Annotated in this window: 228 protein-coding genes (2 of these 228 cut by a window edge); 108 read left to right on the forward strand and 120 right to left on the reverse strand. The window is 67.6% G+C overall.

The genetic code is table 11. The annotated features are described in order from the left end of the window. The 4 genes in view from OB895_RS09535 to OB895_RS09550 are tightly spaced (at most 4 nt apart) and all read right to left on the reverse strand, a layout consistent with a single transcriptional unit that may run on beyond the window. Positions 1–353: the start of a 5-oxoprolinase subunit B/C family protein gene (locus OB895_RS09535; RefSeq protein WP_079112139.1), read on the reverse strand. The gene continues 1237 nt to the left of window position 1, outside the view; the window shows 353 of its 1590 coding nt (coding positions 1–353); its start codon is at positions 351–353; its stop codon lies beyond the left edge, outside the window. Then, positions 353–1153, reverse strand: a complete 801-nt coding sequence (locus tag OB895_RS09540) for a putative hydro-lyase (protein ID WP_079112138.1) — start codon at positions 1151–1153, stop codon at positions 353–355. Before OB895_RS09540 ends, OB895_RS09535 begins: the two co-directional genes overlap by 1 nt. Position 1154: 1 nt before the next feature. Further along, on the reverse strand, positions 1155–1919 hold the full coding sequence (locus OB895_RS09545) for a LamB/YcsF family protein (RefSeq protein ID WP_079112137.1): 765 nt from the start codon (positions 1917–1919) through the stop codon (positions 1155–1157). A gap of 4 nt (positions 1920–1923) precedes the next feature. Next, positions 1924–3201 (reverse strand): NRAMP family divalent metal transporter, encoded by a 1278-nt coding sequence (locus tag OB895_RS09550; RefSeq protein ID WP_042538044.1) that lies wholly within the window; start codon positions 3199–3201, stop codon positions 1924–1926. Positions 3202–3375: 174 nt separating this feature from the next. Between OB895_RS09550 and OB895_RS09555 the strand changes: the two genes are divergently transcribed. Then, on the forward strand, positions 3376–4032 hold the full coding sequence (locus OB895_RS09555; RefSeq protein ID WP_079112136.1) for a GntR family transcriptional regulator: 657 nt from the start codon (positions 3376–3378) through the stop codon (positions 4030–4032). A 34-nt stretch (positions 4033–4066) separates the two neighbouring features. Here the strand turns inward: OB895_RS09555 and OB895_RS09560 are convergent, their stop codons facing one another. After that, complete coding sequence (locus OB895_RS09560) at positions 4067–4732, reverse strand: TetR/AcrR family transcriptional regulator (RefSeq protein WP_042538048.1); 666 nt, start codon at positions 4730–4732, stop codon at positions 4067–4069. A 130-nt stretch (positions 4733–4862) separates the two neighbouring features. Here OB895_RS09560 and OB895_RS09565 point away from each other — a divergent pair, with 130 nt between their 5' ends. After that, entirely contained in the window at positions 4863–5663 is an 801-nt protein-coding gene (locus OB895_RS09565; RefSeq protein WP_194285998.1) for a DUF1266 domain-containing protein, read from the forward strand. Between the two features lie 98 nt (positions 5664–5761). Here OB895_RS09565 and OB895_RS09570 read toward each other — a convergent pair whose 3' ends face one another. The 5 genes from OB895_RS09570 to OB895_RS09590 all read right to left on the reverse strand — a co-directional run bounded on the left by OB895_RS09570 (position 5762) and on the right by OB895_RS09590 (position 11701). Beyond that, entirely contained in the window at positions 5762–6757 is a 996-nt protein-coding gene (locus OB895_RS09570; RefSeq protein ID WP_079112134.1) for a LacI family DNA-binding transcriptional regulator, read from the reverse strand. Between the two features lie 56 nt (positions 6758–6813). Next, positions 6814–8244: a GH1 family beta-glucosidase gene (locus OB895_RS09575; RefSeq protein WP_194285997.1), complete on the reverse strand. Its 1431-nt coding sequence runs from the start codon at positions 8242–8244 to the stop codon at positions 6814–6816. A gap of 5 nt (positions 8245–8249) precedes the next feature. Then, positions 8250–9140 (reverse strand): carbohydrate ABC transporter permease, encoded by an 891-nt coding sequence (locus OB895_RS09580; RefSeq protein WP_079112132.1) that lies wholly within the window; start codon positions 9138–9140, stop codon positions 8250–8252. Further along, positions 9137–10225, reverse strand: coding sequence for a carbohydrate ABC transporter permease (locus OB895_RS09585; RefSeq protein WP_042538059.1), 1089 nt, complete (start codon positions 10223–10225; stop codon positions 9137–9139). Before OB895_RS09585 ends, OB895_RS09580 begins: the two co-directional genes overlap by 4 nt. Positions 10226–10393: 168 nt before the next feature. Further along, the gene (locus tag OB895_RS09590; protein ID WP_042538061.1) at positions 10394–11701 is read right to left on the reverse strand and encodes an ABC transporter substrate-binding protein; all 1308 of its coding nucleotides are present in this window, start codon (positions 11699–11701) and stop codon (positions 10394–10396) included. 157 nt (positions 11702–11858) lie between these two features. Here OB895_RS09590 and OB895_RS09595 point away from each other — a divergent pair, with 157 nt between their 5' ends. From OB895_RS09595 to purQ, 3 genes are all read left to right on the forward strand, one after another. Continuing rightward, complete coding sequence (locus tag OB895_RS09595; RefSeq protein WP_042538063.1) at positions 11859–12389, forward strand: adenine phosphoribosyltransferase; 531 nt, start codon at positions 11859–11861, stop codon at positions 12387–12389. A 144-nt stretch (positions 12390–12533) separates the two neighbouring features. Continuing rightward, entirely contained in the window at positions 12534–12782 is a 249-nt protein-coding gene (purS, locus tag OB895_RS09600) for a phosphoribosylformylglycinamidine synthase subunit PurS (RefSeq protein WP_079112131.1), read from the forward strand. After that, positions 12779–13486, forward strand: a complete 708-nt coding sequence (gene purQ, locus OB895_RS09605) for a phosphoribosylformylglycinamidine synthase subunit PurQ (RefSeq protein ID WP_042538067.1) — start codon at positions 12779–12781, stop codon at positions 13484–13486. Before purS ends, purQ begins: the two co-directional genes overlap by 4 nt. Positions 13487–13725: 239 nt before the next feature. On the opposite strand, the gene OB895_RS09610 is transcribed toward purQ, so the two are convergent. After that, positions 13726–14955: a hypothetical protein gene (locus OB895_RS09610; protein ID WP_311877050.1), complete on the reverse strand. Its 1230-nt coding sequence runs from the start codon at positions 14953–14955 to the stop codon at positions 13726–13728. Between the two features lie 193 nt (positions 14956–15148). Between OB895_RS09610 and OB895_RS09615 the strand changes: the two genes are divergently transcribed. Beyond that, positions 15149–15598, forward strand: coding sequence for a VOC family protein (locus tag OB895_RS09615; RefSeq protein WP_079112129.1), 450 nt, complete (start codon positions 15149–15151; stop codon positions 15596–15598). Here OB895_RS09615 and OB895_RS09620 read toward each other — a convergent pair. Beyond that, on the reverse strand, positions 15595–16023 hold the full coding sequence (locus OB895_RS09620; RefSeq protein ID WP_079112128.1) for a DUF1761 domain-containing protein: 429 nt from the start codon (positions 16021–16023) through the stop codon (positions 15595–15597). The genes OB895_RS09615 and OB895_RS09620 overlap by 4 nt on opposite strands. Positions 16024–16161: 138 nt before the next feature. On the opposite strand from OB895_RS09620, the gene OB895_RS09625 reads away from it, so the two are divergent. Both OB895_RS09625 and OB895_RS09630 read left to right on the forward strand, forming a co-directional pair. Further along, positions 16162–17823, forward strand: coding sequence for a glycoside hydrolase family 13 protein (locus OB895_RS09625; RefSeq protein WP_079112127.1), 1662 nt, complete (start codon positions 16162–16164; stop codon positions 17821–17823). 69 nt (positions 17824–17892) lie between these two features. Then, complete coding sequence (locus OB895_RS09630) at positions 17893–18900, forward strand: LacI family DNA-binding transcriptional regulator (protein WP_079112126.1); 1008 nt, start codon at positions 17893–17895, stop codon at positions 18898–18900. 34 nt (positions 18901–18934) lie between these two features. Here the strand turns inward: OB895_RS09630 and nhaA are convergent, their stop codons facing one another. The 3 genes from nhaA to OB895_RS09645 all read right to left on the reverse strand — a co-directional run bounded on the left by nhaA (position 18935) and on the right by OB895_RS09645 (position 20812). Then, positions 18935–20200 (reverse strand): Na+/H+ antiporter NhaA, encoded by a 1266-nt coding sequence (gene nhaA, locus OB895_RS09635; RefSeq protein WP_052492858.1) that lies wholly within the window; start codon positions 20198–20200, stop codon positions 18935–18937. Positions 20201–20264: 64 nt separating this feature from the next. Continuing rightward, a complete protein-coding gene (locus OB895_RS09640) occupies positions 20265–20438 on the reverse strand; it encodes a hypothetical protein (protein ID WP_164481681.1) in 174 nt (57 codons plus the stop codon). 32 nt (positions 20439–20470) lie between these two features. Then, the gene (locus OB895_RS09645) at positions 20471–20812 is read right to left on the reverse strand and encodes an ArsR/SmtB family transcription factor (RefSeq protein ID WP_079112125.1); all 342 of its coding nucleotides are present in this window, start codon (positions 20810–20812) and stop codon (positions 20471–20473) included. Positions 20813–20895: 83 nt separating this feature from the next. On the opposite strand from OB895_RS09645, the gene OB895_RS09650 reads away from it, so the two are divergent. Together OB895_RS09650 and OB895_RS09655 are read left to right on the forward strand one after the other, a co-directional pair. Next, positions 20896–22233, forward strand: a complete 1338-nt coding sequence (locus tag OB895_RS09650) for an FAD-dependent oxidoreductase (protein WP_079112124.1) — start codon at positions 20896–20898, stop codon at positions 22231–22233. Continuing rightward, entirely contained in the window at positions 22230–22637 is a 408-nt protein-coding gene (locus tag OB895_RS09655; RefSeq protein WP_079112123.1) for an arsenate reductase ArsC, read from the forward strand. Before OB895_RS09650 ends, OB895_RS09655 begins: the two co-directional genes overlap by 4 nt. Positions 22638–22757: 120 nt before the next feature. Here OB895_RS09655 and OB895_RS09660 read toward each other — a convergent pair whose 3' ends face one another. Genes OB895_RS09660 through fdxA form a run of 3 tightly spaced genes read right to left on the reverse strand, consistent with a single transcriptional unit; the run spans position 22758 to position 24253 of the window. Beyond that, the gene (locus OB895_RS09660; protein ID WP_042538081.1) at positions 22758–23387 is read right to left on the reverse strand and encodes a superoxide dismutase; all 630 of its coding nucleotides are present in this window, start codon (positions 23385–23387) and stop codon (positions 22758–22760) included. A gap of 21 nt (positions 23388–23408) precedes the next feature. Next, positions 23409–23930, reverse strand: coding sequence for a flavin reductase family protein (locus OB895_RS09665; RefSeq protein WP_042538083.1), 522 nt, complete (start codon positions 23928–23930; stop codon positions 23409–23411). Continuing rightward, on the reverse strand, positions 23927–24253 hold the full coding sequence (fdxA, locus tag OB895_RS09670; RefSeq protein WP_042538086.1) for a ferredoxin: 327 nt from the start codon (positions 24251–24253) through the stop codon (positions 23927–23929). The genes OB895_RS09665 and fdxA overlap by 4 nt, the downstream gene beginning before the upstream one ends. Positions 24254–24332: 79 nt before the next feature. On the opposite strand from fdxA, the gene soxR reads away from it, so the two are divergent. Then, positions 24333–24815 carry a redox-sensitive transcriptional activator SoxR gene (gene soxR, locus OB895_RS09675; RefSeq protein WP_042538088.1) on the forward strand — a complete coding sequence of 161 codons (483 nt, stop codon included), beginning with the start codon at positions 24333–24335 and terminating at the stop codon, positions 24813–24815. Positions 24816–24834: 19 nt separating this feature from the next. Here soxR and OB895_RS09680 read toward each other — a convergent pair whose 3' ends face one another. The 6 genes from OB895_RS09680 to OB895_RS09705 all read right to left on the reverse strand — a co-directional run bounded on the left by OB895_RS09680 (position 24835) and on the right by OB895_RS09705 (position 32723). After that, on the reverse strand, positions 24835–27081 hold the full coding sequence (locus OB895_RS09680; protein ID WP_079112122.1) for an exo-beta-d-1,3/1,6-glucosidase: 2247 nt from the start codon (positions 27079–27081) through the stop codon (positions 24835–24837). Further along, positions 27081–28202, reverse strand: a complete 1122-nt coding sequence (locus OB895_RS09685) for an ABC transporter permease (RefSeq protein ID WP_228385637.1) — start codon at positions 28200–28202, stop codon at positions 27081–27083. Before OB895_RS09685 ends, OB895_RS09680 begins: the two co-directional genes overlap by 1 nt. Position 28203: 1 nt before the next feature. Beyond that, complete coding sequence (locus OB895_RS09690; protein WP_042538094.1) at positions 28204–29292, reverse strand: ABC transporter permease; 1089 nt, start codon at positions 29290–29292, stop codon at positions 28204–28206. After that, complete coding sequence (locus OB895_RS09695) at positions 29289–30095, reverse strand: ABC transporter ATP-binding protein (protein WP_042538096.1); 807 nt, start codon at positions 30093–30095, stop codon at positions 29289–29291. Before OB895_RS09695 ends, OB895_RS09690 begins: the two co-directional genes overlap by 4 nt. Next, positions 30092–30916 carry an ABC transporter ATP-binding protein gene (locus OB895_RS09700; RefSeq protein WP_042538098.1) on the reverse strand — a complete coding sequence of 275 codons (825 nt, stop codon included), beginning with the start codon at positions 30914–30916 and terminating at the stop codon, positions 30092–30094. The genes OB895_RS09695 and OB895_RS09700 overlap by 4 nt, the downstream gene beginning before the upstream one ends. A gap of 139 nt (positions 30917–31055) precedes the next feature. Beyond that, a complete protein-coding gene (locus OB895_RS09705) occupies positions 31056–32723 on the reverse strand; it encodes an ABC transporter substrate-binding protein (RefSeq protein WP_079112121.1) in 1668 nt (555 codons plus the stop codon). 166 nt (positions 32724–32889) lie between these two features. Here OB895_RS09705 and OB895_RS09710 point away from each other — a divergent pair, with 166 nt between their 5' ends. Further along, the gene (locus OB895_RS09710; protein WP_079112120.1) at positions 32890–33537 is read left to right on the forward strand and encodes a TetR/AcrR family transcriptional regulator; all 648 of its coding nucleotides are present in this window, start codon (positions 32890–32892) and stop codon (positions 33535–33537) included. A gap of 23 nt (positions 33538–33560) precedes the next feature. Then, positions 33561–34775, forward strand: a complete 1215-nt coding sequence (locus tag OB895_RS09715; RefSeq protein WP_079112119.1) for an amidohydrolase — start codon at positions 33561–33563, stop codon at positions 34773–34775. A 117-nt stretch (positions 34776–34892) separates the two neighbouring features. Here OB895_RS09715 and moaA read toward each other — a convergent pair whose 3' ends face one another. Both moaA and OB895_RS09725 read right to left on the reverse strand, forming a co-directional pair. After that, complete coding sequence (gene moaA / locus OB895_RS09720) at positions 34893–35978, reverse strand: GTP 3',8-cyclase MoaA (RefSeq protein ID WP_079112118.1); 1086 nt, start codon at positions 35976–35978, stop codon at positions 34893–34895. A 207-nt stretch (positions 35979–36185) separates the two neighbouring features. Further along, positions 36186–37073, reverse strand: a complete 888-nt coding sequence (locus tag OB895_RS09725; protein WP_079112117.1) for a helix-turn-helix transcriptional regulator — start codon at positions 37071–37073, stop codon at positions 36186–36188. Between the two features lie 124 nt (positions 37074–37197). On the opposite strand from OB895_RS09725, the gene OB895_RS09730 reads away from it, so the two are divergent. After that, the gene (locus OB895_RS09730; protein WP_079112116.1) at positions 37198–38178 is read left to right on the forward strand and encodes an aldo/keto reductase; all 981 of its coding nucleotides are present in this window, start codon (positions 37198–37200) and stop codon (positions 38176–38178) included. A gap of 130 nt (positions 38179–38308) precedes the next feature. Here the strand turns inward: OB895_RS09730 and OB895_RS09735 are convergent, their stop codons facing one another. Genes OB895_RS09735 through OB895_RS09750 form a run of 4 tightly spaced genes read right to left on the reverse strand, consistent with a single transcriptional unit; the run spans position 38309 to position 41319 of the window. Continuing rightward, positions 38309–39364, reverse strand: coding sequence for a sulfate/molybdate ABC transporter ATP-binding protein (locus OB895_RS09735; protein ID WP_194285996.1), 1056 nt, complete (start codon positions 39362–39364; stop codon positions 38309–38311). Continuing rightward, complete coding sequence (modB, locus tag OB895_RS09740) at positions 39361–40149, reverse strand: molybdate ABC transporter permease subunit (RefSeq protein ID WP_079112115.1); 789 nt, start codon at positions 40147–40149, stop codon at positions 39361–39363. Before modB ends, OB895_RS09735 begins: the two co-directional genes overlap by 4 nt. After that, positions 40146–40925, reverse strand: coding sequence for a molybdate ABC transporter substrate-binding protein (gene modA / locus OB895_RS09745; protein ID WP_079112114.1), 780 nt, complete (start codon positions 40923–40925; stop codon positions 40146–40148). Before modA ends, modB begins: the two co-directional genes overlap by 4 nt. A gap of 1 nt (position 40926) precedes the next feature. Then, positions 40927–41319 carry a TOBE domain-containing protein gene (locus tag OB895_RS09750; protein WP_042538120.1) on the reverse strand — a complete coding sequence of 131 codons (393 nt, stop codon included), beginning with the start codon at positions 41317–41319 and terminating at the stop codon, positions 40927–40929. Between the two features lie 150 nt (positions 41320–41469). On the opposite strand from OB895_RS09750, the gene OB895_RS09755 reads away from it, so the two are divergent. The 4 genes from OB895_RS09755 to OB895_RS09770 are packed head-to-tail and all read left to right on the forward strand — an operon-like array spanning position 41470 to position 44187. Further along, a complete protein-coding gene (locus OB895_RS09755; RefSeq protein WP_153302121.1) occupies positions 41470–42237 on the forward strand; it encodes a HesA/MoeB/ThiF family protein in 768 nt (255 codons plus the stop codon). Further along, the gene (locus OB895_RS09760; RefSeq protein ID WP_079112113.1) at positions 42234–43481 is read left to right on the forward strand and encodes a molybdopterin molybdotransferase MoeA; all 1248 of its coding nucleotides are present in this window, start codon (positions 42234–42236) and stop codon (positions 43479–43481) included. Before OB895_RS09755 ends, OB895_RS09760 begins: the two co-directional genes overlap by 4 nt. Continuing rightward, the gene (gene moaC, locus OB895_RS09765; protein ID WP_079112112.1) at positions 43478–43957 is read left to right on the forward strand and encodes a cyclic pyranopterin monophosphate synthase MoaC; all 480 of its coding nucleotides are present in this window, start codon (positions 43478–43480) and stop codon (positions 43955–43957) included. The genes OB895_RS09760 and moaC overlap by 4 nt, the downstream gene beginning before the upstream one ends. Further along, the gene (locus tag OB895_RS09770; protein WP_042538128.1) at positions 43954–44187 is read left to right on the forward strand and encodes a MoaD/ThiS family protein; all 234 of its coding nucleotides are present in this window, start codon (positions 43954–43956) and stop codon (positions 44185–44187) included. Before moaC ends, OB895_RS09770 begins: the two co-directional genes overlap by 4 nt. Positions 44188–44197: 10 nt before the next feature. Here the strand turns inward: OB895_RS09770 and OB895_RS09775 are convergent, their stop codons facing one another. The 5 genes from OB895_RS09775 to OB895_RS09795 all read right to left on the reverse strand — a co-directional run bounded on the left by OB895_RS09775 (position 44198) and on the right by OB895_RS09795 (position 48061). Next, positions 44198–44638 (reverse strand): molybdenum cofactor biosynthesis protein MoaE, encoded by a 441-nt coding sequence (locus OB895_RS09775; RefSeq protein WP_042538130.1) that lies wholly within the window; start codon positions 44636–44638, stop codon positions 44198–44200. Then, positions 44635–45123: a MogA/MoaB family molybdenum cofactor biosynthesis protein gene (locus OB895_RS09780; RefSeq protein WP_079112111.1), complete on the reverse strand. Its 489-nt coding sequence runs from the start codon at positions 45121–45123 to the stop codon at positions 44635–44637. The genes OB895_RS09775 and OB895_RS09780 overlap by 4 nt, the downstream gene beginning before the upstream one ends. 41 nt (positions 45124–45164) lie before the next feature. Beyond that, the gene (locus OB895_RS09785) at positions 45165–46805 is read right to left on the reverse strand and encodes a molybdopterin-dependent oxidoreductase (protein WP_079112110.1); all 1641 of its coding nucleotides are present in this window, start codon (positions 46803–46805) and stop codon (positions 45165–45167) included. A gap of 84 nt (positions 46806–46889) precedes the next feature. Next, positions 46890–47162, reverse strand: coding sequence for a hypothetical protein (locus OB895_RS09790; protein WP_056375416.1), 273 nt, complete (start codon positions 47160–47162; stop codon positions 46890–46892). A 200-nt stretch (positions 47163–47362) separates the two neighbouring features. After that, on the reverse strand, positions 47363–48061 hold the full coding sequence (locus tag OB895_RS09795; RefSeq protein ID WP_042538139.1) for a GTP pyrophosphokinase: 699 nt from the start codon (positions 48059–48061) through the stop codon (positions 47363–47365). A gap of 98 nt (positions 48062–48159) precedes the next feature. On the opposite strand from OB895_RS09795, the gene OB895_RS09800 reads away from it, so the two are divergent. Both OB895_RS09800 and OB895_RS09805 read left to right on the forward strand, forming a co-directional pair. Next, complete coding sequence (locus OB895_RS09800) at positions 48160–48519, forward strand: nuclear transport factor 2 family protein (RefSeq protein ID WP_079112109.1); 360 nt, start codon at positions 48160–48162, stop codon at positions 48517–48519. 102 nt (positions 48520–48621) lie between these two features. Further along, complete coding sequence (locus OB895_RS09805) at positions 48622–50709, forward strand: APC family permease (protein ID WP_056375414.1); 2088 nt, start codon at positions 48622–48624, stop codon at positions 50707–50709. Positions 50710–50715: 6 nt separating this feature from the next. Here the strand turns inward: OB895_RS09805 and OB895_RS09810 are convergent, their stop codons facing one another. Beyond that, on the reverse strand, positions 50716–52122 hold the full coding sequence (locus OB895_RS09810; RefSeq protein WP_079112108.1) for an aminotransferase-like domain-containing protein: 1407 nt from the start codon (positions 52120–52122) through the stop codon (positions 50716–50718). On the opposite strand from OB895_RS09810, the gene OB895_RS09815 reads away from it, so the two are divergent. Genes OB895_RS09815 through OB895_RS09825 form a run of 3 tightly spaced genes read left to right on the forward strand, consistent with a single transcriptional unit; the run spans position 52121 to position 54297 of the window. Beyond that, positions 52121–53071, forward strand: a complete 951-nt coding sequence (locus OB895_RS09815; protein ID WP_079112107.1) for a DMT family transporter — start codon at positions 52121–52123, stop codon at positions 53069–53071. The two genes, OB895_RS09810 and OB895_RS09815, sit on opposite strands and share 2 nt — an antisense overlap. Beyond that, positions 53071–53682 carry an FMN-binding negative transcriptional regulator gene (locus OB895_RS09820; RefSeq protein WP_079112106.1) on the forward strand — a complete coding sequence of 204 codons (612 nt, stop codon included), beginning with the start codon at positions 53071–53073 and terminating at the stop codon, positions 53680–53682. Before OB895_RS09815 ends, OB895_RS09820 begins: the two co-directional genes overlap by 1 nt. Positions 53683–53691: 9 nt before the next feature. Beyond that, positions 53692–54297: a GNAT family N-acetyltransferase gene (locus OB895_RS09825; RefSeq protein WP_079112105.1), complete on the forward strand. Its 606-nt coding sequence runs from the start codon at positions 53692–53694 to the stop codon at positions 54295–54297. On the opposite strand, the gene OB895_RS09830 is transcribed toward OB895_RS09825, so the two are convergent. The 6 genes from OB895_RS09830 to OB895_RS09855 form a co-directional block, all read right to left on the reverse strand. After that, positions 54284–54985 carry a GntR family transcriptional regulator gene (locus tag OB895_RS09830; RefSeq protein ID WP_079112104.1) on the reverse strand — a complete coding sequence of 234 codons (702 nt, stop codon included), beginning with the start codon at positions 54983–54985 and terminating at the stop codon, positions 54284–54286. The genes OB895_RS09825 and OB895_RS09830 overlap by 14 nt on opposite strands. 1 nt (position 54986) lies before the next feature. Next, a complete protein-coding gene (locus OB895_RS09835; protein ID WP_079112103.1) occupies positions 54987–55721 on the reverse strand; it encodes a GntR family transcriptional regulator in 735 nt (244 codons plus the stop codon). Between the two features lie 212 nt (positions 55722–55933). Further along, the gene (locus OB895_RS09840) at positions 55934–57112 is read right to left on the reverse strand and encodes an SLC13 family permease (RefSeq protein WP_194285995.1); all 1179 of its coding nucleotides are present in this window, start codon (positions 57110–57112) and stop codon (positions 55934–55936) included. A gap of 71 nt (positions 57113–57183) precedes the next feature. Beyond that, entirely contained in the window at positions 57184–57537 is a 354-nt protein-coding gene (locus OB895_RS09845) for a YciI family protein (RefSeq protein WP_079112102.1), read from the reverse strand. Continuing rightward, positions 57534–58832, reverse strand: coding sequence for an RNA polymerase sigma factor (locus tag OB895_RS09850; RefSeq protein WP_079113887.1), 1299 nt, complete (start codon positions 58830–58832; stop codon positions 57534–57536). Before OB895_RS09850 ends, OB895_RS09845 begins: the two co-directional genes overlap by 4 nt. Before the next feature lie 107 nt (positions 58833–58939). Beyond that, complete coding sequence (locus OB895_RS09855; protein WP_079112101.1) at positions 58940–59125, reverse strand: hypothetical protein; 186 nt, start codon at positions 59123–59125, stop codon at positions 58940–58942. A 289-nt stretch (positions 59126–59414) separates the two neighbouring features. Between OB895_RS09855 and OB895_RS09860 the strand changes: the two genes are divergently transcribed. The 6 genes from OB895_RS09860 to OB895_RS09885 all read left to right on the forward strand — a co-directional run bounded on the left by OB895_RS09860 (position 59415) and on the right by OB895_RS09885 (position 67261). Next, a complete protein-coding gene (locus OB895_RS09860) occupies positions 59415–59504 on the forward strand; it encodes a potassium-transporting ATPase subunit F (protein WP_056276367.1) in 90 nt (29 codons plus the stop codon). Between the two features lie 17 nt (positions 59505–59521). Further along, complete coding sequence (gene kdpA / locus OB895_RS09865; RefSeq protein WP_079113886.1) at positions 59522–61201, forward strand: potassium-transporting ATPase subunit KdpA; 1680 nt, start codon at positions 59522–59524, stop codon at positions 61199–61201. 1 nt (position 61202) lies between these two features. Then, positions 61203–63353, forward strand: a complete 2151-nt coding sequence (gene kdpB / locus OB895_RS09870; RefSeq protein ID WP_079112100.1) for a potassium-transporting ATPase subunit KdpB — start codon at positions 61203–61205, stop codon at positions 63351–63353. A 103-nt stretch (positions 63354–63456) separates the two neighbouring features. Then, a complete protein-coding gene (gene kdpC, locus OB895_RS09875) occupies positions 63457–64056 on the forward strand; it encodes a potassium-transporting ATPase subunit KdpC (RefSeq protein ID WP_079112099.1) in 600 nt (199 codons plus the stop codon). A gap of 14 nt (positions 64057–64070) precedes the next feature. Continuing rightward, positions 64071–66593, forward strand: a complete 2523-nt coding sequence (locus OB895_RS09880) for an ATP-binding protein (protein WP_079113885.1) — start codon at positions 64071–64073, stop codon at positions 66591–66593. Beyond that, entirely contained in the window at positions 66590–67261 is a 672-nt protein-coding gene (locus tag OB895_RS09885; protein ID WP_042538161.1) for a response regulator, read from the forward strand. The genes OB895_RS09880 and OB895_RS09885 overlap by 4 nt, the downstream gene beginning before the upstream one ends. 124 nt (positions 67262–67385) lie before the next feature. Here OB895_RS09885 and OB895_RS09890 read toward each other — a convergent pair whose 3' ends face one another. From OB895_RS09890 to OB895_RS09900, 3 genes are all read right to left on the reverse strand, one after another. Further along, the gene (locus tag OB895_RS09890) at positions 67386–67658 is read right to left on the reverse strand and encodes a DUF1905 domain-containing protein (protein ID WP_079112098.1); all 273 of its coding nucleotides are present in this window, start codon (positions 67656–67658) and stop codon (positions 67386–67388) included. A 31-nt stretch (positions 67659–67689) separates the two neighbouring features. Continuing rightward, a complete protein-coding gene (locus OB895_RS09895; protein WP_079113884.1) occupies positions 67690–68484 on the reverse strand; it encodes a TspO-related membrane protein in 795 nt (264 codons plus the stop codon). A 97-nt stretch (positions 68485–68581) separates the two neighbouring features. Continuing rightward, entirely contained in the window at positions 68582–69145 is a 564-nt protein-coding gene (locus tag OB895_RS09900) for a TetR/AcrR family transcriptional regulator (protein WP_042538167.1), read from the reverse strand. Positions 69146–69241: 96 nt separating this feature from the next. Here OB895_RS09900 and OB895_RS09905 point away from each other — a divergent pair, with 96 nt between their 5' ends. Beyond that, complete coding sequence (locus tag OB895_RS09905) at positions 69242–70084, forward strand: alpha/beta fold hydrolase (protein WP_042538169.1); 843 nt, start codon at positions 69242–69244, stop codon at positions 70082–70084. A 172-nt stretch (positions 70085–70256) separates the two neighbouring features. Here OB895_RS09905 and OB895_RS09910 read toward each other — a convergent pair whose 3' ends face one another. From OB895_RS09910 to OB895_RS09930, 5 genes are all read right to left on the reverse strand, one after another. Beyond that, entirely contained in the window at positions 70257–73022 is a 2766-nt protein-coding gene (locus OB895_RS09910) for a glycosyl hydrolase 53 family protein (protein WP_079112097.1), read from the reverse strand. 31 nt (positions 73023–73053) lie between these two features. Further along, the gene (locus tag OB895_RS09915) at positions 73054–73965 is read right to left on the reverse strand and encodes a sugar ABC transporter permease (protein WP_056510605.1); all 912 of its coding nucleotides are present in this window, start codon (positions 73963–73965) and stop codon (positions 73054–73056) included. Next, the gene (locus OB895_RS09920; RefSeq protein WP_042538177.1) at positions 73965–75587 is read right to left on the reverse strand and encodes an ABC transporter permease subunit; all 1623 of its coding nucleotides are present in this window, start codon (positions 75585–75587) and stop codon (positions 73965–73967) included. The genes OB895_RS09915 and OB895_RS09920 overlap by 1 nt, the downstream gene beginning before the upstream one ends. Positions 75588–75700: 113 nt before the next feature. Continuing rightward, on the reverse strand, positions 75701–76930 hold the full coding sequence (locus OB895_RS09925) for a sugar ABC transporter substrate-binding protein (protein WP_079112096.1): 1230 nt from the start codon (positions 76928–76930) through the stop codon (positions 75701–75703). 114 nt (positions 76931–77044) lie between these two features. Next, positions 77045–79051, reverse strand: a complete 2007-nt coding sequence (locus tag OB895_RS09930) for a beta-galactosidase (protein ID WP_079112095.1) — start codon at positions 79049–79051, stop codon at positions 77045–77047. Between the two features lie 215 nt (positions 79052–79266). Here OB895_RS09930 and OB895_RS09935 point away from each other — a divergent pair, with 215 nt between their 5' ends. Further along, positions 79267–80274, forward strand: a complete 1008-nt coding sequence (locus tag OB895_RS09935) for a LacI family DNA-binding transcriptional regulator (RefSeq protein ID WP_079112094.1) — start codon at positions 79267–79269, stop codon at positions 80272–80274. A 33-nt stretch (positions 80275–80307) separates the two neighbouring features. Here the strand turns inward: OB895_RS09935 and OB895_RS09940 are convergent, their stop codons facing one another. The 11 genes from OB895_RS09940 to OB895_RS09990 all read right to left on the reverse strand — a co-directional run bounded on the left by OB895_RS09940 (position 80308) and on the right by OB895_RS09990 (position 91364). After that, complete coding sequence (locus tag OB895_RS09940; protein WP_042538340.1) at positions 80308–80781, reverse strand: hypothetical protein; 474 nt, start codon at positions 80779–80781, stop codon at positions 80308–80310. A 234-nt stretch (positions 80782–81015) separates the two neighbouring features. After that, entirely contained in the window at positions 81016–81726 is a 711-nt protein-coding gene (locus tag OB895_RS09945) for a hypothetical protein (protein WP_311877171.1), read from the reverse strand. Positions 81727–81816: 90 nt separating this feature from the next. Beyond that, positions 81817–82773, reverse strand: coding sequence for a siderophore-interacting protein (locus OB895_RS09950; protein ID WP_079112092.1), 957 nt, complete (start codon positions 82771–82773; stop codon positions 81817–81819). Beyond that, on the reverse strand, positions 82763–83563 hold the full coding sequence (locus tag OB895_RS09955) for an ABC transporter ATP-binding protein (RefSeq protein WP_042538187.1): 801 nt from the start codon (positions 83561–83563) through the stop codon (positions 82763–82765). Before OB895_RS09955 ends, OB895_RS09950 begins: the two co-directional genes overlap by 11 nt. After that, the gene (locus OB895_RS09960) at positions 83560–84642 is read right to left on the reverse strand and encodes a FecCD family ABC transporter permease (protein WP_376708812.1); all 1083 of its coding nucleotides are present in this window, start codon (positions 84640–84642) and stop codon (positions 83560–83562) included. Before OB895_RS09960 ends, OB895_RS09955 begins: the two co-directional genes overlap by 4 nt. Further along, positions 84639–85661, reverse strand: a complete 1023-nt coding sequence (locus OB895_RS09965; RefSeq protein WP_042538343.1) for a FecCD family ABC transporter permease — start codon at positions 85659–85661, stop codon at positions 84639–84641. Before OB895_RS09965 ends, OB895_RS09960 begins: the two co-directional genes overlap by 4 nt. Positions 85662–85714: 53 nt before the next feature. After that, positions 85715–86749: an iron-siderophore ABC transporter substrate-binding protein gene (locus tag OB895_RS09970; protein ID WP_309694459.1), complete on the reverse strand. Its 1035-nt coding sequence runs from the start codon at positions 86747–86749 to the stop codon at positions 85715–85717. Positions 86750–87130: 381 nt separating this feature from the next. Beyond that, on the reverse strand, positions 87131–87334 hold the full coding sequence (locus OB895_RS09975; protein ID WP_042538190.1) for a cold-shock protein: 204 nt from the start codon (positions 87332–87334) through the stop codon (positions 87131–87133). Positions 87335–87410: 76 nt separating this feature from the next. Continuing rightward, the gene (locus OB895_RS09980) at positions 87411–90296 is read right to left on the reverse strand and encodes a helix-turn-helix transcriptional regulator (protein ID WP_311877179.1); all 2886 of its coding nucleotides are present in this window, start codon (positions 90294–90296) and stop codon (positions 87411–87413) included. 68 nt (positions 90297–90364) lie between these two features. After that, on the reverse strand, positions 90365–90724 hold the full coding sequence (locus OB895_RS09985; RefSeq protein ID WP_311877181.1) for a hypothetical protein: 360 nt from the start codon (positions 90722–90724) through the stop codon (positions 90365–90367). Between the two features lie 184 nt (positions 90725–90908). Then, a complete protein-coding gene (locus OB895_RS09990) occupies positions 90909–91364 on the reverse strand; it encodes an SRPBCC family protein (protein WP_042538348.1) in 456 nt (151 codons plus the stop codon). Positions 91365–91485: 121 nt separating this feature from the next. On the opposite strand from OB895_RS09990, the gene OB895_RS09995 reads away from it, so the two are divergent. Next, a complete protein-coding gene (locus OB895_RS09995) occupies positions 91486–92520 on the forward strand; it encodes an FUSC family protein (RefSeq protein ID WP_042538197.1) in 1035 nt (344 codons plus the stop codon). Between the two features lie 33 nt (positions 92521–92553). Here the strand turns inward: OB895_RS09995 and OB895_RS10000 are convergent, their stop codons facing one another. Continuing rightward, entirely contained in the window at positions 92554–92742 is a 189-nt protein-coding gene (locus tag OB895_RS10000; RefSeq protein WP_042538199.1) for a hypothetical protein, read from the reverse strand. Positions 92743–92847: 105 nt separating this feature from the next. Here OB895_RS10000 and OB895_RS10005 point away from each other — a divergent pair, with 105 nt between their 5' ends. The 3 genes from OB895_RS10005 to OB895_RS10015 all read left to right on the forward strand — a co-directional run bounded on the left by OB895_RS10005 (position 92848) and on the right by OB895_RS10015 (position 96905). Next, positions 92848–93516 carry a DNA alkylation repair protein gene (locus OB895_RS10005; RefSeq protein ID WP_079112089.1) on the forward strand — a complete coding sequence of 223 codons (669 nt, stop codon included), beginning with the start codon at positions 92848–92850 and terminating at the stop codon, positions 93514–93516. A gap of 34 nt (positions 93517–93550) precedes the next feature. Continuing rightward, entirely contained in the window at positions 93551–94264 is a 714-nt protein-coding gene (gene deoD / locus OB895_RS10010) for a purine-nucleoside phosphorylase (RefSeq protein WP_309693213.1), read from the forward strand. Between the two features lie 127 nt (positions 94265–94391). Continuing rightward, positions 94392–96905 carry a DEAD/DEAH box helicase gene (locus OB895_RS10015; protein WP_311877191.1) on the forward strand — a complete coding sequence of 838 codons (2514 nt, stop codon included), beginning with the start codon at positions 94392–94394 and terminating at the stop codon, positions 96903–96905. Positions 96906–96975: 70 nt separating this feature from the next. Here the strand turns inward: OB895_RS10015 and OB895_RS10020 are convergent, their stop codons facing one another. From OB895_RS10020 to OB895_RS10035, 4 genes are read right to left on the reverse strand one after another with little or no spacing between them, the layout of a single operon-like run. Then, complete coding sequence (locus tag OB895_RS10020) at positions 96976–98010, reverse strand: acyltransferase family protein (RefSeq protein ID WP_311877194.1); 1035 nt, start codon at positions 98008–98010, stop codon at positions 96976–96978. After that, a complete protein-coding gene (locus OB895_RS10025; RefSeq protein ID WP_311877196.1) occupies positions 98007–98963 on the reverse strand; it encodes a D-alanine--D-alanine ligase family protein in 957 nt (318 codons plus the stop codon). Before OB895_RS10025 ends, OB895_RS10020 begins: the two co-directional genes overlap by 4 nt. Next, positions 98960–100096: an alanine racemase gene (gene alr, locus OB895_RS10030; protein ID WP_311877198.1), complete on the reverse strand. Its 1137-nt coding sequence runs from the start codon at positions 100094–100096 to the stop codon at positions 98960–98962. The genes OB895_RS10025 and alr overlap by 4 nt, the downstream gene beginning before the upstream one ends. Beyond that, positions 100093–100701: a M15 family metallopeptidase gene (locus OB895_RS10035; protein WP_311877200.1), complete on the reverse strand. Its 609-nt coding sequence runs from the start codon at positions 100699–100701 to the stop codon at positions 100093–100095. Before OB895_RS10035 ends, alr begins: the two co-directional genes overlap by 4 nt. A 102-nt stretch (positions 100702–100803) precedes the next feature. Here OB895_RS10035 and OB895_RS10040 point away from each other — a divergent pair, with 102 nt between their 5' ends. Further along, on the forward strand, positions 100804–101475 hold the full coding sequence (locus OB895_RS10040) for a response regulator transcription factor (protein ID WP_042538211.1): 672 nt from the start codon (positions 100804–100806) through the stop codon (positions 101473–101475). A gap of 28 nt (positions 101476–101503) precedes the next feature. Further along, on the forward strand, positions 101504–102586 hold the full coding sequence (locus tag OB895_RS10045) for a sensor histidine kinase (protein ID WP_309693194.1): 1083 nt from the start codon (positions 101504–101506) through the stop codon (positions 102584–102586). Positions 102587–102830: 244 nt separating this feature from the next. Here OB895_RS10045 and OB895_RS10050 read toward each other — a convergent pair whose 3' ends face one another. Further along, entirely contained in the window at positions 102831–103484 is a 654-nt protein-coding gene (locus tag OB895_RS10050) for an FMN-dependent NADH-azoreductase (RefSeq protein WP_311877207.1), read from the reverse strand. A 78-nt stretch (positions 103485–103562) separates the two neighbouring features. Here OB895_RS10050 and OB895_RS10055 point away from each other — a divergent pair, with 78 nt between their 5' ends. After that, positions 103563–103901, forward strand: coding sequence for a winged helix-turn-helix transcriptional regulator (locus OB895_RS10055; RefSeq protein ID WP_042538215.1), 339 nt, complete (start codon positions 103563–103565; stop codon positions 103899–103901). Positions 103902–104030: 129 nt separating this feature from the next. Here the strand turns inward: OB895_RS10055 and OB895_RS10060 are convergent, their stop codons facing one another. The 3 genes from OB895_RS10060 to OB895_RS10070 form a co-directional block, all read right to left on the reverse strand. Beyond that, positions 104031–105551 (reverse strand): SDR family NAD(P)-dependent oxidoreductase, encoded by a 1521-nt coding sequence (locus OB895_RS10060; protein WP_311877211.1) that lies wholly within the window; start codon positions 105549–105551, stop codon positions 104031–104033. A gap of 241 nt (positions 105552–105792) precedes the next feature. Continuing rightward, positions 105793–106998, reverse strand: coding sequence for a hypothetical protein (locus OB895_RS10065; protein ID WP_311877214.1), 1206 nt, complete (start codon positions 106996–106998; stop codon positions 105793–105795). A gap of 74 nt (positions 106999–107072) precedes the next feature. Beyond that, positions 107073–108296, reverse strand: a complete 1224-nt coding sequence (locus OB895_RS10070) for a hypothetical protein (RefSeq protein WP_311877217.1) — start codon at positions 108294–108296, stop codon at positions 107073–107075. Positions 108297–108544: 248 nt separating this feature from the next. Between OB895_RS10070 and OB895_RS10075 the strand changes: the two genes are divergently transcribed. From OB895_RS10075 to OB895_RS10090, 4 genes are all read left to right on the forward strand, one after another. After that, a complete protein-coding gene (locus OB895_RS10075; protein WP_311877219.1) occupies positions 108545–109609 on the forward strand; it encodes a M4 family metallopeptidase in 1065 nt (354 codons plus the stop codon). Further along, positions 109584–109889 carry a protealysin inhibitor emfourin gene (locus OB895_RS10080; protein ID WP_042538225.1) on the forward strand — a complete coding sequence of 102 codons (306 nt, stop codon included), beginning with the start codon at positions 109584–109586 and terminating at the stop codon, positions 109887–109889. The genes OB895_RS10075 and OB895_RS10080 overlap by 26 nt, the downstream gene beginning before the upstream one ends. Positions 109890–109958: 69 nt before the next feature. Continuing rightward, positions 109959–110288, forward strand: a complete 330-nt coding sequence (locus OB895_RS10085; protein WP_042538227.1) for a hypothetical protein — start codon at positions 109959–109961, stop codon at positions 110286–110288. A gap of 100 nt (positions 110289–110388) precedes the next feature. Then, complete coding sequence (locus OB895_RS10090; RefSeq protein ID WP_311877223.1) at positions 110389–110628, forward strand: hypothetical protein; 240 nt, start codon at positions 110389–110391, stop codon at positions 110626–110628. Positions 110629–110646: 18 nt separating this feature from the next. On the opposite strand, the gene OB895_RS10095 is transcribed toward OB895_RS10090, so the two are convergent. Further along, entirely contained in the window at positions 110647–111699 is a 1053-nt protein-coding gene (locus OB895_RS10095) for a mechanosensitive ion channel family protein (RefSeq protein WP_311877226.1), read from the reverse strand. Between the two features lie 84 nt (positions 111700–111783). Here OB895_RS10095 and OB895_RS10100 point away from each other — a divergent pair, with 84 nt between their 5' ends. Then, on the forward strand, positions 111784–112530 hold the full coding sequence (locus tag OB895_RS10100) for a ribonuclease H family protein (protein WP_056375374.1): 747 nt from the start codon (positions 111784–111786) through the stop codon (positions 112528–112530). Between the two features lie 43 nt (positions 112531–112573). Beyond that, positions 112574–112990, forward strand: a complete 417-nt coding sequence (locus tag OB895_RS10105; RefSeq protein ID WP_056375373.1) for a DoxX family protein — start codon at positions 112574–112576, stop codon at positions 112988–112990. A 104-nt stretch (positions 112991–113094) separates the two neighbouring features. Here OB895_RS10105 and OB895_RS10110 read toward each other — a convergent pair whose 3' ends face one another. Further along, positions 113095–114072: an SRPBCC family protein gene (locus tag OB895_RS10110; RefSeq protein ID WP_056375372.1), complete on the reverse strand. Its 978-nt coding sequence runs from the start codon at positions 114070–114072 to the stop codon at positions 113095–113097. A gap of 2 nt (positions 114073–114074) precedes the next feature. Then, positions 114075–114479 (reverse strand): ArsR/SmtB family transcription factor, encoded by a 405-nt coding sequence (locus tag OB895_RS10115; protein ID WP_309693160.1) that lies wholly within the window; start codon positions 114477–114479, stop codon positions 114075–114077. A gap of 459 nt (positions 114480–114938) precedes the next feature. On the opposite strand from OB895_RS10115, the gene OB895_RS10120 reads away from it, so the two are divergent. Next, positions 114939–115250, forward strand: a complete 312-nt coding sequence (locus OB895_RS10120) for a hypothetical protein (RefSeq protein WP_017201913.1) — start codon at positions 114939–114941, stop codon at positions 115248–115250. A gap of 228 nt (positions 115251–115478) precedes the next feature. Here the strand turns inward: OB895_RS10120 and OB895_RS10125 are convergent, their stop codons facing one another. Genes OB895_RS10125 through cmtR form a run of 4 tightly spaced genes read right to left on the reverse strand, consistent with a single transcriptional unit; the run spans position 115479 to position 118883 of the window. Beyond that, complete coding sequence (locus OB895_RS10125; RefSeq protein WP_029264099.1) at positions 115479–116012, reverse strand: signal peptidase II; 534 nt, start codon at positions 116010–116012, stop codon at positions 115479–115481. Beyond that, a complete protein-coding gene (locus tag OB895_RS10130; RefSeq protein ID WP_017201915.1) occupies positions 116009–116617 on the reverse strand; it encodes a cadmium resistance transporter in 609 nt (202 codons plus the stop codon). The genes OB895_RS10125 and OB895_RS10130 overlap by 4 nt, the downstream gene beginning before the upstream one ends. Then, entirely contained in the window at positions 116617–118527 is a 1911-nt protein-coding gene (locus OB895_RS10135; protein WP_040568236.1) for a heavy metal translocating P-type ATPase, read from the reverse strand. The genes OB895_RS10130 and OB895_RS10135 overlap by 1 nt, the downstream gene beginning before the upstream one ends. Beyond that, entirely contained in the window at positions 118524–118883 is a 360-nt protein-coding gene (gene cmtR, locus OB895_RS10140) for a Cd(II)/Pb(II)-sensing metalloregulatory transcriptional regulator CmtR (protein WP_017201917.1), read from the reverse strand. Before cmtR ends, OB895_RS10135 begins: the two co-directional genes overlap by 4 nt. Positions 118884–119012: 129 nt before the next feature. Here cmtR and OB895_RS10145 point away from each other — a divergent pair, with 129 nt between their 5' ends. From OB895_RS10145 to OB895_RS10210, 14 genes are all read left to right on the forward strand, one after another. Continuing rightward, positions 119013–119969: an acyltransferase family protein gene (locus tag OB895_RS10145; RefSeq protein WP_017201918.1), complete on the forward strand. Its 957-nt coding sequence runs from the start codon at positions 119013–119015 to the stop codon at positions 119967–119969. A gap of 116 nt (positions 119970–120085) precedes the next feature. Beyond that, positions 120086–120559, forward strand: coding sequence for a hypothetical protein (locus OB895_RS10150; protein ID WP_136025676.1), 474 nt, complete (start codon positions 120086–120088; stop codon positions 120557–120559). 71 nt (positions 120560–120630) lie between these two features. Next, positions 120631–121296: a DsbA family protein gene (locus OB895_RS10155; RefSeq protein WP_017201919.1), complete on the forward strand. Its 666-nt coding sequence runs from the start codon at positions 120631–120633 to the stop codon at positions 121294–121296. Further along, positions 121296–122282 carry an NAD(P)-binding domain-containing protein gene (locus tag OB895_RS10160; protein ID WP_040568255.1) on the forward strand — a complete coding sequence of 329 codons (987 nt, stop codon included), beginning with the start codon at positions 121296–121298 and terminating at the stop codon, positions 122280–122282. Before OB895_RS10155 ends, OB895_RS10160 begins: the two co-directional genes overlap by 1 nt. Positions 122283–122291: 9 nt before the next feature. Beyond that, complete coding sequence (locus OB895_RS10165; RefSeq protein ID WP_017201921.1) at positions 122292–123206, forward strand: cation diffusion facilitator family transporter; 915 nt, start codon at positions 122292–122294, stop codon at positions 123204–123206. Continuing rightward, on the forward strand, positions 123163–123867 hold the full coding sequence (locus tag OB895_RS10170) for a copper resistance CopC family protein (RefSeq protein ID WP_136025674.1): 705 nt from the start codon (positions 123163–123165) through the stop codon (positions 123865–123867). Before OB895_RS10165 ends, OB895_RS10170 begins: the two co-directional genes overlap by 44 nt. Then, entirely contained in the window at positions 123860–124399 is a 540-nt protein-coding gene (gene lspA, locus OB895_RS10175) for a signal peptidase II (RefSeq protein ID WP_017201923.1), read from the forward strand. The genes OB895_RS10170 and lspA overlap by 8 nt, the downstream gene beginning before the upstream one ends. Further along, positions 124396–124731: a DUF6804 family protein gene (locus tag OB895_RS10180; RefSeq protein WP_017201924.1), complete on the forward strand. Its 336-nt coding sequence runs from the start codon at positions 124396–124398 to the stop codon at positions 124729–124731. The genes lspA and OB895_RS10180 overlap by 4 nt, the downstream gene beginning before the upstream one ends. Before the next feature lie 25 nt (positions 124732–124756). Then, complete coding sequence (locus OB895_RS10185) at positions 124757–125707, forward strand: cytochrome c oxidase assembly protein (RefSeq protein ID WP_017201925.1); 951 nt, start codon at positions 124757–124759, stop codon at positions 125705–125707. Next, positions 125691–127292: an apolipoprotein N-acyltransferase gene (gene lnt, locus OB895_RS10190; RefSeq protein ID WP_017201926.1), complete on the forward strand. Its 1602-nt coding sequence runs from the start codon at positions 125691–125693 to the stop codon at positions 127290–127292. Before OB895_RS10185 ends, lnt begins: the two co-directional genes overlap by 17 nt. Beyond that, entirely contained in the window at positions 127277–127792 is a 516-nt protein-coding gene (locus tag OB895_RS10195; protein ID WP_036304312.1) for a DUF3515 family protein, read from the forward strand. The genes lnt and OB895_RS10195 overlap by 16 nt, the downstream gene beginning before the upstream one ends. Beyond that, complete coding sequence (locus OB895_RS10200) at positions 127789–129687, forward strand: bifunctional copper resistance protein CopD/cytochrome c oxidase assembly protein (protein ID WP_311877283.1); 1899 nt, start codon at positions 127789–127791, stop codon at positions 129685–129687. The genes OB895_RS10195 and OB895_RS10200 overlap by 4 nt, the downstream gene beginning before the upstream one ends. Next, the gene (locus OB895_RS10205; RefSeq protein WP_026049677.1) at positions 129684–130367 is read left to right on the forward strand and encodes a copper resistance CopC family protein; all 684 of its coding nucleotides are present in this window, start codon (positions 129684–129686) and stop codon (positions 130365–130367) included. The genes OB895_RS10200 and OB895_RS10205 overlap by 4 nt, the downstream gene beginning before the upstream one ends. 193 nt (positions 130368–130560) lie before the next feature. Next, positions 130561–131916, forward strand: a complete 1356-nt coding sequence (locus tag OB895_RS10210) for a M23 family metallopeptidase (RefSeq protein ID WP_026049678.1) — start codon at positions 130561–130563, stop codon at positions 131914–131916. A gap of 98 nt (positions 131917–132014) precedes the next feature. Here the strand turns inward: OB895_RS10210 and OB895_RS10215 are convergent, their stop codons facing one another. Together OB895_RS10215 and OB895_RS10220 are read right to left on the reverse strand one after the other, a co-directional pair. After that, positions 132015–132776 (reverse strand): cytochrome c biogenesis CcdA family protein, encoded by a 762-nt coding sequence (locus tag OB895_RS10215; RefSeq protein ID WP_017201929.1) that lies wholly within the window; start codon positions 132774–132776, stop codon positions 132015–132017. After that, entirely contained in the window at positions 132773–133339 is a 567-nt protein-coding gene (locus tag OB895_RS10220; RefSeq protein ID WP_017201930.1) for a TlpA family protein disulfide reductase, read from the reverse strand. The genes OB895_RS10215 and OB895_RS10220 overlap by 4 nt, the downstream gene beginning before the upstream one ends. Positions 133340–133500: 161 nt before the next feature. On the opposite strand from OB895_RS10220, the gene OB895_RS10225 reads away from it, so the two are divergent. From OB895_RS10225 to OB895_RS10285, 13 genes are all read left to right on the forward strand, one after another. Further along, entirely contained in the window at positions 133501–133782 is a 282-nt protein-coding gene (locus tag OB895_RS10225; protein WP_026049679.1) for a metal-sensitive transcriptional regulator, read from the forward strand. A gap of 32 nt (positions 133783–133814) precedes the next feature. After that, positions 133815–134138 (forward strand): heavy-metal-associated domain-containing protein, encoded by a 324-nt coding sequence (locus OB895_RS10230; protein WP_017201932.1) that lies wholly within the window; start codon positions 133815–133817, stop codon positions 134136–134138. Positions 134139–134193: 55 nt separating this feature from the next. After that, a complete protein-coding gene (locus OB895_RS10235; RefSeq protein WP_151460102.1) occupies positions 134194–136341 on the forward strand; it encodes a heavy metal translocating P-type ATPase in 2148 nt (715 codons plus the stop codon). A gap of 47 nt (positions 136342–136388) precedes the next feature. Further along, positions 136389–136829 (forward strand): DUF6153 family protein, encoded by a 441-nt coding sequence (locus OB895_RS10240; protein WP_042538298.1) that lies wholly within the window; start codon positions 136389–136391, stop codon positions 136827–136829. Between the two features lie 86 nt (positions 136830–136915). Further along, positions 136916–137512 carry a DUF305 domain-containing protein gene (locus tag OB895_RS10245; protein ID WP_026049681.1) on the forward strand — a complete coding sequence of 199 codons (597 nt, stop codon included), beginning with the start codon at positions 136916–136918 and terminating at the stop codon, positions 137510–137512. 143 nt (positions 137513–137655) lie between these two features. Beyond that, a complete protein-coding gene (locus OB895_RS10250) occupies positions 137656–138501 on the forward strand; it encodes a F510_1955 family glycosylhydrolase (protein WP_017201937.1) in 846 nt (281 codons plus the stop codon). A gap of 420 nt (positions 138502–138921) precedes the next feature. Continuing rightward, positions 138922–139176 carry a hypothetical protein gene (locus OB895_RS10255; protein WP_081859903.1) on the forward strand — a complete coding sequence of 85 codons (255 nt, stop codon included), beginning with the start codon at positions 138922–138924 and terminating at the stop codon, positions 139174–139176. A gap of 324 nt (positions 139177–139500) precedes the next feature. Then, complete coding sequence (locus tag OB895_RS10260; protein ID WP_029264083.1) at positions 139501–140310, forward strand: RNA polymerase sigma factor; 810 nt, start codon at positions 139501–139503, stop codon at positions 140308–140310. Positions 140311–140660: 350 nt separating this feature from the next. Then, positions 140661–140867, forward strand: a complete 207-nt coding sequence (locus OB895_RS10265; protein ID WP_017201940.1) for a hypothetical protein — start codon at positions 140661–140663, stop codon at positions 140865–140867. Positions 140868–141442: 575 nt separating this feature from the next. Beyond that, positions 141443–142270 carry a TnsA-like heteromeric transposase endonuclease subunit gene (locus tag OB895_RS10270; protein ID WP_164743619.1) on the forward strand — a complete coding sequence of 276 codons (828 nt, stop codon included), beginning with the start codon at positions 141443–141445 and terminating at the stop codon, positions 142268–142270. Next, on the forward strand, positions 142260–144296 hold the full coding sequence (locus tag OB895_RS10275; protein ID WP_029264081.1) for a TnsB C-terminal domain-containing protein: 2037 nt from the start codon (positions 142260–142262) through the stop codon (positions 144294–144296). Before OB895_RS10270 ends, OB895_RS10275 begins: the two co-directional genes overlap by 11 nt. Next, on the forward strand, positions 144293–145336 hold the full coding sequence (locus tag OB895_RS10280) for a TniB family NTP-binding protein (RefSeq protein ID WP_017201943.1): 1044 nt from the start codon (positions 144293–144295) through the stop codon (positions 145334–145336). The genes OB895_RS10275 and OB895_RS10280 overlap by 4 nt, the downstream gene beginning before the upstream one ends. Then, complete coding sequence (locus OB895_RS10285; protein WP_192576810.1) at positions 145333–147660, forward strand: zinc-ribbon domain-containing protein; 2328 nt, start codon at positions 145333–145335, stop codon at positions 147658–147660. The genes OB895_RS10280 and OB895_RS10285 overlap by 4 nt, the downstream gene beginning before the upstream one ends. Positions 147661–147854: 194 nt before the next feature. Here OB895_RS10285 and OB895_RS10290 read toward each other — a convergent pair whose 3' ends face one another. The 5 genes from OB895_RS10290 to trxB are packed head-to-tail and all read right to left on the reverse strand — an operon-like array spanning position 147855 to position 151674. Continuing rightward, positions 147855–148262, reverse strand: a complete 408-nt coding sequence (locus OB895_RS10290; protein ID WP_017201945.1) for an arsenate reductase ArsC — start codon at positions 148260–148262, stop codon at positions 147855–147857. Positions 148263–148290: 28 nt separating this feature from the next. Further along, positions 148291–149286, reverse strand: coding sequence for a metalloregulator ArsR/SmtB family transcription factor (locus tag OB895_RS10295; protein ID WP_017201946.1), 996 nt, complete (start codon positions 149284–149286; stop codon positions 148291–148293). A gap of 2 nt (positions 149287–149288) precedes the next feature. Beyond that, complete coding sequence (gene arsB, locus OB895_RS10300; RefSeq protein WP_026049682.1) at positions 149289–150380, reverse strand: ACR3 family arsenite efflux transporter; 1092 nt, start codon at positions 150378–150380, stop codon at positions 149289–149291. Beyond that, entirely contained in the window at positions 150377–150703 is a 327-nt protein-coding gene (gene trxA, locus OB895_RS10305; RefSeq protein ID WP_017201948.1) for a thioredoxin, read from the reverse strand. The genes arsB and trxA overlap by 4 nt, the downstream gene beginning before the upstream one ends. Beyond that, a complete protein-coding gene (trxB, locus tag OB895_RS10310; RefSeq protein ID WP_151460105.1) occupies positions 150700–151674 on the reverse strand; it encodes a thioredoxin-disulfide reductase in 975 nt (324 codons plus the stop codon). Before trxB ends, trxA begins: the two co-directional genes overlap by 4 nt. 91 nt (positions 151675–151765) lie before the next feature. Between trxB and OB895_RS10315 the strand changes: the two genes are divergently transcribed. Beyond that, positions 151766–152173 (forward strand): arsenate-mycothiol transferase ArsC, encoded by a 408-nt coding sequence (locus OB895_RS10315; protein WP_017201950.1) that lies wholly within the window; start codon positions 151766–151768, stop codon positions 152171–152173. A gap of 143 nt (positions 152174–152316) precedes the next feature. On the opposite strand, the gene OB895_RS10320 is transcribed toward OB895_RS10315, so the two are convergent. Beyond that, positions 152317–153165 (reverse strand): IclR family transcriptional regulator, encoded by an 849-nt coding sequence (locus tag OB895_RS10320; RefSeq protein WP_017201951.1) that lies wholly within the window; start codon positions 153163–153165, stop codon positions 152317–152319. Between the two features lie 69 nt (positions 153166–153234). Between OB895_RS10320 and OB895_RS10325 the strand changes: the two genes are divergently transcribed. The 10 genes from OB895_RS10325 (at position 153235) to OB895_RS10370 (ending at position 163478) form a co-directional block, all read left to right on the forward strand. Beyond that, positions 153235–153948, forward strand: a complete 714-nt coding sequence (locus OB895_RS10325) for an ABC transporter permease (RefSeq protein ID WP_017201952.1) — start codon at positions 153235–153237, stop codon at positions 153946–153948. Beyond that, on the forward strand, positions 153941–154978 hold the full coding sequence (locus tag OB895_RS10330; RefSeq protein ID WP_017201953.1) for an ABC transporter ATP-binding protein: 1038 nt from the start codon (positions 153941–153943) through the stop codon (positions 154976–154978). The genes OB895_RS10325 and OB895_RS10330 overlap by 8 nt, the downstream gene beginning before the upstream one ends. Next, positions 154975–155772, forward strand: a complete 798-nt coding sequence (locus OB895_RS10335) for an ABC transporter permease (RefSeq protein WP_017201954.1) — start codon at positions 154975–154977, stop codon at positions 155770–155772. The genes OB895_RS10330 and OB895_RS10335 overlap by 4 nt, the downstream gene beginning before the upstream one ends. Positions 155773–155834: 62 nt before the next feature. Continuing rightward, the gene (locus OB895_RS10340; protein WP_017201955.1) at positions 155835–156776 is read left to right on the forward strand and encodes a glycine betaine ABC transporter substrate-binding protein; all 942 of its coding nucleotides are present in this window, start codon (positions 155835–155837) and stop codon (positions 156774–156776) included. Beyond that, a complete protein-coding gene (gene fae, locus OB895_RS10345; RefSeq protein WP_017201956.1) occupies positions 156776–157294 on the forward strand; it encodes a formaldehyde-activating enzyme in 519 nt (172 codons plus the stop codon). Before OB895_RS10340 ends, fae begins: the two co-directional genes overlap by 1 nt. Before the next feature lie 23 nt (positions 157295–157317). Continuing rightward, positions 157318–158271: an NAD(P)-dependent oxidoreductase gene (locus tag OB895_RS10350; RefSeq protein ID WP_017201957.1), complete on the forward strand. Its 954-nt coding sequence runs from the start codon at positions 157318–157320 to the stop codon at positions 158269–158271. After that, positions 158268–159752, forward strand: a complete 1485-nt coding sequence (locus OB895_RS10355) for an NAD-dependent succinate-semialdehyde dehydrogenase (protein ID WP_017201958.1) — start codon at positions 158268–158270, stop codon at positions 159750–159752. Before OB895_RS10350 ends, OB895_RS10355 begins: the two co-directional genes overlap by 4 nt. A gap of 10 nt (positions 159753–159762) precedes the next feature. After that, positions 159763–160539: an SDR family oxidoreductase gene (locus OB895_RS10360; protein ID WP_017201959.1), complete on the forward strand. Its 777-nt coding sequence runs from the start codon at positions 159763–159765 to the stop codon at positions 160537–160539. A 42-nt stretch (positions 160540–160581) separates the two neighbouring features. Next, the gene (locus OB895_RS10365) at positions 160582–162081 is read left to right on the forward strand and encodes an FAD-binding oxidoreductase (RefSeq protein ID WP_017201960.1); all 1500 of its coding nucleotides are present in this window, start codon (positions 160582–160584) and stop codon (positions 162079–162081) included. Continuing rightward, positions 162078–163478 carry an FGGY-family carbohydrate kinase gene (locus tag OB895_RS10370; protein ID WP_017201961.1) on the forward strand — a complete coding sequence of 467 codons (1401 nt, stop codon included), beginning with the start codon at positions 162078–162080 and terminating at the stop codon, positions 163476–163478. The genes OB895_RS10365 and OB895_RS10370 overlap by 4 nt, the downstream gene beginning before the upstream one ends. Before the next feature lie 96 nt (positions 163479–163574). Here the strand turns inward: OB895_RS10370 and OB895_RS10375 are convergent, their stop codons facing one another. Continuing rightward, positions 163575–163733, reverse strand: a complete 159-nt coding sequence (locus tag OB895_RS10375) for a hypothetical protein (protein WP_017201962.1) — start codon at positions 163731–163733, stop codon at positions 163575–163577. A 61-nt stretch (positions 163734–163794) separates the two neighbouring features. Further along, a complete protein-coding gene (locus OB895_RS10380) occupies positions 163795–165099 on the reverse strand; it encodes an FAD-dependent oxidoreductase (RefSeq protein ID WP_151460106.1) in 1305 nt (434 codons plus the stop codon). Between the two features lie 83 nt (positions 165100–165182). Between OB895_RS10380 and OB895_RS10385 the strand changes: the two genes are divergently transcribed. Together OB895_RS10385 and OB895_RS10390 are read left to right on the forward strand one after the other, a co-directional pair. After that, positions 165183–165527: an ArsR/SmtB family transcription factor gene (locus OB895_RS10385; protein WP_311877373.1), complete on the forward strand. Its 345-nt coding sequence runs from the start codon at positions 165183–165185 to the stop codon at positions 165525–165527. Next, a complete protein-coding gene (locus OB895_RS10390) occupies positions 165524–166696 on the forward strand; it encodes an MFS transporter (RefSeq protein WP_017201965.1) in 1173 nt (390 codons plus the stop codon). The genes OB895_RS10385 and OB895_RS10390 overlap by 4 nt, the downstream gene beginning before the upstream one ends. Here OB895_RS10390 and OB895_RS10395 read toward each other — a convergent pair. After that, positions 166670–168139, reverse strand: a complete 1470-nt coding sequence (locus OB895_RS10395; protein ID WP_017201966.1) for an FAD-dependent oxidoreductase — start codon at positions 168137–168139, stop codon at positions 166670–166672. The two genes, OB895_RS10390 and OB895_RS10395, sit on opposite strands and share 27 nt — an antisense overlap. Before the next feature lie 252 nt (positions 168140–168391). On the opposite strand from OB895_RS10395, the gene OB895_RS10400 reads away from it, so the two are divergent. The 5 genes from OB895_RS10400 to OB895_RS10420 all read left to right on the forward strand — a co-directional run bounded on the left by OB895_RS10400 (position 168392) and on the right by OB895_RS10420 (position 172791). Next, positions 168392–169357: a PstS family phosphate ABC transporter substrate-binding protein gene (locus OB895_RS10400; RefSeq protein ID WP_026049689.1), complete on the forward strand. Its 966-nt coding sequence runs from the start codon at positions 168392–168394 to the stop codon at positions 169355–169357. A 14-nt stretch (positions 169358–169371) separates the two neighbouring features. Then, complete coding sequence (gene pstC / locus OB895_RS10405; RefSeq protein WP_017201968.1) at positions 169372–170328, forward strand: phosphate ABC transporter permease subunit PstC; 957 nt, start codon at positions 169372–169374, stop codon at positions 170326–170328. Then, entirely contained in the window at positions 170328–171242 is a 915-nt protein-coding gene (pstA, locus tag OB895_RS10410; RefSeq protein ID WP_017201969.1) for a phosphate ABC transporter permease PstA, read from the forward strand. Before pstC ends, pstA begins: the two co-directional genes overlap by 1 nt. Before the next feature lie 92 nt (positions 171243–171334). Then, complete coding sequence (gene pstB / locus OB895_RS10415; protein WP_225855885.1) at positions 171335–172108, forward strand: phosphate ABC transporter ATP-binding protein PstB; 774 nt, start codon at positions 171335–171337, stop codon at positions 172106–172108. A 104-nt stretch (positions 172109–172212) separates the two neighbouring features. Further along, positions 172213–172791, forward strand: a complete 579-nt coding sequence (locus OB895_RS10420; RefSeq protein ID WP_017201971.1) for a winged helix-turn-helix domain-containing protein — start codon at positions 172213–172215, stop codon at positions 172789–172791. Here the strand turns inward: OB895_RS10420 and OB895_RS10425 are convergent. The 3 genes from OB895_RS10425 to OB895_RS10435 all read right to left on the reverse strand — a co-directional run bounded on the left by OB895_RS10425 (position 172773) and on the right by OB895_RS10435 (position 176828). Beyond that, on the reverse strand, positions 172773–173729 hold the full coding sequence (locus OB895_RS10425) for an arsenate-mycothiol transferase ArsC (protein WP_270366663.1): 957 nt from the start codon (positions 173727–173729) through the stop codon (positions 172773–172775). The genes OB895_RS10420 and OB895_RS10425 overlap by 19 nt on opposite strands. Continuing rightward, positions 173726–174043 carry an ArsR/SmtB family transcription factor gene (locus tag OB895_RS10430; protein WP_040568244.1) on the reverse strand — a complete coding sequence of 106 codons (318 nt, stop codon included), beginning with the start codon at positions 174041–174043 and terminating at the stop codon, positions 173726–173728. Before OB895_RS10430 ends, OB895_RS10425 begins: the two co-directional genes overlap by 4 nt. Positions 174044–174119: 76 nt before the next feature. After that, positions 174120–176828, reverse strand: a complete 2709-nt coding sequence (locus OB895_RS10435) for an NACHT domain-containing protein (RefSeq protein WP_020372869.1) — start codon at positions 176826–176828, stop codon at positions 174120–174122. Between the two features lie 304 nt (positions 176829–177132). On the opposite strand from OB895_RS10435, the gene OB895_RS10440 reads away from it, so the two are divergent. Continuing rightward, positions 177133–177783 carry a hypothetical protein gene (locus OB895_RS10440; RefSeq protein ID WP_151460108.1) on the forward strand — a complete coding sequence of 217 codons (651 nt, stop codon included), beginning with the start codon at positions 177133–177135 and terminating at the stop codon, positions 177781–177783. Positions 177784–177834: 51 nt separating this feature from the next. Here the strand turns inward: OB895_RS10440 and OB895_RS10445 are convergent, their stop codons facing one another. Next, a complete protein-coding gene (locus tag OB895_RS10445) occupies positions 177835–181593 on the reverse strand; it encodes a hypothetical protein (protein ID WP_311877393.1) in 3759 nt (1252 codons plus the stop codon). A 258-nt stretch (positions 181594–181851) separates the two neighbouring features. Here OB895_RS10445 and OB895_RS10450 point away from each other — a divergent pair, with 258 nt between their 5' ends. From OB895_RS10450 to OB895_RS10460, 3 genes are all read left to right on the forward strand, one after another. Beyond that, positions 181852–182613, forward strand: a complete 762-nt coding sequence (locus tag OB895_RS10450) for a hypothetical protein (protein ID WP_017201976.1) — start codon at positions 181852–181854, stop codon at positions 182611–182613. Then, a complete protein-coding gene (locus OB895_RS10455) occupies positions 182529–183248 on the forward strand; it encodes an RES domain-containing protein (protein WP_083512992.1) in 720 nt (239 codons plus the stop codon). The genes OB895_RS10450 and OB895_RS10455 overlap by 85 nt, the downstream gene beginning before the upstream one ends. A 1145-nt stretch (positions 183249–184393) precedes the next feature. After that, on the forward strand, positions 184394–185440 hold the full coding sequence (locus OB895_RS10460; protein WP_311877398.1) for an NAD(P)-dependent alcohol dehydrogenase: 1047 nt from the start codon (positions 184394–184396) through the stop codon (positions 185438–185440). A 63-nt stretch (positions 185441–185503) separates the two neighbouring features. On the opposite strand, the gene OB895_RS10465 is transcribed toward OB895_RS10460, so the two are convergent. Continuing rightward, entirely contained in the window at positions 185504–186187 is a 684-nt protein-coding gene (locus tag OB895_RS10465) for a class I SAM-dependent methyltransferase (protein ID WP_228385633.1), read from the reverse strand. 38 nt (positions 186188–186225) lie between these two features. On the opposite strand from OB895_RS10465, the gene OB895_RS10470 reads away from it, so the two are divergent. Further along, the gene (locus OB895_RS10470) at positions 186226–187716 is read left to right on the forward strand and encodes a dihydrolipoyl dehydrogenase family protein (RefSeq protein ID WP_311877405.1); all 1491 of its coding nucleotides are present in this window, start codon (positions 186226–186228) and stop codon (positions 187714–187716) included. A 12-nt stretch (positions 187717–187728) separates the two neighbouring features. Here the strand turns inward: OB895_RS10470 and OB895_RS10475 are convergent, their stop codons facing one another. Continuing rightward, complete coding sequence (locus tag OB895_RS10475) at positions 187729–188370, reverse strand: CDP-alcohol phosphatidyltransferase family protein (protein WP_311877407.1); 642 nt, start codon at positions 188368–188370, stop codon at positions 187729–187731. Next, positions 188363–189082 carry a TVP38/TMEM64 family protein gene (locus tag OB895_RS10480; RefSeq protein WP_311877410.1) on the reverse strand — a complete coding sequence of 240 codons (720 nt, stop codon included), beginning with the start codon at positions 189080–189082 and terminating at the stop codon, positions 188363–188365. Before OB895_RS10480 ends, OB895_RS10475 begins: the two co-directional genes overlap by 8 nt. A 75-nt stretch (positions 189083–189157) precedes the next feature. Between OB895_RS10480 and OB895_RS10485 the strand changes: the two genes are divergently transcribed. From OB895_RS10485 to OB895_RS10500, 4 genes are read left to right on the forward strand one after another with little or no spacing between them, the layout of a single operon-like run. After that, the gene (locus tag OB895_RS10485; protein WP_311877412.1) at positions 189158–190399 is read left to right on the forward strand and encodes an ABC transporter substrate-binding protein; all 1242 of its coding nucleotides are present in this window, start codon (positions 189158–189160) and stop codon (positions 190397–190399) included. Beyond that, a complete protein-coding gene (locus OB895_RS10490) occupies positions 190396–191271 on the forward strand; it encodes an ABC transporter permease (RefSeq protein ID WP_311877415.1) in 876 nt (291 codons plus the stop codon). Before OB895_RS10485 ends, OB895_RS10490 begins: the two co-directional genes overlap by 4 nt. Before the next feature lie 4 nt (positions 191272–191275). Then, entirely contained in the window at positions 191276–192226 is a 951-nt protein-coding gene (locus OB895_RS10495; RefSeq protein ID WP_311877418.1) for an ABC transporter permease, read from the forward strand. Continuing rightward, positions 192223–193275 (forward strand): ABC transporter ATP-binding protein, encoded by a 1053-nt coding sequence (locus OB895_RS10500; protein ID WP_311877421.1) that lies wholly within the window; start codon positions 192223–192225, stop codon positions 193273–193275. The genes OB895_RS10495 and OB895_RS10500 overlap by 4 nt, the downstream gene beginning before the upstream one ends. Positions 193276–193321: 46 nt before the next feature. Here OB895_RS10500 and OB895_RS10505 read toward each other — a convergent pair whose 3' ends face one another. From OB895_RS10505 to OB895_RS10545, 9 genes are all read right to left on the reverse strand, one after another. Beyond that, positions 193322–194806, reverse strand: a complete 1485-nt coding sequence (locus OB895_RS10505) for a hypothetical protein (RefSeq protein ID WP_311877423.1) — start codon at positions 194804–194806, stop codon at positions 193322–193324. A gap of 151 nt (positions 194807–194957) precedes the next feature. After that, the gene (locus OB895_RS10510; RefSeq protein ID WP_311879923.1) at positions 194958–197078 is read right to left on the reverse strand and encodes a heavy metal translocating P-type ATPase; all 2121 of its coding nucleotides are present in this window, start codon (positions 197076–197078) and stop codon (positions 194958–194960) included. A 70-nt stretch (positions 197079–197148) separates the two neighbouring features. Beyond that, positions 197149–199416, reverse strand: coding sequence for a heavy metal translocating P-type ATPase (locus tag OB895_RS10515; protein ID WP_311877425.1), 2268 nt, complete (start codon positions 199414–199416; stop codon positions 197149–197151). A gap of 69 nt (positions 199417–199485) precedes the next feature. After that, positions 199486–200448: a DUF8832 domain-containing protein gene (locus tag OB895_RS10520; protein ID WP_079112056.1), complete on the reverse strand. Its 963-nt coding sequence runs from the start codon at positions 200446–200448 to the stop codon at positions 199486–199488. Next, entirely contained in the window at positions 200445–200657 is a 213-nt protein-coding gene (locus tag OB895_RS10525; RefSeq protein WP_079113876.1) for a heavy-metal-associated domain-containing protein, read from the reverse strand. Before OB895_RS10525 ends, OB895_RS10520 begins: the two co-directional genes overlap by 4 nt. Before the next feature lie 132 nt (positions 200658–200789). Next, positions 200790–202328, reverse strand: a complete 1539-nt coding sequence (locus tag OB895_RS10530; protein WP_079112055.1) for a glycoside hydrolase family 32 protein — start codon at positions 202326–202328, stop codon at positions 200790–200792. Positions 202329–202365: 37 nt separating this feature from the next. Beyond that, positions 202366–203199 (reverse strand): carbohydrate ABC transporter permease, encoded by an 834-nt coding sequence (locus OB895_RS10535; RefSeq protein ID WP_079112054.1) that lies wholly within the window; start codon positions 203197–203199, stop codon positions 202366–202368. An 8-nt stretch (positions 203200–203207) separates the two neighbouring features. Beyond that, a complete protein-coding gene (locus tag OB895_RS10540; RefSeq protein ID WP_197065944.1) occupies positions 203208–204146 on the reverse strand; it encodes a carbohydrate ABC transporter permease in 939 nt (312 codons plus the stop codon). Further along, positions 204146–205528 (reverse strand): extracellular solute-binding protein, encoded by a 1383-nt coding sequence (locus OB895_RS10545; RefSeq protein ID WP_052492837.1) that lies wholly within the window; start codon positions 205526–205528, stop codon positions 204146–204148. Before OB895_RS10545 ends, OB895_RS10540 begins: the two co-directional genes overlap by 1 nt. 196 nt (positions 205529–205724) lie before the next feature. Between OB895_RS10545 and OB895_RS10550 the strand changes: the two genes are divergently transcribed. Both OB895_RS10550 and OB895_RS10555 read left to right on the forward strand, forming a co-directional pair. Next, a complete protein-coding gene (locus OB895_RS10550; protein ID WP_052492838.1) occupies positions 205725–206750 on the forward strand; it encodes a LacI family DNA-binding transcriptional regulator in 1026 nt (341 codons plus the stop codon). Positions 206751–206867: 117 nt separating this feature from the next. Continuing rightward, positions 206868–207620, forward strand: coding sequence for an SDR family NAD(P)-dependent oxidoreductase (locus tag OB895_RS10555; protein ID WP_042537244.1), 753 nt, complete (start codon positions 206868–206870; stop codon positions 207618–207620). Between the two features lie 309 nt (positions 207621–207929). On the opposite strand, the gene hisD (OB895_RS10560) is transcribed toward OB895_RS10555, so the two are convergent. Further along, the gene (gene hisD / locus OB895_RS10560; protein ID WP_079112053.1) at positions 207930–209246 is read right to left on the reverse strand and encodes a histidinol dehydrogenase; all 1317 of its coding nucleotides are present in this window, start codon (positions 209244–209246) and stop codon (positions 207930–207932) included. Between the two features lie 76 nt (positions 209247–209322). On the opposite strand from hisD (OB895_RS10560), the gene OB895_RS10565 reads away from it, so the two are divergent. Next, positions 209323–210249, forward strand: coding sequence for a LysR family transcriptional regulator (locus OB895_RS10565; RefSeq protein ID WP_153302118.1), 927 nt, complete (start codon positions 209323–209325; stop codon positions 210247–210249). An 18-nt stretch (positions 210250–210267) separates the two neighbouring features. Here OB895_RS10565 and OB895_RS10570 read toward each other — a convergent pair whose 3' ends face one another. The 4 genes from OB895_RS10570 to OB895_RS10585 form a co-directional block, all read right to left on the reverse strand. Then, the gene (locus tag OB895_RS10570) at positions 210268–211146 is read right to left on the reverse strand and encodes a nitrilase-related carbon-nitrogen hydrolase (protein WP_079112051.1); all 879 of its coding nucleotides are present in this window, start codon (positions 211144–211146) and stop codon (positions 210268–210270) included. Then, on the reverse strand, positions 211139–212308 hold the full coding sequence (locus OB895_RS10575; RefSeq protein WP_042537252.1) for a cupin domain-containing protein: 1170 nt from the start codon (positions 212306–212308) through the stop codon (positions 211139–211141). The genes OB895_RS10570 and OB895_RS10575 overlap by 8 nt, the downstream gene beginning before the upstream one ends. A 30-nt stretch (positions 212309–212338) precedes the next feature. After that, positions 212339–213319 (reverse strand): nuclear transport factor 2 family protein, encoded by a 981-nt coding sequence (locus OB895_RS10580; RefSeq protein ID WP_042537254.1) that lies wholly within the window; start codon positions 213317–213319, stop codon positions 212339–212341. 135 nt (positions 213320–213454) lie between these two features. Next, a complete protein-coding gene (locus OB895_RS10585) occupies positions 213455–214456 on the reverse strand; it encodes a LacI family DNA-binding transcriptional regulator (RefSeq protein ID WP_042537256.1) in 1002 nt (333 codons plus the stop codon). A 100-nt stretch (positions 214457–214556) separates the two neighbouring features. Here OB895_RS10585 and hisD (OB895_RS10590) point away from each other — a divergent pair, with 100 nt between their 5' ends. From hisD (OB895_RS10590) to OB895_RS10600, 3 genes are read left to right on the forward strand one after another with little or no spacing between them, the layout of a single operon-like run. Continuing rightward, positions 214557–215888, forward strand: coding sequence for a histidinol dehydrogenase (gene hisD, locus OB895_RS10590; protein WP_042537258.1), 1332 nt, complete (start codon positions 214557–214559; stop codon positions 215886–215888). After that, entirely contained in the window at positions 215885–216643 is a 759-nt protein-coding gene (locus OB895_RS10595; protein WP_042537260.1) for an SDR family NAD(P)-dependent oxidoreductase, read from the forward strand. The genes hisD (OB895_RS10590) and OB895_RS10595 overlap by 4 nt, the downstream gene beginning before the upstream one ends. Then, positions 216643–217383: an HpcH/HpaI aldolase family protein gene (locus OB895_RS10600; RefSeq protein ID WP_042537262.1), complete on the forward strand. Its 741-nt coding sequence runs from the start codon at positions 216643–216645 to the stop codon at positions 217381–217383. The genes OB895_RS10595 and OB895_RS10600 overlap by 1 nt, the downstream gene beginning before the upstream one ends. Before the next feature lie 215 nt (positions 217384–217598). Here the strand turns inward: OB895_RS10600 and OB895_RS10605 are convergent, their stop codons facing one another. The 8 genes from OB895_RS10605 to OB895_RS10640 all read right to left on the reverse strand — a co-directional run bounded on the left by OB895_RS10605 (position 217599) and on the right by OB895_RS10640 (position 224044). Next, positions 217599–218309 (reverse strand): alpha/beta fold hydrolase, encoded by a 711-nt coding sequence (locus OB895_RS10605; protein ID WP_079112048.1) that lies wholly within the window; start codon positions 218307–218309, stop codon positions 217599–217601. Between the two features lies 1 nt (position 218310). Then, positions 218311–219219 carry a carbohydrate ABC transporter permease gene (locus OB895_RS10610; RefSeq protein WP_079112047.1) on the reverse strand — a complete coding sequence of 303 codons (909 nt, stop codon included), beginning with the start codon at positions 219217–219219 and terminating at the stop codon, positions 218311–218313. After that, positions 219216–220088 carry a carbohydrate ABC transporter permease gene (locus OB895_RS10615; protein ID WP_042537267.1) on the reverse strand — a complete coding sequence of 291 codons (873 nt, stop codon included), beginning with the start codon at positions 220086–220088 and terminating at the stop codon, positions 219216–219218. Before OB895_RS10615 ends, OB895_RS10610 begins: the two co-directional genes overlap by 4 nt. Before the next feature lie 72 nt (positions 220089–220160). Beyond that, positions 220161–221468, reverse strand: coding sequence for an ABC transporter substrate-binding protein (locus tag OB895_RS10620; protein ID WP_042537269.1), 1308 nt, complete (start codon positions 221466–221468; stop codon positions 220161–220163). Between the two features lie 135 nt (positions 221469–221603). After that, positions 221604–222827 (reverse strand): MFS transporter, encoded by a 1224-nt coding sequence (locus tag OB895_RS10625; RefSeq protein WP_079112046.1) that lies wholly within the window; start codon positions 222825–222827, stop codon positions 221604–221606. 72 nt (positions 222828–222899) lie between these two features. Then, positions 222900–223190: a hypothetical protein gene (locus OB895_RS10630; protein ID WP_079112045.1), complete on the reverse strand. Its 291-nt coding sequence runs from the start codon at positions 223188–223190 to the stop codon at positions 222900–222902. Positions 223191–223193: 3 nt separating this feature from the next. Continuing rightward, positions 223194–223523, reverse strand: coding sequence for a DUF7882 family protein (locus OB895_RS10635; RefSeq protein WP_079112044.1), 330 nt, complete (start codon positions 223521–223523; stop codon positions 223194–223196). A gap of 71 nt (positions 223524–223594) precedes the next feature. Further along, positions 223595–224044: a MarR family winged helix-turn-helix transcriptional regulator gene (locus tag OB895_RS10640; RefSeq protein ID WP_042537278.1), complete on the reverse strand. Its 450-nt coding sequence runs from the start codon at positions 224042–224044 to the stop codon at positions 223595–223597. 120 nt (positions 224045–224164) lie between these two features. Here OB895_RS10640 and OB895_RS10645 point away from each other — a divergent pair, with 120 nt between their 5' ends. Beyond that, on the forward strand, positions 224165–224422 hold the full coding sequence (locus OB895_RS10645) for a hypothetical protein (RefSeq protein WP_042537280.1): 258 nt from the start codon (positions 224165–224167) through the stop codon (positions 224420–224422). Then, positions 224422–224979: a MarR family winged helix-turn-helix transcriptional regulator gene (locus OB895_RS10650; RefSeq protein ID WP_056375338.1), complete on the forward strand. Its 558-nt coding sequence runs from the start codon at positions 224422–224424 to the stop codon at positions 224977–224979. Before OB895_RS10645 ends, OB895_RS10650 begins: the two co-directional genes overlap by 1 nt. Before the next feature lie 45 nt (positions 224980–225024). On the opposite strand, the gene OB895_RS10655 is transcribed toward OB895_RS10650, so the two are convergent. The 3 genes from OB895_RS10655 to OB895_RS10665 form a co-directional block, all read right to left on the reverse strand. Beyond that, entirely contained in the window at positions 225025–226590 is a 1566-nt protein-coding gene (locus OB895_RS10655; protein WP_311877481.1) for an MFS transporter, read from the reverse strand. Between the two features lie 112 nt (positions 226591–226702). Further along, positions 226703–226876 carry a CsbD family protein gene (locus tag OB895_RS10660; RefSeq protein WP_079112043.1) on the reverse strand — a complete coding sequence of 58 codons (174 nt, stop codon included), beginning with the start codon at positions 226874–226876 and terminating at the stop codon, positions 226703–226705. A 56-nt stretch (positions 226877–226932) separates the two neighbouring features. Further along, positions 226933–227181, reverse strand: coding sequence for a hypothetical protein (locus OB895_RS10665; protein ID WP_079112042.1), 249 nt, complete (start codon positions 227179–227181; stop codon positions 226933–226935). Between the two features lie 90 nt (positions 227182–227271). Between OB895_RS10665 and OB895_RS10670 the strand changes: the two genes are divergently transcribed. Beyond that, positions 227272–228230: the 5' portion of an SDR family oxidoreductase gene (locus OB895_RS10670; protein WP_079112041.1), read on the forward strand. 670 nt of this gene lie beyond the right edge of the window; the window shows 959 of its 1629 coding nt (coding positions 1–959); it begins with the start codon at positions 227272–227274; its stop codon lies beyond the right edge, outside the window.

Here is a 228230-nt window from a genome sequence, read left to right on the forward strand (position 1 = left end):
CCCGAGAAGGCCACCTTCCAATCGGCACCGAGATGACGATTCACGAGCTCTGCCGCCGACACGCCCAGCAGGGCTGCGGCCTCGTGGAGGTCTTCGCCGTCGTACCGCACCGGCACCGTGACCTCGCCGGTGACCGGCAGGTGAGCGGTGTCGATGTCCGTCGCCGCGAGCGCCTCTGCGAGATCGCCGGCCGAGACGACGAGCGGATCGAAGCGCACGAGCACGGTGCGAGCGCCCGGGATGCGCTCGACCACACCGCGCACTCCGTCCCAGGCGAGGTTCAGGCGCATCGCCTCGTCGAGGTCGGCCGCCTCGACGAGAAGCGCGTGATCGGATGCGGTGAGGATGCGCATCAGACGAGGTACTCGGCATCCGGCACGTCGGTGATGAACATGTACCCCGGTGCGTGGGTGATGGCGAACGGCGGCTTCGAGGCCATGATCGCGGCCTGAGGGGTGACGCCGCAGGCCCAGAACACCGGCACTTCGCCGTCGCGCACCTCGGGGGCATCCCCGAAGTCGGGGCGGGCGAGGTCGAGGACTCCGAGGGATACGGGGTCGCCGACGTGCACCGGAGCACCGTGCACAGCGGGGGTTCGGCCGGAGATCTGCACGGCATCCGCCACTCGGTCCGCCGCGATCGGCCTCATCGACACGACCATCTCACCGCTCAGGCGACCCGCCGGTGCGCAGGGCACCGAGGTGCGGTACATCGGCACATTGCGACCGAGCTCCTGATGACGGATCGGGATGCCGGCCTCGACGAGTCCGGACTCGAACGTGAAGCTGCATCCGATGAGGAACGAGACGAGGTCCGGATGCTCCGCCCAGGCCGCCGTCGCGTCGGTGATCTCTTCGGCCAGTTCGCCGTCGCGCCAGATGCGATACCGGCCGATGTCCGTGCGGATGTCGCTGCCCGGCGCGAGCCGTGACTCCACCTCTCCCTGCTCGATGACCTCGAGCACCGGGCACGGCTTCGGGTTGCGCTGTGCGAAGAGCAGGGTCTCGAAGGCCCAGTCCGCGGGCACGGAGATGAGATTGGCCTGTGTCAGCCCGACCGCGACCCCGCTGGTCGGCTCGGCGTGCCCTGCCCGGATGGCGGCACGGGCCGCGCGCGCGTCGGCGAGCTGGGCTGCGGTGGCGAGGACGGTCATGTCAGACGCCCGCGAACGGTGCGATCGTGATGCCCGCTTGCTGCAGCATCCGCTTCGTCTCTGCCGCCATGGCCACCGAACCAGGGCTGTCTCCGTGCACGCAGATCGACTGCGCGCTGACGGGCACGTCGGTGCCGTCGATCGCGCGGATCACTCCTTCGCCGGCCAGGCGCACCATGCGCTCGGCGACCGCCGCGGGATCGTGCAGCACAGACCCGGGCTCGGTGCGCGAGACGAGCTGCCCGTCGGGCTGATACGCCCGATCGGCGAAGGCCTCTGCCGCAGTCTGCAGCCCCGCGCGCTCGGCGACGTCGAGCACGACACCTCCGGCCAGGCCCAGCAGCACGAGGCTCGGATCGATCGCGCGGATGGCCGCCACCACGTCCTGCGACTGCCGCTCATCGCGGGCGATCGTGTTGTAGAGCGCTCCGTGCGGCTTGACGTAGGCGACCTTTCCGCCCACCGCGGCGGCGAGACCGATCAGCGCCCCGAGCTGGTACTCGACGTGGGCCTGCAGCGTGGCCGAATCGATGTCGACCTTCGTACGGCCGAAGTTCTCGTAGTCGCGGTAGCCGGGGTGCGCGCCGATCACGACACCTCCGGCCACCGCGCTGGCGAGGGTCGCGCGGATGCCCTCGGGGCTGCCCGCGTGGAAGCCGCACGCCACGTTCGCACTCGTCACGAGGTCGAGCATGCTCTGGTCGTCGCTGACGATCCGGTCGGCGACGTTCTCGCCGAGGTCCGAGTTCAGGTCGATCGATGCCATGGGGTCACGCTCCGGTTCCGAGGAAGGCGAAGATCGGGCCGACTGAGACGATGCCCATGTACCAGGTGAGCAGCGTCACGACCGTGCCCGCGATGAGCAGCCACAGCGGGTACTTCTTCGAGCCGAGCAGGTCACGACGGAACCAGCCGATGTACATGAAGACCGTGAGGCCGATGGGGAGGATGAGGCCGTTGAAGCCGCCGACGAACACGAGGATCGCAGCAGGCGCCGTGCCGATCGACAGGTAGACGATCAGCGACACGACGATGAAGGCGACGGTGGCCAGCTGCAGCGGCCAGCCGCCCCTGAGCTTCTTCGTGAAGGTCGAGAGGAAGGTCGCCGACGTGTACGCGGCGCCGATCACCGAGCTGATGGCCGCGGCCCAGAAGATCGCACCGAAGATGCGCAGCCCCGCGTCGCCGAGCACGGCGCCGAAGGCCTGTCCTGCGGGGTTCGCAGCCTGGCTCGACAGGTCGAGCGAGACGCCGGAGGCGACCACACCGAGGATCGCGAGGAACAGCACGTAGCGCATGATGCCGGTGACGAGGATGCCGTTCGCCGCGGCGCGCATCACCGGGCCGGCCTGCTCCGGACCGGTGTGTCCGGAGTCGAGGTAGCGGTGGGCGCCCGAGTAGGTGATGTATCCGCCGACCGTTCCGCCGACGATCGTGGTGATCGTGGCGAAGTTCAGTTCGTCGGGCACGAACGTCTGTCGCAGGGCCTCGCCGATCGGCGGCTGGGCGATCACCGCGACGATCACGGTCATCACGATCATGCCCACGCCGAGCACGATCAGCACGACGTCCATCACCGGGCCCGCCTTCTTGACGAGGAAGATGATGATCGCGAGGGCCGCGGTGAGTGCGCCGCCGAGCTTGGGATCGATGCCGAGCAGGGCGTTGAGGCCCAGTCCGCCACCCGCGATGTTGCCGATGTTGAAGGCCAGGCCGCCGATCACGACGAGCACGGCGATCAGGTGTCCGGAGAACGGGATGGCGCTGTTGGCGAGCTCTCCGGCGCGCTTGCCCGATGAGGTGATCATGCGCCAGACGTTCAGCTGCACTGCGATGTCGATGAGGATCGAGACGAGGATCGCGAACGCGAAGGCGGCCCCCATCGTCGCGGTGAACGTGGCCGTCTGGGTGATGAATCCTGGGCCGATGGCGCTGGTGGCCATCAGGAAGATCGCGCCGATCACGGCGCTGCGGCCTGCCCGCCTCTTGGCTCCGGCGAGGCGGACTTCGTCTTCTGCGGACAGCGGGGCTGCGGTGTTCTCTGACATTGCGGGGGATTTCCCATCGTCGTTGGTGGGTGTCGAGTGACACCCAGTGTAGAACGGATCGAGCAATATTGTTCAACAACTTTGTTTCGGCTGTGCTACGACCGAGTTGCGTTCGCGTGATGCCGCGGTCGCCTCCTCGAACGATCCGCCGCGCCTGCCGCCTACGATGAAGGCATGAACCAGCAGGGCATGCTCGCCGATGCGCTCCGTCAGCAGATCATCGACGGCGCCTTCGCCCCCGGTTCACGGCTGTCGGAATCGGCCCTCGCCGAGCACTTCGGCGTCGCGCGCAACACGCTGCGAGAGGCGTTCCGCGCGCTCTCCGAGCAGGGTCTTCTCGAGCACGTGCCGCACCGGGGTGTCTCCGTCGCGTCGCCCTCGATAGCCGACGTCATCGACATCTACCGAGCACGCCGCGTCATCGAGTGCACGGCGCTCCTGCACTCCGAGCCCGAGCACCCCTCGGTGCAGCGGATGCAGCAGGCGGTGCTCGCCGCCGAGAAGGCCGCCCGGGATGCCGTCCACGACGACGCGGGCGCCTGGCGCGAGGTGGGCAGCGCCAACATGGCATTCCACGTCGCCCTGGTCGATCTCGCCGACAGCCCCCGCCTGGCCCGCACCTATCGCGACCTGGCGGCCGAGCTGCGGCTGGCGTTCCTGAAGATCGACGATCCGCGATCGCTCCACGAGCCGTTCGTGCGCAAGAACCGCGCGGTGCTCGACACCTTCCTCACGCAGGGCGCGCAGGAAGGCGCGGCCGAGCTCGAGCGCTACCTCGTGCAGTCGGAACGCGTCGTGCTCGGTGCGTTCGCCCGGATGCAGCTGGGCTGATCCCGACCCTCGCCGATCGATGTCGGTGCCGGGGTCATTCCTCCGCGCGCAGCGCGCCGGACGCTCTGGTCCTCGCGTCGGGGTCCCGCGGGGCGAGCTGGAGAGGAAGCGGCGCCTGCGGCTCGGGGAGCCCGTAGAGCCGGTGCATCCAGCGGCGAGCGTCTTCGAGAGGATACGTGTCGCCGTAGACGGCGTACTTCATGAAGATGCCCTCGAGCGTGCTGCGCAGCATGATCTCCTCGAGCGCCGGATCCGCGGCGCCGCGTTCGCGGAAGACCCCGCGAACGATGTCCTCCGACGCCCTCGCCTCCTCCGCGTGCCGCTCTTCGGCCTCCGCATACAGGCGGTGGGTGGTCGGCTGCTGCTGCATCGCGAAGACCGCGCGCTGCACCGGAAGGGCGTAGCCCGTGGCGGTGAGGGCGCCGTCGATGATGCCGGCGAGACGGTCGTCGGCCGACCCCTCGGCTTGGGGGATCCCGAACAGCGTCTCGAACCACCGGTCGAGCACTGCGGCGATCAGCCGCTCCTTGTTTCCGAAGTGATAGTTCGCGAGGCCCTGAGCGACTCCGGCTCGCCGAGTGATCTCAGCGATGCTCGCGCCCGAGACGCCGCGCTCGGCGAACAGATCGACCGCTGCCCGCAGGATGGCTTCGCGGGATCGTTCACGCGCCGCCCGGTTGTGTTCGTCTGAACGTGCCATTCGTGTCCCGCTCCCCAGCATCGGACGACTTCGATTTCTCCCCCGGACGCTATATATTAGCGACTGAATAGCTGTTCAAGCTATGAGCGATGCCAGGCCTCACCCTCAGGAGTGTGATGAGCGCGACAGGATGGTTCATGCGACCCAGAGGCTCGCACCGTCCGAGCTGTACTCCACGGATGACACCGAGGCGAACGAGATCGCCCTGGGCCTGCTGCAGATCAGCAGCCTGCCGTCCGGCCCGTGGAACGATCCGACGGCCCCCGGCCTCGGAACCGAGGAGAAGGCGCTGCTCGCCGAGCAGTGGGGCATCCACGATCGCGCGGACTGGCTCGGCATGATCGACCACCTGACCACGGTGCGACGACGACGGCATGGCTGGATGCTCCATCTCGCCGTGCGCAACGACCTGCACACAGCCCTCGGGCGGGTGCCGACGACGAAGGAGTGGCTCACCGCGATCGCCGATGAGGGCGGGGACCGACGCGACGCACGACCTTTCGTCCGCGGCATCGAGCACATCGAGCAGGAGGTGCGCAGGCGAGTCGGCAAAGACGTCGTGACGCCCGACCTCTACGTCCGCACCCTCGACGCGTACGCACTCGGCCAGGCCGTGGCGATGACGACCTGGGGTGTGGCGCTCGGATACGCCGACGTCGCCGAGGCGCGTCGCATCATCCACCGGATCGGCGTCGACACCCGCCCGTCGTTCGTGTCGTGGGCCGATTTCGGCCTGAGCTACATCGCCGGACGCGTCATGCACTGGAGCGACGGCGATCTCGACGAGGACTCGTTCGAGAAGTACGGCGATTCGTCGCCCGTCTTCGCGAGTGCATCCACCGCGAAGCGGAACGGCCCGTGGGCGACGATGCCGTGGCCCGCGGTCATCGATCAGCGGTCTCGGCGCCGTCACCAGTACCGGATCACCTGACCGACCCAGACCCACGGATGCGGGCCGACCTGGAGGGGCGTATGGTCCGCATCCGTGTTCACTTCCGCGCCGGCGGAGACGCGGATCGCGTGGAGCGGCTACGACGAGGCGCGCACCACGAGCTCTGTCGGGAGGATCGTCGTGTGCGCGGGGTCGCGACCCGCGAGGCGCGAGAGCAGCACTCCGGCCATCGCCTCCCCCTGCGCATACATCGGCTGTCGCATCGTGGTCAGCTGCGGTTCGGTGCTCAGCGCGACGGACGAGTCGTCGAATCCGACGAGCGCGACGTCTTCGGGAACACGGATGCCGGCGGAGCGCAGCGCCGTCAGGGCGCCACGGGCCATGAGGTCGCTGGCGACGAAGATCGCGTCGGGGCGGCCCTCGGCGAGGATGCGGCGCGCGGCATCCGCTCCGCTGGCCTCGCTGTAGTCACCCGCCTCTTCGGCGAACGGCGAGAGCCCGGCGTCCGCCAGTGCGCCGCGGAAGCCCTGCACGCGGTCGACCGACGAGACCATCGTCATGGGTCCCGAGATCGTCGCGATGCGTGTGCGGCCGGTCTCGATCAGATGCCGGGTGGCCGTGCGAGCTCCGGCGACGTTGTCGACGTCGACCACGTAGTCACCCTCGCGGATCCGCACCGGTCGGCCGCCCCAGACCACGGGCACGGCGTCGGCGACCCGGTCGATGAAGGCGTCGCTGGTGTGGTGAGACACGATGAGCGCACCGTCGACACCGCCGTTGCGCACGAAGCTGGTCATCTTGTCGCCGGGATCATCGCTCGCGATGAGCAGGTTGAGCAGGTAGTCCGACCCCCGGAGCGCACCCGTGATGCCCGCGACGATCGAGGCGAAGAACGGGTCGCCGAAGAAGCGCGTGGTGTCTTCGGGCACGATCAGCGCGATCGCGTGAGTCTGCCTCGACGCGAGCGAGCGAGCCGCGCGATTGGGCACGTAGCTGAGCTCCTCGATCGCGCGCTTCACCGACTCGAGGGCCTCAGGGCTCACCGCCGTCGAGCCGTTGACGACCCGCGACACCGTCGATCTCGACACCCCTGCGGCCGATGCCACCTCTTCGATGGTCGCTCGTGACGACACGGCTCTCCCCTCTGTCCGGCCGCGAGACCGGATGCTCTCGACTGTCGCTGCCGGCGTCAGAGAGCGCGGGCGGCGATGATGCGAGCGTACTCCCGACCGGAGTCCTTCAGACTCCGCTCCTGGGTGTCGTAGTCGACGCGCACGATGCCGAAGCGCTTGTCGTAGCCCCATGCCCATTCGAAGTTGTCGAACATCGACCAGTAGAAGTAGCCGCGCACATCGACGCCGGCATCTGCCGCGTCGAGCACGGCCGCGAGGTGCAGCCGCAGGAACTCGGTGCGGTCGGCGTCGTGCACACGGGTCTCGCCGTCTTCGACCACGGCGACGTCGTCGTAGGCAGCACCGTTCTCGGTCATGTAGAGCACGGTTCCTGCGGGCTCGGCGTAGTCGGTCCACACGCGCTGCAGCAGACGGGTCAGCCCCTCGGGCTGCACCTCCCAGTTCTGGGCGGTGCGCGGCAGTCCGCGTTCGACCGCGTAGATGCCATCGCTCGACGGGTAGGGGCTGCGTGCGGGGCGATCCGTCGCGGGCCCGCCGCTGACCGGCATCTCCGCCGGCGCCGTGCCCGACACGAAGTCGCCGTGGTAGTAGTTGACGCCCTGCGTGTCGATGGGCTGCGAGATCACGTCGAGATCGCCGTCATGGACGGCATCCGTGAAGCGCGACACCGCGTCGGCATCCACCGCCCTGATGTCCCTGATGATGTCGTCGGGGTACACGCCGCGGTAGATCGGGTCGAGGAACCAGCGGTTGAACTGGCCGTCGACCCGACGAGCCGCGTCGACGTCGGCGGGATTCGCCGGATCCGCCGGGTCTGCGACGGTGTGGTTCAGGGTGATGCCGAGGTTGAGGCTCGCATCCCGACCGCGCAGCTCGCGCACCGTCTCGCCGTGGGCGAGCAGCAGGTGGTGGGCCGAGAGCAGCCCCTCGGCGACGCTCGTGTGCCCGGGAGCGTGCTCGCCGCCCGTGTAGGAGAGGAACGACGAGCACCAGGGCTCGTTCAGCGTCGTCCACACGTTCACACGGTCGCCCAGTGCGTCGTGCATCGTGCCCGCGTACTCGAGGAAGCGTCCGACGGTGTCGCGGTTCGTCCAGCCGCCGGTCTCCTGCAGCGCCTGCGGCATGTCCCAGTGATACAGGGTCAGCCACGGCAGGATGTCGTTCGCGAGCAGCTCGTCGACGAGGCGCTCGTAGAAGTCGACGCCCTTCGCGTTGACCGCGCCGCCGTCAGGACGCACCCGCGACCACGAGGTCGAGAAGCGGTAGGTCTGCAGCCCGAGCTCCTTCATGAGCGCGACGTCCTGCGGGTAGCGGTGATAGTGGTCGCACGCCACGTCGCCGTTGTCCCCGCCGATGACCGCACCCGGCTCGCGGCTGAAGGCATCCCAGATCGACGCGGTGCGCCCGTCTTCGAAAGCGGCCCCCTCGATCTGGTACGCCGCTGTCGCGGCGCCGAACAGGAACTTCTCGGGGAAGGCGCGGGTCATAGGGGTCATCCTTTCACCGCGCCCGCCATGATGCCACTGACCAGCTGCCGGCCCGCCACCACGAAGAGGACGAGCAGCGGAAGGGTCGCGAGCACCGCACCGGCGAGCACGATCGAGTAGTCGATGTAATAGCCGGACTGCAGCTGGCTGAGCGCCGTCTGCAGAGTCGGGTTCTGCGGGGAGAGCACGATCAGCGGCCACAGGTAGTCGGTCCACGCGGTCATGAAGGTGAAGAGCCCGAGGATCGCCATGGCGGGCCGAGCCGCCGGGAGGCCGACGGTGAGGAACGTGCGGAACTGGTTGGCGCCGTCCATGCGCGCGGCCTCGATCAGCTCGTCGGGGATCACGTCGACCAGGTACTGCCGCATGAAGAAGACGCCGAAGGCGGTGACCAGGGTCGGCACGATGACCGCGCCGATCGACCCCGTCCAGCCGAGCTCGCGCATCAGCATGAACAGGGGGATGATGCCGAGCTGCGTCGGGATCGCCATGGTCGCGATCACGAAGATCATCAGTCCGTCGCGTCCCTTGAAGCGGAGCTTGGCGAACGCGTATCCGGCGAGCGTCGAGAACGTCACGACCGACAGCGTGATGATGCCGGAGATGAGGAACGAGTTCCCGAGCGCCAGCCAGAACGGGATCGCGTCGAACACCTTGGCGGCGTTGGCGAGGAAGTTGCCGCCGGGGATCAACGGCAGGGTCTCGCCGCGCGTCGAGTTGGTGCCGCTCGCCACGACGACCGACCACCACAGCGGGTAGACGCTGCCGATGATGAATGCGGCGAGCAGGCCGTAGGTGAGGAATCCGGGGCGGCTGCCGATTCCGGCGTTTCCGCCGACGGTGCCTCGGCGCCTGCGGATCTTCTCGGGGACGCTCAGCGCCTGTGTGGCGGTCATCGCGCGTTCTCCTCGGTAGTGGTGGCGATCGTCGAGCCTGCGGCTGCGGCCGTCGCGGCCGCGGCCGCGGCGGTGCGTGCGCGCCGTCGCGCGGCACGGTTCTGGGGAGCATCGCCTGTCGAGATCCGCCTCGAGATGAGGAAGTTGATCACTCCGATGCCCACGATGAGCAGGAACAGCAGGATCGCGACGGCGGATGCCTCGCCGAGGTCTCGACGGAAGAAGGCGAGCTCCCACAGGAACAGCACCGTGGTCTGGAACTGTCGGTCGCTGCCGCCGATGCCGCCCGCGGTCGAGACGTCGAACAGACGGGGCTCGGCGAAGATCTGCAGACCGCCGATCGTGGCCGTGATGATCACGAAGATGAGGGTCGGGCGGATCGTGGGGATCGTGATCGAGAAGAAGCGACGCGCGGCTCCTGCGCCGTCGAGCGCGGCCGACTCGTAGAGGTCGCGAGGCACCGCCTGCATGGCGGCGAGCAGGATGAGGGCGTTGTAGCCGGTCCAGCGGAAGTTCACCATCACGGCGATCGCCAGGTGCGAGAGCGCGGTGTCGTGCTTCCACTGCTGGTCGGCGATGCCGATCAGGTTGAGCAGGTTGTTGGCGAGGCCGTCGGCCTCGTTGAAGATGCTCGAGAAGATGATGGCGACGGCGACGGGCGTGACCACGAACGGGATGAGGATGCTCATGCGCCAGAAGGTGGGGGCACGGAGGCCGCGATCGAGCAGGTACGCGATCACCAGGGCGACCGCGAGCTGCGGGATCGCCGACAGCAGGAAGATGCTCAGGGTGTTGAAGATCGAGTTCCAGAACATCGCGTCGCCGAGGATCTCGATGAAGTTCCCTGCGCCGATGAACTCACCCTGCCCCTTGAGCAGGTCCCACTCGTGCACGGCCACCCACACCGTGTAGAGCAGAGGGAAGAGTCCGACCAGCCCGAACAGCAGGAAGAACGGCGAGATGTAGAAGTACGGGGACGCGTTCTGGTCGAACCGCGAGAGGCGGTGCCGCCAGGGACGCCGGCCAGCGGCATCCGCCTTCGGCGCATCGGATGCCGTCTCGCGGCGCTCCGCTGTGAGGGTCATGAGGGGTTCCTTCGTCTGAGTGGCGCGTGTCGTCTCGCTCGGCTCCGCCGCGCTCGCTCAACGCCCGGAGAGTCGTCGGTCGTTGAGCGAGGAGCGAAGCCCCGAGACGAGACGCGGTGAGCGTTTCGTCTCGGGCGGCTCCGCTGCGCTCGCTCAACGACCGGAGGGTCAGTCGACCAGCTCGTTCAGGAGCTTGACCGCGGCATCCCAGGCGCCCTGGGTGTCGGTCTCGCCGCGGTCGAGGCCGCTGAGGGCCGGACCGAAGACGTTCTCCTGGATCACCGAGTCGTCGGCGCCCTTGAACTGCGCCACGACACCCTTCGCACGCTCGGCGAGGATGGCGCCGGTGGGCGCGTCGTTGAAGAACGCGTTCGGCGTCGCCTCTGCGGAGAGCGTCTCCTGCGCCTCGACGGTGGAGGGGAAGTTGCCCGCGGCGGCGGACTGCTTGACCTGCTGCTCGGGCTGCGTCAGCCAGTCGGCCAGGTCGGCCGCGGCTTCCTTGTGCTCGGAGCTCTCGGGGATCGACAGGAAGGCGCCGCCCCAGTTGGCTGCTCCGCCGGGGAACACGTCGGCGAAGTCCCAGCCGGTCGATGCGTCGCCGCCTCCGGCCTCGACCTGACCCTGCACGACTCCGAGCATCCAGCCGGGGCAGACGAACGTGGCGAAGGTGCCGTCGACGAACGACTTGCCGCCGTTCCAGTCCCATGCGGTCTGCGCGGCGGACTGGCCGCCCTCGGTCGCGGAGCCGAGCAGTTCGAAGCGCTCCTTGAGCTCGGCGTTGTCCTCGACGTTGAGCTCGCCATCGGAGGTGTAGTAGCCCTCGTCGAGCTGGTTGACCATCGCGTTCCAGACGAAGCCGGAGTGGTCGTACCAGGCCTTGCCGGTCTTCGCCGTGTACTCGGCACCCACCGCGAAGTAGTTCTCCCAGTCGCCGTTCAGCAGCTCGGCCACCGACTCGCGGTCGCTCGGGAGTCCTGCTGCCTCGAAGGCTGCGCCGTTGTAGCAGATGCCGCTCGGGCCGATGTCGGTGCCGTAGCCGATCACGCGGCCCTCGGCATCGGTCGCCTGTCCGTACTTCCAGTCGACCCAGTCGGCCTTGCGGTCTTCGATGCCGTAGTCGCGCAGGTCGACGAAGGTGTCGGAGACGTCCATGATGGCGCCGAGCCAGCCCTCCTCGATCGCCACGACGTCGCTCAGGCCCGAGCCTGCCGCGATCTTCGTGAACGCGTCGGTGCGGGCGTTGCCGCCGGTGTCGATGTTGGTCGCCTCGATCGTGACGTTCGGGTTCGCCTTCTCGTACTCGTCGTAGAGGTCGTCGTATCCGAAGGTGCCGAACGTCGTGACGGTCAGCGTGACCTTCTCGTCACCGGTGGCGCTGTCTCCCGAGTCGGCAGAGGCGCAGCCGGCGAGGGCCAGGGCAGAGACGGATGCGACGGCTGCTGCCGTCAGGATCCGCTTGCGGGCACGTGTGTTCACAGTTCACTCCTTTGTGGTGGGTCGTGCGGTGGTGGTGCGTGTGGTGCGTCGGGGCAATGCGCGGAACCCTCGTGGGAGCGCTCCCACGCATTGATGAGAGACTCTATGGGAGCGCTCCCACGAATGTCAAGCCCTCGCGTTGGCGTACCCTTGACCGGTGCCCGACACCGAACTCTCCCCCGCCCTCGTCCGCGCCGAATCGCTGATCCGCAGCATCCCGGACTACCCGGAGGCGGGGATCATCTTCCGCGACATCACGCCGCTGCTCGCCGACGCCGAGGCGCTTCAGGCCACGACCGACGCGATCATCGCGCCGTTCGCAGGGCAGTTCGACGTGGTCGCGGGCATCGAGGCGCGGGGGTTCATCCTCGCCGGGGCGGCCGCCATCGCCGCCGGCGTGGGACTCATCCCGATCCGCAAGGCCGGCAAGCTGCCCCGGCCCGCGGCATCCGTCGACTACGCGCTCGAGTACGGCACGGCGACGATCGAGATGCACGACGACCTGCCCGCAGGATCCCGAGTGCTCCTGATCGACGACGTGCTCGCCACGGGTGGCACGCTCGCCGCAGGACGCGAGCTCGTGGAGCGCCTCGGCAGCCACGTCGTCGGGATCTCGGTGCTGTTCGAGATCGACGGCCTGGGCGGCCGCGAGGCCATCGGAGACCTGCACACCGTCTTCCACGCCTGACGCTCGCGCTCTCGCTCAAGGCGCCTTCCGCGAGCCGGTAGACTGGTCGCGCCCGTCCGCCCGCGACTCCCGCGTTTCGACTCCTCGCTGCGCTCGTCGCTCAACGACCGATAGCTGCGGCCTGCGGCCGCCAGGAGGATCCACATGCCCACCATCGTCGTCGACGTCATGCCCAAGCCCGAACTGCTCGACCCGCAGGGGAAGGCCGTCTCTGGCGCATTCTCCCGTCTGGGCGTCGAGGGCTTCACCGATGTCCGCATCGGCAAGCGCTTCGAGCTCACCGTCGAGGGCGAGGTCACCGACGAGATCCTCGCCGAGGCCCGTCGCATCGCCGACGAGGTGCTCTCCAACTCCGTGATCGAAGACGTCGTGGGCATCGAGGTCGCTGAGTGAGCGTCCGCATCGGCGTCATCACCTTCCCCGGCTCGCTCGACGACCGCGACGCTCAGCGCGCCGTGCGCATCGCCGGCGCCGAGCCCGTCGCCCTCTGGCACGGTTCGCACGACCTCGAAGGCGTCGATGCCCTGGTGCTGCCCGGTGGCTTCAGCTACGGCGACTACCTGCGCGCCGGAGCGATCGCCGCGCTGTCGCCGATCATGAGCGAGGTCAAGGACGCAGCCGCCAAGGGCATGCCGATCCTCGGCATCTGCAACGGCTTCCAGATGCTCGTCGAGGCGCACCTGCTGCCCGGCGGCCTGATCCGCAACGACCACCAGCACTTCGTGCGTCGCGACCAGAAGCTCATCGTCGAGAACTCCGACACGGCGTGGACGAACCGCTTCCGCACCGGCCAGGAGATCACGATCCCGCTGAAGAACGCCGACGGCGGCTACATCGCCGACGAAGAGACGCTCGACCGTCTCGAGGGCGAGGGTCTCGTGGCCTTCCGCTATGCGGGCGTCAACCCCAACGGATCGCTGCGCGACATCGCCGGACTCACCAACGAGGCGGGCAACGTCGTGGGGCTCATGCCGCACCCCGAGCACGCCACCGAGGCCGGCTTCGGTCCCGACACCTCGGCCGCCATGCGCTCGGGCCTCGACGGACTCGACTTCTTCACGAGCGCGGTCGCCGCGGTCGTGCGCGTCGCCGCGTAAGCACCGCCTGAGCACCGAGGGGCACGCGGGCGCGCCGGTCAGCAGCCCGCCAGGGCCGGGGCCGGTCGACGCGGCATCCGCACCCCTACCCGGGGTCGATTCCGCACCCCGCACACAGCCGGGGTCGATTCCGCATCGGAAACGACCGAATCGGATGCCTTTTTGACTCCGCATCGGTCTGGAAAAGCGAAACTGACCTCGCAATCGCAATCGCAATCGCGTCCGGCGGGAGTCGCCGATCAGTCGGCGGGAAGGCTGAAGGGGTTGTCCCCCGCGGCCGCGAGCAGGTACCAGGCCGTCGCGCCGGTGTGCAGGCTGGCGTAGTAGAGGTCGCCGAAGCCGGAATCCAGGCCGTCGGTCGACGTCGCCACGATGCCCTTGCCGTCTCCGTTCGCCGCGTCGCGCTGGCCGAGTCGGATGCTGCTCAGCAGCGCCTCCGCGCGGTCGGCGTCGCCCGCTCCGTCCCTCAGCTTCAGGGCCAGTGCCAGGTGTCCGCTGCCCTCGAACCACACCTTGGAGGTGTCGACGTGGCTGATGGACGGGCCGGTGTACGGCCCGTCGGTGGCCATGAGGTTCGCGAGCGCCCAGTCGACAGCCGCACCGTACCGCGGGTCACCCGTGCCGAGCAGCGTCCAGGTCTGGGCGTCGAGCGGCACCGGATAGACGTTCGTGGTCGACCCGTCGAGCAGCGTGCCGGTGTCGACGTGACCGTCTGCGCTCTGCATCGCGGCGACGAATGCCGTGGCCACCGCCGCTCTGTCGGCCCACACGGGGTCGCCGGTCAGCTGGGCCAGCTGCGTGAAGAAGCCGGCGATATCGGTGTTGTGCTCGGTGGACTTCCACTCCAGCGAAGAGCCGTTCTCGAGCTGACCCCCCGTATAGCCGAAGGGGGCCCGCGCCATGTCGGCGGTGTTGGTCTGGATCCAGTCGGCGATCCGCACGGCTCCGTCGAGGTACTTCGACTCGCCGGTCGCGTGGAAGAGACGCGCGAGCGCCATGCCCGCCCACGCCTGATTGCCCGTGAAGGTGCCCGGGCCGGTGATCTCGACGCGCCCCTGTCGGATGCCGTGGGGTTCGTACGACGTGCGGACTCGCCCGTCGCCGATCGGATCGTTCGCCTGCACGAAGAGCAGGGTGTCGCCGATGGTCTGCGCCCGGCGGATGTCGTCCGGCAGGCCCCTGGCGGTGTACGCGATCACGACGAGTGCGTCGTCGTAGACGAAGGACGGAGTGAAGTCCCACGTCGGCAGGTCGGTGAAGAACCCTCCCTCGTAGCTGCGAGGGAGGCACTGCCCGGCACCGTCGCAGAACTCGTCGACACGGGCATCGAGGAACTCGTAGGCCAGGGCGACGGAGAGCGTGGGGTCGGAGGCGACGTCGGCGGTCGGAGCGTCGGCGGGGCCATCACCCGAGGCTGCGGTCGTCGCGCCCGCGACCAGGGCGGCGGCGATGAGCGCGGCGGCGATCATCCACGGAGCCGATCGACGCGACGAACCCGACATCAAGACCCCCTCGGTGTGGACCGCGGTTCGAGTGCACGACCCGCGAGCGACCAGGAGGCCACGTGCAAAATGCTGGCATACCAAGAAGTCCGAGCGGAAGGGGCGAAGGTCTAGTCTTCGCCTCATCCGGCGTGTCGCGCTCGCGAGTAGCATCCGACGCATGCCCATCACACTGGAGAACGTCGGCATCGCCGTGCGCGACCTCGACGCGACCATCGACTTCTTCACCGATCTCGGCCTCACCGTGCTCGGCCGCGACGAGGTCAGCGGAGAGTGGGCCGACACCGCAGTCGGCCTCGACGGCAATCATGCGAAGATCGCCGTGCTGCAGACACCGGACGGCCACGGTCAGCTCGAGCTGTTCGAGTACATCCACCCCGACGCGATCGAGACCGAGCCCACGCTGCCGAACGAGATCGGGATGCACCGGGTGGCGTTCTCGGTGGACGACATCGACGAGTCCCTGGCCATCGCCGCCCGGCATGGATTCCGGCCCCTGCGGGGAGTCGCGAACTACCAGGACGTCTACAAGCTCACCTACCTGCGTGGCCCGAGCGGGATCCTCGTGATGCTCGCGCAGGACCTCACGAAGGATGCCCCAGCGGGCTAGCCGAGCGCAGGCGGCCAGACGCCGATGATCAGCGCCATGACCACGATCGTGACGAGCTCGTGGGCGATGTTCATGGTGGTCAGCGCTGTCGGGCGCCCCTCGAACGCATCGTGGGTGATGAACCGCGCGGCGGTGAATCCGGCCCACAGCAGCACACCGGTGACGACGGCCGCCCAGAAGAACGACCCGTCGTAGAAGTGCCACGCGATGGCGGAGGCTCCGGCCAGCACCCAGGCCGTCGCGAAGCTCACGAACACGGTGGTGATGATCGCCATCGTCGCGCTCGAGCCCGGGCGATCCATGTCGACGTTCGCGAGCTTCGACCAGCGCGTGCCGAACACCTTCGGGGAGTACCAGATCGTGCCGACGACCATGCTCGACGCGGTCGCGAGCAGAACCGCCCAGTAGTTGATCTCGGGAACCATGACAGCCTCCAGTCGTCGGATGCCCGAAGCCTACTCCCGGGCTGCAAGTCGCTGTGGAGCGGCGTGGAATATCGCGTTGCCGAAACGATTCGATCGCAATGGTGGCAGACCTGCAAGCGTTTGCACTAATCTGATCCCATGGCACAGCTTGAGCAGATCGCAGCCCCCGGTTCCGAGTGGTGGCGCAGCGCGGTCATCTACCAGATCTACCCTCGTTCGTTCGCCGACGCCTCTGGTGACGGCATCGGCGACCTGCCCGGCATCACCAGCCGGCTCGACTCCCTGAAGGAGCTCGGCGTCGACGCGATCTGGCTGAGCCCGTTCATGACGAGCCCGCAGCGTGACGCGGGATACGACGTGGCCGACTACCGCGACGTCGACCCGCTCTTCGGCACGCTCGACGACTTCGACACCATGCTCGACGAGGCGCACGCCCGCGGCATCCGCGTCGTCGTCGACCTGGTCCCGAACCACTCGTCTGCTCAGCACGCCTGGTTCCAGGAGGCGCTGAAGGCGGCTCCCGGCAGCCCCGAGCGAGCACGGTACATCTTCCGCGACGGCAAGGGCGAGAACGGCGAGCTGCCCCCCAACAACTGGGAATCCGTCTTCGGCGGCGGCATGTGGGAGCGCATCACCGAGGCCGACGGCACTCCCGGCCAGTGGTATCTGCACATCTTCGACCCCACGCAGCCCGACTTCGACTGGAACAACGAAGAGGTGCGCGAGGAGTTCCGCTCCATCCTCCGCTTCTGGCTCGACCGCGGCGTCGACGGCTTCCGCGTCGACGTGGCTCACGGCATGATCAAGGCCGAGGGCCTGCCCGACTACACCCCGCCGGCCGACGCCGACTCGATGGGCGGCGGCGAGGACGACGTGCCGTACTGGGGGCAGGACGGCGTGCACGAGATCTACCGCGACTGGCACAAGGTGCTCGCCGAGTACGACGGCGATCGCGCACTGTGCGGCGAGGCCTGGATGCCGACGCTGAAGCAGACTGCTCTGTGGGTGCGCCCCGACGAGATGCACCAGACGTTCAACTTCCCGTACCTGATGACCGAGTGGGACGCGAAGGCTCTCGGCGACGTCATCCGCGAATCCCTCGACGCGTTCGGTGCGGTCGGTGCTCCGAGCACCTGGGTGCTGTCGAACCACGATGTCGTGCGCCACGCCTCGCGCCTCGCACTGACCGCCGAGAACCCGCAGGGTGAGGGCATCGGTCCGAACACCCCGCACAAGCCCGACACCGCGATCGGACTCGCCCGCGCCCGCGCGGCGACGACCGTGATGCTCGCCCTCCCCGGCTCCGCCTACCTCTATCAGGGCGAAGAGCTCGGCCTGCCCGAGGCGATGGAGATCCCCGACGCGTTCCGTCAGGACCCGACGTGGTTCCGCACGAACGGCGAGCGCTACGGACGAGACGGATGCCGCGTGCCGCTGCCGTGGGAGGCGGATGCTCCGGCGTTCGGCTTCAACGAGACCGGCGCGTCGTGGCTGCCGCAGCCGGCCGACTGGGCATCGTACTCGCGGGATGTCGAGGAGGTCGACCCCTCGTCGACGCTCGCGCTCTACAAGCGCCTGCTCGCCGGACGCCGGGAGTACGGCTTCGGCAGCGGCTCGCTGGTGTGGGCGGACGCCGGAGCGGATGCGGTGGCATTCCGCCGCGGCGACGTGCACGTGCTCGCGAACCTGGGCACCGAGCCGATCCCGCTGCCCGCCGACGCGTTCGTGATCCTGCAGAGCCAGCTGTTCGACGGCGGCGCTGTGCCGGTCGACACGGCCGTCTGGTACACCACGGCGTAAGCCGGACACGGTGGGGCCGCGGCATCCGATGGGGATGCCGCGGCCCCACCGACTCAGAGAGGAATCCCCATGGCGAGCATCGATGAGGTCGCCCGGCTCGCCGGCGTCTCGACCGCGACGGTCTCGCGCGCTCTGAGCGGCCGAGGCCACGTGTCGGAGTCTGCTCGCCAACGCGTGCAGGAGGCGGCGGCGACGCTCGGATACGTGGTCTCGTCTCGAGCCTCGAGCCTGGCGTCGGGTCGCACCCGCAACATCGGCGTGGTGGTGCCCTTTCTCGACCGCTGGTTCTTCAGCACCGTGCTGTCGGGGGTGTCGTCGGCGCTGATGCGCGAGGGCTACGACATCACCCTCTACAACATCACCGCCGACAAGGACGTGCGCCGCCACGTGTTCGACACGTTCCTGCGGCGGCAGCGGGTCGACGCCGTGATCGCGGTGTCGATCGAGCTCGACGCCGACGAGACGCAGCACCTGCTCGACCTCGGGCTGCCGGTGATCGCGATCGGCGGCCCGAATCCGAAGCTCGACACGCTGACGGTCGACGACGTGGCCGTCGCGCAGCTCGCCACAGAGCACCTGATCGGTCTCGGGCACCATGACATCGCCCACATCGGCGCGAACCCCGAGTTCGACATCGACTTCCACATCCCGACGAACCGTCGCCTGGGGTTCGAGAAGGCACTGGCGAAGGCCGGAATCCCCCTGAACCCCGCCTTCCTCGAACCGGCCGACTTCACCGTCGAGGGCGGATACCGCGCGGCGAAGCAGCTGCTCGGCCGCCCGGGCCCCCGGCCCACCGCCGTGTTCGCGGCATCCGACGAGATGGCCATCGGTGCGATCCTCGCCGCCCGCGACCTCGGCTTCGCCGTGCCGGACGACCTCTCGATCGTGGGCATCGACGGCCATGAGCTCGGCGAGTTCTTCCGGCTCAGCACGGTCGACCAGTTCCCGCTGGGTCAGGGTGAGCGCGCGGCGGATGCCGTGCTCGCCAAGCTCGCCGACGGAGAGGCCGCGGGCATACCCGCAGAGCTCCCCTATGAGCTGAACGTCCGAGGAACGACCGCGCGCCTGGTCTGATCGCGCTGGCCCCGCGACGGGCATACTCTCGTCGTCATCGCGCGCGTCGCGCCACGGCATTCCGCCGCGCGAGGATGCTGCCGCCGATGACCGCCGCGATGAGGGACCCCAGCAGCACGCCGATCTTGACGTGCTCGTCGGCGATCGAACTCGACCCGTAGGCGAGCTCGCCGACCAGCAGGGAGACGGTGAATCCGATCCCCGCGAGGAAGGCCATGCCGGTCAGGTCGGGCCAGCGCAGCGTCTCGTCGAGGCGCAGCGCCGGCACGCGGCTGAGCAGGAAGGTGGTCGCGAGGATCCCGATCGGTTTGCCCAAGACGAGTCCGACGATGATTCCGATCGCGATCGGGTCGGTGAGAGCCGACCGCAGCCCCTCGACACCGCCGATGGTGACTCCGGCCGCGAAGAAGGCGAAGACCGGCACGGCGAACAGCGTCGCCACGACGCCCCACCGATCGGCGAAGTGCGGGGCCAGACCGTCGTACACCGGCTCGCCGTCGGCATCCACTCCCCGTGGGACCCTGGCACGCTCGGTCGGCACGACGGGCACGACGAAGCCCAGCAGCACGCCGGCGACCGTGGCGTGGATCCCTGCGGCGTGGATGCAGACCCAGACCGCTACGGCGAGGGGCAGCAGGATCCACCACGCTCGAACACCCTTCTGCACGAGGAGGGCGAATCCGGCGAGCGGAAGCAGGGCGAGCGTGAGCCACGGGAAGCTGATCGTGTCGGTGTAGAACGTGGCGATGATCGTGATGGCGATGAGGTCGTCGATGATGGCGAGAGTCAGCAGGAAGACGCGCAGAGCGGGCGGCAGGAACCTGCCCACCACGGCGATCACGGCCACGGCGAACGCGATGTCCGTCGCGGTCGGGATGGCCCAGCCGCGCAGGGCGTCACCGTCGCCGGCGTTGATGACGGCGAAGATGACCGCGGGCACGATCACTCCGCCGACGGCCGCGGCGATCGGCAGCGCGGCCTGGCGGGGGTCGCGCAGGCGACCGGTGACGAACTCCTCCTTCAGCTCGAGACCGACGACGAAGAAGAAGATCGCCAGCAGGCCGTCGGCCGCCCAGGCGCCGATGCTGAGGTCGAGGTGCAGCGCGGGGATGCCGAAGGTGAAGTCGCGCACGGACTCGTACCACGACACCGCGGAGGTGTTGGCGAGGATCAGCGCGGCGACGGTGGCGGCGAGCAGGAGCGAGCCACCGAGGACGTCGCTGCGGGCGTTGTTCCGGATGCCGCGCCACAGCTCGTGCGGAGCCAGGCGGAGACGGGGACGGGAAGGAGAAGTGGACACGAAGAGACCTCACGCGAGAGAAGGGGTGAACGGCGCGGAAGACCACACCCCATCGAGGCGTGGTCTAGTCGCGTGGCGGCGGGCAGCCCGCGATCTCACCGTGCGAGAGTGTGCCCCAGACGCTGGTCCAGCCATTCGTGCCCGGGTGCATGACGACGCGCATCGACTTCCTCATCGGGGTCGCCGAACGCAGCTCATGCGGAGCGCGCGTCGAGCCGGCGATCGAGAGAAGGGCCATGGAGCAAGCCTATCGGGGTGTGCCTGACCGACTCAGACGCGTCGCAGCGCTTCTCCGGCCGCGTCGAGCGCGCCGTCGGCGAGAGAGAAATACGCCCACTTGCCGCGCTGCTCGCGAGTGACGAGTCCGGCGTCGGCCAGGAGCTTCATGTGGTGCGAGACGGTGCCCTGCGAGAGGCCGACCGGGGCGGTGAGATCGCAGATGCAGGCCTCGCCGCCCTCCGCCGACGAGATGAGCGAGAGCAGGCGGATGCGCGTGGGGTCTCCGAGTGCTTTGAAGAGGTGCGCGATGCGCTCGGCCTCGGCGACCGGCAGCCCGGCTGCGGTGCCCGGGGTGCAGCAGGCGGTCTGCTCGATCGTCACCGGAAGCGTCATGCGACCATCCTCTCACGTATTGACATTCTTCGATACGTGAGCGACGCTTTTCATATCGATGATTTTCAATCTGAGGGGATGCGATGTCTGAACTGCCCGTCGTGGTGATCGGAGCGGGGCCGCAGGGCCTCGCCGCAGCGGCACATCTGGTCGAACGCGGTGAAGACGTCGTGGTGGTCGAACGAGGGCAGGGGGCTGCGAGCGCCGTCTCGGAGTGGGGGCATGTGCGCCTGTTCTCGGCATGGCCGGAACTGACCGACTCGGCCGCCCGTCGCCTGCTCGAGCCGACGGGGTGGAGCGCTCCTGCGTCGGGCTACCCGACCGGGGCGGAGTGGGTGAGCGACTACCTGGCGCCGCTCGCGGGCGCCCTGGGAGGCCGCATCCGCTACGCGACGACCGTCACGGGAGTCGCACGCCAGGGGCGCGACAAGGTCGTCGACGCCGGGCGCAGGAGTTCGCCGTTCGTCGTGCACACCGTCGACGTCGACGGTGTCGAGTCCCGCATCCTCGCCCGTGCCGTCGTCGATGCGAGCGGCACGTGGGGCATGCCGAATCCGGCAGGCGCCGACGGCTTCCCGGCGGTCGGCGAGCGGGCGGCATCCGATCTCATCTCGTATCGCGTCCCGGCCGACGTGGCGGAGCTCGCCGGCGAGCACGTCGTCGTCGTCGGAGCGGGGCACTCCGCCACCCATGCGGTGCTGCGCCTGAGCGAGCTGGCTCGCCGCGCACCGGGAACCCGGGTGACCTGGCTGCTGCGCCGCGGCAGCGCCGCGAACGTCTTCGGCGGCGGCAGTGGCGACGAGCTGCCGGAGCGCGCCGCACTGGGCGCTCGCGCCCGCAAGGTCATCGACACGGGCGTGGTCGAGCTGGTCACGGGGTTCCGCGTCGCGGAGTTCCGCGCCGGGGGCGACGGCATGACGATCGTCGCCGAGGACGGACGCGAGGTGGCGGCTGTCGGACGGGTCTTCGCGCTGACCGGCTTCCGTCCGGACACCGGCATCCTGCGGGAGCTGCGCATCGACCTCGACACCTCCCTCGAGGCCGTCGCCGGCATCGCCGCAGAGATCGATCCGAACATCCACTCGTGCGGATCGGTGTCGGCGACCGGCGCACGCGAGCTCGCACAACCGGAGCCCGGGCTCTTCATCGTCGGCGCGAAGTCGTACGGCCGCGCACCGACGTTCCTCGCGCTGACGGGGTACGAGCAGGTGCGCAGCGTCGCCGCACACCTGGCCGGAGATCACGAGGCCGCGGCCCGCACTGAGCTCGTCCTCCCTGACACCGGCGTCTGCGGCGGATCGGGAGACTTCGGTGAAGCGGATGGTGCAAGCTGCTGCGCCGCACCGAGTGTGCTCCAGATCGGCAGGATTCCGTCGCCGTCGCCCGAGCCCGCACGCTCGCTTACCCTGGAGACATCATGACGACCACCACCAAGCCCTCCGTCCTGTTCGTGTGCGTGCACAACGCCGGACGCTCGCAGATGGCCGCAGGCTTCCTGCGCGAGTTCGCCGGAGACCGCATCGAGGTGCGATCCGCCGGTTCCATGCCCGCCGAGCAGATCAACCCGGTCGCGGTCGAGGCGATGGGCGAGCTCGGCATCGACATCACCGCCGAGCAGCCCAAGGTGCTCACGACCGAGGCCGTACAGGCATCCGACGTCGTCATCACGATGGGATGCGGCGACGCCTGCCCGTTCTTCCCGGGCAAGCGCTACGAGGACTGGAAGCTCGACGACCCGGCCGGCCGGGGCATCGACTCCGTGCGTCCGATCCGTGACGAGATCCGCCGCCGCATCGAGACGCTCGCGGGCGAACTGCTGGCCTGACCCCGACCCCTGCGCCTCGGGAGGAGAACTGCGCTTCGGGAGGACGGACGCTGCGACATCCTCCTCCCGAAGACGAGATCTCCTCCCGAAGGCAGGGACGGGGACGGATCAGCAGGCGACTCAGCGGGCGACGATGAGGCCCTGCGTCTTCTCCTGCACGGCCTGGAACCGACGCTGCACGTCGGACCAGTTGACGAGCTCCCAGAACGCCTTGACGTAGTCGGCGCGCACGTTGAGGTAGTCGAGGTAGTAGGCGTGCTCCCAGACGTCGAGCTGCAGCAGCGGGGTGACGCCGAGCGGGGCGTTGCCCTGCTGGTCGAACAGCTGGAAGATGACAGGTCGCGCTCCGACGCTGTCCCACGCGAGCACGGCCCAGCCCGAGCCCTGCACGCCGAGTGCGGTCGCCGTGAAGTGCGCGCGGAAGGCGTCGATCGAGCCGAACGCGTCGGTCAGTGCCGCCTCGAGCTCGCCCTCGGGGTTGCCGCCGCCGTCGGGCGAGAGGTTCTCCCAGAACACCGAGTGGTTGATGTGACCGCCGAGGTTGAAGGCGAGGTCCTTCTCGAGCTTGTTGACCGCGGCGAAGTCGTTCGAGTCGCGGGCTGCGGCCAGCTGCTCGAGCGCGGTGTTGGCACCGGTCACGTAGGCCTGGTGGTGCTTCGAGTGGTGCAGCTCCATGATCTTGCCCGAGATGTGCGGGGCGAGAGCCGAGTAGTCGTACGGCAGCTCGGGGAGGGTGTACGCAGAGGTCATGCTGTTCCTTTCGGTGGGGTTTCAGTGCTGGTCGTTCGGCAGCGAGTGGAATCGGCGGTCGAGATACACGAGCGGGCGGCCGGGCCTTCCGAGCAGCACCTCGTCGATCTCGGCGACCACGACGGTCGATGAGCCGACCGCCACGGTCGACATGGTGTGACCGCGCATCGCCGCTCGCGCCTCAGCCAGATAGGGCTCGCCGGTGGGGAGCGAGCTCCAGCCCTGCTCGGGGGTGAACCGATCAGCGCCGCTCACGGCGAAGCTCTGCGCCAGCGCGGAGTGCTCGTCGTCGATCAGGTGCACGACGAACGTGTCGGCCGAGAGGATCGACCCGGCACTGCCGGTCGCCCTGGTGACCGAGAAGACGATCGCGGCGGGATCGACCGCCACGGACGCGACGCTGGATGCCGTGAGGCCGACCGGCCCCGCGGGGGTCATCGCCGTGATGATCGCGACTCCCGCCGGATGCGCGCGGAACGCGGCCTTGAGCCCTTCACCGACCTCTGAGGGAACCGGCGCTGCGGGGTGCTGCTGACTGCTCATTCGGGTGCCTCCTGAGGCGGAAGTGCGGAGATGATCGGGTGGTCGCGCTCGATGATGCCCAGCTTCGCGGCGCCACCGGGTGACCCCAGCTCATCGAAGAACTCGACGTTGGCCTTGTAGTAGTCCTGCCATTCTTCCGGCAGGTCGTCTTCGTAGTAGATCGCCTCGACGGGGCAGACGGGTTCGCACGCACCGCAGTCGACGCATTCGTCGGGGTGGATGTACAGCGAGCGCTCGCCCTCATAGATGCAGTCAACCGGGCATTCGTCGATGCACGCACGATCCTTGACATCGACGCAGGGAAGGGCGATCACGTAGGTCATAGGGTGGCGGTCTCCGTTCGGGTCACGGTTGCAACCGTATGACCTCAAGTACACTTGAGGTCAAATCGAGGAGGTCGGGATGAGCGCAGACACCGACACGGACCGCACCGTCCACGGTCCTGACGAGCCGTTGACGATCGGCGAGATGAGCAGGCGCACCGGGGTCGCCCCCTCGGCACTGCACTTCTACGAGAGTCTCGGCCTCATCGCCTCTACGCGCACGGCGGGCAACCAGCGGCGCTATGCCAGACACATGCTGCGCCGGGTGTCACTCATCACCGTGGCGAAACGCCTCGGCATCCCCCTCGCCGACGTGCAGCACGCATTCGCCGATGTTCCGCTGACGCAGACGCCGAGTCACGAGGACTGGCAGCGCGCATCGCGACGCTGGAAGCGCGAGCTCGAGAAGCGCCGCGAGGGCATCGAGCGCCTGGAACGCGAGCTGACCGGGTGCATCGGCTGCGGTTGTCTGTCTATGAAGGCGTGCGGCCTGCTGAACCCGGGTGACGCGCTCAGCAGCCAGGGCGCGGGCCCGCAGCGCCTCCGCGACGAGGACGCCTGAGCGCCCCCGTCGCAGACGATCAGGCCACGGTGAACGCAGCGCTCAACAGCACCTCGTCGCGCGAGCTCGGACCCACGAGCAGTTCGAACGCACCGGATTCGACGCGACGGATGCCGGCGGCGTCGACGATCGAGCACTCCGCCACCGCGAGCTCGAGACGCACTCGCGCCGACTCCCCCGGCGCGAGGTCGACCTGACGGTAGCCCTTGAGCTCCCGGTCGGCCCAGCTCACGCTCGTGATGGAGTCGCGCACGTAGACCTGCACGGTCTCGCGCACCGGACGCTCGCCCGTGTTCGTCACCGTCACCTCGGCGATGATCGTGTCGTCGCGACCCAGCGTCGTCGAGGCGAGCGACAGCTCGCCGTACGACACCGTCGAGTACGACAGCCCCTCCCCGAACGCCCAGGCCGGGGACTGCGTGAGGTCGGCGTAGCGGTCGCCGTGCTGGCCGCGGATCTGGTTGTAGTACGTGGGCTGCTGACCGACGTGACGCGCGAACGAGATCGGCAGTCGCCCTGACGGCTCGACCGCACCCGAGATGATCTCGGCGAGCGCGCGCCCGCCCTGCATGCCCGGGTTCGCCGCCCAGATCACGGCGGCTGCCTGCGAAGCGGATGCCGGAAGCACCAGCGGCTTGGATGCGAGCAGCACGATCACCACGGGCTTCCCCGTCGCGATCAGCGCGTCGAGCAGGGCGTTCTGCCCACCGATCAGCTCTAGGGTCGCGGTCGAGCGCCCCTCGCCGACGAGCTCGATGCGGTCGCCCACGACGGCGACCACGACTTCGGATTCCGCCGCCGCAGCCACGGCCTCGGCGATCAGCGTCTCGTCCGGTGCGCTCGGCACGACGACCGAGGGCCGGGGCTGGCCGTCGGGGAACTTCGCGCCCCGAGGGTCTTCCTCGAGGGTGAGGATGTCGGCGCCGCGCGCATGCGTGACCGACCACCCCTCGACGCCTGCGAGGCCGTCGAGCACGGTGGTGATCATCTCGCGCGGCTGACCGTCGAGCCATCCGGCCTGGCCGGACCCACCGGCCCAGTCGCCGAGCTGCGTCTGGGCGTCGTCGGCCAGCGGCCCGACGACGGCGACCTTCAGCGCTGTCGCGGCATCCAGGGGCAGCACGCCGTCGTTCTCGAGCAGCACGATCGAGCGACGCGCGGTCTCGAGGTTGAGTTCGGCGTGCGCGGCGCTGCCGACCACGGCATCCAGGTCGTCCTGCGGAAGCCGCGGGTCTTCGAACAGCCCGAGCTCGAACTTGAGGGTGAGGATGCGGGCCACGGCGTCGTCGAACGCGTCTTCGGCGAGCAACCCGTTCGACACCGCCTCGAGTGCGCCCTCGAAGAAGCCCGGAGTGTTCATGACCATGTCGTTGCCGGCGCTCACGGCGGCGGCCGAGGCGTGGGCGTAGTCGGGCTGCACGTGCTGCTCCCACACCATGCGGCCGACGTTGTCCCAGTCGGTGATGAGTGTGCCTGTGTAGCCCCACTCGCCACGAAGAACGTCGCTGAGCAGCCAGTCGTTGACCGTGATCGGCACGCCGTCGGTCGTCTGGTAGCCGAGCATGAACGTGCGGCATCCCTCGCGGGCGACCCGCTCGAACGGCGGCAGGAACCACGACCGCAGCTTGCGCCGAGAGATGTCGGCCTCGCTCGCGTCGCGTCCGCCCTGCGTCTCGGAGTAGCCGGCGAAGTGCTTGGCCGTCGCGAGGATGGCGGTCGGGTCGTCGAGGCCGTCGCCCTGATATCCGCGCACCATCGCCGAGGCGAGTTCGCCGATCAGGAACGGGTCTTCGCCGAAGGTCTCGTCGATGCGACCCCAGCGCAGGTCGCGCGCGATGCACAGCACCGGCGAGAAGGTCCAATGGATGCCGGTCGCCGCGACCTCGACCGCGGTCGCCCTCGCGACCTTCTCGACGAGCTCGGCATCCCACGTCGCAGCCATTCCGAGCTGTGTCGGATAGATGGTCGCTCCGGGCCAGAACGAGTGGCCGTGGATGCAGTCCTCTGCGACGAGCAGCGGGATGCGCAGCCGTGTCTGGGAGGTCAGCTCGTTCGCCCGGATGATGCGCTCGGGCGAGGTGTGCAGGATCGAGCCGACGTGCTTGCCCAGCACGTGGTCGTCGAGGTCGTCGCGGGCGTCGAGCTGCAGCATCTGCCCGACCTTCTCCTCGACCGTCATGCGGTCGAGGAGGTCGGCGACGCGCGCCGCGATCGTCAGTTCGGGGTCGAGGTAGGGCAGGGATTCGGTCAGGGTCTGAGAGGTCATCACTTCGTGTTCTGTGTCTTCGTGTCGTGTGTCTGGTTCGTCGTATCGTCCGCGGCGTTCTGCACGGTACCCGAGTCGGTTGTCGGGATGCTGCGCACCGCCGTCACCGGGTCGTTCACGTTGAGCCCCTTCTTCTTCATCGCGCGGGCGCGCTCACCCGCCGACCGCAGCCGCGGGTTGACGTACTCGTCGATGCCGAAGTTGATGAGCGACAGGGCGACGCCGATGATCGCGATGCAGAGCCCTGCGGGCACGTACCACCACCACAGCCGCGGGAACGCGCCGTTCTGCTGCGCCCAGAAGAGGATCGTGCCCCAGTTGAGGTTGCTCACCGGGATCACGCCGATGAAGGCGAGGGTCGTGAGGCCGAGGATCGCCGCCGTGACGGTGCCGACGAAGCTCGACGCGATCAGCGCCATGAGGTTCGGCAGCATCTCGACCGTGATGATGCGGTGCAGCGGTTCGCCGTTGGCGCGGGCGGCCTGGATGAAGTCGCGGTTGCGCAGCGACATGGTCTGCGCGCGCAGCACACGCGCACCCCACGCCCAGCCCGTGAGTCCGAGCACCGCGGCGATCACGATGAGCGGCGGGTTCTCGAACTGCGACGCCACGATGATGATCAGCGGGATGCCGGGGATCACGAGGAACACGTTGGTGAGGGCCGAGAGCGACTCGCTCTTCCAGCCGCGCACGTAGCCGGCGATGACGCCGATCGTGATGGCGATGATCGTCGCGATGATGGCCGACAGGAAGCCGACCACGACGACGCCGCGCGTGCCGAAGATCAGCTGGCTGAGCACGTCTTCACCCATGTGCGTGGTGCCGAGCCAGTGGTCGAGCGAGGGCGGCTGCCGCAAGGCCGTGCGGTCTTTCTGCGTGGCCCCGTAGGGGGCGAGCAGCGGGGCGAAGATCGCGATCAGCACGAACACCCCGAGGATGATCAGGCCGGCGATCGACTTGGGGTTGCGGAACATGGCGAACGAGTGCGCGAGCTGCGACCAGAAGGTCTTGCGGCCGGGCGCGCCGTCGCGCGCGGTGCGGAACGTCGCGGTCTCCGGCATCCCGGTGGGGACCGTGCTGCCGTCGGGGGCCGTGGTGTCGGTCGAGGTGGGAACGCTCATGTCAGGCCTCCGTCTGGCGCGTGCGCGGGTCGAGGTATGCGTAGACGATGTCGGCGAGGATGTTGGCGACCAGCACCGACAGCGTGATCACCAGGAAGACTCCCTGCATGAGGGCGAAGTCCTTCGCATTGGTGGCGTCCAGCAGCAGCTTGCCGACGCCCGGGTAGCTGAAGACCATCTCCATGACGATCGTGCCGCCGACGATGAAGCCGATCGACAGCGCGAAGCTCTGGATCTGCGGCAGCACGGCGTTGCGGGCGGCGTATGCCCACAGCACCCGCCTGTTCGGCATGCCCTTCGCCTGCGCTACCGTGATGTAGTCCTCGTCGAGCACCGTGAGCATCATGTTGCGCATGCCCAGCATCCATCCGCCGAGCGACGCGATGATGATCGTGACCGCCGGCAGGGTGCCGTGCATGATCACCTGACCGATGAAGTCGAGGCTCCATTCGGGCGACTGGCCCTTGTCGTAGGCGTGCGACGACGGGAACCATTTGAGCGTCGACGAGAAGATCGCGATCGCGATCAGACCCAGCCAGAAGTACGGGATCGTGTTGAAGAACGTCGTGATCGGGATGAGCGCGTCGAGCCTGCTGCCGCGCTTCCAGCCGACGATCGCGCCGCCGACCGTTCCGAGCGCGAAAGAGATGATCGTCGCGATTCCGACGAGGCCGAGCGTCCACGGAAGAGCGGATGCCAGCACCTCGGTCACCGGACGAAGACCGTGCAGCGTGGAGATGCCGAGGTCGCCGCGGAACAGCATCGCCCAGTAGTCGAGGTACTGCTGCCACATCGACTTGTCGGTGTCGACGCCGAGCAGGATGCGCAGCGACTCCGCAGCCTCGGGGCTGACGTTGCGGTTGCGGGCGAGGTACGAGCTGACCGCGTCGCCCTTCATGAACCGGGGCAGGAAGAAGTTGATCGTGATGGCCGCCCACAGCGTGAACAGGTAGAACCCTGCGCGTCCGGCGAAGAACCGCCAGGGTACGAGCTTCCTCCCCTTCTGCGCGGTGGTCGCCGTCGTGCCGACCTCGAGCGCGTCGCGGTTCTCCTGTTCGATCTGACCCAGATCGGGGGATGCGGTGGTCACAGTGCACCTCCGTGCGAGCCGGTCGTCGCGAAATGCTTGTCGGGGTCGGGAGACGCCGCCCGCAGCTCGCGCGTGTAGGGGTCCTGCGGGTTGAGGATCACGTCGTCGGCATCGCCGTACTCGACGACGCGACCCTGGTTGAGCACCATGATCTTGTCGCTGAAGTGCCGCGCGGTCGCGAGGTCGTGGGTGATGTAGAGCACTCCGAGGCCCTCTTCTCGCTGCAGATCGGCGAGCAGATTCAGCACCCCGAGACGGATCGACACGTCGAGCATCGACACGGGCTCGTCGGCGACGAGCAGTGACGGACGCGAGGCGAGCGCGCGGGCGATGGCGACGCGCTGACGCTGGCCACCGGAGAGCTCGTGCGGACGGCGGTCGATCACGGCATCCGCATCGAGGCGCACGCGCTCGAGCAGTCGGCGCACCTCTGCCTCGGTCTCGTTCTTGGGCACGACGTCGTCGAGCCGGATGGGGCGCTCGAGGTGGTACCTGATCGAGTGGTACGGGTTGAGCGACGCGAACGGGTCTTGGAAGACCATGCGCAGCTGCTGACGGTACCTCCTCAGGCCCTTGCCGCGCCGGGGAATGGGCGTGCCGTCGAGCCGCACCTCGCCCGACGTGGGCGTCTCGAGCTGGGTGAGGATCTTCGCGATGGTCGACTTGCCGCTGCCCGACTGACCGACGAGACCGATGGTCTGGCCGGAGTTCAGGGTGAAGCTGACGTTGTCGAGAGCCTTGAGCTGACCGGCTCCTCTGACGTTGTAGACCTTGGTGACATCGGCGAACTCGAGAGTCGTCATCGGGTCAGCACTCCTCTCGCGCCGGTGAGACGGGGGAACGACGACAGCAGGGTCTTCGTGTAGTCGTTCTGCGGGTTCGTCCAGATCTGCTCGGCGGAGGCGAGCTCGACGATCTCGCCCTCGCGCATGATCGCGATGCGGTCGCTGATCTCGAGCAGCAGCGGCAGATCGTGGGTGATGAAGATGACCGAGAAGCCGAACTCGTGACGCAGCTGCGAGATCTGCTTGAGGATCTCACGCTGCACCAGCACATCGAGAGCCGTGGTCGGCTCGTCCATGACCATCAGCTGCGGGCGCAGCGCCAGGGCCATCGCGATCATGACGCGCTGACGCATGCCACCCGACAGCTCGTGCGGGAACGAGCGTGTGCGCTGACGGCCGACCTTGACGATCTCGAGCAGCTCCTCGGCCTCGGCCCTGCGCTGCTTGCGAGTCATGCCGGGCCGGTGGATCTCGAACACGTCCTCGAGCTGCGAGCCGATCGTCGCCACCGGGTTGAGCGCGTTCATCGCGCCCTGGAACACCATGGAGACCTTGTCCCAGCGGAACTTCTGCATCGCATCGACGTCGAGCGCGTTGATGTCGACGTCGACACCGGATGCGTCGTGGAACGTCACGCTGCCGCCCGCGATCACGGCCGGAGCCCGCAGCAGACGCTGCACGCCGTAGGCGAGGGTGGTCTTGCCGCATCCGCTCTCTCCCGCGAGGCCGAGGATCTCTCCTCGCTGCAGTTCGAGCGTCACGTTCTTCACCGCCTCGACGGGCGGATCGACGTCGTACACGACAGAGAAGTCGCGCACGCTGAGCAGGGGTTCTGACATGGGATGTCCTTCGTCGGGGGGGCGCGTTTCGTCTCGGTCCTTCGGTCCTCGCTCAACGACCGGGGGGGGTGGCCTCCCCCGGTCGTTGAGCGAGCGAAGCGAGACGAAACGCGCCGAATCTGCGTACGACGCCTCGTGCTTACTCGGCCGGCTTCAGCTTCGTGAGGATCTGCACGATGTTCTGCTGAGTCGGGTCGCCCGAGGCATACGGGTCCTCCTCCGAAGGCCACCCGACGTAGTTGCGGGTGTTGTACTCGCCGAGCAGCGGGTGCGCGCCGAGCGGGATCGCCGGGACCTGCTCGACGAAGATCTGCTCGAGCGTCGTGATGGCCGCGGTGCGCTCGTCATCGGACGACGCGTTGGCGTAGGTGTTCAGCGCGTCAGTCGCAGCGGGGTCTTCGAAGCGTCCGAAGTTGAATCCGGCGATGCCCTCGGGCGAGATCCAGCGCGGGTCCATCGTCGACGTGTAGAGACCGTAGGCCGTGCCGCTGTCTTCGAGCCAGTGGATGATGGCCGAGAACGATCCGTCGTCGCGGGGTCCTGCCCAGCCGCCCCAGTCGGGCATGTCGATCTTGACCTCGGCGCCGATGGCCTCGGTGACGTCTTCGGCGATGAGCTCCTGCGCGGTGTTCCAGTCGCTCCACCCCGAGGGCACCGAGAGCGTGAACGAGACGGGCGTGCCGTCGGGGTCGATCAGCGCGTCGTCCTTCCAGGTGTATCCGGCTCCCTCGAGCAGGTCGCGCGCCTTCTCGGCATCGACGGAGTACTCCTCGCCCTGGAACTCGGGCTGGATCTCGTCTTCGAGGATCGACGAGAGTCCGGTCACAGACCACACCGGCTCGCTCGCCCCTTCACGGGCGATGTCGACGTACGCGTCGCGATCGATGACCCAGGCGAGGGCCTGGCGGAACGCCACGTCGTCGAACGGCTTCTGCTGCAGGTTCATGAACAGCGTCGCAGAGCCGGTCGTCGGGGCCACGAAGAACTTGTTGTGCTCGGGGTCGGCGTCGAGGAACTGCTCCTGGATCTGCGGGATGAACGCCTGCGCCCAGTCGGCCTCGCCCTGTGCGAGAGCGGTGGTCAGTGCCGTGTTGTCGCCGTAGGAGACGTAGTGCAGTTCGGGAACCGCGAGGTCGCCGCCCCAGTAGTCGTCGCGCGCCTCGAGGGTGACCGACTCGGTCGACCAGTTCGACAGCGCGTAGGGGCCGGTGCCGACCAGGTCGTCGCCCTTGACGGGGTCGGTGGCAGGCTCGTCGAGGTTCTCCCAGATGTGCTTCGGCACGATCGGCACGTGCAGCACGCGGGCCTGGTTCACGTACTTCGACTCGCCGAAGTTCAGCGTCACAGCGTCGCCGTCGATGGTCGCGCCCTCGAACTTGAGGCCCGCGGTGTCGAGCGCAGGGGTCGAGACGAGCTCGTAGGTGAAGACGATGTCGTCGGCGGTGAAGGGCTCGCCATCGCTCCAGGTGACGTCCTTGCGAGGCACGACGGTGAGGGCCGTGTAGTCGTCGTTCCACTCGATGCTCTCGGCGAGCCAGGGGGTGACCCCCCGATCGCCGGTCTGGTTCACGAGGGCGAGGGTCTCGAAGATGACCTTGCCGTAGCCGTACTTCGAGGCCGACGAGTCGCCGACGTAGGGGTTGTTCGACTCGGTGGTGATCGCACCGTCGGGCTTGGCGATCGTCAGGGCTGCGCCGCCTGCTCCGGCGTCTCCGTCGTTCGATCCGCCGGCTGCGCAGCCGGCGAGGGCCGAGACGCCGAGGGCGGAGATCGCCGCGACAGCGATCATGGACTTTCTGAGCTTCATTGCTTCTCCTTGGGCACGGGTCGTTGTGCTGTGTGGCTGTCGGTGCACGGGCATCCGACCTCATTCGCTTACTGGCGAGAAAGTAAGCTGGTGCGAGGTTACCCGCCAGTAAGTAGAGTTGGCAAGTACGATCCAGTGCAGGATTCGGTGCAGAAGAGGATGGACCATGTCGAAGGATGCTGTCGCCCACACGTCCGTCCGGCCTGCCACCCGCGAGAAGCGCGAGCAGATCCTCAAAGCCGCCGTCGAGATCTTCGGCAACAAGGGCTCGACCAATGGCACGCTCGCCGACGTCGCCGAGCAGGTGGGCATCACCCACGCCGGCGTGCTGCACCACTTCGGGTCGAAGCAGAAGCTGCTCCTCGAGGTGCTCGCCTACCGCGACCAGGCCGACGTCGCCGAGCTCGCCGAGAAGCACATCCCCGGCGGACCGGAGCTCTTCCTGCACCTCGTGCGCACCGCGATCGCCAACGAACGGCGCCCCGGAATCGTGCAGGCGTACACCGTGCTGTCGTCGGAGTCCGTCACCGACAATCACCCCGGTCGCGACTACTTCGAAGACCGCTACACGACCCTCCGGCGCGAGGTCACAGACGCGTTCCACCTGCTGTGCGCGCAGGAGGGTGTGACAGAGCCCGACACCGTGGCCACCGCCGCGGCCAGCATCCTCGCCGTGATGGACGGGCTGCAGCTGCAGTGGCTGCTGCACCGCGACGTCTTCGACCTGGGCGAGGCGAGCGAGTTCGCGATCCGCTCGATCGTCAACGGTGTGCTGCACCCCGGACCGGCACTGGAGTCGTACCGCCGCGACTAGGTGCCACGACTAGGCTCGGGGCCATGACGATCGACCTCGAAGCGCTCTACACAGACCTGCACCAGCACCCTGAACTGTCGTTCCAGGAGACGCGCACCGCCGGCATCGCGGCCGGTCACCTGCGGGATCTCGGCCTCGAGGTGCACGAGGGCATCGGCGTCACCGGGGTGGTCGGCATCCTGCGCAACGGCGAAGGTCCGGTCGTCTGGGCGCGCGCCGACATGGATGCACTGCCCGTAGGTGAAGAGACCGGCCTCGCCTATGCCAGCACCGCGACCGGCATCGACCCCGCCGGCAACACCGTGCCCGTCATGCACGCCTGCGGTCACGACATGCACGTCACCGCCATGATCGGTGCGGTCGAGAAGCTCGTCGCCGAGAAGGACGACTGGTCGGGAACCGTGGTCGTGCTGATCCAGCCCGCCGAGGAGTACGGAGCAGGCTCCCGCGCCATGCTCGACGCCGGCCTCCGTGACCTCGTGCCGCACCCCGATGTCGTCCTGGGCCAGCACGTCACTCCCCTGCCCGCCGGCACGATCGGCGTACGCCCAGGCACCCAGATGGCGGCATCCGACGGCCTCACCGTCGTGCTGCACGGACGCGGCGGACACGGCTCGCGGCCGCACTCGACCATCGACCCCGTGGTCATGGCCGCGGCGACCGTCATGCGACTGCAGACCATCGCCTCGCGAGAGGTCGACCCCCGCGACGTCGCCGTGGTCACGGTCGGCTCGATCCACGCGGGTCTGAAGAACAACATCATCCCCGCCGAGGCGAAGCTCGAGCTCAGCCTGCGCTACCCGAACGACGAGATGCGCGACAAGGTGCTCGCGAGCGTCGAGCGCATCGTGCGCGCCGAGGCCGCGGCATCGGGAGCAGAGCGCGAGCCCGAGATCCGCACAGACCACACCCTGCCGCCGACTATCAACGATGCGGATGCCACGGCACGCGTCACGTCGGCGCTGCAGCGCGCGCTCGGTGAGGCGTCGGTGATCGACCCCGGCATGTTCACCGGCAGCGAGGACGTGTCGTGGTTCGCCCGCGACACCGGAGCGCCGCTCGTCTTCTGGTTCTGGGGCGGCGTCGATGCGGCGAAGTTCGCCGCGGCATCGGCGGCCGGGACCCTCGACAAGGACATCCCGACGAACCACTCGCCCTTCTTCGCACCGGAGATCCACCCGACCATCGAGGTCGGCGTCACGGCGCTGTTGGCGGCTGCGCGCGAGTTCCTCGACTGAGGCTGTTCCCTCGCCGTTCACAATTCAGCATGGACGGCCGGAACCGGGCCGCAACCCTGCCCTGAGCCCGTGGAACGCGCGTTCTCTGCTGAATTGTGAACGCGAAGCGGGGCTGACTCAGCCGCCGATGGCGTTCATGCCGCGGGCGGGCTGCAGGAATGACGGGTCGTTGATCGCGTGCCCCGGCAGCTTGCCGTGCACGCAGGAGCGGAGCATGGCGCCGATCCCCTCTGCACGGTGACCCGCATCGGGGGCCTCGTCCCCGCGCAGCACACCGATCAGGTCGTATTCGGCGTTGGAGAACAGGCAGTTGCGCAGCTGACCGTCGGCCGTCAGGCGCAGCCGGTCGCACGCGCCGCAGAAGGGGGCGGTGACCGAGGCGATCACGCCGACCTCGTGCGGGCCGCCATCGATGCGCCACTTCTCGGCCGGTGCTCCGCCGCGTCCGGGAACGGGCTCGAGACTCCACCGCGCGCCGAGCTTCTCGAGGATCTCCTCGCGCGTGACCATAGAGTCGCGATCCCACGTATGCCCGGCGTCGAGCGGCATCTGCTCGATGAAGCGCAGCTGCGCGCCGACCTCCATCGCGAACGCGACCAGGTCAGGCAGCTCATCGTCGTTCACACCGCGCATCGCGACGGTGTTGAGCTTGAGCGGGCGGAGCTCGGATGCCGCCGCTGCCGCGATGCCCTCGAACACGTCGTCGATGCGGTCGCGGCGGGTGAGGTCGGTGAAGCGCTGACGGTCGACCGTGTCGATGCTGATGTTCAGGCGTGTGAGCCCGGCGTCGATCAGCGCGGGCAGGTGCTTCGCGAGCGTGATGCCGTTGGTGGTCATGGCGACCTCGACGGGGCCCTCGTCGCCCTGGATCGCCGAGACGCGGCGAACGACCTCGACGATGTCGGCGCGCAGCAGCGGTTCACCGCCCGTGAGCCGGAAGGTGCGGATGCCGAACGAGGCCGCGACCTGCGCCACCTCGACGATCTCGTCGGTCGACAGGATGCTGGTGCGCGCGAGCCATTCGTTGCCCTGCTCGGGCATGCAGTAGGTGCAGCGCAGCGAGCAGCGGTCGGTCAGCGAGATGCGCAGGTCGCGGTGCACGCGACCGTGCGTGTCGACGAGGCCCTGCGGCGCGGGCGCCGAGTCAGCGGCGATCACGGGGTTCGGCGAGCGCACACCGATCACGACCGGCACGGCCGTCATCGCAGTCTCCCTCTCCCCGACATGTTCCGAGACTACCCGCGCGTTCGGTGTCGGGGCCCGTCTGGCGCGACGACCGGCATATTGCCAGGTCGCGGAGCCGGTCGGCTCGGACGGGACCGCATGGCTGCTGTTCCCCCACCTGGCGGCATTCACGGCCGCATCCGATCAGCCATTCGGGATACCGCCGACACCCGGAGCCGCGGCGAATCAGGCTCGACCGTTCTCCTTCGCGGCTTCGCGCACCGCCGTGTGCTCCAGGTTGGCGAGCAGTTGGAGGCGCTCATGGGTGGCCGAGCCCGGCTCAGCAGAGAAGACGATCATCGAGAGCCCCCGGTCGGACGCGAGGTCCATGGCCTGGAATGTGAGGTCCAGGTCTCCGACCACGGGGTGGTGCACCTTCTTCACCCCCGTGCGGTGCTCCCGCACATCGTGGGCTCCCCACAGCGTACGGAAGAGATCGCTGCGGGTGGAGAGCTCACCGACGAGATCGCTGAGCTTCCGGTCGTACGGCGACCGACCTGCCTCGGCACGGAGCACAGCGACGATCTGACGCGTCTGCGCGTCCCACTCCCGGTAGAAGGACTGGGCGCGTGGATCGAGGAACATGAACCGTGCCGCATTGGCCGGGGGATGCGCGTCATCGAGCATCTCGGAGAACAGCGCCCGACCGAGGGCGTTGGTCGCGACCGCGTCGAGACGACCGTTCTGCACGTAGACGGGAACGGTGGAGATCGCATCGATCGTCTGCCGCAAGCCCGGCGTGAGCTGCTGCGCCCGTACGGGACGACGACGCGGCTGTCGATGCGCTCCGGCGTTCGCCGCCCTGATGAGGTCGTGCAGATGCGCGTGTTCGGCATCGTCGAGCTGCAGGGCCCGGCTGACTCCGTCGATGACCTGCTCCGATACCCCGGCCGCGTTGCCGCGCTCGAGGCGCTTGTAGTACTCGGCACTCATTCCGGCGACGAGGGCGACCTCTTCTCGGCGCAGCCCCGGCACTCGACGACGACCGCCGAAGTCGGGCAGCCCGACTTGCTCGGGGGTGAGCTTGGCACGCCTCGTCGTGAGGAACTCGCTGATGGCGTCGTGGGTCTCCATGCCAACGACGGTACGCCGATCCGCTCGGTCGAGAGGGGTCCTGTCGGTGCACCCATAGCCGGGGCCACGCTAACTCGGGCCGAAGAGCGTTGACTCGAATCATCATCCGACAGAAGGAACAGTCATGAAGAACGCACACCTCGGAAGCCTGGACGTCTCGCGCATCGGCCTCGGCGCCATGACCATGGCGGGCACATACACGACCGGGGGTGGCCTCGACAATGACGAGTCCATCCGCACCATCCACCGCGCCCTCGACCTGGGCGTCACCCACATAGACACCGCCGAGATCTATGGGCCGTACCTCAGCGAGGAGATCGTCGGTCAGGCCATCAGGGGGCGCCGCGATCAGGTGAAGATCGCCACCAAGTTCGGGCTCGTCTCACACTCCGGCGGCGGACCGGGTGTGACCGACAGCAGCCCGAAGAACGTGAAGGCCGCCGTGGAGGGCTCCCTGCGACGCTTGGGCACCGACCACATCGACCTCTACTACCAGCACCGTGTCGACCCGAACACGCCGATCGAAGACACGGCAGCCGCGGTCGCCGACCTGGTCGCCGAAGGCAAGGTACTGCACTTCGGGCTCTCCGAAGCCTCCGCGCAGACGATCCGACGCGCGCACGCCGTGCATCCGGTGTCGGCGCTGCAGACCGAGTACTCGCTGTGGACCCGTGATGTGGAGTCGGAGATCCTGCCGCTGCTGCGCGAACTGGGCATCGGCTTCGTTCCCTACTCGCCGCTCGGACACGGTCTGCTGACCGGTCAGATCCGTTCAGCGGCCGACATCCCCGACGACGACTGGCGCAAGACCAACCCGCGGTTCGTGGGCGAGAACTTCACGCGAAACCTCCACCTCGTCGACGAGGTGCGCGCGATCGGAGCCGAGATCGGCGCGACACCGGCGCAGACCGCCCTGGCGTGGATCCTCACTCGCGGCGACGACATCGCGCCCATCCCCGGCACGCGCCGCGTTGCCCGAATGGAGGAGAACACCGCCGCGGACGCCGTCGAGCTCACCGCCGACCAGGCCGACCGACTGACCGCGCTCGAACCGGCTGCGGGCGCACGGCATGACGACGCGAACATGGCCACGATCGACAGGTGAATCGGCTGTGCGGATGAACCATCGATGCTGGTGGCTTTCCGGCTGACGAGTCCCCGGGTGGCCGACGGAGAGGCCGAATCCGATCAGCCATCCGGGATGCCGTGAGCAATCCGGCGCAGCGGAGGCGGACTCAGGTGACGGCGACGAATCCCACGAGCGCCGGGTCGATGCGCAGCCGCAGCCTGTCCCCGACCGTGAGGCCCCCGGCAGCATCCAGCGACAGGTCGACCGCACCCGCATCGGTGTGCACGCGCACACCTCCCAGCGTGGGCTCGAGGCGCGTCACCACGGCCGTCCACGACTCCGGGCCAGCCTCGGTGACCTGCACATCTCCCGGACGGAACACCGCGGCGAGCGCGGCACCGTCCGCCGCAGCGAGCGCACGCGACGCCGGATCGGCGCTGGTCAGCAGCACATCGCCGCCGCGCCACGCACCCTGGCTCGCGACGCCCACCAGGCGATTGAGCCCGGCGATCGAGGCGACGAAGCCGGATGCCGGGGCGGCGAGCACGTCTCGCACCAGCCCTGACTGGGTGACACGGCCAGACTCGACGACGATCAATCGGTCGGCGAGCGCGACGGCATCCGCCGCATCGTGCGTGACCGCGACGGTGGTGGTCGAGGCGAGCTGGTCGCGCAGCATCCGCCTGATGTCTCCGGCCGTCTCGGGATCGAGGGCCACGAGCGGCTCATCGAGCAGCACGACGCGAGGGGATGCGGCGAGCGCACGGGCGACCGCGACGCGCTGCTGCTCGCCTCCGGACAGCTCGTGCGGCATCCGCTCTCCCGAGCCCGGGAGCCCGACCCGTGCGAGCCAGTCGTCAGCGCCTGCGCGGGCAGCACGATTCTCGATGCCCGCAGCGCGCGGACCGAAGGCGACGTTCTCGCCGACCGAGAGATGGGGGAACAGCCTCGGCTTCTGCCCGAGCAGCACGACACCTCGGCGCATCGGCTCCGTGCGCACTCGTGGCTTGGCGACACGATCGACGACGCGCCCCTCGACCGCGATCTCTCCGGCATCGAGCGACTGGAGTCCGGCGATCGCCTGCAGCAAGGTCGACTTTCCCGCACCGCTCGGGCCCATCACGGCCACTGTCGCGCCAGCGGGCACCTGCAGCGACACGTCGACGACGAAGTGCTCACGCTGCACGACGACGTGGGCGCGAAGACCCTCCGCGCTGGTCATCGCGCAGCCCCCGGCCGCCAGCCACGCACGAGCAGCAGCACGATGATCGCGGTGGCGAGCAGCAGCAGCGCCAACGCGACGGCGGCCCCCTGCGTCACTCCCGCACCGTTGAACGCGGTGTAGATCGCGAGCGGCATGGTCTGTGTGACCCCGGGGCGATTGCCGGCGAAGAGCGCAGTGGCTCCGAACTCGCCGATGGCCCGGGCGAAGCACAGCACCACTCCGGCGACGATGCCGGGCGCGGCGAGCGGCAGCGTGATGCGGCGGAGGATCGTCCAGCGTCCGGCGCCGAGAGCCGCCGCCGTGCGCTCGTACTCGACCCCGGAGGTGCGCACGGCACCCTCGACCGCCAGCACCAGGAACGGCAGCGCCACGAAGGTCTGCGCGAGGATGACCGCCGGAGTGCTGAACGAGAGGCCGAGGCCGCCGAACCACCCCGCTCGTCCGAACAGATAGAGCAGCGCGACGCCGCCGACCATGGGCGGCAGCACGAGCGGAACGGTGACGGCGGCCCTCAGCACGGCGGCGAGACGAGGGCCGGAACGGGCGATCGTCAGAGCCAGCGGCACTCCGATCACGATGCAGAGCACGGTGGCGATGAGACCTGTGCCGAGCGAGAGCAGCAGCGCCGAGCGTGCGGCCTCCGACGTCACGTCGGCGATGAACGTCGACCACTCGACGCGGGCGACGAGAGCCGCGAGCGGCAGGATGAGGAACGCCAAGCCGATCAGAGCCGGGATCGCCAACGTGCGTGGAGCGTATCCGTGCGAGACCGCGGCGCTCACGGCGCCCCGAAACCGTGGTCGGCGAGGATCCGCTGGCCCTCGTCCGAGAGCACGAAGGCGACGAACTCCTCAGCCCCCGCCGAGTTCGATGCCTCGGACAACGCTGCGATCGGATAGTGGTTGACGACCTCGTCGGCACCGTCGGGCACGATCGCCTCGACATCGTCGCGGCCGACCACGTCGGTCGCGTAGACGAGCCCGGCGTCCGCCTCCCCTGCTGCGACCTTGGTGAGCACCGCTGTGACGTTCTGCTCGAGGCTCGCCGCATCGACTTCGACTCCGGCAGACGACAGCAGGGTCGTGGATGCCGCGCCGCACGGCACCTCGGGCGCGCAGAGCACCGTCGTGACGTCGGCCAGGTCATCGAGGGTCTCCACCCCGCCGGGGTTGCCCGCAGGAACGGCGATCACCAACGTGTTGGAGGCGAACAGGGTGGGGTCGACCGCAGCATCCTCGAGCTTGCGCATGTTGGCCTCGTCTGCAGAGGCGAACACATCGGCGGGGGCACCCTCGAGCAGCTGGGTGACCAGCGTCGACGAGCCGTCGTACACGCCGGTGAACCGCACCTCGGGATTCTCCTGCTCGAACGCATCGCCGATCTCGTCGAAGGCGCCGGACAGCGACGCGGCAGCGTACACCGTGAGCTCGCCGCTCACCGCGCCCCCGGACGCCCCCTCAGTGCCAGCGGGTGTCGGCGACTCGACGGCACACCCGGTCAGCACGAGGGCGGCGGCAGCCAGTGCGATCGCGACGGTTCGGCGCGGTGTGCGGCGCATGTCAGGCCTTCGGCACTTCGACGACGACCTGCGTCGCCTTGACGGATGCCGTGGCCAGAGAACCCACCTCGAGGTGCAGATCGCGTGCCGCCTCGGCCGACATGAGGGAGACGACGCGATGCGGACCGGACTGCAGGTCGACCTGGGCCATCAGCCCGTCGATCTGCACACGGGTCACGATGCCGACGAAGCGGTTGCGGGCGCTCGAGTGGGCGTCGCTGGATTCGTGCGCCTCATCGGCCAGCTCGACTGCCCGCGCTGCGAGGGCATCGCCGGGGATCTCGGCGGGCACTGCATCGGTCGTCGGCAGCAGGCCCTGATCGACCCAGCGCCGCACGGTGTCATCGCTCACGCCGAGCAGCTGCGCGGCCCGGGCGATTCGAAAGGTCTGCATGCGTGAACATTACCGCGAATGCGGATGCTGCGGGCCTAATCGACCGCATATGCGGAGCGCGACACCCTGGCGCGCTCTCGTCCGCTCTCCGACGACGACGAATCTGTCTGAGTTCACCGCGACGTCGCACGCCGGGCATAGCCTGGTGCCATGCAGCCGCTCGTCGCACCCGCACCCGCCCTCGATCCGGCGGAGCTCGTTCGCACCGCCCGGCACGCCGTGCTCGCCGGCATCGGCGAGGAGGGGCAGCGTCGCCTGGCGGCGGCCCACGTCGCGGTCGTCGGTGCCGGCGGCGTCGGCTCCCCCGTGCTGCTCGCGCTGGCAGCCGCCGGCATCGGCACCATCACCGTGATCGACGACGACGTGGTCGAACTGACGAATCTGCAGCGCCAGCTCGCGCACCGCGTCGAAGACATCGGCCGCCCCAAGACCGCCTCCGCCGCCCGCGCGATCACGGCCCTGTCGCCCGACGCCGACGTGCTGCTCGCCACTGAGCGACTCGACTCCGAGAATGCCGAGCGCCTGTTCGCCGGCGCCGACATCGTGGTCGACACGAGCGACTCCTTCGACACCCGCCGCGACGTCGCGGCCGCGACCGAGGCCCTCGGCATCCCTCTCGTCTGGGGAGCCGTGCAGGAGTGGCACGCGCAGGCCACCGTGTTCTGGTCGAACCCGCCCGAGAGCGATCCGGTCGTGCTGACCGACCTCTTCCCACTCGGCACCGAGGGCGAGCCGCCGAGCTGCGCGCAAGTGGGCGTGCTGGGTGCGCTGTGCGTGCAGGTCGGAGGGATGCTGGCGACCGAGGTCGTGAAGCTCATCACCGGCGCGGGCGAGCCGCTGCTCGGACGCCTCGCCATGATCGACGCCCTCACCTCGAGGCAGCACGAGATCGCGATCCGCCCGGCGGTGTCGGCATGAGCGCCGCAGGAGGCGGCCGCCGATCGGTCGAGGAGCAGCTCGCTCGCGTGCTCGACGCCGTGCGCACCCTGCCCGGTGAGACGCGGGCGATCCGCGACGCCGCCCATCGCACCCTCGCCGAGCCGGCGACGGCAGCCCACGACATCCCCCTCTTCGACAACTCCGCGATGGACGGCTTCGCGGTGCGAGCGGCCGATGTCGCCGCGGCATCCGAGGAGAACCCCGTGGTGCTGCGGGTCGTCGCAGACCTGCCCGCCGGGGTGTCGGACGACCCGCCGCTCGCGGCAGGCGAGGCCGCGCGCATCATGACCGGCTCCCCTGCCCCGACCGCGGCGGATGCGATCGTGCCCTTCGAGGACACTGCGGGAGGCCTCGCTGACTCTCTGGGCGAGGTGCGGGTGCTGTGCGCGCCGGCCGCCGCCGGAGCCTTCATCCGTCGCCGCGGCGCGGACCTGAGATCCGGGGATGCAGTGGTGCACGCGGGCGAACGTCTGGGCGCCTTCCAGCTCTCCGCAGCCGTCGCCGCCGGGGTCGAGAGTGTGACCGTGACCCGGGCGCCGCGGGTGGCCGTCGTCTCGACCGGCAGCGAACTGCTCGAACCTGGCGAGACTGCGGCCCGCGGCCGCATCCCCGATTCCAACGGCCCCCTGCTCGAGCTGCTCGTCGCGGATGCCGACGCCGAGGTCGTGCTCGTCGCCCGTGTGGCCGATGACGCCGAGGCCGTGCGCACCGTCACGGCGACGGCGGTCGAGCGCGGTGCCGACGTGATCGTGTTCACGGGCGGTGTGAGCGCCGGTGCCTACGAGCCCGTCCGCGGTGCGTTCGACGGCCGCGGCGAGGTCGAGTTCGCGAGCGTCGCGATGCAGCCGGGCAAGCCGCAGGCGTTCGGTGTGCTCGACACCGGCACCCTCGTGTTCGGACTGCCTGGCAACCCGGTGAGCGTCGCTGTGTCGTTCGAGGTCTTCGTGCGGCCGGCGCTGCTCGCGCTGCAGGGTCGCACCGAGATCCATCGCCCCCGCGCATCCTTCACCGCAGATGCGTCATGGACGCCCCCTCCCGGCCGCCGTCAGTACCTCCCCGCGGTCGTTGACCTCGCGAACCGCACAGTGCGCCCGGCGACCGCCGGCGGCTCGGGCTCGCACCTCGCCGGAGGTCTCGCCAGAGCGCGTGCATTCGCGATCGTGCCCGCAGAGGTCGAGGCCGTCGCCGTGGGCGATGCGATCGATGTCATGCTGGTCGAATGAGCTTCACGCACCTCGACTCGGCCGGCCATGCCCACATGGTCGATGTGACCGGCAAGCAGCCGACCGTCCGCACCGCCACCGCGCGCGGCTTCGTGCGCTGCAGCACCGACGTGATCGCCGCGCTGCGTGACGGCACCGCTCCCAAGGGCGACGTGCTGGCGGTCGCCCGCATCGCCGGCATCCAGGCCGCCAAGTCGACGCCGACCCTGCTGCCGCTCGCTCACGTGATCGGCGTGCACCGCGCCAACATCGAGCTCGACATCGTCGACGACGGCGTGCACGTCGAGGCGACCGTCGGCACCGCCGACCGCACGGGCGTCGAGATGGAGGCGCTCACGGCCGTGTCGGTGAGCGCTCTGGCGATCGTCGACATGATCAAGGGCCTCGACCGGTCTGTGGTCATCGAAGACGTGCGCATCGTCGCGAAGTCGGGCGGACGCTCGGGCGACTGGGTGCGCGAGGGAGAATCGCGATGACCCGCGTGCGCTACTTCGCCGCCGCAGCCGAGGCGGCAGGCGTCGATGCGGAAGAACGGCACGAGACGTCGCTCGAAGCCCTGCGCGCCGCGGTCGTGGCGGAGCATCCGGCTCTCGTCGACATCCTGCCGCGGTGCGCGGTCATGGTCGACGGCGTGCGCAGCGACGACGACCGGCCGCTCGACGACGCCCAGCTGATCGACGTGCTGCCGCCCTTCGCAGGCGGGTGACGGCCGCGGCTCAGCCGCCGATGCCCTTCCACGACGTGGAGCCGTCGGACTCGACCTGACGCTTCCACACGGGCAGCGACGTCTTGATGTCCTCGATCACCGCGCGGCACACCTCGAAGGCCTCGGCGCGGTGCTCGGCGGCGACCGCGATCACGACGGCTGCATCACCCACATCGAGTCGACCGATGCGGTGGCTCACGGCCACCACCACTCTCGCGTCGCCGACGGCATCCGCCGCAGCCTCTTCGGCGATGCGTCGCAGCGTCGACTCGGCATCGGGGTGCGAGCTGTATTCGAGGCCGACCACCGCCGTCGTCGCATCGGGGTCGTTGTCGCGCACGCGACCGATGAACGTCGTGACCCCACCCAGGGCGGGATCATCGACCGCGGCGAGATGTGCGTCGACGTCGAGACGCTCTTCGGAGATCGCAGCGATCCGCACCTCGTTCACGAGTGGTCACCGCCCGCGACCTGGTCGACCACGTGTCTCGCGACGGTCAGCACGACGGGAACCCCGGATGCCACGGCACGCGGGGATCCGGGAAGATTCACCACGAGGACTCCGGCGGGGTCGACGATGCCGGCGACTCCGCGAGACAGCACCGACAGCGGAGTGTCGGCGAGACCGCTGCGGCGCAGCTCCTCGGCGAGGCCCGGCACCTCACGGGTGATCGCCCGACGGGTGCCCTCCGGGGTCTCGTCGCGCGGGCCGACGCCAGTGCCCCCGGTGGTCACGATCAGTTTCACGCCGCGCGCGACCGCCCGGCGCAGCGCGTCAGCGACCGACGAGGCACCATCGGCGATGACCTCGGCATCGGGGCAGTGCCACCCGGCATCTCTCAGCAGGCCGACCGCGATGGCGCCGCCCCGATCTTCTCGTTCACCCGCGAAGGATCGGTCGGAGACGGTGATCACACAGGCGGGGAGCGACGTCATGGCTCCCACACTAGGGCGAGATCCGGCAGGACGCGCCGGCATCACGCGACGCGGATGAGCGAGCGCTGCCAGCCCGACGAACCGTTCGGCGCGATCGGCGCACGCTCTTCGATCTGCATGTCGCCGTTCTTGTTGATCGCCCGTACGGCCACATAGTGCGTTCCGGGGGTGGCATCCCACTCCATGAACCACTGCACCCAGGTGTTCTCGTTGATCGGAGCAGAGAGCGTCGCCGGCATCCATTCGCCCTCATCGATGCGCACCTCGACGCGCTCGATGCCGACCGTCTGCGCCCAGGCGACACCCGCGATCGGGATGCGCCCGGCGTCGACCGCCTGGCCCACCTTGGGGGTGTCGACGCGCGAGGCGAACTTGATCGGTGCCTCGGCGCTGTATCCGCGAGGTGTCCAGTAGGCCTCATCCTTGTCGAAGGTCGTGACCTTCAGCTCGGTGAGCCACTTCGTCGCCGACACGTAGCCATACAGGCCGGGCACGACCATGCGCACCGGGAAGCCGTGCTCGAGGGGCAGCGGCTCGCCGTTCATGCCCACCGCCAGGATCGCGTCGATGTTGTCGTCGGTCAGCGACGACAGAGGCGTGCTCGCCGTGTAGCCGTCGACGCTCTTCGAGAGCACCATGTCGGCACCCGACTTCACGCCGGCCTTCTTCAGCACATCGCGCAGCGGCACACCGAGCCACTTCGCGTTGCCGACGAGGTCGCCGCCGACCTCGTTCGAGACGCAGGTGAGGGTGATCGCATACTCGTCGAGTCCCATGTCGAGGATGTCCTGGAAGCTCATCTCGACCCGCTGATCGACCATGCCGTCGATCACCAGACGCCAGGTGCTGGGGTCGATCGTGGGCACGGTCAGTGCGGTGTCGACGCGGTAGAAGTCCTTGTTGGGAGTGAAGAGCGTGCTGAGGCCGGGGATGTCGAGCTCGGCGCCCTTCGGCACGGTGACGGTCGACTTCGGCGCGGGCAGCTTGAGCGCGTCGCGGATCGTCGCGACGGAGGCGACGGTCATGCTCACGGCACGCGAGGCGATGCCGACGACGACGGCTGAGGCGCTGGCGATGCCCGCGAGGACGAAGAACTGACGGCGCCCCATCGCCTTCGGGGGCTGCTCGACATCCTGGCCCACCGTCTCGCGATCGGTCACGGCGAGACCCTCGCCCTTGCGGTCGGTCATCGCGACGGGAACGGCCGACGCCTTCCACGTTTTCAGACGGCGGATCAGGAGGACGATCAGGATCGACCCTGCGATGGTGCCGAGCACGGGAGGCAGGAAGGCGAGGGCCGTGACACCGGCCCTGGTCACGATCGCGGCGGTGGAGAGCGCGCCCGCGACCGCCAGGGCGATCACGCCGAGCGGGGGACGGAGCAGCTGCAGGATTCCGGCGATCGCCGACGCGATCACCACCGCGAGACCGAGACCGACCAGCAGCGCGATCTTGTCGTACTCGCCGAAGGTCGCGATCGCGAACTCCTTGAACGGCTGGGGCACGATGTCGATCACGAACCCGCCGACCGCGAGGATCGGACTCGCTGAGCGCGCGAAGATCAGCGCGAACAGCTCGGCGGTGGCGAGGAAGACGGCCCCGCTGATCACACCCGAGAGTGCGGCCCAGAAGATGAATCGTCTGCCTGTGCTGCGCTGAGTGTCTTTGCTGCGCTGTGCCATGGTCTGCTCCTTCGCACCGCCGACGGTGTGGTCAGCGTTTGTTCGGAGCGGAGACGCGAACGGATGGGCGCGCGGGAGCTGTCGCTAGAGGCGGCGCGCGGTGATGGTGTCGCGGTCCTGCAGCTGACGCAGGGTGCGCAGGCATCGGGAGCACAGGATCTCGACGCGACGAGGGTGGTTCTCGCCGCAGACGCAGTCGACGGTCACGCGCCATTTGGCCTTGCGGCCGCAGGCGGCGTACGCCTCGTCGTCACCGTGGTCGCACTCGCAGAGCTGGCGTCCGCGATCGTCGAGACCGGGGAGCTCAACGAGGGTTCGCTCGACGTCGGAGACCGGAGGCTGCTGCGTTTTCACCACCTGCCGATGTTCCCAGGGGTGCGCGGCTGCGCGCAACACGGTAGCGCGGGCACCACACCGCGGTACTCGCGTGCGCCGCCGTGCACGATTCAGCACGAAAGCCGCGCGAACGGCCAGAACACCCCCAGAACCGGCCCATTCGATGCGCTCATGCTGAATTGTGAACGAACCGCCTGCGCACCCATCGCGCGGGCGGCGGGTCAGACCTGCACGACGTGCGGCGGGGGCGGCGGCGCGAGCTGGCGCTGCGGCACCCCGTGTGCCTCGCGGTGCAGGCGCTCCATGCGGCTGTCGAGCTCGGCTGCGGCCTCGGCCGCGTCGGTCAGGCTCTCGACGAGGTGCGAGGGCACCTGATTCGAGAACTTGTAATAGATCTTGTGCTCGAGGCTGGCCCAGAAGTCCATCGCGATCGTGCGGAACTGCACCTCGACCGGCACTGACAGAGCTCCGGTCGACAGGAACACCGGCACCTCGATGATGGCGTGCAGGCTCTTGTATCCGTTGTCCTTGGGGTTCGCGATGTAGTCCTTGACCGTGACGACGGTCACGTCGTCCTGAGCAGTCAGCAGGTCGAACAGGCGATACACGTCGGCGACGAAGCTGCAGGTCACACGCACGCCCGCGATGTCGGTGATCTCCGAGCGGATGCGCGCGAAGTCCGGCTCGGCGATCCCCTTGCGGGCGATCTTCTCGACGATGCTGTCGGGAGTCTTCAACCGGCTTTTCACGTGCTCGATCGGGTTGTAGGCGTGATGGTGGGTGAACTCGTCGCGCAGGATCCCGATCTTCGTCTCGACCTCCCGCATGCCGAACTCGTACTCGCGCAGAAAGCGCTGGAACTCGTCGCGGAGCTCCCGAGTCTGCTGGATCGCGTCGTCGGTGACCTGAAGAGACGTCATGCCTTCGACGTTATCCGTCCGTGATCGGAAGTGGCTGTGCATCTTCGATGGAGTCGTGAACCTTGACGATGTCGGAGGCCGGGTCTAGAACGGAGGACATGACCAGCGCAGGAGAGAAGTGGACCGAGGCGTACGTCGAGGCCTGGAAGTCGAACGATCCCCAGCAGATCTCCGCGCTCTTCAGTGAAGACGCGATCTACCTCACCAGCCCGGACGCCGAGCCGCGCGTCGGCCGGGCGGACATCGTCGCCGGCTGGCTCGACGACCTGGACGAACCGGGAACGTGGTCGTTCGACTGGTGGATCGTGCGCGAAGACGACGAGTTCGTCGTGGTCGAGGGGCGCACGAAGTATCCGGCGGAGCGCGACTACGTGAACCTCTGGATCGTCCGGCTGGATGCGGAGGGGCGGGCGACCGCCTTCACCGAGTGGTACATGCCCCGCCCTCATCAGGATTGACCTGACGGGTCTCGACAGTGGCCCGTGAGGATTCCGTTAGGGACGCTCGAGCACCCGTAGGGATTCCGTGAGGAACGCGTGAGGAAGCCGTTTGCGGGCGTAATGTCGCCCGACGTGTCAGAAGAAACCCGCGGCAACACCGACGCTCCTCCTCGCGTGAAGCGCATCCTGATCGGCGACCCGCTGACGAGTGCGCAGGTCGACGATCAGCTGCTCCCCAAGAAGATGGCGTTGCCGATCTTCGCATCGGATGCGCTGAGCTCGGTCGCCTATGCGCCGCAGGAGCTGGTGATGATCCTGCTCATCGGCGGGCTCACCTTCCTGTCGTTCACGCCGATCGTCGCGGTGGCGGTGGTGGTGCTGCTGATCGTCGTGGTGCTCAGCTACCGGCAGCTCATCAAGGCCTACCCATCGGGTGGCGGCGACTACGAGGTCGCCTCGAAGAACCTCGGCGAGATCCCCGGCGTCATCGTGGCGGCGGCCCTGCTGGTCGACTACGTGCTGACGGTCGCCGTGTCGGTCGCTTCCGGTGTCGACAACATCATCTCGGCCGTGCCCGGGCTCGATCCCCTGCGGGTCGAGCTCGCGGTCGGATTCGTGATCCTCATCATCATCGTGAACCTGCGCGGGGTGCGCGAGGCGTCGCTCGTCTTCGCCATCCCCACCTACGTGTTCATCGGCTCGGTGGGCTTCATGATCGTGACGGGACTCATCCGCACGTTCCTCGGCGATGCACCGGTGGCGTCGAGCGCCGAGTTCGCCGTGCACTCCGAAGACCTCGGGCAGGCTGCGGTCATCCTCCTGATTCTGCGCGCGTTCTCGAGCGGATGCTCGGCCCTCACCGGCGTCGAGGCGGTGTCGAACGGCGTGCCCGCCTTCCGCACGCCCAAGGTGCGCAACGCGCAGACCACGCTCGTGCTGATGGGCTCGATCGCGGCCTGCCTCTTCGCCGGTCTCACCGCACTCGCGCTGATCACCGGGGTGCACTACGCCGAGAACCCCTGCGACCTGATCGGCTTCGACTGCTCGAACCCGCAGCCGAGCCTGATGGCGCAGATCGCCTCGGCGACGTTCGGCGGCGGCAGCATCCTGTTCTTCATCATTCAGGCCGCGACGGCGTGCGTGCTGCTGCTGGCGGCCAACACCGCCTTCAACGGCTTCCCGCTGCTCGGCTCGGTACTGGCCCGCGACGGATACGCGCCCAAGGCGCTGAACACCCGCGGTGACCGCCTGGTGTTCTCGAACGGCATGATCGTGCTCGGCATCGCCGCGATCGCGGTGCTGGTGGTGTTCCAGGCGAAGCTCACCACGCTGATCCAGCTGTACATCATCGGCGTCTTCGTGTCGTTCTCGCTCGGGCAGATCGGCATGGTGCGTCACTGGAGGCGCATCCTGCGCGGACCGGCCGAGAAGACGTCAGGATCGGGAATCGACGGCGCCTCGGCATCCGATCGCCGCTCGGCGAGGATCGGCCTGGTCATCAACTCGGTGGGCGCCGCAATGACCGTCGCCGTGCTGCTGATCGTGACGATCACGAAGTTCACGCACGGCGCGTACCTGGTGTTCTTCGCGATCCCGGTGTTGGCGTTCCTGATGATGGGCGTGAAGCGGTACTACCGCGACGTCGAGCACGAGATCGCGATCGACGACACGACGAAGTTCGGCGCGACGGGCGACCTGGCGATCGTGCTCGTCAACCGTCTGCAGAAGCCCGTCATCAAGGCCATCGACTATGCGGTCGCCGCGAAGCACGGCAAGACGCTGGCGGTGCACGTCGCCGTGGCATCCGACGATGCCGCGCAGCTGCAGAAGGAATGGGCCGACCACCTCGTGCCGATCCCCCTGGTGATCGTCGAGTCGCCGTTCCGGTCCTTCGCTCAGCCGGTGACCCAGTTCATCACGCAGTACCGCGAGAAGCACGGCTCGTCGGTGGTCACGGTCTACCTGCCGCAGTACATCGTGGGGCACTGGTGGGAGACATTCCTCCACAACCGGCGCTCGCGTCGTCTCGCCAACCAGCTGATGCTCGTGCACGGGGTGTCGATCACGCTCGTGCCGTGGCTGCTCGACTCGTCCGAGCTGATCTATGGACGGCGCTCGCGTCCCCTGCCCGGGCAGGAGCGTGCGGGGCGTCCGGTCGTCGTGAGCGGGCGTCGCGCGCACCGGCCCGAAGGTCCGCCCGAGAGCTGACGCTGCTCAGGATGCGGCGAGCACACCCCCGAGGATTCTTGCCGCCTCCGGGAAACGCGACGGGTCGGCGTGGGCGTAGTTGAGGCGCACATACGACCCGGAGGGCTCGGCGGGGAACCACTCGGACCCGGGAGAGATGATGAGGCCGCGCGCCTCGCATGCGCGAACGATTGCGACGACATCGGTGCCCTCCGGAAGCCGCGCCCAGAGGTTGAGGCCGCCGGTCGGCACCGTCTCGACGATCGCCGTCGGCGCGTGCTCGGCGAGGCTCGAAAGCAGCAGATCCCGTCGCGCCCGCAACTGTTCTCTGAATCCACGGAGGTGAGTCCGCCAGGCCGGTTGGGTCACGACGTCGAGCGCTGCGGCCTGCAGCACCCCGCTCACGTACATCGACTCGGCGGCGCGGTCGGCGAGGATGCGTTCGCGAGCCGGGCCGCGGGCGATCAGCGCTGCGATCCGCAGCGACGGTGAGACGCTCTTGGTCAGCGAGCGGAGATAGACGACATGGCCGTCATCGTCCATCGCCGCGATCGGCCGCGGATCGCCATCGATGGCCAGATCGTGCGCCCAGTCGTCTTCGATGAGGAAGGCCCCGTGTCGACGCACGCTTTCGAGCACGGCGAGGCCCGTCGCCGCCGGCCACCTGGCGCCGGTCGGGTTCGCGAATGTGGGTTGCGCGTAGAACGCGCGAGCCCCGGTCTCGGCGAAGGCTCGCTCGACGGCATCCGGATCCGGACCGTGGGGGCCCGACGGGATCGGCACCAGGACCACCCCTGCCTGCTCAGCAGCGAGCAGCGCACCCCAGTAGGTGGGGGACTCGATCAGCAGCGGCTGGCCGGCGCCGACCACAGCTCGGAAGATCGAGCTCAGCCCGCTCTGACTGCCCGCGATGACGAGTGCATCCCTCGCGGATGCTGGAGCGACGTCTGCCGGTGCGGATGCCGCGAGCTCGGCGGCGAACCATGCCTGGAGTTCGGGCAGCCCGGCGGCGGGTGAACGGGTGAGCGCCGAGGAGGTGCGCGCCGCGCGGGTGATCGCCTGGCGGACGAGACGTTCGGGAAGCAGCTCGACGGCGGGGTACCCCGAGTGCATGCCGATCGCATCGGGGGCGACGGTGCGCTGCGTCGAGGTGAGACCGGCGAGTCGGGCGGGAGGCGCCCCGAGGGCGGACGTCTGCCAGCCGTAGTCCGCAGCGCGAGGTGGTCGCTGTGCCCGCACGAACGTGCCTGATCCGGGCCTCGACTCGACCAGCCCCAGTCGCGCCAGGTGCGCCATGGCCTTCTGCACCGTGACGGGGCTCGCACCGTACTCTGCGACGAGGGCGCGATTCGACGGCACGCGGGCGCCCGGCGGAGCCGACGCGATCCACCGGCGGAGGCCGGCCACGATCCGGTCACTGCTATCCTGACTCATGAAACAACAGAGTAGCGTTATCGTCCGCCCACGTGCGCCGCTATCCTCGAGTCCCGGACTCTGGTGGGGACTCCTCGGCGTCACCGCCTTCTCGTTCACTCTCCCTCTCACCCGCATCGCGGTCGGCGGCCTCTCGCCGCTGTTCATCGGATCCGGCCGCGCGGTCGTCGCCGCAGCACTCGCCGCCCTGGCGCTGGCGGTGACACGTCAGCATCCGCCGACCACGGCGCAGTGGTGGCGCCTCGCGATCGTCGCCGGCGGCGTGGTCGCGGGGTTCCCCCTGCTGACGTCGTTCGCCATGACCGCTGCGCCTGCGAGCCACGGCGCCGTGGTGATCGGCCTGCTGCCCGCAGCGACAGCCGTGATGGTGGTGCTGCGCACCCGCGAGCGCCCCGGACGAGCGTTCTGGTGGTTCGCTGCTGTGGGTGCCGCCGCGGCGGTCGTCTTCGCCTCGCTGCAGAACGGCGGCCTGGGCGAACTCCATTGGGCCGATCTGCTGTTGTTCGGCGCGGTGCTCGCGGCGGCCATCGGGTACGCCGAGGGCGGGTTGCTGGCGCGGGAACTCGGATCGTGGCAGACCGTGTCCTGGGCGCTGGTGCTCGCGGCGCCGCTGATGCTCGCGCTCACGCTGGGATCGGCGCTCACCCACCCGCCATCCGCCTCGCCGGTGCAGTGGCTCGCCTTCGCGTACCTCGCCGTGGTCAGCATGTTCCTCGGATTCTTCGCCTGGTACCGCGGGCTCGCGATCGGGCCCATGGCCCAGGTCAGCCAGATCCAGCTGGTCCAGCCCGTGATGAGCATCGCCTGGGCCGCGCTGCTTCTTCACGAGCAGATCGGCTGGCCCACCGCACTGGGTGGCATAGCCGTCATCCTGTGCGCCGCGCTCGCCGTGCGCACCCGACTGATCCATCCCCGACCCACCACTCACCCCCTGAACGAGGAGTTCTGATGCGCCACACACCCCGCTACCTGATGACCGACCCACTCGAGGTGAAGCGCCTCATCCGCGGCAACCCGTGGGCCACGTTCGTGTCGCCCGCGAGCACCGGACTGGTCGCCTCGCACTATCCCGCCCTGCTGATCGAAGACGAGCACGAGATCGTGATCGCGAGTCACTTCGGCCGACCCGACGAGCAGCTGCACGAGCTGGGAGACCACGAGATCCTCGTGATCATCCAGGGCCCCCACGACTACGTGTCGCCCAGTCTCTACGCGCCGGGAGACCTGGTGCCGACCTGGAACCACGTCACCGCCCACCTCTACGGCACACCCGAGATCCTCAGCGAGGAGAAGAACTACGCCATGCTCGCGCAGCTCACCGACCACTTCGAGAAGGGCACGCCGCACGGGCGCAGCCTGTCGGAGGACGAGGCCGGCACGCGTCGCGCGGCGAAGGGCACCGTGGGCCTGAGAATGCGCGTCGACCGCTTCGATGCGCGCGCCAAGCTGAGCCAGAACAAGTCTCCCGAGGTGCGAGACAACATCACGGGGCATTACGAGCGGACGAACGCGGCGCTCGCGGCCGAGATGCGCCGCGTCGCGGATCAGACGGCTCAATAGGCTGGGGCGATGACAGATTCGCCGCGCACCGACGTCTGGCCCGTCCGCACCGAACGGCTGCAGATCCGGCCGATGAGCGCCCCCGATGTCGACGCGATGTGGCAGTGGCGGCGGCTGCCCGACGTGAACCGCTGGCTCGGGCTGGCGCCTGGAACGATCGAGGCATTCCGCGAGCGATACCTCGACCCTGAGCGGCTCGCCTCGATGCACGTCGTCGAGCTGCTGCCCGCAGACGACGACCTGGCGCCCGTGCCGATCGGCGACATCATGATCAGGATCGGCGACGGGTGGGCGCAGCTCGAGGTCGCGGATCAGGCGAAGGGCGTCGAGGCCGAGCTCGGATGGGTGCTCGACCCGGACCACACAGGGCGCGGCTACGCGACCGAGGAGATCCGCGCGGTGATCGACGTCTGCTTCGGTCCGCTGGGGCTGCGCCGCGTGCACGCCGGCTGCTTCGCCGACAATGAGCCGTCATGGCGCCTCATGGAGCGACTCGGCATGCGTCGAGAGGAGTTCAGTCGCAAGACCGCTCTGCACCGGTCGGGCGAGTGGCTCGACGGACTGAACTACGGCATCCTCGCCGAGGAGTGGACGCCGACGGTCAGAGGTCTGTGACCCCGTCGACCACGAAGGTGTAGAGGTCTCTGACCAGGTCGGTCGCCTCGAGCCGGTCGCGATCGCGCGCGGCGGCGACCAGAACGTCGACGACCGATCGCAGCATCGCGGGGTTGCGAGGTCGGCTGAGCGAGCGGATGCCGAGCACCAGCGCAGGTCTCTTCGACGCGTGCAGGGCGCTCAGGTATCGGTTGCGCGAGAACACCGCGAGCAGGTCGAGCAGCTCCCACAGCCCCTCTGCTCCGACGACCTGGTCGTTGTCGTCGGTCTCCCAGAGTTCTCTGACGGTCGCCGCCCTCGCGGCGAACTCAGTGACCTGCGCCTCGGTCGCGTGCGCGATGCCCAGGTCGGCCGCCGCGATCGACAGCCCCGAGCACTCGGCGGCGACGGCGACGAACCACGCGGGGGTCGGTGTCACGACGACGGACGCCCTGTTGAGCCGGTGGTCGATCAGGTGCATCGCCTCGAGCGCGCCGAGGGCCGATCGCACGGTGCCGGCGGCGACGTTGAGGCGCTGCACGAGGGCCGTGACCGACAGGGGGTCGCCGGGGGCCAGCTCGCCCGACTCGATCGAGTGCGCGAGCGAGTCGACGACGGCATCCGCTCTCGAGGTGAAGAGGGGCAGTGGCTGCTCGACCCCTCCCAGCAGTCGCGTGGAGTTCAGCTTGTCGATCCGCCGGTCGGGCATGTCATTCCCCGGGTGATCGGCCGATGCGTGTCGGATCGCTGGAGGCAGATGCGGCGGCGAGCGCAGCCGCCGCTCGGAGCGGCTCGATCGTCGATCTCAGGAACAGAGGTTCGATGACCTCGCGCACCCCCACGCCATCCCGTCGCTCGAGCAGCGCGCGCAGCTGCTCGAGACCCGTGCGCATGAAGTCGACGAGCTCGGCGGCGACCGGTTGCGCTGGCACGGTTCTGGTCAGGTGCAGGGCGAGCTGCCCGTCGAGGATGTCGATCATCGTCTGGTTGTGGGCGCTCAGCACGATCTCACCCCACAGCGCGTACCAGAGACTGAGGCCCTCACGGCTGGAGGCACCTGCCAGGCCGGCGGCGAGCAGACCGTCGATGCGCCCCTGCAGCGACGCGACCTGTTCGTCGGTGTAGGTCGGCACGGCTTTGACCGCGCAGTATCCGATCATCGCGACGGCGGTCTCGACACGGTCGGCCTGGGCGTCGAGATCGACCGGGGCGACGCGAGTGAACCGGTTGGTGCTGACTTCGATGAGCCCGAGGTCGGCGAGGCGGTTCAGGGCCTCGCGGATGGGCGTGCGGGAGACGCCGTATTCGGCCTGCAGATCCTGGTCGCGGATCTCTTCGAGGGGCTGCATGCGCCCAGAGATGATCTCTTCGGCGAGCGTGGCGAAGACCTGGTCGCGGATCAGCTGCCGCGGCCGAATCGGCAGAGATGCGCTGATGTCGCCCACGGGCACACTTTATGCCGGTGTCATGGCCTCGCACCATACATCAGGCACTGAAGTTTCACCGGATCCGGCGACATGTGCGTAGCGTGTAGGCGTAGGGCAGCGACCCTCACCCGGCACACACTCCCCATGTCGTGCCGCGGACCTCCCCCAGATCCCGTGACCTGAGTCGCTGCCCTTTTCCCTACCCCGGGCCAGCGCCGGGATGAACGATCTCAGCCTGCGACGAACGCGAGCACGAGAGTGGCGACCAGCACCGTCGGCACGGCGACGATCGCACCCCAGAGCATCAGGCTGCCCCAGCGGATCTCGACACCCAGCGACACCACTCTGTGGTGCCAGAGCAACGTGGCGAGCGACGCCCACGGTGTGATCAGCGGTCCGAGATTCACCCCGATCAGCAGTGCCATGAGCGCGACCGGGTCGCCGGCGGTGGGTTCGAGGATCAGGTAGGCGGGCAGGTTGTTGACCCCGTTCGCGGCGAGCGCTCCCGCTGCCGCGAGACGCAGCAGCTCTGCGGGCGCGTGTCCACTGGTCGCGAGCACCGACAGGAAGTCGAGGATGCCGTTCGCGTGCGCGGTCTCGACCACGACGAACAGGGCCGCCGCCAGGCCGATCGCCTGCCATGGCACGAGCGAGAGTCGCAGCACATGACGACGCCGGATGCCGAACACGACGATGAGCACGAGCGCGGCGACCGTCGCGGGGATCCACACGTCATGGGTCAGGGCGAGCAGCGGCATCAGGAGCAGCAGGATGCCGGACGCCGCCCAGAAGAGCACCCGGTCGGAAGGGTCGCCGCCTGTAGGAGTGCGATACCCGCCGAAGAGCGTGCGTCGGTGTCTCAGCGTGAGGATCACGACGGGCACGAGCACCCCGACGAGCGTCGGCGCCCAGCTCAGCGCGAGGAACGCGAGCGGGTCGTCACCGATCGACCGTGCCGCGAGCAGGTTCGTGAGGTTCGAGACGGGCAGTGCGAGAGATGCGGTGTTCGCCAGCCACACCGTGACGAGGGCGAACGGCAGCGGAGGGATGCCGACGCTCTGCGCGAGCACGACCACGACCGGCGTCACGATGACCGCCGTGGTGTCGAGCGACAGGAACACCGTGCTGATGACGGCGAGCACCACGACAGACAACCAGAGCAGGATGACGCGCCCGTGCCCCCATCGAGCCAGACGCTGAGCGACGACGTCGAACACCGCGGCATCCCGGGCCAGCTCGGCGACGATCGTGATCGCGATGACGAACCCGAGCACCGGTGCGATGCGGGCACCGAGCGCCCCGGCATCCGCTGACGGCAGGATGCCCGTGACGATGCAGACGAGTGCCACGGCGATGAGCGCCAGGACGATGATCGTCCCTGCTCCCAGCCGCCGTCGCGTCGCACTCACTCGCTGAGTGTAGATCCGGTGGGGGTGTGATCCGGTGAGTGTCCGTCTCGCGGCCTGTCAGCCGGGTGCGGTCAGGCGTCCCAGGGGAGCTTCACCACCGGCAAGATGTAGACCCTCCCCATCACGGCGGTCGGATGCGTCGCCATGAAGCTCGCGGCCTCGTCGATCGACTCGGCGGTCACGATGTCGTAGCCCGCGAACCACTCCTTGAACTCGGGGAACGGACCGTCGGTGACGAGCACCTTGCCGTCTCGCACAGCCACGGACTTCGCCTCCTCAGGGCCTGCTACGGGTGCACCGTCGCCCAGCCGGCCCGCCGCGTCGCCTTCCTCGGCCCAGTCTTCGAGCAGGCGCTGATCCTCTCCCTGCGGCATCGTGCCGCCAGTCGGGTCGGTCATGTGGATCACGAGGTACTTGTTGCTCATCTGCTCTCTCCGTTCGACGTGGTCCCGGAGGGTCCGGGCACGAGTGGCACCGCGATCTCATCGCGGCGCCGGGTCAGGTGGGCGATCTCGGCGTCGTTGCTCGCCAACGAGATCGCTCGGTCGTAGGCGTCCATGGCATCTGCAGGTCTGCCCGCCGCGCGCAGCAGCTCGGCCCGAGTCACCTGCAAGCCATGGAAGTCCGCCAGTGCATCGCGCAGCGACTCGACGATGACCAGCGCCTGCTGTGGTGAGTCCCGTTCGGCGATCGCCACGGCCTTGCCCAGGGTGACGACCGGACTCGGGTCGACGCGCTCCAGCTGCTCGTAGAGCTCGACGATGCGTTGCCAGTCGGTGAGCTCAGCATCCACGGCCGCCGCATGCACCGCATTGATCTGGGCGAGCAGCGTGTAGCGACCGGGAACCGCCCCGCGCAGTCGGTCGAGAAGCGACAGGCCCTCGTCGATCAGCTCACGATTCCACAGCCCGCGGTCCTGCTCATCGAGCCGCACGAGCTCGCCTTTCGCCGTGATCCGGGCCGGAGAGCGCGCCTCGCTGAGCAGCATCAGCGCCAGGATCCCCGCGACCTCTGCGTCGTCGGGCAGCAGCTCTCTCACGAGTCTGGTGAGCCGGATCGCCTCGGTGGTCAGCTCGCTGCGGAGCGCCGGCATCTCGGAGCCGGATGCGAAGTAGCCCTCGTTGAACACGAGATAGAGCACCGCCAGCACCCCGTCGATGCGCACGCGCAGATCTTCAGGCGCGGGCACCTGATAGGGGATCTGCGCGGTCTTGATCTTCGACTTCGCTCGTGTGATGCGCTGCCGCACAGCGGATTCCTGCATCAGGAAGGCTCGCGCGATCTCCTCGACCGTGAGGCCGGCGACCACGCGCAGAGTGAGGGCGACGCGCCCTTCGAGCGACAGCGCCGGATGGCAGCACGTGAAGAGCAGGCGCAGCCGATCGTCGTCGATGGCGCCGGTCGGCTCGGGCGGTTCGGGATCGTGCAGCATCAGTGCCTCCCGCTGCTTCGCGTCGCGCGACGACTCCCGACGCAGCCGATCGATGGCCTTGCGATAGGCGGTGGTGGTGATCCATCCGCCCGGATTCGGTGGCACGCCCTCGGCCGGCCACCGCTCGACTGCAGAGGCGAACGCCTCAGCGGCCATCTCCTCGGCGAGCCCGAGATCACCGCAGCGCCGCGTCAGACCGGCGACGATCCTCGCCCACTCCTCGCGGTACACCTGGGCGACGCGCACGTCGATGTCAGCGCGTCGCGACCGCCCGGCATCCGCAATCATCGCGTCATTCCGTGACGAGACCCCTGGGCGCCGCCCCATCGCGTCATCTGTGCTCTCTCCATCCGGTCGAACCAGCAGGATCTGCAGCGAACCAGCCGTCACCACGATCATTGCCGCTCACGGCGTCGGCGAGAAGGGCCGCCCGTCCAGACGCGGCGAGCGCGAGCCCACAGCGACGGCCGCCTGATCATGCCGGGATGCTCGAGGGCGACGCGGCGCCGCTCGATGGCCTGCTCTGCCTCCTCTGCCTCCAGCCGGTAGAGAACACTCGCCATCATCGGATCGTTGTACACGTCGTCACCGTGCCTCTCATCTGCGAGACCACCCGAAACGGTCGCCTCCTACCTGCACCACGAACGACGACGGCGGGATGCGACATCGAGGCGCGAAAAAGTCCACACGACCTCGGAACGTGAGCAACTCGCATGCATCCCGCACGCCCCCGTAGGCAAAGCGTGAGGATCGCCATATGCCGGTCCGCACGGGAGTTATATCGAGTCTCGTGCTCGACATCATCTACATCGCGCTGACTCTCGCGCTGTTCGCCCTCGTCTCCCTGGTCGCGAAGGGGGTGGAACGACTGTGATCGTCTTCGAGATCATCGCCGCCGCCCTCGCCGTGGCCGCCGTCGTCTACCTCGTGGTGGCTCTCGTCGCCCCGGAGAAGTTCTGATGGGCGCCGGCTCTTCGATGAACGCCGAACTCTGGTTCGGCGTCCTCCAGGCCGCCGTCCTGATCGTCGCCCTCGTGCTGCTCTACCGCCCCGTCGGCGACTACATGGCGCACGTCTTCAGCACCCCTCGTGATCTGAAGGCCGAGCGGGGCATCTACCGTCTGATCGGCGTCGACCCGGCATCCGAGCAGACGTGGCGTGCCTACGCCCGCAGCGTCCTCGCGTTCTCGGTCGTCGGCCTGCTGCTCGTCTACGGGCTGCAGCGTCTGCAGGGCTTCCTGCCCGAGTCGCTCGGACTCCCGGCCGTGCCCGAGGGCCTGGCGTTCAACACCGCCGCGTCTTTCGTCGCGAACACCAACTGGCAGTCGTACTCGCCCGAGCAGACGATGGGCTACACCGTGCAGCTCGCGGGCCTCACAGTGCAGAACTTCGTCTCGGCCGCCGTCGGCCTGGCCGTCGCCGTCGCACTGACCCGCGGCCTGGCCCGCCGCGGCTCGACCACGATCGGCAACTTCTGGGTCGACCTGATCCGCGGGCTCGGCCGCATCCTGCTGCCGATCGCCCTGATCGGCGCGATCGCCCTGATCGCGGGCGGCGTGGTGCAGAACTTCGCCGGCTTCACCGACGTGACCACCGTCTCCGGGGGCACGCAGACCATCCCCGGCGGACCGGTCGCCTCGCAGGAGGCCATCAAGCTGCTCGGCACCAACGGCGGTGGCTTCTTCAACGCCAACTCGGCGCACCCGTTCGAGAATCCGACGGGCTGGACCAACCTGCTGCAGATCCTGCTGATCCTGGTGATCCCGTTCGCACTCCCCCGCACGTTCGGCCGCATGATCGACGACAACCGCCAGGGCTACGCGATCGCCGCCGTGATGGGAACGATCTTCCTGATCTCGACCTTCGCCCTCTCGGCACTCGAGCTCGCCGGCCGCGGCAGCGCTCCCGAACTCGCAGGGGCGGCCATGGAGGGCAAGGAGGCGCGCTTCGGCATCCTCGGATCCACGCTCTTCGGCAGCGCCAGCACCCTGACGTCGACCGGCGCGGTCAACTCGATGCACGACTCGTACACGGCACTCGGCGGCATGATGCCGATGCTCAACATGATGCTCGGCGAGGTCGCCCCCGGCGGCGTCGGATCGGGTCTCTACGGCATGCTCGTGCTCGCGATCATCGCGGTGTTCGTCGGCGGACTGCTCGTCGGCCGCACCCCCGAGTACCTCGGCAAGCGCATCGGCCCGAAGGAGATCAAGCTCGCGAGCCTCTACATCCTCGTGACGCCCACCCTCGTGCTGGTCGGCACGGCGCTGAGCTTCGCGATCCCGGGAATCCGGGCGGACGTCGAGGCGACCAGCATCCTCAACCCCGGCGTGCACGGCATGAGCGAGGTGCTCTACGCCTTCACCTCGGCGTCGAACAACAACGGCTCGGCCTTCGCCGGCCTCACCGCGAACACCCCGTGGTTCAACACCGCACTCGGCATCGCGATGCTGCTCGGCCGCTTCCTGCCGATCGTGCTCGTGCTGGCCCTCGCCGGATCGTTCGCCGCGCAGCAGCGCGTGCCGGAGAACACCGGAACGCTGCCCACGCACCGACCGCAGTTCGTCGGCCTCCTCTCGGCCGTCACAGTCATCATCACGGCACTCACCTACTTCCCCGTGCTCGCACTGGGACCCCTCGCTGAAGGACTCGTCTGACATGACCCTCATCACCACCCCCTCCGAGACGCCGTCGGAACAGCAGGATGCCGCGGCATCCGCCTCGACCGAACCGCCCCGCGCGTTCGGCTGGGCGCAGCTGACCCAGGCCCTGCCGGGCGCGCTGCGCAAGCTCAACCCCGCCTCGCTCGTGCGCAACCCCGTGATGCTGCTCGTCTGGGTCGGCGCCGCGTTCACCACCGTGCTCGCGATCGCCGAGCCCTTCCTCGGAGGCCCCGCCGACTCGGGCGGAACCCCGGTGCCCGCGCCGTTCACCTGGGGCATCGCCATCTGGCTGTGGCTCACCGTGCTGTTCGCCAACGTCGCCGAGTCGGTGGCCGAGGGCCGCGGCAAGGCCCAGGCTGCGAGCCTGCGCAAGACCCGGACCAGCACCATGGCACGCAAGGTCGTCCGGCACGACGCCGGTGCGGATGCCACGGCAGAGCGCTCCGAAACCGTCGACGTCTCGTCGGCCGAGCTCCAGCGCGACGACATCGTGATCGTCGCGGCGGGAGAGCTGATCCCCGGAGACGGCGACATCGTCGCGGGCATCGCGACCGTCGACGAGTCGGCGATCACCGGCGAGAGCGCGCCGGTCATCCGCGAATCCGGCGGAGACCGCAGCGCCGTCACCGGCGGCACACGGGTGCTGTCTGATCGCATCGTCGTGCGCATCACCTCGAAGCCCGGCGAGACGTTCGTCGACCGCATGATCGCCCTGGTCGAGGGCGCGAGCCGTCAGCGCACCCCCAACGAGATCGCGCTGAACATCCTGCTCGCGAGCCTGTCGATCGTGTTCGTCGTCGTGGTGCTGGCGCTCAACCCGATCGCGTCGTACGCGGCCTCGCCCGTCAGCATCCCGGTGCTGATCGCCCTGCTCGTGTGCCTGATCCCCACGACGATCGGCGCCCTGCTCTCGGCCATCGGCATCGCCGGCATGGACCGCCTCGTGCAGCGCAACGTGCTCGCCATGTCGGGACGCGCGGTCGAAGCCGCGGGAGACGTCACCACCCTGCTGCTCGACAAGACCGGCACCATCACCTACGGCAACCGACAGGCCCACGAGGTGCTGCCGCTCGCGGGGGTCGACCCCGAGGAGCTGCTGCGCGTCGCCGCCCTCGCATCCCTCGCCGACCCCACGCCCGAGGGCGCGTCGATCGTCGCGTTGGCCGCGTCTCACGGCATCCAGGTCGAGGAGCCGGTCGGAGCCGTCGTCGTGCCGTTCACCGCGCAGACCCGCATGTCCGGCCTCGACCTGCCCGACGGCACGCAGATCCGCAAGGGTGCAGGCTCGGCGATCAGCGCCTGGCTCGGACTCGACTCGAATGCCGAGCTCACCACCCTGACCGACGGCGTCGCGTCGAGCGGCGGCACCCCCTTGGTCGTCGCCGTGAAGCCTGCCGAGGGCATCGGCGAGGTGCTCGGCGTCGTGCACCTCAAGGACATCGTGAAAGACGGCCTGCGCGAGCGGTTCGAAGAGCTCCGCAGCATGGGCATCCGCACCGTCATGATCACGGGCGACAACCCGCTGACCGCCGCCGCGATCGCGAAGGAGGCAGGGGTCGACGACTTCCTCGCCGAGGCGACTCCCGAGCAGAAGCTCGAACTGATCAAGCGCGAGCAGGAGGGCGGCCGCCTCGTCGCGATGACAGGCGACGGCACGAACGACGCCCCGGCGCTCGCCCAGGCCGACGTCGGCGTCGCGATGAACACCGGCACGTCGGCGGCGAAGGAGGCCGGCAACATGGTCGACCTCGACTCCGATCCCACGAAGCTCATCGACATCGTGCGCATCGGCAAGCAGCTGCTCATCACCCGCGGAGCGCTCACGACGTTCTCGCTCGCGAACGACATCGCCAAGTACTTCGCCATCATCCCGGCGATGTTCATGGGCGTCTTCCCCGGCCTCGCGGCGCTCAACATCATGCAGCTGCACTCGCCGGCATCCGCCGTGACCAGCGCGATCATCTTCAACGCCATCGTGATCGTGTTCCTGATCCCGCTGGCACTCCGAGGAGTGAAGTATCGCCCGGCGAGCGCCTCGCAGATCCTGCAGCGCAACCTGCTCGTCTACGGCCTCGGCGGCGTGATCGCACCGTTCATCGGCATCAAGCTGATCGACCTCGTGATCACCCTCATCCCCGGCTTCTGAGCGCGACTCACCGCGTTTCGTCTCGGGGCTTCGCTCCTCGCTCAACGACCGGGCGAGGTCACCCGCTCCTCGCTCAACGACCGACTTCTTTGAAAGGCATCTCATGTCCTCCTCCCGCACCGTGGCCCGCACCACCGGCGTCGCCATCCGCGCGATGCTCGTGCTCACCCTCGTGCTCGGCGTCGGCTACACGCTGGTCGTCACCGGCATCGGCCAGCTGCTGATGCCGTTCCAGGCGAACGGCTCGCCGCTCGCAGACGACAAGGGCAGCTCGCTGATCGGGCAGTCCTTCACGGATGCCGACGGCGAGGCGCTTCCCGAGTACTTCCAGTCGCGTCCGTCTGCCGCCGGTGACGGGTACGACGGAGCGGGCTCGAGCGGCAGCAACCTGGGGCCCGAGAACCCCGACCTCGTCACGGCGATCGGCGAGCGTCAGGCGGCCATCGCGGAGCGCGAAGGAGCGAGTCCCGACGCCGTTCCGGCCGACGCAGTGACGGCATCGGGCTCGGGCCTCGACCCGCACATCAGCGTCGCCTACGCCCTGCTGCAGGTGCCACGGGTGGCCGAGGAGCGCGGCCTGCCCGAACAGCAGGTGCGCGACCTCGTGGAGTCTAGGATTCAAGGGCGGGATCTGGGATTCCTCGGCGAAGAACGCATCAACGTCGCCGAACTCAATCTCGCGCTCGATGAGCAGGAGGGCTGATGACGGCAGAGCGGATGCCGCGACGCGGCCGACTCCGCGTGCTGCTCGGCGCAGCCCCCGGTGTCGGCAAGACCTTCGAGATGCTCGTCGAAGGCCGCCGACTGCTCGACGAGGGCCGAGACGTCGTGATCGCGATCGTCGAGACTCACGACCGCGCGGCGACGGCGGCGCAGACCATCGGCATCCCCGAGGTGCCTCGCCGCACCGATCTGCACCGGGGCGTGCCGCTGAGCGAGATGGACCTGCAGGCGGTTCTCGCCCGGCACCCCGAGATCGCGCTGGTCGACGAGCTCGCCCACACCAACACCCCCGGTTCGCAGAACGCGAAGCGCTGGCAGGACGTCGACGCGCTGCTCGACGCGGGCATCGACGTCGTCACGACCGTGAACGTGCAGCACATCGAGTCGCTGAACGCCGTGGTCGAGAAGATCACGGGCATCGCTCAGCAGGAGACCATTCCGGATGCCGTGGTGCGCGCCGCCGACGAGATCGAGGTCGTCGACCTGGCGCCGCAGTCGCTGCGCGATCGACTCTCGGCGGGCCTCGTCTACCCGGCCGAGCGGATCGACGCGGCGCTGTCGAACTACTTCCGCCTCGGAAACCTGACGGCGCTGCGCGAACTCGCGCTGCTGTGGCTCGCCGACGAGGTCGACAGCGCGCTGCGCAGCTACCGCGCCGACCACGGCATCGAGGGCACCTGGCAGGCGCGCGAGCGCGTGGTCGTCGCCCTCACCGGTGGCCCCGAGGGCGAGACGCTGCTGCGTCGAGGGGCCCGAATCGCCGCCCGCTCGGCCGGTGGCGAGCTGCTCGCAGTGCACATCGCCGCACAAGACGGCCTCCGCGACGAGACCCCGGGGGCACTGGCCGCCCAGCGCTCACTGGTCGAGTCGCTCGGCGGCAGCTTTCACCAGATCATCGGCGACGACATCCCCGGCACGCTCGTCGAGTTCGCGCACGGCGCCGACGCCACGCAGCTCGTGATCGGCGTCAGCCGACGCGGTCGCCTCGCGGCCGCGCTCACCGGACCCGGCATCGGGTCGGAGGTCATCCGCCGCTCGGGAGACATCGACGTGCACATCGTGACGCACGCCGCCGCGGGCGGGCGCGCTGCGCTCCCCCGCATCACCGGCGGCGCGCTCGGCTGGCGACGCCAGCTGCTCGGCTTCGTGATCGCGCTCATCGTCGGACCACTGCTCTCGTGGGCGATGTTCGCCTTCCGCAGTCCCGAGTCGATCACGGTCGAGGTGTTGGCCTTCCAGCTGCTCGTGGTGATCGTCGCGCTCGTGGGCGGGCTGCGACCGGCCGTCTTCGCGGCGGTGCTCTCGGGCATCACACTGGACTTCCTGTTCGTCTCGCCGATCTTCACCATCACGATCGCGCATCCGCTGCACGTGCTCGCCCTCGCGCTCTATGTGATCATCGCGATCCTCGTCAGCATCATCGTCGACCAGGCCGCACGGCGAGCCCGTACGGCCCAGCGCGCCGCCGCCGAGGCCGAACTCCTCGCCGCGGTCGCCGGCAACGTGCTCCGCGGAGACAACGCCGTGCTCGCGATGGTCAGTCGCACGCGCGAGGCCTTCGGTCTCACCGGTGTGCGCCTGCTCACCGCCGAGGGCGAGGTGCTGGCGAGCGACGGCGAACCCGTGCCAGACGGTCGGGCCACCTCGATTCCGGTCGGCGCGGGCGGATCGTCTCCCGCCGTGCTCGAGCTGCACGGCGAGCCCCTCGACACCCCCGCCCGGCGACTGCTCGATGCGATCGTCGCCCAGCTCGCGGCGGCGATCGAGCACACCGACCTGCGTGCCACAGCGCGCGAGGTCGCCGCTCTCGCCGAGACCGACCAGGTGCGCAGTGCGCTGCTCTCGGCGGTGAGCCACGACCTTCGCCGACCACTCGCCTCGGCCGTCGCCGCGATCGGCGGACTCCGCGGGGCGCACAGACTGTCGGCATCCGATCGGGAAGAACTGCTCGCCACGGCGGATGAGAGCCTCGCCACCCTGTCGTCGCTGGTCACGGATCTGCTCGACGTCAGCCGCGTGCAGGCGGGAGTGCTCGCGGTCTCGAGCATGCGACTCGATGTCGCGGGTCCCGTGCTGGCGGCGGTCGATGAACTCGGCCTCGGCCCCGACGACGTGGAGCTGGCATTGGACGCCGACCTGCCGTCGGTGTCGGCCGATCCGGTGCTGCTGCAGAGAGTGCTGGTGAACGTGATCGCGAACGCGCACCGCCACTCGCCCGCCGACAGTCGGGTGATCGTGTCGACGAGCACCCTCGGCGAGCGTGCGGAGATCCGCGTCATCGACCGGGGCAAAGGCGTGCCGGCAGAGAATCGCGACCGCATCTTCCAGCCGTTCCAGCGCCTCGGCGACACCGACAACACCACCGGTCTCGGCCTCGGCCTCGCGCTGTCGCGCGGATTCGCCGAGGGCATGGGCGGTACCCTGACACCCGAGGACACCCCCGGCGGTGGACTCACCATGGTCATCTCGCTGCCGCTGGCAGGAGAGCCCGATCTCACGCAGGAGGAGACGGAGTGAAGCTCCTCATCGCCGATGACGACCCGCAGATGGTGCGGGCGCTGCGCATCACCCTCGCCGCCCACGGCTACGAGGTGGTCGTGGCCGCTGACGGTGCCGCTGCCGTGGCCGCCGCCGCGCAGACGCACCCCGACATCATCATGCTCGACCTCGGCATGCCGCGGCTCGACGGCATCGAGGTGATCCAGGCGCTGCGCGGCTGGACGACCGTGCCGATCATCGTCGTCTCCGGCCGCACCGGATCAGCGGACAAGGTCGAGGCGTTGGATGCGGGAGCCGACGACTTCGTCACCAAGCCGTTCCAGGTCGACGAGCTGCTCGCGCGGCTGAGGGCGCTGTCTCGCCGGTCGGTGCCGGCCGGCGGCGAGTCGACCGTCGGATTCGGCGACGTCGTGGTCGACCTCGCGACGAAGACCGTCACCAGGGCGGGCACGCGGGTTCATCTCACGCCCACCGAGTGGCGCATGCTCGAGCATCTCGCCCGGCATCCGGGCGCCCTGGTGACTCGGCAGGATCTGCTGAAGGAGATCTGGGGCAGCGAGCAGGTCTCCGACTCCGGCTACCTGCGGCTGTACATGTCGCAGCTGCGCAAGAAGCTCGAGGCCGAACCGAGCGCACCGGCACACCTGCTCACCGAGTCGGGGATGGGTTACCGGCTCGTCCTCTGACCCCGGCGTGCCGTTCTCGTCATTCCCGGTTCACAACTCAGCATGAACTTGCGGCGGCCGGCGGAATAGACGGGTTCAGGGCGTTCGGCCGCAGTCTGTGCTGAATTGTGAACGGTGTGCGTGATCAACGCTTCATGATGGTGACCTCGACGGTGTCGCCGATGTCCTTGCCCAGCGACTTCCGCGCCTTCGCGTTCAGCGACACCATGTGTCCACCCGTACCGGTCACCATCGCGCCGACGTTCTCGAGCTTCACATCGTCTATCAGGGCGTCGACCCTGACCGTCTTCCCGGTTCCGAAGAACTCGGCGGAGCCGGGTATCTCGACGCAACTCCACGTCTCGCCCTTGACCTCGACACCGATCGTCGTGTGAAAGCTCAGCTGATCCGCACTCATGAGAACAGGCTATTCGCGACCGAGCGCTGAATCAGAGCGCGATGTCGGCGCGCGGGCGGCGCAGCACTCCCCAGACGCCTGCGGCGACGAGGACGATCGCGACGATGATCGCGGCGATGGCGGTGACGGTGCTCTCGGGTTCGCCGGTCAGGCGGCCGACGGCCAGCCAGCCGAGGCCCCACGCGGTCGCGAGAGCGGGGGCGATGCGTCGAGTGACGAGCGCGCTGGCCACTCCGATCACGAGCACGACGGCGAGCACGGCGACCGCCCAGATCTCAGCCTGGTCTGCCCACGCTGCCGGGGCGATCTGCGTGAACCACGCCGTCGTGTTGGCCACGGTCGCGATGGTGACCCAACCGAAGTGCAGGCCGTTCGCGCCGTCGACCACGATGCGCTCGGGCCAGGTCCGGGCACGGCTGCGGCCGAGGATCACGATGACACGAGCGAGGGTGGCGAGCAGCAGTGCGATCACGAGCACCGTCAGCGGAAGAGACAGGAACTGCGCCGTCACGAGCCAGAGCCCGTTCAGGATCATCGATGCGGCGATCCATCCGCCGACCGCACGCTGACGTTCATCCGCCCGCTGCGGCGGAAGCGCCTGCCACACCGTGTAGGCGATGAGGCCGAGATAGATCAGCGACCAGATCGAGAAGGCGGGGCCGGCCGGGGCGAGATACGACCCCTGCGCCGAGAGCGCTCCGTCTTGCAGCTCGCTGACCGAGGTGCCTCCGAAGGCGCCGGACCCCACAGCCGCGGCTATCAGCATGAACGTGGCCGAGGCGATGATGATCGACTGGCGGGCGATGTCCTGCGTCCGGGATTCCATGCTCGCACCATACGCGCGTGAGCGCGGGAACACACCAGCCTTGACACCGGCATCCGAGAAGGCTAGCCAGGCTAGCTAAATCCCTCGAGTGCGCCGGTCAGGCGGCGACGGCGGCGTCGATCAGCACCTCGGCCGCATTGCGCGCCTGCACGGCGACCTGCGGATCGGCGGCGATGGCCGCGGTGCTCTGCGCCCCCTCCGCGAGGATCGACAGCTGCGCGGCGAGCGATGCCGGCGCCCCGGCCGCGACCACGAGCCCCGCCATATACGCCTGGAAGGAGGCCTTGTGGTCGCGGACGATCTTGGCCACCTCGGGGTTCGTGCCGCCGAGCTCGCCGAACGCGTTGATGAAAGCGCATCCGCGGAAATCGTCGGTGCAGAACCAGTCCTCGAGATACCCGTAGACGGCGAGCAGTCTGTCGCGCGGATCAGCCCCGGCATCCGCCACCGCCCCCGTGAGTCCCGACTCCCATTCCCCGTGCTTGCGGGCGAGGACAGCCGTGACGATGTCGGTCTTCGACGGGAACAGCGCATAGAGGCGGCGCAGCGACACGCCGGCCGCGGCCCTCAGCTCGTCCATGCCGACAGCCGCGTATCCCTTGCGGTAGTAGAGCTCGTCCGCCGCCGCAAGGATCTGTTCACGCACCGTTTGCTCCGTCATATCCTCAGTGTACTTGACATGAGAACGAGCGTTCTCTACAGTGGACAACATCAGCCGAGAACGACCGTTCTCACAGGATCGAAAAGGATCAGGATCATGGGTTACATCACCGTCGGAAACGAGAACAGCACCCCGATCGAGCTCTACTACGAAGACCAGGGATCGGGCCAGCCCGTCGTCCTGATCCACGGCTACCCGCTCGACGGACACAGCTGGGAGCGCCAGACCCGCGAGCTCCTCGCTCAGGGCTACCGCGTCATCACCTACGACCGCCGCGGGTTCGGTCAGTCGTCGAAGGTCGGCACCGGATACGACTACGACACCTTCGCCGCCGACCTCAACACGGTGCTCGAGACCCTCGACCTGCGCGACGTCGTGCTCGTCGGCTTCTCGATGGGCACCGGCGAGCTCGCCCGCTACGTCGCCACGTATGGCCACGACCGCGTCGCCAAGCTCGCGTTCCTCGCCTCGCTCGAACCGTTCCTCGTGCAGCGCGATGACAACCCCGAGGGCGTGCCGCAGGATGTGTTCGACGGCATCGAGGCCGCAGCCAAGGGCGACCGCTTCGCCTGGTTCACCGACTTCTACAAGAACTTCTACAACCTCGACGAGAACCTCGGCTCGCGCATCAGCCAGGAGGCCGTCACCGGCAGCTGGAACGTCGCGATCGGCAGCGCTCCTGTCGCCGCCTACGCCGTGGTCTCGTCGTGGATCGAGGACTTCCGCGGCGACGTGGATGCAGTGCGCGATGCCGGCAAGCCCACGCTGATCCTCCACGGCACCAAGGACAACATCCTGCCGATCGACGCCACCGCCCGCCGGTTCCACCAGGCAGTGCCCGCGGCGACCTACGTCGAGGTCGAGGGCGCCCCGCACGGCCTGCTCTGGACCCACGCCGACGAGGTCAACGCCGCGCTGAAGGACTTCCTCAGCAAGTGACGCACCCTTCCGTTCGTTGAGCGAGGAGCGCAGCGACGAGACGAAACGCGGTGAGGATGCAGGGGCTCAACGCTCCGGTGTCCTCACCGCGTTTCGTCTCGCTCCGCTCGCTCAACGAACAGAAGCATCCGGTGCTGACCCGACCACGGATTCAGGACGCAGCCGGATGCCGTCAGCGCTTGACCGCCACCGTGAGCGTCTTGCTCTCAGTACTGCCCGCGGCGTTCACGAACTCCACACGGTAGGTGTGCTTTCCCACCGACCGCCCCGACACCGGCACCGTCACACGCTGCGCGGCGGGGCTGTTCGCGACCATGTCGCCCTCGGAGATCAGCACACCGTCTTCGTACAGGCGGTACGAGGTCGCGTTCGTGCCCCACCACATGTCGGCGGTGAGCGTGTACGACCCGTCGCCGTCCCAGTTGTCGGCCGACAGCACGGGTGTGCCGGGAGCCGCATCCTTCACCTTCACCGTCACGGGCTTCACCGCCGTCACGCCTCGCGAGTTGACCAGTTCGCCGGTGTAGACGTAGCTGCCGTTCGCCTTGCCGGTCACGGCGACCTGTGCCGTCTGCGCACCGGTGCCTCCGAACGTCAGCGGCACCGTCTCGATCAGCACACCGTTCTCGAACACTCGCAGCTTGGTGGCGTTCTGCCCCCACCACAGATTCATGGTGAGCGTGAAGTCGCCGTCGAGCAGCCCGGTGTCATGGCCGTTGTCGTGCGACAGCACTCCACGAGCCGGGGCGGCCGTCGCCGAGTCCTTCCGCACGAGTGCGTCGACGGCGTCATCGAGCGTCGCCACGGCTCCTGCCACGGCATCCTCACTCGGGCTGATCGCTGCGAGCACGATGTCGGCACGCGCGATCGCACCGGGCATGGCGGTCGTCGACGACTCGACATACGTCGTCAGGTCGAGAGCCGCAGCCGCGTCGCGCCGCTCCCGCAGCTGCGTGGTGTCGGCACCGGGCATCGGTTCGCGCACGAGCTCGAGATCGTCGATCGTGCCCCACGCCCCCGCCGGCAGCGCCGCGGAGATCCGCACGGTCGCCGTGCCCTCGGCACCCATTTGCAGCGCCTCGGTCGTCGGCGTCGACCACACCCGCCAGCCGTCGAACCCGAAGGCCGCAGCGGGGCCCGCTGCAGACGACGAGAGCGACAGCGAAGCCCGCCCGTCCGAGCCTTCACCGTCGCCCTGCAGCGATGCCCGAGCGACGTACGACCCTGCGGGCAGCCCGCTCACGGTCTGCGACAGCTCGAACGAGTATCCGGATGCCGCGTAGAAGTGCGCCGAATGGGTGCCGCTCCGAGGGTCATCCCATGCTCGCAGGGTGAGGCCCGACCCGGTCGCGCTCCACATGCTCGTGTCCGCATCCTCGAATCCAGGGTTGCGCAGATAGTTGCGCGCCGCGACCGACACTGTGGCGGAGGCCGCGAGTCCCGCTTCCGTCACGCCCGCGATCGCATACTCGCCGACGCCCTCGATGTACTCCGCCCCGGTCGACCACGTGACCGCCTGCTGCTCCGACGAGCCGTCGTTGTAGAGCACGGACACTTCGCCGGGCAGCTCGACCGCATCACCCTCGACCAGCTGCAGCGCCACGGGCTGCACCGACTCGACCGCGCGAGGGGCCTGGGCTCCGGTGCGCACGTAGGAGAAGATGTTCAGCGCATCGGATGCCGTGCCGTCGAACCCGAACAGCGCCTGGTTGTCCCACGCCGATCCGCCGAACCACTGGCCGGCATCATGCGGCTCGTACTCGCCGGCGAAGCTCGACGCCCACCCCGAGCCGTCGCGCTCCCAGAGCACCTTGTTCGCATCGAGCTGAGCGGGCGTGCCGACTGGCAGCCATGCGGGCTCCCAGTAGTACACGCCGATGCCGGCCTCACCGACGTCGGCGACAGCCTGCACGACCGCGCGCACCGCATCGGCCTGACCCTGCACGCTCACCGGATACTGCGTCGCCTCGGACGGCAGGTCGACCACATTGCCGTGGCCGTCTCCGTCGTCGAGCGTGAACGCCCACGAGGTCTCGGCGACCATGACCTTCTTGCCGTACGTCTCGGCGACGTGCGAGAGCACCGCCGTGAGGTTCTCGGGGGTGCCGTGCCAGAACGGATAGTACGACGACGCGAACACGTCGTAGTCGACGTCGCGGCGGTCGAGCTGGGCTGCGACGTCGGCATAGAAGCCGGCCCGCTCGGGGTTGGTGAAGTGCACGGCGACGAGGGTGTCGGGCGCTTCGGCGCGCACGGCGGCGGAGCCTGCCGAGAACACCTTCGCCATGTCATCCCAGCCGCGCACCCCGGCCACGCCGCCGTTGGTCTCGTTGCCCACCTGCACCATGCGCAGGTCGACGCCCGCATCCACCAGTCGTCGCACGGCATCACGGGTGAAGGTGCCGACCTCGGCGGCGACCTGGTCAGCCGTCATCCCCTCCCAGGCCTTGGGCACCTGCTGCTTGGCGGGGTCTGCCCAGAAGTCGGAGTAGTGGAAGTCGACGAGCACGCCGAGTCCGGCATCCGTCGCGCGCTGCGAGATCTCGATCGCACGATCGACGTCGACATCGCCGCCGCCGTAGCCGTTGCCGTTCGCGTCGAACGGGTCGTTCCACACGCGCACCCGCACATCGGTGACCCCGGCGTCGGCGAGGATCTCGAACAGATCGCCCGGCGTGCCGTCGGAGTCTCGGAACACGACGCCCGACTCTTCGAGAGACAGCACCGACGACACGTCGACGCCGCCGATGAAGTCGTCGGGCAGGTTCTCGACCCGAGGGACGGTGATGCCGGCATCCACCGGTTCGGTGGCGGCGACAGCAGCCGGCACGGATGCCTGGGATGGCGCGGCCGACGCCGGCAGCGCGACGCCGATCAGGGCGACGGCGGTGACCGTGGCCAGGGCGGAGGAGAGAAGGGAACGCGTGCGACGGTGCATGACGGCCTTTCGAGCGGTGCGGAAGAGAGGATCAGCCCTTGACGGATCCCTGGGTGAGCCCGCCGACGATGTACTTCTGCAGCGAGAAGAACAGCGCGAGCACGGGCACGGCGGCGACGACGACACCGGCGGCGAAGAGCCCCCAGCGCGAGGTCAGCTGGTTCGAGACCCACTGGTACATGCCGACGGCGAGGGTCCAGTTGTCCTCGGAGGTGAGGATGATCTTCGACAGGATGAAGTCGCCGAACGCCGCGAGGAACGCGAGCAGGGCGACGACCGCGAGGATCGGCACGACCAGCGGCATGATGAGCCGCCAGAAGATCTGCGCGTGGCTGGCGCCGTCAATCTTCGCGGACTCGTCGATCTCGACCGGGATCGTGTTGAAGAAGCCGTACATCAGGAACGTGTTCGCGCCGAGTGCGCCGCCGAGGTAGACGCAGATCAGGGCGATCTTCGAGTTGATGCCGAGAGCAGGGACCACGTCGCCGAGGGTCTGCAGCATCAGGAAGATGGCGATGAACGCCAGCGCCTGCGGGAACATCTGCAGCACGAGCAGGGTGGTGAGGCTCGCGCGTCGCCCGCTGAAGCGGAAGCGCGAGAACGCATAGGCGCCGCAGGCTCCCATCAGCACCGAGCCCACCGCGGTCACGCCGCCGATCAGCAGGGTGTTGCCGAACCACACCCAGTAGCGCGATTCGCCGAGGGCGATGTAGTTCGCGGGATCGAACGCACTGAACAGAGCGCTGGATGCCGCAAGGCTGCCGTTCGGGTTGAGCGACGCAGACAGCACGTAGACGAGCGGGAACGCGGCGAAGAACAGCACGCCTGCGGCCAGGATGTACTTCCATCCGACCTCGCCCCACCACCGACGCCGTCGAGCGCCTGCGCGCGCGGCATCCGCTTCTTTCGATGAACCGGTCACGATGACTCTTGTCTCACTCATCACTGGTACTCCTCGAGCTTGCGGGTCTGTCGGAAGCTCAGCGCTGAGATGAGACCGACCACGATGAAGGCGATGATCGACAGCGCGCTCGCGAGGCCGTAGTCGGCCGCACCACCCGAGACTCCGGAGACGTCGTAGATGGCCGAGACCAGGATGTCGGTCGAGCCCAGTGCGTACGGAGCGCCGGCGATGGCCGGCCCGCCGTTGTTGAAGGTGTAGATCACGGTGAAGTTGTTGAACGCGACGGCGAACGAGGCGATCAGCAGGGGGGCCGTCGACACGAGCAGCAGCGGCAGCACGATCGCGCGGAAGCGCTGCAGCTTGTTCGCCCCGTCGATCTCGGCCGCTTCGAGCGTCTCGCCCGGCAGCGACTGCAGCGCGCCCGTGCACACGAGGAACCAGTACGGGTAGCTCAGCCACACGTTCACGAAGATCACCGCGGCTCGGGTGAGCCACGGGTCGCCGAGCCAGTTGATCTGCGAGCCGAAGAAGAACAGGTCGTTGATCACGCCGAACTCGGCGTTGAACATGCCGCGGAACAGCAGCGCGGCCATGAATGCGGGGAACGCGTAGGGAAGGATGAACAGCGCTCGCAGGAACCGGCGACCCTTGACGCGCGGGTCGTTGTAGACGATCGCGAGGCCGAGTCCGACGGCGAAGCTCAGCACGACCGACAGGATCGCGAACGCGAAGGTCCAGACCGTGACGCTCAACAGGGTGCCCGCGAGGTTCGCATCCGTGAAGAGCTTGAGGAAGTTGGCGAATCCGACGTTCACCGACCACCCCGTCGGCAGCGCCGTGCCGTCTGCAGCCACGAACGCACCGAGATCCGTGGCCGTGTAGACCGTGCCCGACTGCGTGTCGGTGATCGTCTGCGCCTCGGCATCCCACACCAGCGTCGGTTCGTAGACCGAGCCGGTCGAGCCCTCTCGGGTGCGGATCGAGCCGTCGTTCGGGTCGTCCGAGACCGGCACCCTGAGGTCCTTGATCGTCGCTCCGAGTGTCGGATCGGTCAGCACGGTCGCCCGCGGGACGACCTCCCACCCGGGCACCTCGCTCGGGGCGCCGGTGGTGCCGATCTCGGCATCGGATGCGGTGGTCAGCGGTTCGGTCGCGGATCCGACCTGCACGTCGCCGTCGTCGTCGACGATCGCGAAGCCGAGCTCGTCGCCGCGCTGCACGATCGAGAGCGGGTAGTCCGACGAGCCCTCGATGCGACGCTCGCCCTGGATCAGCGCGGCCTCGACCGCCTGCTCCTGCGTGCCGACGTGACCGGTGCCGTAGTTCGTGAAGGCGATGTACGCCGTGTAGCCGAAGATGAAGACCTGGAAGACGAGCAGGAAGATCAGCCCGGGGAGCAGGTATTTCAGCGGCAGCGCCTTGCGGGTGAAGTACACCCAGTCGGCGATGATGACCAGCAGCACGACGACGCCGAGAACGATCCACGACTCGGCACTCCAGGCCGAGATCGCGGTCATGATGCCGAAGGCGTTGACCAACGCCATCAGGGCGAGCTTGATGAGGAAGCCCCAGCCGAGGCCGCGGAAGCGACGGGCGTGGGATTCGCGCGAGGGCTTCACCACGGGGGTGGGGGCCTCGGCCGGTGGTGCCTGGATCGTCATGTCATCAGTCCTGTCTGGCGGGGCGTTTCGTCTCGCTCCGCTCGCTCAACGACCGGGAATGTTCGTTGAGCGAAGGAGCGAAGCGACCGAGACGAAACGCCCCACAAGTCGGGTCAACCCGCGAGAGTCGTCTCGAGGTCGGCGACCATGGTGTTCCACGTCGACACGGGGTCGGCGCCGTTGATGATCTGCGCCTGCGCGGCGTTCCAGAGATCCCAGACAGAACCCATCTCGGGGATCGACGGCATCGGCACGCCGCTCTGGGCGGAGGCCACGAAGCCGGCGGTGATCGGGTCGGACGAGACCTCGTCGGCGAGCGTCGACCACGCGGGGATGCGGGGGTCGGCCTCGTAGAGGGCACGCTGCGCGTCTTCGGTGCCGAGGTAGTTCACGAGGAACTCCTGGGCGAGAAGGGCGTTCTTGCTCTTGCTCGAGAGGTAGAAGCCCTGCACGCCGACGAACGGGGCTGCGGGCTCGCCGCCCGCAGAGGGGATCGGGTTCACGGCGACGTTGATTCCCTCGAACGCGCTGATGGCCCACGGGCCCTGGATCGTGTACGGGGCCTTGCCCGACGCGAACAGCTCGTTGTTGATGTCGTAGTCGACGGTGGTCGAGATGTAGCCGGTGCCGCTCGAGCCGTTGGCCCCGAGCCAGCTGGCGAACGCCTCGCCGGGTGCTCCGCCCATGCCGACCTCGCTCGTGTACGAGCCGGTGTCGTCCTGCACGAAGACGGGGGCGCCGAACGAGGTCTGCAGTCCGTACATCGTGTATCCGTCGCCGGTCTCGCCGCCGGTGTTGATGACGAACGGACGCTCGGTGCCCGCCGCGACGCCCTTGGCGATCATGTCGTCCCAGGTGGCCGGGGCCTCTGCGCCGACGAGGTCGACGTTCTGCACGAGGGCGATGGTCTCGAGCGAGTACGGCATCGCATACAGCTGGCCGTCGTAGGTCATGGCGTCGAGGGCGACCTGCTCGAACTCCGACGCCTTGTCGCCGAGGTCGATCGTGTCGACGACACCGGCCGCGACGAGCGCGCCGAGCCAGTCGTGCGCGCCGACCGTGATGTCGGGTCCCTCGCCGGTCGGGACCTGCGCGATGAAGTCGTTGCGGAGGTCCTCGAAGTTCTTCTGCACGAGGGTGACCTTGGCTCCGGTCTCCTCTTCGAACGCCTCGGCGGCTGCGGTGATCGCGGCTTCGCGCTCGGCATCCGTCCAGATGACGAGTTCAGCGCCGTCGCCGGATGCGGCGTCGTCGCCGCCGCCTTCGGGTGCGCCGGCGGAGCAGCCCGCGAGGACCACGGCCGCGGCCAGAGCGAGTGCGCCGACTCCGATGTGCTTGCGCATGCGTTTTCCTATCTGTCGTGGCCGACGATGCGCTGCGCGTCATCGCGACCGGGGTGGGTATTGCTGTGTGGTTCGTGGTGGTGCAGGGTGATGCGGGTCGTGCGGATCGTGCTGTCAGTGGGAGGTGCGGATGACGGCGACCCCGCCCGCCGCGATCGTCAGGACGCCCGAGATCTCGGCGCCGCTGAGGAGCTCGACGCCTGCGGCTTCGAGCTCGACGTCGTCATCACGGTGGTTCACGGCGATGCGGTAGACCGAGTCGCCGCCGTGACGGGTGATGACCTCGAGGCCCTCGGCGACACCCGACGGGGTGACGTCGGCATCCGCGTAGACCTCGTGCAGGAGCGCGCGCATTCCCGCCGCATCCAGCCGGGTGCCGACGTACCAGCCGGTGCCCGCCCCGTGACGGTGACGCGTGATCGCGGGCTCGCCCTCACCGGGTCCGCCCGAGAAGTTCGCGATGACCTCGGCTCCTTCGAGCGCGATGTCCTCCTGCCAGACGTCGGCGATGATGCCGTCGTGATCGACCCAGTCGAGTCCGTGGCTCTCGCCCTCGCGCAGCGGCAGGAACTCCTCGACCGTGAGCCCAAGGGCCTCACGCAGCGGGGCGACGAAGCCACCGGCGTGCACGGCGTCGTTCTCGTCGACGATGGCCGAGAAGAAGGAGACCAGCAGGGTGCCGCCGTCGTTCACGTAGGCGGTGAGGTTCGCGGCATCCGCGGTGCTCAACAGGTACTGCGCCGGAGCGACCACCAGGCGGTAGCCCGAGAGGTCCTGGCCCGGCAGGGCGAAGTCGACCGTGATGCCGTCACGCCACAGCTGCTCGTAGAAGCGGCGAACCTGGGCGGCGTGCGTGACATCTTCGGAGGGGCGCCATTCGAGGTCCTGTGCCCAGAACGACTCGAAGTCCCAGAGGATCGCGACGTCGGCTTTCACCGTGCTGCCCTGCACCTCGTCGAGGCGGCCGAGCGCGGCACCCAGATCGACGACCTCCCGGAAGACCCGCGACTCGGTGCCGGCGTGCGGCAGCATCGCGGAGTGGAACTTCTCGGCACCCGAGCGGCCCGCGCGCCACTGGAAGAACAGGATGCCGTCGGCTCCGCGGCCGAGGTGCGTGAAGGAGTTGCGCTGCATCTCGCCGCGACGCTTGGCGATGTTGCGCGGCTGCCAGTTGACGGCCGAGGTCGAGTGCTCCATGAGGATCCACGGCTTGCCGCCGCCGACCGAGCGGCTGAGGTCGGCTGCGATCGCGAGCCCGATGTGCGCGTCCTCGTCGGCGGCCCACAGGTAGTGGTCGTCAGAGACGATGTCGACCTCGCGGCCCCAGGCCCACAGGTCTGTGGTCCAGCTCTGGTTCGCCATGAAGTTCGTCGTGACCGGCTGATCGGCGTGCGCGCGGATCGCGTCGCGCTCGGCGATGAAGCACGCACGCAGCTGGTGATCCGTGAAGCGCGCGAAGTCGAGGCGCTGAGCCGGGTTCACGACGCTCGGGGCGATGGCGGGCGCACCGACGTGCTCCCACGCCGAATAGTGCTGACCCCAGAAGGCGGTGCCCCACGCGCTGTTCAGCGCATCGAGCGAGCCGTACTTCTCCTGGAGCCAGAGCCTGAAAGCGGCGACCGCGTTCGGCGAGTAGTCCTCACCGATGGGAACGCCGTACTCGTTGTGCACGTGCCACAGCACGACGGCCGGATGCTGCGCGTAGCGCGCCGCGAGAGCATCCGCGATCCGCACGATCGCCTCGCGGTAGGCCGGTGACGAGTGCGAGGCCATGCCGCGCGAGCCGAAGCCCATCGTGCGTCCCTCGCGGTCGATCACGTGGGCGTCGGGGTGGTTCGCGAAGAACCACGCGGGCGGCGATGCCGTGGGCGTGCCCAGGTCGACCTTGATGTCGTTCGCGTGCAGCAGGTCGAGCAGTTCGTCGAGCCAGGAGAAGTCGAACTCGCCCTCGGCGACTTCGATGAGCGCCCACGAGAAGATGCCGACGCTGACCAGGTTGACTCCGGCCTCGCGCATCAGGATGACGTCTTCGCGCCACGTCTCGGGCGACCACTGCTCGGGGTTGTAGTCGCCGCCATAGGCGATTCCGCGCAGCTCAGGCCAGGCGTGGGGCGAGGTCATCGGCACTCCATCGGGTCGGTGTGGTCGTGGTGCGGGTCCCGGCGTGCTGTCGCTCATTCGACTGGGACCGGTCTCAGCCTGACTCATGAGAGCGACTGGGACCGGTCTCAGTTCTACCCCAGGTCTGCCGTCGATCACAACTGCCGTTACCGAACTGAGACCGGTCCCAGGTTGGACTACCGCTCGATGGGATGCTGTGGGTAGAGTCACAGGCGATGAGTGATGTCAGCGCGAAGCGCAAGCCGACGATCCGCCAGATCGCGGCGCAGGCGGGGGTGTCCCGCAGCACGGTCTCGCGTGTGATCAACGGCGGGCACTGGGTGTCCCCCGATGCCAGGCAGGCCGTCGAAGAGGCGATCCTCGCCACCGGCTACACGGCGAACCATCACGCGCGCAGTCTCGCCACGGGCCGCGCCGGTTCACTGGCCTTTCTGCTGACCGAGCCGCAGCAGCTGCTGTTCGACGACCCGACCTTCGCACTGCTGCTGCGCGGAGCGGCCGAAGCCCTCGCGCAGCGCGCGATGACACTGGTGCTGCTCGTCGCCGGAACGCCCGCCGAGCGCGAGAGCGTCGCCCAGTTCCTCAGCGCCGGTCACGTCGACGGCGTCATGCTGATCTCATCGCACGAGTCCGATCCGCTGCTCGACCAGCTGATCGAGGTCGGCATCCCCACCGTCTGCTGCGGCCTGCCCCTCGGACACGAACGAGAGCTCTCGACGATCTCGGTCGACGAGGTCGCCTCAGCCCGCACGATGGCCGCGCACCTCGTGGCGCAGGGCCACCGCCGCATCGGCATGATCACGGGCCCCGACGACACCCCCGGCGGGCGCTACCGCCTGGTCGGCTTCCGCGAAGAGCTCGGCGAGCAGTTCGACGAGACGCTGGTCGAGGTGGGCGACTACTCGTACGAATCAGGGCAGGCCGCCATGACGAGGATGCTCGAGCACGACGTCGACGCCGTGTTCGCAGCATCCGACCGGATGGCCGCCGGAGCGATCGCCGCCGCCCGCCGTGCCGGACGCCGCGTGCCGGAGGACATCGCGATCGCCGGGTTCGACGACTCGGGCCTCGCCGCCACCCACGAGCCTCCGATCACGACCATGCGTCAACCCTGGGATCAGATCAGCGCTCAGATGGTCGCCGTGCTGCTCGAGGTCATCGCCGGAGCATCGCCCCGCTCGGTCATCCTCGACACCGAGCTCGTGGTGCGCGAGAGCGCGTGAGGCTCGGGCTGCGCGCTCACGTATCGACTTAGATCAGCGAATCCGGACGTGACCCGCCAAGGGGAACCAATGGCGGTCGCGCAACGGAGATTCGTCGCCGATGCTGACCCACGTCCCTTCTACGACGGGGGTGGCTTTCGAAGTCCATACTCCGAAGTACGCACACGGCGTCGGCCAGGGATAACCGTCTTGAGGTGATTCGACGATGTTTCGCACTGCTCCCGAGAAGGTCAACTGCGACCGGCGGCCGGTGACCCGCTCGGCGAGATCGGCGATCGCGAGCATGCCGCTCGGGTCGTCGACTCCGACATGACGCATGGGCAGGTCGAGGCGGCTGTTCTCGTCTCGCGGCACACAGAAGACCTGATCGCCCTGTCGCAGAAACAGCCGGACAACGCACATCGGCCGAGGCGGGGTGCTGCGACGAATCACCTCGGCCCTGCCGTGGCGGGGAAGCCACGCGGCATCCGGCGTGACGTGGATGAGCGTCTCGTCGTCGGCAATCACATGGCGAGCGTAGCGGCTGAACGGCGATGACGATTGAGAGCGCGTCGCTCTCGCGACCGCACTCAGCATTCGCACGATCTTTCGCGGGCGATGTCGCGGAACTGTTCGTCGGGCCGATCTTCCACCGCTGGCTGCTTCGCAGCCGACCGTTCGATGCGGAATGGGTGACCGCTCACGTGGAGCGGTTCCTGCGAAGCGTCGGCGCAGGGTGACGTCAATCGCGGATCGGGCGGCTCACTCGAAGGTCGTGATGGCGAGGTCGATCGTCGGCAGGCTGTCGCGCGGCACGACGACAGTGCAGACCACGTTCTCATCGACGCGGAAGCCCACCGCGTAGACGAAGGGATCGGTGTCGATCTGCACACCCGGTCGATTCCGGCCATCCACCGCGACGACGGCATCCCTGGCCGCCGATGTCTTCGCCTCCCAGCCGCCGTCGTCACCCTCGCTCGGCAGGTCGGGGAGTCCGAGCTCCTCACGGAATCTGTTCCGCAGTATGTGATTGGCGTGGTCGACCAACTGCTCCGAGAGCGCGTGCCGCTCGGGATCGGGCGACGCCTGCCAGCTGGTGCGCACCGCCTCCCAGAGCATCGGGTACTTGAGCAGCTGAGCCCGCTCGATCAGCCACGCTGGGCGGCCCCACGGCGGTTCCTCCTCGATCGATCGTCGGATGCCGGGGTCCAGCTCGATCTCGTTGCGCGGGTCGGAATGGTCGTCAGGATTCCTCCACAGCGTGTAGGTGAGCGACACCGACGACTCCGCCAGTCCCATCGGCGCGCCCGCTGCCGCCGACGCGCCCATCTCCATGAACGAGGCACCCGGTATGCGCGTGAGCGATGGCTGCGGCCGCAGCTGGAACACCGGGTAGGACAGCCCGCGCAGGCGAGCTTCGAAATCGGCGCTCGGGTCAGGGGCGTCCATCGGCACTACTCCGGCGTAATCCATCCGCCCAGTCTGACCTCTGCCGTGGCGGAACTCCAGGACTCAAAGCACGACGCGAACCGTTGCGCGGCCGACCGCGCGAAAGCAGGCGGCTCAGCCGCGCATCGCGACGCCGCGGCGCCAGTAGCCCATGAAGGCGACCTGGGAGCGGTCGATGCCGAGGTCCTTGACCAGGTGACGGCGCAGTGTGGTGACGACGCCGCTCTCGCCGGCGATCCAGAAATAGCGCTCGGCGGGAGCATCCGCCGCCGCGATCTCCTCGCCGAGGCCCGAATAGTCGGGGGTCTCCCAGAGCAGGTCCTCGGACTCGATGTCCTTCACGTCGATCTCGTCGGCCGCGTCCGCATCGCCGAGGTACTCGAGCACAGCGGGGATGAGACGCACACCGTGGGGCTCGCCCGCATCTCGGGGCAGCCAGTGCACCTCGACGCCGGCGGGAGCGTCGATGCGCAGGATGTCGGCGGGAGACGGCACCTCGATGAACGCGCAGCCTCGGAGGTCGCTCGGGGCGTCTTCGAGGATGCGGGCGATCGCGGGAGCCGCGGTCTCGTCACCGGCGAGAACGACCGACGCAGCAGTGCCCGGCTCGTACTCGGCACCGCCGTGAGCCGCCGCGGCGACCCCGCGACGCGGTCCGACGATGAACAGCTCCTGGCCGGCGGCGGCCGCATCGGCCCACCTCGACGCGGGGCCCGTCAGTCCAGGCGCCAGGTGCAGCACGAAATCGACGTCGAGCTCGGTGCCGGCATCCGTCACGCGAAGCTCGCGCACCGAGTAGGTGCGCATGGATCCGCGCTCGTCCTCGGGCACGGCGAGGAACGACCCCCACCAGTCGTCGGTGTCCCGATCGAGCTCGGGAAGGATGCCGGATGCCGGCGGGAACACGATCTTGATCCGAGAGTCGAAGGTGTCGCCGGGCGTGCCGAACTCGAAGAGGTCGTCACCGCCGAAGGTGACGCGCACGAAGTTCGGCGACACCCGTTCGACCGCGCGCACCTCGGCGCGGGCCAGCACGTAGGTGGGGCGTTCGGTCGTCGTCTCAGCGGACATGATGCCTTCCGATCGGGGTGACCATCGGCTTTCCCGAGACCGGGTCGATGGTGATCTGGTTCGCGAGGTCGAAGACCTCTTCGACGAGCTGGGCGGTCACGACATCCTGCGGAGCGCCGGTGGCGTGCACCCTGCCCTCCTTCATCGCGACGAGCTCGTCGGAATACCGCGCGGCGAGGTTGAGGTCGTGCAGCACCATGACGATCGTGGTGCCGCGCGAGACGCTCAGGTCGGTGAGCAGGTCGAGCACCTCGACCTGGTGCGCGACGTCGAGGAACGTCGTCGGCTCGTCCAGCAGCAGGATGTCGGTCTCCTGCGCGAGTGCCATCGCGATCCACACGCGCTGACGCTGGCCACCCGAGAGCTCGTCGACGCTGCGGTCGGCGAGGTCGGTGGTTCCGGTCGCCTCGAGGGCGTCCGCCACGATCTCGTAGTCGTGGGCACTCCAGCGGGCGAGCATCTTCTGGTGCGGATGCCGGCCACGACCCACGAGGTCGGCGACGGCGATGCCCTCCGGCGCGACGGGCGACTGCGGCAGCAGACCGAGGATGCGCGCGACCTCCTTGGTGGGGCGCGCGTGCACCGACTTGCCGTCGAGCACGATCTGGCCGGCGGTCGGCGAGAGCAGACGCGCGAGCGAGCGCAGCAGCGTCGACTTGCCGCATCCGTTGGCTCCGACGATCGTCGTGATCTTGCCGGGGGCGATCGCGAGGTCGAGGCCGTCGATGATCGTGCGGTCGCCGTAGGCGAGCGTGACGGACTCGGCCGTCAGAGTGTGCGCCTCGGTCACAGTGAGCCTCCCGAGCGGTTGGTGCGGATGAGCAGGAAGATGAGATACGGAGCGCCGAGCACGCCGGTGATCACGCCGACCGGGTAGCGATCCCCGAACGCGAACTGGCCGAGCAGATCGCCGCCGAGCACCAGCACGGCACCGACGAACGCGCTCGGAAGCAGCAGGTTCGCTCCCGGGCCCGTGATGCGGGCGGCGATGGGACCCGCCATGAACGCGACGAACGCGATGGGGCCGCAGGCCGCGGTCGCGAAGGCGAGCAGGGCGACGGCACCCAGGATGAACAGCAGGCGGGTGGTGTTGACCCGCACGCCGAGACCGGACGCCGAATCATCGCCGAGCTGCATGGCTCCGAGCGCGCGCCCCTGCGAGAGCAGCAGCGGCATCAGCAACGCCGCGGCTATCGCGAGCGGCATGACGCGCTCCCACGAGGCATTGTTCAGGCTTCCGGTGAGCCACTGCATCGCGGTCTGGATGTCCCAGCTCGCTGCGCGCGACAGCATGTAGGAGATGACGCTCTGCAGCATCGCCGCGACGCCGATGCCGATCAGGATCAGTCGTGTGCCGGCGAAGCCGTTCTTGATCGACAGCAGGTAGATGATGCCCGCGGTCACGATCGCTCCGACGAGAGCCAGGAGCGAGACCACGGGGCCGTTCAACGACAGCACCACGATGCCGAACACCGCAGCGGCGCCGGCGCCGTTCGAGATGCCGATGATGTCGGGAGACGCGAGCGGGTTGCGGAGCAGCGTCTGGAACGAGACGCCCGCGATGCCGAACGCGAACCCGGCGAGGATCGCGAGCACCGCGCGGGGCAGACGCAGCTCACCCACCGTGAACGACGCCCCCGGAACCGTCTCGCCCACGATGACGCGGATCACCTCGTCGAGCGGATAGAACGTGTTGCCGATCATCAGGGCGACGGCGAACAGCACCACGAGCATCGCGCCGAGAACGATGGTCGCGACCGCGTGGCGGCGGTGTCGCGAGCGACGGCCGGCGACGATCGCGGCGACGGACCCGCCCCTTCGTTCGGATGCCGCAGGAGTCTGGGCCGCAGCTCGGTCAATGGTGCTCACAGTTCACGCACCTTCTGACGGCGGACGATCCAGATGAAGAACGGGGCTCCGATGATCGCGGTGATGATGCCGACCTGGATCTCCTCCGACGAGGGCGCGATCACGCGGCCGACGATGTCGCTCGCGAGAAGCAGCGCTGCGCCGGCCATGGCCGAGAACGGCAGAAGCCAGCGGTGGTCGGTGCCGATCAGCATCCGGCAGACGTGCGGAACGACGAGTCCGACGAAGCCGATCGGACCCGCGATGGCGGTGGCGGCGCCGGCGAGGATCACGGCGCCGAGCGCCGACATGAGGCGCGTGCGGAAGACGTGCTCGCCGAGACCCTTGGCCATGTCGTCGCCGAGGGCGAGGGAGTTCATGCCGCGGGCGCTCACGAAGCAGATCAGCGCTCCCAGCGCGAGCACGGGCGCCGTGATCGCGATGCGCGGCCATTCGGCGCCGCCGACGCCCCCGATCTGCCACGACTGGAATGCCTGCAGGAGGTCGACGCGCGGCAGCATGATGGCGCTGATGAGCGAGGCGAAGGCGGCCGACGTGGCTGCACCCGCGAGGGCGAGCTTGAGAGGAGTGGCGCCGCCGCGGCCGAGCGAGCCGACCGTGTAGACGAAGGCTGCGGCGAGTGCGGCGCCGATGATCGCGAGCGCCATCTGGCTGTATGCGTCGGTGAGGCCGATGAACGCGAGACCGATGACGACGGCGAGCGAGGCGCCGTTCGAGACACCGAGGATGCCGGGATCGGCGATCGGGTTGCGGGTGACCGCCTGCATCGTCGCGCCGGAGAGGGCGAGGGCGGCACCCACGAGGAGCGCGAGCACGGTGCGCGGGAAGCGCTTGATGATCGCGGCCTGGGCGAGGGTGTCATCCTGCCCGCTGAGCGCGGCGAAGATGTCGTCGATGCTCACGGAGCGCACGCCGAAGCAGATCGACAGGATGCAGAGCACGAGCAGCACTCCGAGACCGACGAGCAGCCAGAGCGAGCGCGCCCATGCCGGGCGCCGCAGGTCTGCGGTGCCCGGCATGGGAAGGGTGACAGCGGTCACGGGAATTCAGTGCGCGAGGGTGACGCTGAAGGTCACTTCGCGGCGAGCGGTGCCGCCAGCAGGCCGAGGTAGTCGGAGAGACCCCACGGGATCGACAGCGGCGAGGGGTTCGCCGACGCGGCGATCGGAGTGGCATCCGGGAGGATCGCGATGCGGCCCTCGGCGATGGCCGGGATCTTCGACAGCAGCGGGTCTGCCTGCAGCGTCGCGATGAGCGACTCGTCGCCGTAGGTCACGAAGACGTCGACGTCAGCGAACTTGTCGGCCTCTTCGGAGCTCACGGTCAGGTAGAACTGGTCGCTGTCGGCGTTCTCCTCGACGACGGACGGCAGAGGAAGGCCCAGGTCGTCGTGCAGGTATCCGGGGCGCGTGTCGATCGCGGTGTAGTAGCCGACCTGGCTCAGGTCGCTCGGGTCGATGTAGGCGAAGAGGACCTTCTTGTCCTTGAGAGCGCTGTTCTCCTCGAGAGCGGCCTCGGCGTCGGCGTGCAGATCCTCGATGAGGGCATCGCCCTCTGCTTCGAGTCCGAGAGCTTTCGAGTTCATCTCGATCATCTCGTCGACCGGCGTGCCCCAGGCGACCTCGGGGTACGCGACGACCGGAGCGATCTTCGAGAGGGTGTCGTACTCCTCCTGCGTGAGGCCGGAGTACGAAGCGAGGATCACATCGGGCTCGGTGTCGGCGACGGCCTCGTAGTCGATGCCGTCGGACTCGTCGAAGAGCACGGGCTCTTCGCCGCCGAGCTCGTCGAGCTTCTCCTCGACCCAGGGCAGGATGCCGTTGTCGTCGTCGTCGCCCCACGAGGCCTTGCTCATGCCGACGGGAACGATGCCGAGAGCGAGGGGAACCTCGTGGTTGGCCCAGGCGACGGTCGCGACGCGCTCGGGCTTCTTCTCGATCGTGGTCTCGCCATAGACGTGCTCGATCGTGACGGGGAAGGCACTGTCATCGGCGGGGTTTCCGCCGGCGGAGTCGGAGGTCGAGTCGTTCGACGGCGTCGCGCAGGCCGTGAGGCCGAGGGCGAGGGCCGCGGCGACACCGGCGGCGAGAAGACGAGAGGTGCGCACAGGCATTCCCTTCGGGTTGGGATGAGGGGGTGCGGCGCGGAGGGGCGCCAGGCTTTGGTAAGCCTGGCCTAATCTAACAGAAAGTTAGGCAAGCCTCATCTCGGGTCCGGGCGCCGGGCGGCGTCCATCCCGCGCGTGCGGGGCGAAAACGCATGCCCGGATGCAGGCTCGATCCCGCAGCGGTCAGCAGCCAGTCCGCGCGTGCGGGGTCAAAAACGCATCCCCCACGCCCGATTCGGATGCTTTATTGACCTCGCACGCCCGCTCAGATGCGTTATTGACCCCGCACCGCATCACGTCCGTCTCGGAAAAGCGCTCGGGCATAGAGAAAGCCGGTCGGATCCGTGAGGATCCGACCGGCTTCAGGAAGTCTGCTCGCGCTCAGAGAGCGCGGATGTTCGCAGCCTGCATGCCCTTGGGGCCACGCTCAGCGTCGAATTCGACCTTCTGGTTCTCACGGAGCTCCTTGAAACCGGAGCCGGTGATTGCCGAGTAGTGGGCGAAAAGGTCGTCCGTGCCGTCATCGGGAGCGATGAAGCCGAAGCCCTTTTCAGCGTTGAACCATTTCACAGTGCCAGTGGCCATGTGTTTTCTACTTTCTTTTTCAAACGGCCGCTTGCGCGGCCTGCGCCGTGACGGAACGTCCGACATACGCGCAAGCTCAACGTACCACGGCATCCTGACGTGAAACCCCGAAGTTCGGATTCTTTTGCAGGACCGCCGCCTCAGTGCGCGTGCTGACGCCGAGTTTTCGCAACACGGCCGACACGTGAACGCTCACCGTCTTGACGCTGATGAAGAGCCGCTCGCCGATCTGACGATTGCTCAGCCCCTCGGCGATCAGGTCGAGAACCTGCCGTTCGCGGGCCGTGAGCGGGTCGGACTCTTCCGCGCGCTGCGCACTCGCCGGTGCCGCAGCGAGGCCTGCCGCAGCCGCGAACGCACCGATCGTCCGGGTGAGGGGAACGTGCCCGAGGCGTTCGGCCTCGTTCATCGCATGGGCGAGCACCGCCGTCGCCTCGGAGCGATCGCCGGCATCGACCAGCAACCGGGCGAGCTCGAGCCGGGTGATGAGGCGGAAGGTCACGGGCACGTCATCGCCGTCGGCGAGTTCGACAGCCTCTCGCAGGCTCGGTGCCGACGGCGACAGCAGCGACTCGAGAATGGACCACCACGTGTCACCGAGCAGCTGATCCGGCTGAGCGAGCCACGCCGCTCGGACTTCGTCGCTCGCTTCACCGACGTCGACACCCGCCGCCCGCAGCTCGGCGATCAACCAGCCCGCCTCGAGAAGAAGCCGCCTCTGATGCAGGAAGACCGGACCGTCATCGGCGAGCATCGCGCGGATCTCGTCGAGCGCACCTGCGAGGTCTCCTCGCCCCTCGGCGACAGCGACGCGCATCATCACCTCGTCGTACCAGATCTGCCGCTCGACACGACCGGTCTCCTCGAAGGCGGGATGCCACTCGCGCAGGATCTCGGCCGCCTCGTCGTGTCGCCCTCGCCACGAAAGCACGCGCACGCGGGTCATCGTGGAGTACATGTGAGAGATGCGCAGCGTCCTCTGCGCGAGTTCGCGGGACAGCATCCCCTCGACCCGCTCGATCTCCCCCATCTCGAGCAACGGCACGGCCATGTTCTGCGTCATCAACGCACCGGTCGTGCGTTCGACGCCGAACGCACGCGCTCTGGCCAAGCCGTCTTCGGCCACGGAGACGGCATCTCTGTAGCGCCCGAGCAGCCCGAGCAGGTCGGAGTAGTTGACGCGATATCGCATCTCGGGGTTCGCACTGCGCGCCAGATCGAGAGCGGCCGCATACTCCCGGTGCCCGGCCTCGAGATCACCGAGGTGCGCTCGAGCCCCGCCGCGCACGTTCGCGGCGATCGACGCCTCATCGTCGGCCCCGACCCGCTCGGCGCGCTCACCGGCCTCGGTCGCCAGCGCGATCGCCTCATCGAGTCGCCCGGCGATCATGTAGCGACTCGCGAGCTGATTGAGCACCGATGCGCGCAGTCGATCGTCGTCCACCTGCCTCTCGAGGATCTTCAGCGACTGCTGCAGCAGCTGGATCGGCCCCGATCGGCCGAGGTGCATCATGTAGTAGGCCTTGTCTCGCAGCAGACTCGCATGCATGCGCGGGTCGACGGTGTCGGGGTCGACCTCCCCGAGCGCGAGATTGACGACGGCCAGCGCCCGCTCGCCGTCGCCTGCATTGCGCAGCACCGACCCCAGGGTGCGGAGCATGTCGAGGCGACCGAGACCCGCGATGCTCTCGGCGTCTGGCACCTGGATCCACAGATCGAGGGCGAGCTCTCCGAAGCGTGCCGCGCTCGCGAAGGCGAACCGCGACTTGGCATCGAACATCGCGGCGACGGCCGCGGCGAGCGCTCGGTGGTCGTCTTGCGCGAGCTGCCAGTGATAGGCGAGCGCGGCCGAGTCGGCGGTGTCGGAGCCTTCGCCGTTCTCCTCCAGCGCCTCGGCATACGCTCGGTGCAGCCGCGCCCTCTCACCCGGAAGCAGATCGTCGTGCACGGCCTCGCGCAGCAGCGCGTGCCGGAATCGATAGTCGTCGTCGGCCACGACGAGGATGCCGCTGAGCGTCGCCTCACGGATCGCCTCATCGAGGCGCGCCTCGGCCAGACCCGCGAGCCGCGTGACCAGCGGATGGGTCAGCGGACGCTCCGCCCCCGAGACCACCTGCACCACCCTCCTCGCGTCATCGCCGAGTCGGTCGAAACGGGCCAGCAGCAGATCACGCAGGCTGCCCGGAAGCGGACCCGAGGAGCATACGGCGAGCTCTTCGACGAAGAAGGGAACTCCTTCGGCGCGGTCCTGGATGCGCTCGAGCGCCGCATCGCTGAGGGGCTGCCCGGTGATCGATTCGGCGAGCTGGCGAACCGCCGAGGCCTCGAGCCGTTCGACGGTGACCCGCTCGAGCAGGCGCGCGCGAGTGGACTCGCCGATGAACCGGCTGACCGCGTCTCCGCGGCGGACGTCGTCGGAGCGGCAGGTGAGGAGAAGAAGGATGCGCCCATGGGTCAGCGTGCGCAGCAGGAAGGAGAGGAGCGCGAGGGTCGATTCGTCCGCCCAGTGCAGGTCTTCGACGACGAGCACCTGCGGCGCATGCTCGGCCGCAGCCTCGATGAGTGCCGCGATCGCATCGCGCAGCCTGTCTGGGCTGGTCTGCGAGCGCTCGGTGGGATTGAGTTCGGGCAGCAGCATCCCCAGAGCCTCGACGCCGACACCGAGCTCTTCGCGCACGCGATCCGCGCCCATGCGCGTGACGATCGAGCGAAGAATGCCGGTGATCGGCCCGAAGGGCGTGCGCGAGGCCCCGAGATCGAGGCACCACCCGACATGCACATCGGCTCGGTTGACCACCTCGGCGCCGAACTCGCGCAGCAGCCGGGACTTGCCTATGCCCGCCTCGCCCTCGATGAGCGCCGCGAGCGGAACCCCCTCGACGACTCGGTCGAAGAGGCCGCGCACGACTGCGATCTCGGCCTCTCGGCCGACCATCGCAGCGCTCGCGGCGGAGAGTGACATGGACTCATCGTCCCACTCCCCTCCGACATCCGGGCGGGGTGGCGCGGTCGGTGCCAGGGATGCCGAACTCACCGAACCGCCGCGGGCTCGCAGCAGACGGCGGCCAGACTGGCGGCTGGTGCGCCGGGCGCCATTTCAGCGGGCGCAGCGACCCGCAAGGCTCGCGGAACGACCGTCGTGGTGCGCGGGGCGGCGGCGGCATCCGGTGCAACGTCCGCGGCAGGATGCGCGGCGGCATCCGGCCCATTCGGCTGTCGCCGGGTGACTGTGCGCAGCATCCGCTGTCCGAACCGTCCCACCGGACCGGGCGTCCGCGGGACGATCTGGTCGGCGTGCTCGGCGAGGAAACGACGACGTTCAGCCGCCTGCTCCAGACGCTCGTTCTCGTACTCGCTGATCTTCTCGGCGAAGTAGGGGCGCTCGTACATGACATCTCCTCAGTTGGGATGTCCTCAGACTCCGCTCTGAGGTGCCCCGTCGACATCGGGAGGATGCCCTATCTTCTGCGTCGAGCGCGCCCTAGGCCGCAGGCAGGCAGACTGCGAGCAGGCAGCGAAAGAGGCCCGGGCGGTGATGGGGGCACCACCGCCCGGACCTCGGATCAGGGGTCGATCAGGCGTCGACGTCGCCGCGCCAGGCACCGGTCTCGGCGCCGCGCTTCTCGATGAACTCCTTGAAGTTCTTCAGGTCCTTCTTCACGGCGTGCGAGCCGGCGCCGACGAGCGAGCCGACCTTCTCGAGAAGGCCCTCGGGCTCCCAGTCGATCTGCACCGTCACGCGAGTCGTGAGGTCCTCGAGCTTGTGGAAGGTCACCACGCCCGCGTGCTCGGTGTCGCCACCGACGCTCTTCCAGGCGACGCGCTCGTCGGGGTGCTGCTCGGTGATCTCGGCGTCGAATTCACGCGTCGCACCGCCGACCTTCACGGTCCAGCGGTTGTGCGTGTCATCGATCTGGACGATCGACTCGACCTCGTCGAGGAAGTGGGGGAAGCTCTCGAACTGCGTCCACTGGTTGTAAGCGATGTCGACCGGAACGTGTACGTCGATGGTCTCGATGATCTGCGCCATGTGATGCTCCTCACTGTTCGTCGTTCGTGTGATCCCATTCAGCTGCATGCGACGGGGATCCGCGACGGGGTTGACATCGAGGGCGCCACGACCGAGCATGCGCGCGAGTAGCGTGGAGTGCATGCGCATCCACGCCGCGATCCGCGCCTCGAAGCGCTCGCCCCTGCTGCAGGTGGTGAAGTCCGCCGCGGCGACGATCGCCGCGTGGCTGCTGGCCGGCTGGGTGGTTCCGGGGCAGTTGCCCGTGTTCGCCGCGATCGCAGCGCTCCTCGTCGTGCAGCCGAGCGTCAACCAGTCGCTGTCGAAGGCGCTCGAGCGCAGCATCGGCGTGATCGTCGGCGTCGTGATCGCGGTGGCTCTCGGCCTGCTGCTGGGTTCGCCGAGCTGGATCGTGCTGCTCGCCATCGTCGTGGCGATGCTGGTCGCGTGGGCGTTCAAGGCGACGCCGGGCACCGGCAACCAGGTCGCGATCTCGGCGATGCTCGTGCTCGCCCTCGGTTCGACCCCCGACTATGCGATCGCGCGCATCTTCGAGACCCTGATCGGCGTGGTCATCGGCATCGTCGTGAACGCGCTGATCGTGCCGCCGGTGCTGGTCGCCCCCGCCCGCCGCGACCTCGGACTGCTCGGCAGCGAGCTCGCCGCGAGCCTCGACCGTCTGGCCGACGCGCTGCCCGAACCGCAGACGCCCGCGAAGCTGCAGGAGCTCATGCTCGAGGCCCGGCTGCTGCGCCCGATGAAGGATGCCGCTGAGGCCTCCATCGCGGCCGGCGAGGAGTCTCTCACCCTGAATCCGCGTCGCTCGACGCACCGCGAGGAGCTCCGCGAGATGCGGGCGCTGCTCGAGCGACTGTCACCGATCGTGACGCAGACCATCGGGATGACCCGTGCGTACTTCGACCACTACGACGACTCGATCGGCCAGGAGCCGGCCGTCACGGCGATCGCCGAGCAGCTGCGGCGTGCGGGGCATGACGTGCGGCTGGCCGTGCAGATCGCCGACGTGTCACCCGAACCCGAGACCCTGACTTCGGCGATCCCCGCGCTCACGGCGCCGCTCGTCATCCGGCCGCCGTCGTCGACCCACTGGATCCTGATCGGGTCGCTGATGGAAGACCTCCGGCGCATCCGCGGGGAGCTCGTCGAGGAGGAGTGAGCGCTGCCCACTCACGAGGGGGCGGCGGTGGGGTCAGTCCTGGTCGGGGTCGTCGGCGAGCACGTCGCCGTCGTCGTCGGAGGCAGGGCCCGAGGGGACGGCAGTCGCCGGCTCTCCCTTGTTGTCTTCGGTGCCGAGGTTGTCGTTCTCCTCCGCACCGGGCGACGGCTCTGTGCTGATGTCGTTGCGCTCGGACTCGATGTCATTGCTGTCGCGGTTCATGCGCGTTCCTCTCGTCGGCGTTCGGTCTGCGTGCACGCGAGGTTACCGGGCCATCAGCCCCTGAAGCGCGGGCCTTGACAAGCACCCGAGGCCTACCCTGGTCACATGCCCGACATGACCGTGCCCGAAGCCCTCGCCGAACTGGCAGCCCTCGAGGATCCGAAGATGCGCGCCGCCAACGAGAAGCGCGGCGACGACCACGGCATGAACCTCAGCCGGCTGCGCGGGGTGGCCAAGCGCATCAAGACCGACCAGGCCCTCGCGAAGGACCTGTGGACGACCGGCGAGACGTCCGCCCGTCTGCTCGCGCTGCTCATCTGCAAGCCACGCGAGTTCACCGCGGATGAGCTCGACGCGATGCTGCGCCAGACCCAGGCCCCCAAGGTCAACGACTGGTTCGTGAACTACGTCGCCAAGAAGACTCCGCTCGCTGAAGAGCTGCGACTGCGCTGGTTCGACGACTCAGACCCGACGGTCGCCGCCGCCGCCTGGTCGCTCACGACCGTGCGCGTGGCGAAGGATGCCGACGGCCTCGACCTCGAGCACCTGCTCGACCTGATCGAGCGCGACCTGGTGGATGCCCCGAAGCGCCTGCAGTGGGCGATGAACGAGACGCTCGCGAACATCGGCATCTTCCACCCGGAGCTGCGGGCCAGGGCGCTGGAGATCGGTGAACGCCTGCAGGTGCTCGCCGACTACCCCACCGCCCCCGGCTGCACCTCTCCGTTCGCCCCGATCTGGATCGGCGAGATCGTGCGCAGGCGCGAGGGCTGAGCATCCTCATCGGATCCCCTCGTACGCTGAGGCCATGAGCACGCACATCGCCGCACAGCCCGGTCAGATCGCCCCCATCGTCCTGTTCCCCGGCGACCCGCTGCGGGCGAAGTGGATCGCCGAGAACTTCCTCGACGGCGCCGAGCTGTATTCCGAGACCCGCGGGATGCTGGGCTACACCGGCACATGGAACGGCCACCGCGTCTCGGTGCAGGGGTCGGGCATGGGGCAGCCGTCGATGGCGATCTATGCGAGCGAGCTGTTCGAGGAGTACGACGTGCAGACGATCGTGCGCGTCGGCTCATGCGGGGCGCTGACCGAGAAGCTCAAGGTGCGCGACATCATCATCGCGAACGGCGCCTGCACCGATTCGGGCATCAACCGCGTGCGCTTCCACGGACTCGACTACGCACCCGTCGCGGACTTCGGGCTGCTGCGCGCCGCGGTCGAGGCGAGCGAGGCCGAGGCGCTCGACGCCGCCGTGCACGTGGGCCTGCTGTTCTCGAGCGACCAGTTCTACAGCACGCGCCCCGAGCTCACCGAGCCGTTCGTGCAGCACGGCGCGCTCGGCGTCGAGATGGAGGCCGCAGGGCTGTACACCCTCGCGGCGTTCCACGGGCGCCGCGCCCTGGCCATCTGCACGGTATCCGATCACATCGTCACGGGCGAGCAGACCACCGCCCAGGAGCGCGAGCAGACGTTCGGCGACATGATCCGCATCGCGCTGCGCGCCGCGACCTCGGTCTGAGGCGTTCACAATTCAGCATGAGATCGTGCTGACCGCTCGAATCCGGTGATCTCGGCCGCATCGGACGATTCCCTGCTGAGTACTGCACGAGGTTCGCCCGTGCCGGAGGTGGGATGATCGACAGACCATGCCTGCGATCCTCGACCACACGACGCTGACCGACGGATCCGATGCGGATGCCGTCTACACGGCGTTCGTCGAGTGGGCGGAGTCGACCGGCATCAGTCTCTACCCCGCGCAGGACGAGGCTGTCATCGAGATCGTCTCGGGCAACAACCTGATCCTGTCGACGCCCACCGGCACCGGCAAGTCGCTCGTCGCGGTCGGGGCGCACTTCGCGGCACTCGTCGAGGGGCGTCGCTCGTTCTACACGGCTCCGATCAAGGCGCTCGTCAGCGAGAAGTTCTTCTCCCTCGTCGACGTGTTCGGCGCCGCGAACGTCGGAATGATCACCGGCGACTCCTCGGTCAACCCCGATGCGCCGATCATCTGCTGCACGGCGGAGATCCTCGCGAACCTCGCACTGCGCCAGGGCACGGATGCCGCGGTGCACCAGGTCGTCATGGACGAGTTCCACTTCTACGCCGACCCCGATCGAGGGTGGGCGTGGCAGGTGCCGCTGCTCGAGCTGCCACAGGCGCAGTTCATCCTGATGTCCGCGACGCTCGGCGATGTCTCGCAGCTGTCAAGCGACCTCACCCGCAGAACGGGCCGCGACACGGCATCCGTCACTGGCGTCGAGCGTCCCGTGCCGCTGCACTACTTCTACGAGACCACACCGATCCACGAGACGATCGACGACCTGCTCGGCACCGGGCAGGCTCCGATCTACGTCGTGCACTTCTCGCAGGCGGCGGCGATGGAGCGGGCACAGGCGCTGTCGAGCACCAAGGTCGCCACGCGTGAGCAGCGCGATGAGATCGCCGCGCTGATCGGTGGATTCCGGTTCACCACCGCCTTCGGCAAGACCCTCTCGCGGTTCCTGCGTGCGGGCATCGGCGTTCACCATGCCGGGATGCTGCCGAAGTACCGGCGCCTCGTCGAGCAGCTCGCCCAGCGCGGACTGCTGCGCGTGATCTGCGGCACGGACACCCTCGGCGTCGGCATCAACGTGCCCATCCGCACGGTGCTGCTCACGGCTCTGACCAAGTTCGACGGCACCCGGATGCGGCAGCTCAGCGCGCGCGAGTTCCACCAGATCGCGGGGCGAGCCGGACGTGCGGGCTTCGACACCGCCGGCACCGTGGTCGCCCAGGCTCCCGAGCACGAGAGCGACAACATCGCCGCGATCAAGAAGGCCGGCGACGACCCGAAGAAGAAGCGCAAGATCATCCGCAAGAAGGCACCCGACGGCTTCGTGTCGTGGGGCGAGCCGTCGTTCCGCAAGCTGATCGACGCCGAGCCCGAGACATTGACCTCGCACATGCAGATCACGAGCGCGATGATGCTCAACGTGATCGGCCGCGGCGGCGACGTGTTCGGCAACATGCGTGCGCTGGTCTACGACAACCACGAGCCTCGCAAGAGGCAGCGTGAGCTCGCACTGCGCGCCATCGGCATCTACCGGACGCTGCTCGAATCGGGCGTCGTCGAGCAGACGGTCGACGGCGAGATCCGCCTCACCGTCGACCTGCAGCCGAACTTCGCGCTGAACCAGCCGCTGTCGCCGTTCGCCCTCGCGGCGTTCGACCTGCTCGACCGCGATCCGTCTGCGGGCACGGGAACCGGCTCCTACGCCCTCGACATGATCTCGATCGTCGAATCGACGCTCGACGACCCTCGGGCGATCCTCGGGCAGCAGGAGTTCCTTGCCCGCGGAGAGGCCGTCGCCGCCATGAAGCGCGAGGGGATCGAATACGACGAGCGCATGGAGCTGCTCGAGGAGATCACCTACCCGAAGCCCCTCGATGAGCTGCTCACGGCCGCGTTCGAGACGTTCAGCGCCGCGCAGCCGTGGATCCGCGACTTCGAACTGCACCCGAAGTCGGTCGTGCGCGACATGTACGAGCGCGCCATGTCGTTCGGAGAATACGTCGCGTATTACAAGATCGCCCGCTCCGAAGGCGTGGTGCTGCGCTATCTGTCCGACGCCTACCGGGCAGCATCCCAGACGATCCCCGAAGAGGCCAAAGACGAGGACCTCCGCGACCTGATCGAGTGGCTCGGCGAGCTCGTCCGTCAGGTCGACTCGAGCCTGCTCGACGAATGGGAAGAGCTGGTCAACGGCGTGCTGCACGGCCCGGATGACGAGCCGATCGTGCCGCCCGCTCCGAAGCGCCTGACGTCGAACACCCGCGCTTTCCGCACCCTCGTTCGCAACGAGCTGTTCCGACGGGTGCAGCTCGCGGCGCGCGAGGATGTCTCTGCTCTCGCGGACCTCGACCCGTCGTTCGGTGCGGACGCCTGGTCGGACGCGCTCGACGGCTACTTCGCCGACCACGACGAGATCCTCACCGGAGCGAACGCACGCAGCGCACAGCTGCTGCTCATCACCGAAGGCACGACCGAGTGGACCGTCCGTCAGATCCTCGACGATCCGGCGGGCGATCACGACTGGGGCATCTCCGCGACCGTCGACCTCGCCGCCTCCGACGAGGAGGGCGCTGCGGTGCTCACCGTGACGGGCGTCTACCGGCTCTGAGCGCGGCCGGACGCCTGCCCCTTCCCCGGCGGGCTGACCGCACACGCCTCCTCAGTCAGCCGTCCGGGGCTCAGTCAGCGATCCGTGCCTGAGTCATCCGGTCGATCGGTCGCAGCGGATCGAAGAGCACCCCGAGCCACACTCGCACGAGGCCGGCATGCACCGCGAGGCAGACGGTGATCACCACCGCGGTGAGGACGATCGGCCAGACGGCCTCGACCGCCGGCGTCACGACCCATCCGGATCCGCGCAGCGCACCGTCGATCAGGGCGAGCGGAATCATGTGGATCACGTAGATCGGCAGCGTGCGCTGTCCCACCCACCGCAGCGGCCGCGCGATGACGCTCGCATGTCGGTCGATCGTCGCGCACGCCATGACCCCGAATGCCACCGCGACGACCGCGAGAAGCGGCCATACTCCCGGCCATCGACGCATGCCGAGCACTCCGACCGCACCGACGGCCGCGACATATGCCCCTCCGAGCATGAGCATCCGCAGCGGCGTCGCACCCGCGGCGAATCGCTCGATCACGCTCCGCAGCCGCAGCCCCGCGAGGAAGAAGAACAGGTTCTGCACGAGCTGCCACAGGTTGCCCAGGTCGGGGATCACCCCCGCCGCCGCGACCGCAGCGATCACGAACGCGACCGGCAGCACCACGGCGGGCGGCACGTGCCTCACGAGGCGCGCGACGAGCAGGTACACCGCCAGGGCGAGCAGATACCAGAGGTTGGTCGGGCTGATCGTGAGCTGCGCGAGCAGCTGCCATCCGTTCTCCGCCCTGGCCGTGTCGAAGTCAGGAGTGAGGGCGAGCACGAACGTCTGGATCACGACCCAGATGACATAGACCGCCGCGAGGCGGCCGGCGCGACGTCGCCAGGGGGTGCCCGCGGGCGCGTTCACGGCGCGCGCTGCGAACATCCCCGAGATCAGGAAGAACAGCGGCATCCGCAGCGGCAGCAGCTGCGCATTGAGCGTCGCCCAGGCATCGGTGACGGGCCCGGCACCTGCGACCGCGATCGCGTGCTTGGTGACGACGTGCCAGAGCACCACGAGGATGATGCACACGCCCTTCGCGACATCGGGCCAGCCGACGCGCGCGGTCACCGCCCCGGCACCTCGGCGGCGCGCACGAGGCGCGACACCAGCTCGACGTACGACACGTCGGCCGCCGCGAACATCCGCGGCACCTGGGATGCCGCAGTCAACCCCGGCATCGTGTTGACCTCGTTCAGCACCGGCCCCTCGGCGGTGAGGAAGAAGTCCATGCGGGCGACCCCGGCGCACCCGAGGGCGTCGAACATGGTCAGCGCGGCGCGCGTGAGCGAGATCGCCTCAGCCCCCGAGAGCTGCGCCGGCACCGTGAACCGCGCACTGCCGTCGTACTTCGTGGCGGTGTCGAACAGCCCGGCCGCGTGGATCTCGAGCGACGGCGCCGCCCAGCGCACCCCTCCGGCCTCCTTGATCACGGCGACGTCGATCTCCCTCCCGCGCACGACCTCCTCGACGAGGATGCGTCGATCGAACCGCGCCGCCTCCCGCAGCGCCGCACCGAGTTCGGCCTCCTCACGCACGAGCGAGACCCCGTAGCTCGACCCGGCCGACACGGGCTTCACGACCACAGGGCCATCGAACTCGGAGTCTCCGCAGTCGGCTGCATCGATCAGTCGGCCGCTCGCGGTGCGCAGCCCCGCCGCGTCGGCGACGAGCTTCGTCGCCCACTTGTCCATGCCGATCGCCCCGGCGCGCGGCCCAGACCCGACCACCCGCACGCCCGCGAGAGCGCACAGGGAAGCGAGCGCTCCGTCTTCACCCAGCGCTCCATGCACCGCAGGGAATATGACATCAACTGCGGATATGAGCGGCATCGCGAGAACGAGAGACTCGGCGGCGGTGGCACCCTCCGAGACGCCCGCCACCTCCCAGACACCCTCTCGTGAGATGGTGACCGTGCTGACGTCGTATCCGCCGACACGCAGCGCGTCGGCGACCGCGGCCGCCGACGCGAGCGAGACCTCGTGCTCGGCGTTCTGCCCTCCTCCGATGACCAGCACTCTCACGCGATCGCCCTCTCGACCCGGCGACCGATTCCCGTGACGATCGTGTGCGGGATGCTCCCCGCCCACCGGGCCCACTCCTGCACGGTCGGCACCGCCCCGCCCTCCGGGCCGAACACCACGGCTGTGGTGCCTCTGGGCAGGGTCAGATCACCCGTGTCGACGACGATCTGATCCATCGACACCCGCCCGACGATCGGGCATCGGATGCCGTCGATCGCGACCGCTGCCCCCACGGCGAGCTCCCGCGGGATGCCGTCGGCGTAACCGACGCCGATCACGCTCAACCGGGTCGCGCGCTCGGTCACATATGCGCCGCCGTAGCCGACCGGGGTCCCCGCCGGCACGACGCTGCTGTGCACGACGGATGCCGTCAGCCGCGCCGCACCCTGCAGCGCCACGCTCTCCGACGGGTCTATGCCGACGAGCCCGGCGCCGACGCGAACCATGTCGAAGTGCGTCGCCGGATCCGTCAGCGTGCCGGACGTCGCCGCGAGGTGCACGATCAGCGGACCGAAGCCGGCGCGCAGCACGGCATCCCTCGCCTGCCTCATCCGCAGCACCGCCGGCGCGTTGATCGCGGGGTCAGCGGCGTCGGCGTCTGGAAGATGCCCCATCACCCCCACCACCTCGACGCGACCGCGTCCGGAGCGCGCCACCCGCAGCAGCTCGGCCCAGTCCTCGAGCGGCACCCCACCCCGCGACATCCCCGTGTCCATGTGCAGATGCACGCGCACGCGTCCGTCAGGCAGCGACGACGCATCGGTGATCAACTGGCGCAGCTCGTCGACAGAGCCGACCGCGATGTCGACGCGATCCGCGACGACCTGAGTGACATCGACCCCCGCCGGATTCAGCCACGCGAGGATCGGCACCTCGATGCCCGCATCACGCAGCTCGGCGGCATCCCCTGCGTCGGTCACGCCCAGCCATTCGGCTCCGGCGTCGATCGCGGCGAGAGCGACGGCGACGGCGCCGAGACCGTAGCCATCGGCCTTCACCACCGCCATGATGCGGGACTCGGTGGCCGTCCGCATCCGCTCGACGTTCGCCGCGACCGCGTCACGAAGGGTGTGCAGGGTCGGTGCGTGCATGCGCGAGAGCGCGAGGTGCGGGGTCGTGAGAGCGGTGGTCATCGCTGGGTCCTCGGGTCGGCAGTCGGGTCGTCGTACATCAGTGGGCAGCCGTTCGCCACGGCTGCCGGACGCAGCTCGAAGTGCCACCGCTCGTTCGCATAGATCTGGCACAGACCGAACTCATCACCGTGCTGCGCCAGCCAGTCCTGCGCGGTGAGCGGACCGAGGTCGATCGCATCCCCCGACACGTGCTCCGAGTTCTCGGGCGTCGCGACCCAGCGCGCGGCCTCTTCCTCTGATCCGTATTCGGCGACCGCATCCTGCCGCAGCACCTGCTGGTACTCGGCCGACCTCCATCCGCTGTTCACGTGCATGCGCACGCCGTCCTGCTCCGCCGCCGTGGCCGCAGCGCGCACCGCGGCCAGCAGATCGGAGTCGAGGTTCGTCACGGCGGGAGTCTCGTCGAACACCGACACGGCGCCCTCGTCGCGGATCACCCCGTGGGCCTCGGAGAGAGAGGCAGGAGAGACGGTCGGTGGGACGGATGCCGACGCCAGAGACTGCTGGCCGATCAGCACGGCCGAGCCCGTGATGGCCGCGGCGAGCAGAGCGACACCGATGATCGCGGCGAGGCGTCGCTGTCTGAGGGAAGAGCGTGTGTTCATGTGCTCAGTCAAGAAGGGGGTCTGTTGCGACGGCGTATGCGCTTTTGCATATGCTCCCGATATGTGGGGGTGCGTAAGCTCTGAGCACATGGGAGCTGTGTCGTGAGGGTGCTGATCGTCGAAGACGAGCCCTACCTCGCAGAGGCCGTGCGCGACGGACTGCGGCTCGAGGCGATCGCCGCCGACATCGCCGGCGACGGAGACACCGCACTCGAGCTGCTCAGCATCAACTCCTACGACCTCGCCGTGCTCGACCGCGACATCCCCGGCCCCTCGGGCGATGACGTCGCCCGCTCGATCGTGGCGTCGGGCAGCGGCATCCCGATCCTCATGCTCACCGCGGCCGACCGCCTCGACGACAAGGAGACAGGTTTCGAGATCGGCGCCGACGACTACCTGACCAAGCCGTTCGAGCTGCGCGAGCTCGTGCTGCGCCTGCGTGCCCTCGATCGCCGACGGCAGCGCGTGCGGCCACCCGTGCTCGAGGTGGCGGGGTTGCGACTCGACCCGTTCCGCCGCGAGGTCTTCCGTGACGGCAGGTACGTCGCGCTCACGCGCAAGCAGTTCGCCGTGCTCGAGGTGCTGATCGACGCGGGCGGCGGGGTCGTCAGCGCCGAGCAGCTGCTCGAGCGTGCGTGGGATGAGAATGCCGACCCGTTCACGAACGCCGTGCGCATCACGGTCTCGTCGCTGCGCAAGAGACTGGGTGAGCCCTGGCTGATCCTCACGGTGCCGGGCGTCGGCTATCGCATCGGGACGGATGCCGATGGCTGACCAGGTCCGCACACCGAGGCGCCGCGGCATGAGCGCGCGATGGAAGCTCACCCTGAGCTACGCGGGCGTCGTCGTCGTGTCGGGTATCGGGCTGCTCGCGGCGGTCGCCTTCTACCTGCTGCGGTACGTGCCCGACGTGAACATTCCCAACGATCTCGACCTGTTCGTGCCGAATCGCTCCGACCTGATCCGCGCCTTCATCCCTGCGGCCGTCGCGATGATGCTCGTGCTGCTCGCTATCGGGCTGGGCGGCGGCTGGATCATCGCCGGTCGGATGCTGGCTCCCCTCGACCGCATCGGGCGCGCTGCCCGGCTCGCGGCTCAGGGGTCGCTGTCGCATCGGGTGGCCCTCGAAGGGCCGCGCGACGAGTTCCGCGACCTGGCCGACGTCTTCGACTCGATGCTCGAGCAGCTCGAGGCGCACGTCGCCGAGCAGCAGCGGTTCGCCGCCAACGCCTCGCACGAGCTGCGCACCCCGCTCGCGATCTCACAGACCATGCTCGAAGTCGCCCGAAACGACCCCGGCCGCGACGTCGACGCGCTGATCGACCGGCTGCACGAGGTCAACACACGGGCGATCGAGTTGACCGAAGCGCTGCTGATGCTCAGTCGCGCCGAACGCCGCTCATTCACACGCGAGCCGATCGACCTCTCACTGCTGGCCGAGGAATCCGCCGAGACGCTGCTTCCGCTCGCCGAACGCCGCGGCGTGACGATCGACGTCGGCGGCGACACCGCGAACGTGCTCGGTTCTCCGGCCCTGCTCCAGCAGCTGATCACCAACCTCGTGCACAACGCGATCGTGCACAATCGCCCCGTCGACGGCACCGTCGTCGTCCGGACACACACCCTGCCGCATGCCGTCGCGCTCGTCGTCGAGAACACCGGCGACGTGCTGCCTGCCCATCTCGTGGCGACGCTCGCCGAGCCCTTCCAACGCGGTGCCGACCGCACCCGCAGCGACGATCATGGGGGCGTCGGCCTGGGCCTCGCGATCGTGCAGCGCATCGCTCAGGCGCACGAGGGGTCGCTCGTGCTCACCGCTCGCCAGGGTGGCGGGTTGAACGTGACGGTGTGGCTGCCGCATCCGTTCCCCGGGCCCCTCGCCTGACGGTGTCCGTCTGAAACCGGGCATCTGAAGCCGGGGCGCCGCCGGTTCGGGGCTGAAGCCGCATGCCGGACGTCCAGGACTGATGCCGACGGTCGGCGGTCCAGGCTCGATGCCGTCTGCAGGACCGAAGCACGGATGCAGGACCGGAAACGTCGTTCAGCCCCGCATCCGTGCTGTGATCCTGCAGACGGGCCGCCGCTGGGGCGGGGCCGCCCCGATGGGACGGGCCCCTCCGGATGCCGGGTCAGGCGACCTCGCCCCGGAGTGCAGCGAGCTCGCGGCCGTAGATGCGCGCCGACTGCTCGGCGTTCTCCTTGAGCTCGCGGGCGGTGTCGGCGAAGGCGTCGAGTGCCGGGTTCACACCCACGAGCGTGAAGGGCCGCTCGACGACGCGCAGGTCGAGGCCCCAGACGTCCTCGAGCACGCGGCGCAGCCATCCGGTGGAGTGGTCCCAGCCCTCCTTGGGGGTTCCCGGTGCGTAGTTGCCGCCGAGCACGGTGACGAGGGTCGCGGGCTTGCCGCGGAGCGCAGTGCCCTGGGGGTCGATGCGCGGATCGGTGTAGGCCAGATCGAACCAGGTCTTGAAGTGCTGCGAGACGCCGTAGTTGTAGAGCGGCACGGCGAACAGCAGCGCGTCGGCGGCGATCAGCTCGTCGGCGAAGGTCGTGGCGAGGGCGCGGGCCGCACGCTGGGCATCGGTGCGCGGCCCCTCCTCGACGAAGCCGCCGGTCACGGCATCCGCCCATGCCGTCGCGGGCACGGGGTCGGCGGCGAGGTCGCGACGGGTCACGGTGGAGTCGGGGTGGGATGCCGTCCACTCTGCTTCGAAGAGGTCGGCGAGCGAACGGCTGGCGGACGACGCAGGAAGGATGCTGGCGTCGAGGCGGAACAGGGACATGGAGGGTGCCTTTCGTTTGCGTAGTCGCTCTGTTTTTCTTAGCGACTCGCGTTAACGTAGCACAGGTATGATGGGGTCATGGCCGAGATCGACGAAGAGCGTCACGTGTGCGACGCCGCCGTCACACTGGCCTTCAGCGTGCTCGGCAAGCGCTGGAACGGCATGATCGTCTCGTCGCTCGGCGGGGGCTCTTCGACCTTCGTCTCATTGCGCCGCGCAGTCTCGGGCATCAGTGACACCGTGCTCTCCGACCGTCTCGCCGAACTCGCCGAGGCAGGACTCGTCGCCCGCGCGGTCGACGCGGGCCCGCCGGTCACGGTCTCGTACTCGCTGACCGACAGCGGCCGAGGGCTGCTGCCCATCCTCGACCAGCTCGGCACCTGGGCCTCCGCGAACCTCGAGCTCCGCGCTCGATGACGCCGGCCGAGTGGTCGCCTCCCGCACCCCACCTGGCTGACCGATTCCCGACGGGCTGACGGGGGCGATCCGCTCACGCAGCCATCCGGGCACTCATCAGCCAGATGACCGGTGGGGCGGCCGCCCGAGTCACCAGGGGCTGGGCTCGTAGTCCTTCAGGAAGACGCCGTGGATGTCTTCGCCGGCCTCGCCGCGCACGATCGGGTCGTACACTCGGGCGGCTCCGTCGACGAGGTCGAGCGGGGCGTGGAAGCCCTCCTCGGCCAGACGCACCTTCGTGTAGTGCGGGCGCTCGTCGGTGATCCAGCCGGTGTCGACGGCGGTCATCAGGATGCCGTCGGTCTCGAGCATCTCGCCGGCGCTCGTGCGCGTGAGCATGTTGAGAGCGGCCTTCGCCATGTTGGTGTGCGGGTGGCCCGGGCCCTTGTAGCGGCGCGAGAACTGCCCCTCCATGGCCGAGACGTTGACCACGTACTTGCGGTTCGACGACGATGCGGCCATCGAGGCACGCAGGCGGCTGATCAGCAGGAACGGCGCGGTCGTGTTGGCGAGCTGCACCTCGAGCATCTCGAGCGGATCGACCTGGTCGATCGACTGCACCCAGCTGTTCGAGGTGTTCACGTCCGGCACGAGACCGCCCGCGTCGATCGCGGTGCCGTCTGCGTGCTTCTCGAGCGACGACGACCCGGGGGCCATCGCGAGACGTGCGAGGTCTTCGGCCGTCAGCGCCTGGCCGCCCTGCGCGGCCACGGTTCCGCCGAGGGCCGCGACCGACAGCAGCGGGTGCGAGTCGACCGAGGCCTGCAGCGCCTGCGGGTGCGGGTCGACAGTGTGCCCGAACGTCTCCATCTCGGGCAGGGGTCCGTCGGGAAGCGGCTGCAGTTCGGCATCCGCCAGCAGTGAATACGAGCCCGGCGAGCGGCGCACGGTCTGCGCCGCGTTGTTGATCAGGATGTCGAGCGGACCCTGCGCGGCGACCGAGTCGGCGAGCCCGATCACCTGGGCGGGGTCGCGCAGGTCGATGCCGACCACGCGCAGGCGGTGCAGCCAGTCGCCCGAGTCGGGCAGCGCCGAGAAGCGGCGAACCGCATCGCGGGGGAAGCGCGTCGTGATCGTCGTGTGGGCGCCGTCGCGCAGCAGCCGCAGCGCGATGTGCATGCCGATCTTGGCGCGGCCTCCGGTGAGCAGCGCGCGCTTGCCGGTGAGGTCGGTGCGGGCGTTGCGCTTGCCGTGACTGAAGCGCGCGCAGTCGGGGCAGAGCTGGTGATAGAACGCGTCGACCACCGTGTACGGCTGCTTGCAGATGTAGCAGTTGCGGGGCTTGAGCAGCTCGCCCGCGATGGGGGCGTCGACGACGCTGGTCGCGAGGTCGTGGCCACGGGTCTCGTCGTCGATGCGGTCGGGGGCACCGGTGGCGGTGCGGGCGACGACGGCCCTGTCGGCGTCGGCGATGGCATCGCGGATCTCTTTGCGACGCACGCGCTTGACGGCCTTGAACATCGCGGCGGTCGCGTGGCGCACGGCGACGAAGTCGGGGTGCTCGTTGTCGATCTGGTGCAGTTCGGACAGAACCCGCAGCGTGGTGGCCAGATCTTCGGGGTCGATGCCGGGTCCGAGGTCGGGTGCAGCGTCGGAGGGGGCATCGGTCATTGTGCCGATTTTACGCGAGATCGCGCGGTGCTTTCCTGGGAAGGCTGGACCGCGGACCGCCGGTCGGCGTTCACAACTCAGCAGGAATCGGCGTCGTCGACGAGAGGCGGGCCGAAACAGCGGGAAAAACGGCTTCCCGAGTCGCTGTCTGTGCTGAATTGTGTACGCCTCACTGCTGAGGGGCGGGACCGCGCACGGCCCCGCCCCTCAGCATCCGATGGCTCCGGTGGCTCTGACCGGGTCAGTGTCCGGCGGCGCCGACCACCACGAACTCGCCGGGCACGACGTCGAGCGTCGCCTCGGCCGAGATCTCGCCGGTGTGCAGGTCGACGGCCAGGATGCGGTTCTCCGCGGGCTCCGTCACGTACGCGATGTCTCCGACGACGCGCAGGCCCGGGTGCGGCTGCTGCCACTCTTCGGGGCTCTCCCACGGCTCGATGACATCCCACGAATCGACGACAGCGCCGGCCTCGTCGAGCACGTTGAGCGTGCCGTCGGATGCCAGCACGATGATGTTGTCGTGGCCGTCACGGCCGACCCCGCGCCAGGTGTACTCCACACCCTCGGGCAGGGCGACGACGGACAGGGTCTGCGCATCGGTGTCCACGAGCGCGAGCTGCGAGAGCAGGTAGCCCTCCTGATCGGGGTCCGACTTGTTGTCGAGCGCTGCGATCGCGCTGGTGTCAGTCACGTACGCATTTCCCGAGCGACCGAACGCGTCGGGCGCGTCGAGCTTCGTGAAGGCGCCGTCTGCGAACACGAGCACGCCGTCTTCGCAGCCGAACACGATGGTCTCACCCTTCAGGGCGCCTTCGCCGTGCACCCCGGGGCACTGCTCGTCGCGGGCGAGCTCCGAGCCGTCGTCGGCGAGCAGACGCACGCCGCTGCGCGACTCCGACGTGCCGATGGTCGACAACAGCGTGCCGTCCGACAGCTCGATGGCGACGCCGTGGTGAGCCGCTTCCGACTCGACGGTCTGCGACTCCGGCAGGGTTCCGGTGCCGACGGCATCGGTGTCGAAGAGGGTCACGTCGCCGGTGCCGTCGTCGAACAGCGCGGTGCGCCCGGCATGCGGGGTGGCGTGGCCGGGGGTGACGGCGTCGAACACCTCGCCCGTGAACTCGACGGTGTCGGATGCGAGACCGGTGTCGAGCACGTGGAAGCCGTCGGCCGCGGTGACGAAGACGTGTCCGTCATGGTCGCCGGCGGGATTGACGCGCAGGAATCCGTCGAGCTCGGCGGAGTCGACGGTCTCGAGGGTCTCGCCGTCGAGCACGACGATGCCGCCGTCGTAGGCGACGGCGACCCTCGTGTCGCCCTCGTGCGCCGATGAGGATTCGGGTTCTCCGGACGCGGACGGCGCTGCGGTCGCGCATCCGGCGAGCGCGACCACGGCGAGCGCGGCGATCGCGCCGGCCGCGAGGTGGCTGCGGGCAGGTCGATGCATGGGGTTCTCCTTCTTCTGGGTGGGTGCGCAGGCTGCGCGTGACGATGGATGCCGTCGATGAGTTCGGGTGCGGCTCAGCCGACGAGCTGGATCTGATGGGGATCGAGGCCGTCGAGGGTGCGGGTCACGGCACCGTCGGCGTGGTCGATCTCGAACACGGCTCCGGTCGCCGGGTCGGAGACATAGGCATGGCGGGCGTCGACCAGGAGCTGCACCCGATCGCGCAGGGAGGGGTCGGAGGCGGATGCCGCGAGGAGCGGCTCTGTTCTGGCGAGCTGGGTGCCGTCCGGAGCGAGCACGCGCACGGTGCCGTCGGTCGCGATCACGACCGTGCGACTCTCGTCGTCGCCGATCGCCGCGGCACGGAGCAGCGGGGTGTCTGTGGCGAGCAGCATCCATTCTCGGGCTCTGACGTCGAGCAACCAGGCGCCCTGGTCGGCGGCGATGCCCGCGAGGTCGGGGCGGTCGGCGCGTCCGGCGAGGTCGGAGGCCGGCGCGGATCCCGCCGGATACGGGATGAGCTCAGCGGCGAGCGCTCCCCCGACCTGTCGGGTGACGAGCACCGCTCCGGTGTCGCAGGCGAAGACGGCGCCGACGCGGGTGAGGTCGGCATCGGTCGAGCTCGTGCAGGGCGCGCCGACGCCGGTCGCGGTGCCCTCGGCGTCGACGATGTGGATCATCTCGCCTGCGGCCGCGAGGAGGTGTCCCGCGAACGGGACGACGGGGCCGGTCGGATCGACGGGGAGAGTGACGCGTGGGGCGTCCTCGATGTCGGCGAGCTTCTCGTGATCGACGAGGGCGACCTCTCTGCCGAAGCGGACGGCGGTGGCGGTGTCGCCGACCCGGATGTCCGCGGGGCCGGTTCCGTCGATCGACCCGATGATGCCTGCATCGCCGAGGAAAGAGTGCGTGTGGTCGCCGTGCGGCACCGTCCACCGGCCCGAGTCGATGATGTCGACACGGGTGCCGTCTCCGTCGACATGGATCAGGTGGGCGAAACGGCCGACGCCGAGCACGGCATCCGCATCCGCATCCGCATCCGCATCCGCGAGCGTCGAGCGTTCTGCGGTCTCGAGGTCGAGCAGGGTGAGCTCGCCGTCCGCGTCGGCGATGACGAGTGCGAGCGCCGGCGATGCGACCTCGGCGGCTCCCCCGCCGTCGACCCCGTCGTTCGGCGCGACCGCCGCGCTCGAGGCGGGTGCAGGAGCATCGGATGCTGCGCACGAGGTCATGGTCAGACCGGCGGCGAGCAGCGAAGCGAGAACGAGTGTGCGGCCGGCGCGGGGAGAGGGGGTCACGAGACTCAACACTATTGAGAACGATTCTCAATCTCAAATCGAGGCGATGTGCGTGGGAGTTCGGGCAGGTCGGACGACACGGCGAAGTCCGCGTGCATGGGGGGAGTCCGTGGGCGTGTGCGCCGTCTGGATGCGGAGAACTGGGACTTCTGGGGCGCTTTTCACCGTGACGGGCGTACGCGCTTCGTCCACGTCCGACGCGCGCCGGCCCTTGCCGAAACGTCGGACCCCCGGCGTAGGGTCTGAACATGAGCAGCCACACCGAAACCCCAGGAGTCGTCCCGTCCTACCTGCTCGCGCGCCTCGCCGAGTCGGGCCGCTACCCTCGCGCCGCCGCCGCCGCGCGGCAGACGCTCACGGCGGGCAGACCGCCGTTCCGCGCACGGCTCGACCTCTCGATCGACGAGAACGGCGACCTCGTCGCCCAGCTTTCCGATGCCCCCAACCGCACGATCAGCGACGCGGGCAACACGCAGACCCTCCCCGGTGCGATCGTGCGCAGTGAAGACGACGAGCCGGTCGCCGACACGTCCGTCAACGAGGCGTTCGACGGCCTCGGGGCGACGTTCGAGATGCTGCTCTCCGCCTTCGGCCGCAACTCGCTCAACGACGCCGGCGCGCCGCTCGATGCGACCGTGCACTACGGCATCGACTACGACAACGCCTTCTGGGACGGCGAGCGCATGGTGTTCGGCGACGGCGAGGGCGAGGTCTTCGTCGGGTTCACCTCGTCGACCACCGTCATCGGTCACGAGCTGGCGCATGGCGTCGTGCAGTACACCGCCAACCTGGAGTACCAGGGGCAGCCTGGTGCGCTCAACGAGTCGATCGCCGACGTGTTCGGCGCTCTCACCGAGCAGCACCTCCTCGGGCAGAGTGCAGCGGATGCGACCTGGCTGATCGGTGCCGAGATCTTCACGGATGCCGTGCAGGGCAGCGCACTGCGCTCCATGATCGAGCCGGGCACCGCCTACGACGACGACGAGCTCGGCAAGGATCCGCAGCCGGCGCACATGAGCGGGTTCGTCCGCACGACCGAAGACAACGGCGGCGTGCACATCAACTCCGGCATCCCCAATCGCGCGTTCGCCCTCTTCGCGATCGACCTCGGCGGCAACGCGTGGGAGACCGCAGGAACCGTCTGGTATCGCGCGCTCACCGGCGGGTTGTCGAGCACCGCGAGCTTCACCGAGTTCGCCGACGCGACCGTCGCCGCAGCATCCGCCATCGACGACGCCACGGCCGCAGCCGCTCGACGTGCGTGGGCGACCGTGGGAGTCTATGAAGATGAGCGAGTCCCCCGCACCGACTGACCCGCAGGTCGTCATCGCGGTGGTGCGCACGGGCGGCATCGCCGGCATCCGTCGCAAATGGCAGGTCGAACCCGATCCCGCCGAGACGCACCACTGGATCGCGATGGTCGACAGCTGCCCGTGGGATGCCGACAGCGACACCGATTCGGGAGCAGACCGCTTCGTATGGCTGATCAGAGTGCGCACACCGTCAGAGGAGCGCGAGCGGGAGCTTCCCGATTCCGCACTGGACGGCCCGTGGCGAGAACTCGTCGACGCCGTCCGTGAGGCATCCGCCTGACGCGCCGCACCGAGCGAGGCGCCCGCGACGAACCACCATCGCTGAGGAATGACGACAAGAGGGGACATCATGCCGACGAGCGAAGAGGCCACGCGCCTGCTGCAGCTGTCACGCGACGCCTACGACCGCGGCGATGCGCTGCTGCACCTGCAGGCCGAGGTCAGCCGACTGACCGGCCAGCCCTCGTCGTGGGGTTCCGCAGAGAACGACTTCGTGAGCGACGACCACGTCGGCTACTTCCTCAGCGAAGTCGAGCGAATCGGGTGGCGTCTCGAGCACACCGGCTACACGTTCGTGGAATCCGGCGCGACGACCTCGGCGCGCATGCTGAGCACCGGCACCGGCGTCGTCAACCATGGCCATGTCGCGGGGTACTTCACGTTCCGTCGCGTCGGTTGACGGCATCCGTCTGCACCGACTGTCTGAAGCGACCGTCTGAACCGACCAATCCGGTGTGAATCCGGCCTCCCTGCCGCGGGGCAGGTCGAGAATGGGACCCATGGGACTTTTCCAGCAGCGCACCGACGAAGAAGAGAACCAGTGGACTCTGCCCTCCGAGCCGCTCGAACGCACGGAGTCTGAGGTGCTCGACGAGGTGCCGGCCGTCGACCCGCTGTCGATCGGCCTGGGACTCGGTCCCGGTGTGTCGGTCAGTTCGGTCGCGTTCCCCGTCGCGCCGCCCGCGCCCGAGTCGTCTTCGACCGAGAACGGCGAACCCGACCCCGAACCCGAGGACTGACGTCGGCCTCGCTGCGCCTCAGTCCGTGAGCTGCGGGGCCAGGTCGACCCGTGTTCGCGGAAGCGCATCGGGGTGCTCTCGCTGAAGCCAGCCGATGATCTTCTCCCGCACCTCGCAGCGCAGCGTCCACTGATCGCCCGAGTCCTTGGCCGACATCACCAGGCGCACGGTGACGAAACCACCCTGGGCATCCGTGACGGCCGCGTCCCACGACCGCCCGTCCCACGCCGGCGACGCTTCGACGACGCGCTGGAACTCCTGGCGCAGCTCGTCCATCGGCACCCGCCAGTCGAGATCCAGATAGACCGTGCCGAGGATCTTGTCGGACTTCCTGGTCCAGGTCTCGATCGGCGTGGTCGTGAAGTAACTGCACGGCACGACGAGTCGCCGCTCATCCCAGACGTAGATGACCACGTACGAGAGATTGATCTCACCGACCCGCCCCCACTCGCCCTGGATGACCACGACATCGCCGACCTTGATCGCATCGGTGAACGCGACCTGCACGCCTGCGATCAGGTTGCCGAGGATCGACTGCGCGGCAAGGCCCGCGATGATGCTGACGATTCCGGCGGAGGCGAGAAGGCTCGTGCCGACTGCACGCATCTCGGGGAACGTGAACAGCACGGTGCCCAATGCGAGCACGGCGATCGTGACCAGCACGAGGCGGTGGATGACGAGCAGCTGCGTGCGCCGACGGCGCGCCTCCGGACCGACGAGCACGGCCTCTTCACGGTCGATGAGCCTCTCGAAGCCGAACGAGACCGATGCGGCGAGAAGCCACGACCCGGTCAGGATGGTGGCGATCAAGAAGATCCTCGACACCGATGGCCACCAGGACTGCTCCGCGGGTTCGGTGACGGACGCGGCGATCCAGATCGCGACCACCGCCGCGGCCACGATCATCGCGTTGCGCACCCGACGGGCGAGATCACGCACCCACGGCACCCGCCGGCTGATCAGGTTGGCGACCAGAGCGAGCAGCGCGAGTGCGGCAGCGGCGACGACGATCGCGGTGCCGATCGCCACCGCGCTGCCGATCCAGGAATTCCAGGTGAAGTCGGAAGGCATCACTCCACACTATGCCGCGGCCGGGCAGCACGCGAAAGACGCCGGCCAGCGTGCGGTGTCGCCGCGCGCGGCTACGGTTGAGGGATGACGATCACCGCCGCCGCAGACGGCTCCGCCCTGGGCAACCCCGGCCCCAACGGCTGGGCCTGGTACATCGACGACGCCAACTGGGCCGCGGGCGGTTCGCCGCACGGCACGAACAACCAGGGCGAGCTGCGGGCCGTGCTCGAGCTGCTGCAGGCGACCGCAGGCATCTCCGAGAAGCTGATGATCGAGTGCGACAGTCGCTACGTGATCGACTCGGTGACCAAGTGGATGCCGGGCTGGAAGCGCAAGGGCTGGCGCAAGTCAGACGGCGGGCCGGTGCTCAACCGCGATCTGCTCGAAGGCATCGACGAGGCCATCCGCGGGCGCGACGTCGAATTCTCGTGGGTCAAGGGCCATGCCGGTCACCCGTTGAACGAGGCGGCGGACGAGCGCGCGAACGCCGCCGCCAAGGCCTATCAGGCGAAGCAGGAGCCGCGCCGCGGACCCGGCTTCACCATGGCGACGGATGCCGGGGCCGCCGTCGCGGCATCCGCACCGATCGCCGCGGCCGCTCCGGCATCCGCTTCCCCTCCTGTCTCGACTGCTGCCACCACGAGCGCGCAGACGGCGATCGCCGAGCCGCTGTGGGCCGAGGCATCCGATCTGCTCGACGGCCTCGATGCCCCCGTCGACGACCCGATCGTGGTGCAGTTGGCGCTTTCGTCCGATGAGCACGCCCGTCTGCGAGACAGCGCTGAGGCGCAGGGCATCTCGCTCGAAGAGGCGCTCCGCCGCCTGATCTGAGGCGCGCGGGGCTTCAGTCGCACAGCCCGCGTACACTCGCACCATGCCCAAGAAGAGTGTCGCGCGTACCGTCGGTCGGATCTTCCTCGGCTCCTTCCTCCTCTTCGCCGGCGTCTCGCATCTGACCTTCGCGCGAGACGAGTTCCAGGCGCAGGTGCCGGACTGGGTGCCGCTCGATCCGGACGTGACGGTGCTCGCCTCGGGCGTCGTCGAGGTCGGTCTGGGTGCGGCCCTGCTCGTCGCACGCAAGCGTCGGGGGCTGGTCGGCGTGATCACCGCGCTGTTCTTCGTCGCCGTCTTCCCCGGCAACATCGCGCAGTGGGTCGAGCACCGCGACGCCTTCGGCCTCGACACCGACATGAAGCGCTTCGTGCGGCTGTTCTTCCAGCCCGTGCTCATCGCACTCGCGATCTGGTCGACACGCACCCCGCGCCGCGCCGATCGCACGGCCGCACTCTGACCTCGTCGCCGCTGCTCGTTCACAATTCAGCATGAGAGCCGGCAAGCCAGCGGAAAGGAGGCGGTTCTCGCGAGAACCGCCTCCTTTCTGCTGAATTGTGAACGTCAGACCGCGAGCAGCTCCCGCTCGAGGCGTGCGTACGAGGTCTCCATGCCGTCGGCCATGCCGGTGGCGAGGATCATGTCGCGCGTCTCCTTGTCGGGGTACTCGATGTAGAGCGTGATCAGCGTCGCCCCGTCCTCTTCATAGAGGTTCAGGTCGTTCAGCGTCTCGACCGGCATCCCGACCATCCGCTCGGTCTGCACCGAACGGCGGGGCGCGTCGATGAGCAGCGCCTCGCCCTCGAATCCGAACGCCTGCCCCTCGGTGTCACCCACGGGCGCCCACGAGTTGCGGTAGGTCTGACCCACCTCGGTCGCGACGACGCACTCGGTCATCTCCCACCCGTCGGGGCCCAGCAGCCACTGCTTCATGAGTTCGGGATCGTTGTGCGCACGCCAGACCAGCTCGCGCGGCCCCTCGACGAGACGCGTGATGCGCACGTGGGTGTCGTCGAGCAGCTCGACCTGCGTGCCCTTGCCCTGCGCGTAGTCGCGGAGGTCCTGCAGCACCGCGTCGAGCTGGCTCATCGCGAGCTTCGTGCCCTCGACCGCGCCCATCGACACGACCTGCTCGAGCGCATCGGCCGAGCTGAAGTAGCTCGTGGTGACCATCCGCGTGCCGTCTGCCGTGGGCTCGAACGTGAACACCATGCGCATGGAAGGCAGGTCGGGGTCGGGCGTGCCCTCCTCATCGGCGAACGCGTCGAGCACCTCGAAGCCGTGCGGGGCATCGATGCGCAGGAACTCCCACGTGCCCGAGGCCTTCTCGCCGCGGGGGCCGTTCATCGTGTAGTTGGCCTTGCCGCCCACCGTGTGGTCCCACTTGGTGAACGTGGCCGGCCATCCGGGAGGGCCCCAGAAGCGCTCGAGCTGACGCGGGTCGCTGTAGGCGTCCCAGACCCGCTCGACAGGGGCGGCGAAATCTGCGAGAACCGTCATGGTCAGGTTCTCGGCATCAGTGGTGACATCGGTGACAGGCATTGTCAGTCTCCTTCTTCGGTTCGTGGTTCATCGGTGGTGTCGTCGTCGGACCGATCGGTCCCCGAGCGTGCCGGCGTCTCGGCCAGCAGCTCGTCGAGTCGGGCGATGCGCGACCGCCACAGCTCTTCGTATCGGGCGAGCAGCGCCCTGGCGCGGGCGATCATCTCGGGGTTCGCGCGGACGAGCCGCTCGCGTCCCTCGGCGCGCTTGACGATGAGATTCGCCGCTTCGAGCACGGCCACGTGCTTCTGCACCGCGGCGAACGACATCTCGTATTCGGAGGCGAGGGTCGAGACGGACTGCTCCCGCTCGATCGTCCGGCGCAGGATGTCTCGCCGGGTCGACGTCGCCAGTGCGTGGAACACACGGTCGACCTCCGCTTCGCTCAGTTCTCTTTGTGCAACCATTTGGTTGTACGTTAGACCCGGGCGGACCGGATGTCAACAGGTTCGATGTGATTTCCGCCTTTGGATCGGACTAACGGCTTTACACCGGACTACCCGCGGCGAGATCGGACTAAGTCCGATCTAAAGCAGAGTGCTGGGGGCCGCCTCCCTTCGGAGTGGCAATGAAGCCAGCTGCGGTCGCGAGGAAAGTCAGATCGTCAGGCCGACTCATGCAGGACGACGGTCAAAACGCGCGCACATCCAGACCCCGAATACGGATGGTTGGCGGTCGGCAGAACCTGCGCCGAAACCCATACACCACCCGTTTCGGCGCCCTAACGTTTCGGCAGGGGGTTACGGCGGGGCGACGCTCGGCGTGTCGCACTTCCCCAGCACCACCACGGGTGCCCGGCCGCAAACGATCGTTTTCGGTGGTAGCCCGGGCACGACATCAACAGCGAAGTCGAGGATGATTGAGTCGTGGAGATTGAGCTGCTTTATATCGCCGGTTGCCCCAGCTGGGTTGAGGCTGGCCTTCGTGTTTCTGAGGCGCTACGAGAAACAGGCCACGACGAATCGGAGGTTCACTACCGACTCATCCGGACGGAGGAGGACGCGGGCGCAGTCTCGTTCGCGGGCTCCCCCACGATCACCCTGGATGGCAACGATCTCTTTCCGGGGTCGGGGCGAAGCAATGACCTCGCCTGCCGTATTTACAGCACCCCTGCTGGGCTGGCCGGGATGCCAACGGTTGAACAGATTCGAGAGGCGCTCTCCGCTCATGGCGACTGACGAGGACGTTGCGTGCACGTGCTGCGGGCGACATCTGCCACGCAAGAAGCTGCACGCACTCGGAGACGATCGCGCTTTCATCTGTCGACGATGCGGCTGGTGGGTGGCTCTGCGCCTACATCGCGACCGCCCGCCTGCCTAAGCGTGAACTCACTCAACGGCTGCCCACGGCGATCGCGCCGATGTAGAGGGCGAGTTGATGGGTGTCCCACCACCGCACAACGGATCTCACTCGGTGCTCTCATCCCCGGCGCGGATCATGAAAACTGCTCCGGTGATCGCTGCGGCGAAGATTACGATGTCGGCGATGTTGCCGATGAACCAGTTTCCGTAGGCGAGGAAGTCCACGACGTGACCACGGGCGAATCCGGGGTCCCGGAAAAGGCGGTCGCCTGCGTGTGAGGCGGAAGCGCCGCCGAGCGCGCCGATGACGATCGCCCATCTCACGCGTTGCACTCGGAACGCGAACACGATCGCTGTGACCGTGGCGGCGACAGCGAGCAGCGCGAACACCCAGGTGAAGCCTTCCCCGAAGGAGAATGCCGCTCCGGGGTTATAGGCGAGCTGCAAACCCAGCAGGTCACCGATCAGCGGGATGCGCTCACGGTCGGTGAGGGTCGCTTCGGCCCACACCTTGGTTCCCTGATCGATCAGCACGACGACCACGGCGATCAAGAGCGCTCCACCAGTGAGCTGCCGCCGCCGGGTCGACGACAGCTTGCGCGCAGCGGGCGGATGAGCCTCTGACTGGGAGGAGGTCATGCGAGCACCTCGATCAGACGGACGATGACCCCAGATTCGATCAGGATGAACAGGCCCAGGCCGATGAACACGGCCGGTACGAGCCAGTGCTCGACGCGCTCCAGCCCCTCGGTAACAGCCTTGTTGGTGCCGATCAGCCGGCCGGCCGCGCACCAGACCGCGACGAGGATGAGGAACACGACGATCATGATCGCGACGTCGACTGGGGTGCTGGTGCGGAAGATTGGCGTGTAGAGGGAGATATTGTCGGCCCCGTTGGCGATCGTGATCCCTGCGACGCCCCATAGTCCGACCGCGGTGATCTTGGAGTCGTCGTCGTCATTGTCGCCGTTGCGGCGCAAGCCGCGAATGAGCGTCCACACGCCGATGCCGAGCGGGATCAGACCCAGGAACCCGACCCATTCGTCCGGAACGATCGTGAGCCCGAGCGCGGCTATCACACTGATCACGACCAGGGTGATGAACCCGAGATACTGGCCTGCGATGATCTGCCACGGGCGGGGTTTCCCTCGACTGGAGGCGAGGAACAGCACGGTGAGCACGACGATGTCGTCGATGTTCGTCGCCGCAAAAAGGCCGATCGCTGAACCGATGGTGGCGAGCATCAGCTTTCCAGTCGTGGCGTGCGGGCGGCACGCAGGCCGTTGAGGATCACGATGACCTCCGCGACCTCGTGGACCAGGACGACAGCCGCGAGCCCCAGGACGCCGAAGAGCGCGAGCGGGAGCAGGGCGGTGATGATCAGCAGCGACAGGATGATGTTCTGGTTGATGATCCGTCGACCGCGCCGGGCGTGATCGAACGCCCGCGGGATGAGGCGCAGATCATGGCCGGTGAAGGCCACGTCGGCGGATTCGATCGCTGCGTCGGAGCCTGTCGCGCCCATCGCGATGCCGACGTCTGCGCTAGCGAGGGCCGGGGCATCGTTGATGCCGTCGCCGATCATCGCGACCGGTCCTGCCTTCGACAGTTCTGCGATCGCGGTCGCCTTGTCCTCCGGGCGCAGCTCCGCTCGCACGGCGCTGATCCCGGCCTGCGCAGCCAGAGCACGAGCGGTCCGGGCGTTGTCGCCGGTGAGCATCGTCACGCCGACGCCCTGGCCGGTGAGTGTCCGGACTACGTCAGAGACTTCAGGGCGCAGCTCGTCACGGACGCCGATCGCGGCGACCGGTGACCCGTCGCGGTGCACGATGACGACGGTCATGCCCTGCTCTTCCAGCGTTGCGACCCGCTCGACGAGGTCGCCGGCGTCCAGCCAGCGGGGACTGCCGACGGTGATTCTCGATCCGTCGACGGTGCCGTCAATACCGTGGCCGGCCTGCTCGGTCACATCTGCAGCTGCCGGTGTCCCCGAGGCTGCGGCGGTGATTGCTGAGGCAAGAGGATGTGTGCTGTGCTGCTCCAGGGCAGCCGCCCACGCCAACGCCTGGACCTCGGTTACACCGTTCGTGGTGAGCACGGCGGTGACCACGGGCTCGTTGCGGGTGAGGGTTCCGGTCTTGTCGACGGCGACGTGCCGGACCGTCCCGAAGCGCTCGAAAACGGCGCCGGACTTGATGATCACACCGAACTTGCTCGCCGCACCGATCGCAGCGACGACCGTCAGCGGCACCGAGATCGCCAGCGCACACGGGGAGGCCGCGACGAGCACGACGAGCGCGCGGGTGATCCACACCTCGGGGTCGCCCAGCAGCGAACCGATGATCGCGACAAGCGCTGCGAGGATCAGCACGCCGGGCACCAGCGGGCGGGCGATCCTGTCCGCGAGACGAGCACGCTCGCCCTTCTCGGTCTGTGCTTTCTCTACCAGTTCGACGATCGTGGTGAGCGAGTTGTCGGTGCCCGCAGCCGTCGTTTCGACCTCCAGCGCGCCGGCGCTGTTGATCGCGCCGGCCGACACAACATCGCCAGGCTGGACCTCGACCGGGATCGACTCCCCAGTGATCGCCGAGGTGTCCAGGCTGGAGCGACCGGAGCGGACGATCCCATCCGTTGCGATCCGCTCGCCCGGGCGGACCACCATGACCTGACCGACCATAAGCTCTCTCGCTTGCACCTGCACAGCGTTGCCGCCCTGCAGCACGGTCGCTGTTTCCGGGACGAGCTTCAGGAGCGCCCGTAGCCCCCCGCGGGCCCGGTCCATCGCCTTGTCTTCGAGCGCCTCAGCGATCGAGTACAGGAACGCCAGAGCCGCGGCCTCCTCGACGTATCCGAGGACGACTGCACCGATGGCGCTGATGGTCATCAGCAGTCCGATGCCGAGCTTGCCCTTGAACAGCTTTCGTATCGCGCCAGGCGTGAACGTCGACGCACCCAGCAGCAGACCGGCCCAGAACAGCACGAGCGCCGGAATCTCGAGGCCGGACCACTCGAGGATCAGGCCGACGAGGAACGCAACGCCGGAAAGGACCGGCACCATGATCCCGCGGTCCCTCCACCACGGCCGCTCAGCCTCTTCGTGTTCCTCTCCCGCCGGGGCGGCGGACTCGTGCTCGCAGCCGCACGCCGCGCTCACGCGTCAGCCCCTGCTCCGCAGCAGCCCGGCACCGTGCAGGCCGAGTCCACACACGGCGCGTGCTCGTCCACAGCCAGCGTCACATCCACAAGCGCGAGGAGGGCCGCGGCGAGATGAGGGTCGGCGATCTCGTAGCGGGTTTGCCGGCCCTCAGGCTCGGCGACAACGATCCCGCAGTCACGCAGGCAGGTGAGATGGTTCGACACGTTGGAGCGCGTCAGCTCTAGCTCACGGGACAGGACTGCGGGGTAGCTCGGGCCACCGAGCAGAGTCATGAGAATCCGAGAACGCGTAGGATCAGCCATGGCGCGGCCGAGCCGGTTCATGACGTCGAGACGAGAAGCAATGGTCAGCATAAGCTGAACTATACAGTCTCCGCTGACCTATTTCCTATGCGGTCAAGCCAATGCCCTCAGGGCATGGTCTTCGAGCCCGAAAGAACGCTGCCGCCCAGAATGCACAGGCGAGCTCGACGCGTCTCTGACATGAGCCGTCTTCTGGTTCCGGACGCGCTCCGCGGGTTCGCGATTGTCGCGATGCTCATCGCGCACGCTGCTCCGTTCGTGCCGAACGCACCGTGGGCGGTGCAATTCGTCACGGCGAACTTCAGTAGTGTCGCGTCGCCGCTCTTCGCACTCGTCATGGGCATGTCGGCGGAGCTTGTGTGGAGACGCGGCGGCGCTGCGGGGGTGACGTTGCTGCAACAGGCTCTGCGTGGCCTGTTCCTCATCGTCCTGGGTGTGTGGATGGCCACGTGGGGCTCCTGGCTGGCGGTCATCCTGAGCTATCTCGGGCTGCTCATCATCCTCGGCGCGCCCCTTCTACTCCTGCGCAGCTCGGTCGTGATCGCCGCGACAGCGGTCCTTGTCCTGGCCAGTCAGCCATTGCTGAGCGTCGCACGCACCTGGATTTGGGTCTACACCGCGCCGCCGCCCGTGCGTGAGGTCACGACCTGGATGTTCCTGGGCCCTCAGTATCGGGTGGTCAACCTGTTGCCGGTGTTCCTCATCGGTGCCCTGTTGATCCGTCACGGCTTGAAACGCGATCGCTTGTTGTGGATCATGGCGGCTGTGGCGCTGTTGGCGTATCTTGCCTGGGGTTTCGGGCAGCGCTTCGGCACGGTGTTATCGGGGGACTACCTGGACTCTCTGAGGGATATTGGCTTGGTGTTCGCCGTCTACGTCTGCGTTGTGCTGGGGGCTACGGTGAGGCGGGAGCATGCAGAGCGTTTTTGGGGTGCTGTCTTTGTTCCCCTGTGCGCGTGCGGTCAGGTGGCGTTGTCCCTGTACTTGCTGCACGGCGGTCTCATCGCACTCTGGAGTAACGCGTATGGCCGCCCTGCCGAGAACTTCTACTTGGGATGGCTGGTGATCGTTCCGGGCATGATCGGGGCGGGTTGGGTGTGGTGGCGGTTTGTTGGAACTGGTCCAGTTGATGGGTGATGGGCTGGCTCAGCGGACGACGTCCCAAGGCTTTCTCGCTTCGCCCGTAGAACGGGCGCGTGGCTCACGGGTTCGCAAGAAGACTTGATTGGTGGGGCTGGTATCATCCTGAGGTCATGGTCGTCCACGGTCGCGCTCACAAATGCGTTAGCCGAGCCGACGAGTTCCTGATAACGAAGATCATTACAGCCCTCGGGCTGGCGCTTCTTCTCGTTGTCGGAGCATGGCCGGGCGGCCATCGTGACGTGACAGATACGACTCCGTATCTGAGCACGACATCCTCGTCGTCACTAGGGACGCCTTCTGTCGGCCAGGACTCCGCTGGTTCCGGTGAAAGCGTTGTCGGCGCGACCGCCGAACAATTCGTGACCGGGGATACCGCAAACGACATCGTGATCGGTGTTGCCGGGTGCCTCTTGGGTATCATCTGCTGCTTCTTGGTGCTCATCGTCACGCGGACCTTCCGCCGGCACGTCCCCGGTTCTCACATTCGCGAACGTTTGCCGCGCGCACCATCACTGGCGGCCATGACGGGGCGCCTGTTCGCATTGCCTCCTTCTCTCACACAGCTTTCTCTGTCGCGGACCTGACTCTGGCGGCGCCATCTCTTCGATGGCGCTCCACTGGTCGCCCTCGTTCGTTGTGTGTGTTTGGAGTGTCTATGAAATCTTCCGTGAAAGCGGTACTTGTCACCGTTGCTCTCGCCGTGGTGTTGCTGGTCGTCGCGCTGGTCTTCGTCCTTGTCAATCAGAATCGAGCTGCCGCACCCGAGACGGGGACCGCTGACGGTCCACAGGTCGTCCGTGAGAACTCGCATGTCCTCGATGACGGAGGGGAAGGGGCGGTGACGGTTGTCGAATTCCTCGATTTCGAGTGCGAGGCCTGCGGTGCGTTTTATCCCCTCGTCGAGGATCTCCGCGGCAAGTTCGATGGCGAGATCACGTACGTGATCCGCTACTTCCCGCTGCCTGGTCACCTCAACTCGAAGAACGCCGCAATCGCTGCCGAAGCCGCAGCGCAGCAGGGGCGGCTGGAAGACATGTATCACCGCCTGTTCGAGACGCAGCCTCAATGGGGTGAGGCTCAAGAGTCTCGTGCGGACCTGTTCCGGGGGTTTGCGGAGGAACTCGGATTGGACATGGCCGCGTTCGATGATGCGGTCGCTGATCCGGCGACAGCAGAACGGGTCCAGTTCGATCTCGACGAGGGTGAGCAGCTCGGTGTCAGCAGTACCCCCTCGTTCTTCATCGATGGAGAGCCTGTCGTGCTGGAAACGTGGACCGACCTGGAGGACAGCATTGAAGCCGCGGTGAACGGTGCTGAATGATGGCGCGTTCGCTATCGCACCGTCGCGTCATCATCGTTGGCGCCGGGCATTCCGGATTGGCGACAGCCGCCGCGCTCAGGTCCTCCGGGCTTGAGCCACAGAAAGACTTCGTGATCATCGATTCTGCACCCCCCGGTCAACGAAGCTGGGCCACACGGTGGCAGTCGATGAAACTGCGCAGTGCGGCACGCCACAGTGTCGTCCGCGGGTTCCCTTTCCCGGGCGATGAAGATCGTCATCCGAGTGCGGATGAGATGTCCGACTATCTGTCTTCGGTGGAGAAAGCCATCGGTGTGAAGACCGTGTGGAGCACACGAGCTCTTGGAGTCAACCGGTTGGGCGACGGATCCACGCTGCATCTGTCGACCTCCGCCGGGGAAGTGCAAACACGAAATGTGGTCTGTGCAACGGGAGCTGCCGCCGTGCCGCGCATACCGGGGTGGCGCCAGGAACTGGCAGTGCCCGGTGTTGTGCTGCATTCCAGCCAGTACCTCGACCCCGCGCAGATACCCCCCGGCCGCGTGTTGATCGTTGGCGGCGGATACAGCGGAGTGGAGATTGCTGAAGAACTCACGTCCTCCCACGACGTCACCCTCGCGACTCGAGCGGAACCACCACGGGCATCAGAGCGGCCCATCTGGTCAAGGCTGCGACGTAAGGGTCCGATGTCCGAGGCACGCCCCCGCGCAGCTTCGACAGACGTCACTCATGCCGCCGCCGTAACGGGGGTCAACGGAGACACCGTGATGTTCGCCGATGGGGCGTCCATGAAGCCGCAATCCCTGATCCTCGCGACCGGGTACGAGCCGGCAGACGGATGGCTGCCCGATTCGGAGCCCCCCGGGCAGCCATTACACGTCAGTGCACGCATCCCCGGACTGTTCACTGTTGGCATGCCGCGATACTCCCGGGCGGACGCTGACACCCTCGCTGGGGCGAGCCGTGAAGCGGCGACCGTCGCCCGGCTAATCGTCGGACGGCCATAAAGGAGCACCATGACAGAAACAGGGCACAGTCACGGTATCGGTGACGCCACTCCCCGCAATCGCCTGGTCATCGCGTTCGCGATCACCTCCTCGGTCTTCATCATCGAAGTAGTCGGGGCAATCATCACAGGCAGCCTCGCACTGCTCGTTGATGCGGCGCACATGCTCACCGATGTCGTCGGGTTGGCGATGGCCGTCACCGCTGCGCATCTGATGAACCGTCCCCCGACTCCCAAGTACACCTTCGGTCTTCAACGCACTGAGGTGCTCGGTGCACTCGCTCAAGCAGCTCTGCTGCTCGGAGTGGGCATCTTCGCGCTCGTGGAAGGCGTACGTCGGCTGTTCGAGCCCCCGGAGATCGCTTCGGGAAGTCTGCTGTTCTTCGGCATCGTCGGTCTCGTCGCCAACATCGCCTCCATGCTCGTATTGTTCAGCGGCCGCGGGCGCAATCTCAACATGCGCGCCGCGTTCCTCGAGGTCGTCAACGATGCCCTCGGTTCCGTCGGCGTCATCGCCAGCGCCATCCTCATCGCCGTTTTCGGTTGGTATCAGGCGGACGCTGTCGCGGGCGTCTTAATCGCGCTACTCATCATTCCCCGCACCCTCATCCTGTTGCGAGCATCCGGCCGGGTCCTGTTGGAGTCCACACCTGCCGGTCTCGACCTCGAGGATGTTCGCCGCCACATCCTTGCCCTTCCGCACGTGGTCGCGGTGCACGACCTCCACGCGACCCAGGTCTCGACCGACCTCCCCACGCTCACCGCCCATGTTGTGGTCGATGACACCGTCACGATGGAAGCTTCCGCCGAACTGCTGGCATCACTTCAGCAATGCGTCAGCGAACATTTCGCCGTGAGCATCGAACACTCCACCTTCCAGATTGAACCCGAATCCCACCCCGGAGAGCACGACACCCATGCATAAACGCCTCTCGGCACGCACCACTGCCGTCCTCACCACCCTGTTGTTGTCGGCATCCGTCGTACTTGGGGCTGCATCTCCGGCCGCCGCTCATGACGACTTCGTTTCGTCGTACCCCACCGCCGACTCGACCATCAACGGATCCCCCGACGAGATCTCTCTGATGTTCACCGGAACCCTCACCGGTGGTGACGACGCAACGGTCGTCGAGGTTATCGATGAAAGCGGAGCAAACGTCGCCGTCGACCCGCCGACGGTGAGCGGTGACTCGATCACCCAACACCTCTCCCCGGACGCCGCAACCGGCATCTTCACCGTCCGCTGGAAGACCGTCTCCGCCGACGGACACCCGATCAGCGGAGAGTATGTCTACACCGTCACGCCCGCGATGGCCACGGAACCCAGCACTCCGACCACAAGCCCCACCCCTGAAACCTCCCCAACCGAGGAGCCGGAACCGGCCCGACCCGCGCAAACATACGGTGGCACGGCATCCGGCGGCGGCGCTTTCGAACTGCTGCCCCTGTTCTTCCTCTCGGGTCTAGCACTGATTCTGGGGATCGGCGTTGTGGGAGTGGTTATGGCCGGGCGCCAGCGTCACCAGCGCGACCGCGCACAGGCCGCCAAGGATGCCGCAGCTACGGAGAACGACGCCGATGCGTGATCGAGTCCGCCGGTCGGCCGTGATGCTCATCGTCGCCGCCATCGTCATCCTGATCGATCAAGGCACCAAGACTCTTGCTCTGAACACGTTGCGGCAAGATGCGCGTATACCGCTGATCGGTGACTGGCTCGGTCTTCAACTGGCCTTCAACCCCGGGGCGATCTTCTCGCTCGGGGAAGGTTCCACATGGGTCATCACCGTCATCGGGGTCGCTGTCACCGCGGTCCTCATCGGTGCCGCCATCCGAGCCCGGAACGTCTGGTCGGCGGTTGGTTTCGGTTTCATCGTGGGCGGTGCGATCGGAAACCTCATCGATCGCTTATTCTCGCCGCCCGCGTTCGGGATCGGGCACGTCACCGACTTCCTCGCCTACGGGAACCTGTTCATCGGCAACCTCGCCGATGTCGCTCTCGGCATCGGTGCCGTATTCCTCATCGTCGCGGGTCTGCGCACAAGCCGTCGCCGGCCAGACCCCGCGTCCCGCCCCGATCCCGTCGACCCTGTACCCGCCGAAGAAACGGTTCACCCATGAGTCCCAAAGAACGCGTCCCCTCCACTTACCAGCGGAATGCCCTGGCCCCCAGCCTCGTCGCCGCCGCGATCCTGTTCCTGGCCCCGGCGCTCTTCCAGGCGAACTGGGCACCGCTCGTCCTCTTCATCGCCTCGATTTTCGGGCTGATCGTCGGGTGGTTTGCGCTGCAGGCACGCCACTGGTGGTGGATCCCGGTTTTCCTCGCGATCGCCGTGCTCTGGAATCCGGTGATGCCGTTCCCCTTCTCCGGTGTCGTGTGGACCACAGCACAGCCCGTCGCGGCCGTGGTCTTCTTGGCAGCGGGTGCGACGATCAAGGTGATCCGGAAGTGAGCGGCGTGAGCTTCGCGTCACGACCATGCGTGTGAGCGGCGAGATCCCGGACAGTCCCCCGTCACTGCAGACGTTCCTCGCACCGGCCGACATTCCTCTTCCGGTGCTACCCATCGTCGCGGGGATCCTCGCTGCGCTTTATCTCGTCGGAGCGATCCGATTGTGGACGCACGGGCGTCGTTGGCCCGTGTGGCGGACGGTCAGCTTCCTTCTCGGGTGCGTTCTCCTCGCGGCGGTCACTGGCCTGGGCGTTGAAACGTATGGCCAGGCGCTGGTGTCCGTTTTCATGTTCCAGCAGCTCACTCTGATGATGATGGTGCCGCCGCTACTGGTCCTCGGCTCACCCGGAACCCTTCTTCTGCGAGCAACACCGCATCACGGAGCGGGACGGGTAGTCCTCACAGCGGCCCACAGTGCTCTTCGAAGCCCGGCCGCGAGATGGGTACTTAGCCCGTGGGCCACTGTGCCGCTCTACCTGTTCGCGTTCTACGGCATCTACCTTGCGGGTGCTGCCGATTCCATCCTCACTCTCCCCACGGGTCACGTCGCGCTCGAGGTCGGATTCCTCCTCGCCGGCATGCTGTTCACCATCCCCATCTTGTCCTCCGATCCTCTGCCGGTCAGGTTGGGTCACGGTGCCCGTGCGCTGGATGTGTTTGCTGAAGCCGCGCTCCACGCATTCTTCGGGGTGTTCCTCATGATGGCCAGCACGATCCTGGTCGGCTCGTTCGTCGCCCCCACAGAGGCGCTAGGCATCGATCCCCTCGCTGACCAGCAGCTAGCCGGTGCTCTGGCCTGGTCCTACGGCGAAGCCCCGACCGTGCTGATGTTGATCTACGTGATGCATCGTTGGTTCCGCAGCGACACCGCTCGTGCTGCCGCGGCGGACCGGTACGCCGACGTGCATGGGAACGCCGACCTCGACACGTACAACGCCTATCTGAAAAATCTGAGCTCTCATGACCGTGACCGCTGACCCGTTGGTGGGACCCCCCATTTTCGTTCGATCGAGGCGCGGCAACCCCAGAGAGCACAACGCGCGCCTGCCTGTTGCGGTGCCGTTTTCCGTAGCGATCATCGCGGCCGCCGTCGCAGGAGGAATACTGGATTTCGCCTACCCCGCATACGGGTGGTGGCCCGCAGCATTCGTGAGCGTAACCATCGGGCTGTGGACGCTCCGCGGACGTTCTCTACCCGGGGCGTTCCTGATCTCCCTCGTCTACGGCGCGGCCTTCTACTTCACCCACTTGGCATGGGTGTCACGGTTTCTGGGGCCTATCCCGTGGGTCGCGCTGGCTGGCTTGGAAGCTCTGCTGTTCGGTGCCGGCGGCGTGCTGATCGCACTCGCCTATCGAGCCACCACCCGGACCGGATACGGGTACCGCGCGTTTACCCCTCTGCTGGTCGCCGGGGTGTGGGTGCTGCGAGAAACGCTGATGGGTAGCACGCCGTACACCGGGTTCCCATGGGCGCGCGTCGGTTTCAGTCTCGCCGAGAGCCCGCTCGCGGAGGCCGCATCCTGGGTTGGGACCACCGGGCTGTCCTTCCTGACAGTCCTGGTCTGCGCGAGCGTTGTGGAAGCCCTCATCCTCCGCCGATGGGAGCCAGCAGCAGCAGCGGCGGTCATCGTCGTTGCCGCGATAGCCGTCCCTCTGTTCCCGACTGAGCAAGCGGGAATGTTGCGCGTCGGATGGGTGCAGGGCAACGGTCCCAGCGGCTACTTCGACACCAAAACAACAGGTGACATCCTGCGCGCGCAGGAAGAAGCGACCGCTCCTCTTCTGGACCGTGAGATGGACCTTCTCGTCTGGCCAGAAGGGGCCGTCGACGCCGATCCCCTGCGCGATGTCGCCGTCGCGGGCCGCCTTGATCGACTCGTGCAGGGTGCCGGCGCTCCGGCACTGGTGAATGCGGCGACCACCCGCGGAGCCGACACGTTCAACACCTCGATGCTGTGGACCAGCGCCGGGCCGCAGCAGCTCCACGACAAGGCCAACCCCGTCCCTTTCGGCGAATACGTCCCGGACCGTTGGTTCTACGAAGCCATCGCCCCCGACCTCATCGGATTGATACAACGCGAGTACACGCCCGGCTCCAACACACCCCTCATGAACGTTGGCGATGTGCCCATCGGTCTGGCCATCTGTTTCGACGTCATCTACAACGACGTCATCCACCAAAGCGCGGCCTCTGGTGCGCAGATGTTCGTGTTTCAAACCAACAACGCGGACTTCAGAGGCACCGACGAGAACCTCCAACAGCTGGCCATCGCCCGTATGCGCGCGCTCGAAACAGGGAGAACTGCCGTCAACGTCTCCACCACCGGGACCAGTCAAGTCATCGGCCGCGATGGAAAAGTGTTGGCTCAGGTTGCGGTGGACACGACCGCGGCGAAGATCACCGAGGTCCCCCTCCGCACCGGCACGACCCTCGCCGTCGTGCTGATGCCGTGGCTCGGCTGGACACTCAGTATCGGAAGCGTACTCGCGCTGCTCGTCGTGTCGATCCGACAGCGGCGGTCGGATGCTCACTCCCAGGAAGACGGATGGATGAAGTTGTGAAACTCAAGATTCTGACCTCTGTCGCGGCACTCTGCGCACTGTTTCTACTCAGCAGCTGCGCACCCACCGTCCACCTCGAGCCCGCAGCAAACGCGAATGACCCGCTGTGCGCAGAGGTCACCGTACGACTACCGGACTCGATAGGCGACCAGGATCGCGTCTGGACGGACGCTCAGGCCACCGCAGCATGGGGCACCCCCAGCAGCGTGCTCCTCACCTGCGGGTCGGAGCCCCCGGCCCCCACCACGCTGCAATGTGTCAGCTTGGGTGGCGTCGATTGGATCGTCGACGAGGAGGACACCCCGAATCTGCGGCTCACAACCTACGGCCGAGAGCCAGCTGCCCAGGTGTACGTGGACACCACCACCCTGTCGGCAGACGCGGTTCTTGAATCTCTCGCCGGGGCGATCCAGCAGCTCCCCAAGACCGGTGAATGCACGGCACCTGTGACCGAAGACCCAGACGTCGTAGGCGATGAGACGGGAGATACCGCTCCATGAATCCCGTTGTTCTCCGGATTGTTGGTCCGACGATTCTCGTTGTCGCCGCACTCATCGCTGCGGTGGTCGGGCTCGCGATCGGTGGAGGAGCTGCACCAAGACTCACCAATGACCCTGGAGCGCTCGTGCGATGGGGACTCCCGGCCGCGAAGCTGATCGTCAATCTTTCCGGTGCGGCAATGCTCGGGCCCCTGGTGCTGGCGGTGTTCGCTCTCCCCTCAGGGGGGAAACCGTTCACCGTCGCGCTCGATATCGCCTCCGCCGGCGCCGCGACCCTCACCATCTCAAGCGGGGTGGTGGCTTTCCTCACCTTCCTGTCGTCGTTCAATCCGCAAGTGAGCCTGAACGCCGAGTTCGGTGCGCAATTGGGCCGCTTTCTTCTCGACACGGAGCTGGGACGATCATGGCTTATCACCGTGATCCTCGCCTCGGTCGTGACAGTCCTCGCATTCGCTGTTCGCAGCAATGGGGCGGTGCTGTTCACGACCGTGCTCGCGATCATCAGCCTGATACCCATGGCCACCCAGGGTCATTCGGGTGAGCTCGCCAACCACGATCCCGCGGTCATGTCCCTCGTCCTGCATGTCATTTCAGCAGCAGTATGGCTCGGCGGTCTCATCCTGCTCGTCGTCGCGCGACCGATCAGCTCGCCGCGCGAACTCGAGAACCTGCTCCGCCGGTACTCGACGGTGGCGCTCATCGCGTTCATCGGCGTCGCCGTCTCGGGATACGCGCGGACGCTCACAGCCCTCGGCCGGTGGGAGGATTTGGCCTCACCGTACGGCATCCTCCTTCTCACAAAGATCGGCGCGCTTTTGGTCATGGGCGTCCTGGGTGCCGCCTACCGCCGCCGACTCATCGCAAAGACCAGCGAGGGCCGTGGCGCCTTCTGGACGATCGTGTGCGTCGAACTCGGTTTCATGGGTGTCGCGAGCGGGGTCGCCGCCGCCCTCGCCCGCACCGCCGCCCCCGCCGATGCGATCACCCTGCCGCAGACCACCGCCGCGGAGATCCTCACCGACGCACCCGTCCCGGTCGCACTCACCCTGCAGAGATGGTTCACGGCGTGGAGTCCCGACCTCCTTTGGGTGCTCGTCGCGGGTTTCGGAATCGTCTTCTACCTCGTCGGCGTCCGACGCGCACGGCGCCGCGGGTATCCGTGGCCAGCCAGGCGCACGATCAGCTGGATTGCGGGGATGGGGGCGCTTCTGTGGACGACCAGTGGGCCGATCGCAGCCTATGACGATTCGCTCATCAGTATGCGATTCCTCGCCTTCGCTCTCCTCAGTCTCGCGATCCCCTTGCTCCTTGTCTTCGCGGCGCCGATCACCCTCGCAACCTTGGTCATCCACCCACGGGACGATGGAAGCCGAGGACCGCGCGAATGGCTTCTCTGGGCCGCCCACAGCCCCCTGGCCCGGTTTACTCGTCGCCCCGTCGTCGCCGCGTCCCTGTTCGCCACGTCGCTGTGGTTGTTCCACTACTCCGACCTGTTCCGATGGTCGCTCTACGACCAGCTCGGAGCGGAATGGATGATCAGCCAGCTCCTCGTCACCGGGTGCCTCTTCGTACGATCGCTTTCCCCGAACGCGTCCACGACTCCCGAGGGGCGGTGGCGTGTGGCCTCACTCACTGCGCTCACAGGCGTGGCCACTTTCTTCGGCATCGCCACTATCGCTCGCTCCGACCTCATCGTCGCGGAGTGGTTTGGCGCCATGGGGCGCACGTGGGGACCCACCCCCCTGCAGGACCAGGCCCTCGCCGGAGCCGCCACCTTGATGATCGCGGGAATGCTCGCAATCCTCACCGGCTTCTCCGTCCTCCACACGAAACGCAACAACAGACCTACCGACAGCACCCCCGTGCCCGCCGGACGAAAGGACCCACGCCCGTGACCTCCACCCACCGCACCCGCTGGCTCGCCAGCACACTTCTTGCCCTCATCGCACTGGGAATCGTGGCCGCACCGGCCCCCGCAGCTCTCGCGCACGACAACCTCCTGGACACCGTGCCCGGGGCAGACGAAACCGTCACCCAACTCGACGACGTCGCTCTCACGTTCAGCGGGGAACTCATTGACTTCAGCCAGGCAAGCTTCGCCCAAGTGCAAGGACCCGACGGCCTCTTCTACGAATCCAGCTGCTCCACCATCGACCGCAACATCCTCACCACCCCGGTCGCACTCGGAGAACCCGGCGTCTACACCGTGCTTTGGAACGCCGTCTCCAGCGACGGTCACCCCATATCCGAGAGCTTCACGTTCACGTACGCTCCCACCGGCATCGAGCCAGGGCTGGGATGGGACCAACCAGCATGCGGGAACGAACAATCACGGATGCAACCGGCAAAGGCGTCGCCCTCTGCTGTGCCAACTACCGAACCTCCCGCAGCGGACACCCCTGCCCCGGCGGCATCCGCAGGCGAGAACGAGGTGGCTTCGATCGCGATCCCGCTCATCATCGCCGTGGCTGTCATAGGTGCCGCGGTGATCGCCACCACCGTTGTCGTACGGCAAGTGAAAAAGAACAAACACAACAAGGTGAGCCCCGACATCCACACGGACCCGAAAGCGTGAACTTCGTGTCAGGACAGTCGAACTCGAATTCGATGCGACAGATATGGGCCACTGATCAGAGATCACGAGCGAGTCGGCGCGACTTCGGCGGCCACGTACGGCCGATGGACCAGACGGCGGGCAATGCAAGCGTGGCCAATCTGCGCGCCCATGGCAGCAGAATCCACGAAGCCGAGCTCGAGGAGAGGGCACAGTGAACGGACGACTCGTCTCTGCGGCTACGGAGGCGGCTGAAGAATGCGGTTGTGCACCCACGCCCGCCGAACGCGACTCGTTCTGGAAGCTGAGTGTTACTCGACGTGGCGCTTTCGGGCTCGGCGCGCTCGGTGTCGCTGCATTCGCTGCACTCGGCATCGGCTCCGGCGACTCAGCGGCGTACGCTGCGTCGTACCCGAGTTGGGACGATGTGCAACGCGCCAAGAACAACGAAGCTGCCAAGGCTGCCGAGATCACCCGAATCGAAGGGCTGATCCAGTCCTTGACGCGGAAGGTCGCTGAGACTCAGGTTGCTGCCGATACAGCCTCCGACGAGTTCTATGCAGCGCAGCAGGAGTACTTCGCTGCGATCACGGAAGCTCAGAGCCTGCAGGCGCAGGCGGACGAACAATCAGCGATTGCCGAAACCTCTGCGCGCAGGGCCGGTCAAGTTGCGGCACAGCTGTATCGCAACGGTGGAGATGATTCAGCACTGCAACTGTTCTTCTCCGGTTCCGCGGCCAACGCCGATGAGCTCCTGTCACGCCTGGGCACCATGGACAAGCTTCTCGAGTACAACCGGTCGGTCTACGATGGCGCAATCTCGGCGCGCAACACCGCCCAATCGCTGACCGATCAGGCGAAGGTTGCCCGCGACGAACGAGACCGCCTGCAGCAGGTCGCAGAGCAGAAGATGATTGCGGCACAAGAAGCGGCCGACGCCGCACAGGCCGCGCTCGACGAGCAAGCCGCGAACCTCGAGACGATGCAGGCGCAGCTCGCCGCGCTGAAAGACACCACCACGCAGACTGTCGCTGGTTACCAGTCGGGTGTGGCCGCGCGCGAGGCCGAAGAGCGCGCCCGTCGCGAACGCGAAGCCGCGGAAGCGGCAGCCAACGGTGGCGGCAACGGCGGCGGCGGAGGCTCTGCCGGTAGCGGCGGTTGGGTCCGGCCCCACGGGGGCGGCCGAAGTTCAAGCTACGGCCCGCGGACCCCGATCTGCGGTTCGCAGGGCTGCTCCTCGAGCTACCACTACGGCGCGGACATGGCCAATGGCTGCGGAGCGGCGATCTACGCCGCCAACTCCGGAACAGTGGACTACGCCGGCGCGAACGGCAACTACGGCAATTACGTCCGCATCCAACACGGCGGGGGCGTCAGCACCGGGTACGCGCACATCAAACCCAGTGGCATCCTCGTTGGCAGGGGGCAATGGGTCAATTCGGGCCAGGTCATCGCTTACGCGGGTGACACTGGACGCTCCTTCGGTTGCCATCTGCATTTCGAGGTCTACATCAATGGTGGTTACACCAACCCCGTCCGATTCATGGAAGACCGCGGCGTCTATATCTAAGGCTCCGACATGGGAGCACGAAGTGGCGCCACCCACAATGACCAGTTGGGTAGAGAGGGCTGCTCCAGTCGTCACTCGCGACATCCTTGCTAGGGATCTCAGAGAGGGAGAATGACGCTACCCATCACCGCCGTCAGCCGCGACATGATGTCGGTCCACAGCCCTGTCACCATCAGGATTCCGAGGACGATCAGCAGTATGCCTCCGCATACGTTCACCACCCGGATGTGACGACGGAGGAACTCGACCGTCTTCGCCGCCCAACCGAACCCGAATGCGACCAACAGGAACGGGATGCCGAGGCCGAGCGAATACGCGAGGCCGAGGAAGCCGGCACGGACAGGGTCGCCAGCATTGAACGAAAGCGCGATGATCGCGGCAAGCGTCGGACCCATGCACGGTGCCCAGCCGATACCAAGTGCCACTCCAAGTAGCGGCGCCCCTGCGATTCCGGCCCGGGAGCCGACGTGGAAGCGGACCTCCCGCTGGGCGAAATTGAACAACCCGAGAAAGACGAGCCCCATCAGGATGATGACGACTCCGAGGATGCGTGTGACCAGGTCGCCCCAGCGTAGGAAGAACACGCCGGCCGTGCCGCCCAGCGCGGTGATGAGAACGAAGACGACGCTGAAGCCGAGGATGAACAGCAGTACGCCGACTACGAGCTGACGGCGCTGGGGCGCGACTGCGTTCGTCGCGCGACCCTTCGAGTCCGGCGCGACCACCCCGCCAAGGAAGCCGAGGTAGCCGGGGACCAGCGGGAGCACGCAGGGCGACAAGAACGACACGAGGCCAGCGAGCATCGCGACGGGGACTGCGAGCCAGAGCGCACCGGACCCGATGATGGTGTCGGCGTTCACGGTGTCTCCGCCAGAGCGTCCTTGACGAGCGTCGAGAGGATCGAGGTGCCGTCGATGGGTCCGATGATGCGGGCGGCGACACGGCCCTGCCTGTCGAGCACGAGAGTCGTCGGTGTCGCCTGGATCGGCACGACCTCGGAGAAAGCGAGTTTCGCCTCGGCCGTGTTCACGTCGATCAGGCTCGGGTAGGTGATGCCGAACTCGTGAGAGAAAGCCTGGGCAGTGTCGGCCTGGTCGCGGGTATTGATGCCGATGAAAGCTACATCCTCGCCGCCGTATTCTTGCCAGACGCTTTCGAGATCCTTCGCCTCGATGCGGCACGGCGCGCACCCGGCGTACCAGAAGTTCACCACCGTGACCTTGCCGGCGTTGTCTGCGCTGTCGAAATCATCACCAGTTTCAGTGATGCCGCTGAAGTCGACCGGTTCGCTCCGCTCGTCGATCGGGATCTCGACGATCGCGCCGCCAGCGGCCACATACCCGGTGTTCTCACCCTTGAGGAAGGAATCGCTGACCGGATCCGGCGCACACCCGCTCAGACCGATCACGGACACAGCGAGCATGGCCCCGACCGCGCCACGAACGGCACGAAAGCGGGGTCTTCGACGCATATTTCGAACCTTACACAGATCACCTATGCGTCACCTTTGCCTCGGACACTTCCCGACCGGGAATAGACTCGCATGCATTGTGTTATATACCCCTAGGGGGTATCTTTTTGGGAGTGAACGGCTACGAGAGCAACAAGGCTGATCTGCGTAAGCGGTTGAGCCGGGTAGAGGGTCAGGTGCGAGGTATCGCACGAATGGTTGATGAGGACAAGTACTGCATCGATATCTTGACGCAGGTGTCTGCGGCGACGAAGGCCCTCGAGACGGTGGCGTTGTCGCTACTCAGTGACCATCTCGCTCATTGTGTCGCTCAGGCAAGTGCTGAGGGAGGCGAGGTGGCTGCGGCGAAGGTCCGCGAGGCCAACGAAGCGATCGCTCGTCTCGTCCGTTCATAACTACTACGTCTGTCTACTCGAAGGAGCACATCATGACTGATCGCATCGAACTCGGCTTGAAGGACGCGAATGCGGGGTGCGCATGCTGCGCTGCCCCTTCATCCGTTGACGCATCCGCGCCTGTCGCGGCCCCGGTCTCGGCCGAGATCTTGGTTGCGGGGATGACATGCTCGCATTGCGCCTCCAGCGTCAGCGATGAGCTGAACGCCATCGATGGTGTCGACGGTGTCACGGTCGACCTGAATGCCGGCGGGGCATCCCGCGTGATTGTCCACAGCGCCGCCCCTATCGATCCCACGGCTGTACGGGCTGCGGTTGAAGAGGCCGGCTACACCCTCGCGACCTCCCCGATCTGAGTCGCTATCCGTTTGCGCCCGGCTGATCCGGGTGCATCCGAGCAAGGAGTTTCCGATGAGCCAGCATGACCAGCACCACGAACACACTGCGCATCAGGATCACGGCAGCGTGCCGACAACGGAGCATGACCACACGGCGATGAGCCACGACCACGGTGCTCCCCCAGAGCACGCTGGTCACACGAGCCGCGGCGGTCACGGCGGTCACGGCGGTCACGGCGGTCACGGCGGTCACGGCGATCATGTCGGTCAGTTCCGGCGGTTGTTCTGGATCATGCTGGTCCTCGCGGCCCCTGTGGTTGGGTTCTCGATGATGTTCTCGATGCTGCTCGGGTACCCATTGCCCGACGCCGCGTGGGTGGGTTGGGTGTCCCCGGTTCTCGGGACCGTGATGTATGTGTGGGGCGGGGCCCCGTTCCTCACGGGTGCCGTGAGCGAGCTCCGTGCACGCAAGCCCGGGATGATGCTGCTGATCGCCCTTGCGATCACCGTGGCATTCCTGGCGTCCTGGGGTGCGAGCCTCGGCATGCTGCACCACGAGTTGGATTTCTGGTGGGAGCTGGCGCTGCTGATCGTGATCATGCTGCTTGGTCACTGGATCGAGATGCGCTCGCTCGCGCAGACGACATCGGCCTTGGATTCCTTAGCGGCGTTGCTGCCTGACGAGGCAGAAAAGGTCGACGGCGATACGACCGTAACGGTCGCGCCCTCGGACTTGCAGGTAGGCGATGTCGTGGTCGTGCGTCCGGGCGGGCGGGTCCCCGCCGATGGGCGCATCGTTCAGGGATCGGCCAGCATGGACGAGTCGATGATCACCGGAGAATCCCGGCCGGTGCGCCGCAGCGATGGCGACCCGGTCATTGCCGGTACCGTCGCCACGGATTCCGGAGTGCGGGTGGAGATCACGGCCATCGGTGAGGACACCGCTCTCGCGGGGATTCAGAAGCTGGTCACCGAGGCGCAGAGTTCGTCGTCTCGGGCGCAGCGGCTCGCGGACAAGGCCGCAGGGTGGCTGTTCTGGTTCGCGCTCGGCGCCGCAGCGATCACCGCGATCGTCTGGACGGTTGTTGGCCTACCCGACGCCGCCGTCATCCGCACCATCACGGTGCTGGTGATCGCCTGCCCGCACGCGCTGGGCCTGGCGATCCCGCTGGTCGTGTCGATCGCGACCGAGCGCGCCGCCCGCGGGGGCGTGCTCATCAAGGATCGTCTCGCGCTGGAGAGCATGCGCACCGTCGACACTGTTCTGTTCGACAAGACGGGCACGCTCACCAAGGGCACCCCCGCGGTGACCGCCATCAACCCCGTCACGGGGACCGACGCCGATCAGCTGTTGGCGTGGGCGGCCGCGGCGGAAGCAGACTCCGAGCACCCCCTCGCCCGCGCGATCGTCAACGCGGCAAAAGAGAAGACGCTCACCGTTCCACGCTCAACCGACTTCGAGTCATCCCCCGCTGTCGGGGTGCGTGCCCGCGTTGACGGACGTGTCGTGCAGGTCGGTGGCCCGTACATGCTCGAGCAAGAACACGCCGCCGAGCTGCCGGTTGCCGACGAGTGGCGCGGTGAGGGTGCGATCATCCTTCACGTGCTCGTCGACGGTCAGGTGACGGGCGCGCTGCGCCTCGCGGATGAAATCCGCTCCGAGTCGCGTCACGCGGTCGTTGCGCTTCACGAGCGCGGCGTGCAGGTGGTCATGATCACCGGTGACGCTGACGCGGTCGCCGCGTCCGTCGCCGGCGAGCTGGGTATCGACCGGTACTTCGCCGGGGTCCGTCCGGAGGACAAAGCCTCCAAGGTGAAAGAACTGCAAAACGAAGGCCGCAAGGTCGGGATGGTCGGTGACGGCGTGAACGACGCCCCCGCCCTCGCCCAGGCAGACGTAGGGATTGCGATCGGTGCAGGAACGGACGTTGCGATCGCCTCCGCAGGTGTCATCCTCGCCAGCGACGACCCCCGATCGGTGATCTCCGTGATTGAGCTGTCGCGGGCCAGTTACCGGAAGATGAAACAGAACCTCTGGTGGGCCGCCGGGTACAACCTTCTCTCGGTGCCGTTGGCTGCCGGTGCGCTCGCCCCCGTCGGGTTCGTGTTGCCGATGTCGGTCGGTGCAGTGTTGATGTCACTATCCACGATCGTTGTCGCGCTGAATGCGCAGTTGCTGCGACGGCTGAACCTCAGCCCGGACGCCGTCGTCGACAAGTAGGCGCATGGGCGGCGGCGACGTACCCTGGAAGAAAGGGAGGTGGGACAGTGTTGACGACGATCGCACGGCGCGTGCATGACCAGCGCACCCTCACCCGCACCCTCCTGACCGTCGTCGCCGTCGCCTTTTCCGTGATCTTCGGGCTTCTGGCGATGCACTCGATGAACACGCACACCATGCCCTCCGGGCACAGCGAAACCATCGCGGTCGCACCCGCGCATGCCGACGCTCACCCCGCACACGCCTCAGGCGAAGCTGCAGCGATGGATGAGACGGGCTGTGCGACGTGCTCTGACGATCACGGCATGTCGTGGATGGCCTGCGTTCTCGCGCTCCTCATCGCCGTAGTGCTGGTCACCCGGCCGCCCGCCTGGTGGCGCTCACTCACCGAAACCCCTGGTCCGCTCCTTTCACGTTTTGCGCTTCGCGGCGCGCTGTACCCGCTGCGGCCGCCGTCTCTCACCGTTCTCTGCATCAGTCGCACCTGATGGTTGGCATGCCCGTTCTATGGGCAACGCCCCCTCGCCCAGCCTGTCTCGCTGGGCACCATCATCGACTCTTGGAGAGAACCATCATGAAGACCCGTTTTGCGGCGACCGCCGCACTCACTCTCACTGCTGTGCTCGCCCTTGCCGGCTGCGCTGGAAACACCTCCGGCGGAGGCGATATGCCCGGCATGAATCACGAGAGCAGCAGCTCCGCCCCGGCGTCGGCGGACGCCAATGACGCCGACATCATGTTCGCCAGCATGATGAAGGAGCACCACGCTCAGGCCATCGAGATGTCTGACATGCTCCTCAGCAAGGACGGCGTCAACGAGCGCGTCGCCGCCCTCGCGGAAGAGATCAAGGCAGCGCAGGGCCCCGAAATCCAGAAGATGGAGCAGTGGCTCGAAGAGTGGGGCGCTGATACCTCCAACATGGAAGGCATGGACCACGGCGGCGGCATGATGTCCGACGACGACATGCAGGCCCTCGAAGATGCCACCGGGGCGGACGCCAGCCGTCTGTTCCTCGAGCAGATGATCGAGCACCACCAGGGTGCCGTCGAAATGGCCCAAGACGAAGTCGACAACGGCCAGAACAGTGACGCGGTCGCCCTGGCCGAGACGATCATCGAGGCACAGACCACGGAGATCGCCACGATGAAAGACCTCCTCGACACACTCTGATCTACCTTCGGGGGTGCGGCGCTCGCCCGCACCCCCGAACTGGCCTTCTCGCAGTAACCCACGCCACCGCGCTGGTGCCATGTCGCGACTCTCATTCGCGTACCGCTCGCGCACCTGCATGCATTTCTTCACGTCGGAGTCTCATGAACCGCCACTCGCCCCTACCCGCTTTCGCGATCGCTCTCGCAGCCGTCGCCCTCACCGGCTGCGCCGTGCCGCAGGCCTCCGGCACCAACGCGGTCCCCCCCGTTATCCAACACATTCACGGTGTTGCCGCTGACCCCCGCGGTGAGGACCTCTTCATAGCCACCCACGGAGGACTCTTCACCCTCACTCCTGAAGGTGCGATCGCCGGTCCCATCGGAGGCCACGATTTCGATGCGATGGGCTTTACCGTCCTCGACGACGCCCTCTTCGCATCCGGTCACCCGGGCACACAGACACCCGCAGAGCTCGGCTCCCCGAACCTAGGTGTCATTCGTAGTGACGACTTCGGCGAATCGTGGTCACCGATCGCCCTCACTGGCAGTACGGACTTCCATGTCCTCACCGCCGGACCAGACGGCACTCTCTACGGGATCGCCTCCGATGGCGTCGATCTGCTCATCAGCACTGACGACGGTCTCGAATGGACCCGCGGCGCAACACTTGCCGCGGCAGACCTCGCCGCCACCGGCGACGGTCTCTACGCCGCCGCGGAAGAAGGACTGCTCCTCAGCACCGACAACGGCGCCACCTTCACCCCCGTCGCCGACGCCCCGCTGCTCTACACACTCGACGCCAAACCCAATGGCTCGCTCGCAGGAGTCGGAACCGACGGTGCCCTCTGGTCACAGAACACCGAAGGAACATGGCAACGCCTCGACGCGCTTCAAGGGGCCGCTCAGGCCTTCACCGCGATCGATGACGAACGCTTCATCGTTGTCGACGACCGCGGCATCGTCCAGATCACAGCCGACGACACAACCATCCTCGCCCCCGCCCGGTAGAGAACGCCACCACCAGAACGGCCACCCATGGTCCCCCGCCGCAATCCCTTCCGACGCATATCCGTCTTCATCGCGTGCGCCACAGTCCTCGCCCTGCTTCTCGCCCTTGCGAGCTTCTACCTCATCGGAGCCATATTCAGATGACCCGCCACCTGCACCCAGCTCGGCACCGTCCACGAGCACACGTTCCCACGCGCACCAGCCACATGTCCCCACAGCGGCGTCACGATCGCCTCGTACGTATCGGGGCCTTCCTTCTCCTGGCCGCCGTCGCACTGATCGCAACTCATCTCCTCATCGACACAACCGTTCCAGACCAACGGTCACTCTGGGCATACACGCTCGGAAGCTACGAAACAGCGTTCATCCTCGCGATCGTCGGACTGGCGCTCGTGCTGCGTGAACCTCCGGGAGGCGCGGATGAATCTCAATGACTACTGGACCAACGCCTTTTGGTCCGTCATCCCCACGATCGCCGTCGTCGCAGCATTCTGGTTCGTCCTGCGGTCCATCATCAGAGCCGACCGCAACGAACGAAAAGCACACGCCAAGATCGAGCAACAACTCCGCGCGGAACGAAACCATCCTCGCCAACTCGCATCGGCGGACGACGAGCGAGACCCGCTACCTGAACGCCGGAAACGTCTGCCGAAAGCAGATACCGGCGAACGTTAACGGCGGGCGCACGATGACGGGCGACGCGAACTCGCCGGAAACGATCGTTTTCGGCGGGTCGTCTGCTGCACGCTCCCTCCTGCTGTGCTCACTCGCGTCTTCAGCGGGAGATTTTGGAAAGCGGAGATGGGTCCGAGGCCTCGCTTGCGGCACCACCAGTAGAACCGAATGCGAATCCACGCCGCAAACGATCGTGTACGGCGGGCGGCACCGAACCGTGAGGTTGCTCAACATTTTCTTGCGAGAGGCGAGGGGAAGTCTGCAATGTCGGACATATGAGGGATCGTGGTGACTATGAGCTGACCAGGATCGTGAGGGAACGCTATGACCGGTAACGACGAGCCCGAAGGGCATTCGTCCCCCGATGGCGTTCCTACTCTCATCGCGTGGGCAACGGATCAGGCCTGGCTGGCCGAGGCAGACCGCGATCGCGCCGAGGAACGTTTCGACCGGCTCGCTGGAGACCGCGAACTCGCGACCGCACTCCAGGCCAGCGGATACCGTGGCCGGAACTACGATCTGTTCGCGAATGAGATCGCGAAGTACGGGTGGGCTGTCATCCGCGGGTGGATCTACAAAGGGCAGATTCGTGGCGAGGTGAAGCGAAAAGGCTTCGGCGCACTGGAGCCTGAGCCCCGCCCGGGCTCGATGATCGAAGAGGCCGAGAGCCTGGCGGATGAGACGATCGTGCTCGCCCTCACCGCGTTCCGAGACAAGGTGCTCGTCCCGGGCAAGTGGGACCCCGCCAAGGGAGCTTCCCTGCGCACGTTCTTCGTGGGCCAGTGCCTTCTGCAGTTCAGCAACGTCTACAAGCGTTGGCGTCGAGAAGAGCTGCGTTCATATGCGGAGCCGCAGGCTCCGCCGCCCGCAGCGGCCTGGGCCGACGACTTCGAGGAGGGTCCGTCGACGTCGGCTGCTCCCGACGCGAGCGAGGCGGCGCACATCAAGGACGAGCTGCGTCGTGCATTCGGGAGCATCAAGGACGAGCGTGTCCGCTCAGCCTTTTATCTGAACGTGACGCATGGCTTCACGCACGCGGAGATCGGCGAGAAGCTTGGCATGACCGCGAAAGCGGTGGAGTCGGCGATCGCGCGCGCACGTCAGCAAGTACGACAGAACCGGGAGTCCGCATGAGCAGTGAATTTCGAGGCAAGATCGAGCGCTCGTCCTTCGGGACCCAGAACGCGAAGGCGGCACGCCGAACCGTTTCCGCCAACAAAGCGCAGTCGCTCGTCTCGCGATCGATGACGGGCAAGACTCAATCGAAGCAGTTGAGAGGCCGCGAGGGGAAGTGACCAGCGGCGGACATATACCGAGATGTCGGGATCACAACGGAAAAGAGCCGCCCCGCGGTAACGGGACGGCTCACAAGCCCTGAGAAGGTCAGGTCTCATCCAGAGCACTGACTGTACCGGAGTTGGCAGCCGCAGACTAGCGGCGCTCCATCTCATGGCACCCCGGCACCAATCAGTGAAGGAGTTCCCATGGGAACCGTTCGTCGCTCTGCATCCACCGGTCGTTTCGTCTCCAAGGCCGCTGCGGCCCGCTGGCCCGGAAAGACCACCACCGAACGTGTCGGTTCCGGCACGAGCAACTCGACCACGGTGCACCGCTCCGCGTCGTCGGGCCGGTTCGTCACCGAATCGACCGCCAACCGCAACCCGGGCGGCACGATCAGCCAGCGCGTCTAATCGAACCTGAGGGCCTGCACGTGCACACGTGCAGGCCCTCGTTGTGTAAGTCGAGGGCCTCCAGAACCCCGTCGGTGGCGGTCAGTAGTTCACCTTGTCGATGACGAGGTTCCCGTCGAGCATCTCGTGCGGGACGGGTCCTGCACTGGGGGAGCGGGATGGTCAGTCTCACGAGGTCGGGGTCCGCAACGGTCTCCGCGGACGCCAAGGCGTGAGCGCCCGGGACGGCAACGCCGACCGGCATCTCAATGTCTGCCGCAGCGCCGGAGCCGGCAATGTTCACCGGAAGCCGGCGGCGAGTACTGTTCACCCGAAGGCTAGTGGGGGAGCTTTCCCCTCGTTCGTTCAAGTCTGGCCTTGCGTTGCCTAGACCTTGCGACGGAAGCCGGTGGAGTCCCGAGTGACATCGGGCGACCAACGATGCGGTTCTCGCTTCACGTCGGGCCACTCGAGATCAGATCGAACGATATCCGGTCCGCGCCGGTGTGTCGGAAGCCCGTCGAAGCCGACCGGGCTGATCCTGGGCGCAGGCGACGAAGATGTGCCTACCGGCACTCCGCCTCCCTCCGGGAGTGATGATGAAGCCAGCTGAGATCGCACGGATGATCGCTCGTCGACGGTTCTCGAAAGAGTCGGAGCTGCACTGGGTGCCGCGTGATCATCGTTCGGAGACTGGCTATGCGAACAACACCTCGTTCGCACCGGTCGACCGAAGTCTCGGCCGTTTGGATTGGTCTGTCATCGACCCCATGAAGGTTCGAGTATCGAAGGGCGCCAGCCACTTCTTCACAGGATCTGAGTACTTCTGGAGTCGCACCCGCAGCCACGTGTGGTGTGAGTCTCAGTTCGAGCGCGACGAGTTGATGTGGCTCGATTTTGCCGGACAGGTCGAAAGGGTGTGGTCGCAGCCGTTTGGCGTGGTGTTCGGCGTCCGCTCACCGATGGCCGGTCATTGGCACGTGCCGGATTTCTTGTTGCAGATGTCGGACGGCTCCTACGCCGTCCGAGATGTGAAGCCGAAGGAACGCATCGACGAGTCCGTGCAACTGCAGTTCGATGAAACCGCACGGCTGTCGGCAACGCTCGGCTGGCACTACGAGGTGCTCTCCGGTCACAGCGTCCATGCGACTCGCGTGGTCGAATGGTTGTCGGCGTCGCGTCATGACCGTTGCAGGCCGTCGGCGGACATCGAGGACAAGATCCTCGACGCAGCTACTCAGGGCAAAACACGCCGGGAGTTGTGTGAGCTGGCGTCTCCAGATTGCCCGCTTCTAGCGTGCGCATGGGTTGACAACCTCGCCTGGCGCAGACTTCTCGCGCTCGACTTGTCGTCCGTATTCAATAGCAACACGCTACTGACTACCGCACATCGGGAGAGAACGGACGCGATCAGTGTCCGATGAACGCAAACTGAAGCTCGGAGACTCTTTCGAGATTGACGGCGAGAGCTGGGTCTGGGTCCACATCATTCCTGGCCTGGAGGTGAAGCTCCGCTCTGAACACGCGCCCGATCGACACCTGATCATGTCCGTAGACGAGTTCCTGCTCCAGGCCGGAACAGCCCAACGGGATCGCAGCGTATCTCTTCGACCGGACGGGGATGCATGGCCGACCGACGTATGCGATATGGAAGCCCATCTCCTTGAGGCGTTCACGGGCAGGCCGATGGATCCGTTGGCCTCCGCTTCTCGGGCACAATACGACCCTGCGCTGACAACTCAGAACGCACGCGTTGACGCGAAGCTGCTCGAGCTAAAAGGCACGTCACTTGGGCGAGCGCGCAGCACCTTTCACCTCCTGTGGAAGACGTACCAGCAAGACGGTGCAGCCGGGCTGAATGCCCGCATGCATCGCAAGGGCGAGCAGCGACTCTCCATCAGCCGGGCAGATGCACGGCTGGTGACGATCATCGATCGATTCCTCGATCGCCAAACGGACAAGTCGACGAGCAGCAAACGCCGGTGCGCTGTCTTGGTGAGGCGAGAGCTCGAGACCACTTACCCGGGCGATCCTCTATGCGAGATCAAGGCTCGCACCCTCCAGGGCTACATCAACGAGCGGGCGGCCGGCCGTTACAGCTTCGACAAAGCGACCACCCGGCGAAACACCGATAACAGCCCCAAGCGTCAGTACTACTCCGGGGCTGCCTATCAACTTGGGGAGCGATGCGAGATCGATTCAACGAAACTCGACGTTCTCGTCTGGGATGAGAACAGTGAGTTCCGGCCGACACTCACCGTGCTTCTCGATGTCGCAAGCCGGGTACCGCTCGCTTGGGCGATTCACGCGGACAGCCCTGGCGGATTCGACCATGCACTCCTGCTCGCCCGGGCTGTCATCGGGCGCAAAGCCGTACCTGGTTCGGGAGCAGCCACCCTCGCGGGATCAGCCACGTTGCCTTCTGACCTGATGAAGCAGGTGAACCCCTACCTCACTGACGATTCTCTGGCCCTCCCGTGGATCTTCCCGCGATCGATCACTATCGACGGCGGAGCAGATTTTCGGTCCCGCACGTTCAGAGATGCCTGCAGCGCGTACGGAATCCACAGGGAACTTGCCCCCTCCAGAACGCCGACGGTAAAGCCACACGTAGAGCGCAACTTCGGCACCCTCTCGACAGACTTCGCCGCATGGCTGGCCGGTTTCGTGGGGAACTCCGTCGCCCATCGGGCCGCCAAAGACGACCCCACCCTCACCCTGGATTCGCTTCGCCTCATCCTCGACAGCTGGATAACGAACATCTACCTGAACAGGCCTCACCGTGGCTTGAAGTCGACGAGCTCCCCAGGGCGCATCTTCACCCCGAATCAGATGTACACCGAACTGTTCGCTGTAGGACCCGGCGTCCCGGTGCCTTTCGGAGTTGAGGAGTACCTCGCGCTCTTGCCCACGGAACGGCGCATGATCGGTCGTGCAGGGATCGAACTCCACAATCGCCGCTACGACTCATCCCACCTGGAAGATCTCCGCAATCGCTCCCTCACGGGCGCTGAACCGGGATCCGCGAAAGCCAGGAAATTCCCAGTGAGCTTCGACCCCTACAACGCCAATGCCGTCTGGGTGCGTCACCCAGAAACCGGTGTGTGGATCGAGTGCTGGGACATCGCTCTGCGGGAGAAGACAGCACCGATGGTCGCCGAGATCGACATGAAACTCCTTGCCCGATACCCCGACGCCGCAATCGACGATCCCGACCGCCGCCGCGAGTGGATCGACCACGTCGAAAGTCGCGAACGAGGAGACAAACGGAAGCGCACCCAGCACAAACGGGAGCAACAGCGCCTCAAGGTCGAAGCGCAACGTGAACCAGGCCCCTCGACAACGACACCGATCCCACTACGGCAATGGGCCAAACCCGTCGACATCAGCACCATCGATTGGACATCCCCCGACATAGATCTCGCGCAAGCAGAGGAGCTTGATTCATGAAGATCACCCCACTCGTCCTCCACCATGACCGCAAGACCAGCCTTGCAGGGCTTCGAGAAGCATTCGACGCCGAGCCCGCATCCCCGCCGAAGATCACCTTCCGTCAGTACAGAGATCTGGACAGTGAAGCTCGAGAGCTATACGACCAAGCTCGCGAAGACTTTCTCCGGCTGACGCTGAGGGTGAAGACACGCGAGCAAGCGGTCTGCGCTCGCATTCTGGAGGACCTCATCCGGATCAACCCTCGGCTGAAGAACTCGCGGCGCGGGCTGATGATATCCGCGCCGATGTTCTCCGGCAAGACAGAGCTCGCTCTCCTGTTGGCTCGATCCGTAGAACGCAGACACGCAGCCCAACACCCCGACTACCTCAGAGACGGAGACGCACCGGTCGTCTGGGTGGAGATGACCGAACACTCGACCGGAAAAGCTCTCCTTGCCCAGATCGTGGAGTTTCTCGCCCCCACCATCGTTCTCCCCAAACAGATCGCCACCGACAGGCTGAGGAAGCTTGCCGTCGAGGCCCTCCACCGTCACGGCACGAAGCTGCTCGTGATTGACGAAGCGCACAAGCTCGGCGGGACTGAACCCTCCAGTGTCATCAAAGCCCTCCAGAACGAGTCTTGTGCGACCGTCGTCCTGGTTGGAATCAATCTCGACCAAGCATTCAAGACGGGCGACGGCCTGCAAGTCAGCGCACGATGTGACTTCGTCACACTCGACAAGATCGACCCCGCCGTCCAAGAGGACTTCGAACAATGGATCAAATGGGTCGCCACCTTCGACAGCTTCCTACCACTATGCGGGCACGCCCACGGCCTTCTCACCCGCAACGCCGGCACGCTAGTCCACGCCGCCGACGGGAAACTCGCCGTTCTCGCGATGATCGTGGACCGCCTCGTCGCGTCCATCTTGCGCGACGAATCGCGCACCTCGGAGACCGTAACCCGCGAGCGACTCTTCGGGGTTCTCGATACTCTCCGGCGCACCACGCTCAACACACACAACGTCACCCTGGACGACCTGGTGGACGCCGCATGATCAGCACGCAGGCGTGGGCGAAACGACCCAAGTGGCATCATCTTGAGACGCCACGCTCCTACGCGCAGCGGCAATGCCGCGCCGCAGGAGTACCGTTCGACTTCGCCGAGAGGGCACTGACCAGCCGAGCGCAACCGAACATCCACCGCGTCTGGATCGACGACGAAGCGGCCGCTCGGACGGTCGAGGCGACGGCAGGGCGCCCAGCCGGTCATTACCTCCGCATGAAGCGTCTAGCGCAACCGGACTCCACACGGGCCTACCCGCAGCGCTTCCTGTGCCGCCTATGCAGTGCCGGGGAGACGATCGAGCAAATTCCCCACGATCGGGAAAACTTCTGTCTCCGACACCCGAGGCAGATGGTGTGGGTCGGTCCCGGAACCGAACCCGATACCCAGGTGATCGTTCCCTTCGATCCCACGCTTCGGAACGCGGAACTCTCCTTCCGTCGACTCGTCGCCACTGGTCGGGTCACCACACAACTGCACGGTCAAGTGTGGGCCATGGTGCGCGACAACGAAACGCTCTCCGCCCAGAACGCAGAGACCGGGCAGAATCCGTGCTTGATGAGCGCGGTACGCGAGATCGATCGCCGCGCACATCTGTACCGCGCGACGGTGCGCGTTCTGCAGATCTTGTCCAATCGTGCACACTGCGCACGATGGCGCACTCAGTCGGCGGCAGATCTACGACTCGACATCACCGCAACGTTGGGCCTCACCAACAGCGACATCCTCGTCGAACGCGTGATTCTCTGGCTCCGCCCCCTCCGCCGCCACACCATCCCCACGAAATTCCGCCCCCTGGAAGCCGCCCTCGACACCGTCGACGTCCCCCGCATCCTCGACACCACCGCCAACTACCCGCTGTGGATCCTCCGCCACCCGAAAGCCATCTCCGAATGGGACTGGGATCGCAACCCGCCCACCCGCGACCCCTGGTCCGGAGTCGATGTCTCTCACAAAGCGTGGTGGTTGTGCGAGGAGGGGCACTCCTGGGAAGCAAGCCCCCACGTGCGAGGCTCTGCCGAGACCAACTGCGAATATTGCATCGGCATGGACTTCTGGCCGGGACACACCGATCTCGGCACCCTGCGGCCAGACATCGCCGCGGAATGGGACACTACCCCAGGAGCCAACCGGGGGGACCCCCATCACGTGAGCGCCACCTCCGCCCGGAAAATCAACTGGAGGTGTACTGCTCACGAGCACACCTGGCCCGCCCAGGTGCGCTCCCGCACCACGCAAGAAAGCAAATGCCCCTATTGCAGCGGTAGCCGGGCGATACCGGGTGAAACAGATTTAGCCACTCTTCACCCCGGCCTCGCAGCAGAGTGGGATCACGAACTCAACGACAGCTCCATCACTCCGGAGACAGTCACCCCCGGATCGGACCGTGTCGTCTGGTGGCACGGCCACTGCGACCACAGCTGGGACGCGGCTGTCGGTGACCGTTGCTCAGGACACGGGTGCCCGTACTGCTCCAATCAACGCACCCTCGCCGGTTTCAATGACCTCGCCACCACTCACCCTCATCTCGCCGAACAATGGGACCGCGTCAACTCCAAGTCCGCTTGTGAGGTCACCGCGGGCTCGGATTACCCCGCAGTATGGCGCTGCGCGCTGAGTCACACATGGGAGCTCCCCGTCTGGGGCCGCACGAAGGACAAGACGGGATGCCCCGTGTGTGCGAATCGCGTCGTCCTCGCGGGGTTCAATGACTTGGGGACTCTCGATCCTCATTTGGCTTCGGAATGGGACCGCACCCCAGGAGCGAACGACCGGACACCGTCCGAAGTGACCGTCAGTAGTTCCTATGAAGCCCAATGGCGGTGCGCAGAAAACCACACCTGGCCAGCGACCGTCGCCAACCGACACGCAGGCTCAGGCTGCCCGTCATGCTCCGGCCGGGTCGCTATCCCGGGAGCCACTGACCTCGCGACACGCAGACCCGATATTGCCGCGCAATGGGATCCCAGCAACGACTGCTCACCGAATCAGGTCACGGTCTCCTCCCACGTGAAAGTGTCGTGGATCTGCCACCGCAATCACTCGTGGCCCGCGACAGTCAAAAACCGGACGTCCGGCTGCGGCTGCCCTTACTGCACAGGAAAGCTACCCATCCCAGGGGAGACCGACCTTGCAACCCTGCGACCCGATCTCGCAGCGCAGTGGGACTCCTCTAACGCCCTCTCGCCCACCGAGGTCACCGTGGGATCGGGGAGAAAAGTCACCTGGCACTGTGCCTGCGGGTATACATGGCCATCGAGAGTTCAGACCAGAACCCGCAGGCCTCACGCCCGCTGCCCCGAATGCCGCAAATAGCGACACTCCAGGTTCCAACGCCATCGAGCTCGCACTTGGCAATGCTGACCCCCTCGAGCACGAAGGACAAAGGCTCACGTGTTCGCTGCTCGCCCAAACGCGAGCGAGTCGAGAAGCGCTGAAGGCCTGACCAAGGTCGCACTGCCGACTCGCCGTTCACGTCAGCGTCGCGGATTGTCGAGCGCGTGCGCTTCTCAGAGGAGCTCGCTCACCAGCTGTTCGATGCGACCACGGATATCGTCGCGGATGGGCCGTACGGCGTCGATGCCCTGGCCAGCGGGGTCGTCGAGCTTCCAGTCTTCGTAGCGCTTTCCGGGGAAGAACGGGCAGGCGTCGCCACAACCCATGGTGATCACGACGTCAGAGGCCTGCACCGCCTCGGTGGTGAGGACCTTGGGCTGCTCGGCGGTGATGTCGATACCAAGTTCCTGCATCGCGTCGACGGCGGTGGGGTTGATCTGATCCGCAGGCATGGACCCGGCCGAGCGCACTTCGATACGGTCGCCAGCGATCTCGCGGAGGAACCCGGCCGCCATCTGCGACCGTCCGGCATTGTGAACGCAGACGAAGAGGACGGACGGCTTGACGGTGGTGTCAGTCATGTTTGCTCCTGAATGGGCGGTAGAGGGGTTAGCGGAGAAGGTCGTCGACGAGAACATGGACGCGTGCGGCGATATCGTCACGGATCGCTTCGACGCCTTCGCGAGACGCGAGAGCGGGGTCACCCACCGCCCAGTCGTCGTACCGAACGCCGGGGATGATCGGGCAAACGTCCCCGCAGCCCATCGTGACGACCACATCTGCCGCGCGCACCGCGTCGTCGGTGAGCGGCTTGGGATACCGATCGGCGGCAATGTCACCTTCGATGTCCGTGAGCAATGATCGCACATGGGGGTGGATGACGTCCGCGGGATTCGACCCTGCGGAGCGCGCAACGACCTTGCCGCCGCTGATCTGATTCACGAGTGCTGCGGCGAGCTGGGAGCGTCCGGCGTTCGCGACGCACACAAACAGCACCTGCGGGACGGAAGAGACGCGGTCTCTGGTGAGGTCAGCGAGGCGCTGCCGGGCGAACCTCTCGGTCAAGGGGATCAATGCAGAGGTGACGCGAGCAGTGCGGGCAAGGGACGTGTACGACTCGCGGACGATGGTGAGCACCACGTCCGCGTCAACCTCCGGAATCTCGGCGGCGAGCTCATCGGCAAGATGAGTCACGCGCGCGTCGAAGTCGGGTCGAGTGCTCGCATCCGTGTGCTCAACGCTCCACGGCTCACTCACGGTCGCAGGTGCGAACGAGTCCAGGAGAGCGGTGACCGCGCCTCGGCGGTTCGGGTTGATGCGGTACCAGACCCAGGTGCCACGCCGCTCGGAGACGAGGACATCCACGTCTTTGAGGACTTTCAGGTGGTGCGACACGGTGGGCTGGGAGACGTCGGCCAGTTCGGCCAGGTCGCACACGCACGATTCTCCGCGGGGATCGGAGGCGATGGCCGACAGCATGCGCAGCCTGAGCGGGTCGGACAGCGCTTTTAGCGTCGCTGCGACCGAGGTGGCAGCGTCGATGCCGATCGCGTGGGTGGCGACGGGACTGCAGGTGTCGCCGGTGGTCGTCAGTGTGACGTTCATGGCTACATCCTTTCAGCGGTGTACGGGTTGGTGTGGAACCAGCGTCGGGCCGCCCACAGGGAGACGTAAACGAGTCCGACGAGCACGGGGACCTCGATCAGTGGGCCGACGACGCCGGCGAGGGCCTGACCGGAGGTGGCCCCGAAGGTGCCGATGGCGACGGCGATGGCGAGTTCGAAGTTGTTGCCCGCGGCCGTGAACGCCAGCGTGGAGGATCGGGCGTATCCGAGCCCGAGCGCCTTCCCGGTGAACAGTCCGATGAACCACATCACGGCGAAGTACGCCAACAGCGGGAGGGCGATACGGGCCACATCCCACGGCCGGTTGGTGACCTGCTCGCCCTGCAGGGCGAACAGCAACACAATCGTGAACAGCAGGCCGTACAGCGCCCACGGTCCGATCTTGGGAAGGAACTTCTCTTCGTACCAGTCGCGGCCCTTCGCACGCTCCCCGATCAGGCGGGAGGCGAAGCCGGCGATCAGGGGGATGCCGAGGAAGACGAGGACATTGAGGGCGATCTGCCAGACCGAGATCTCCAGTCCCTGCGAGTCCAGTCCGAGCCATCCGGGGAGCACGGTGAGGTAGAACCAACCGAGCAGGGAGAAGGCGATGACCTGGAACACGGAGTTGATGGCGACAAGGACGGCGGCGGCTTCCCGATCGCCGCAGGCGAGATCGTTCCAGATGACGACCATCGCGATGCAGCGGGCCAGGCCCACGATGATGAGGCCGGTGCGGTACTCGGGGAGATCCGGAAGGAACGCCCAGGCGAGGGCGAACATCAGTGCCGGTCCGACGACCCAGTTCAGAGCGAGTGAGGAGATGAGTAGCTTCTTGTCGCCGGTGACAGCGGCGACTTTGTCGTAGCGGACCTTCGCGAGGACCGGGTACATCATCACCAGCAGGCCGAGAGCGATCGGCACAGAGATGCCGCCAACCTCAATGTGTGCGAGGAGGTCGGAGACGCCAGGGATGAAGCGGCCGACGAGGATTCCGGCGACCATAGCCAGTCCGATCCACAGCGGCAACCATCGGTCAAGGGTCGACAGGCGGCGGGTCGTCGTTGTGGGGGTGGGTGCGGTTGCGGTGCTCATGCGAGGAGCGCCTCCATCTTCTCTGCGATTACGGGCTTGGCGTGGGCGCCGATGAGCATGTCAACGCGCGCACCCTGGTTGTAGAAGACCAGCGTGGGGATCGAGGTGACGCCGATGGCGGTCACCGTGGCCGGGTTCTGGTCGGCGTCGAGCTTCACGATCTTGACCCGCCCGTCGTACTCGACGGCGAGCTGGTTCAGAAGCGGTGCGATCTGCTTACACGGACCGCACCAGGTGGCCCAGATGTCCACCACGACGGGGATCTCGGAGTCGGTGACTTCGTTCTGGAATGTGGCGTCGGTGACCACGATCGGGAAACTCATGCGAGGACCTCCTGGGCATCGAATGCGGGCGCGGTGTCCGTGAGGGCCGCGAGGTAGTGCTGGGCGTCCTGGGCGGCCGCGCAGCCCGTACCGGCTGCGGTGATGGCCTGCCGGTAGGTGTGATCGACCAGGTCGCCGGCGGCGAAGACGCCGTCGAGGGTGGTGCGGGTGGACGGGTGGACGACCCGCACATACCCGTCGGCGTCGGTGTCGACGGAGCCCGCGACGAGCTCGGAGCGCGGGTCGTGCCCGATGGCGACGAAGACCCCAGTGACGGAGAGTTCGCGCTCCGCCCCGGAGACCGTGTCGCGCAGCGTGACCGCCTCGACCTTGTCCGTCCCGAGGATGCCGGCCACTTCGCTGTTCCAGGCGACGTCGATCTTCGGGTGCTCGAGCACCCGCTGCGCCATGATCTGTGAGGCGCGGAACGTGTCGCGGCGGTGCACCACGGTGACCTTCGACGCGAACCGGGTGAGGAACAGAGCTTCCTCCATCGCCGAATCGCCACCGCCGACCACGACGATCTCCTGGTCGCGGAAGAAGAAGCCGTCGCAGGTCGCACACCAGGAGACCCCGTGGCCGGTGAGACGCTCTTCGTCGGCCAGTCCGATCTTGCGGTACGCGGACCCCATGGCGAGGATCACCGCACGCGCCAGGTACGTGTCACCCGATCCGGTGCGCACCGTCTTCACCGGCCCTGCCAGGTCGACCGCGACAGCGTCGTCGAGAAGGATGCGGGCACCGAAGCGCTCAGCCTGCGCGCGCATCGACTCCATCAACTCCGGACCCTGGACACCGTCGACGAAACCGGGGAAGTTCTCCACCTCGGTGGTTGTCATGAGCGCACCGCCGGCGGTGACGGAACCGGCAAGCACGACAGGGGCAAGGCCCGCCCGCGCCGCATACACCGCAGCCGTATACCCGGCGGGCCCGGATCCGATGATGACTAGCTCAACCTCTTGAATCGACATGCGTCTATATTGACACTTATCAATGCAACGTGCAAGCCTGGTGTCATACCAACGATCCGGCGAGTGTCTCGCCGGAGGAGAGAAGGATGACGTGACAGACCCTCAGACCGTGCTGTTCATCTGTACGCACAATGCGGGACGCTCGCAGCTGGGCGCGCACCTGCTGGCCCGGCATGCTGGCGATCGACTGATCGCAGACAGCGCCGGAGTGCACCCCGCTGCCGCGATCAACCCCGCGGTCGCCGCGACCCTCGACGACCTCGGCATCGACACATCAGCGGCAGTACCGCGCGGTGTCACCCCGGACGACCTCGCGAACGCTGATGTGGTGGTGCTGATGAAGCCGGGCTTGGAACTACCCGGGCCGGTCTCCGGCGAGCTCGTGCAGTGGGAGTTCCCCGACCCTGCGGACTGGTCCGTGGACAGCGACTCGGTTCGTGACCTGCGCGATTCGGTCGATCTCAAGGTGCGGGCACTGGCAGCCCGACTGTTGGAGTAGCCAGGCCCCTCAAGGAAGATCCTCGCAGCGCAGGCACGCTCAACCTTCATCACCACTCCCGCCTGGGCGGTACACCTCAGAGCATGGCAGGCTTGCATCGACCTCAATACCTCTGGCCGTCGCGGCCGTCGCCTTCGGCGAGTTCAGACCATACCTAGACGCGTCGACAGCTCGCGCGCAGCTCGCGAGACGAGCGCGCCAAGCGCCTCAAGGCGGTGCCCGATTCGCGCCTTCGGGGCGCTTACGTTCACGGCTGCGACGATACGTCCCGTGAAGTCGATGATCGGCGCCGAGGCTGCCACCACCCCGAACTCGAGCTCCTCGTCCGATAGCGCGTAGCCCTGCTCGCGGATACGGCCGAGTTCGGTGTGCAGGCTCGCGAGATCCGTCACCGGAGAGTTGCCCGGCGGGGGAGAGTCCAGAACCGGGAATCCGGAGGGGTCAGCCTGGTCGAAACGGCCGACGAGGGGCTGATCCTGCCCGTGGTCGTCATACCAGCGTGCGAGGGACTCCTCGTCCCAGTCGCTCAGCAGCGCACGACCCGAGGGAGTGCGCCACGCGGCCGTGGTGGTGCCCGCCCAGCCGGTCGTGCGCACGTCGTGCGGGCTCAGCTCGCTAAGCAGCGTAAGCACGTTGCCGCCGCGCAGCACGCACAGGTGACTCGTCTCGCGCGTGGACTGCACAAGTCGTCGCAGGATGCTGCGCGAGGCGTGCACGAGCGTCGACGTGGCCGTGTGCGCCGCCAGGGCGTATAGCCGCGGCCCGAGCAGGTAGCGCAGCGACTCCTCATCGCGTTCGACGAGTCCGGTCTCGGCGAGCGTCGCGAGTGTGCGTGACACGACCGCCTTGTCCCGCCCGGTGAGCTGTGCCACCTGCGAGACGCCGAGTCCGCCGGAGCGCAACGCCTCGTCGCCGCCGAGCAGCTCGAGGATCTCGATGTCGCGTCCGAGGCCGGAGGAATTGCGGCGAGGGCCGCCGGAGGTGGTGGTCACGGTAAGAGTGTAGCGTCAGCGGTTGCCATATACACAACGCTCTTTGACGAAATGGCCACAAAGGCTACCGTGAGTCTCATCCCCGGTACCGGCCTCAACGACGAGACAGGAGCCCTCTTGACCGGATTCAACTGGGAAGACCTCATGGCCTTCCTCACGCGTCGCGCGGACGACATTCTTGAGCTCACCCGCGATCACCTCGTCGTCGTCGTCGTCTCAGTCGTCCTCGCGGCGATTATCGGCATCGGCCTCGGCATCCTGGTCCGCAACCGTCGCATCGCCCGCACCACCGTGCTCACGGCCGCCGCTGTCGCGATCACCATCCCGTCACTCGCCCTCCTTGCCCTCCTGAGCCCCGTCCTCGGCCTCGGGTGGCTGCCGACCGTCGTCGCCCTCGTTTTCTACTCGCTGCTCCCGGTGGTGCGGAACACCGTCGTGGGACTCCGCGAAGTACCGGTCTCGGTGCTCGAGTCGGCGCGGGGCATGGGCCTCGGCCCCACCCGCATCCTCTTCACGGTGCAGCTGCCGATCGCCTGGCCGGTCATCATGACCGGCATCCGTGTCGCCGCCCAACTCACGGTCGGGATCGCGGCGATCGCCGCCTACGTCGCCGGCCCCGGGCTCGGCGAGTACATCTTCAAGGGCCTGAGCTCGCTCGGTTCGAAGAACGCCCTCAACTACGCGCTCACGGGCACCGTCGCAGTGATCATCCTCGCGCTCGTCCTCGACGGCATCCTCGTGCTCGTCGCCCGCCTCACCACCTCAAGGGGTCTCCGTGCCTGACATCACAACGAACACCGGCGTTCTCACCTCCCTCGCGGCGCAGCAGGGCGGCGTCGACATCGTCCTCGACCACATCACCAAGCAGTACCCGGGTCAGCAGAGGCCCGCCGTCGAGGACTTCTCGATGCGTGTAGAGCCCGGCGAGCTGATCATGTTCGTCGGCCCCAGCGGCTGCGGCAAGACCACGACGATGAAGATGATCAACCGCATCATCGAGCCGACCTCCGGGTCGATCCGGATCAACGGCGATGACGTGCTGTCGCTCGACGGCAACGAGCTGCGTCGGCACATCGGCTACGTCATCCAGCAGATCGGCCTGTTCCCGCACTTCACGATCGCCGAGAACATCGCGATCGTGCCGAAGCTGCTCGGCTGGTCCAAAGCCCGTATCGCCGAGCGCGTGGACGAGCTCCTGCGCACCGTGCAGCTCGACCCGGGCACGTTCGCACAGCGATACCCCCGTCAGCTTTCCGGCGGGCAGCAGCAGCGTGTCGGAGTGGCCCGGGCACTGGCTGCCGATCCGCCCGTCATGCTCATGGACGAGCCCTTCGGTGCGACCGACCCGATCACGCGGGAGAAGCTGCAGGCGGAGTTCCTGCGCATTCAGGCCGACATCGGCAAGACCATCATCTTCGTGACGCACGATTTCGAAGAGGCGATCCGCATGGGCGACCGCATCGCAGTGCTGAGCGATCGCAGCCAGATCGAGCAGTTCGACACTCCGGCGCGCATCCTCGCCGAGCCTGCCAACGACTATGTACGATCGTTCATCGGCGAGGGGGCCGCCCTGAAGCGTCTCGCTCTGATCCCGGTGACGGACGCGCGAATCGGATCCGCGGATGCCGCAGCCCCGGCCGTCACGGTCGACGAGCACTCCTCGCTGCGCGAGGCCCTCGACACCCTGGTGCTGACCGGCGCCGCGCGCGTCAACGTCACCCGCGCCGGGGCGGTCGTCGGCTCGATCGACCAGGCGGCCATCTCGGCAGCGCTGGGCTCCGAAGGCCCCGCGCGTCGCGCCGAGGAGGCGTGACCGTGACCGGCCCCCAGGTCGTGCCCTCCGCGACCACGATGCTGCGCACGCAGTCCGCGCCCCGACGCGGCATGCCCGTGCTGCTGCGCCGCCTGATGCCGCTCATCGTCGTCGCGGTCGTGCTGGTGCTCACCTACGTGTGGGTGTCGAGCCTCGACCTCGACTCGATCGAGCAGCGCACGCTCAACGCCGACTACATCACGGCCCGCATCGGCGAGCACCTCGTGCTGTCGATCATCGCCTCCGTGCTCGTGGCTGTGCTGGCGATCCCCGCCGGCATCGCGGTGAGCCGCTCCCGATCGAAGGTGTTCCGCGGCGTCGTGATCGGCATCGCGAACATCGGTCAGGCGACGCCGGCGATCGGCGTCGTGATCCTGCTCGCAATCGTCTGGCAGACGGGATTCACGACGGCACTGCTCGCACTCGTGATCTACTCCTTCCTGCCCGTGCTGCAGAACACGATCGCGGGCCTCGCCCAGGTCGATCCCAGCATCCGCGAGTCGGCCCGGGGCATGGGCATGACCCCGTCACAGGTTCTGCGCCGAGTGGAGCTGCCGCTCGCCTCGCCCGTGATCCTCGCGGGACTCCGCACCGCGCTCGTCTTCGCGGTCGGTGTGGCCACGGTCGCGACCTTCATCAACGCCGGCGGTCTCGGCGACATGATCATCAACGGCCTGAAGCTGCAGCGCTATCCCGTTCTCGTCGTCGGAGCGATCCTCGTCGCCTCGATCGCCGTGCTCATCGACTGGGCCGCCGGCGTCGTGGAGGACATCGTTCGACCCAAGGGCCTCTGAGCACCACCACTCCACCACTAATTCACATGCACAGCACACTCCCTTCCCGAAAGGAACTTGCAATGAACACACGCACCATCGCCACCGCCTCGTTCGCCGCCATCGCCGCCGGCGCTCTGCTCCTCACCGGCTGCTCGTCCGGTGCCGGCGGAGGCTCCGGAGCCCAAGGCGACGAGCTGGAAGGTCTCACTGGCGAGATCGGCTCGAAGGACTTTTCGGAGCAGTACATCCTCGCCTACATGACGGCGGAACTGCTCAATGCGCACGGTGCCGACGTCGAGGCCAACACGAAGCTCGTCGGCTCCGCCAACGTGCGTCAGGCGCTCGAGAATGACCAGTTCCTCGGCTACTGGGAGTACACCGGCACGTCGTGGATCACGTACAACGGCAATACGACGCCGGTGCAGGGCGCCGAGGCGCAGTTCGATGCCGTCAAGGGAGCGGACGCCGAGAACGGCATCGCGTGGCTCGACCCCGCGCCGTTCAACAACACCTACGCCTTCGCGATCCGTAAGAAGGAGGCTGACGAGCTGGGCGTGAAGACGCTGAGTGATGTCGCAGCCCTGCCGAGCGCCGATCAGACGTTCTGCATCGAGAGCGAGTTCTCGACGCGCGACGATGGCTGGCCGGGTCTCAAGGCCGCCTACGGCTTCGATGCCCCGGACTCGAACGTCACGATGCTCGACACCGGCGTCATCTACACGGCGACCCAGAAGGGCGACGACTGCAACTTCGGCGAGGTCTTCCAGACCGACGGCCGCATCCCCGCCCTCGACCTCGTGGTGATGGAAGACGACAAGGAGTTCTTCCCCAGCTACCAGGGCGGCTTCACGCTCAAGCAGAGCACCCTCGACGAGTACCCGGCGATCGCCGACGTGCTGGCCGAGCTGAGCCCGCTGCTGACCACCGAGGTCATGCAGGAGCTCAACGCCAAGGCCGATGTCGACGGTGAGGACCCCGAGGACATCGCGATCGACTGGCTCGAGGAGCAGGGACTCATCTGATGACCTCGACCATCCAGCTCGGCGAGAGCTTCGTCGGCGACGGCGTCAACGCCGCACACATCAACACCGTGCTCGGCCACCGCGAGGGACCTGCGGGGACGGCGTGGGCCACTGCCCTCGCCAGCCCCAGCCAGGGGCACGTGCCCTTCGTGGCGGTGCTCCGCCCCTCCCTCCCGGTGAAGCCCCTGACGCTGTTCGTCACGAAGGCCGCACCGGCGGGTGACGAGCACGGCCTCCTCATCTGGGGCCCGGCGCAGGCCGGAGTCGCTGCGGGCGTGGCCGACGCCGTCGCCGACGGTGTGATCCCGCGCGAGGCTGCCGACACGCACGCCCTCATCGCCGCAGTGTGGGTCAATCCGGCGGCCGACGACGCCGACACGGTCTACCGCAACAACCGCGAGGCGACACGCACCGCGCTCGCGAACGGCGCGGCGGGCCTGCCCAAGCTCGACGCCGTGCTGGAAGCCCGGCACGCGCCGACCAATCCGTTCTACACCCCTTCCACCGCATCCGCCTGATCCACAAAGGACACGCATCACCCATGAGCTCTCCCACCCCCGTCCTCGACCCAACGCCGGTCGGGACCCGACCCACCGTCGGGTTCATCGGACTCGGCAACATGGGGTCAGGAATGACCCGCAACCTGCAGGCCGCGGGCTTCCCGCTGGTCGTGACCGATCTGCGCCGCGAGTCGGCGTCCGACCTGATCGAGGGCGGTGCCCGGTGGGCTGAGACCCCTCGCGAGGTCGCCGCCGCCAGTGACCTCATCATCACGATGCTGCCGACGCCCAAGCACGTCGAGGCCGTCGCCTCGGGGCCTGACGGCCTCGTGGTGGGGCTGCCGGACGGCGGTACCTGGATCGACATGTCGACCTCGGTGCCGGACGTGCTGGACGGTGTGCGCGCCGCGACCGCCGGCCGCGGACTGCACCTGCTCGACGCCCCCGTCAGTGGGATGTCAGTGGGCGCCGCGAACGGGATGCTGCAGATCTTCGTCGGTGGTGACGCCGACGATGTGCAGCGGCTGCGTCCCGTGTTCGAGGCGATGGGGGACCCGGAGCGGATCCTGCACGTCGGCGGGCCCGGCGCAGGCTACGCCGTGAAGCTCATGATCAACCAGCTGTGGTTCTCCCACCTGGTCGCGACGGCGGAGGTGCTGTCGGTCGGCGTCGCCGCGGGGGTCGACCTTGGCGTGCTGCGGGACGCGCTCATCGCGAGCCCCGCGAACAGCACCTTCGTCTCACGCGACGTGTTGTCGATCCTCGACCACGGCGACTACGACGAGGGCTTCGCGATCGCCCTCGCCTGCAAGGACCTCGGTCTCTCCGTCGATCTGGCCCGCTCGGTCGGGATGCCGGTCGAGCTGTCCTCCCTCGTCGAGCAGATCTTCCGTCGAGCCCGCGCGAGCTACGGCGACCGCGCCGGGGAGATGACGCCCGTGCGTCTCTACGAGGAACTACTCGGCCGCGACCTCCGTCGGGAGATGCCCGCATGACCGCGGCACGCGAGGCCGAGGTCATCGCCTCCGTCCCCACCGGCCTGCTGATCGGCGGTCAGTGGCGGGAAGCGACCTCCGGCCACACCTTCGAGGTGCACGACCCGTCGACGGGTGAGGTGCTCGCCCATGTCGCCGATGCGACGCCCGAGGACGGCATGGCCGCACTCGACGCTGCTGCTGCGGCGCAGACCGCCTGGGCCGCCACTGCTCCGCGACAGCGCGGGGAGATCCTGCGCCGGGCGTTCGAGCTCGTCACGGCCCGCGCCGAGGACTTCGCACTCGTCATGACGCTCGAGATGGGCAAGCCTCTCGCCGAATCGCGCGCCGAGGTCGCGTACGGCGCCGAGTTCCTGCGCTGGTTCTCGGAAGAAGCACCCCGCATCTCCGGGCGATACGCCACCGCTCCCGACGGCCGCAACCGACTGCTCGTCGCGAAGCGACCGGTCGGTCCGAGCCTGCTCATCACCCCGTGGAACTTCCCGCTCGCGATGGCCACGCGCAAGATCGCGCCGGCACTCGCGGCCGGCTGCACCTCGGTGCTCAAGCCCGCCGCGCTCACACCGCTCACCGCACTCCTGTTCGCCGAGGTGCTCCGCGAGGCCGGAGTGCCGGACGGCGTCGTGAACGTCATCCCCACGACCCGCGCCGGCGCGGTCACGGGCCCGCTCATCACCGACCCGCGACTGCGCAAACTCTCGTTCACCGGATCAACCGAAGTGGGGCGCCGCCTCATCGCGGACGCCGCGCACCAGGTGCTCCGCGTCTCGATGGAACTCGGAGGCAACGCCCCCTTCCTCGTGTTCGACGACGCTGACGTGGACGCCGCGGTCGAGGGTGCCCTGCTCGCAAAGCTCCGCAACGGCGGCGAGGCCTGCGTCGCCGCGAACCGCTTCCTCGTGCACGAGAGCGTGGCGGAGGAATTCACCTCGCGGCTCGTTGAACGCATGGCAGGGTACGTCAACGCCCGCGGCACCGACCCGGAGTCGACCCTCGGGCCGCTCGTGGACGAGTCGACCCGCAAGAAGGTCGCCGACCTCGTGTCCGGCGCGCTGGAGGACGGAGCGAGCATCGCACTCGGCGGCAGCATCCCCCAGGGGCGCGGCTACTTCTACCCGGCGACCGTGCTCGTGGACGTGCCGCAGGACGCCCGCATCCTCCAGGAGGAGATCTTCGGACCCGTCGCGCCCATCACCGTGTTCCGCGACGAGGACGAGGCCGTGCGCCTCGCCAACGCGAGCGAGTACGGGCTGGTGTGCTTCGCGTACACCCGCGACCTGAACCGGGCGCTGCGCCTCGCCGAGCGTCTGGAGACCGGCATGTTCGGCCTCAACACCGGACTCGTGTCGAACCCGGCTGCGCCGTTCGGTGGCGTCAAGCAGTCCGGCATCGGTCGCGAGGGCGGCTTCGAGGGCATCGACGAGTACCTCGAGACGACCTACATCGGCATCGCCGATCCCTTCGTCGGCACCCACTCCTGAAGGATCATCCGTGCACATCACCGACTTCTCCCTCGACCACTTCTCCCTCCGGGGCAAGCGGGCGATCGTCACCGGGGGCAACACCGGTCTCGGCCAGGCGTTCACCCTCGCTCTCGCCAAAGCGGGTGCCGACATGTTCGTTCCGACGCTGTTCGACGACGGCGGCGAGACCGCAGCTCTCCTCGCCGAGGCGGGTGTCGGCTACCGGGAACTCCGCGTCGACATCACGGCGGAGGGCGCACCCGCGCGCGTGATCGACGCATGCGTCGAGGCGTTCGGGGGCGTGGACGTTCTGGTCAACTCGGCCGGGATCAGCCGCATCGCCGACGTCACCGAGTTCGGGCGCGTGCAGTGGGACCCCATGGTCGCGGTGAACCTCACCGCCGCGTTCGAAATGTCGCACGAGGCCGCGAAGCGGATGATCCCGCAGGGCTCGGGCAAGATCATCAACATCGCCTCGCTGTTCTCGTTCCTCGGGGGACTCGGATCTCCCGCGTACGCCGCGACCAAGCACGGCATCGCCGGGCTCACGAAGGCGTACGCCGACGAGCTCGGCGGACACGGCATCCAGGTCAACGCGATCGCCCCGGGATACTTCGCCACCCCGATTACCTCCGAGACGCGTGGGGACGCGGAGGCGAACCGGCGCATCGTCGACCACACGCCGGCGGGGAGGTGGGGGGACGTCGCCGATCTCATGGGCGCGACCGTCTTCCTCGCGAGCCCCGCCTCCGACTTCGTCAACGGGCACGTGCTGTCCGTCGACGGCGGTTACCTGGTGCGCTGACCGCGGCGCCCCCACACCCTCAACGAACAGGACACCTTCCCCATGGTCACTTCACGATCCGCTCTCTCACGTGAGGAGATCGTCACCCGACTGCAGGAGATCCTCGGCACCGACCAGGTCGAGACCGAGGCGCAGGCGCTGCGCGAGGCGAGCGTCGACCGCTTCAAGAAGTACACATCCGTGCACGGCATCTTCGACGGTCCGATCCCCTCCGCGATCGCCTACGCGCGGTCCACCGCCGACGTGTCGGCGATCCTCGCGTTCGCGGACGAGAACCTCGTCAACGTCGTGCCCCGCACCGGCCGCACCGCGACCGAGGGCGGACTCGAGACGATCGTCGAGGATTCGATCGTGCTCGACGGCTCGCGAATGGACGCGATCCTCGACATCGACCCCGTCGACATGATGGTCACGGCCCAGTGCGGCGTTCCGCTGCAGCTGCTCGAAGACACCCTTCGGGCGCAGGGCCTCACGACGGGGCACTCACCGCAGTCGAAGCCGCTCGCGCAGATGGGTGGACTGGTCGCGACCCGGTCCATCGGCCAGTTCTCCACGCTGTACGGCGGGATCGAGGACATGGTGATCGGGCTCGAAGCCGTGCTGCCCGACGGCGAGGTCGTACGCATCAAGAACGTGCCGCGACGCGCCGCCGGACCCGACATCCGCCACATCATGATCGGCAACGAGGGCGCGCTTGCCGTCATCACCGAGGTCACCGTCAAGGTGTTCACCTACCAGCCGGAGAACAATCGTTTCCTCGGGTACCTCGTCGACTCGCTCCCGGCGGGCGTGGCAGGTCTCCGCGAGATCATCGTCGCCGGCTACCGCCCGTCGGTGGCACGCGCGTACTCCGAGGAGGACGCCGCGCAGCACTTCTCGCACTTCGCCGACGGCAAGGCCGTGGTCGTGGTCGTCGCCGAAGGACCGAAGGGCGTGGCCGACGCCACAGCCGCCGGCGTCGAGGAAATCTTCGCCAGCATCCCGCACGAGAAGGTCGACCCCGCACTGATCGAGAACTGGTTCGACAACCTCAATTGGGGGCAGGACAAGATCGACGCCGAGAAGCGCGAGATGCTCGAGAAGGCGCGCCTCGGCTACACGACCGAGGTATCGATCGACTGGTCAGGCGTCGAGGAACTGTTCGAGTCCGTCATGCGCCGCGCACGCACCGAGTTCCCGCGCGCGGCGGACCTGCGGATGCTCGGCGCGCACTCCTCGCACAGCTACCAGACCGGCACCAACTTGTACTTCGTCTACGACTACGACATCGCCTGCGAGCCGCGCGAAGAGATCACCGAGTACCACGAGCCCCTCAACGCGATCGTCGTGGAGGAGGCACTGCGCCTCGGCGGCTCCATGGTGCACCACCACGGCATCGGCAAGTACCGCACGCCGTGGACACATGAGGAGCACGGCAGCGCCTACCGGCTGCTGCGCACCCTCAAGGACGGGCTCGACCCGCGCGGGATCATGAACCGCGGGACCATCTATCCCCTGGACGACGTCGCCACGCCCGAGGCCGAGATGGCGACGCGGGCGTGAGCGCGTCGGCGGCGGGGTACGTCGTCGCGATCGACAACGGCTCGCAGAGCACGAAGGTCCTGATCGTCGACGGCGACGGGACCGTGCACGCGAGCGCCCGTGTCGCGCTGCGGCCGTATTCGTCGCCCGCGCCGGGTCGATGGGAGCATCCGGACGACGACCTGTGGGACTCGATCGTCGCCGCGACGCGCGCCGCGGTCGCCGACTTCGCGGGGGATCCGGCCGAGATCCGCGGCATCGGCCTGTGCACGATCCGCTTCTGCCGGGCCGTGCTGCGCGCTGACGGATCGCTCGCCCAGCCGGTCATGAGCTGGATGGACGAGCGTCTGCCGCGCGCGTACGAGCGTGAAACCGACGAGGCGGTGTACGTCACAACTTCGTCGGGGTACATCACTCACAAGCTCACCGGAGAGCGCCAGGATGCCGCGGGCAACGTACAGGGCAGCTGGCCTATCGACACTGCACACTGGGCCTGGAGCATGGATGCCGCCGAGTATGAGCGTGTGGGTCTGGGACGGGAGATGTTGTTCGACCTGGTCGCTCCAGGCGAGGCACTCGGCACTCTCGCCTCCGAGGTAGCACTGCTGCTCGGTCTGCCCGCGGGAATCCCCGTGATCGCGACGTCGAACGACAAGGCCGTCGAAGCCCTGGGTGCAGGGCTCCAGGACGAGGGGGACGCATTGTTGTCCCTGGGCACGTACGTCGCGACCATGACGCCAGGGGATCGTCCGCTGCCACCGCATCCAGACGTGTGGACGAACTTCTCGTCACAGCCCGGCGGATACCTCTACGAAAGCGCCGGAGTGCGACGCGGCATGTGGACGGTCAGCTGGTTCCGCGACGTCGTATCCGGGTCCATCGAGGCAACGTCGGAAGATGACCTCAACCGCGGTGCCGACAACGTCCCGGCTGGCGCGGGCGGCCTCGTCGCTGCTCTGGACTGGCTCGCGCCCGCGGATGAGCCGTGGCGGCGCGGGGCGCTGGTCGGCTTCGACGGCACGCAGGGACGGTTCCACATCTATCGGGCGATCCTCGAGGCGCTCGCGATCGAGACCGAGAGCGCTGACGCCCGTGCGCGCCGCGCGCTCGGGCGAGACCGTCGTTCCCTCATCGTCACCGGCGGTGGAAGCGAATCGGATCTCATGCTGCGCATCCTGGCTGCCGTATATGGGGTACCCGTGCGCACACCCCGTGTACGTGACGCAGCTGGTATGGGGGCAGCGATCTGCGCGGCCGTCGGGACGGGGCTGCACCCCACCTGGGCTGACGCCATCACTGCCATGGTGGGGACAGGACAAGAAATTCAGCCCGACCTCGAACTCGTCAGCGCGTACGGGGAAGTCCGTCAGACGTACAGACGAGTGATTCCCCGCGTGCGGACGCTGTTCTCCCCATAAGCCACTCACGGCAGATGTCCCGCGATACATGCAGAAGGGGAGCTCGCCCGAGGTGGAAGAGCTCCCCTTCGCGGGGCCGAGGTTCGACGTCCAGGTCTACTTGGAGCCGTATCCAACTGGGTTGCCCAGGGAGGGCGTGCGCGGCGTGCATGCACAGTCGGACAGATCCAGCTCGAGCTGGATGGTGACGGCGAGCGGGGTGCCGTCGCGGGGGTCTTCGATCGTGACGTTCTTCTCGATCAGCTGGTTGGCCATGTGAGTACTCCTTGGGTTGATTGCGCCCCGCGGGGCGCTGGGTGGTGGTTCGAGCGGCCGGTCAGCCGACGGCGACGCGGGTGGGCTCGAGCTGGATGACGGGCGCTGCGCAGCAGCTGCTGCCGGCCCCGTCGAAGTCTCCGGATCCGCCGCAGACGCCGGTGTCGGGAAGGACGAGCTCATTGCGCTCGGCGCCTGCATGGTCGCCCGCGAGGTGGGCGGCGACGCTGCGAACCTGCTCGAACCCGGTGAGAGCGAGGAAGGTGGGGGCGCGCCCGTAGCTTTTCGCGCCGACGATGAAGAAGTCCGGCTCGGGCTGGGTGAGGTCGCGGGCCCCGGTGGCGCCGATCGATCCGCAGGAGTGGACGTTCGGATTGATCTCTTCCGCGATCCCGGCGACCGCCTCCAAGGACGCATCCAGGTCGATGCGCATCTCCGACAGGATGCTCACATCGGGGCGGAATCCGGTCAGCGCGAACACGCGGGACACCCCGTCGACCTCCTTGCCGTTCTCCGCGACGATGCGCAGCCCCGCCGCCTCGTCGTGGAACTCGGCGACGCGGAAGCCCGTCACCACCTCGACAACACCGGCTTCGATCACCTTGCGCGCTCGGGTGCCCAGAGCTGCACGCTCGGGCAGTTCATCGCCCGCTCCACCACCCAAGACGTTGCCCGTCGTACCGCGACGCAGCAGCCACGTCACCCGGGTGCCTGGGGTTCTGCGCGCCAGCTCGCTCAGCCGGAGGACGGCATGCACTGCGGAGTGCCCGGCACCGATCACGACCAGGTGCTGCCCCGCACACGCGGAGACATCCTCCGGGATGCGGTACGAGATCCGTGAGGCCGCGACCGCGGCCCGCTCGCCGAGCGCGGGCAGCCCGTCCGCCCCGGCAGGGTTCGGGAGCGTCCATGTGCCGCTGGCGTCGATGACGGCGCGCGCGGAGATCCGCCCTTCTGCCCCCTGCGTGTCCCGGGTATGCACGATGAACGGCTGCCCCTTACGGCCGCTGTCGACCATCAGATCCCGGCCCTTGCGGGCGACACCGGTGACGGTCGTCGAGTAGACGACGCGGTCACCGAAGACGCGGGCGAGCGGGTCCAGGTAGCCGGCGACCCATTCGGCTCCCGTGGGGTAGCCCGAGTGCGGTGCGGTCCACCCGGTCGGCTCCAGCAGACGCCGGGCGGCCGTGTCGGTGAGTTCCGGCCAGCTGGAGAACAGGCGCACATGCCCCCACTCGGACACCGCAGCAGCTGGCTCATCGCCTCGCTCAACGACCGTCACGGCGATGCCACGCTCCGTCAGGTGGGCGGCCGCAGCAAGCCCTTGGGGGCCGGCGCCGATGACTACGACGGGAAGCTCGTTCATCACATCTCCTCAAATCGAAAAACTTCAATATGAATAGCCTGCTCCTCCTATCGAAGTTTGTCAATGCGTGCGATACTGGTGTCATGAGTCTTCCTGCCACCCTCGACACCTCGAAGTCCTGCTGCGCCCCTCGGGTGACAGCAGCGATCACGGTCGAGGACGCGGAGCGCGTCGCACGGGTGTTCAAAGCGCTCGGGGATCCGACACGGGTGCGCCTGTTGTCGCTGATTGCCGCCGGTGACGGTGGGGAGGCGTGCATCTGCGACCTCACCGCGCCGGTCGGACTGTCGCAGGGCACGGTGTCGCACCACATGAAGTTGCTCGCCGACGCGGGGCTTGTCACCCGCGAGCAGCGAGGGAAGTGGGCATACTTCGCGATCACCGACGGGGCGCTGGACGCCGCCGCGGACACCCTGCGTTCGGTGTGACGGCCCGGGCCCCGGGCTCCCGGTTCGGGGGGCGGCTTGTCGCGCTGTCGCTGGGGCAGGTCATCAGCTGGGGGGTTCTGTTCTATGCGTTGATCGTCGCCTCGCCCGCGATCGCGGACGCGACAGGGTGGCCCGTGGCGCTGGTGACGTTGTCGTTCTCGGGTGGACTCGCTGCGTCGGCGATCGCGGGCGTCGTTGTCGGGCGCTGGCTCGACGAGCGTGGGCCTCGGATGATCATGACCGTGGGAAGCATTGTCGGTGCGGGTGGGCTGGTCATCGTCGCGGCCGCGCCGAATCTTGTCGTGTTCACGGCGGGGTGGATCGTGGCGGGGACCGCGCAGGCCGCGGTGTTGTACCAGGCCGCGTTCACGGTGATCGCTCGCCGGTATGGAGACCGCCGCCGGGGTGCGATGACGATCCTCACCCTCGCGGGAGGATTGGCGTCGACCGTCTTCGCTCCTATCGTCGCCGTGTTGCTGACGGTGATGGATTGGCGGTCGGTGTTTCTTGTCCTCGCCGTCGTCCTCGTGGTGACGACCACACCGCTGCACTGGTTCTTTCTCGAGTCGTCCTGGCCGCCCGTCGTCCATGATGCGTCGGCCGATCACCATACGGTGGCGAGCGTGGTGCGCACGCGGCGCTTCTGGATGCTTGAGGCGTCGATGCTCACCTTGGCGGCGGCGCTGTTCAGCGTCACACTCGCGATCATTCCTCTGTTCACTGAGAAGGGGATGACGTACGAGGTCGCCGCTTGGGCGCTGGGGCTGCTCGGCGCCGGCCAGGTGATCGGCCGACTGCTGTATGTCGCCATCCCACACGCCGCCGCACCCTGGGTGGCGTTGGCGGCGACGGCGGGGCTGAGCGTCATCGGGCTTGCTCTGCTCGCGATCGTGCCTGGGCCGCCGTGGCTGCTCATCAGTATCGGCGTGGGGGTCGGAGCCGTGCGCGGTGCACAGACGCTCGTGCAGGGCTCTGCCGTCGCTGACCGGTGGGGCACGCGGAACTACGGCTCGATCAATGGTGTCTTCGCCGCACCGATCACGGCGATCGGTGCGGTCGGTCCCGCACTCGGCCCGCTCATCGCGGTGGCGACGGGGTCGTACTCCGCCATGGCATGGGTTGCTGTCGGGTTCGCCGGGCTTTCACTCATTTTCGCCCGCTTCACCTGATCTCGCCGCCCGGTCAATGCCGCCCGCCTCCGAGCTGCGAGACGCACCGGCGTGGACAGGGGTCGTTGATCCCGCTGCGCGGGTTGACGTGCTCCACGCTTGGGTAGCGATCTGCACCGCATCCCAGGGGGAGCCGAGCGGCGGGGTATAGGACAGGTCGAGGTCGCTGATCGCGTCTACGGACATGCTGTGGTGCAGTGCTGTCGCGAACGTATCGACGCGCTTGGATATCTCGGCGCTGCGCGATCCGAGCAGTTGCGCGCCGAGGAGACGCCCCGATTCGAAGTCTCCGGTCACGCGGATGTGGATGGGGGTGGCACCGGGGTAGTAGCGCTTGTGGTCGTCGGCAGTGACGGTGTGGCTGTGCGGTCGATGCCCCGCGGTTTCGGCTTCGTGATCTCGAAGGCCCGTGCGGGCAGCCACCAGGTCGAACACCTTCACGACCTGGGTTCCCAGGCTGCCGTGGAATCGCGCATCGGCGCCGACCGCGTTCGCGCCCGCGACTCGCCCTTGTTTGTGCGCGGTCGTGCCGAGCGGAAGATACGTGTCGCCGAGAAGGCGATGACGGGTGATCACACCGTCCCCGCCCGCCCAGATCTGCGGGATCCCTGTCTGCATCCGTTCGTCCACGATGACGGCGCCGCCGGCTCCGGTTCGTGCCCCGATTCCGGTGAGGAGCTCCACATTGGGGCGCACACCCACCACGACGAGGACCAGCTCGGCGCGACGCACGAACGGGGCACCGTCGCGGGTGCCCTGGACCGCGAGGAGCCCGCTGTCGCGGCCGATATCGTGCACCTGCATGCCCGTTTCCACCGTGACGCCGTTGCGGTCGAGCTCGTCGCGCACGAGCGCTCCGAGTTCCGTGTCGAGGGTGGAGAGCACCTGGGGTCCGCGTTGCAGCTGCGTGACCTGGAGCCCGCGGATGGTGAGCGCTTCGGCCATCTCGAGGCCAACGTACCCCGCGCCGATGATGATTGCCGTCGACGGTTGATGCTCATCGAGGTAGTTCTCAAGAGCGAAGGTGTCACCCATCGTGTGGAGCGTATGCACCCCGTCCGCAGGCCCGAGCCGGTCGGTCCCGTGGATACCCGCCGTCGAGGCGGATGCGCCCGTCCCGACGACGAGCGCATCGTAAGGAATGGCGGACTCCGCTCCACCGTTGTTCCGCACGGTGAGTGTGCGGGCATTGACGCTGATGCCCGTCGCGAGCGTGTTGGTGCGCACCTGGAGACCGGCCGCTTCCAGATCGGCAAGCGTGCGATGTGCGAGCGACTGCCACGGTTGCACCTCCCGCGAGAAGTAGTAAGGGATGCCACAGATCGAGAAGTTCGGGTATGCATCGGCAACGACGACCGTCACATCAGCGGATTCGTCCACCTCTCGGGCACGGAGCGCCGCGGAGATTCCTGCGTCACTTCCCCCGATCACGACCAGGTGCATGTGAGTCCTTTCTGTCGAGACCTCGCCGCCTGCGAAGCCTCACTGACGCGCGCGACGTCCGCGCACCTGATCATCGCGTCGATCACGGCACGATCCGACACCCGGGCGGGAAGATCAACGAACCCTTTCGCCCCCGTTCACCCCGCGTTCATATAGATAGCCTTCTATAACTACGTCGGATAGACAAGCATCTATGTGAAGCGGCGATTTGACTGCTTCATCCCTCGAATACCTGAGATGAAGGAAGCACACGTGCGAAAGTCCACAGCAAAGATCTTCGCGTCCACCGCATTGGTCGTGATCGGGGCACTAGCCCTGAGCGGGTGCGGCGGGCAGTCCTCTGGTGGCGACACCTCTGGATCCGGCGCGAGCGGAGGCGGACTGACCGGTTCGGTGAACACCGACGGTTCATCGACCGTCGCCCCGCTGACTGAGGCCGCCGCCGATCTGTTCCGCGACGAGGAGAGCGGCGTGAACGTCTCGGTCGCGACGTCGGGAACCGGTGGTGGCTTCAAGACGTTCTGCGCCGGTGAAACGGATGTGTCCAACGCGTCACGTCCGATCAAGGACGAGGAGGCCGCCGAGTGCGAGGCCGCTGGCATCGAGTACACCGAGATCATCGCCGCCAACGATGGCCTGTCGGTCATCGTGAACCCGGAGAATGACTGGGCGGAGGACTTGACCGTCGAGCAGCTCAACCTGATCTGGGGTCCCGAAGCGGAAGGCGAGATCACGAACTGGAATCAGGTCGATTCCAGTTTCCCCGACCAGGCCATCACGCTCTTCGGCGCCGGCACCGACTCAGGAACGTTCGACTATTTCACCGAGGCGATCAACGGCGAGGACGGTGCGATCCGCACCGACTACAGCCCCTCCGAAGATGACAACATCACCATCCAGGGTGTCGCCGGAGACGTCGGCGCAATCGGGTTCCTCGGTCTCAGCTACGTTGAGGAGAACGAAGGCGTCATCAAGGCAGTCGCCGTCGACGGCGTCCTGCCGAGCACCGAGACCGTGCAGGACGGCACCTACACGCCGCTGGGTCGCCCCCTGTTCATCTACGTCAACAACGCTTCGTACGTCGACAAGGAGCAGGTGAAGTCGTTCATCGACTTCTACGTCGCCAACTCCGCGGAGATCGCTGAGCGTGCACTGTTCGTGCCGCTGACCGAGGAGCAGGTCACCATCGCCACCGACGAGCTCGCCTCGCTCGGCTGAGCACCGCACTCTCCATGACCGCCATCATTGAACGGCGTGGGGGTCCGGCTTCCGGCCGGGCCCCTGCCCCCGCCAGCAGCTTCGCCGGCCGCCGCCGCCCCGGCGAGTTCCTCATCAAGCTCGCCCTGCGCCTGGCTGCAGCCGTCACCGTCGTGACGACGGTAGGGATCCTCATCGCGCTGCTTATCCCGTCGCTGAGCTTCTTCGCCGAGGTCCCGGTCCTGGAGTTCCTGTTCGGCACCCGGTGGGCGCCGCGCTTCGCCGACGCATCGTTCGGCGTGCTGCCCCTGGTCACCGCGACGTTGTGGACCACGCTCATCGCGCTGCTCGTGGCGGTGCCGTTCGGGCTCGGGGCTGCAACGCTGCTCGCCGAGTACGCCCGCCCCCGCGTCCGCAAGGTCCTCAAGCCCTTGCTCGAGATCCTCGCTGGCATCCCCACGGTCGTCTACGGATTCTTCGCCCTGCAGTTCGTGCAAGGCACCGTCCTGCGGGACTGGCTCCACCTTCCGACCGGGGCGTTCAGTGTCCTCGCGGCGGGCCTCGTTATGGGTGTGATGATCATCCCGACGATCGCGTCGATCGCAGAAGACGCCATGTCCGCTGTCCCGCAGGCGCTCCGCCAGGGCAGCGCCGCGCTCGGAGCGAACCGGATGCAGACCACCCTCCGTGTCGTGTTCCCCGCCGCCCTGTCCGGGATCGTCGCGGCCGTCGTGCTGGGCATCTCCCGAGCGGTCGGCGAAACCATGATCGTCGCCATCGCCGCCGGCAACCAAGCACAGCTCGTCACCAACCCGCTCGATCAGGGGCAGACGATGACGGGATTCATCGCCAACGCCGCCCTCGGCGACTCCCGTGTCGGGAGCCTCGAATACAACACGTTGTTCGCGGTCGGGCTGCTGCTGTTCCTCATCACCCTGCTGATCAACTTCATCAGCATCCGATTCGTCCGCCGCTTCCGGGAGGCCTACTGATGTCCCCCACCTCGACGACCGCGACGCAACCGTTGCGCGCCTCGGCCCCCATCGCGACCGGCCGCAACGGTGAGATGCGACCGAGCGCACTCGCGTTCCTTGTGCTGCTGTGGCTCTCCCTGTTCGTCGCATTCGCGGTGCTCATCACACTGCTGATCACGATCTTCCTCACCGGGCAGAACAAGCTCTCCACGGCGCTGCTGTTCAACTTCCCCTCCGCCGACCCTGACGAGGCCGGAGCCCGGCCCGCCATCCTCGGATCCGTGTGGGCCATCGGTGCGACCGCCGTGATGACACTCCCGCTCGGGATCGCCGCCGCCGTGCACCTGGAAGAGTTCGCCGACCGGAAGCGGTGGTTCAACCGGTTCATCGAACTCAACGTGCAGAACCTCGCCGCAGTGCCCTCGATCGTGTACGGGCTGCTCGCGCTCGCCTTCCTCTCGATGCTCGGCGTCACCAACAAAAACATCGTCATCGGCGGGGCGTTCGCCCTGACGCTGCTCATCCTGCCGGTGATCATCATCGCGACCAGAGAAGCACTGCGCGCGGTCCCGCGAGAGATTCGCGACGGATCCCTCGCACTCGGCGCCACCCAATGGCAGACGACGTGGAGACAGGTGCTCCCCGCATCCGTTCCCGGGATCGCGACCGGCTCCATCCTCGCGCTCTCCCGCGCACTCGGGGAGGCCGCCCCGCTGCTCGTGCTCGGCGCGCTGGTGTACATCACCTTCGACCCGAACGGGCTCCTCAGTGGCTACACCACGCTGCCGATCCAGATCTTCAACTGGACCGGCCGCCCGCAAGAAGGGTTCCACGAACTCGCCGGCGCCACCAGCATCCTGCTGCTCGCCGTCCTCATCCTGATGAACGCTCTCGCGATCTTCATCCGCAACAAGTTCCAGAAACGGTGGTAACCATGAGCACTCCCACAGGCAGCGCCGCGACAGCGACGCACACGAACTTCCATGCCGCAGAAACACGACGGCTCGCCGCCACCCCCAGTGGCCTGATCCGCTGCGAAGACGTCAATGTGTACTACGGCGACTTCCGGGCCGTGACCGGCGTCAACCTCGAGTTCGGGCGTAACGAGATCACCGCGCTAATCGGACCCTCCGGCTGCGGAAAATCAACGCTGTTGCGCTCCCTGAACCGTATGAACGACCTCGTCGATGGTGCCCGCGTGGAGGGCACCGTCCTCTTCCAAGACGAGGACATCTATGCCAAGGCCGTGGATCCGATCGAGGTTCGTCGGCGGATCGGCATGGTGTTCCAAAAGCCCAACCCGTTCCCGAAATCGATCTACGACAACATCGCCTACGGCCCCCGGGTCACCGGGATGAAAGTCGACAACATGGACGACCTCGTCGAAGAGGCACTGACCCGCTCCGCGCTCTGGGGCGAGGTGAGGGACAAGCTCAAACAATCCGCGTTCGGTCTCTCCGGTGGTCAACAGCAGCGCCTGTGCATCGCGCGGACGATCGCCGTGCAACCCGACGTGATCCTGATGGACGAGCCCTGCTCCGCCCTTGACCCGATCGCCACGTCTCGGATCGAAGACCTCATGCACGAGCTCCGCAAGGACTACACGATCATCATCGTCACCCACAACATGCAGCAGGCAGCACGCGTGGCCGATCGCACCGCATTCTTCACCGCCCTCGCCGACGAAAGCACCGGTGACCGCACCGGCGTGCTCGTCGAGTACGACCTCACCCGCAACATCTTCGAGCAGCCGCAAGACCAGCGCACGGAGGACTACATCAGCGGACGATTCGGATGACCTCCCCGTCTGGTGGTGACCCGCGGTTCGTTCTGCACGGACGCAGTTCGGAGATCCTTCGTGGAAGCTTCGCTGAGTTCAGGCATGCAGGCGTCCCGATAGCGGTGCACGCTGAGATCGTCGATGCGCTGGCAGACTTGGCCCACGACTACGAGGCGTCGCTCGTCCTCGCCGGCGGGGAGTCAGTTGACCGGCTGGCGGCCATCGTGCAGATCGCCGAGCCGGTGTGCGGAGGACCGATCTTCTTCGGGGTGAGCGAAGACACGGAGACGTCGATGATTGAAGCCGCGATGCGGGCAGGAATGCGTGGCACCATCCGCCTCCCCATCACCCCCGACCGATTGCGTGAATTGGCCCGCTTGCACCCACGGACAGGGCCGCTGGACCGCACCCTCCGATTCGGGGAACTGACCCTCGACATCACGCACCGCAGCCTCCGTTGGCAGAAGCATGCGCTGTTGCTTCCTCCGCGCGAATTCGAACTCCTGCATCAGATCATGCGCGCGTACCCGGAGAGCGTGAGCATTGACACACTCGCCCTCGCCTTCGGCTCCGACCTTGAGGATCCGCACGCCTCTGTTCGCGTCGCCATGACGAAGCTGCGCGCACGGCTGGCGACTTTCGCCCCCGCACAAGCCCTCATCGAGACGGTGCGAGTCGCCGGCTACCGGCTCGCGTCCTGAGGCTCCACTTTGAGCTCGACCAGGAGTTGTAGCACCCGGGCGCGAATGTCGTCTCGAACGCCACGAAGACCGTCTTGGTCGAGCTCCAACGGATCCGGTAGATCCCACTCCATGTAGCGGCGCCCAGGGAAGACGGGGCACGCATCCCCACACCCCATCGTGATGACGTAGTCGGCGGCACGCACCACTTCATCGGTCAGCGGTTTCGGGAACTCTCCCCACAGCTCCACGCCCACTTCCTCGAGCGCAGCGGCAACACGAGGGTGTGCACCCTCCGCCGGTGAGGAACCTGCGGTACGCACGTGCACCCGGCCGCCCGAAAGATGACGTAGCAGGGCTCCAGCCATCTGCGACCGCCCCGCGTTCTGAACGCACACAAACAGGACCTCAGGAGTGTCACGGAGAACCAGGCCCTGACTAGTCGCCAGTGCGTCCAAGCGGTCGGCCGCGTACCGAGCGGTCATCGTCAACAGGTGCTCACGCACTCGCGTTCGCTGGCTCAGCAACAGGTAGCTTTGGGCGACATAACCGGCCACTGTCTCGCGGCTGAAGGTTGAACTGAATCTGTAAGAGAGGTCGTCAACGACGGTGGCCACAGCGCGTGGGAGAGCCGTGACGGGAGCCTCGGGGGTTGTCGGCTCAATCGACTCACTCAACAGCAGTCTCCCGAAACGGACCCAGGCATCGACGGTCGGCACCCAGACATCGTCATCGCTGCGGATGAGATCGACGAGCTCCAGCGAGTGGATTGCTTGCTCGACGACCGAGAGATCGGCATTCAGCACAACCGCTATGTCCGGCGCTTTGATACCGGAAGCAAGCGCGCTGAGAACACGGAGCGTGTCGGGGTTACCGAGAACCGACACTTGACCTGCGCGCTCCCGGGCAGCACGCTCGCCGAGAGGGCTTCCCACTCGGTGCTGCGACTCCTCGCTCACCGCAGAAAATCCTCAACGGCGCTGCGGCGCGTCGGGTGCACGGAGAGCCAGCCGAGCTTGCCGTCCTGCTCACGTGCCAGGAACCCGTCGTCCAAGAGAATGCGGACGTGATGGGTCACTGTCGGCTGCCGCAGCCCCAGCGCCTCCGTCAGTTGACCTACGGTCGCCCGTTCATCAGCCGAGCCCAGCACGATACTCAAAATCTGGAGACGAGTCGGATCAGCGACCGCCCTCAGCGTCCGCGCCAGCTCTTCGGCCGCACCACGATTGAGCGCAGCTCCGACCCGAGGCTTCGGTGCAGGCTGAGCGGTCATGCCAGGATTCTAGTTGCCGAACCTTGCGACCCCCTCAGACGTGCCGGTGCTCGAAACGTGCGGGACTGAGACGCGACTACTTCGCGAACATGTCGCCGCGAAGCTTCGACGCGGCGTGCAACCGAAGTAGCTCGATACTGAGGGCTGCGCTTGCCGGACTGCTCTGCGACAAGCTCTTCGCAGCAGCTGCAAGGGCGGGACGAGCGGCATCCCGCTCAAGAGCAATCAGCATGTCGACCGAGACTCCGAGCGAACGTCCCCGCCAGACAGCACCAGGCGTCTGCAGTTGCTCGACAAGGAGGAGGACCTCCGCCGTCGGGTTGGATGCCCGGGCGAGAGCGCGTGCGAGGATCGCCGCATCAGCGTGGATCGGTCCGGGTTCGGGTCTGATGTATTTCCGCCCCTCGGTCAAGGTCGTTCGTGCCTGCTTGGCGAGATCTGACATACCGGCACTATTGTCGCTCAATGCGCGGGTGGCGAGGTTTGCAGGGTTCTCGCGGCTGAGCTCGTGCAGGGCTTCAAGCACGATGGCCTGCTCTCGCTCGCCTTGCTCCAACGCAGTCGCCAGAAGGTTCGCAACGCCGGCCGGCATGCCATCAGCGAGATCTGCGAATTGGTTCACAGCGGCGCTGAGGAGTTTGCGTCGTGTCGCCGGGAACTCGATCCCGAAGTTGTCGAGGTAGAGGTCGCCGGCGAGGCTCGCGCCGAGGGCTGTGATCGGCGACTCGGCGGCTTGAGTGTCGTATTGAACGACGATGTTGATGAGGTCATCGATGAGGTGCTCTCGACGCTTCAGCAGGCGGCCCGCCGCGAGCAGCCACGTGTTGCGCCAGTGACTTGATGGAACGAGTTCGCGCAGGTTCTGCAAGACGACCTGTTCGTCACCATCGGTGATCGCGCGAGCCGCCATGTATTCCTGCAGCGATCGCACCTCGAACTCATACTTCGATGTCTTCGGGGAGACGAGCATGACCAGTCGCTCCGTCGACAGTTTGAGGAGAGTCGTCGCGATCGACTCCGATTCACTCTCTTCGAACCCAGCCGCGCTCAGCCGGCGGCATAGGATACGGGAGATCTCGGCTTTCGTGAGGATAGCGTCCGAGTTACCTGGTCGCTCAGTTCTTGCTTGCAGCTTGAGCCCGGCCTGTTCGTGAAGATGGTCGATGTGTGGGCGCAGCGACTTCAGTTCCGTGAAGGCTTCACTTTTCGCCAGTTCACGGTCGTAGACGACGCGATAGTACCGGTCGAACAGCTCGAATCGATCCGTCGGAAGGTCGACTGCTTCTTCAGCGAGAGCAGTCATGATCGTCACCTGCAACGGTGTGGTCATCAGTCGTTGCGTCACTCGTTCATGGACGGCCGTGATGAGCCTTTGTGCAACCTGCTCGGCGAGGTCCGGATCGTCGACCGCCCGCAACGCGGTGAGTGCTTCCGAGTAGCTAATCGCTTCTGTCTCGGTGAGTTCAGACAGGATGATCTGCGTGCAGGGAAACGCATCGTCGAACTCCCGCCGGTATCCCTGTGGGCGTGTTGTGGCGACGAAGAGCACGTCCGCCTTCTCAGAGCTGAGCTCGCTCACTAGCGCTGTGACGGCCTCGATGAGCCGGCTGCGGATCTTCGCGTCAGGCACCTCGTCAAGGCCGTCGAGCACGAGGCATGACGGCCAGGTGCGCAACCAGTCCAGCAACGCCCCTGGGTCCGACTTCTTCCCCCGAATCAGGATGGAATCTGCAATGTAGGTGAGCAATGAAAACGTCGACGGGGAGGATGCGATTGCGGCCCCCGCCTTTGCCAGCTCGATCACGAACGGCCACCGACGTTTCTGCGGGTTCGGGATTCCCGCCTTTCTGAGCCGTGCGTCGAGGCCATCGAAGGCGAGCTGCGCCCTCTCGCCGTACTCCGCGACGTTTGTGTCAGCGAGGAAGGCGACACGATACGTGTGGGCGATCACTTGGGCGATCGTGCTCTTGCCCTGACCTGGGCCTCCAACGATGACCACCCCGCGAGGCCCCCGCCCTGAGACGGTCGACAAGTGGAGGTCTCCGATTTGCACCGTCTCGGCCGCGGTCATCAACCGCAGGTGGCCCTCCTCGCCCGCGCGCGCCTCCGCAGTGAACGGCAAATCGATAGCGATGTCCGCGAGCCTCACCTTCGACGCGTCGTTGTACCCCGCGTCGCCCGTTCGAACCCATTGCCTGTTGATGAGCTCGGCGACTGCATGCCCAGCAAGCCGGTCCACCTCGAGAGCTGTCTTTTCCGGGAGCAGTTCGGCGACTTGCGCAAGAAAGTCGCCGGTGACGATCTGCTCCAGGTATCGCTGTCGAATGGACGTGTGGGTGTCGAGCATGACGCGAATCTCGTCGTAGTCCCACACGTACCACCCACGCAGCCCCAAATCTTCCGCGTTGGCTGCAAGAAGCTGGTCGAACTGGTCGCGGCCGCCCGTGTCTTTGGTCCCCGTCAGCACAACGTTGGTGGAGAACAGCAGGTACTCCGGCGTCTTCTCGCCGACCCTCCTCTTTACGAGCCAACCACGCAGCTCGGAGCGGACCTCGTCAAGGAACCAACGCCAGTCAGCCGTCGTCGATACAGGCTTCTCGTTGTACTTCATTTGAATGACGCCGTAGCCATCCCACTTCGCGCCCGCCCCGACCGGGAAGTCGACGCGGCCGTCGAACGTGGCGTCGCGCTGCGCGTCGCGACCTGACCCAAACGGCCGGACACCATTGCCCAGCTCAGCCTTTGCAAGCGCTTGGAGCATGTGCTCGAACTGCTGCCAGCCCATTCGGTTGAGGTTGTAGTGGCCCACAGAGTCCCTCCGGGTCAACGTCGACGCCTATGAGGCGCATTAGAGACATTCTGTACCAGTGCTGCTGCCTATCCGGCTGAACCGGCGAGCGAACGCGTTCGACCGTACGGGGTTCTCCCGGCGACGAGAAACGATCCCAATCCGATCACCAGCGCGCACATTTGAGCCGAGTAGGGCGAGGCCTGAGCTCCGCCCGCCTGCCATTGAACCGATCGGATCCTCGACGTCAATGCCCAGGGAACCCTCCCCTTCCGGTGAAGGCTCATCTACGCTGTCGCACATGGATGAAACCGATGGCCAGCCACGGCCCCGCCCTTGGCAAGCACAGCCATCCACCGATGTGATCGCGGCGTTCACTGACGCCGTCGCTCGGTTGAACGCCGACGGGGACTTCATCGTTCGAGCGCTGACTGACCAGCTGCTCGCAGAGCGACCGATCGCGGACCAGGAAGAGCTGACGCCGCAGGAGATCAGCTATCTCACCCGGTCCAAGGCCTTCACGCCCGAGTCGTTCGAGAAGACATCGACTCGGGTTGCTCGCGGCGGTCTTCTGGCGAGCGAAGCGAGCACCCTTCTGACGGGCGTGCTTCAAACCATGTCCGCGTCCGCAGCCGCTGCCTTCTTGAGTATGGACGAGGACTCGCTCTTCGCCGCCGCCGATCGTGGCGAGTTGTACGCCGTCGATGTTGCCCACTCCAGACGGTTTCCGTCGTGGCAGTTCAGTCTCTCGTCGCCAGGAAAAATCCTGCCGCACCTGACCGAGATCATCGACATTGTGAAAGACAAAGGATGGGTGTCGGTATCGGCTCTCATGGCGACGCCCCAGTCGATCATGGTCACCGACGGGCACCAGAGCCCTGTGGAATGGTTCAGGCGCGGCGGCGACGCGGAGACCCTGGCTCGGATCATCGAGGCTCAGAAGTGGCGATAGAGCTCCTGCTGGGGACGTGAATTCGTGCGCGCCGCCGCTCTCGCATGTCACCTACGGCGTTTGGCCTCGAGCTGCGAGAAACTCCGTCGCCGTCTCAACCCGATACCGCTCGTCGACGTAGTTTGCCGGAGTGAGATTTCGGGTTACGAAGAGCGTGCTCAGGCGAAACTGCTCGCCTTCAGGCGGGTCCCCGAGTCCGAGGCGCGTCGCAATGCTCGCGACGTGGGGCGCTAGTTCGCTCTCCTTGCGGGCTAGCTGCGTGGCGTAGCAGGGCTTGGCCCCGCGGTCTCCTACCTGGTCCCGGAAGAAGGTGCGCAGTTGGCGTGCCGTCTCAGCGAATCCGTGCACCGACGCAGGATCCTTCGCCTCGATTAACCAGATGGTGCTATCGCCAGGGCGTCCGCACACGAGGTCAACTTCGGTCGTGAGAATCGGCACGCCGAGTCGCGCGTGGTCGTTGGGTTTCACGCGGGCGACCGTGGTGTAGCCGAGTTCCTCTAGCCGGTCTTGAAGGAATCTTTCGAACCGAATATTGCGGCGCGCACGGCGATCCGCAAGCGCGTTGCTGACAGGCTGGGGAACGTCTCCCGCCCAGGGAAGAACTCCTTGGAGGAGGTGGCGGTAGTAGACCTGGAAGGACGTCAGTAAGTACTGCGGGCTGATAATGAGTCGTCCGTCCGAGTCTTGCACCAGCGGTTGCACGAGGAGCCGGTGACGCCGTGTGCGCGTTTGCCAGGGTTTCCACTCCACGGCTTGCATCTGGACGGCCGTGCTGGTGAGCATCCGAATAGCGGCGTCAACACGCGTTCTCTGCGACTCATCCGCGTCCGGGCCCAGCGCGTCACAGACCCATGCTGTTGCCTCGGCCACGGTGACGTGCGCGGTCGTCCTGCTTGGCTCGAACGTTTCCCACTTTGCGAGGGTGGCGAGTGCGGCGAGCATGTCCTGCGACGTCGCTCCCCATGCCGGCTGGAACGCATCTTCGACGTCGTCTTCTTCGTTCGCCTGTTGCAGCGAGTCGTCGTCTTGAGTGCCGTGCAATCGGACGCTCGCAGCTGCACGGGTCAGTTCGTCGTTTCGCAGGCCCCACGCCGATGCGTCGGGATGCGGATCGTCGTCAACTGCCAGCTCGTACATCGGGCTGAGGTTGATGACTGCGGGCGCGACTTGGTGATACATCCGCTCACTCAGCGTGGTCGCGGTGAGGTACGCATCTGCGGCGGCAAGAAGACCGCTCCACTCCTGAGGAGTGATCGGCTTCACCGCCGCCGGATTGCCCAGGATGCGCAAGGCAGCCTCCACCACGATCTCGTTACACTGACGAAGCTGAAGTGTCTCCGCCGAGAGCTCGGCCGTGCGGGTGAGCGGATCCCATTCGGTCGCGAGATTCGCTGCGACTCGGGATAGATCGTCTTGCTGATGAATGGCACTGTCCATCACCCCCGCCAGCTGCTCCATCCCCGTGAGCACCACCTCGCTCACGTCGTGTCTCTTGATTCCTTCAGTCAGGGTCTCGAGAGCAAGGGGCGCAAGATGCTCGCGGATGAGTCGATTCGCGTCGTCCGCTCGGTACTCTCCCGGTTGAACGCCGGCGTCGTGGAGTCGTCGTCCCAAAGCCGCAACCATGCGGCTCTCATCAGAGGGTCGTAGACGCCACGGATCAGGCAGGTGATTGAGAGTGGTCCGGGCCTGCTTCATCTCCAAGATGAGAAAGGGTCTCGCTGTGCGCCACTGGTCGCGGAGCGCCGCTCCGGTGTCGATATCCATGCCGCCCGCGCGGAGCAGATCGAACACTGCATCCGCTGTTAGGAGATTCGCCGCGTGCGGATCTCCATTCGCCGAGTCTGCGAATCCCTCGACATCGATGCGCCACAAGAAGTTGACTGGTTCGTCGACGGCACGCGCGTGCGGGTCGAGATACGGCGTGACCACACCGGGCGGTTCACCCGAGACCGTTTCCGATGCGTGGAGGTAGAGGACGTATCCGGGCACATCGATCTCCTGGTGCGCGAAACGCCATCGATCACCAAGCGCAGCGAAGCCGTAGATTAGCCCGCCGCAGAAGTCGAAGAAGAACCGTCGGTGGTCGGCAGATGCTTCCTCCAGGCTCGCCCGTGCCACGGCAACGGGAGGTTCGGTGAGAGCGAGAGACCACCCGTCAACACTCGGCGCGATGTTGACACCGCGGGTGGCGTCGTACATGGGGTCACCTGCGATCATCGCGACGTTTGCGACGGGCCCCGGGGCGACTTCTGCCGCTCGGAGGTCTCGAATCGGGGGAAGCCCAACCCTGAGGAGCGCCACTTCGAGATCCGATAGCTCTACCGCTCGATCCCACTCGGCCTCGCCCGCGTGCGCTTCAAAGTAGACGGCATTGGGTACCACGCCACCCTTGAAAAAAGACTTGCCATTGGCTTTCCATGGCTCCCAGTAGTTGATCGCTTCCCATCCGAAACTCTCAGGGAAATCGGGAGCGCTCAGGTCCCGCGTGAATGCGTAGAGATCATCGTCGGACGTAGCCGTTTCCGCGATCCAGGTCAGGTCTTCGAGCGCGAGTTTTGCTTCGCCGACCGCCTGCGGCACAGCGATGTGACCGGGCGCAGCGAACACCGTCAACGGGATGACCTCCGCGCCCGGCCTGACGGTTCCTCGTCGCCCGCCCGCCATCCGCACCGGCACAGGGTCTGATTGCGACCTCACCTGTTTCGCCAGCTCCACTGAGCCGATGTATGGCGCCGGCGCGGCCCCCAGGTCGGGGACGTAGATGACTGAGACGGCGATGAAAGTGGACGGGTTCACCGGCACCAACCACTGAACGTCAATCCCGCGAAGCGGGGAATCGAGGCCTTCGCTGTTGGGAGGAGCTTCGATCAAGCTGTTGGAAAAGCGCCATAGGGACTGGCGAATCTGGTTCAGGCAAGAACTCCGGAGGGCTCGTCGTGCTTGCCCGTCCCGGTCGAGCGCAGACACCAGTTCTCGTACGGCATGGGCCATGATCTCTGGGATGAAAAGTGGCGGCACCCATCGATGTGCACCCGCCGAGTCAGCGAAGCGAAGGTACCTCCCGAACGGGCTGGAGAGACTCTCCGCGTCGAACGTGGCCCGACTTGCGGAGTTCGTCATCCATTCCAACGCCCTTTCATCAGCTTCACCGAGTTCGATGTGGTCGAGCGGGTTCAGGTTGAGGAGGGCCCGCGTCGCTTCGTACTCCGCGTCCGGCAGGGAGACCTCGTCGTTGAGCGCGAGGTCCGGGGCTGGTACCCATGCGTCTGCAAGGTGGCGGGCGCAGAAGTCGCCGTACTTCATCGCCACGTTCACCACGTTTGCGATGCCGAATTGAAATCGTCTGTGAAGCCGACCGTCTACCGCTTCCGCCATTCTGAGCGCACGCGTGAGGTCGGCGACCGGCCGTTCGGTGAGGCCAGGCACCGCGCGCAGCGGCTCAGAGCCGACCGCGAGGAAGACAGTTCGAGTCGGGTCGGTGGGGATGAAATCTTCACGCGCCGGGCCGATCCCATAGGTGGTAGCCGCTAGATCGGACAGTGCTTGGATCGAAGGCAGCGGCTGGTATTCGTCTGGCGCCGGAGCGGCGGAGGCTCGTAGCGCAGCCGCGAAGCTGCTCCCCAATGTCACCGACCGATGCCTGTTGCCGGGGGACGTGGCGGCGGCGAAAATCAGCGTCCAGAGCTCGTCCGGATCGTACGCTGAAAAGGCCAGTTCGAGTGCGTCGGGCTCCCGTCGCGCGGCGCTCACCGCCCGCGGTTGAGATCGAGACCGCTTGCTTCTCCGAGTTTTCTTGCTCTTTCCCACGCAAGCATTCAAGCGTAAGCCAACGACATCCGCACTGATTACTGAGCGTTGAAAGCGTTGCGCCGGGGAGGAAGGTGGCGAAGAGTTGGGGTGCCGCCTCGAACGCGCGGACGACAGGTCTCCTTCAACGCCGCTGCTCCCGGGCCAGGGAGCTCTTGACCGCTCTCACCTCGTCACCTCGCGGGGGTGCATACACGCAAAAGCGCGCGTAAGATATTGCGTGTACGCGCTAACCAGATGACGACACGAGGAGGCAAGATGGCCGTGAAGAAAAGTCGCACTCGTGCCGCCTCCGCTCGCGAGGCGACTGTGAACCGCGGCACAGTGACAGGTCGATTCCTCAACGGGAACCCGAAGCTCGTCGTGGCGACCAAGGCCCCCGCAAAGACCGACGTACAAGCCGGTGTCGAGCGCCTTGCGCAGGTGGCGAAGACGTCAAACGTCGACGTATCCGTGTTCAACGCACTCATCGACGAGCTCGCCGATGCCATGACCGACCGTCAATCGACCGAGCTGGGCCTCACAGAGCAGGAAGCCAACTTCCTGATCGAGTCTGGCGATTTCACTCCGGAGGAGCTCGCCGAGGCAGCCGCATTCGTCACCAGCGGTGGGATCGCCAAGCTCGAGCGCGAGACTCACGTGCGCGCCCTAACCAACACCTACACCGCATCCGAGGTCGCAGCGCTCCTCGGCATCGATGCCTCCAGTGTGCGTCACCGCCAGAGCAAGAACACCTTGTACGGCTTCCGGGCAGGAAGGATCCGCCTCTACCCTCGATGGCAGTTCATTTCCGGCGATAGGGTCTCGACGATCCCCCACCTCCCGCTGCTCGTCCGAGCGATCCCGTCCGACTGGGATCCGGCCGACGTCGAAGGCTTCATGACAACACCTCAAGACGACTTGCGGTCGAGCGATGAGTCTGTCGACCCCCAGGAATGGATGACGCCGATCGAGTGGCTGGCTGCCGCGAAGGATCCTGCACCCGTAGTGGACATCCTCGAAGACGCCGACATCACGTGAGCCCGTCGAACGCGAAAGTCCCCGCAACACCCCCGGCGCCGCTCACACTCGACGCGAGTGAGCACCTGAGATCATTCGATGGGATCCTCTGGCGGGTCTTCGCTACGAGAGGTGCTCACCCACAGGCGTGGGATGAGCTACGGCACTTCGGGCCGATCAGAACCATGCGCTTTGACCCGCATCCCGAGCCGCAGCAGCACCATGCCGATTATGGCGTGACGTACGCAGCTGCCGGATCTACAACAGCTCTCGGCGAGGTGTTTCAGAAGGGCCGACTAATCAATCGGCGCGTTCGTGGAAACACCCTCGCGGCTTGGCGGCCGACGCGTGAGCTTCGGTTACTGGATCTCACCAGCAACTGGCCCGTGATCAACGGGACGACCTCTTCGATCCAGATGGGGCCTAAGCGATACACGCGGAACTGGGCGAATGCGATCCATGACCAGCTTGGGTCGAGCATCGACGGGCTCTACCATGTGTCATCGATCGACTTCGGCCCGATGGTGACGCTGTTCTCGTCCGCCGAGGGCTCGTTCCCGCCGCTGCCGTTGGTGCACACCCGACTGGACTCATCCAGTGCGAACGTGTACCTCGCGAAAGCCGTGAAAAGGCTCGGCTACCGCGTTAAGAAATAGAACCGCCCCAGGACGGCAGTCCGCGATTCTCGGATTATCAGATGACGCTCGATCCACCCGTACTCTCAGTGCTATGCCAAAGCGTTCCACATTGCAGACTCTCGGCGGTGCTGTCGAAGGATTCCGGGACTTCGCGGCGGCGATCAAGAGTGGAGTGCCCACGGTTCGAAAGGGGTCAATGGCGGAGGAAGATCAAGCCCTCGCAGGAAACATCGTCATCCCTCATGCCATAGTCTCCGGGCTCGTCCTCACCGCTGCGGACCACGTATCCGCCTGGGCGGAGCTTGCCGCTAGCCCCGAGGAGAACGTGTTGCTCCTTCATATGCAGGCTGACTACACCTTGTTCCGTCCTGTCTTGGAGGGGCTCGCGGAGCTCATCTGGATCCTGGACGGCACCGATTCCTCGAGTCCGCAGGGCGCTCGAGATCGCCCGCATCGAGTACAGGCACGGGCTGAAGCTGACGAACGCTCTGCGCAAAGCTCAAACACCAGATGACAGAACGGAACAAGGAATAGCCGCGCTGGGGCGTTTCCTTAGGACCACCGCGACCAACCTCGGGTCCGATCCAGAGGACGTTCTCAGTGCGCCATTGATCGATCCCTCCTCGATCACAAGGAAGATTGCGAGTCGCGTTCCAGGCCCCACGTTGCGGACCTTCAACTATTGGGCGATAACTTCGGCCCACGCGCACGGGCAGTTCATCACCACTCTGCGCCACGCGATCGAGACGCGCCCATCTACACCTCAGATGGGCAGGACTCTGTACGAACCAGACGAGGAGTTGATCGCAGACCTCATCGAGTTCATTGGGACGCTGCTCGAGATCGCAATCAACCTCCTTAACGAACAGGGTTACGAACTTCGACGCTAGAGCTGTCCTGCTTGGCCGATCGGGGAGCGCTGGGTCGCCGAGATGCGCGCCATGGGGATTCAGAGCTCCCTGAGGCGAGATGTCCGACCCCATCCGTATGATCGAATCAGCCCCTTCGTGAGGCGGTTCGGTGAGGGAGTGGGCTTCGCGCTTTACATCGGACTTAGTCCGATTTCATCGCGATTCTGACATTCGATAATTGAAGTGGCAGGTTCGAGCGCTCCCGCCTTCCGCACCGCGCGGCAGACCACTCGACCTGCTGGAAGGAAGACAATGAAAGCTCTCCGTTACGTCGAGATCGGCAAGCCGCCCGTCGTCGTCGACATTCCGATTCCGAAGCCGGGGCCGGGTCAGGTCCTGCTCAAGGTCACCGCTGGCGGCGTCTGCCACTCCGACGACTACGTCATGGGCCTCCCCGAGAAGGACTACCTCGAGCAGAGCTACCCGCTGCCGCTGACGCTCGGTCATGAAGGCGCCGGCATCGTGCACGAGATCGGTGAGGGCGTCGACTCGACGCTGAAGGTCGGAGACGCCGTCGCGGTCTACGGACCGTGGGGCTGCGGTCGCTGCCACAACTGCTCGCAGGGCATGGAGAACTACTGCACCAACGCCGCCGCAGAGGGCATCCGCCCTCCCGGTCTCGGCAGCCAGGGCTCGATGGCCGAGTACATGATCGTCGACGACGCCCGCCACCTCGTGCCGCTCGGCGACCTCGACCCCGTGCAGAACGTCTCGCTGACCGACGCCGGCCTCACCCCGTACCACGCGATCAAGAGCTCACTCCCGAAGCTCGGTGCAGGCACCTTCGCGGTGGTCATCGGCACCGGCGGCCTCGGCCACGTCGGCATCCAGATCCTGAAGGCGATCTCGGGCGCCACCGTCATCGCGCTCGACGTGAACGACACCAAGCTCGCCCTCGCCACCGAGGTGGGTGCCGATCACGTGCTGATCAGCGATGCCTCCGCCGCCGACAAGATCCGCGAGATCACCGGCGGCCTCGGCGCGAACGCCGTGTTCGACTTCGTCGGCGCCAACCCGACGATGGCGCTCGCGCAGAGCGTGGCGGCGCTGGATTCCGACGTCACGATCGTCGGCATCGGCGGCGGGACCATGAGCCTCGGCTTCGGCTCGATCGCCTACGACGCGGCCGTGCGCATCCCCTACTGGGGCTCCCGCTCCGAGCTGATCGAGGTCCTCGACCTCGCCCGCGCGGGCAAGATCCACGTGCAGACCGAGACCTACTCGCTCGACGACGGCCCGAAGGCCTACGAGGATCTCGCCGCGAACAGCATCCGCGGTCGCGCAGTCATCGTCCCGTGACGCACGAGCGCCGTGCGGTCGGGCACCGACCGCGCGGCGCTCCGTTCACCCTTCCCGGTCAGGTCAGAGCGGCGAACCGCCGTCGACCGTCGCAACGACCGCGACGATGTGCCCGCCCTTGCGCTCGACCCGGCGCACCGACGCGGGGTCGACGGCATCGCGCTCGAGCATCCGCCACGGCCGTGCCGAGATGTCTGCCCCGCCCGTCGCGCAGGCCAGACGCGCCAGCGGTGAGAGCACACGCCAGAACCCGTGCGGCGGCTGCATGTCGACGATGCACGCCCGTGCGCCGGGGCGCAGGCACGCCCGCGCTCGACGCCAGGCCTCTTCTCGCTCGGTGATCACGCTGAGCGAGTAGGTCGCGAGCAGGGCATCCGCACGTCCGTCGCCACCGCCGCGCAGCTCGGTCACGGTCCGAGTCACCGCTTCGGGTTGCAGCTCTGCGGCATCCGACTCGATCAGGCGCACCCTGTCCCCCCAGCCCTCCCGGTCGATCCGCCTCTGGGCAACGGCCAGCATCTCGGCGCTGCGATCGATGCCGATCACGACCCCCGACGGCCCCGTCGCGTCGAGCAGCAGCGCGAAGTTCAGACCGGTGCCGCATCCGAGGTCGACGACGGCGTCGCCGGGGCTCAGGTCGAGCAGAGAGATCCCCGCCAGGCGTCCGGCCCGATACACCGGGCGCTCACCGGAGAGCACGTCGTACCACCGCGCACCCACGCCGTAGCGCCGCATCAATGCCGCCATCCGCCCTCCCGCTTCCGGGTCCACTCTAGGCTTCAGGCATGAGCACCCCTTCTCGCAGACCGGCGCGCGCACTGACCGCACGTGAAGCAGGCGGACGCATGTGGGACCTGGTCGTCATCGGAGCCGGCAGCGCCGGACTCGTCGGGTCGCGCACCGCAGCCGCGCTCGGCGCGCGCGTGCTGCTGGTCGAGGCGCACCGGTTCGGCGGCGAATGCCTGCACACCGGCTGCGTGCCGTCGAAGGCGCTCATCGCGTCGGCCGCCGCCGCACACGCCGCGCGCAGCAGTGCAGGGCTGGGTGTGACCGCGGGCGAGATCCGGGTCGACTTCCCCGCCGTCATGCAGCACGTGCACTCCGCGATCCATGACATCGAGCCCGTCGACTCCCCCGAGACGCTCAACCGAGACGGCGTCCACACGCTCGTCGGACGCGCGCGGTTCGATGGCCCTCGATCCGTCGTGGTCGGCGGTGAACGCATCGCGTTCCGTGACGCGCTGATCGCCGCGGGAAGCACGCCGGTGCGCACGTCCGTCGAGGGCGAGGCGTCGATCGACGTGCTGACGAACGAGACGTTCTGGGATCTGGAGGAACTGCCCGCTCGGCTGCTGGTGCAGGGCGGCGGCGCGATCGGCTGCGAGCTCGCGCAGGCGATGGCGCGTCTCGGCAGCGCGGTCACGCTGGTGCACCGGGGCGATCGACTGCTGCCGAAGGAGGATGCCGCGGCGAGCGCTGTCATCCTCGCCGCCCTGCGCGCGGACGGCGTCGACGTGCGTCTCGGCACGACCGTGCGCGCCTTCGAGTCCCCCGGCTCCGACGACGATCCCTCCCCGTCAGGAACCGCGACGCTGAGCGACGGCACGCAGGTCGCATTCGATCGGGCGCTGGCCGCACTGGGTCGTCGCGTCGAGGCCGGAGACCTCGAACTGTCGGCAGCCGGTGTGCGCCTCGATCGCCGCGGAGCCGTCGACGTCGACGCCTCGCTGCGCACGTCGAACCCGCGCATCCGTGCCGCCGGTGATGTGACCCCGCTGCCGCGGTTCACTCACACCGCCGGCATGTACGGCAGCGTCGCCGCGACGAACGCCGTGCTCGGGCTCTCCCGCAAGATCGACGCCAATGTCGTGCCACGCATCACGTTCACCTCGCCCGAGGTCGCGGCCGTCGGCATCACGCCGGACGATGCACCTGGACGAGGGATGCGAGTGGTCGTGCATTCCCACGCTCATCTCGATCGGGCGATCGCCGACGGGCACACCGACGGCTTCACGAGCATAGTCGTCGACCGGCGAGGCCGCGTCACCGGCGCCGTCATCGTCGGACCGCGGGCCGGAGAGTCGCTCGCGGAGTACACCGTGGCGGTGAAGACCGGCATGAACGTGCGCACGGTGGCCACGACGATGCACGCCTATCCGAGCTACTCCGACGCCGGGTGGAATGCCGTCGTGAAGGAGGCGCAGCGCGGCCTCCGCGGCGGGGCCGTCGCATTCGGCATCCGCGTCCTGGGCCGCATCCATCGTCGCCGCGGCTGAGCCCGGCCCGACTCAGCGCAGGCTGCGGTAGCCGACGACGATGCGCTGCACAGCGCTGACGGCCACGAAGAGCGCCCACACCAACGCGATCTGCCACGCCCAGAACGGCAGGATTAGCCACAGCGAATGCACGGCGATGGTCTCGGTGCCCTCGGCTATCCGCCCGAGGAAGGAGAGCGACCGCCCGTCGTCTATCGTTCGCCCGGTGCGCTCGGCGATCGAGGAGAAGGCGAGGAAGGCCGTGCCGTTCACGTAGTAGACGAGGAGCACCAGCAGGAACGGCCACCACGGAGCGCCGAACTGCGCCGTGGCACCGAAGGCGACTCCGACGACCGTGGCACCGTAGACGACGAAGTCGGCGGTGATGTCGAGGAATCCGCCCGCGTGGGAGGGCGCGGAGTCCCGCCCCTGCGACTCGGCCAGCCGTCGGCGGCGTCGGGCGAGGGTGCCGTCGAGACCGTCCGCGATCCGCGAGACGAGCCAGAGCACGAGGGCGACCCACCACAGCTGGAGCCCGGCCGTGACGGCGGATGCGACGCCGAGCGCGAGACCGAGCACCGTCAGGCGGTCGGGAGTGATCCCCGGGCGGTCGAGGGCGGCGGCCGTCACCTCGAGTGGTCGGGCGAGCACGGCCCGCAGAGAACGGTCAAGCATCGTGGCCACTCGCAGTCCTCTGCGCCGACGACGAGCGGTCTCCGCCGCGGCGACGCAGGATCGCCGCCGTCACGACGCCGCCGAGGATGAGCACGCCCAGCACGGCCACCGCGATCCAGAAGGGCGGTCCGAGCTCGAGTCCGAACGCGCCGAGCGCCACATAGGCGGCGGACCCGGGGAGGATGCCGATGGCCGTGCCCAGCGCGTAGTCGCGTCGTCGCACCGCCGTCAGTCCCGCGCCGTAGTTGATGAGCGTGAACGGGATGATCGGCACCAGCCGAGCGCCGAGGACGGCGAGGAATCCGCGGTACGCGAGGGCGGCGTCGAGGCGCGCGACCCGAGCCCCGGTGAGCCGCTCGACCGCCTCTCTGCCGAGCGCTCGACCGATCACGAACGACGCGGCGGCGCCCAGCAGAGCACCGACGTAGACGAGCACCAGGGCGAGCCAGAATCCCCACACGAGACCCGCCGCGATCGTGAGCAGATTCTTGGGCACCGGTGTCAGCGTGAGGGCGGCGTACCCCGCCACGAAGAGCAGCGCGCCGCCCGGTCCGAGGCTCGCCGCCCAGTCACGCACCGCGTCGATGTCGCTCGGAGCGAGGAAATACCCAACCGTTCCGACGAGGGCGACGAACAGGAGGAGAAGCACGAGGCGGACGATCGCCGACCGCTTCGAGGGGGCGTCTCTGACACGCGAATCACCAGCGTCCACAGCATCCTCCCCGACTCCTATACCCTAGCCCGGCGCGATATGCCGATACACCGATTCCGAAGCGAGGAACCCCTGATGAGCAGCATCGCACGACGACCTCGGAGAACCGCAGCCCTCGCTCTCGCCGTGCCGCTGCTCGCCCTCACGGCCTGCGCGGCACCCGAGAGCAGCGCGTCGACGGCATACGACGACTGGGATGCCGTGCTCGCGGATGCCGAGGGTCAGACCGTGCAGCTGTGGATGTACGGCGGCGACGACCAGGGCAACGCCTACGTCGACGACATCCTCACCCCGGCCGTCGCGGAGTACGGAGTGACGCTCGAGCGCGTGCCCGTGACCGATACGGGAGATGCGCTGAACCGCGTCTTCACCGAGATCCAGGCCGGCCGCTCCGACGGCACGGTCGACCTCATCTGGGTCAACGGCGACAACTTCCGCACCGGCAAGGAGGCCGATGCCTGGCTGTGCGACTGGACCGACCTGCTGCCGTCGATGGCTGCCACCGATCCCGACGACCCGCTGCTGCAGTCGGACTTCGGCACGCCCGTCGACGGCTGCGAAGCCCCGTGGCACAAGGCGCAGTTCACGCTCGCCTACAACGCCGAGGCGATCCCCGACCCGCCGACGACCCTCGCCGGGGTGCTCGACTGGGCCGAAGCCCACCCCGGACGCTTCACCTACCCCGCCCCGCCGGACTTCACCGGTTCGGTGTTCGTTCGCGAGGTGCTGGCGAGCGTCTCGGGCGGCGCCGACGAGGTGCCCGCGGCGTACTCGGACAAGGCCTTCGACGAGCTGAGCCCTGCTCTCTACGACCGACTGAGCGAACTGGCCCCGAGCCTGTGGCGCGGCGGTGACACGTATCCCGCGAACGAAGCCGAGCTCGGTCAGCTCTTCGCCGACCGTCAGATCGACATGACGATGACCTACGGCCCCGCGACACTCACCGATCTCGTCGCCGACGGGACGTACCCGCCGGAGACCACCGTGCTGCCACTCGAGGACGGCACCGTGGGCAACGCGAGCTTCCTCGGCCTGCCCGCCAACTCCGACTCGATCGCGGGGGCGATGGTCGTCGCGAACGTCGCACTCTCGGTGGAGCAGCAGGCTGCGAAGGCCCAGCCCGACGTATGGGGCCAGTTCACGGTGCTCGACATCGAGAGCCTGCCGGACGACGACCGCGCCCTGTTCGACGCCCTCCCGACGTCGCCGGTCGTGCCAGGGTACGAGGTGCTCTCCGAGAACGCGCACGGTGAGCTCGCTGCCGAGTGGGTCCCCGCGCTCGACGAGGGCTGGCGGACGGGCGTGCTCGACCGATGAGCTTCGCGCCGGTGGCGCGCCGTCGTGGGAGCGCCCGTCAGCTCCTCCGCGGCACGCTGCTGGTGCTGCCCGCCGCCCTCGCGACGCTGCTCGTCGTGGGCGGCGGCATCGGCGCCACGCTGCTCCAGGCCCTCGGACTCATGCCCATCGCGGGTCCCGTGACCCCCGGGATCGACGCCTTCCTCGCGCACCCGCGCGACCTCGCCGCCGCTACGGGGGTGTCGATCGCCGTCGCCGCCGCGTCGACCGTGATCGCCGTCGTCATCGGCACGGGCGCTGCGGTCGTCATCGCGTCCGGTCGCGCGGGCAGTCGCCTGCTCGCCGCCCTCGGCGCGACGACCGTGACCGTGCCGCACCTCATCGGCGCCGCCACCATCGGGCTGCTGCTCTCCGACGCTGGCGTCCTGCCCCGACTGCTCGGGATCCCGCCCGAGTCGTGGGCGCCCTGGGTGGGGGGTTCGTTGTGGGGTGCCGTGATCGCCGAGTTCGCCTGGAAGGAGTCCGCCTTCGTCGCGCTCGTCGTCACGGGCACCCTCGCCACCCGGATCGCCACCTACGACGAGGCGGCCGCGCTGCTCGGCGCCGGCCGGCGGCGGCGCTTCCGTCATGTGCTGCTGCCCCTGACCGCGCCGACGATCGTCATCTGCGCCGCGATCAGCTTCGTCTACGCTCTCGGGTCGTACGAGGTGGCGTGGCTGCTCGGTCGCACCTACCCCGAGCCACTGCCCGTGCTCGCCGTGCGGCTGTTCCAGGGCGTCTCGCTGGCATCTCGTCCCGAGGCAGCGGCCGTCGCGCTCGTGACCTGCGCGATCTCGCTCGCCGTCGTGGCCCTCACTTTCGCGGCGCTCCGGCGCACGGCCGTCTGGCGGTGATCGGATGCCGTCGCCGACCCTGCCGATGCAGAGCACCCCCACCATGCAGAGCACCCGAACCATGCAGAGCACCCTCACCACGCCACGAGGCGCCGGCCGTGTCATCCGCGTGGCGCTGACGATGCTGCTGGTGGCCTGGTTCGCTCTGCCGTTCCTCCCCCTCGTGCTCTGGGCGTCCGCCGACGCCTGGTCGTTTCCGTCTCCCCTGTCCACGGCATGGGGAGTGCAGGGCCTCGAGGAGGCTCTGGGCTTCGGCCTGGTGCCGGGATTCGACCGGTCCGTGCTGCTCGGATCGGTCGTCGCCGCGGTCGCCACACCGCTCGGCGCCCTCGCCGCGCGGGCGCTGACCTTCGGCACCGTACCCTTCCCTCGCACGGTCTCGGCGCTGCTGCTCGCACCCATCGCCCTGCCGCCGTTCGCCGCGGTCCTCGGCGTCAACGTGCTGCTGCTGCGCGCATATGTGCCTCCGATCGTCGGCGTGGTCCTGGTGCTCGTCGTGCTCGCTCTGCCGTACACGACGTTCGTGATGCGCGCGGCGTACGGCGCCTACGACCTGTCATACGAAGAGGAGGCGCGACTGCTCGGCGCCACGCCCTCTCAAGTGCTGCGCCGCGTGCACCTGCCGATGATCGCCCCCGCGCTCGCGCGGGCCGCGTTCCTCGCCTTCCTCGTCGCGTGGAGCGACTACATCGTGACGGTCATCGTCGGCGGCGGCGAGCTCGTCACCCTTCCGCTGATCGTGGCAGGAGCCGCCGCCGGTCTCGGCAACGACGCCGCCGTCGCCGTCATGTCCCTCGGAGCGGTCATCCCCCCGGTGCTCCTCCTCGTCGCCGTCCTGACCCTGCGTGGATCCGGCCGAGCCGCTGGCGGAAGGCGCCGCAGGCCATCCGCTCCCCCGAACACCACCTCCGCCGCCTCGTCTTCCCACCCCACGACCCCAGGAGCTTCCGCGTGAGCGCCGACCTCGTCCTCGACGGACTCGACAAGAGATTCCCCGGCTCGCCGACGCCTGCACTGCGGGCCTTCTCTCTCACGGTGGCCGCCGGCACCTGCACGGCCGTGCTCGGCCCCAGCGGGTCGGGCAAGAGCACCCTGCTGCGGGTCATCGCCGGACTGGAAGACCCGGATGCCGGAACGGTGCGCATCGGCGGCACGGATGTCGCCGGGGTCGCGGCGGAGCGTCGTGGAGTCGGGATGGTGTTCCAGCGCTCGCTGCTGTTCCCGCACCTCTCGATCCTCGACAACGTCGCGTTCTCCGACCGCGTGTCGGGCATGAGCCGCAGGGCTGCGCGATCCCGCGCCGACGACTACCTCGAGATGGTGCAGCTGCAGGGGTTCGGCGACCGCCGGGTCGGCGAGCTGTCGGGTGGTCAGGAGCAGCGGGTCGCGATCGCTCGGGCTCTCGCCGCTGAGCCGGCGGTGCTGCTGCTCGATGAGCCGTTCAGCGCTCTCGATCCCGCGCTGCGCAGCGACATGCACGACCTTCTCGAGGCCGTGCGCCGCGCGGTCTCGCCCACCATCGTGCTGGTCACACACGATCGAGACGAGGCGGCACGGGCGTCGGATCGCATCGCCCTGGTCGAGCACGGCGTGCTGCTGCACGAGGGCACCGTGCGCGAGGCGTACCGCCAGCCGCAGAATCTGCGAGCGGCGCAGCTCATGGGAGGTCGGAACGCGATCGCCGGCGAGGTTCGCGACGGGCGTCACCACAGCGCGCTCGGCTCGGTGCCGGTGCCGCCTGAGACACCGACAGGTGCCGGAACACTTGTGATCCGGCAGGAGGACGTGGCCGTGCTCGCAGACGACGGCGATCGGGCGGTGCCGTCGGGCGCGATCTCGGGCGTCGTGGAGTCGGTCCGGGTGACCGGTGCGCGGTCCGACATCGTCGTGCGCTGCGGCGACGCCGCGTTGCATGCCGAGGCGCCACCGACGCAGCGGTGTCAGCTCGGCGACCGTGTGCGGCTCGCGCTGCCGACCACGGCCGTTCACGTGATCGCCGGCTGATCCCGCCACCGACGCCGGGCTCCTCGGCGCAGACGGCCGTCGCGGATCAGCGGGTGGTGGCTCGGGACGCGCCCGTCTCCCGCACGCCCGTGAGACCTGAAGGCCGAGAGACCACCTGCGGTTCGGCGCCGTCGCGGACCGAGGGGATCGGCAGCAGTCGTCGCAGTTCGATGTTCTCGATCGGATCGAGAACGGAATGCTGCACGCACGCCGGAACCAGGCGCCCGTCCTCCGGGTGCGCCATCGCGTACATGCACGAGCCGAGGCGCTCCTGCGTCTCCTTGAGCAGCGGGTCGTCGGCGACGATGCCCTGTTCCATGAGCTTCCACGCAGGATCGACCTGCTCGGCATCCATGAAGTTGTGCACCACGAAGGTCTTGAACGAGACCTTGCCTCGGCGTGCCTCACGCAGCACGCGACGCAGTCCGCCGGCACGGCGGAGCACGCGTCGGGCGAGACCGAAGAGCGGAGGGATGTCGCCCGGGTGGCCGGCGATCGCACGGACGACCTTCACCACGAGCACCGGCTTCGGGATGCCGCCGAAGATCATGCCGCCGAAGTGGTCGAGGAATCGGTCGCGCGCCGCGATGTCCTTCGGGTCGTCGGGGTCGAGCAGCGCTGCGAAACCGCCGCCGACACGCACGCCGACCGTCGACCGGTTGCACCGCGGGTCGCCGAACTGCGTCGCCTGCCAGGGCAGCTTGTGCCCCGCACCCGCCTCGATCCGCTCCCATACGGCGTCGATCGTGACCTCGCCGAAGTCCTCCCGCCACCGCCGATCGTCGCCGATGAACGCGGCCGGCTGGAAGGACATCATGTCGAACGGCATCTCGAGCACGTCGCGGGTGACCTGCTCGACCTCGTCGACATTCGACGGCGTGACGGTCATGTTGTGCGCGAGGTAGCTGTCGACGCCGTGGTCGCGCTTGAGATCGATGAACATCTGCGCGAACTTCTCGCGGAACGGGTTGAGCTCGGCCTCGCTGTGCGGCCGCACCGCACCCTTGCGCCCCCGCATGAGCGAGTCGAAGTGGGCGGCGAACGACACCTTGTCGAACCTCGGCTTGCGATCCTCGTCGAGCACCACGTCGAGAAGGTAGTCGTATTCGAAGTCACCGTGGGTCATCGACATCGGCTCACGCCCGACCGCTCGCATGGCGAGAAGCGCCTGGGCGTGGTCTTCGGCCGACAGCAGGCTGACTTCGCCGCCGATCAGCTGCGCGTGAGCTCGCGGCCCCCGCACCTGGCGCAGGTAGGACATCTGTCGCGCGACGTTGTCGACCGTGTGGTCGCCGTCGATGCGCACCTTGTTGGCGTCAGCCGAGTGGTAGCAGGGCGAACACGTGAGGTTGCACTTGGGGAAGACGCCGTGCGTTCCCTCGCATCCCACGGCGCAGCGTCCGAGGAGCTGGTTCGGCGTCTTCGCATGCTCGGGCAGCTCCGACCAGCGGACGGCGAGAGCGCGGCGCGTCTCGGGATGGATCGGGCGCGTCTCGAGCTCGATCCGCTTGAGCGTCTTTGCGAGTCTCATGGGCTTCCTCTCGACCAGGCGAGCGTCCGCACCGTCGACGGGCTCGATGTCCGAGAGTTGTTCGACGCCGAACCGATCTCGGATTGCATCCGATTCTCGCACCACGTCTGCACTGCCGCACAGATGTCACGACATCTCTGCGATCAGTTCCTCACCGCCCCAGAACGGCCCGGACGCTCGCCTCGGGAGACAGATCGATGCGACGCAGCAGCTGCGCATTGAGAGCGACGACGATCGTCGACAGCGACATCAGCACGGCTCCGACCGACATGGGGAGGACGAATCCGACGGGCGCCAGGATGCCGGCGGCGAGCGGCACCGAGAGCAGGTTGTACCCGGCCGCCCACCAGAGGTTCTGCGTCATCTTGCGGTAGGCGGCACGGGAGAGCTCGATCACGGAGACCACCGACCGGGGGTCGGAGCTCGCGAGGATCACGCCGGCCGAGGCGATGGCCACGTCGGTGCCGGCACCGATCGCGATGCCGACGTCGGCCTGAGCCAGCGCGGGGGCATCGTTGACGCCGTCGCCGACCATCGCGACCTTCTTGCCCTCGGCCTGCAGCTCCTTGACCTTCGCGGACTTGTCCTCGGGGCGCACACCGGCGAACACCCGGTCGATGCCGAGGTCGGTCGCCACGGATTCGGCCACGGCCTGGGCGTCACCGGTGATCATGACCACTTCGACACCGAGGCGGTGCAGGGCGTCGACAGCGTCACGAGACTCCGGGCGCACCTCGTCGGCGAGCTTCACTCCTCCGGCCACCTGCCCGTCGACGATCACGTGCAGGATGATGGCACCCTCGCCTCGCCATGCGACGGCGGCGGCGATCTCTCGGCCTCCGACCTCGTCGAGGAGCTTCGGCCCGCCCACGCGGATCTCGCTGTCATCGACGGTGGCGGTCACTCCCACCGCAGGAGATGACGAGAAGCTCGAGGCCTTAGACACGGTCAGGCCTCTGTCTTCGGCCGCGCGCACGATGGCGCGAGCCAGCGGATGCTCGCTGTCGGCCTCTGCGGATGCGGCGAGCGCGAGCAGGCGGTCGGCGTCGATGCCACCGATCGATTCGACGGCGGTGACGGTCGGTGCGCCCTTTGTCAGCGTGCCCGTCTTGTCGAACAGCACGGCGTCGACGGTGCGCATGCTCTCGAGCGCCAGGCGGTCCTTGACGAGCACACCGCCCCGGGCAGCGCGCTCCGTGGCGATCGAGACGACCAGCGGGATCGCGAGGCCGAGCGCATGCGGGCAGGCGATGACGAGCACGGTGATGCTGCGCACGACGGCGGCATCCGGATCTCCGACGAGAGTCCACACCAGCGCGGTGAGAGCCGCCGAGACCAGGGCGAACCAGAAGAGCAGTGCGGCTGCGCGGTCGGCGATGCGCTGCGCCCGGGACGACGAGTTCTGCGCGTTGACCACCAGGCGCTGGATGCCGGCGAGTGCGGTGTCGTCGCCGGTGGCGGTGATCTCGACCCGCAGGCCGGAGTCGGTCGCGACAGTGCCCGCGGTCACCGTGTCTCCCTTCGTGCGGGTGACGGGGCGGGACTCGCCCGTGACCATCGACTCATCCATCGCGGCTGCCCCGTCGATGACACGACCGTCGGCCGGAACGCTCGCTCCGGGGCGCACGACGACGACATCGCCGACGACGAGATCGGCGGGTGCGACCATGACGATCGCGTCACCGTCGACCCGTTCGGCCTCGTCGGGCAGCAGCGCGGCGAGGGAGTCGAGCGCAGAGGTCGTCTGCGCGAGGGATCTCATCTCGATCCAGTGGCCGAGCAGCATGATGACGATGAGGAGGGCGAGCTCCCACCAGAACTCGAGCTCGTGGTGGAGGATTCCGAGGGTCGCGCCCCACGAGGCGAAGAACGCGACGGTGATCGCGAGGGCGATCAGCAGCATCATCCCCGGCGTGCGCGCCCTGAGTTCGCCGATCGCACCCGAGAGGAACGGCCATCCGCCCCACGCGTACATGACGGTGCCGAGCACCGGAGAGACGAACCGCGCCCCGTCGGCGACGTCGTAGCCGAAGATCATCGCGAACATCGGCGAGAACGCCACCACCGGCACCGCGATGGCGAGGTTGATCCAGAACAGGCGCCGGAACTGGCCGACGTGGTCGCCGTGCCCGGCGTGACCACCGTGCCCCTCGTGCCCGGCGTGCCCCGCGTGACCACCGTGGCCCTCGTGACCTCCGTCTGCGTCCTGAGCGTGGTGATCGTGAGTGACGTGCTGGTCGCCGGCGCTTCCCTCGGCGTGGTGCGTGCTCATCATGAGTGCTGTCTCCCGTGTCGGGTGTGGTTCTCAGTGTCTCTCTTCGGGGTGCGCGACATCGCCCGGGTCACCGCGGGATGACACTCCGGAACCCCCGCAGGCGCAGGCTGTTGCCGACGACGAAGACGCTCGACAGTGCCATCGCTGCGCCGGCCAGCATGGGGTTGAGCATTCCGAGCGCGGCGACCGGGATGGCCGCGACGTTGTAGGCGAAGGCCCAGAACAGGTTGGTCTTGATGGTTCCGAGGGTCTTTCGCGACAGTCGGATCGCGTCGACCGCGCTGCGCAGGTCTCCGCGCACCAGGGTGATGTCGGATGCCTCGATCGCGACGTCCGCCCCGGTGCCCATCGCGATGCCGAGGTCGGCCTGCGCGAGTGCGGGGGCGTCGTTGACGCCGTCACCGATCATCGCGACGACCTTTCCCTCGCGCTGCAGTCGCGTGACGACGTCGACCTTGTCCTTCGGCAGGACTTCGGCGATGACCTGGTCGATCCCGACCTCTGCCGCGATGCGCCTGGCGACCGCGTCGTTGTCGCCGGTGAGGAGGATGGGGGTCAGCCCGATCGCCGTGAACTGGGCGATCGCTTCGGCGCTGCTCGGCTTCACCGTGTCGGCCACGACCAGGATGCCGCGCGCCTGCCCGTCCCAGCCCACCGCGACGACGGTCTTGCCTTCGCTCTCGGCGCGGGCCTTCGTCGACGCCAGCTCGCGGCTCAGCGTCTGCGACCACTCGGCGAGGAGCGAGTCTCGGCCGACGAGCACGGCGTGACCGTCGACGATCCCCTGCACTCCCTTGCCTTCGACGTTCGTGAAGTCCTCGGGCGTCGGCAGAGCTCCGACCTCCTGCGTCGCGCCCTTGGCGATCGCCTGGCCGATCGGGTGCTCCGAGGCATCCTCCAGCGCGCCGGCCAGCCGCAGGAGTTCCGCGCGTTCGGTGCCGGGCTCGACGACCACGTCGACGAGCGTCATCTTGCCGTTGGTGACCGTGCCCGTCTTGTCGAGCACGACGGTGTCGACCGCGCGGGTGGACTCCAGCACCTCCGGACCCTTGATGAGCACGCCCATCTGCGCACCCCGCCCGGTGCCGACCAGCAGCGCGGTGGGTGTCGCCAGGCCCAGTGCGCACGGGCACGCGATCACGAGCACGGCCACCGCCGCGGTGAATGCCGCGGCCACGGGGAACCCCGCGCCGAGCCAGCCGCCCAGCGCGACGACGGCGATCACGATCACGATCGGCACGAAGACGCCTGAGATCCGGTCGGCGAGACGCTGGACCTCCGCCTTCCCGGTCTGAGCGTCTTCGACGAGCTGGGCCATCTGCGCCAGCTGCGTGTCGGAGCCGATCCGGGTGGCGCGCACCACGAGCCGGCCGCCGACGTTGGTCGTGGCACCGGTGACGACGTCGCCCTCTGCGACCTCGACCGGCATCGCTTCACCCGTGAGCATCGATGCATCGACGGCAGACGTGCCCGAGACCACGACACCGTCGGTCGCGATCTTCTCTCCCGGCCGCACGACGAACTGGTCTCCCACCTGCAGATCCTCGACCGGGATCTTCGTCTCCACACCACCGCGCAGCACCGCGACGTCCTTCGCGCCGAGCTCGAGCAGCGCGCGCAGGGCTGCGCCGGCCTGCTTCTTCGACCGCTTCTCGAAGTAGCGCCCGGCGAGGATGAACATCGTCACCCCGGCACCGACCTCGAGGTAGATGTTCGCCGCCCCGTCGGAGGGGGCCAGTGCGAACTCGAACGGGTGGGTCATGCCGGGGGTGCCGGCCGTGCCGAAGAACAGCGCGTAGAGCGACCACAGGAATGCGGCCGATGTGCCCAGGGAGATGAGCGTGTCCATCGTCGCGGTGCCGTGCCTGAGGTTCATCCATGCGGCCCGGTGGAACGGCCACGCCGCCCAGAGGATCACCGGGGCCGCGAGTGCGAGCGAGGCCCACTGCCAGTACGTGAACTGCAGCGCCGGGATCATGGCCATCGCGATCACCGGCACCGTCAGCACGATCGCACCGATCAGGCGGTTGCGCAGCGACCGCAGCTCAGGGTCTGCGGTGCCCTCACCGGCGGAGGCGGCATCGTTCTTCGAGCCCTTCGGTGCGGGGATCGACGCCGAGTACCCCGTCTTCTCGATTTCTGCGATCAGCGCCGCCGGATCATACCCGTCCGGCACGGTGACCTTCGCCTTCTCGGTCGCATAGTTGACGGTCGCCACGACACCATCGAGCTTGTTCAGCTTCTTCTCGATCCGCATCGCGCAGGAGGCGCAGGTCATGCCGCCTATCTCCAGTTCGACTCCGGTCCCTGCGTTCGCAGGTGCTGACGTGCTCATGTTCGTTCCTTCTCTGGCTTCCATCTGTGGGCCGCAGCGATCAGCTGCGGCAGGGGCGACGGCTGACGGTCAGTGCCCGTCGTCGTGCGAATCGCCCTCGGTTTCGGTCACGCCCTGCGCCTGAGCGGCATCGAGCACGAACTCGGCCGTATGCACCGTGCCGTCCACCTGGAAGTCCAGGTACAGCAGGTACCGCCCCGCGGTCGGGGCCTCTGCGGCGAACGCGATCTCGGGCCCCGACGTCTCGCCCGCTTCGGGCTCATCACCCGCGGCGTGCACGTGCAGGTACGCGAGGTCGCCGTCGCGCAGCGCCACGAGGTGGCCGAACGCGCCGAGATACGGCTCCAGGGCGGTGACCGGGCGACCGTCCTGTGCGACCGTCACAGTGAGATCGCTCGCCACTCCTGCTTCGAGGGCGCCGTCGAGCGAGACCGTGAAGCCATCGACCTCCGCGACGCGGGTCGGCTGCGGCGCGACGGGTGCGAACTCACCCGCCACCTGGACAGTGCGCGTGAGAGTGAGCGACGCAGCATCCGCCTGGGCCGGGGTGAAGTCCGCGAAGACGCGGTAGGTTCCGGCATCTGTCCACTCCCAGGGAAGCGACCACGTTCCCGTGGCCTCGTCGAGCACCGGATGGACGTGTCGGAACCGGCTCCCGTCTGAGCGCACCACGATCAGGTGCAGATCCTTGTCGTGCGCCGTCGCGTAGTCCGTGACGGGGACGCCGGCGGCGTCTTCGATCCGGAATGCCAGTGCACCGGGTTCGCCCGGGGATGCCGGCGCCTCGATCGGCGACAGCACATATCCGTCGAGACCGAGCGACAGGCCCTTCAGGTCGTCTGCAGCGGCACTCGCCGCGTCATCCGCGCCGACAGCACTCTCGGCGTGACCATTGTGATCGTCCACTTCCGCCCCCTTCGTCCAGTCGCTGACCGCGCTCGCGGGAACGATGACGCCGGCGAGCCCGAAGGCCGCGCCGAACGCCACCACGAGGCCCGCCCCGAACAGGCCGAGCCGTGCGCCGGCGTTCATGCCGTCCGCACCGCCGAATAGCCTGCCTCTGCGACGGCGGCCAGGACCTGCGCATCGTCGACCGACGTCGAGCCGGTGACGACGAGCTTTCCGGTCTGGGCGCTCACCTGGACGTCTTCGACGCCGGGGATCTCGGAGACCTCTTCGCGCACCGACATCTCGCAGTGCCCGCAGGTCATGCCCGTCACCTGGAACTCGTTCTTCGTCATCATGTCTCCATCCCTCGTTCTAGTACCCCTGGGGGGTATTAAAAACAAGCGTATACCCTCTCGGGGTATTCCGCGATGGGTCGATGACTTCGCGCGACCGCAGCTGTCGCGCGCGAGGCCGGTGCCGCTACCTCAGCACGCCTCCTCTGCGACGGCGACGCGCACCTCGCGCAGCGCTCCCCCCACGGCCGCCAGCGAACAGGTGCGATGAGAGGAGGCGGGGATCAACGCGGTGAGCACCCGATCGCCGTCCTCCGCGAACAGCTCGAGCGATGCCACCCGGTCGTTCAGCGCGTCGATCCAGATCTCCCAGGCGACATCACCCGCACGCGCGACGGGCATCGACATCGACCCGCCCACCCCCGCAGGCGGAACCACGTCGGGGCGAACGACGTCGATGCGCCCGCTCGCGTGGCTCTGCCGGATGACGACCTCGCCGGCATCCCCGGCCCCGATGCGGAGTTCGACGCTGTCGGCATCTCCGAAGGTCGCCGTGACACGGATCCGCACCGCGTCCGCGAGCGCAGCATCCGCCGACCCCGCACCCGCCGGCCCCGCGCCCACAGCGACACGACCCGTCAGCGAGCCGAGCTCGATGATCTCGTCGGCCCCGACCTCGATCGCCGGCGCCTGCCGCAGACGCACCGCGCCGCTGCCGTCGCGGGTGAGCGAGAGCCTGCGGGGAAGAGTCATCGCGCTGCGGTACTCGGATGAGTCATCGTGCGGGATGCTGCCGGCGTACCGCCAGTTGTCCATCCAGGCGATCAGCGTTCGCTCGTGCGCGGCGAGGCCGTCGAACGTGACGCCGGCGTAGCAGTCGGGGCCGAAGTCGACCCAGCCGAACGCCTCGAGCTCGTCACGCGACTGGCTGCGGTCGACCAGGAGTTCGGGCGCGGGGGTCGGAAGGGGCGCAGTCGGCCGGAAGGTCGTGCCGTCGAACTCGCCCACGACGTAGTGGGTCCCCGAGCCGCCGGCGATGCCTCCCGGGTTGAGGCTGATGAGCAGCACCCACCGCGCATCGTCCTCATCGCCGTCGATCGCCAGCCTGAACATGTCCGGGCACTCCCAGACCCCGCCGACGGGGCCGGCCGGACCGTAGGACGACAGGTAGGTCCACGTCTTGAGGTCGTCGGAGCGGTGGAACAGCACCTGGCGGTCCTCCGCCTCGACCGCGACCATGACCCAGTAGCCGTCGCCCCCGTCGTCGTAGCGGAACACCTTCGGATCGCGGAAGTCGCTCGTGCCCCGGTCGAGCACCGGGTTGCCCCGATACTTCGTCCAGACGTATCCGCCGTCGGTGCTGTACGCGAGAGCCTGCGCCTGGTGCCCGTCCGCGGCCGCCGTGTAGAGCGCCACCAGCGGAGGCTCCTCGGCCGTGCCGAACCCTGAGGTGTTGCCGTGATCGACCACGACGGAGCCGGAGTAGATCTGCTCCGTGTCGTCCCAGAGGATCGCCGGCTCGTGCTCGGTCCATCGCGCGAGATCGGTGCTCGTCGCGTGGCCCCAGCTGAGATGGGCGTGCTCGCTGCCCTGCGGGTTGTACTGGAAGTACAGGTGGTACAGACCGTCGTGGAAGACGAGACCGTTCGGATCGTTCATCCAGTTGTTGCGCGGAGCGAAGTGCAGTCGCGGGCTCAGGGTGCGGACCGGGGGAAGGTCAGTGGGGGTCACCGGGGCAGTCGTCTTTCTACTTGATGGGGGGCGTGCGTCATTTGCCGACGCCCGCCGTGAGTCCTTCGCGCAGAGGCTTCTGCCCGAAGAAGAACACCAGGAGTGCGGGGATCATCGAGAGGATCACACCGGCGAGCACCGTCGAGACGCTGCCGGTGCCGAGGTTGCCCTGCAGCGTCACCAGGCCGAGTGGCAGCGTGAAGTTCTGATCGCTGATGGTCATGATGAGAGGTCGGAAGAACTCGTTCCAGTGATAGTTGAAGGCGAGGATGCCGACGATCGCGAGCCCGGGGGTGGCCAGCGGGAGATAGACGCCGAAGAACGTGCGCCAGGGCCCGGCCCCGTCGAGCTGGGCGGCCTCACCCAGCTCGGTCGGGATGCCCATGAAGTACTGCCGCATCAGGAATGTGCCGAAAGCGGTGGGAAGCGCAGGCACGATGAGAGCGAGGAGGGTGTCGGCGAGCCCCATGCCCCTCACCAGCATGAACACGGGGACGATCGTCACCTGCAGCGGAACCATCATCGTCGCGAGGATCAGCGCGAACATCAGCTTCTTGTGACGGAACTCGAACTTCGCGAAGACGTAGCCGGCCATCGCGGCGGAGAGCATCTGGCCGGCGGCGACCAGCAGCACCACCAGGGCGCTGTTCCACGCGTAGAGCCAGATCGGGATCTTGGTGAAGACGTCGGCGAAGGCTCCGAAACCCACGTTGACCTCTTGGGTCACGCTGTCGGTCGGCGACAGCGCCGTGATCAGGGTCCAGACGACGGGCCCGAGGGTCAGCAGTGCCGCGAGTCCGAGCAGGGCGAACTTGCCGCCCGTGCCGAGCGTGTAGAGCCAGGAGCGCTTCGTAACCACTGTCGTTGTCATGATGGGCCTCACCCGTAGAAGACGAATCGGCGGCTCAGCCGGAACTGGATGGCCGTGACGAGCATGATCAGAAGGGTCAGCACGATGCCGATGGCCGACGCTCCACCGAAATCGAGCTGTCGGAACGCGGACTCGTAGATCACCATCACGGCCGTGCGGGTCTCGTCACCGGGGCCACCGCGGGTCAGCACCCACGGCTGGTCGAAGATCTGCAGGGCGTTGATGATCGCCATGACGGATGCCACGAGCAGCGTCGGGCTCACCAGGGGCAGCGTGATCATGCGGAACTGGGTCCATCCCGCCGCACCGTCGAGGGCGGACGCCTCATAGACCTCACTCGGGATCGCGGCGAGCCCGCCGATGAAGAGCAGGAACGTGAACCCGAAGTTCTGCCACACGTAGACCAGGAGCACCACGACCTTCGCGCCGAGTCCGGTCGTCAACCATCCGACATCCGCGATGCCGATCAGATTCAACGTCTGATTCACCAGGCCGAACTCCTGGTTGAACAGGTACGCCATGATCAGCGAGACGGAGGCGGCCGACAGGATCAGCGGGAAGAACAGCGCCGACCGGAAGAAGGTGCGCAGCCAGTTCGGCATCTTCGACTGGACGAGCACCGCGAGCACCAGTGCGACCCCGAGCTGCAGGATGACGGCGACGACGACGAAGCCGATGGTGTTCAGGAACGACACGCTCACCGTCGGGTTGGCCGCCAGATCGACGAAGTTGTCGAACCCGACGAAGACCGGGTCGGAGATGATGTCCCAGCGGAAGAAGGCCAGGACGAACGATCCGATGATCGGGACGAAGTTGAACAGCCCGAGCCCGATGAGGGTGGGCGCCAGGAAGACCCAGATGATCGATCGTCCCGAGCGGGCGACCGTGCCGGTCTCGCGCCGGGATCCCGGCGGCACGGTGAGAGTGCGGGTGGTGTTCTCGGACATCAGTTTCCCCCCAGCGCGAGCTCGAGATCTCGCTGCATGGTCTCGAGCCCTCGGCGGACGCCGGATGGGCCGTTCGTGATGGTCGACACCACGTTCTTGAGCAGAGCGGACTCGACAGCGGCCTGCTGCGGAGGCGCCGGCATCGGACCGGTGTCGGGGAACTTGTCGAGAGTGTCGTAGAAGACCTCCCAGTGCGCAGGCCCCACCCCCGCGCCATAGAGCTCGGCGTTGAGGGAGCGACGAGGGAGTGACGAGTCGGGCTTCGGGTGGGCGATCGTCATGCCCTCGACCGAGACGCAGTACTTGAGCCACTCCCATGCCTCGTCCTTGCGGGGCGAGGTCTCCATGATCGCGTAGCCGCCCGCCCCGAACTGGTGCCGTTGCCCCGCCATCCTCGGGAAGTAGGTCACGTCGTAGGCGTCGTTCGCGACGCCCGCCTCTTCGAGGCCGCTGACCCAGAAGCCTCCCGCGGGGGTCATCCCGACCGAGCCGGTGGAGAACAGGGAGACCAGCTCGTTTCCGCCACCCTGTGCGGGGTTCGCGGCGAGCCCCTCCGAGACCATGCGCTCGAGCACCGAGAAGCTCTCGATCGCGTGCTCGTTGAGGGCGTCGGCCTGCTTCCACACGTAGCCGCCGCTGCGGGCCGGCTGGCCGGGGTAGAAGCGGTCCCACAGCCAGTCGCCGCCGCTCGCCTTCTCCTCGTGCAGGAAGCTGGTGTTGTTGACGTACAGCCAGGGGACGACGCCGCCCCACAACCGGTTGTTCCAGAAGTACGGCAGGAACTGCCCCGAAGCGCTCTTCTTCATCGCACGGGCGGTGCCGAGGAAATCCTCCAGCGTCCAGTTGTCGGCGGGGCGTTCCAGCCCCGCGCGATCCATCGCCGTCGTGCTGTAGAAGACGTTCGCCGCATTGAAGTTGTCGGGCATCTGGAACAGGCTGCCCTGGTACATGAACGCCTCGATGAGGGTCGGGTTCACGTCGTCGAAGTACTCCTGCATCTCCGACGCGTCGCGGCGCACATACTCGTCGAGAGGATGCGCGAGGCGCGATGCGAAGAGCTGCGCCCCCTCGGTCGCGACCGTGACGACGTCGGGCGGCGTGCCCGCGGCGATCATCGTGAGGATCTTCGCGAAGTACTCGCTCCAGTCCTGTCCTTGAATGGCCACGATGCGCACGGTGATGCCGGGGTGCTTGCGCTGGAAGCCGTCGACCAGCGCCTGACGCGCCACGGCGTCCTGCGCAGTGCCGAAGAGGGCGACGGTCAGAGTGTCTGTGCCGCGGCCGGGGATGTCGGCTCCGGTGAGTCTCGGCCACGAGACGACGGTGCCCACGATGCCCAGACCGATCGCGCCGAGCAGAGCCCTGCGAGTGAGATCAACCACGATGTTCTCTCCTGAGTGAATGACTTCAGAGCGAGGGAATCGAGTCCCGCCCGCGAAGCTAAATTGATTCAGCATCGCCGAGGTTAGCATCGTCGATCCGGGGCCGCAATGATTTTGCTAAATCAATTCAACCAGCGTGGTTCCGGGGTGCCGCATGCACTGCCTAAGCTGGGGATGTCACGACAGGAGGAACCCGGTGCCGAAGAACGTCGATCGCAGGCCGACGCTCGCCGACGTCGCCGCGCTCTCGGGCATGTCCAAGACCGCCGTGAGCATGATCCTGAACGACCGACCGGGTTCACGTCTCTCCGCCGACGCGGCACGCCGGGTGCGGGCAGCAGCGGAGGAACTCGGCTATCGGCCGAATCCCGCCGCCCAGAGTCTGCGCCTCGGCAAGACGAAGACTCTGGGATTCATCTCGGATCAGATCACCGTGACCCGCTATGCCTCCGAGATGATCCGCGGCCTGCTGTCCGCGGCGAAGGAGCACGGCCACACCGTTCTGATCGCCGAGACGGAGGGCGATGACGCGACCATCTCCGACGAGATCCAGGCGATGATCGACCGCCGGGTCGACGGCATCCTGATCGGGCTCCTCGGCGCCCGCATGATCGAGGTGCCCGAGACCCCCGCCGACGTGCCGGTCGTGATCGTCAACGGCACGTCGACGACGGGGCACCCCTCCGTACTCCCCGACGAGCGGACCGCCGGCCATGCGATGGCGCGCCTGCTCACGGATGCCGGCCACCGCCGGGTCGGCGTGATCGGCAACAACCCGCGTGCGGTGTCGTCTCCCCGGCACTCGGTGACCATCGGCCCGAGATTCGACGGCATCCGCGCCGCCTTCGCCGAGGCCGGCGTCGATCCGTTCATCATGGACGTCCCCGAGTGGAACCCCGACATCGGATACTCGCGCACGCTGCAGATGCTCGACGCGCACCCCGACCTCACGGCGATCCTGGCCGGCAACGACGGAGTGGCCTTCGGCACGTATCAGGCGATCGCCGAGCGAGGGCTTCGAGTTCCCGACGACATCTCCGTCGCCTCCTTCGACGACGAGGAGCTCGCCGGCTTCCAGCGACCGGGACTCACGACCGCGCGACTCCCCTACGACGTGATGGGGCGCACCGCGGTCGAGATGCTGCTCGGCGAGCGCCCGCTCGACGCGGTGCTGATCCCGATGCCGGTCGTCGAGCGCGCCTCGATCCGCTCTCTGGGCTGACCGAGAAAAATCCATTCACGCGCATCCATCCCCCTTCTGCGGGCGTAGGCTGGAGAGAAGGACGGACCGTCCGAGAAGATCTCCCGGCACCGCGACCGTCCGGAAGAGGAGTCACTCGTGGCTCAGTACGACGTCTCGAACCGCTCGGCGATCGTGACGGGAGCAGGCAGCGGAATCGGACGCTCGACCGCTCTCCTGCTCGCTCAGAACGGCGCATCCGTCGTCGTGAACGACCTGAACGCGGAGCACGCGAACGCGGTCGTCGACGAGATCCGCGCCGCCGGCGGCATCGCCGAGGCATCGGTCGGAGATGCGACCGACACCGCCTGGATCGCCAGCTCGGTCGAGCTCGCGAACACGCTCGCTCCGCTGCGCATCGGCGTCAACAACGCCGGCATCGGCGGAGCATCCGCCCCCACCGCCGAATACGACGACGCCGCGTGGGACAAGGTCATCTCGATCAACCTCAACGCCGTCTTCCGCAATATGAAGGCGCAGATCCCCTCGATCCTCGCGAACGGCGGCGGCTCCGTCGTGAACATCGCCTCGATCCTCGGCAGCGTCGGTTTCGCGAACTCGCCCGCCTACGTCGCCGCCAAGCACGCGGTCGTCGGCATGACCAAGTCGGCCGCCCTCGAGTACTCCGCCCAGGGCGTGCGCGTGAACTCGGTCGGCCCCGGGTTCATCGACACCCCGCTGCTCGCGAGCATGGATGCCGCTGCGAAGAACTTCCTCGTCAGCAAGCACCCGATCGGCCGTCTCGGTCAGGCCGACGAGGTCGCGAACCTCATCGCCTTCCTCGCCAGCGACGCCGCCAGCTTCATCACCGGCAGCTACCACCTCGTCGACGGCGGCTACACCGCCCTCTGAGGTTCAATGGCCGCGCGGGTCTCGCAGTGCGGCACATCTGCAGGACGAAAGCACGGATGCAGGACTCAACCATCCGCATGATCCTGCATCCGTGCCTCGGTCCTGCATCCGACACCGGTCAGGTCCCGCATCCGCCGGCATCCGGCCCCACCTCCGGCGCCGCAGCCCAGGCACCCCGGTCCGTCTGCAGGACGACAGCACGGATGCAGGACGAGATCGGCGATCCCGCCCTGCATCCGTGCCTCGGTCCTGCATCCGGCCCCGACCTACCCGTCGCGACCGGATGCAGGACGATGGCGGCACGCCCCGTCAGGCGAGACGGTCCAACCGCAGCGTGGCCGTCGCGCTGTGTGCGGCCATCCCCTCGGAGTCGGAGATCACCTGCACGGCGTTCGCGAGCTCGGGCGTCGCCTCGCGGCTGATGCGCTGATAGGTGAGAGGCTTCAGGAAGCGCGAGACCGAGAGACCCGCGCTGTGCTTCGCCCCACCCGCGGTCGGCAGCACGTGGTTGGTGCCGGCCATGCCCTTGTCCGAGTAAGCCACGGTGCTCCAGGGCCCGAGGAAGATCGAGCCGTAGTTGCGCAGATTCTCGTGGTACCACTCGTCATCGGCCGTGAGCAGCTCGAGGTGCTCGGGGGCGAGGTCATCCATGAGGGCCGCGGCGGTCTCGCGATCCTTCGCGACCGTGACGACACCGTAGTCGCGCCAGGCGGCACCCGCGATGTCGACCGTCGCCAGCGTCTCGAGCTGCCGTTCGATCTCCGCGATCACAGCGTGGCCGTGCTCCTCGGATGTCGTGATGAGCGCCGCAGGCGAGTTCGGCCCGTGCTCCGCCTGCCCCAACAGGTCTGCGGCCACGAGCACTGGGTCGGCGGTCTCGTCGGAGATCACGGCGACCTCGCTCGGACCCGCGAGCAGGTCGATCGCGACCGTGCCGAAGAGCTGACGCTTGGCCTCGGCCACGAACGCGTTGCCCGCGCCGACGAGCATGTCGACGGGCAGATCGCCGAGCAGCCCGTAGGCCATGGCCGCGAGCGCCTGCACCCCGCCGATCACGAAGACGCGGTCGACCCCCGAGAGGTGCGCGGCGTAGACGACGGCGTCGTTCGCTCCGCCGTCGGGCTGCGGAGGCGTGCAGGCGATCACGGTCGGCACACCCGCCGCCTTCGCCACGCCCACGGTCATGAAGGCGCTCGCCGTGAGCGGGAACCGACCGGCCGGCAGGTACGCACCGACGCGCGATACGGGGATGTACTTGGCGCCGGTCACGATGCCGGGAACGAACTCGGTCTCGAAGTCGGTCAGGTGCTCGCGGGAGGCGCGCGCGAACGCCTGCGTGCGCTCGGCCCCCAGTTCGATCGCCGCGCGCAGATCCGGGTCGAGGCGGTCTCCGCTGCTCGCGATCTGCTCGGCGGTGAGCTCGATGTCGGCACCCTGGTAGTTGTCGAGCGTGCGTGCGTAATCGAGCACGGCATCGAGACCGCGCTCGCGGATGTCGGCGAGCATGCTCGTGACGGTCTCGATGACGGCCGGATCGCGCTGCGCGGCGGGTGCGTCGATGAGCGGGGTCTTGAGGTGATGGAAGTCGCCGTCGTAGCGGGCGAGGACAGCTGAGGAGTAACGCATGCAGGAAGGCTAGATCCGCTGCATCCACGAGACAAGCCTGATGATCCGTGCCAATCCATCGGGTTTACCATTGGCTATGACCATCACGCAGCTGACGGCCTTCCTCGCGGCGCTCGACGACGGCTCGTTCACGGCGGCGGGCAGGACTCTGGGCATGACGCAGGCCTCCGTCTCCGAGCTCGTCGCGCGCCTCGAACGCGAACTCGGCGTGACCCTCTTCACCCGCGGCAGCAGGCGCCTCGTGCCGACGGCCGCCGCGCTCGAGCTGCGCCCCCACGCGGCGCAGGCCGTGAGCGCGGTGCAGAACGGCATCGACACCATCCAGGCGCTCACGTCGCTGGACCGCGGCACCTGCACGTTCGGCGTGCTGCGCAACGCGGCCTACTACGCGCTCGCGGATCTGGCCGAGACCTTCCATCACCGGCATCCGAACGTGCGACTGCGGCTCGTCGGCATCAACTCGGCGCACGTCGCCCGCTCGATCGCCGCCGGCGAGCTCGAAGCCGGCCTGCTGGTTCTTCCGGTCGACGAGGACGGCCTCGAGGTGCGCCCGCTGTTCCGCGACGAGGTGCTCTATGCCTCGGCCACCCGCGAGCCCGACGCCCCGGCCGTCTCGATCGACGAGGTCGCCGACGCCAAGCTCGTGCTCTACGACGCGTTCGCCGGATGGGACGACCCGACGCGGCGCCAGCTTCTCGAACGCGCCCGACTCCGGGGCCTCACGCTCGACCCCGCCGTCGAAGTCGAGCACGTCGAGACGGCGCTCAGCCTGGTCGCCGCGGGTACGGCCGACACGATCGTGTCTCGGTCCATCGCGGAGTCCGAGGCTTTTCCCACCGGCATCCGCACGTTCCCGTTCGCCGAACCGATGCACGACACGATCGCCCTCGTGCAGCGCCAAGGCGTGCTGCTCTCACCGGCCACCCAGAAGCTCGCCGAGCTGGCGGAGCGGATGCTGCGCGAACGCCTGCCCGAGCACGAGGGGCGCACGGCTCTCGGCTGACCGCACCCCGGGACCCGCTCAGTACAGGTCGGCCCGACGGTCGGCGAACAGGTCGTTGTGTGGCGGGAGCGCCTTGCTGCGGACGGCATCGAGCGACAGCACGGCGGTCGCCCCCATCACGGCCCGGAACGCGACGATCCACCCCTGCTCGTCGATGATCGCCGTGCCGTCTGTCCAGTCGACCCCGCGCTCGGAGCCCCACCGATCGGCGATCACGACGGGCAGCCTCGACGACCTGGCCGATGCCATCGCCTGGATGAGCTCGGGAGCATGCTCACCTGTGGGGCGCGGAACGAGCGGCCAGTTGACCGGAAGTGCGAGCACGTCAGCGCCCGCCAGTGCCAGCCGACGGGGCACCTCCGGGAACTCGTTGTCGTAGCAGAGTGCCACGCCGAGACGGCCGAACGGGGCATCGACGACGAGCCCCGCCTCTGATCCGCTGTCGAAGACCAGCTTCTCGGCGCCCCAGAGGTGCGCCTTGCGGTAGTCGGCGAGGCGCAGATCGCGGGTGAGGACCGCGGCGGTGTTGAACAGACGATCGCCGTCGCTCTCGGCATACCCCACCACGATCACGGCGCCCTCGGGGATCGCCTCCTGCACCGACGACCACCGCGGGTCGCCGGTGGTCAGAGCGGCGCCGAGCGCCTCGTCCCGATCGGCGAACACGTAGCCGCTCGTTGCCAGCTCCGGCAGCACGATCAGCTGAGCGCCGCGGCGCGCGGCCGCGGCGATCGCCGAGCGGATGCGGTCGAGGTTGCCGTCGACATCGCCGATCACGATCTCGGGTGAGATCGCGGCGACACGCAGCGAACCGGCATCCGCTGCTCCGACACCCGCGGAGGAGGCGCCGGAGCGCGAGGAGCCGGAAGCCCCTCGCGCCCCTGCGATCTCAGTCATCCTCGGTGGCGGTGACCATCACTCCGAGAGGGGCCAGGTAGCCGTTGGGGTCGATGGTCCAGTCGGCGGCGGCCGCCGCCTCGACGACCTCCGGAGCCCACTCGAGGTAGACGCGGTCGTCGCCGCCGTTGATCACGAGCACCGTTCCGGTTCCGGTCTCATCGCCCTCGACGCAGACGTACGAGCGCCAGCTGCCCTCGGGCACCGAGAAGGTGTCGCCCGCGCCCAGCGTGACCGCGGTCGACGGGTCGCCGTTGAGGGTGACCTCCCACCGGCCGGTCTTGAACAGCAGCGCCTGCGTCTTGTCATGGCGGTGGCGAAGCACGCCCTGTCCCGCCTCGGCACGCACCCACGCGAGGTTGAACGAGTGCGGCTCGGTCACGTTCGGCACCTGGCGGCGGTTCTCGCTCATGCCGTAGCCGATGGCGGTGGCGAGCTCGACGTGGCCGCCGTCGACCGCTGCGCAGAGCAGTGCCGCCGACGAGTACTTGCGGTCACCCGGCTGGATGACCCGCGAGCGCATGTCCTCGACCGTGTAGGTCGTGAGCTCGTCGATGTAGTGCTGCTTCATCGGCGTGATCAGGGGCACGTCGTCGGGGAGCACATCTCCCGCGACCGTGTCGATGAGCTTGTTGTCGGCCGTGAGGTGCAGGCCGTACGACTCCGCCTCGCGAAGCACCGACGGACCCCAGATGATGCCGCCGTTGTCATCGCGGCCGAGCACCGTGTAGAGGATGCCGTCGTCCGGCCCCTCGTTCGTGAAGCCGCGGAAGATCCAGGTGGGGATCGTGACGATGTCACCGTCGTGGCTGATGTACTCGCCCTGCTTGCCGTCGACCCCCCAGCGGAGTCGGAACTCGCCGCCGAGGTTGATGAACACCTCTGCGGTGAAGTGCAGGTGCAGGTTGTTCGAGATGCCGTTCGGCATGCCGGCGGCCCCGGTGTTGAAGCCGTGGTTCACCTCGAGGTTCACGTACTGGCTCGCGTTCTGCGAGACACCGGCGCCGATGAACGAGTAGTTCTCCTTGCGGTCGGAACCCGGGGTGCGGCAGTCGATGAACGCCGAGTTGCACGGCACCCAGTCGGACCGACGGATGGTGCGGCGTGCGATCTCGTCCGCGGGGACGATGACGTCGACCTGGTCGACGATGGCGTTGCTCATTTCTTCTTCTCCTTGTCGATCAGTCGCTGATCAGTAGATGTTGCTGAAGGCCGCAGGCTCGTCGCCGCGAACGCCCGCGATCTGGGCGCGCAGGGCGATGTCGTCCCACAGGCGCACCTCTTTGACGAGGGCTCCCTGGTGGAATGTGAACTGCGAGATGCCGATCAGGTCGATCGGCTTGCCGGTGAGGCTGCCGTAGTTCGGCACGCCGTTGTAGTCGCCCACGAACTTCCAGGTGACGGCGACGCGCAGGCCCGCATAGCGCACGTCGTAGTTGGTCTGGATGTCGCGGATCTCGAACTGTCCCGCGGGGAACGACTCGAGGAACCGCAGCAGCGCCCGACGGTAGCCCTCGGGACGGATGACGACCCGGTTGCCGACCGTGAGCAGCACGAGGTCGCGGTGGAAGAACTTCTCGACCTTCTGCAGGTCGCGGTCGTTCCAGACCGTCTGGATCATGTCGATCACGGTCTCGACCTCGGAGCGGTAGTCGTCGGGGCGCGCACCGGAGTCGCCCCTCGCGATCGGATCGGCGGGGGCCGGCTCGGTCCACGATCCGGTGTACCCGCGGAAGGCCTGGGCGCGGGCGAGCTCATCGACGTCGAGGCCGCTCTCGAGCGCACCGGCGAGCGAGTCCCGCACCACCCACTCCTCGACCATGCGCCCCTTGCGGTACAGGCAGTTGGCGATCGTGCGGCTGTGCGACGACGTCTGCAGATGTCCGGAGAGCACGAGGTGCGAGCTGAGGAATGCGTCGTCTCCACGGGCCTCCCAGATCACGTCCTCCGCCTGGCCGGTGCGATCGGGCGTCGCCGAGATGCGCATGAGCGTTCCCTCGATGACCTCCTGCCGCGTGGTCGAGGTGCCGTAGGCGCCGTGCACGATCGAGTCGGGCTCGTAGTTTTCGCGGATGAAGCTGATCGACCGATCGACCCAGATCAGATCGGTGACCTCACGGATGAAGTCGTCGGGGTCTTTGTACGGCAGGTAAGCAACCGGGTCGAGAGACACGCTTTTCACTCCTTCGAGACGCGAAGCTGCGGTTCATCGGTGATCGCTGGCTTCGTCTTCGTCAGTGTATGCGTATGCACAAACCAGCGCAAGAGACGATCCTGCGCACACGGTGATCATCGCCGAGCGGCGGGGTCAGCCGGCGTGCGGGGCCGCGAGGGTGCGCCGCGACACGAAAGCGGATTCGAACCGCGTCTTCTCGAGTGCGGCGTCCGGGTCCTCGATGCGACGCACGATGAGGTCTGCGGCGGTGCGCGCCATGCCGGCGATGTCGTATCCGATCGTGGCCAGGTCGATGATGGGCCAGGCAGCCTCGGGGAGATCGTCGAAGCCGAGGACCGAGAGGTCCTCCGGCACGCGCAGACCCGCGCGGTGGGCGGCGTTGAGCGCCCCGTATGCGACCACGTCGTTGCCGCAGAACAGGAGGGTCGGGCGGTCTGCTCCGGCGAGGATCTCGGATGCCGCCGCCTCACCCTCGGCCGCTCCGTACGGGACCCGCCGCACATCGCTCTCGTGCAGCGTCACGCCCTCGGCGACGAGGGCGTCGCGCAAGGCCGCCTCCCGGCTCTGCGCCGTGCTGGTGTTGCTCGGTCCGAGCACCGCTCCCACGCGCGTGTGACCGAGTTCGACCGCCCGCCGGACAGCGTCGCGATAGCCCGGCGCGGGATCGACGACGGTGGCATCCGCCTCGACGAATGAGCCGGTGCGATTGAAGTACACGAACGGCAGGCCGCGGTCCTTCAGGCGCAACGGTGCGACGGACTCGACCGTGGTGGTCGCGAGGATCACGCCGTCGAGACCGTTGGCGAGCAGCCGTTCGACGATCGTGTCGTTGTCGGCCGACTCGGTGTGCAGCATCAGCTGGTAGCCGAGGGTCTCGAGCTCCCGGTGCACCGGGGCGATGATGTGCGAGTAGAACTGGTTGTCGAGATCGGTCAGCAGCAGGCCGATGCGCCGGGTTCGACCCGACGACAGGGCACGCCCCGCCTCGCTCGGCACGTAGCCCAGCAGCTGGGCCGCTTCGCGCACCCTGAGCTTCGTCGCCTCGGACACTCGCGCATCGTCGCGCAGCGCCCGAGACACCGTCGGCTGCGAGACACCCGCCAAGCGGGCCACATCACGACTCGTGACGACCATCTGGCGCCTCCCCCTCGATCTCACGGATTCTACTGCTCTTGACGCCCGAATGCATACGCGGTCATAATCAGCACATACGTATGCAACGGAAGGAAGGGCCATGCCCCTGCATCTCAAGACCGCGCCGACGAAGACGTTCGCGGACACCGCTCAGCAGGACGTCGCCGAGCGGGTGAGGGGAATCATCGGCGACATCCGCGAGAACGGCGACGTCGCCGTGCGTCGGTATGCCGAGCAGTTCGACAACTGGAGTCGCGACTCGTACCGACTCTCCGATGAGGAGATCACGGAGATCATCGGCACGCTCGATGCACAGGTGATCACCGACATCGAGTTCGTGCAGAGCCAGGTGCGCCGTTTCGCGCAGGCGCAGCGCGATTCACTGGTCGACATCGAGGTCGAGACCCTTCCAGGGGTGTTCCTCGGCCAGAAGCACGTGCCCGTGCAGGCCGCAGGGGCATACATCCCCGGAGGCAAGTACCCGCTGACGGCGTCCGCGCACATGACGATCATCACCGCCAAGGTGGCGGGGGTCCCTCGGGTCGTCGCGTGCACCCCGCCCATCCGCGGCGAGATCCCCGCTGCGACCGTGGCCGCGATGAAGATGGCCGGCGCCGACGAGATCTACATCCTCGGAGGAGTCCAGGCCGTCGCCGCGATGGCCGTCGGCACCGACTCGATCGAGCCGGTGAACATGATCGCCGGGCCGGGCAACGCCTACGTCGCCGAGGCCAAGCGGCAGCTGTTCGGTGAAGTCGGCATCGACCTGTTCGCCGGCCCCACCGAGATCCTCATCGTCGCCGACGAGCACGCCGACCCGTTCTTCACCGCGGTCGACCTGCTCTCTCAGGCGGAGCACGGACCCGACTCGCCCGCCGTGCTCGTCACGACGTCGCAGGCGCTGGCCGAAGAGGTCATGGACTGGATCGAGAAGATCCTTCCCGGCATGCCCACGCGCGACTACGCGGGCCCGGCCTGGCGCGACTGGGGTCAGGTGATCGTCGCCGACGATCTCGACGAGGCCTATCGGATCGCCGACGACTTCGCCTTCGAGCACGTGCAGATCTTCACCCAGAATCCGCGCGAGGCTCTGACGAAGATGCACGACTACGGCGCGCTGTTCCTCGGCGAGAACACGTGCGTCTCATACGGCGACAAGGTGATCGGCACCAACCACGTGCTGCCGACGCTCGGCGCTGCCCGGTACACGGGCGGGCTCTGGGTCGGCAAGTATCTGCGCACCGTGACGTACCAGGAGGTGCAGAACACCGAGTCGTCGGCCGAGCTCGGCGCCGTCTGCGGGCGCGCTGCCCGGGTCGAGCTGTTCGAGGGCCACGCCCGCTCGGGTGACGCCCGTGCCTGGCGTCATGCCGGCACGGAATTCGCCTGGATTGAAGAGAGCCACGCCGCGGTCGGCGCGGAGACGCGATGACCGACCTCTCCGGTCGCACGGCAGTGGTCACCGGCGGCGGCAGCGGACTCGGGGCGGCCATCGCCCGGTCGCTGCACGCCGCCGGTGCGCACGTCGTGGTGGTCGGGCGCGACGCCGCGAAGCTCGACCGCGTCGCGGCCGACCTCGGGTCACGGGCGCGGGGGATATCGTGCGACGTGTCCGACCCGGCATCCGTCGACGCGCTCCGCGAGCAGCTCGCCGGCACCGATGTCTCGATCCTGGTGAACAACGCCGGCATCCCCGGCCCCGTCGCGGCTCTGACCGACATCGACGTCGCCGACTGGGACGAGGTGTTCGCCGTGAACGTGCGCGGCACCTTCCTGCTCTGCAAGGCGCTGCTGCCCGGAATGGTGGAGCGCGGCGACGGCGACGTCATCAACGTGGCATCCGTCTCTGGCAAGCGTCCGCTCGCGCATCGCACCCCCTACTGCGCCTCGAAGATGGCCGTGATCGGACTCACGTCGACGCTCGCGTTCGAGGTCGGCCCCGCCGGCGTGCGTGTGAACTCGCTCTCCCCCGGCCCGGTGCAGGGCCCACGGATGGAACGCAACTTCCGCCTCGAGGCCGAGCGCTCGGGCACGAGCATCGACGTTGCCGAGCAGGCGTTCGTGTCGCGTGCGGCTCTCGGCCGCATGGTGACGGAAGAAGAGGTCGGCGCGGCGGTCATCGCGATGCTCGCGATGCCGGGCATGTGCGGCGCCGACATCGACCTCTCGGCCGGGATGGTGGCCTGATGCCGTCGCTGCGCGCCAGGGCACGGGCGGGTGAGAAGCTGATCGGCGCCCTGCTGCGGATGCCGTCGGAAGAGCTCGTCGAGATGCTCGCCGTCGCCGCGTTCGACTTCGTACTGATCGACTGCGAGCACGGACCGGCCGACCTCGTCGCGCTGCGTCAGCACATCGCGCTCGCGCAGGTGCACGACGTGCCGGTCATCGTGCGCGTCGGCGAGGGCGATCGGGATCAGATCCTACGGGTGCTCGATCAGGGAGCCGAGGGCATCTTGGCTCCGCACCTCGACACGACAGCGGATGCCGAGGCGCTGGTCGCCGCGGCGATGTACCCCCCGGTCGGGTCGCGCGGCTTCGCGACGTACAGCCGGGCAGGGCGCTTCGGCCTCGTCGACCCCGCCGACCACCGCGAGTGGTGGCTCGAGAACACTCTGGTGCTCGGCATGATCGAGTCGCCCCGCGGCGTCACGAACGTCGATGCGCTCGTCACTGTGCCGCGCCTCGACGGCATCATGGTCGGTCCGGCCGATCTCGCGGCCAGCTCCGGCCCGGATGATCAGCCTGTGCCGCAGGCCATCGCCGCCGTGCACTCGGCCCTCGCACGCGCCGGTTCCCTGCGCATGGACATCGTCGGCACGCGGGATGCGGCAAGCGCGGCCTTCACCGCCGGCGCCGACCTCGTGGTCTACAACCTCGCCTCCTCCCTCATGGCGCATCTGCGCGGACTGGCGACGCCCGAGCGCTGAGCCCGCCGCCGCATCCCCACCCTCGGGCCTCGCGGCCGCATCCCGACCCCTCGGGCCTCGCGGCCGCATCCCACCCCTCGGGACCCGCGGCCTCATCCCCACCCCTCGGGAGGAGAACTGCGCTTCGGGAGGAGAGACTCTCGGATTCTCTCCTCCCCGGGCGCAGTCCTCCTCCCAAGAGGACGCCGCGCGACGGCGCCCGAGCGTCTGCGGGCTCAGATGCGGAGGTGCGAGCGCCACGACCCCACGAGTCCACCGAATTCCCGCGGCCTCTCGAGCGGCAGCAGGTGGCCGGCATCCAGAGACACGAGCCGTGCGTCCGGCATCGCCGACACGATCTCGGTGTGGAAGCGCGGCGGGCAGATGACGTCGTCGAGTCCTGAGACGACGAGCGTCGGCATGGTCAGTCCGCCCAGTCGCGACAGCAGATCGGTGCGTGTGAGCTGCATCCGCAGCTGAGCCCGCAGCCGCTCGGCCCCGGTCTCCTCGCCCATGCGCAGCGTGCGCTCCACGAGGTCGGGACGATCTCGCACGACGTCCTCTCCGAGCAGAGGCTGGAGGATGCTGTCCTGCAGCGCTCGCGGCTCAGCACCACCTTCGAGAGCATCCAGCCAGCTCGTCCAGCCGGAGCGCTGCGCATCGGTCGGCGCCTTGGCGTTGGTCGACACGAGGCAGAGCCCCGCGACACGCGTCGGGGCGGCGAGCGCGAGCGCCATGCCGACGATGCCGCCGAGCGAGTGCCCGACCACGATGAACGAATCGGGCAGCTCGTCGAGCAGCGCGTCGACCTGCTCCGCGACGGTGGGGCGATCCAGCACCGGCCGGATCGCCCCACCTGCTCCCCCTCCGAAACCGCCGTCCTCCCATAGATCGGCGGTGCAGTTCATGCCGGCCAGCAGCACGAGCGGCGGCACCGCGACCGCCATGTCAGCCCTTCACAGCGCCGTCGCTGAGGCCGGCGACGAGGTACTTCTGCGCGATGAACGCGATCACGAACACCGGGATCGTGAGCAGCATGGATGCGGCGCCCGCCTGTTGCAGCATCGGCAGGGTCTGCCCGAGCTGGGTGGCGATGAAGACCGGCACGGTCTTCGACGAGGTGTCGGTGAGCACGAGAGCCGTCAGGTACTCCTGGAACGCGAACAGGAACACGAAGATGCCGGCCGTCAGGATGCCGGGGCCCATCAGCGGGATCATGACTCTGCGCAGCATCCCGATCCTGGTGCAGCCGTCGATCATGGCGGCCTCGTCGAGCTCCCGGGGGATCTCGGCGAAGAAGTTGCGCAGCAGCCAGATCGTGAACGGCTGGTTGATCGCGACCAGGGCGATCGCCAACGCGAACGTCGTGTCGTAGATGCCGAGCGCCCTGCTGATGTCGTACATCGGCAGCACGACCGAGAAGCGCGGGAGCGCCCGGAAGATCAGGGCGAGCACCAGCAGCAGCGCCGAAACATAGCTCGGGAACCTCGAGAGCGCGTACGCCGCGGGGATGCCGATGACCAGCGCGAGCACGGTCGAGACGACGGCGACCACGAGGGTGTTGACGAGGTAGTCCGCGAAGTAGGTCGTCTCCCACAGGTTGACGAAGGCCTGCAGCGTGGGCTCGTAGTCCCAGAACACCGGCGGGTTCGAGAACGCGACGTCTGTGGGCTTCGTGACCGACAGCGCCATCCAGATGAACGGGCTGAGCATCACGATGCAGAGGATGCCGAGCAGCAGTCCGGTGATGACCGGGGGGCGGTTCGGCCCGCGCCGCTTGCGCTTCGATGCGCCGCTGGTGATGATCGCCCGGGTGGAGAGCTCGGAGTCGGAGAGCTCGGAGGTCGTGAGGCTCATCGTTCTGCCTTCGCTTCCTTGAAGATGCCCCGGATGAACGGGATCAGCATGATGAGGATGAGGACGATGGTGAGCACGTTGATCGCGCTGCCGAGGCCGAGGTTCTGTGCGCCGTCGGCGAAGGCGACCGAGTAGACGTAGAGCATGATCGACTCGTTGCCGATCGACTGCGCCTGCGGCGACAGGGGGATCAGGTTGTCGAACATCCTCAGGACGTCCATGATCGTGATCAGCGTCACGAACCCGAGCACCCCGCGAATGGTCGGGATGATCACGCTGATGTGGGTCTGGAAGGCGTTCGCTCCGTCGATCTTCGCGGCTTCCTTCAGTTCGTTCGGCACCCCCTGCAGCCCCGCCAGGATGATCAGCATCGCGAACGGGAGCATCGACCAGACAGTGTTCGCGATCACGAGGATCGCGTTGGGAACCTGGTCGGTGAACCAGAGCACCTGGGTGCCGCCCATCAACCCGATGAACCGGTTGACGACGCCGCCGAAGCTGTCGTCGAACAGCCACGAGAACGCCACAGCCCCCACGAGGTTGGGCAGCACATACGAGACGAGCAGGATGCCGAGTACCAGCGGACGGGACGTCGTGATCCTGTTGACGCCTGTCGCGATGATGTACCCGAACACGAGCAGGATCACGGTCGTGATGACCGTGACGATCACGGTGAAGGCGACCGCCCGGTGGAAGCGCGGATCAGTCAGCGCGTAGACGAAGTTGTCGAGCCCGACGAACGATCCGGGTGAGCCGTAGCGGACCTGCTCGAAGCTCCACTGCACCGTGCGCACCAGGGGGAGCACGAGGAGCGCCCCCATCACCAGCAGGCTCGGTGCGAAGAGCAACCAGAACTCGCGTGTCTTCATAAGCGTCCTCCCTTGGACGAGCTGTGGCCTGAACTCGCGCTCAGGCCACAGCCGCGGACCGGCGGTCCTGGATCAGCCGACGAAGGACTCGCCGGTTGCCTGCATCTGCGCCAGCCCGTCGTCGACGGAGACGTTGCCGTTGAGGATCTCGACGAGGATCGGGCGGATCTCGTTCGTCAGGTCGGCCAGCACCGGCGACACGATCGGCGGCATCGCCGAGGCGATCGAGTCGTTGGCGGCGGCGCCGTACGGCGAGTTCTCTTCGGTGACCATCCCCTCGCGGGCCGGGTAGGCCGCCGGAACGGATGCCGTCGACGCGTCTTCGCTGACGGCCGAGGCCATCATCTGGAAGAGCATGTCGTGGTCGAGCTTCGTGTTGAACGGAATCGACCATCCGTCGATCGACAGGCGGTTGTAGGAGTAGTCGGCGTCAGTCGTGAGCTTGGGCGCCCCCGCGAAGCCGAACGAGTCGGAGAGCTTCGAGTTCTCCGGCAGCGTCAGGTCGATCATCCGGCCCGAGAACATGATCGACATGGCCGCAGTGCCGTTGAACATCTGCTGCTGCACCTTGGGCTGGTCGAAGGTCGTGACCTGCGGATCCATGTACGGCTTGAGCGCGAGCATCGCCTCGACGGCTTGCTTGGCCTCGGGGCCGTCGAGCGTCACGTCGCCGTCGGCGTTCACGAAGTCGGCGCCGAGCGAGTTCATCGCGGCCTGGAAACCGGTGGAGACGTCGCTCGTCGCGAGCCACGGCAGCGCGATCGGGTAGTCCATGAGCCCCTCGGCCTGGATCGCCTCGGCGGCGGAGATCATCTCGTCGAAGGTGGTCGGCACCTCGAGCCCCAGGTCGTCGAAGACATCCGTGCGGTATGCCATGACGAACATCTGCGCCTGCATCGGGATGGCGTAGATGTCGCCGTCGTACGACATGCCCTCCACCATCGACTCGCTGATCTCGCCCAGACCGTAGTCGTCGGCATACTTGTCCCAGAGGTCGTTCAGCGGAACGAGCTTCTTCTCTTCGGCAAAGCCCGGGATGACGAATCCGTAGGTTTCGAGGATGTCGTAGGTGCCCGAGTCGCCGGCGAGCGTCGCCGTGGTCTTGGTCACCTGCCCGCCGAAGTCGATCGGGTCGTGCTTCAGCGTCACGTCGTCGTTCGAACAGCTCGACACCATGGTGTCGGTGAACGGGTCGATCGCCGAGGAGTTGTAGGCGAGGACGTTGACCGTGGTCTTGCCCTCCGGAGCCGTGTAGTCACACGACACCGTTGTCGAGTTCGCGTTGTCGGTGCGGGTCCCGGCGCCGCAGCTGGAGAGGGCGATCATGCCCACCGCTGCGAGGGCGAGTACCGGCAGTGCCCGATGCTTGATATGTCCCATGACGCTGATGGTATACGTATGCAACGGACTTAGGGAAGCCTATATTCCAGGAATTCTTGAGGATTGAATACGTATACTGCCGAAACCCGCGGCATGGTGGGCGCGGAGGGGTCTGGACATGCCCGCCGCTGCCGACTACCCCCGTGGACGACGCTTCTCGAGCACTCCGGCAAGCAGCACCGCGACCACCGCCGCGGCCGGCGCCACGATCAAACCCGCACGCAGGCTCTCGGTGTCGGCGATGAAGCCGACGAACGGCGGCGACAGCAGGAAACCGATGCGCAGCAACCACGACACGATCGTGAGACCGGCCCCCGGGCGCAGACCCGGCAGCTCATCGGCCGCATGCATGGCCGCGGGGATGAGCGTCGCGATGCCGAAGCCGACGGCGGCGAATCCGGCGATCGTTCCGGGCACGCTCGGGAAGATGAGCGCGAGGGCCATTCCCCCTGCGGCGATCAGGCCCCCGACTCGGGCCACGGCGCGCTGGCCGAAGCGGTCGGTCATGCCGTCGCCCAGTATCCGTCCGATGAACTGCGCGCCCACCAGAGCGATGAATCCGAGGGGCGCGACCGCGGCAGCGGCGCCGAGCGAGTCGCTGAGGTACAGGGTCGCCCACGAGTTGCCGGCGTCCTCGGCGATCGCCCCGGCCATCGCGATGAGCGTGAGCGCGATGAGGATCATCACCGTCCGCGGGCTCACACCGCGGCGCACCGCGGTCTGCAGTTCGACCGGTTCAGCGGTCGCCTCGGCATCCGCTTCTTCATCACGGCCGGGGAGGCAGAACCAGAGTGCCGTGAAGGCCACGGCTGCGAACACCGCAGTCGAGATGCCCAGGTGCACGCCGAGAGGCAGCTGCAGGGCGATCGCCGCCGCGGCCATGCCTCCACCCAGCACCGCGCCGATCGACCAGATGGCGTGGAACGAGTTGATGATCGAACGGCCGTAGCGCCGCTGCACTCGCAGACCGTGCGCATTCTGCGCGACGTCGGTGATCGCATCGAACGCGCCGCCGAGCAGCAGGGCGACGGCGAACAGGATGCCGGACGGTGCGAAGGCTGCCGCGAGCAGCCCGAGGCCGGTGCAGATCGTGCCGATCACCGCGATTCGCGCCGAACCGAAGCGGCGGATCAGCACGGCGGCGAACAGTCCGGCGGCGATGGCTCCGGCGGGGAAGGCGGCGATCGCGAGTCCGTAGCCGGCATTGTCGAGGTCGAGGGCGGCCTTGATCTCGGGGTAGCGAGGCAGGATGTTGGCGAACAGCGCACCGTTCGTGAGGAACAGCGCCGAGACGGCGATCCGCGCACGTCGGGTCGTCTGGTCCGCGACGGGGCGTCGAATCGATTCGATCGAGGTCATGGCAACGACGGTACACGCCTCAGCTCGTCGCCGAAAATCGCCCTTTGCGACGCGGGCGTCGCCTGCCTGAGATCAGCCCAGCAGCGGTTCGACCTGGGCAGACCCCTCGGCGGTCGCCGACGCCGCGGCGATCGCGGCCTTCGCGTCATCGAGGCGATCGAACTGGCCGATGAAATCGGACTGCGCCCCGAATGCGCGGAAGCCCTCGCGCGGCGTCCCGGTGATCGAACCGAGGAACTGACGTCGGTCATTGCCGACGTGGAAGCCGGGGTCGACCTCCACCCACAGCCCTCGGGGCCGGGATGCCGAGCGCACCCGTGCACTGGTCACAGCCTTGGCGGCGTTCCTGATGCGTGCGGACATGGTTCACGCACTCATCGCATGCAGGGTGCGCGAGCCGTCGACCACCCGGGCGAACTCGTCACGGGTCAGATCGAGGCCTCCCGCGGAGCTCGCAGCGTTCATCATCGCCACCACCAGCGCACGATCGACATCCGCCTCCTGCGTCATCGAGAAGCGCAGCGGAATCGATGCGTGCACCCAGATCGTCTCTGCGACACCGTCGCCCATCGCGAGCGTGAGCGGGAAGGACTCGTTTCGCCGCAGCTTCGTCACGATCACGAGCCGCAGGTGCGTCATCAACCGATCGTCGAGCTCGATCGGCGTTGCTGTGTTGCCGTACGTCAGACGTCCCATGATCTCTCCCTCAGACGAACATTACGTTGAGAAATAGATTACTAGGTTACCTAGCTAAATCACAGTCCGACCTAGGGGAGGTCGCCGATCTCCTCGGCCAGGCGTCGCAGGAACCGGGTGATCGCATCGGTCTGCTCCGGGGTGAACTCGCTGGCGAGCGACTCGATGCGCTGCGTCAGCTCATCGGCCTGCGCGTTGAGATCGCGGAGGGACGGGCGCAGCACCTTGGAGCGGGCATCGGCAGGGTGCGGCGCCACGACGATCTGACCGCGCTCTTGAAGTCGACGCAGCAGGCTCGTGATCGCCGCCGTGCTGACGTTCAGATGAGCGGCGAGGCCACCCGGCGTGGCGGGGGCGTCGTCAGGGGCGTCGAGGATGTACCTCATCGCCTCCCTGTCGGTGTCGTTCGGCGCGCGCACCGCGGCAAGGCGTCGCCCGAACTGGGCCTCGGCCCTGCGAAGTTCGTCGACACGCGCGACGAGTTCGGTCGCCCGCGTCGTCGTCTCAGTCCTGCTGCTCATGCGTCACCCCCTGACCCTTCCATGGTACTCGACAAACAGGTAACCAGGTTGCCTAGCGAAATCCAATGCGACCAGCCACTCTGATGAAGTGAGATGATGGGATTCTGGGAAAGGGGCCTCATGGTCGAGCGATTCGCACTCGAGGATGCCGGGTACATCATGTACGCCGACATGATCGACCGTCTGCGCGCGGACTTCCCCTCCGTGCCTGCGTGGCGGATCGATCAGATCGTCACCGCCGAACACGACGCGATCACCGGCGGGATACTCCGTATCGTGCCGGCCGAGGTCGAGTCCGGCGCGGCCGAGATGCTCGCACGCGAGGCGGAACCCCGTGGAAGTGAAGAAAGCCTGAGCGATGATGGCGAGGTGGCGTGATGGAGCGCTCTGAGGAGTTCAGCCGTTCCGGCTACTGGTATCCCGAGGCCGACAGCGCCAGCACCGTCGACGTCCTGAACCTGCTGCGCCGCTACCGCGCGGCCGAGACCGCGATGCGGGAACGCACACGCATCTCGATGAAGATGAACGAGACCGACCTCGTCGCCCTGCGTTTCCTGCTGCGCGAGCAGCGGGCCGGCCGCATCGTGCGAGCCATCGACATCGCCCGCATGCTCGACATCTCCACCGCATCGACGACGACGCTCATCGACCGCCTGGAGAAGGGCGGGCACGCGAGGCGAGAGCCGCACCCGACCGATCGACGTGCCGGAATCGTGGTGCCGACGGTCAGCAGCGACGACGAGGTTCGCGAGACCCTCGGTGCGATGCACAGGCGGATGCTGGCACTGGTCGACGAGATGAGCGACAAGGAGCGCGCCGTGGTCACGCGGTTCCTCGCCGGCATGACCTCGGCCATCGAAGAGGCGTCCGATCTCGACCAGGAACTGCGCGAGGTCATCCGCTCGCACGAGGAATCCGAGTCCTCCGGCGAGTGATCGTCGAGAGCCGGCCGACGATCGGCCGGCCACCCGACGCTCCGATCAGGCCCTGTCGACGTCGCCCTTCGCCTGAGCGTCCGCCTCTCCCTCGGCATCCGCTGCGACCGCCACCCGCTCGGGGAACAGCTCATCGAGATCGAGGTCGGGATTCTCCTCCTGCGTCTCGACCAGCTCGACGGCCTCCTCGATGGTCTGCACGCTCGGCATCGCTCCGGGCAGCGGTCGGCGCGCCGACTCCTTGAGCACGATCACGGCGATGAAGCCGGCGACCGATGTGCCGATCACATAGAAGGCCGGTGCCAGCGACGAGCCGGTGAGCTGCACGAGCGCCTCCATCACCACGGGCGCGGTGCCTGCGAAGAGCGCGACGGCGAGGTTGTACGAGATGCCCATGCCGCCGTAGCGCGACGACGTGGGGAAGAGCGCGGGCAGCGACGACGCGAGGTTCGCCACGTAGAACGTCACCGGGAAGGCCAGCAGCACGAGCCCGAGCAGCGTCGACCAGATCTCGCCGTGCATCATGAACAGGAACGACGGCACCGCGAGCACGATCGCCGAGATCGAGCCGATGAACAGCACCCTCTTGCGCCCGATGCGGTCGGACAGCTTGCCGGTGAGCGGGATGCAGAGCGCCATCGCCACGAGCACGGGCAGGGTGAGCAGAGTGCCGTGCACCTCGTCGTAGCCCAGAGTGCCGGTGAGGTAGGTCGGTATGTACGAGGTGAGCGCGTACCCGACGGTGTTGGCGGCGGCCACGAGCACGAACGCCGTGAGCAGCTCGCGCCAGTACGCGCGGATCAGCGCGATGACGCCCTTCGGCGCATCCGGCGAGGCCTGAGCGTCGTCAGCCGCGCGCTTCGCCGCGTCCTGCGCCTCCTGGAACGCCGGGGTGTCCTCGATCTTGAGACGGAAGTAGATCGCGATGAGTCCGAGCGGCAGCGCGACGAGGAACGGGATGCGCCAGGCGAAGCCCTGCATCGTCTCCGCCGAGAGCGTCAGCTGCAGGATCGACACGAACGCGGCACCGATCGCGAAGCCCATGTACGACCCGAGGTCGAGCAGCGACGCATAGAAGCCGCGACTCTTGTCGGGTGCGTACTCGGTGATGAACGTCGTGGCACCGGCATACTCTCCACCGGTCGAGAAGCCCTGTGCGAGCTTGAGCACGATGAGCAGGATCGGCGCCCAGATGCCGATCACCGAGAAGTCGGGCAGCACGCCGATGAGGAACGTCGCCGCCGCCATCATGATCAGCGTGAAGGCCAGCACGCGCTGGCGGCCGAGACGATCACCGAGCTGGCCGAGCACGACGCCGCCGAGCGGACGGGCGACGAAGGTCACGGCGAACACGCCGAGTGAGAACAGCGACTGCGCTCCGGCGGACGCATCCGGCAGGAACGCGCGTCCGATGATCACGGCGAGATAGCCGTAGACGCCGATGTCGTACCACTCCATGAGGTTGCCGACCACGGTGCCGGCGACGGCGCGACGCAGCATCGGGCGGTCGACCACGGTGACATCGTCGACCGTGAGTCGTCGCGGTTCGTCCGTCACCGGCCGCAGGCGACGGATCAGTCGCTGCCACAGGCTCAGGGGGGTGCTCTTCATGGGATCGGACATCGTGCCATCTTCCTTCTCTTGCGGCATCCGCGTCGTACGACAGGCCGCACACAAGGCGGGGAGGCGGCATACGCCGCCTCCCCGCTCTGTGTCACTGTTGTCAGTTGTTGAAAGCGTCCTTGACGTTCTCGCCAGCCTGCTTGACGTTGGCCTTCGCCTGGTCGGCGCGGCCCTCCGCCTCGAGCTTCTCGTTGTCGGTCACCTTGCCTACGGCTTCCTTCGCCTTGCCGGCGAGGTCCTGCGCGGTGTTCTTGATCTTGTCATCGAGTCCCATGGGGGATCCTTTCTCTTACCAGCGGTGGTCTGCGGTCGGGGTGCTGTGATGTCGTCTCACAGGGGGATGTCGAGCGCGGAGGCCGCCAGCGGCAGGGTTGCCGCGGCGATGACCGCGATGAGGCCGGCGACTCCGGCGGACTTCCAGAGGGGCGGTCGCGCAGGGGCCACCGGGACGCGTCGGATCCCCGTCGAACGGCCGACGGCCGCGCGGGCGGAGAGCGGAGCGACGTCGACGGGGTCGATCGGAACGAGACGGCGCGATCGGAGGTCGCGGCGTGTGCGGTACTGCGCTGCTGTCGACATGATTCCCCTTCCTCGGTGAAAAGATTACTAGATGAACTAGTGATTCGCCAGCCTAGTGAAAACTTCAGGATTCGCGCCTACGCTCGAGTCATGACCGAGCTCACGCAGCCCACCGGGCACGAAGAAGCCCTGCGCGCCCTCCCCCGCGACGACGGATCGGCACCTCGCGCGCTGGTGCTCGGTGCCACCGGATACATCGGCGGGCGGCTGACCCCGCGACTGCTGAACGCCGGATATCGGGTGCGCGCACTGGCCCGTGACGCCGCGCGTGCGGCATCCTTCCCCTGGGGTCCCGACTGCGAGATCGTCGAGGGCTCGGCCGATGACGCCGAAGCCGTCGCCGAGGCCATGACGGATGTCGACGTGGTCTACTACCTGATCCACTCGATGACCGCGGGCAAGGGGTTCGAAGAGAGCGACGAACGAGCGGCCACCACGGTGGCGGATGCCGCGGCCAAGGCCGGAGTGCGCCGGATCGTGTACCTCGGCGGACTGCATCCCGAGGACGCGAAGCTGTCGCCGCACCTCCGCTCCCGCGTGAGGGTGGGCGAGATCTTCCTCGAGTCGGGCGTGCCCACGCTCGTGCTGCAGGCGGGCGTCGTGATCGGCTCGGGGTCTGCATCGTTCGAGATGATCCGCCACCTCACCGATGTGCTGCCCTACATGCCGGCGCCGAAGTGGGTGCGCAACCGCATCCAGCCGATCGCCGTGCGCGACGTGCTGCACTATTTGTTGGGCGCTGCCCGCGTCGACGACGACGTGAACCGCGCGGTCGACATCGGCGGACCCGACGTGCTGCGATACGGCCAGATGATGAACGGATACGCGCTCGAAGCCGGACTCCGTCAGCGTGCGATCGCCGCGCTGCCGGTGCTGACCCCCGGTCTCGCGTCGCACTGGGTCAATCTCGTGACCCCGGTTCCGCGGTCGATCGCCCGCCCGCTGGTCGCGTCGTTGCAGAACGAGTGCATCGTGAAGGACCACGCGATCGATGACCTCATTCCGCAGCCGGACGGCGGGCTGACCCCGTATCGCACGGCGGTCTCGCT

The sequence above is a fragment of the Microbacterium forte genome, from assembly GCF_031885415.1.
GTDB classification, from domain to species: Bacteria; Actinomycetota; Actinomycetes; order Actinomycetales; family Microbacteriaceae; genus Microbacterium; species Microbacterium forte.

Bases quoted from the DNA above. Each gene is read 5' to 3' on its own strand.
- OB895_RS10000 (WP_042538199.1), bottom strand. From the start codon at position 92,742: ATGAACCGCGACAGCAATGACATCGAGTCCGAGCGCAACGACATCAGC.
- OB895_RS09945 (WP_311877171.1), bottom strand. From the start codon at position 81,726: ATGGATTACGCCGGAGTAGTGCCGATGGACGCCCCTGACCCGAGCGCC.
- OB895_RS10150 (WP_136025676.1), top strand. From the start codon at position 120,086: ATGGTCGTCCACGGTCGCGCTCACAAATGCGTTAGCCGAGCCGACGAG.
- OB895_RS10165 (WP_017201921.1), top strand. From the start codon at position 122,292: ATGACAGAAACAGGGCACAGTCACGGTATCGGTGACGCCACTCCCCGC.
- OB895_RS09830 (WP_079112104.1), bottom strand. From the start codon at position 54,985: ATGCCCGACCGGCGGATCGACAAGCTGAACTCCACGCGACTGCTGGGA.
- OB895_RS09545 (WP_079112137.1), bottom strand. From the start codon at position 1,919: ATGGCATCGATCGACCTGAACTCGGACCTCGGCGAGAACGTCGCCGAC.
- OB895_RS09655 (WP_079112123.1), top strand. From the start codon at position 22,230: ATGACGACCACCACCAAGCCCTCCGTCCTGTTCGTGTGCGTGCACAAC.
- OB895_RS10660 (WP_079112043.1), bottom strand. From the start codon at position 226,876: ATGGGACTCGATGACAAGATCAAGAACACCGCGCAGGACCTCGCCGGC.
- OB895_RS10270 (WP_164743619.1), top strand. From the start codon at position 141,443: ATGATGAAGCCAGCTGAGATCGCACGGATGATCGCTCGTCGACGGTTC.
- OB895_RS10630 (WP_079112045.1), bottom strand. From the start codon at position 223,190: ATGTCCGCACGCATCAGGAACGCCGCCAAGGCTGTGACCAGTGCACGG.
- OB895_RS10440 (WP_151460108.1), top strand. From the start codon at position 177,133: ATGGATGAAACCGATGGCCAGCCACGGCCCCGCCCTTGGCAAGCACAG.
- OB895_RS09730 (WP_079112116.1), top strand. From the start codon at position 37,198: ATGAAGAACGCACACCTCGGAAGCCTGGACGTCTCGCGCATCGGCCTC.
- cmtR (WP_017201917.1), bottom strand. From the start codon at position 118,883: ATGCTGACCATTGCTTCTCGTCTCGACGTCATGAACCGGCTCGGCCGC.
- alr (WP_311877198.1), bottom strand. From the start codon at position 100,096: ATGACCACCGCTCTCACGACCCCGCACCTCGCGCTCTCGCGCATGCAC.
- OB895_RS10100 (WP_056375374.1), top strand. From the start codon at position 111,784: ATGACGATCACCGCCGCCGCAGACGGCTCCGCCCTGGGCAACCCCGGC.
- OB895_RS09560 (WP_042538048.1), bottom strand. From the start codon at position 4,732: ATGGCACGTTCAGACGAACACAACCGGGCGGCGCGTGAACGATCCCGC.
- OB895_RS09805 (WP_056375414.1), top strand. From the start codon at position 48,622: ATGTCGCCCGACGTGTCAGAAGAAACCCGCGGCAACACCGACGCTCCT.
- OB895_RS10385 (WP_311877373.1), top strand. From the start codon at position 165,183: ATGAGTCTTCCTGCCACCCTCGACACCTCGAAGTCCTGCTGCGCCCCT.
- OB895_RS10475 (WP_311877407.1), bottom strand. From the start codon at position 188,370: ATGCTTGACCGTTCTCTGCGGGCCGTGCTCGCCCGACCACTCGAGGTG.
- OB895_RS09580 (WP_079112132.1), bottom strand. From the start codon at position 9,140: ATGACCGCCACACAGGCGCTGAGCGTCCCCGAGAAGATCCGCAGGCGC.
- kdpC (WP_079112099.1), top strand. From the start codon at position 63,457: ATGTCCTCCTCCCGCACCGTGGCCCGCACCACCGGCGTCGCCATCCGC.
- OB895_RS09770 (WP_042538128.1), top strand. From the start codon at position 43,954: ATGACCCGCGTGCGCTACTTCGCCGCCGCAGCCGAGGCGGCAGGCGTC.
- OB895_RS10615 (WP_042537267.1), bottom strand. From the start codon at position 220,088: ATGAAGACACGCGAGTTCTGGTTGCTCTTCGCACCGAGCCTGCTGGTG.
- OB895_RS10145 (WP_017201918.1), top strand. From the start codon at position 119,013: ATGAGCCGTCTTCTGGTTCCGGACGCGCTCCGCGGGTTCGCGATTGTC.
- OB895_RS10200 (WP_311877283.1), top strand. From the start codon at position 127,789: ATGAATCCCGTTGTTCTCCGGATTGTTGGTCCGACGATTCTCGTTGTC.
- OB895_RS10340 (WP_017201955.1), top strand. From the start codon at position 155,835: ATGAACACACGCACCATCGCCACCGCCTCGTTCGCCGCCATCGCCGCC.
- OB895_RS09950 (WP_079112092.1), bottom strand. From the start codon at position 82,773: ATGTCCGCTGAGACGACGACCGAACGCCCCACCTACGTGCTGGCCCGC.
- OB895_RS10610 (WP_079112047.1), bottom strand. From the start codon at position 219,219: ATGAGCCTCACGACCTCCGAGCTCTCCGACTCCGAGCTCTCCACCCGG.
- OB895_RS10365 (WP_017201960.1), top strand. From the start codon at position 160,582: ATGGTCACTTCACGATCCGCTCTCTCACGTGAGGAGATCGTCACCCGA.
- OB895_RS10130 (WP_017201915.1), bottom strand. From the start codon at position 116,617: ATGCTCGCCACCATCGGTTCAGCGATCGGCCTTTTTGCGGCGACGAAC.
- OB895_RS09785 (WP_079112110.1), bottom strand. From the start codon at position 46,805: ATGGCACAGCGCAGCAAAGACACTCAGCGCAGCACAGGCAGACGATTC.
- OB895_RS10355 (WP_017201958.1), top strand. From the start codon at position 158,268: ATGACCGCGGCACGCGAGGCCGAGGTCATCGCCTCCGTCCCCACCGGC.
- OB895_RS10290 (WP_017201945.1), bottom strand. From the start codon at position 148,262: ATGACTGACACCACCGTCAAGCCGTCCGTCCTCTTCGTCTGCGTTCAC.
- OB895_RS10595 (WP_042537260.1), top strand. From the start codon at position 215,885: ATGACCGACCTCTCCGGTCGCACGGCAGTGGTCACCGGCGGCGGCAGC.
- OB895_RS10520 (WP_079112056.1), bottom strand. From the start codon at position 200,448: ATGAACGCCGGCGCACGGCTCGGCCTGTTCGGGGCGGGCCTCGTGGTG.
- OB895_RS09610 (WP_311877050.1), bottom strand. From the start codon at position 14,955: ATGATCGCCGCCGCGCTCATCGCCGCCGCCCTGGTCGCGGGCGCGACG.
- OB895_RS10525 (WP_079113876.1), bottom strand. From the start codon at position 200,657: ATGACGAAGAACGAGTTCCAGGTGACGGGCATGACCTGCGGGCACTGC.
- OB895_RS10600 (WP_042537262.1), top strand. From the start codon at position 216,643: ATGCCGTCGCTGCGCGCCAGGGCACGGGCGGGTGAGAAGCTGATCGGC.
- trxA (WP_017201948.1), bottom strand. From the start codon at position 150,703: ATGAGTTTCCCGATCGTGGTCACCGACGCCACATTCCAGAACGAAGTC.
- hisD (WP_079112053.1), bottom strand. From the start codon at position 209,246: ATGCGTTACTCCTCAGCTGTCCTCGCCCGCTACGACGGCGACTTCCAT.
- OB895_RS10455 (WP_083512992.1), top strand. From the start codon at position 182,529: ATGGATGACGCCGATCGAGTGGCTGGCTGCCGCGAAGGATCCTGCACC.
- OB895_RS09750 (WP_042538120.1), bottom strand. From the start codon at position 41,319: ATGCAGACCTTTCGAATCGCCCGGGCCGCGCAGCTGCTCGGCGTGAGC.
- OB895_RS10155 (WP_017201919.1), top strand. From the start codon at position 120,631: ATGAAATCTTCCGTGAAAGCGGTACTTGTCACCGTTGCTCTCGCCGTG.
- OB895_RS10195 (WP_036304312.1), top strand. From the start codon at position 127,277: ATGGATGAAGTTGTGAAACTCAAGATTCTGACCTCTGTCGCGGCACTC.
- OB895_RS10160 (WP_040568255.1), top strand. From the start codon at position 121,296: ATGGCGCGTTCGCTATCGCACCGTCGCGTCATCATCGTTGGCGCCGGG.
- OB895_RS09630 (WP_079112126.1), top strand. From the start codon at position 17,893: ATGGCGAGCATCGATGAGGTCGCCCGGCTCGCCGGCGTCTCGACCGCG.
- OB895_RS09755 (WP_153302121.1), top strand. From the start codon at position 41,470: ATGCAGCCGCTCGTCGCACCCGCACCCGCCCTCGATCCGGCGGAGCTC.
- OB895_RS09895 (WP_079113884.1), bottom strand. From the start codon at position 68,484: ATGGAATCCCGGACGCAGGACATCGCCCGCCAGTCGATCATCATCGCC.
- OB895_RS09795 (WP_042538139.1), bottom strand. From the start codon at position 48,061: ATGACGTCTCTTCAGGTCACCGACGACGCGATCCAGCAGACTCGGGAG.
- OB895_RS10185 (WP_017201925.1), top strand. From the start codon at position 124,757: ATGCGTGTGAGCGGCGAGATCCCGGACAGTCCCCCGTCACTGCAGACG.
- OB895_RS09915 (WP_056510605.1), bottom strand. From the start codon at position 73,965: ATGAGTGAGACAAGAGTCATCGTGACCGGTTCATCGAAAGAAGCGGAT.
- OB895_RS09930 (WP_079112095.1), bottom strand. From the start codon at position 79,051: ATGACCTCGCCCCACGCCTGGCCTGAGCTGCGCGGAATCGCCTATGGC.
- OB895_RS09965 (WP_042538343.1), bottom strand. From the start codon at position 85,661: ATGCCGGGCACCGCAGACCTGCGGCGCCCGGCATGGGCGCGCTCGCTC.
- OB895_RS10380 (WP_151460106.1), bottom strand. From the start codon at position 165,099: ATGAACGAGCTTCCCGTCGTAGTCATCGGCGCCGGCCCCCAAGGGCTT.
- OB895_RS10255 (WP_081859903.1), top strand. From the start codon at position 138,922: ATGAATCTCAATGACTACTGGACCAACGCCTTTTGGTCCGTCATCCCC.
- OB895_RS09890 (WP_079112098.1), bottom strand. From the start codon at position 67,658: ATGAGTGCGGATCAGCTGAGCTTTCACACGACGATCGGTGTCGAGGTC.
- OB895_RS10280 (WP_017201943.1), top strand. From the start codon at position 144,293: ATGAAGATCACCCCACTCGTCCTCCACCATGACCGCAAGACCAGCCTT.
- OB895_RS09705 (WP_079112121.1), bottom strand. From the start codon at position 32,723: ATGAAGCTCAGAAAGTCCATGATCGCTGTCGCGGCGATCTCCGCCCTC.
- OB895_RS09920 (WP_042538177.1), bottom strand. From the start codon at position 75,587: ATGACGATCCAGGCACCACCGGCCGAGGCCCCCACCCCCGTGGTGAAG.
- OB895_RS10220 (WP_017201930.1), bottom strand. From the start codon at position 133,339: ATGCTCGCTGTGTCCGTGATCGGTCTGAGCGGGTGTGCGCCGGATCCG.
- OB895_RS09900 (WP_042538167.1), bottom strand. From the start codon at position 69,145: ATGACGGAGCAAACGGTGCGTGAACAGATCCTTGCGGCGGCGGACGAG.
- OB895_RS09980 (WP_311877179.1), bottom strand. From the start codon at position 90,296: ATGTCACTCTCCGCCGCGAGCGCTGCGATGGTCGGCCGAGAGGCCGAG.
- fdxA (WP_042538086.1), bottom strand. From the start codon at position 24,253: ATGACCTACGTGATCGCCCTTCCCTGCGTCGATGTCAAGGATCGTGCG.
- pstC (WP_017201968.1), top strand. From the start codon at position 169,372: ATGACCGCCATCATTGAACGGCGTGGGGGTCCGGCTTCCGGCCGGGCC.
- OB895_RS09695 (WP_042538096.1), bottom strand. From the start codon at position 30,095: ATGACGACTCTCGAGTTCGCCGATGTCACCAAGGTCTACAACGTCAGA.
- OB895_RS10645 (WP_042537280.1), top strand. From the start codon at position 224,165: ATGGTCGAGCGATTCGCACTCGAGGATGCCGGGTACATCATGTACGCC.
- OB895_RS10295 (WP_017201946.1), bottom strand. From the start codon at position 149,286: ATGAACGTCACACTGACGACCACCGGCGACACCTGCAGTCCCGTCGCC.
- OB895_RS10485 (WP_311877412.1), top strand. From the start codon at position 189,158: ATGAGCAGCATCGCACGACGACCTCGGAGAACCGCAGCCCTCGCTCTC.
- soxR (WP_042538088.1), top strand. From the start codon at position 24,333: ATGAGCGCAGACACCGACACGGACCGCACCGTCCACGGTCCTGACGAG.
- kdpB (WP_079112100.1), top strand. From the start codon at position 61,203: ATGACCCTCATCACCACCCCCTCCGAGACGCCGTCGGAACAGCAGGAT.
- OB895_RS10230 (WP_017201932.1), top strand. From the start codon at position 133,815: ATGACTGATCGCATCGAACTCGGCTTGAAGGACGCGAATGCGGGGTGC.
- OB895_RS10625 (WP_079112046.1), bottom strand. From the start codon at position 222,827: ATGACCTCGATCGAATCGATTCGACGCCCCGTCGCGGACCAGACGACC.
- OB895_RS09985 (WP_311877181.1), bottom strand. From the start codon at position 90,724: ATGTACGAGCGCCCCTACTTCGCCGAGAAGATCAGCGAGTACGAGAAC.
- OB895_RS10640 (WP_042537278.1), bottom strand. From the start codon at position 224,044: ATGAGCAGCAGGACTGAGACGACGACGCGGGCGACCGAACTCGTCGCG.
- OB895_RS09880 (WP_079113885.1), top strand. From the start codon at position 64,071: ATGCCGCGACGCGGCCGACTCCGCGTGCTGCTCGGCGCAGCCCCCGGT.
- OB895_RS09700 (WP_042538098.1), bottom strand. From the start codon at position 30,916: ATGTCAGAACCCCTGCTCAGCGTGCGCGACTTCTCTGTCGTGTACGAC.
- OB895_RS09975 (WP_042538190.1), bottom strand. From the start codon at position 87,334: ATGGCCACTGGCACTGTGAAATGGTTCAACGCTGAAAAGGGCTTCGGC.
- OB895_RS09825 (WP_079112105.1), top strand. From the start codon at position 53,692: ATGACAGATTCGCCGCGCACCGACGTCTGGCCCGTCCGCACCGAACGG.
- OB895_RS10650 (WP_056375338.1), top strand. From the start codon at position 224,422: ATGGAGCGCTCTGAGGAGTTCAGCCGTTCCGGCTACTGGTATCCCGAG.
- OB895_RS09550 (WP_042538044.1), bottom strand. From the start codon at position 3,201: ATGTCAGAGAACACCGCAGCCCCGCTGTCCGCAGAAGACGAAGTCCGC.
- OB895_RS10565 (WP_153302118.1), top strand. From the start codon at position 209,323: ATGACCATCACGCAGCTGACGGCCTTCCTCGCGGCGCTCGACGACGGC.
- OB895_RS09735 (WP_194285996.1), bottom strand. From the start codon at position 39,364: ATGACCAGCGCGGAGGGTCTTCGCGCCCACGTCGTCGTGCAGCGTGAG.
- OB895_RS10115 (WP_309693160.1), bottom strand. From the start codon at position 114,479: ATGGTTGCACAAAGAGAACTGAGCGAAGCGGAGGTCGACCGTGTGTTC.
- OB895_RS10570 (WP_079112051.1), bottom strand. From the start codon at position 211,146: ATGACTGAGATCGCAGGGGCGCGAGGGGCTTCCGGCTCCTCGCGCTCC.
- moaA (WP_079112118.1), bottom strand. From the start codon at position 35,978: ATGACGGCCGTGCCGGTCGTGATCGGTGTGCGCTCGCCGAACCCCGTG.
- OB895_RS09845 (WP_079112102.1), bottom strand. From the start codon at position 57,537: ATGAGCAACAAGTACCTCGTGATCCACATGACCGACCCGACTGGCGGC.
- OB895_RS10235 (WP_151460102.1), top strand. From the start codon at position 134,194: ATGAGCCAGCATGACCAGCACCACGAACACACTGCGCATCAGGATCAC.
- kdpA (WP_079113886.1), top strand. From the start codon at position 59,522: ATGAACGCCGAACTCTGGTTCGGCGTCCTCCAGGCCGCCGTCCTGATC.
- OB895_RS09685 (WP_228385637.1), bottom strand. From the start codon at position 28,202: ATGAGCGTTCCCACCTCGACCGACACCACGGCCCCCGACGGCAGCACG.
- OB895_RS10635 (WP_079112044.1), bottom strand. From the start codon at position 223,523: ATGGGACGTCTGACGTACGGCAACACAGCAACGCCGATCGAGCTCGAC.
- arsB (WP_026049682.1), bottom strand. From the start codon at position 150,380: ATGAGCACCGCAACCGCACCCACCCCCACAACGACGACCCGCCGCCTG.
- OB895_RS09850 (WP_079113887.1), bottom strand. From the start codon at position 58,832: ATGATTGCGGATGCCGGGCGGTCGCGACGCGCTGACATCGACGTGCGC.
- OB895_RS10080 (WP_042538225.1), top strand. From the start codon at position 109,584: ATGAGCGAGTCCCCCGCACCGACTGACCCGCAGGTCGTCATCGCGGTG.
- OB895_RS09565 (WP_194285998.1), top strand. From the start codon at position 4,863: ATGGTTCATGCGACCCAGAGGCTCGCACCGTCCGAGCTGTACTCCACG.
- OB895_RS09800 (WP_079112109.1), top strand. From the start codon at position 48,160: ATGACCAGCGCAGGAGAGAAGTGGACCGAGGCGTACGTCGAGGCCTGG.
- OB895_RS10450 (WP_017201976.1), top strand. From the start codon at position 181,852: ATGGCCGTGAAGAAAAGTCGCACTCGTGCCGCCTCCGCTCGCGAGGCG.
- OB895_RS09680 (WP_079112122.1), bottom strand. From the start codon at position 27,081: ATGACCTCTCAGACCCTGACCGAATCCCTGCCCTACCTCGACCCCGAA.
- OB895_RS10285 (WP_192576810.1), top strand. From the start codon at position 145,333: ATGATCAGCACGCAGGCGTGGGCGAAACGACCCAAGTGGCATCATCTT.
- OB895_RS10470 (WP_311877405.1), top strand. From the start codon at position 186,226: ATGAGCACCCCTTCTCGCAGACCGGCGCGCGCACTGACCGCACGTGAA.
- OB895_RS09810 (WP_079112108.1), bottom strand. From the start codon at position 52,122: ATGAGTCAGGATAGCAGTGACCGGATCGTGGCCGGCCTCCGCCGGTGG.
- OB895_RS10090 (WP_311877223.1), top strand. From the start codon at position 110,389: ATGGGACTTTTCCAGCAGCGCACCGACGAAGAAGAGAACCAGTGGACT.
- OB895_RS10050 (WP_311877207.1), bottom strand. From the start codon at position 103,484: ATGTCCCTGTTCCGCCTCGACGCCAGCATCCTTCCTGCGTCGTCCGCC.
- OB895_RS10505 (WP_311877423.1), bottom strand. From the start codon at position 194,806: ATGAGACTCGCAAAGACGCTCAAGCGGATCGAGCTCGAGACGCGCCCG.
- hisD (WP_042537258.1), top strand. From the start codon at position 214,557: ATGCCCCTGCATCTCAAGACCGCGCCGACGAAGACGTTCGCGGACACC.
- OB895_RS10350 (WP_017201957.1), top strand. From the start codon at position 157,318: ATGAGCTCTCCCACCCCCGTCCTCGACCCAACGCCGGTCGGGACCCGA.
- OB895_RS10465 (WP_228385633.1), bottom strand. From the start codon at position 186,187: ATGGCGGCATTGATGCGGCGCTACGGCGTGGGTGCGCGGTGGTACGAC.
- OB895_RS10260 (WP_029264083.1), top strand. From the start codon at position 139,501: ATGACCGGTAACGACGAGCCCGAAGGGCATTCGTCCCCCGATGGCGTT.
- OB895_RS09815 (WP_079112107.1), top strand. From the start codon at position 52,121: ATGAAACAACAGAGTAGCGTTATCGTCCGCCCACGTGCGCCGCTATCC.
- OB895_RS10125 (WP_029264099.1), bottom strand. From the start codon at position 116,012: ATGACCTCCTCCCAGTCAGAGGCTCATCCGCCCGCTGCGCGCAAGCTG.
- trxB (WP_151460105.1), bottom strand. From the start codon at position 151,674: ATGTCGATTCAAGAGGTTGAGCTAGTCATCATCGGATCCGGGCCCGCC.
- OB895_RS09665 (WP_042538083.1), bottom strand. From the start codon at position 23,930: ATGAGCAGTCAGCAGCACCCCGCAGCGCCGGTTCCCTCAGAGGTCGGT.
- OB895_RS10105 (WP_056375373.1), top strand. From the start codon at position 112,574: ATGCCCAAGAAGAGTGTCGCGCGTACCGTCGGTCGGATCTTCCTCGGC.
- OB895_RS10055 (WP_042538215.1), top strand. From the start codon at position 103,563: ATGGCCGAGATCGACGAAGAGCGTCACGTGTGCGACGCCGCCGTCACA.
- OB895_RS10035 (WP_311877200.1), bottom strand. From the start codon at position 100,701: ATGAACACACGCTCTTCCCTCAGACAGCGACGCCTCGCCGCGATCATC.
- OB895_RS10620 (WP_042537269.1), bottom strand. From the start codon at position 221,468: ATGGGACATATCAAGCATCGGGCACTGCCGGTACTCGCCCTCGCAGCG.
- OB895_RS10585 (WP_042537256.1), bottom strand. From the start codon at position 214,456: ATGGTCGTCACGAGTCGTGATGTGGCCCGCTTGGCGGGTGTCTCGCAG.
- OB895_RS10065 (WP_311877214.1), bottom strand. From the start codon at position 106,998: ATGCATCGACCTGCCCGCAGCCACCTCGCGGCCGGCGCGATCGCCGCG.
- OB895_RS10045 (WP_309693194.1), top strand. From the start codon at position 101,504: ATGAGCGCGCGATGGAAGCTCACCCTGAGCTACGCGGGCGTCGTCGTC.
- OB895_RS10075 (WP_311877219.1), top strand. From the start codon at position 108,545: ATGAGCAGCCACACCGAAACCCCAGGAGTCGTCCCGTCCTACCTGCTC.
- OB895_RS09820 (WP_079112106.1), top strand. From the start codon at position 53,071: ATGCGCCACACACCCCGCTACCTGATGACCGACCCACTCGAGGTGAAG.
- OB895_RS10575 (WP_042537252.1), bottom strand. From the start codon at position 212,308: ATGAGCAACGCCATCGTCGACCAGGTCGACGTCATCGTCCCCGCGGAC.
- modA (WP_079112114.1), bottom strand. From the start codon at position 40,925: ATGCGCCGCACACCGCGCCGAACCGTCGCGATCGCACTGGCTGCCGCC.
- OB895_RS09555 (WP_079112136.1), top strand. From the start codon at position 3,376: ATGAACCAGCAGGGCATGCTCGCCGATGCGCTCCGTCAGCAGATCATC.
- OB895_RS10250 (WP_017201937.1), top strand. From the start codon at position 137,656: ATGAACCGCCACTCGCCCCTACCCGCTTTCGCGATCGCTCTCGCAGCC.
- OB895_RS10495 (WP_311877418.1), top strand. From the start codon at position 191,276: ATGCCGTCGCCGACCCTGCCGATGCAGAGCACCCCCACCATGCAGAGC.
- OB895_RS10490 (WP_311877415.1), top strand. From the start codon at position 190,396: ATGAGCTTCGCGCCGGTGGCGCGCCGTCGTGGGAGCGCCCGTCAGCTC.
- fae (WP_017201956.1), top strand. From the start codon at position 156,776: ATGACCTCGACCATCCAGCTCGGCGAGAGCTTCGTCGGCGACGGCGTC.
- OB895_RS09585 (WP_042538059.1), bottom strand. From the start codon at position 10,225: ATGACCCTCACAGCGGAGCGCCGCGAGACGGCATCCGATGCGCCGAAG.
- OB895_RS10375 (WP_017201962.1), bottom strand. From the start codon at position 163,733: ATGGCCAACCAGCTGATCGAGAAGAACGTCACGATCGAAGACCCCCGC.
- OB895_RS09780 (WP_079112111.1), bottom strand. From the start codon at position 45,123: ATGACGTCGCTCCCCGCCTGTGTGATCACCGTCTCCGACCGATCCTTC.
- OB895_RS09760 (WP_079112113.1), top strand. From the start codon at position 42,234: ATGAGCGCCGCAGGAGGCGGCCGCCGATCGGTCGAGGAGCAGCTCGCT.
- OB895_RS10395 (WP_017201966.1), bottom strand. From the start codon at position 168,139: ATGCACCTGGTCGTGATCGGGGGAAGTGACGCAGGAATCTCCGCGGCG.
- OB895_RS09925 (WP_079112096.1), bottom strand. From the start codon at position 76,930: ATGCGCAAGCACATCGGAGTCGGCGCACTCGCTCTGGCCGCGGCCGTG.
- OB895_RS09615 (WP_079112129.1), top strand. From the start codon at position 15,149: ATGCCCATCACACTGGAGAACGTCGGCATCGCCGTGCGCGACCTCGAC.
- OB895_RS10540 (WP_197065944.1), bottom strand. From the start codon at position 204,146: ATGTCCGAGAACACCACCCGCACTCTCACCGTGCCGCCGGGATCCCGG.
- OB895_RS10110 (WP_056375372.1), bottom strand. From the start codon at position 114,072: ATGCCTGTCACCGATGTCACCACTGATGCCGAGAACCTGACCATGACG.
- OB895_RS10005 (WP_079112089.1), top strand. From the start codon at position 92,848: ATGCCCGACATGACCGTGCCCGAAGCCCTCGCCGAACTGGCAGCCCTC.
- OB895_RS10085 (WP_042538227.1), top strand. From the start codon at position 109,959: ATGCCGACGAGCGAAGAGGCCACGCGCCTGCTGCAGCTGTCACGCGAC.
- OB895_RS10430 (WP_040568244.1), bottom strand. From the start codon at position 174,043: ATGACCGCTCAGCCTGCACCGAAGCCTCGGGTCGGAGCTGCGCTCAAT.
- OB895_RS09990 (WP_042538348.1), bottom strand. From the start codon at position 91,364: ATGGCGCAGATCATCGAGACCATCGACGTACACGTTCCGGTCGACATC.
- OB895_RS10605 (WP_079112048.1), bottom strand. From the start codon at position 218,309: ATGGCGGTCGCGGTGCCGCCGCTCGTGCTGCTGGCCGGCATGAACTGC.
- OB895_RS10060 (WP_311877211.1), bottom strand. From the start codon at position 105,551: ATGACCGATGCCCCCTCCGACGCTGCACCCGACCTCGGACCCGGCATC.
- OB895_RS09540 (WP_079112138.1), bottom strand. From the start codon at position 1,153: ATGACCGTCCTCGCCACCGCAGCCCAGCTCGCCGACGCGCGCGCGGCC.
- OB895_RS09575 (WP_194285997.1), bottom strand. From the start codon at position 8,244: ATGACCCGCGCCTTCCCCGAGAAGTTCCTGTTCGGCGCCGCGACAGCG.
- OB895_RS09660 (WP_042538081.1), bottom strand. From the start codon at position 23,387: ATGACCTCTGCGTACACCCTCCCCGAGCTGCCGTACGACTACTCGGCT.
- OB895_RS10095 (WP_311877226.1), bottom strand. From the start codon at position 111,699: ATGCCTTCCGACTTCACCTGGAATTCCTGGATCGGCAGCGCGGTGGCG.
- OB895_RS09995 (WP_042538197.1), top strand. From the start codon at position 91,486: ATGCGCATCCACGCCGCGATCCGCGCCTCGAAGCGCTCGCCCCTGCTG.
- OB895_RS09620 (WP_079112128.1), bottom strand. From the start codon at position 16,023: ATGGTTCCCGAGATCAACTACTGGGCGGTTCTGCTCGCGACCGCGTCG.
- OB895_RS10015 (WP_311877191.1), top strand. From the start codon at position 94,392: ATGCCTGCGATCCTCGACCACACGACGCTGACCGACGGATCCGATGCG.
- OB895_RS10460 (WP_311877398.1), top strand. From the start codon at position 184,394: ATGAAAGCTCTCCGTTACGTCGAGATCGGCAAGCCGCCCGTCGTCGTC.
- OB895_RS10655 (WP_311877481.1), bottom strand. From the start codon at position 226,590: ATGAAGAGCACCCCCCTGAGCCTGTGGCAGCGACTGATCCGTCGCCTG.
- OB895_RS09640 (WP_164481681.1), bottom strand. From the start codon at position 20,438: ATGGCCCTTCTCTCGATCGCCGGCTCGACGCGCGCTCCGCATGAGCTG.
- lspA (WP_017201923.1), top strand. From the start codon at position 123,860: ATGCGTGATCGAGTCCGCCGGTCGGCCGTGATGCTCATCGTCGCCGCC.
- OB895_RS10180 (WP_017201924.1), top strand. From the start codon at position 124,396: ATGAGTCCCAAAGAACGCGTCCCCTCCACTTACCAGCGGAATGCCCTG.
- OB895_RS09650 (WP_079112124.1), top strand. From the start codon at position 20,896: ATGTCTGAACTGCCCGTCGTGGTGATCGGAGCGGGGCCGCAGGGCCTC.
- OB895_RS10435 (WP_020372869.1), bottom strand. From the start codon at position 176,828: ATGGGCTGGCAGCAGTTCGAGCACATGCTCCAAGCGCTTGCAAAGGCT.
- OB895_RS10510 (WP_311879923.1), bottom strand. From the start codon at position 197,078: ATGAGCACGCACCACGCCGAGGGAAGCGCCGGCGACCAGCACGTCACT.
- OB895_RS10665 (WP_079112042.1), bottom strand. From the start codon at position 227,181: ATGTCGACAGCAGCGCAGTACCGCACACGCCGCGACCTCCGATCGCGC.
- deoD (WP_309693213.1), top strand. From the start codon at position 93,551: ATGAGCACGCACATCGCCGCACAGCCCGGTCAGATCGCCCCCATCGTC.
- OB895_RS10535 (WP_079112054.1), bottom strand. From the start codon at position 203,199: ATGACAACGACAGTGGTTACGAAGCGCTCCTGGCTCTACACGCTCGGC.
- OB895_RS09905 (WP_042538169.1), top strand. From the start codon at position 69,242: ATGGGTTACATCACCGTCGGAAACGAGAACAGCACCCCGATCGAGCTC.
- OB895_RS10515 (WP_311877425.1), bottom strand. From the start codon at position 199,416: ATGAGCACGTCAGCACCTGCGAACGCAGGGACCGGAGTCGAACTGGAG.
- OB895_RS09910 (WP_079112097.1), bottom strand. From the start codon at position 73,022: ATGCACCGTCGCACGCGTTCCCTTCTCTCCTCCGCCCTGGCCACGGTC.
- OB895_RS09625 (WP_079112127.1), top strand. From the start codon at position 16,162: ATGGCACAGCTTGAGCAGATCGCAGCCCCCGGTTCCGAGTGGTGGCGC.
- moaC (WP_079112112.1), top strand. From the start codon at position 43,478: ATGAGCTTCACGCACCTCGACTCGGCCGGCCATGCCCACATGGTCGAT.
- OB895_RS09710 (WP_079112120.1), top strand. From the start codon at position 32,890: ATGTCGAAGGATGCTGTCGCCCACACGTCCGTCCGGCCTGCCACCCGC.
- lnt (WP_017201926.1), top strand. From the start codon at position 125,691: ATGACCGTGACCGCTGACCCGTTGGTGGGACCCCCCATTTTCGTTCGA.
- OB895_RS09715 (WP_079112119.1), top strand. From the start codon at position 33,561: ATGACGATCGACCTCGAAGCGCTCTACACAGACCTGCACCAGCACCCT.
- OB895_RS10265 (WP_017201940.1), top strand. From the start codon at position 140,661: ATGGGAACCGTTCGTCGCTCTGCATCCACCGGTCGTTTCGTCTCCAAG.
- OB895_RS09935 (WP_079112094.1), top strand. From the start codon at position 79,267: ATGAGTGATGTCAGCGCGAAGCGCAAGCCGACGATCCGCCAGATCGCG.
- OB895_RS09725 (WP_079112117.1), bottom strand. From the start codon at position 37,073: ATGGAGACCCACGACGCCATCAGCGAGTTCCTCACGACGAGGCGTGCC.
- pstA (WP_017201969.1), top strand. From the start codon at position 170,328: ATGTCCCCCACCTCGACGACCGCGACGCAACCGTTGCGCGCCTCGGCC.
- OB895_RS09645 (WP_079112125.1), bottom strand. From the start codon at position 20,812: ATGACGCTTCCGGTGACGATCGAGCAGACCGCCTGCTGCACCCCGGGC.
- purS (WP_079112131.1), top strand. From the start codon at position 12,534: ATGCCCACCATCGTCGTCGACGTCATGCCCAAGCCCGAACTGCTCGAC.
- OB895_RS10245 (WP_026049681.1), top strand. From the start codon at position 136,916: ATGAAGACCCGTTTTGCGGCGACCGCCGCACTCACTCTCACTGCTGTG.